General features: G+C 65.7%; 203 protein-coding genes, 3 tRNA genes and 3 pseudogenes (1 of these 209 cut by a window edge). 93 read left to right on the plus strand and 116 right to left on the minus strand.

Annotated features, from left to right (window positions below; translation table 11 throughout):
• Positions 1–457: pseudogene (locus tag Q4F19_RS03675) on the minus strand (SPOR domain-containing protein); the annotation flags it as partial.
• 3 nt (positions 458–460) lie between these two features.
• On the minus strand, positions 461–2197 hold the full coding sequence (gene argS / locus Q4F19_RS03680; RefSeq protein WP_303539977.1) for an arginine--tRNA ligase: 1737 nt from the start codon (positions 2195–2197) through the stop codon (positions 461–463).
• A 222-nt stretch (positions 2198–2419) separates the two neighbouring features.
• Here argS and Q4F19_RS03685 point away from each other — a divergent pair, with 222 nt between their 5' ends.
• Positions 2420–2932 carry a CcdC protein domain-containing protein gene (locus Q4F19_RS03685; protein ID WP_303539978.1) on the plus strand — a complete coding sequence of 171 codons (513 nt, stop codon included), beginning with the start codon at positions 2420–2422 and terminating at the stop codon, positions 2930–2932.
• Here Q4F19_RS03685 and Q4F19_RS03690 read toward each other — a convergent pair whose 3' ends face one another.
• Positions 2933–4093, minus strand: a complete 1161-nt coding sequence (locus Q4F19_RS03690; RefSeq protein ID WP_303539979.1) for a deoxyguanosinetriphosphate triphosphohydrolase — start codon at positions 4091–4093, stop codon at positions 2933–2935.
• A 130-nt stretch (positions 4094–4223) separates the two neighbouring features.
• On the opposite strand from Q4F19_RS03690, the gene Q4F19_RS03695 reads away from it, so the two are divergent.
• Positions 4224–4349: a hypothetical protein gene (locus Q4F19_RS03695; RefSeq protein ID WP_303539981.1), complete on the plus strand. Its 126-nt coding sequence runs from the start codon at positions 4224–4226 to the stop codon at positions 4347–4349.
• Here Q4F19_RS03695 and Q4F19_RS03700 read toward each other — a convergent pair.
• The 20 genes from Q4F19_RS03700 to Q4F19_RS03795 form a co-directional block, all read right to left on the minus strand.
• Positions 4346–5737: an SPOR domain-containing protein gene (locus Q4F19_RS03700; protein ID WP_303539982.1), complete on the minus strand. Its 1392-nt coding sequence runs from the start codon at positions 5735–5737 to the stop codon at positions 4346–4348. The two genes, Q4F19_RS03695 and Q4F19_RS03700, sit on opposite strands and share 4 nt — an antisense overlap.
• A 137-nt stretch (positions 5738–5874) precedes the next feature.
• Complete coding sequence (gene ftsZ, locus Q4F19_RS03705) at positions 5875–7302, minus strand: cell division protein FtsZ (protein ID WP_303539984.1); 1428 nt, start codon at positions 7300–7302, stop codon at positions 5875–5877.
• A 122-nt stretch (positions 7303–7424) separates the two neighbouring features.
• Complete coding sequence (ftsA, locus tag Q4F19_RS03710) at positions 7425–8681, minus strand: cell division protein FtsA (RefSeq protein WP_303539986.1); 1257 nt, start codon at positions 8679–8681, stop codon at positions 7425–7427.
• A 141-nt stretch (positions 8682–8822) separates the two neighbouring features.
• The gene (locus tag Q4F19_RS03715; RefSeq protein ID WP_303539988.1) at positions 8823–9758 is read right to left on the minus strand and encodes a cell division protein FtsQ/DivIB; all 936 of its coding nucleotides are present in this window, start codon (positions 9756–9758) and stop codon (positions 8823–8825) included.
• Positions 9755–10699 carry a D-alanine--D-alanine ligase gene (locus Q4F19_RS03720; protein WP_303539989.1) on the minus strand — a complete coding sequence of 315 codons (945 nt, stop codon included), beginning with the start codon at positions 10697–10699 and terminating at the stop codon, positions 9755–9757. Before Q4F19_RS03720 ends, Q4F19_RS03715 begins: the two co-directional genes overlap by 4 nt.
• Positions 10696–11604: a UDP-N-acetylmuramate dehydrogenase gene (murB, locus tag Q4F19_RS03725; protein ID WP_303539991.1), complete on the minus strand. Its 909-nt coding sequence runs from the start codon at positions 11602–11604 to the stop codon at positions 10696–10698. Before murB ends, Q4F19_RS03720 begins: the two co-directional genes overlap by 4 nt.
• A gap of 2 nt (positions 11605–11606) precedes the next feature.
• On the minus strand, positions 11607–11795 hold the full coding sequence (locus Q4F19_RS03730) for a hypothetical protein (protein WP_303539993.1): 189 nt from the start codon (positions 11793–11795) through the stop codon (positions 11607–11609).
• Between the two features lie 5 nt (positions 11796–11800).
• Positions 11801–13207: a UDP-N-acetylmuramate--L-alanine ligase gene (gene murC / locus Q4F19_RS03735; RefSeq protein WP_303539995.1), complete on the minus strand. Its 1407-nt coding sequence runs from the start codon at positions 13205–13207 to the stop codon at positions 11801–11803.
• 40 nt (positions 13208–13247) lie between these two features.
• Positions 13248–14429 (minus strand): undecaprenyldiphospho-muramoylpentapeptide beta-N-acetylglucosaminyltransferase, encoded by a 1182-nt coding sequence (gene murG / locus Q4F19_RS03740; protein ID WP_303539996.1) that lies wholly within the window; start codon positions 14427–14429, stop codon positions 13248–13250.
• On the minus strand, positions 14426–15700 hold the full coding sequence (locus tag Q4F19_RS03745; protein ID WP_431312361.1) for an FtsW/RodA/SpoVE family cell cycle protein: 1275 nt from the start codon (positions 15698–15700) through the stop codon (positions 14426–14428). The genes murG and Q4F19_RS03745 overlap by 4 nt, the downstream gene beginning before the upstream one ends.
• 154 nt (positions 15701–15854) lie before the next feature.
• Positions 15855–17255 (minus strand): UDP-N-acetylmuramoyl-L-alanine--D-glutamate ligase, encoded by a 1401-nt coding sequence (gene murD / locus Q4F19_RS03750; RefSeq protein ID WP_303539998.1) that lies wholly within the window; start codon positions 17253–17255, stop codon positions 15855–15857.
• A complete protein-coding gene (gene mraY / locus Q4F19_RS03755; protein ID WP_303539999.1) occupies positions 17252–18322 on the minus strand; it encodes a phospho-N-acetylmuramoyl-pentapeptide-transferase in 1071 nt (356 codons plus the stop codon). Before mraY ends, murD begins: the two co-directional genes overlap by 4 nt.
• A 3-nt stretch (positions 18323–18325) precedes the next feature.
• A complete protein-coding gene (locus Q4F19_RS03760) occupies positions 18326–19693 on the minus strand; it encodes a UDP-N-acetylmuramoyl-tripeptide--D-alanyl-D-alanine ligase (protein WP_303540001.1) in 1368 nt (455 codons plus the stop codon).
• Between the two features lie 158 nt (positions 19694–19851).
• Positions 19852–21285, minus strand: coding sequence for a UDP-N-acetylmuramoyl-L-alanyl-D-glutamate--2,6-diaminopimelate ligase (locus Q4F19_RS03765; RefSeq protein ID WP_303540003.1), 1434 nt, complete (start codon positions 21283–21285; stop codon positions 19852–19854).
• On the minus strand, positions 21272–23029 hold the full coding sequence (locus tag Q4F19_RS03770; RefSeq protein WP_303540005.1) for a peptidoglycan D,D-transpeptidase FtsI family protein: 1758 nt from the start codon (positions 23027–23029) through the stop codon (positions 21272–21274). The genes Q4F19_RS03765 and Q4F19_RS03770 overlap by 14 nt, the downstream gene beginning before the upstream one ends.
• The gene (locus Q4F19_RS03775; RefSeq protein WP_303540007.1) at positions 23026–23799 is read right to left on the minus strand and encodes a hypothetical protein; all 774 of its coding nucleotides are present in this window, start codon (positions 23797–23799) and stop codon (positions 23026–23028) included. Before Q4F19_RS03775 ends, Q4F19_RS03770 begins: the two co-directional genes overlap by 4 nt.
• The gene (rsmH, locus tag Q4F19_RS03780) at positions 23796–24758 is read right to left on the minus strand and encodes a 16S rRNA (cytosine(1402)-N(4))-methyltransferase RsmH (protein ID WP_303540009.1); all 963 of its coding nucleotides are present in this window, start codon (positions 24756–24758) and stop codon (positions 23796–23798) included. Before rsmH ends, Q4F19_RS03775 begins: the two co-directional genes overlap by 4 nt.
• Positions 24758–25267 carry a division/cell wall cluster transcriptional repressor MraZ gene (locus Q4F19_RS03785; protein WP_303540011.1) on the minus strand — a complete coding sequence of 170 codons (510 nt, stop codon included), beginning with the start codon at positions 25265–25267 and terminating at the stop codon, positions 24758–24760. The genes rsmH and Q4F19_RS03785 overlap by 1 nt, the downstream gene beginning before the upstream one ends.
• A 144-nt stretch (positions 25268–25411) precedes the next feature.
• On the minus strand, positions 25412–25570 hold the full coding sequence (locus tag Q4F19_RS03790; RefSeq protein WP_303540012.1) for a hypothetical protein: 159 nt from the start codon (positions 25568–25570) through the stop codon (positions 25412–25414).
• Positions 25571–25575: 5 nt separating this feature from the next.
• Complete coding sequence (locus Q4F19_RS03795; RefSeq protein ID WP_303540013.1) at positions 25576–25824, minus strand: hypothetical protein; 249 nt, start codon at positions 25822–25824, stop codon at positions 25576–25578.
• 208 nt (positions 25825–26032) lie between these two features.
• On the opposite strand from Q4F19_RS03795, the gene Q4F19_RS03800 reads away from it, so the two are divergent.
• Complete coding sequence (locus Q4F19_RS03800) at positions 26033–26539, plus strand: PilZ domain-containing protein (RefSeq protein ID WP_303540015.1); 507 nt, start codon at positions 26033–26035, stop codon at positions 26537–26539.
• A gap of 189 nt (positions 26540–26728) precedes the next feature.
• Here Q4F19_RS03800 and Q4F19_RS03805 read toward each other — a convergent pair whose 3' ends face one another.
• Entirely contained in the window at positions 26729–27721 is a 993-nt protein-coding gene (locus Q4F19_RS03805) for a cysteine synthase A (RefSeq protein ID WP_303540018.1), read from the minus strand.
• A gap of 174 nt (positions 27722–27895) precedes the next feature.
• Between Q4F19_RS03805 and Q4F19_RS03810 the strand changes: the two genes are divergently transcribed.
• Positions 27896–28276, plus strand: coding sequence for a hypothetical protein (locus tag Q4F19_RS03810; RefSeq protein WP_303540020.1), 381 nt, complete (start codon positions 27896–27898; stop codon positions 28274–28276).
• A gap of 66 nt (positions 28277–28342) precedes the next feature.
• Here Q4F19_RS03810 and Q4F19_RS03815 read toward each other — a convergent pair whose 3' ends face one another.
• The gene (locus Q4F19_RS03815) at positions 28343–28810 is read right to left on the minus strand and encodes a DUF1203 domain-containing protein (protein WP_303540022.1); all 468 of its coding nucleotides are present in this window, start codon (positions 28808–28810) and stop codon (positions 28343–28345) included.
• A gap of 121 nt (positions 28811–28931) precedes the next feature.
• Between Q4F19_RS03815 and purL the strand changes: the two genes are divergently transcribed.
• A complete protein-coding gene (purL, locus tag Q4F19_RS03820; RefSeq protein WP_303540024.1) occupies positions 28932–31166 on the plus strand; it encodes a phosphoribosylformylglycinamidine synthase subunit PurL in 2235 nt (744 codons plus the stop codon).
• Positions 31167–31299: 133 nt separating this feature from the next.
• Positions 31300–32220 (plus strand): DMT family transporter, encoded by a 921-nt coding sequence (locus Q4F19_RS03825; RefSeq protein ID WP_303540026.1) that lies wholly within the window; start codon positions 31300–31302, stop codon positions 32218–32220.
• 199 nt (positions 32221–32419) lie between these two features.
• Here Q4F19_RS03825 and recN read toward each other — a convergent pair whose 3' ends face one another.
• From recN to Q4F19_RS03845, 4 genes are all read right to left on the minus strand, one after another.
• Complete coding sequence (gene recN, locus Q4F19_RS03830) at positions 32420–34078, minus strand: DNA repair protein RecN (protein WP_303540028.1); 1659 nt, start codon at positions 34076–34078, stop codon at positions 32420–32422.
• 183 nt (positions 34079–34261) lie between these two features.
• The gene (locus Q4F19_RS03835; RefSeq protein ID WP_303540029.1) at positions 34262–35047 is read right to left on the minus strand and encodes an outer membrane protein assembly factor BamD; all 786 of its coding nucleotides are present in this window, start codon (positions 35045–35047) and stop codon (positions 34262–34264) included.
• A 70-nt stretch (positions 35048–35117) separates the two neighbouring features.
• Complete coding sequence (locus Q4F19_RS03840) at positions 35118–35498, minus strand: Mth938-like domain-containing protein (RefSeq protein WP_303540031.1); 381 nt, start codon at positions 35496–35498, stop codon at positions 35118–35120.
• A 150-nt stretch (positions 35499–35648) separates the two neighbouring features.
• On the minus strand, positions 35649–36209 hold the full coding sequence (locus Q4F19_RS03845; RefSeq protein ID WP_303540033.1) for a hemerythrin domain-containing protein: 561 nt from the start codon (positions 36207–36209) through the stop codon (positions 35649–35651).
• A gap of 175 nt (positions 36210–36384) precedes the next feature.
• Between Q4F19_RS03845 and Q4F19_RS03850 the strand changes: the two genes are divergently transcribed.
• A complete protein-coding gene (locus Q4F19_RS03850; RefSeq protein ID WP_303540986.1) occupies positions 36385–37296 on the plus strand; it encodes a winged helix DNA-binding protein in 912 nt (303 codons plus the stop codon).
• A gap of 249 nt (positions 37297–37545) precedes the next feature.
• Positions 37546–37621 (plus strand) — tRNA-Val (locus Q4F19_RS03855).
• Positions 37622–37775: 154 nt separating this feature from the next.
• Here Q4F19_RS03855 and Q4F19_RS03860 read toward each other — a convergent pair.
• Positions 37776–38342: a helix-turn-helix domain-containing protein gene (locus tag Q4F19_RS03860; protein ID WP_303540035.1), complete on the minus strand. Its 567-nt coding sequence runs from the start codon at positions 38340–38342 to the stop codon at positions 37776–37778.
• A gap of 89 nt (positions 38343–38431) precedes the next feature.
• Here Q4F19_RS03860 and Q4F19_RS03865 point away from each other — a divergent pair, with 89 nt between their 5' ends.
• From Q4F19_RS03865 to Q4F19_RS03900, 8 genes are all read left to right on the plus strand, one after another.
• Positions 38432–38995: a DUF6456 domain-containing protein gene (locus Q4F19_RS03865; RefSeq protein ID WP_341850155.1), complete on the plus strand. Its 564-nt coding sequence runs from the start codon at positions 38432–38434 to the stop codon at positions 38993–38995.
• The gene (locus tag Q4F19_RS03870; RefSeq protein ID WP_303540036.1) at positions 38992–39732 is read left to right on the plus strand and encodes a TlyA family RNA methyltransferase; all 741 of its coding nucleotides are present in this window, start codon (positions 38992–38994) and stop codon (positions 39730–39732) included. Before Q4F19_RS03865 ends, Q4F19_RS03870 begins: the two co-directional genes overlap by 4 nt.
• 29 nt (positions 39733–39761) lie before the next feature.
• Complete coding sequence (locus tag Q4F19_RS03875; protein WP_303540038.1) at positions 39762–41183, plus strand: alpha/beta fold hydrolase; 1422 nt, start codon at positions 39762–39764, stop codon at positions 41181–41183.
• A gap of 162 nt (positions 41184–41345) precedes the next feature.
• Positions 41346–41816: a TspO/MBR family protein gene (locus tag Q4F19_RS03880; protein WP_303540039.1), complete on the plus strand. Its 471-nt coding sequence runs from the start codon at positions 41346–41348 to the stop codon at positions 41814–41816.
• 57 nt (positions 41817–41873) lie between these two features.
• A complete protein-coding gene (locus tag Q4F19_RS03885; RefSeq protein ID WP_303540040.1) occupies positions 41874–42164 on the plus strand; it encodes an accessory factor UbiK family protein in 291 nt (96 codons plus the stop codon).
• Positions 42165–42265: 101 nt separating this feature from the next.
• Positions 42266–42775, plus strand: a complete 510-nt coding sequence (locus tag Q4F19_RS03890) for a type III secretion system chaperone family protein (protein WP_303540988.1) — start codon at positions 42266–42268, stop codon at positions 42773–42775.
• A gap of 7 nt (positions 42776–42782) precedes the next feature.
• A complete protein-coding gene (gene proC / locus Q4F19_RS03895) occupies positions 42783–43592 on the plus strand; it encodes a pyrroline-5-carboxylate reductase (protein ID WP_303540041.1) in 810 nt (269 codons plus the stop codon).
• Positions 43589–44701, plus strand: coding sequence for an AI-2E family transporter (locus tag Q4F19_RS03900; protein WP_303540043.1), 1113 nt, complete (start codon positions 43589–43591; stop codon positions 44699–44701). The genes proC and Q4F19_RS03900 overlap by 4 nt, the downstream gene beginning before the upstream one ends.
• On the opposite strand, the gene Q4F19_RS03905 is transcribed toward Q4F19_RS03900, so the two are convergent.
• Genes Q4F19_RS03905 through modA form a run of 3 tightly spaced genes read right to left on the minus strand, consistent with a single transcriptional unit; the run spans position 44640 to position 46687 of the window.
• A complete protein-coding gene (locus tag Q4F19_RS03905) occupies positions 44640–45251 on the minus strand; it encodes an ATP-binding cassette domain-containing protein (RefSeq protein ID WP_303540045.1) in 612 nt (203 codons plus the stop codon). The genes Q4F19_RS03900 and Q4F19_RS03905 overlap by 62 nt on opposite strands.
• Positions 45241–45927, minus strand: a complete 687-nt coding sequence (gene modB / locus Q4F19_RS03910; RefSeq protein ID WP_303540047.1) for a molybdate ABC transporter permease subunit — start codon at positions 45925–45927, stop codon at positions 45241–45243. Before modB ends, Q4F19_RS03905 begins: the two co-directional genes overlap by 11 nt.
• Before the next feature lie 7 nt (positions 45928–45934).
• Entirely contained in the window at positions 45935–46687 is a 753-nt protein-coding gene (gene modA, locus Q4F19_RS03915; protein WP_303540049.1) for a molybdate ABC transporter substrate-binding protein, read from the minus strand.
• A gap of 49 nt (positions 46688–46736) precedes the next feature.
• Here modA and Q4F19_RS03920 point away from each other — a divergent pair, with 49 nt between their 5' ends.
• On the plus strand, positions 46737–47228 hold the full coding sequence (locus tag Q4F19_RS03920) for a DNA-deoxyinosine glycosylase (protein ID WP_303540989.1): 492 nt from the start codon (positions 46737–46739) through the stop codon (positions 47226–47228).
• Positions 47229–47426: 198 nt separating this feature from the next.
• Here the strand turns inward: Q4F19_RS03920 and thiD are convergent, their stop codons facing one another.
• From thiD to Q4F19_RS03945, 5 genes are all read right to left on the minus strand, one after another.
• On the minus strand, positions 47427–48260 hold the full coding sequence (gene thiD, locus Q4F19_RS03925) for a bifunctional hydroxymethylpyrimidine kinase/phosphomethylpyrimidine kinase (RefSeq protein ID WP_303540051.1): 834 nt from the start codon (positions 48258–48260) through the stop codon (positions 47427–47429).
• On the minus strand, positions 48257–49594 hold the full coding sequence (gene glmM, locus Q4F19_RS03930; protein ID WP_303540053.1) for a phosphoglucosamine mutase: 1338 nt from the start codon (positions 49592–49594) through the stop codon (positions 48257–48259). The genes thiD and glmM overlap by 4 nt, the downstream gene beginning before the upstream one ends.
• A 115-nt stretch (positions 49595–49709) precedes the next feature.
• A complete protein-coding gene (locus Q4F19_RS03935; protein ID WP_303540055.1) occupies positions 49710–50996 on the minus strand; it encodes an amidohydrolase family protein in 1287 nt (428 codons plus the stop codon).
• Positions 50993–52402, minus strand: a complete 1410-nt coding sequence (locus tag Q4F19_RS03940; protein ID WP_303540057.1) for an amidohydrolase — start codon at positions 52400–52402, stop codon at positions 50993–50995. The genes Q4F19_RS03935 and Q4F19_RS03940 overlap by 4 nt, the downstream gene beginning before the upstream one ends.
• Positions 52389–54197, minus strand: a complete 1809-nt coding sequence (locus Q4F19_RS03945) for a peptide MFS transporter (protein ID WP_303540059.1) — start codon at positions 54195–54197, stop codon at positions 52389–52391. The genes Q4F19_RS03940 and Q4F19_RS03945 overlap by 14 nt, the downstream gene beginning before the upstream one ends.
• 124 nt (positions 54198–54321) lie before the next feature.
• On the opposite strand from Q4F19_RS03945, the gene Q4F19_RS03950 reads away from it, so the two are divergent.
• The 3 genes from Q4F19_RS03950 to Q4F19_RS03960 all read left to right on the plus strand — a co-directional run bounded on the left by Q4F19_RS03950 (position 54322) and on the right by Q4F19_RS03960 (position 56297).
• Complete coding sequence (locus Q4F19_RS03950; protein ID WP_303540061.1) at positions 54322–54906, plus strand: nitroreductase family protein; 585 nt, start codon at positions 54322–54324, stop codon at positions 54904–54906.
• Between the two features lie 61 nt (positions 54907–54967).
• The gene (locus Q4F19_RS03955; protein ID WP_303540063.1) at positions 54968–55315 is read left to right on the plus strand and encodes a GntR family transcriptional regulator; all 348 of its coding nucleotides are present in this window, start codon (positions 54968–54970) and stop codon (positions 55313–55315) included.
• Between the two features lie 37 nt (positions 55316–55352).
• Positions 55353–56297 carry an L-threonylcarbamoyladenylate synthase gene (locus tag Q4F19_RS03960; RefSeq protein WP_303540064.1) on the plus strand — a complete coding sequence of 315 codons (945 nt, stop codon included), beginning with the start codon at positions 55353–55355 and terminating at the stop codon, positions 56295–56297.
• Here the strand turns inward: Q4F19_RS03960 and msrA are convergent.
• Complete coding sequence (msrA, locus tag Q4F19_RS03965) at positions 56294–56839, minus strand: peptide-methionine (S)-S-oxide reductase MsrA (RefSeq protein ID WP_303540066.1); 546 nt, start codon at positions 56837–56839, stop codon at positions 56294–56296. The two genes, Q4F19_RS03960 and msrA, sit on opposite strands and share 4 nt — an antisense overlap.
• Positions 56840–57093: 254 nt before the next feature.
• Between msrA and Q4F19_RS03970 the strand changes: the two genes are divergently transcribed.
• The 4 genes from Q4F19_RS03970 (at position 57094) to Q4F19_RS03985 (ending at position 61483) form a co-directional block, all read left to right on the plus strand.
• Entirely contained in the window at positions 57094–58632 is a 1539-nt protein-coding gene (locus Q4F19_RS03970; RefSeq protein WP_303540067.1) for an O-antigen ligase family protein, read from the plus strand.
• 306 nt (positions 58633–58938) lie between these two features.
• Complete coding sequence (xrtV, locus tag Q4F19_RS03975) at positions 58939–59844, plus strand: exosortase V (protein ID WP_303540068.1); 906 nt, start codon at positions 58939–58941, stop codon at positions 59842–59844.
• Positions 59841–60563, plus strand: a complete 723-nt coding sequence (gene epsI, locus Q4F19_RS03980) for an exosortase-associated protein EpsI, V-type (RefSeq protein ID WP_303540071.1) — start codon at positions 59841–59843, stop codon at positions 60561–60563. Before xrtV ends, epsI begins: the two co-directional genes overlap by 4 nt.
• A gap of 59 nt (positions 60564–60622) precedes the next feature.
• Positions 60623–61483, plus strand: coding sequence for a hypothetical protein (locus tag Q4F19_RS03985; RefSeq protein ID WP_303540073.1), 861 nt, complete (start codon positions 60623–60625; stop codon positions 61481–61483).
• A 76-nt stretch (positions 61484–61559) separates the two neighbouring features.
• Here Q4F19_RS03985 and Q4F19_RS03990 read toward each other — a convergent pair whose 3' ends face one another.
• Together Q4F19_RS03990 and Q4F19_RS03995 are read right to left on the minus strand one after the other, a co-directional pair.
• Positions 61560–64067, minus strand: coding sequence for an ABC transporter permease (locus Q4F19_RS03990; protein WP_303540075.1), 2508 nt, complete (start codon positions 64065–64067; stop codon positions 61560–61562).
• Positions 64064–64756 carry an ABC transporter ATP-binding protein gene (locus Q4F19_RS03995; protein ID WP_303540077.1) on the minus strand — a complete coding sequence of 231 codons (693 nt, stop codon included), beginning with the start codon at positions 64754–64756 and terminating at the stop codon, positions 64064–64066. Before Q4F19_RS03995 ends, Q4F19_RS03990 begins: the two co-directional genes overlap by 4 nt.
• A gap of 42 nt (positions 64757–64798) precedes the next feature.
• On the opposite strand from Q4F19_RS03995, the gene Q4F19_RS04000 reads away from it, so the two are divergent.
• Genes Q4F19_RS04000 through Q4F19_RS04015 form a run of 4 tightly spaced genes read left to right on the plus strand, consistent with a single transcriptional unit; the run spans position 64799 to position 68859 of the window.
• On the plus strand, positions 64799–65488 hold the full coding sequence (locus Q4F19_RS04000) for an arylesterase (RefSeq protein WP_303540078.1): 690 nt from the start codon (positions 64799–64801) through the stop codon (positions 65486–65488).
• A 49-nt stretch (positions 65489–65537) separates the two neighbouring features.
• Complete coding sequence (locus Q4F19_RS04005) at positions 65538–66830, plus strand: Hsp70 family protein (protein ID WP_303540079.1); 1293 nt, start codon at positions 65538–65540, stop codon at positions 66828–66830.
• Between the two features lie 16 nt (positions 66831–66846).
• Positions 66847–67872, plus strand: coding sequence for an oxidoreductase (locus tag Q4F19_RS04010; RefSeq protein ID WP_303540080.1), 1026 nt, complete (start codon positions 66847–66849; stop codon positions 67870–67872).
• A 51-nt stretch (positions 67873–67923) separates the two neighbouring features.
• The gene (locus Q4F19_RS04015) at positions 67924–68859 is read left to right on the plus strand and encodes a glutaminase (protein ID WP_303540082.1); all 936 of its coding nucleotides are present in this window, start codon (positions 67924–67926) and stop codon (positions 68857–68859) included.
• On the opposite strand, the gene Q4F19_RS04020 is transcribed toward Q4F19_RS04015, so the two are convergent.
• A complete protein-coding gene (locus tag Q4F19_RS04020; RefSeq protein WP_303540084.1) occupies positions 68860–70224 on the minus strand; it encodes an MFS transporter in 1365 nt (454 codons plus the stop codon).
• 114 nt (positions 70225–70338) lie between these two features.
• Between Q4F19_RS04020 and Q4F19_RS04025 the strand changes: the two genes are divergently transcribed.
• Genes Q4F19_RS04025 through Q4F19_RS04045 form a run of 5 tightly spaced genes read left to right on the plus strand, consistent with a single transcriptional unit; the run spans position 70339 to position 75305 of the window.
• Positions 70339–70788 carry a MarR family winged helix-turn-helix transcriptional regulator gene (locus Q4F19_RS04025; protein WP_303540086.1) on the plus strand — a complete coding sequence of 150 codons (450 nt, stop codon included), beginning with the start codon at positions 70339–70341 and terminating at the stop codon, positions 70786–70788.
• Complete coding sequence (locus tag Q4F19_RS04030) at positions 70785–72830, plus strand: FUSC family protein (protein WP_303540088.1); 2046 nt, start codon at positions 70785–70787, stop codon at positions 72828–72830. The genes Q4F19_RS04025 and Q4F19_RS04030 overlap by 4 nt, the downstream gene beginning before the upstream one ends.
• Positions 72827–73033 (plus strand): DUF1656 domain-containing protein, encoded by a 207-nt coding sequence (locus tag Q4F19_RS04035; RefSeq protein ID WP_303540090.1) that lies wholly within the window; start codon positions 72827–72829, stop codon positions 73031–73033. Before Q4F19_RS04030 ends, Q4F19_RS04035 begins: the two co-directional genes overlap by 4 nt.
• On the plus strand, positions 73030–73905 hold the full coding sequence (locus Q4F19_RS04040) for an efflux RND transporter periplasmic adaptor subunit (RefSeq protein ID WP_303540092.1): 876 nt from the start codon (positions 73030–73032) through the stop codon (positions 73903–73905). The genes Q4F19_RS04035 and Q4F19_RS04040 overlap by 4 nt, the downstream gene beginning before the upstream one ends.
• Positions 73902–75305, plus strand: coding sequence for an efflux transporter outer membrane subunit (locus tag Q4F19_RS04045; RefSeq protein WP_303540094.1), 1404 nt, complete (start codon positions 73902–73904; stop codon positions 75303–75305). The genes Q4F19_RS04040 and Q4F19_RS04045 overlap by 4 nt, the downstream gene beginning before the upstream one ends.
• Before the next feature lie 27 nt (positions 75306–75332).
• On the opposite strand, the gene Q4F19_RS04050 is transcribed toward Q4F19_RS04045, so the two are convergent.
• Entirely contained in the window at positions 75333–75476 is a 144-nt protein-coding gene (locus Q4F19_RS04050; RefSeq protein WP_303540096.1) for a hypothetical protein, read from the minus strand.
• Positions 75477–75563: 87 nt separating this feature from the next.
• On the opposite strand from Q4F19_RS04050, the gene trhO reads away from it, so the two are divergent.
• Together trhO and Q4F19_RS04060 are read left to right on the plus strand one after the other, a co-directional pair.
• On the plus strand, positions 75564–76553 hold the full coding sequence (gene trhO, locus Q4F19_RS04055; protein ID WP_303540098.1) for an oxygen-dependent tRNA uridine(34) hydroxylase TrhO: 990 nt from the start codon (positions 75564–75566) through the stop codon (positions 76551–76553).
• Complete coding sequence (locus tag Q4F19_RS04060) at positions 76546–77202, plus strand: glutathione S-transferase (RefSeq protein ID WP_303540100.1); 657 nt, start codon at positions 76546–76548, stop codon at positions 77200–77202. The genes trhO and Q4F19_RS04060 overlap by 8 nt, the downstream gene beginning before the upstream one ends.
• Here Q4F19_RS04060 and Q4F19_RS04065 read toward each other — a convergent pair.
• The gene (locus tag Q4F19_RS04065) at positions 77153–78286 is read right to left on the minus strand and encodes a pectinesterase family protein (RefSeq protein ID WP_303540102.1); all 1134 of its coding nucleotides are present in this window, start codon (positions 78284–78286) and stop codon (positions 77153–77155) included. The genes Q4F19_RS04060 and Q4F19_RS04065 overlap by 50 nt on opposite strands.
• A 38-nt stretch (positions 78287–78324) precedes the next feature.
• On the minus strand, positions 78325–79716 hold the full coding sequence (locus tag Q4F19_RS04070) for a glycoside hydrolase family 28 protein (RefSeq protein ID WP_303540104.1): 1392 nt from the start codon (positions 79714–79716) through the stop codon (positions 78325–78327).
• A 149-nt stretch (positions 79717–79865) separates the two neighbouring features.
• Here Q4F19_RS04070 and Q4F19_RS04075 point away from each other — a divergent pair, with 149 nt between their 5' ends.
• Positions 79866–81236: a glycoside hydrolase family 88/105 protein gene (locus Q4F19_RS04075; protein ID WP_303540106.1), complete on the plus strand. Its 1371-nt coding sequence runs from the start codon at positions 79866–79868 to the stop codon at positions 81234–81236.
• An 83-nt stretch (positions 81237–81319) separates the two neighbouring features.
• Here the strand turns inward: Q4F19_RS04075 and Q4F19_RS04080 are convergent, their stop codons facing one another.
• Complete coding sequence (locus tag Q4F19_RS04080; RefSeq protein ID WP_303540110.1) at positions 81320–84337, minus strand: TonB-dependent receptor; 3018 nt, start codon at positions 84335–84337, stop codon at positions 81320–81322.
• A gap of 590 nt (positions 84338–84927) precedes the next feature.
• Between Q4F19_RS04080 and Q4F19_RS04085 the strand changes: the two genes are divergently transcribed.
• Positions 84928–85197, plus strand: a complete 270-nt coding sequence (locus tag Q4F19_RS04085; RefSeq protein WP_303540111.1) for a DUF1488 family protein — start codon at positions 84928–84930, stop codon at positions 85195–85197.
• Between the two features lie 125 nt (positions 85198–85322).
• On the opposite strand, the gene Q4F19_RS04090 is transcribed toward Q4F19_RS04085, so the two are convergent.
• Complete coding sequence (locus Q4F19_RS04090) at positions 85323–85784, minus strand: Ros/MucR family transcriptional regulator (RefSeq protein ID WP_303540112.1); 462 nt, start codon at positions 85782–85784, stop codon at positions 85323–85325.
• A gap of 342 nt (positions 85785–86126) precedes the next feature.
• Here Q4F19_RS04090 and Q4F19_RS04095 point away from each other — a divergent pair, with 342 nt between their 5' ends.
• The 5 genes from Q4F19_RS04095 to Q4F19_RS04115 are packed head-to-tail and all read left to right on the plus strand — an operon-like array spanning position 86127 to position 94058.
• The gene (locus Q4F19_RS04095) at positions 86127–87494 is read left to right on the plus strand and encodes a chymotrypsin family serine protease (protein ID WP_303540113.1); all 1368 of its coding nucleotides are present in this window, start codon (positions 86127–86129) and stop codon (positions 87492–87494) included.
• Between the two features lie 36 nt (positions 87495–87530).
• Entirely contained in the window at positions 87531–90953 is a 3423-nt protein-coding gene (locus tag Q4F19_RS04100; RefSeq protein ID WP_303540114.1) for a response regulator, read from the plus strand.
• Positions 90938–91786, plus strand: a complete 849-nt coding sequence (locus Q4F19_RS04105) for a CheR family methyltransferase (protein ID WP_303540116.1) — start codon at positions 90938–90940, stop codon at positions 91784–91786. The genes Q4F19_RS04100 and Q4F19_RS04105 overlap by 16 nt, the downstream gene beginning before the upstream one ends.
• 8 nt (positions 91787–91794) lie before the next feature.
• Positions 91795–92343 carry a chemotaxis protein CheB gene (locus Q4F19_RS04110; protein WP_303540118.1) on the plus strand — a complete coding sequence of 183 codons (549 nt, stop codon included), beginning with the start codon at positions 91795–91797 and terminating at the stop codon, positions 92341–92343.
• A gap of 2 nt (positions 92344–92345) precedes the next feature.
• A complete protein-coding gene (locus Q4F19_RS04115; RefSeq protein WP_303540120.1) occupies positions 92346–94058 on the plus strand; it encodes a response regulator in 1713 nt (570 codons plus the stop codon).
• 71 nt (positions 94059–94129) lie between these two features.
• Here Q4F19_RS04115 and Q4F19_RS04120 read toward each other — a convergent pair whose 3' ends face one another.
• Both Q4F19_RS04120 and Q4F19_RS04125 read right to left on the minus strand, forming a co-directional pair.
• Entirely contained in the window at positions 94130–95467 is a 1338-nt protein-coding gene (locus Q4F19_RS04120; protein WP_303540121.1) for a sensor histidine kinase, read from the minus strand.
• On the minus strand, positions 95457–96866 hold the full coding sequence (locus Q4F19_RS04125; protein WP_303540122.1) for a sigma-54-dependent transcriptional regulator: 1410 nt from the start codon (positions 96864–96866) through the stop codon (positions 95457–95459). Before Q4F19_RS04125 ends, Q4F19_RS04120 begins: the two co-directional genes overlap by 11 nt.
• A gap of 228 nt (positions 96867–97094) precedes the next feature.
• On the opposite strand from Q4F19_RS04125, the gene Q4F19_RS04130 reads away from it, so the two are divergent.
• From Q4F19_RS04130 to Q4F19_RS04150, 5 genes are all read left to right on the plus strand, one after another.
• Positions 97095–97397 (plus strand): UrcA family protein, encoded by a 303-nt coding sequence (locus tag Q4F19_RS04130; protein ID WP_303540124.1) that lies wholly within the window; start codon positions 97095–97097, stop codon positions 97395–97397.
• A 95-nt stretch (positions 97398–97492) separates the two neighbouring features.
• Positions 97493–98782: an efflux RND transporter periplasmic adaptor subunit gene (locus Q4F19_RS04135; RefSeq protein ID WP_303540125.1), complete on the plus strand. Its 1290-nt coding sequence runs from the start codon at positions 97493–97495 to the stop codon at positions 98780–98782.
• A 12-nt stretch (positions 98783–98794) separates the two neighbouring features.
• Positions 98795–99475, plus strand: a complete 681-nt coding sequence (locus tag Q4F19_RS04140) for an ABC transporter ATP-binding protein (protein ID WP_303540126.1) — start codon at positions 98795–98797, stop codon at positions 99473–99475.
• A 10-nt stretch (positions 99476–99485) separates the two neighbouring features.
• The gene (locus Q4F19_RS04145) at positions 99486–101927 is read left to right on the plus strand and encodes an ABC transporter permease (RefSeq protein ID WP_303540128.1); all 2442 of its coding nucleotides are present in this window, start codon (positions 99486–99488) and stop codon (positions 101925–101927) included.
• Positions 101920–103185, plus strand: a complete 1266-nt coding sequence (locus tag Q4F19_RS04150) for a TolC family protein (protein ID WP_303540130.1) — start codon at positions 101920–101922, stop codon at positions 103183–103185. Before Q4F19_RS04145 ends, Q4F19_RS04150 begins: the two co-directional genes overlap by 8 nt.
• A gap of 289 nt (positions 103186–103474) precedes the next feature.
• Here Q4F19_RS04150 and Q4F19_RS04155 read toward each other — a convergent pair.
• The 3 genes from Q4F19_RS04155 to Q4F19_RS04165 form a co-directional block, all read right to left on the minus strand.
• Positions 103475–103551: transfer RNA gene (locus Q4F19_RS04155), tRNA-Arg, on the minus strand.
• Between the two features lie 361 nt (positions 103552–103912).
• Positions 103913–104110 (minus strand): hypothetical protein, encoded by a 198-nt coding sequence (locus Q4F19_RS04160; protein ID WP_303540132.1) that lies wholly within the window; start codon positions 104108–104110, stop codon positions 103913–103915.
• An 82-nt stretch (positions 104111–104192) separates the two neighbouring features.
• Positions 104193–104399 (minus strand): helix-turn-helix domain-containing protein, encoded by a 207-nt coding sequence (locus tag Q4F19_RS04165; protein WP_303540133.1) that lies wholly within the window; start codon positions 104397–104399, stop codon positions 104193–104195.
• 132 nt (positions 104400–104531) lie between these two features.
• On the opposite strand from Q4F19_RS04165, the gene Q4F19_RS04170 reads away from it, so the two are divergent.
• On the plus strand, positions 104532–104885 hold the full coding sequence (locus tag Q4F19_RS04170) for a hypothetical protein (protein WP_303540135.1): 354 nt from the start codon (positions 104532–104534) through the stop codon (positions 104883–104885).
• A gap of 313 nt (positions 104886–105198) precedes the next feature.
• Here Q4F19_RS04170 and Q4F19_RS04175 read toward each other — a convergent pair whose 3' ends face one another.
• The 3 genes and pseudogenes from Q4F19_RS04175 to Q4F19_RS21415 form a co-directional block, all read right to left on the minus strand.
• Positions 105199–107067, minus strand: a complete 1869-nt coding sequence (locus tag Q4F19_RS04175) for an NACHT domain-containing protein (protein WP_303540137.1) — start codon at positions 107065–107067, stop codon at positions 105199–105201.
• A gap of 392 nt (positions 107068–107459) precedes the next feature.
• A complete protein-coding gene (locus tag Q4F19_RS04180; RefSeq protein ID WP_303540139.1) occupies positions 107460–107810 on the minus strand; it encodes a hypothetical protein in 351 nt (116 codons plus the stop codon).
• 126 nt (positions 107811–107936) lie between these two features.
• Positions 107937–108119: pseudogene (locus Q4F19_RS21415) on the minus strand (DUF4236 domain-containing protein); the annotation flags it as partial.
• A 169-nt stretch (positions 108120–108288) separates the two neighbouring features.
• Between Q4F19_RS21415 and Q4F19_RS04185 the strand changes: the two are divergent.
• Positions 108289–108864, plus strand: coding sequence for a recombinase family protein (locus tag Q4F19_RS04185; RefSeq protein WP_303540141.1), 576 nt, complete (start codon positions 108289–108291; stop codon positions 108862–108864).
• A gap of 286 nt (positions 108865–109150) precedes the next feature.
• The gene (locus Q4F19_RS04190) at positions 109151–109576 is read left to right on the plus strand and encodes a hypothetical protein (protein WP_303540143.1); all 426 of its coding nucleotides are present in this window, start codon (positions 109151–109153) and stop codon (positions 109574–109576) included.
• A 35-nt stretch (positions 109577–109611) separates the two neighbouring features.
• Here Q4F19_RS04190 and Q4F19_RS04195 read toward each other — a convergent pair whose 3' ends face one another.
• Positions 109612–110946 carry a hypothetical protein gene (locus Q4F19_RS04195; RefSeq protein WP_303540145.1) on the minus strand — a complete coding sequence of 445 codons (1335 nt, stop codon included), beginning with the start codon at positions 110944–110946 and terminating at the stop codon, positions 109612–109614.
• 1071 nt (positions 110947–112017) lie between these two features.
• Between Q4F19_RS04195 and Q4F19_RS04200 the strand changes: the two genes are divergently transcribed.
• Positions 112018–112731, plus strand: a complete 714-nt coding sequence (locus Q4F19_RS04200) for a PEPxxWA-CTERM sorting domain-containing protein (RefSeq protein ID WP_303540146.1) — start codon at positions 112018–112020, stop codon at positions 112729–112731.
• Positions 112732–113094: 363 nt separating this feature from the next.
• On the plus strand, positions 113095–113694 hold the full coding sequence (locus Q4F19_RS04205; protein WP_303540147.1) for a PEPxxWA-CTERM sorting domain-containing protein: 600 nt from the start codon (positions 113095–113097) through the stop codon (positions 113692–113694).
• A gap of 398 nt (positions 113695–114092) precedes the next feature.
• Here Q4F19_RS04205 and Q4F19_RS04210 read toward each other — a convergent pair whose 3' ends face one another.
• The 6 genes from Q4F19_RS04210 to Q4F19_RS04235 form a co-directional block, all read right to left on the minus strand.
• On the minus strand, positions 114093–114305 hold the full coding sequence (locus tag Q4F19_RS04210) for a helix-turn-helix transcriptional regulator (protein ID WP_341850156.1): 213 nt from the start codon (positions 114303–114305) through the stop codon (positions 114093–114095).
• A 102-nt stretch (positions 114306–114407) separates the two neighbouring features.
• Positions 114408–115748, minus strand: a complete 1341-nt coding sequence (locus tag Q4F19_RS04215; RefSeq protein WP_303540149.1) for a tyrosine-type recombinase/integrase — start codon at positions 115746–115748, stop codon at positions 114408–114410.
• A 326-nt stretch (positions 115749–116074) separates the two neighbouring features.
• Positions 116075–116548 carry a DUF1178 family protein gene (locus Q4F19_RS04220; RefSeq protein ID WP_303540151.1) on the minus strand — a complete coding sequence of 158 codons (474 nt, stop codon included), beginning with the start codon at positions 116546–116548 and terminating at the stop codon, positions 116075–116077.
• On the minus strand, positions 116545–117372 hold the full coding sequence (locus Q4F19_RS04225) for a carbon-nitrogen hydrolase family protein (protein ID WP_303540153.1): 828 nt from the start codon (positions 117370–117372) through the stop codon (positions 116545–116547). The genes Q4F19_RS04220 and Q4F19_RS04225 overlap by 4 nt, the downstream gene beginning before the upstream one ends.
• Positions 117372–117629, minus strand: coding sequence for a glutaredoxin 3 (gene grxC / locus Q4F19_RS04230; RefSeq protein ID WP_303540154.1), 258 nt, complete (start codon positions 117627–117629; stop codon positions 117372–117374). The genes Q4F19_RS04225 and grxC overlap by 1 nt, the downstream gene beginning before the upstream one ends.
• A 45-nt stretch (positions 117630–117674) precedes the next feature.
• The gene (locus Q4F19_RS04235; RefSeq protein WP_303540155.1) at positions 117675–118451 is read right to left on the minus strand and encodes a ComF family protein; all 777 of its coding nucleotides are present in this window, start codon (positions 118449–118451) and stop codon (positions 117675–117677) included.
• Between the two features lie 44 nt (positions 118452–118495).
• Between Q4F19_RS04235 and Q4F19_RS04240 the strand changes: the two genes are divergently transcribed.
• Positions 118496–119362, plus strand: coding sequence for a methyltransferase domain-containing protein (locus Q4F19_RS04240; protein WP_303540157.1), 867 nt, complete (start codon positions 118496–118498; stop codon positions 119360–119362).
• On the opposite strand, the gene Q4F19_RS04245 is transcribed toward Q4F19_RS04240, so the two are convergent.
• A complete protein-coding gene (locus tag Q4F19_RS04245) occupies positions 119354–119779 on the minus strand; it encodes a (deoxy)nucleoside triphosphate pyrophosphohydrolase (protein ID WP_303540159.1) in 426 nt (141 codons plus the stop codon). The genes Q4F19_RS04240 and Q4F19_RS04245 overlap by 9 nt on opposite strands.
• Positions 119780–119818: 39 nt before the next feature.
• Between Q4F19_RS04245 and Q4F19_RS04250 the strand changes: the two genes are divergently transcribed.
• Positions 119819–120001, plus strand: coding sequence for a Flp family type IVb pilin (locus Q4F19_RS04250; protein ID WP_303540161.1), 183 nt, complete (start codon positions 119819–119821; stop codon positions 119999–120001).
• A 144-nt stretch (positions 120002–120145) separates the two neighbouring features.
• Positions 120146–120313 carry a Flp family type IVb pilin gene (locus Q4F19_RS04255; protein ID WP_303540162.1) on the plus strand — a complete coding sequence of 56 codons (168 nt, stop codon included), beginning with the start codon at positions 120146–120148 and terminating at the stop codon, positions 120311–120313.
• Between the two features lie 109 nt (positions 120314–120422).
• Here Q4F19_RS04255 and Q4F19_RS04260 read toward each other — a convergent pair whose 3' ends face one another.
• The 4 genes from Q4F19_RS04260 to Q4F19_RS04275 are packed head-to-tail and all read right to left on the minus strand — an operon-like array spanning position 120423 to position 124246.
• Positions 120423–121367, minus strand: coding sequence for an acetyl-CoA carboxylase carboxyltransferase subunit alpha (locus Q4F19_RS04260; protein WP_303540164.1), 945 nt, complete (start codon positions 121365–121367; stop codon positions 120423–120425).
• A 50-nt stretch (positions 121368–121417) separates the two neighbouring features.
• On the minus strand, positions 121418–122317 hold the full coding sequence (locus Q4F19_RS04265) for a tyrosine recombinase (RefSeq protein ID WP_303540165.1): 900 nt from the start codon (positions 122315–122317) through the stop codon (positions 121418–121420).
• Positions 122314–124128: a hypothetical protein gene (locus Q4F19_RS04270; protein ID WP_303540166.1), complete on the minus strand. Its 1815-nt coding sequence runs from the start codon at positions 124126–124128 to the stop codon at positions 122314–122316. Before Q4F19_RS04270 ends, Q4F19_RS04265 begins: the two co-directional genes overlap by 4 nt.
• Entirely contained in the window at positions 124112–124246 is a 135-nt protein-coding gene (locus tag Q4F19_RS04275; RefSeq protein ID WP_303540168.1) for a hypothetical protein, read from the minus strand. Before Q4F19_RS04275 ends, Q4F19_RS04270 begins: the two co-directional genes overlap by 17 nt.
• 119 nt (positions 124247–124365) lie before the next feature.
• On the opposite strand from Q4F19_RS04275, the gene Q4F19_RS04280 reads away from it, so the two are divergent.
• Together Q4F19_RS04280 and aroB are read left to right on the plus strand one after the other, a co-directional pair.
• Positions 124366–124908, plus strand: coding sequence for a shikimate kinase (locus Q4F19_RS04280; RefSeq protein WP_303540170.1), 543 nt, complete (start codon positions 124366–124368; stop codon positions 124906–124908).
• On the plus strand, positions 124905–125999 hold the full coding sequence (gene aroB, locus Q4F19_RS04285) for a 3-dehydroquinate synthase (protein WP_303540172.1): 1095 nt from the start codon (positions 124905–124907) through the stop codon (positions 125997–125999). The genes Q4F19_RS04280 and aroB overlap by 4 nt, the downstream gene beginning before the upstream one ends.
• A 15-nt stretch (positions 126000–126014) precedes the next feature.
• Here the strand turns inward: aroB and Q4F19_RS04290 are convergent, their stop codons facing one another.
• The 11 genes from Q4F19_RS04290 to Q4F19_RS04340 form a co-directional block, all read right to left on the minus strand.
• Positions 126015–127148 carry an MFS transporter gene (locus tag Q4F19_RS04290; RefSeq protein WP_303540174.1) on the minus strand — a complete coding sequence of 378 codons (1134 nt, stop codon included), beginning with the start codon at positions 127146–127148 and terminating at the stop codon, positions 126015–126017.
• On the minus strand, positions 127141–128007 hold the full coding sequence (locus Q4F19_RS04295; protein ID WP_303540176.1) for a hypothetical protein: 867 nt from the start codon (positions 128005–128007) through the stop codon (positions 127141–127143). Before Q4F19_RS04295 ends, Q4F19_RS04290 begins: the two co-directional genes overlap by 8 nt.
• Positions 128007–128339 (minus strand): DUF423 domain-containing protein, encoded by a 333-nt coding sequence (locus Q4F19_RS04300; protein WP_303540178.1) that lies wholly within the window; start codon positions 128337–128339, stop codon positions 128007–128009. Before Q4F19_RS04300 ends, Q4F19_RS04295 begins: the two co-directional genes overlap by 1 nt.
• Positions 128336–130099, minus strand: coding sequence for a monovalent cation:proton antiporter-2 (CPA2) family protein (locus Q4F19_RS04305; RefSeq protein ID WP_303540180.1), 1764 nt, complete (start codon positions 130097–130099; stop codon positions 128336–128338). The genes Q4F19_RS04300 and Q4F19_RS04305 overlap by 4 nt, the downstream gene beginning before the upstream one ends.
• Positions 130096–130533 carry an iron-sulfur cluster assembly scaffold protein gene (locus tag Q4F19_RS04310; protein ID WP_303540182.1) on the minus strand — a complete coding sequence of 146 codons (438 nt, stop codon included), beginning with the start codon at positions 130531–130533 and terminating at the stop codon, positions 130096–130098. The genes Q4F19_RS04305 and Q4F19_RS04310 overlap by 4 nt, the downstream gene beginning before the upstream one ends.
• A 1-nt stretch (position 130534) precedes the next feature.
• The gene (locus Q4F19_RS04315) at positions 130535–131083 is read right to left on the minus strand and encodes a CvpA family protein (RefSeq protein WP_303540184.1); all 549 of its coding nucleotides are present in this window, start codon (positions 131081–131083) and stop codon (positions 130535–130537) included.
• A 74-nt stretch (positions 131084–131157) separates the two neighbouring features.
• A complete protein-coding gene (locus Q4F19_RS04320; RefSeq protein WP_303540186.1) occupies positions 131158–132531 on the minus strand; it encodes a DUF1501 domain-containing protein in 1374 nt (457 codons plus the stop codon).
• Complete coding sequence (locus tag Q4F19_RS04325; RefSeq protein ID WP_303540187.1) at positions 132531–134246, minus strand: DUF1800 domain-containing protein; 1716 nt, start codon at positions 134244–134246, stop codon at positions 132531–132533. The genes Q4F19_RS04320 and Q4F19_RS04325 overlap by 1 nt, the downstream gene beginning before the upstream one ends.
• Before the next feature lie 199 nt (positions 134247–134445).
• Positions 134446–135291, minus strand: coding sequence for a type II secretion system protein GspK (locus tag Q4F19_RS04330; RefSeq protein ID WP_303540189.1), 846 nt, complete (start codon positions 135289–135291; stop codon positions 134446–134448).
• 131 nt (positions 135292–135422) lie between these two features.
• Entirely contained in the window at positions 135423–136037 is a 615-nt protein-coding gene (locus tag Q4F19_RS04335) for a prepilin-type N-terminal cleavage/methylation domain-containing protein (protein ID WP_303540191.1), read from the minus strand.
• A gap of 17 nt (positions 136038–136054) precedes the next feature.
• On the minus strand, positions 136055–136972 hold the full coding sequence (locus Q4F19_RS04340) for a type 1 periplasmic-binding domain-containing protein (protein WP_431312362.1): 918 nt from the start codon (positions 136970–136972) through the stop codon (positions 136055–136057).
• Between the two features lie 128 nt (positions 136973–137100).
• On the opposite strand from Q4F19_RS04340, the gene Q4F19_RS04345 reads away from it, so the two are divergent.
• Positions 137101–137781 (plus strand): hypothetical protein, encoded by a 681-nt coding sequence (locus Q4F19_RS04345; RefSeq protein WP_303540192.1) that lies wholly within the window; start codon positions 137101–137103, stop codon positions 137779–137781.
• Between the two features lie 100 nt (positions 137782–137881).
• On the opposite strand, the gene gspF is transcribed toward Q4F19_RS04345, so the two are convergent.
• The 4 genes from gspF to gspL all read right to left on the minus strand — a co-directional run bounded on the left by gspF (position 137882) and on the right by gspL (position 142578).
• Positions 137882–139111, minus strand: a complete 1230-nt coding sequence (gspF, locus tag Q4F19_RS04350) for a type II secretion system inner membrane protein GspF (protein ID WP_303540193.1) — start codon at positions 139109–139111, stop codon at positions 137882–137884.
• Between the two features lie 220 nt (positions 139112–139331).
• The gene (gene gspE, locus Q4F19_RS04355; protein ID WP_303540195.1) at positions 139332–140834 is read right to left on the minus strand and encodes a type II secretion system ATPase GspE; all 1503 of its coding nucleotides are present in this window, start codon (positions 140832–140834) and stop codon (positions 139332–139334) included.
• A 131-nt stretch (positions 140835–140965) separates the two neighbouring features.
• A complete protein-coding gene (gspM, locus tag Q4F19_RS04360) occupies positions 140966–141454 on the minus strand; it encodes a type II secretion system protein GspM (RefSeq protein ID WP_303540197.1) in 489 nt (162 codons plus the stop codon).
• Entirely contained in the window at positions 141451–142578 is a 1128-nt protein-coding gene (gspL, locus tag Q4F19_RS04365) for a type II secretion system protein GspL (RefSeq protein WP_303540199.1), read from the minus strand. The genes gspM and gspL overlap by 4 nt, the downstream gene beginning before the upstream one ends.
• 35 nt (positions 142579–142613) lie before the next feature.
• Here gspL and gspG point away from each other — a divergent pair, with 35 nt between their 5' ends.
• The 5 genes from gspG to gspD all read left to right on the plus strand — a co-directional run bounded on the left by gspG (position 142614) and on the right by gspD (position 147015).
• Positions 142614–143087, plus strand: coding sequence for a type II secretion system major pseudopilin GspG (gene gspG, locus Q4F19_RS04370; protein ID WP_303540200.1), 474 nt, complete (start codon positions 142614–142616; stop codon positions 143085–143087).
• 135 nt (positions 143088–143222) lie between these two features.
• A complete protein-coding gene (locus tag Q4F19_RS04375; RefSeq protein ID WP_303540201.1) occupies positions 143223–143672 on the plus strand; it encodes a prepilin-type N-terminal cleavage/methylation domain-containing protein in 450 nt (149 codons plus the stop codon).
• On the plus strand, positions 143669–144136 hold the full coding sequence (gene gspI / locus Q4F19_RS04380; RefSeq protein WP_303540203.1) for a type II secretion system minor pseudopilin GspI: 468 nt from the start codon (positions 143669–143671) through the stop codon (positions 144134–144136). The genes Q4F19_RS04375 and gspI overlap by 4 nt, the downstream gene beginning before the upstream one ends.
• Positions 144133–144912: a type II secretion system protein N gene (locus Q4F19_RS04385; RefSeq protein ID WP_303540205.1), complete on the plus strand. Its 780-nt coding sequence runs from the start codon at positions 144133–144135 to the stop codon at positions 144910–144912. The genes gspI and Q4F19_RS04385 overlap by 4 nt, the downstream gene beginning before the upstream one ends.
• A 9-nt stretch (positions 144913–144921) precedes the next feature.
• A complete protein-coding gene (gene gspD, locus Q4F19_RS04390) occupies positions 144922–147015 on the plus strand; it encodes a type II secretion system secretin GspD (RefSeq protein WP_303540206.1) in 2094 nt (697 codons plus the stop codon).
• Here the strand turns inward: gspD and Q4F19_RS04395 are convergent.
• Genes Q4F19_RS04395 through Q4F19_RS04405 form a run of 3 tightly spaced genes read right to left on the minus strand, consistent with a single transcriptional unit; the run spans position 147009 to position 148413 of the window.
• Positions 147009–147434, minus strand: a complete 426-nt coding sequence (locus tag Q4F19_RS04395) for a hypothetical protein (RefSeq protein ID WP_303540207.1) — start codon at positions 147432–147434, stop codon at positions 147009–147011. The two genes, gspD and Q4F19_RS04395, sit on opposite strands and share 7 nt — an antisense overlap.
• Entirely contained in the window at positions 147431–147868 is a 438-nt protein-coding gene (locus tag Q4F19_RS04400) for a hypothetical protein (RefSeq protein WP_303540208.1), read from the minus strand. Before Q4F19_RS04400 ends, Q4F19_RS04395 begins: the two co-directional genes overlap by 4 nt.
• An 8-nt stretch (positions 147869–147876) precedes the next feature.
• Positions 147877–148413, minus strand: coding sequence for a hypothetical protein (locus Q4F19_RS04405; protein ID WP_303540210.1), 537 nt, complete (start codon positions 148411–148413; stop codon positions 147877–147879).
• Between the two features lie 248 nt (positions 148414–148661).
• Between Q4F19_RS04405 and Q4F19_RS04410 the strand changes: the two genes are divergently transcribed.
• Complete coding sequence (locus Q4F19_RS04410) at positions 148662–150020, plus strand: sugar transferase (protein WP_303540212.1); 1359 nt, start codon at positions 148662–148664, stop codon at positions 150018–150020.
• On the opposite strand, the gene Q4F19_RS04415 is transcribed toward Q4F19_RS04410, so the two are convergent.
• The 3 genes from Q4F19_RS04415 to Q4F19_RS04425 all read right to left on the minus strand — a co-directional run bounded on the left by Q4F19_RS04415 (position 150021) and on the right by Q4F19_RS04425 (position 154883).
• Entirely contained in the window at positions 150021–150758 is a 738-nt protein-coding gene (locus Q4F19_RS04415) for a DsbA family protein (protein ID WP_303540214.1), read from the minus strand. It abuts the gene before it with no gap.
• On the minus strand, positions 150755–152125 hold the full coding sequence (locus Q4F19_RS04420) for a M48 family metalloprotease (RefSeq protein ID WP_303540216.1): 1371 nt from the start codon (positions 152123–152125) through the stop codon (positions 150755–150757). The genes Q4F19_RS04415 and Q4F19_RS04420 overlap by 4 nt, the downstream gene beginning before the upstream one ends.
• Before the next feature lie 70 nt (positions 152126–152195).
• Positions 152196–154883: an Rne/Rng family ribonuclease gene (locus tag Q4F19_RS04425; protein ID WP_303540218.1), complete on the minus strand. Its 2688-nt coding sequence runs from the start codon at positions 154881–154883 to the stop codon at positions 152196–152198.
• Positions 154884–155363: 480 nt separating this feature from the next.
• Between Q4F19_RS04425 and Q4F19_RS04430 the strand changes: the two are divergent.
• The 5 genes and pseudogenes from Q4F19_RS04430 to Q4F19_RS04450 form a co-directional block, all read left to right on the plus strand.
• Positions 155364–156179 (plus strand): annotated as a pseudogene (locus tag Q4F19_RS04430) (N-acetylmuramoyl-L-alanine amidase family protein); the annotation flags it as partial.
• On the plus strand, positions 156179–156922 hold the full coding sequence (locus Q4F19_RS04435; protein WP_303540220.1) for a class I SAM-dependent methyltransferase: 744 nt from the start codon (positions 156179–156181) through the stop codon (positions 156920–156922). The pseudogene Q4F19_RS04430 and the gene Q4F19_RS04435, both read left to right, overlap by 1 nt.
• A gap of 21 nt (positions 156923–156943) precedes the next feature.
• A complete protein-coding gene (locus tag Q4F19_RS04440) occupies positions 156944–159412 on the plus strand; it encodes a penicillin-binding protein 1A (protein WP_431312363.1) in 2469 nt (822 codons plus the stop codon).
• Between the two features lie 167 nt (positions 159413–159579).
• Positions 159580–160707 (plus strand): peptide chain release factor 2, encoded by a 1128-nt coding sequence (gene prfB, locus Q4F19_RS04445; protein WP_303540222.1) that lies wholly within the window; start codon positions 159580–159582, stop codon positions 160705–160707.
• A gap of 26 nt (positions 160708–160733) precedes the next feature.
• Positions 160734–161435 carry a class I SAM-dependent methyltransferase gene (locus Q4F19_RS04450; RefSeq protein WP_303540224.1) on the plus strand — a complete coding sequence of 234 codons (702 nt, stop codon included), beginning with the start codon at positions 160734–160736 and terminating at the stop codon, positions 161433–161435.
• 22 nt (positions 161436–161457) lie between these two features.
• On the opposite strand, the gene Q4F19_RS04455 is transcribed toward Q4F19_RS04450, so the two are convergent.
• The gene (locus Q4F19_RS04455) at positions 161458–162675 is read right to left on the minus strand and encodes a PQQ-dependent sugar dehydrogenase (protein ID WP_303540225.1); all 1218 of its coding nucleotides are present in this window, start codon (positions 162673–162675) and stop codon (positions 161458–161460) included.
• Between the two features lie 148 nt (positions 162676–162823).
• Between Q4F19_RS04455 and rimP the strand changes: the two genes are divergently transcribed.
• From rimP to Q4F19_RS04485, 6 genes are all read left to right on the plus strand, one after another.
• Entirely contained in the window at positions 162824–163390 is a 567-nt protein-coding gene (rimP, locus tag Q4F19_RS04460) for a ribosome maturation protein RimP (RefSeq protein ID WP_303540226.1), read from the plus strand.
• Positions 163391–163398: 8 nt separating this feature from the next.
• Entirely contained in the window at positions 163399–165027 is a 1629-nt protein-coding gene (nusA, locus tag Q4F19_RS04465; RefSeq protein ID WP_303540228.1) for a transcription termination factor NusA, read from the plus strand.
• Positions 165027–165257 (plus strand): tautomerase family protein, encoded by a 231-nt coding sequence (locus Q4F19_RS04470; protein WP_303540231.1) that lies wholly within the window; start codon positions 165027–165029, stop codon positions 165255–165257. The genes nusA and Q4F19_RS04470 overlap by 1 nt, the downstream gene beginning before the upstream one ends.
• Positions 165244–166014: a DUF448 domain-containing protein gene (locus tag Q4F19_RS04475; RefSeq protein WP_303540233.1), complete on the plus strand. Its 771-nt coding sequence runs from the start codon at positions 165244–165246 to the stop codon at positions 166012–166014. Before Q4F19_RS04470 ends, Q4F19_RS04475 begins: the two co-directional genes overlap by 14 nt.
• Before the next feature lie 66 nt (positions 166015–166080).
• Complete coding sequence (gene infB, locus Q4F19_RS04480) at positions 166081–168639, plus strand: translation initiation factor IF-2 (RefSeq protein ID WP_303540235.1); 2559 nt, start codon at positions 166081–166083, stop codon at positions 168637–168639.
• Positions 168640–168724: 85 nt separating this feature from the next.
• A tRNA-Ala gene (locus tag Q4F19_RS04485) sits at positions 168725–168800 on the plus strand.
• A 55-nt stretch (positions 168801–168855) separates the two neighbouring features.
• Here Q4F19_RS04485 and Q4F19_RS04490 read toward each other — a convergent pair.
• A complete protein-coding gene (locus Q4F19_RS04490; RefSeq protein WP_303540237.1) occupies positions 168856–169587 on the minus strand; it encodes an HD domain-containing protein in 732 nt (243 codons plus the stop codon).
• Between the two features lie 95 nt (positions 169588–169682).
• Between Q4F19_RS04490 and Q4F19_RS04495 the strand changes: the two genes are divergently transcribed.
• Together Q4F19_RS04495 and Q4F19_RS04500 are read left to right on the plus strand one after the other, a co-directional pair.
• On the plus strand, positions 169683–170999 hold the full coding sequence (locus Q4F19_RS04495) for an aminotransferase class V-fold PLP-dependent enzyme (RefSeq protein WP_303540239.1): 1317 nt from the start codon (positions 169683–169685) through the stop codon (positions 170997–170999).
• 71 nt (positions 171000–171070) lie between these two features.
• On the plus strand, positions 171071–172564 hold the full coding sequence (locus Q4F19_RS04500; RefSeq protein WP_303540241.1) for an ATP-binding protein: 1494 nt from the start codon (positions 171071–171073) through the stop codon (positions 172562–172564).
• A 4-nt stretch (positions 172565–172568) separates the two neighbouring features.
• On the opposite strand, the gene Q4F19_RS04505 is transcribed toward Q4F19_RS04500, so the two are convergent.
• The 9 genes from Q4F19_RS04505 to rfbC form a co-directional block, all read right to left on the minus strand.
• On the minus strand, positions 172569–174854 hold the full coding sequence (locus Q4F19_RS04505; RefSeq protein WP_303540243.1) for a CHASE2 domain-containing protein: 2286 nt from the start codon (positions 174852–174854) through the stop codon (positions 172569–172571).
• A gap of 89 nt (positions 174855–174943) precedes the next feature.
• Positions 174944–176020: a FecR domain-containing protein gene (locus Q4F19_RS04510; RefSeq protein ID WP_303540245.1), complete on the minus strand. Its 1077-nt coding sequence runs from the start codon at positions 176018–176020 to the stop codon at positions 174944–174946.
• Positions 176014–176883, minus strand: coding sequence for a response regulator transcription factor (locus Q4F19_RS04515; RefSeq protein WP_303540247.1), 870 nt, complete (start codon positions 176881–176883; stop codon positions 176014–176016). Before Q4F19_RS04515 ends, Q4F19_RS04510 begins: the two co-directional genes overlap by 7 nt.
• A gap of 97 nt (positions 176884–176980) precedes the next feature.
• A complete protein-coding gene (locus Q4F19_RS04520) occupies positions 176981–177163 on the minus strand; it encodes a hypothetical protein (RefSeq protein ID WP_303540249.1) in 183 nt (60 codons plus the stop codon).
• A gap of 104 nt (positions 177164–177267) precedes the next feature.
• On the minus strand, positions 177268–178140 hold the full coding sequence (rfbA, locus tag Q4F19_RS04525; protein ID WP_303540252.1) for a glucose-1-phosphate thymidylyltransferase RfbA: 873 nt from the start codon (positions 178138–178140) through the stop codon (positions 177268–177270).
• Entirely contained in the window at positions 178137–179030 is an 894-nt protein-coding gene (gene rfbD / locus Q4F19_RS04530; RefSeq protein WP_303540254.1) for a dTDP-4-dehydrorhamnose reductase, read from the minus strand. Before rfbD ends, rfbA begins: the two co-directional genes overlap by 4 nt.
• Positions 179027–179983, minus strand: a complete 957-nt coding sequence (locus Q4F19_RS04535) for a UDP-glucuronic acid decarboxylase family protein (protein ID WP_303540256.1) — start codon at positions 179981–179983, stop codon at positions 179027–179029. The genes rfbD and Q4F19_RS04535 overlap by 4 nt, the downstream gene beginning before the upstream one ends.
• Positions 179984–180036: 53 nt before the next feature.
• Complete coding sequence (rfbB, locus tag Q4F19_RS04540; protein WP_303540258.1) at positions 180037–181110, minus strand: dTDP-glucose 4,6-dehydratase; 1074 nt, start codon at positions 181108–181110, stop codon at positions 180037–180039.
• The gene (rfbC, locus tag Q4F19_RS04545) at positions 181107–181667 is read right to left on the minus strand and encodes a dTDP-4-dehydrorhamnose 3,5-epimerase (protein ID WP_303540259.1); all 561 of its coding nucleotides are present in this window, start codon (positions 181665–181667) and stop codon (positions 181107–181109) included. Before rfbC ends, rfbB begins: the two co-directional genes overlap by 4 nt.
• 111 nt (positions 181668–181778) lie before the next feature.
• Here rfbC and Q4F19_RS04550 point away from each other — a divergent pair, with 111 nt between their 5' ends.
• The 4 genes from Q4F19_RS04550 to Q4F19_RS04565 all read left to right on the plus strand — a co-directional run bounded on the left by Q4F19_RS04550 (position 181779) and on the right by Q4F19_RS04565 (position 187910).
• Positions 181779–182801, plus strand: coding sequence for a phytanoyl-CoA dioxygenase family protein (locus Q4F19_RS04550; protein WP_303540261.1), 1023 nt, complete (start codon positions 181779–181781; stop codon positions 182799–182801).
• A 599-nt stretch (positions 182802–183400) separates the two neighbouring features.
• Positions 183401–184432: a capsular polysaccharide export protein, LipB/KpsS family gene (locus Q4F19_RS21420; RefSeq protein WP_431312373.1), complete on the plus strand. Its 1032-nt coding sequence runs from the start codon at positions 183401–183403 to the stop codon at positions 184430–184432.
• 166 nt (positions 184433–184598) lie between these two features.
• Entirely contained in the window at positions 184599–185759 is a 1161-nt protein-coding gene (locus tag Q4F19_RS04560; RefSeq protein WP_303540263.1) for an FkbM family methyltransferase, read from the plus strand.
• Between the two features lie 504 nt (positions 185760–186263).
• Positions 186264–187910, plus strand: a complete 1647-nt coding sequence (locus Q4F19_RS04565) for a Hint domain-containing protein (RefSeq protein ID WP_303540265.1) — start codon at positions 186264–186266, stop codon at positions 187908–187910.
• A gap of 123 nt (positions 187911–188033) precedes the next feature.
• Here the strand turns inward: Q4F19_RS04565 and Q4F19_RS04570 are convergent, their stop codons facing one another.
• Entirely contained in the window at positions 188034–188900 is an 867-nt protein-coding gene (locus tag Q4F19_RS04570) for an FkbM family methyltransferase (protein ID WP_303540267.1), read from the minus strand.
• Positions 188901–189566: 666 nt separating this feature from the next.
• On the opposite strand from Q4F19_RS04570, the gene Q4F19_RS04575 reads away from it, so the two are divergent.
• From Q4F19_RS04575 to Q4F19_RS04615, 9 genes are all read left to right on the plus strand, one after another.
• The gene (locus tag Q4F19_RS04575; RefSeq protein ID WP_303540269.1) at positions 189567–196970 is read left to right on the plus strand and encodes a type I polyketide synthase; all 7404 of its coding nucleotides are present in this window, start codon (positions 189567–189569) and stop codon (positions 196968–196970) included.
• A 177-nt stretch (positions 196971–197147) separates the two neighbouring features.
• Positions 197148–198353, plus strand: coding sequence for an aminotransferase class I/II-fold pyridoxal phosphate-dependent enzyme (locus tag Q4F19_RS04580; protein WP_303540270.1), 1206 nt, complete (start codon positions 197148–197150; stop codon positions 198351–198353).
• A 132-nt stretch (positions 198354–198485) separates the two neighbouring features.
• Positions 198486–199607 carry a glycosyltransferase family 4 protein gene (locus Q4F19_RS04585; protein WP_341850157.1) on the plus strand — a complete coding sequence of 374 codons (1122 nt, stop codon included), beginning with the start codon at positions 198486–198488 and terminating at the stop codon, positions 199605–199607.
• Positions 199604–200422, plus strand: coding sequence for an ABC transporter permease (locus Q4F19_RS04590; RefSeq protein WP_303540274.1), 819 nt, complete (start codon positions 199604–199606; stop codon positions 200420–200422). The genes Q4F19_RS04585 and Q4F19_RS04590 overlap by 4 nt, the downstream gene beginning before the upstream one ends.
• Positions 200423–200455: 33 nt before the next feature.
• A complete protein-coding gene (locus tag Q4F19_RS04595) occupies positions 200456–201628 on the plus strand; it encodes a lipopolysaccharide biosynthesis protein (RefSeq protein WP_303540276.1) in 1173 nt (390 codons plus the stop codon).
• Positions 201629–201653: 25 nt separating this feature from the next.
• Entirely contained in the window at positions 201654–202232 is a 579-nt protein-coding gene (locus Q4F19_RS04600) for a D-glycero-alpha-D-manno-heptose-1,7-bisphosphate 7-phosphatase (protein WP_303540278.1), read from the plus strand.
• Entirely contained in the window at positions 202216–203403 is a 1188-nt protein-coding gene (locus tag Q4F19_RS04605; RefSeq protein ID WP_303540280.1) for an AGE family epimerase/isomerase, read from the plus strand. Before Q4F19_RS04600 ends, Q4F19_RS04605 begins: the two co-directional genes overlap by 17 nt.
• A 13-nt stretch (positions 203404–203416) precedes the next feature.
• Positions 203417–204892, plus strand: a complete 1476-nt coding sequence (gene rfaE1, locus Q4F19_RS04610; RefSeq protein ID WP_303540282.1) for a D-glycero-beta-D-manno-heptose-7-phosphate kinase — start codon at positions 203417–203419, stop codon at positions 204890–204892.
• A gap of 39 nt (positions 204893–204931) precedes the next feature.
• Positions 204932–206938, plus strand: coding sequence for a glycosyltransferase family 9 protein (locus Q4F19_RS04615; protein ID WP_303540283.1), 2007 nt, complete (start codon positions 204932–204934; stop codon positions 206936–206938).
• A 35-nt stretch (positions 206939–206973) separates the two neighbouring features.
• On the opposite strand, the gene Q4F19_RS04620 is transcribed toward Q4F19_RS04615, so the two are convergent.
• Positions 206974–208002, minus strand: a complete 1029-nt coding sequence (locus Q4F19_RS04620) for an FkbM family methyltransferase (RefSeq protein ID WP_303540285.1) — start codon at positions 208000–208002, stop codon at positions 206974–206976.
• 229 nt (positions 208003–208231) lie between these two features.
• On the opposite strand from Q4F19_RS04620, the gene Q4F19_RS04625 reads away from it, so the two are divergent.
• Positions 208232–208909 carry a class I SAM-dependent methyltransferase gene (locus Q4F19_RS04625; protein ID WP_303540287.1) on the plus strand — a complete coding sequence of 226 codons (678 nt, stop codon included), beginning with the start codon at positions 208232–208234 and terminating at the stop codon, positions 208907–208909.
• A gap of 347 nt (positions 208910–209256) precedes the next feature.
• Complete coding sequence (gene rfaD, locus Q4F19_RS04630) at positions 209257–210237, plus strand: ADP-glyceromanno-heptose 6-epimerase (RefSeq protein WP_303540289.1); 981 nt, start codon at positions 209257–209259, stop codon at positions 210235–210237.
• Positions 210238–210240: 3 nt separating this feature from the next.
• Here rfaD and Q4F19_RS04635 read toward each other — a convergent pair whose 3' ends face one another.
• From Q4F19_RS04635 to Q4F19_RS04695, 13 genes are all read right to left on the minus strand, one after another.
• Entirely contained in the window at positions 210241–211413 is a 1173-nt protein-coding gene (locus Q4F19_RS04635; protein WP_303540291.1) for a hypothetical protein, read from the minus strand.
• A 65-nt stretch (positions 211414–211478) separates the two neighbouring features.
• The gene (locus tag Q4F19_RS04640; RefSeq protein ID WP_303540293.1) at positions 211479–213563 is read right to left on the minus strand and encodes a glycosyltransferase family 9 protein; all 2085 of its coding nucleotides are present in this window, start codon (positions 213561–213563) and stop codon (positions 211479–211481) included.
• Positions 213564–213569: 6 nt separating this feature from the next.
• Complete coding sequence (locus Q4F19_RS04645; protein WP_303540295.1) at positions 213570–215657, minus strand: glycosyltransferase family 9 protein; 2088 nt, start codon at positions 215655–215657, stop codon at positions 213570–213572.
• A 97-nt stretch (positions 215658–215754) separates the two neighbouring features.
• A complete protein-coding gene (locus tag Q4F19_RS04650) occupies positions 215755–216135 on the minus strand; it encodes a hypothetical protein (RefSeq protein WP_303540297.1) in 381 nt (126 codons plus the stop codon).
• A gap of 2 nt (positions 216136–216137) precedes the next feature.
• Positions 216138–216695 carry a glycosyltransferase family 9 protein gene (locus tag Q4F19_RS04655; RefSeq protein WP_303540298.1) on the minus strand — a complete coding sequence of 186 codons (558 nt, stop codon included), beginning with the start codon at positions 216693–216695 and terminating at the stop codon, positions 216138–216140.
• On the minus strand, positions 216692–218185 hold the full coding sequence (locus Q4F19_RS04660) for a glycosyltransferase family 9 protein (RefSeq protein WP_303540299.1): 1494 nt from the start codon (positions 218183–218185) through the stop codon (positions 216692–216694). Before Q4F19_RS04660 ends, Q4F19_RS04655 begins: the two co-directional genes overlap by 4 nt.
• A gap of 103 nt (positions 218186–218288) precedes the next feature.
• Entirely contained in the window at positions 218289–219230 is a 942-nt protein-coding gene (locus tag Q4F19_RS04665; protein ID WP_303540301.1) for an NAD-dependent epimerase/dehydratase family protein, read from the minus strand.
• Positions 219231–219480: 250 nt separating this feature from the next.
• On the minus strand, positions 219481–220965 hold the full coding sequence (locus Q4F19_RS04670; protein ID WP_303540302.1) for a hypothetical protein: 1485 nt from the start codon (positions 220963–220965) through the stop codon (positions 219481–219483).
• 273 nt (positions 220966–221238) lie between these two features.
• Entirely contained in the window at positions 221239–221697 is a 459-nt protein-coding gene (locus Q4F19_RS04675; protein WP_303540303.1) for a hypothetical protein, read from the minus strand.
• A gap of 36 nt (positions 221698–221733) precedes the next feature.
• Positions 221734–224127, minus strand: coding sequence for a glycosyltransferase (locus Q4F19_RS04680; protein ID WP_303540994.1), 2394 nt, complete (start codon positions 224125–224127; stop codon positions 221734–221736).
• 135 nt (positions 224128–224262) lie between these two features.
• The gene (gmd, locus tag Q4F19_RS04685) at positions 224263–225258 is read right to left on the minus strand and encodes a GDP-mannose 4,6-dehydratase (protein ID WP_341850158.1); all 996 of its coding nucleotides are present in this window, start codon (positions 225256–225258) and stop codon (positions 224263–224265) included.
• A 113-nt stretch (positions 225259–225371) separates the two neighbouring features.
• The gene (locus Q4F19_RS04690; protein ID WP_303540304.1) at positions 225372–226466 is read right to left on the minus strand and encodes a hypothetical protein; all 1095 of its coding nucleotides are present in this window, start codon (positions 226464–226466) and stop codon (positions 225372–225374) included.
• Between the two features lie 172 nt (positions 226467–226638).
• Positions 226639–227559, minus strand: coding sequence for a GDP-L-fucose synthase family protein (locus Q4F19_RS04695; RefSeq protein WP_303540305.1), 921 nt, complete (start codon positions 227557–227559; stop codon positions 226639–226641).
• A 166-nt stretch (positions 227560–227725) separates the two neighbouring features.
• Here Q4F19_RS04695 and Q4F19_RS04700 point away from each other — a divergent pair, with 166 nt between their 5' ends.
• Positions 227726–228826, plus strand: a complete 1101-nt coding sequence (locus Q4F19_RS04700) for an FkbM family methyltransferase (RefSeq protein WP_303540306.1) — start codon at positions 227726–227728, stop codon at positions 228824–228826.
• Here the strand turns inward: Q4F19_RS04700 and Q4F19_RS04705 are convergent.
• Positions 228823–229746, minus strand: a complete 924-nt coding sequence (locus tag Q4F19_RS04705) for a glycosyl transferase family 90 (protein ID WP_303540307.1) — start codon at positions 229744–229746, stop codon at positions 228823–228825. The two genes, Q4F19_RS04700 and Q4F19_RS04705, sit on opposite strands and share 4 nt — an antisense overlap.
• Before the next feature lie 13 nt (positions 229747–229759).
• Positions 229760–230686: the 3' portion of a hypothetical protein gene (locus Q4F19_RS04710; protein WP_303540308.1), read on the minus strand. The gene runs 63 nt beyond the window's last position; the window shows 927 of its 990 coding nt (coding positions 64–990); its start codon lies beyond the right edge, outside the window; its stop codon occupies positions 229760–229762.

Here is a 230686-nt window from a genome sequence, read left to right on the forward strand (position 1 = left end):
CGGTTGCAGGCGGCGCGGCCTGCTGCGGCTGGCCGGGGGTGCCGGGCTGCGGCGGCGGCGCGGGGCGCGTCTGCGCGGGTCCGACCATCGGCTGCTCTGGAAGCGCGTTGAGGTCGATCGGACTGTCGATGTCCTGCCCGGCGCTGGTGCCGTAGGTCACCTCGCCATTGGCATCGGGCGTCATTCCGCCGGGATTGGGCGGGCGGACCTTGTAGGGGCCGGGCTCGGCCTTGATGATCTGGCCGTTGCCACCCGCGACGCCGCGCTGGCCGCGATACCAGAGGATGCCCGCCGTCAACAAAGCGATCGCGACGAGCACGAGGATCGCGGCGAGGATCAGCCCGCCATAGCCCGCGCCCTCGGCGGCATATGCGTCGTCCTCGTCCTCGACAGGCTCCAGCCACGGCAGGCGCTCGCGTGCCGCGTCGCCCGAACTGCCCCGCCGGATCTCGACCATCGCCTAGTGCAACTCCTCGGCCGCCTCGACGCCGATGACGCCGAGGCCGTTGCGGATGATCTGCCCGATCGCGTCGGCCAAAGCCAGCCGTGCCGCGCTGAGCGGCGGATTATCGGCGAGAAGGAAACGCCGCCCCGGATCGTCATTCCCGCGATTCCACAGAGCGTGGAAGGCGGCGGCGAGATCGTACAGATAGAAAGCGATGCGATGCGGCTCGCGCGTCGCCGCCGACCCCTCGATCATGCGCGGGAATTGCGCGGCGAGCTTCACCAGCGCCAGTTCCTCGGCATCGAGCAGGCCGAGATCGGCCTCGGGCAGCACCATCCCCGCTTCGGCCGCGCGCCGGTGGAGCGAGAAGATCCGGGCGTGCGCATATTGCACGTAGAAGACCGGATTGTCCTTCGACGCCTCGACCACCTTGGCGAAATCGAAATCCATCTGCGCATCGGCCTTGCGCGTCAGCATCGTGAAGCGGACGACATCCTTGCCCACTTCGTGGACGACATCGGCGAGCGTCACGAAGCTGCCCGAGCGCTTCGACATCTTCACCGGCTCGCCGTTGCGCAGCAGCTTGACCATCTGGACGAGCTTCACGTCGAACTTCTTGTCGCCGCCGGTCAGCGCCTTCACCGCCGCCTGGATACGCTTGACCGTGCCGGCATGATCGGCGCCCCAGATGTCGATCAGCTGGTCGGCGCTCTCGGTCTTCTGGAAATGATATGCGAGATCGGTGCCGAAATAAGTGAGCCCGCCATCCGATTTGCGCACCGGGCGATCCTGATCGTCGCCGAACGCGGTCGAGCGGAAGAGCGTCATCTCGGTCGGCTCCCAATCGTCGGGCAGCTCGCCCTTGGGCGGCTCCAGCGTGCCCTGGTAGATGAGCCCGTCGGCGCGCAGCCGATCGAACGCCGCCTCGACGCGCCCCTCCGCCTGCACGGCGGCCTCGGAGGCGAAAACCTCGTGGACGATGCCGAGCAGAGCGAGATCGGCGCGGATCATCTCCATCATCGCCGCGACGGCGCGCGTGCGGAACAGATCGAGCCAGTCGCTCTCGGGCTTGCCGACATACGCATCGCCATATTCGGCGGCGAGCGCCTGGCCGATAGGGATCAGATAATCGCCGGGATAATAGCCCTCGGGGATCGCGCCGATCTGCTCGCCCAGCGCCTCGCGATAGCGCAGATGGACCGAGCGGCCGAGCGTCTGCACCTGCGCGCCGGCATCGTTGATATAATATTCGCGCGTGACCGCGTAGCCCGCATATTCGAGCAGCCCCGCCAGCGCATCGCCGACAACCGCGCCCCGGCAATGCCCCATATGCATCGGACCCGTCGGATTGGCCGAGACATATTCGACGTTGACGCGCGTGCCCTGCCCTGTCGTCGAGCGGCCATAAGCCGCGGCCTCGGCCAGGATCGTCGCGAGTTCGCTCCGCCACGTCGCCTCGGTCAGGCGCAGGTTGATGAAGCCGGGCCCGGCGATCTCGACGCTCTCGACCTGTGCCAGCGCCTCCAGCTTGGGCGCGAGCAAGGCGGCTAGCGCGCGCGGATTAGTCGCGGCGGGCTTGGCCAGCACCATCGCGGCGTTGGTCGAGAGATCGCCATGCGTCGTGTCGCGCGGCGGCTCCACCGTGATCGCGTCGCGCTTGAGGCCGGCGGGCAGGCTGCCCTCGGCTTCGAGCGCATCGAGCGCGGCGGCGAGATCGGCGGCGAAACGGGCGTAGAGCGTGAGCAAGGGCATGTCCGGGAGAAGAGTGAGCGCGCGCCTTTAGCGGATGCCCTCCAAAAGTGCATCCCTTGATCCTCCCCGGCACGGGGAGGGGGACCGTGCGCAGCATGGTGGAGGGGGGCCCGCCACCCTCACGTCGCTAGACTGGTGAACCCCCTCCATCATCGCTCCGCGACGCCACCTCCCCGTGCCGGGGAGGATCGACAGCCTCGCCGCAGGTGATAATCTCGGAAGATGCCCCATTTTTCCCAGCAGACGATCACCTACATCATCACCGGCTGCGTGATCGCTCTGGTCATGCTGGTCCGCCTGCGCGGCATGAAGCGCGCGAGCCGGCTGCGGCTGGAGACATTGTGGATCATCCCGGCTCTGTTCGGGCTCGCATTCGCGGTCGGCGTGTACGAGGCGCCGCCGCCGACCGCGCTGGGCTGGCTGTGGCTCGCCCTCGCCGCGGCGGCGGGCGCGCTGCTCGGGTGGCAGCGCGGCAAGCTCATGAAGATCAGCGTCGATCCCGATACGCACCAGCTCAACAAGCAGAATTCGCCCGCCGCGATCCTGTTCATCGTCCTGCTGCTCGTCGCCCGCCAGGGGCTGCGCTACGAGGCCGCGCAGGCGGGGATCAACCTGTTGAAGATCACCGGCATCCTGTTCGCCTTCGGCTTCGGCCTGCTGACCGCGACGCGCGCCGAAATGTTCGTGCGCGCGCGGCGCCTGCTGGATCAGGCGCGCGCGCCGCGCCCGGCCTGATCAGAGCCCGTCGGGCATCTCCACCGGGCCGACCACCTCGCGATAGCGCGTCAGTGCGTAGCGATCGGTCATTCCGGCGATGAAATCGCCGATGTGGCGGGTGCGCGCCGGCTCTTCCGCGAAAAGCGCGGCAAGCCACGTCGGCGGGAGCAGCGAGGGATCGCCAAGATAGGCGTCGGCAAGGCCGGCGACGATGACGCCGGCTTTCTCCGCGACTTCGATCTGGCGCGGATGATGATAGAGTTCGCGATACATGAAGCGCTTGAGCGCGCGCTCGCTCGTCGCCATCGCCTCCGAGAAACCGATCAGCGGCTCCGGCGCGGCGCGCACCGCCTCCACCGATGCCGGGCCTGCCGCCGCGATCCGGCGGCGGCTCTCGGCGATCAGATCGCCGACCATCCGCCCGATCTGGTCGCGGATCAGCTCGCCCGCGAGCCGATCGGCCGGAAGATGCGGCCAGCGATCGCGCACCGCCGGCCAGCCTTCGGACACCAAAGGGGCGGCGAGCACGTCCTCGAGCGCCAGCAGCCCGGCATGGAGCCCGTCGTCGATATCGTGATTGTCATAGGCGATATCGTCCGACAGCGCCGCGACCTGCGCCTCGAGCGAGGGCTGGCCGGCCAGCTCGAGCGGGAAATCGCGATCGATCTCGGCCAGCGCCCAGGGTGGGCTGGAGACCGGGCCATTATGCTTGGCCAGCCCTTCCAGCATCTCCCACGTCAGGTTGAGCCCCTCATGGTCGGGGTATGGCGATTCCAGCCGGTCGAGCACACGCAGCGTATGCGCATTGTGATCGAAGCCGCCCGCCACCGCCATCGCCGCCTTCAGCGCATCCTCGCCGGCATGGCCGAAGGGCGGATGGCCGATATCGTGCGCGAGGCACAGCGCCTCGGTGAGATCCTCGTTGAGCCCCAAGGCGCGCGCGATCGTCCGCCCGATCTGCGCGACTTCGATGCTGTGCGTGAGCCGCACGCGGAAATGATCGCCGTCGGGCGCGACGAACACCTGCGTCTTGTGGCGCAGCCGGCGGAAGGCGATCGAATGGATGATCCGGTCGCGGTCGCGCTGGAAGGCGTCGCGCGGCGTGGTCGAGCGGCCGTCGGGCGGACCGAAGCGGCGGCCGCGGCTGCGCGAGGGATCGGAAGCATAAGGGGCAAGCACAAACGCGCGCCATAAAGCGGCGTTTCGCGAAGTCGAGCGTTCCGCGCTTATGGCGATCAGTCTGACCGAAGAAGCGCGTTGGCGCGAGGCCGACGGATCGGAGATCGAGGCTCCGAACAGGAGCCCGTCCATGCGCGATCACAGTCTTCCGCCCGCCCCGATCGAAGCCGGGGCCACGAGCCGCCCGGCGATCCGCGCCCGCCTGCGCGCGCTCAGCGTCGCGCGCCGGATCGAGCTGCGCGACGCCGCGCGCTAGAGCTTTTCCACCGCCTCGCCGGACTTGGTCGAGACGCGGAAGGTGGTCATGCCTTCCTTCTTGCGCTCGCCCACCCAGTCCTGTGCCGCATCGGCGGTCGGGAACGGGCCGATCAGCAGCCGGTTCGTGAAGCGGTAATGCATCGTCCAGGGCGATCGGCTGCCGAGCTGGCCCGGCCATTTCGCCTTGAGCTGCGTCCAGGCGCGCGGCAAATCCGCCTTGTTGGCGCCACCCGCGACCTGCACCCAGTGACGCGCGGGATTGCTCCTGCTCGCCTTGGCCTCCGCCGCCGCCTTCAGCTGGTCGGCTTTCTTCTTCTGCGCGGCGAGTGCCTCGGCGCGCTTCGCGGCCAAATCTTTCGCGTTCGCGGCGGCGACCGCGCGACGCTGGGCGCGCAGCGCGGGCGAATCGTCGACCGTCGCCGGTAAAGGCGGCGCGGCTTCGGGCTGAGGTGCGGGTGTCGCGGCCGAAGGCGCCAGCGCGAAGTCCGAACGGAGCGGCGTGGCGGCGGCGATTACTGTCCGCGACGGAGTCACGACAGGCCTGGGCGCAGGAGGAATCGCCTTTGCGACGAGCGTCCGATTGGCGGGCTGCGGGAAGCGGCCGAGGAAGACCGCCGCGGCCTTCTCGCTGGGCTTCAGCGCTGCGATCCTGGCCAGATAGGGACGCAGTGTCGCCACCTGGTTGGCCGGCAAGACGGCGGCGGCATCCTGCTCCGCGCCCGCGACGTCACCCGTCACCGCCTTGGCGAAGGCGCGCGTCCGCCAGGCCGGGATGTCCTGCTTGCGGAGCAAGGGATCGAGCGTCGTCAGCGCCGCAGGAAGATTGCCCGATATCGCCTGGCTGAGCGCTAGCCGGCGTGTCGTCGTCGGGTCGCCAGGCCGGCCGAGCAAGGCGAGCTGGTAGCTGGCCTGCGCGCGGCGGCTGTCGCCGGTCAGATCGTAAGCGAGGCCGCGATCCTCGGCGAGGCTCGCCTCCGCAACGCCCAATGACAGCGCCTGCTTGAAATAGCGCAAGGCCGCGCGGCCGTTGCCGGTCTGGACGGTCGCCGATCCGAGCCCTGCCTTCACTGCTCCATCATTGGGCGCGAGATCCTCGGCGCGCGCGAAGAAGCCCGTCGCGGCATTGACGTCGCCCACCGCGAGCGCGGCGCGCCCCGCCCCGGCGAGCGCCTCGACATTGTTGGGCGAGGTGGAGAGCACGCGCAGATATTGCGACAGCGCCTCGGCCTGATCGCCCCGCGTCGCGGCCGCGCGCGCGATCGAGAGCGCATCGCCCGGGATGATCGCGGGCGCTGGCGCTTCGGACTCGACGCTGTCCTGAGGGATCTGGGCGAAAAGCGGCGCGGCCAAAGCGGCGGCGAGCAGGAGAATCGGGCGGGCGAACATCCGCGGCGTCATAGGCCGGATCGGGCAGCGCGGCGATGAATGTGCGCAGGCCGCGACGCCGGGACGGTCATGCCATCCGACGAGAAGCCGGGCGAGCCTTCGCCATCCCGGCCTTCACCGGGATGGCGAGGCGCCGATTACTGGTTGTTCTGGCGATTGAGGAAGCGCGGGATGTCGAGCGGATCGGAGACCGCCTCATCTTCGTCATCGTCATTGCCGACCTTGGCCGAGCCGCGCGCCATGCTCGACATGCGCTCGAACAAGGTGCCGCCTTCGCGCGCCGGGGTCGCGGCGCGCGGTGCTTCGCCACGCTCGGCGCGCAGCCAACGGCGCGGGCCGCCGGCGGGCGCCCCTTCGGGGACTGGTGCCTGGATAGGCGCGGGCGCCTCCTCGACCGTCGCCTCGGCCTCGCCGAGGACGAGTTCGTCCTGCTCGTCGAGCGCCGCTTCGGGTGCGGACGGCGCCGGCTCGGCAGCCGGCGGATCATAGCTCGCCTCGGGGGCGGGCGGCGCTTCGGCGGCCGGGGTGCGGACTTCGGCGCGGCTGCGCGGCGGGAAGCTGAACAGCTTGCTCGGCTCGGGCTGCGGATGCGCGACGCTGTCCGCCTCGATGCCGGTGGCGACGACCGAGACGCGGATGCGCCCTTCCAGATCGTTGTTGAAGGCCGAGCCCCAGATGATGTTCGCGTCCGGATCGACCAGCTCGCGGATATGATTGGCGGCCTCGTCGACCTCCATCAGGCGCATATCCTCGCCGCCGGTGATCGAGACGATGACGCCCTTGGCGCCCTTCATGCTCACGCCATCCAGCAGCGGATTGGCGATCGCCTTCTCGGCCGCCTCGATCGCGCGATTGTCGCCGCCGGCCTCGCCCGTGCCCATCATCGCCTTGCCCATCTCGCTCATCACCGAGCGGACGTCGGCGAAGTCGAGGTTGATCAGGCCCGGCATGACCATCAGATCGGTGATGCCGCGCACGCCCTGCTGGAGGACCTCGTCCGCCATCATGAACGCTTCCTTGAAGGTCGTGTTCGGGTTGGCGATCAGGAACAGGTTCTGGTTGGGGATGACGATCAGCGTGTCGACATGCTTCTGCAGCTCGGCGATGCCCGCGTCGGCGGACTTCATCCGGCGGCTGCCCTCGAAGCTGAACGGCTTGGTGACGACGCCGACCGTCAGGATGCCGCGCTCGCGCGCTGCCTTGGCGATGACCGGCGCCGCGCCCGTGCCCGTGCCGCCGCCCATGCCCGCCGCGATGAAGCACATATGCGCGCCGTCCAGCGCCTTCTCGACCTGATCCATCGTCTCTTCGGCCGCCGCGCGCCCGATCTCGGGTCGCGATCCGGCGCCCAAACCCTGGGTGATCTTCAGGCCCAGCTGGATGCGCTGCTCGGCGGGCGAGGCGTTGAGCGCCTGCGCGTCCGTATTGGCGACGATGAAATCGACCCCCTGGACCTCGGCCGCGATCATGTTCGCAACCGCGTTACCGCCGGCGCCGCCGACGCCGATCACGCTGATGCGGGGCTTGAGTTCGTCGATTTCCGGCCGGAGGAATTCGATGGTCATGAGGGCACCCTTACACAGACGAAGCGGCTGGCCGCCAATTGTGTTGAATCTGACAGACTAAAGCCGCTCGTGCGAGCGATTTGTGAGAAATTAACCACGTGTTATCCACAGACTTGTTCACGTCAGTACGAACTTTTCACCACCGCCAGCAGCCTCTGGACCAGATTACCGGGCGAAAGCTTGACGATGGTTTGCGGCGCGGGAGACGGCCGCAGATCGATCGGATCGGACGCGGCGAACTGTACGAGCCCCGCAAGCGTCGAGAAAGCCGGGCCGCTATGCGCTTCGGGCAGTCCGATCAGTCCGCGCGGCCGGCCGATGCGGACCGCGCGGCCGAGCGTACTCTGCGCATAATCGGCGATACCCTTCAGCTCCGCGCCGCCGCCGGTCAGCACCACCTGCCGCCCGACCGGGCCGACGAAGCCGAGCTTCTTGAGCGCATCCTCGATCTGGCCGAAGATCTGCTCCAGCCGCTGGCGGATCACCGAGGTGAGCTGCGCGCGGGTGATGCGCGGCGCCTCGCCCGCATCCTGCTCGCCCGAGAGCGGCGCGACCTCGATCATCTCGTGATTGTCGCGCGGGGAGGTCTGCGCGGAGCCGTGGAAGCATTTCATCCGCTCGGCCTGCGCGCGGCGCGTGCCGAAGGCGGTGGCGATATCGTCGGTGATGTCGGCAGCGCCCAGCGGCACCGAGGTGAGCCCGACGAGAAGCCCGCCCGCGAAGAGCGAGACGTTCGTCACTTCCGCGCCGAGCTCGACGAGCGCCACGCCCAGCTCGCGCTCCTCGGGCGAGAGGCAGGCCATCGCGGTCGCGATCGGGCTCGCGACGATCTGGCGGACCGCGAGATGCGCCGAGCGGACGCACAGATCGAGATTGCGCACCGGCGACGGCTCGGCGACGACGACATGGATATCGACACCCAGCCGATCGGCATGGAGGCCGAGCGGGTTTTTGACGCCCTTCAGCCCATCCAGCGTGTAGAGTGTCGGCTGCGCGTGGAGCACCATCCGCCCGTCGGGATCGATCGAGCGGCGTCCGGCCTCCAGCAGTTCATCGATATCGCGCTGCGCGATGCGCTGCCCGCCCAGATCGACTTCGACCGAGGCGACGTCGGAATAGAGCCCGCCCGCCGAGAAGCTGAGCCACGTCTCGTCGATCTGCGTGCGCGCGATCCGCTCGGCCTGCTCCACCGCCTCGCGCACCGCGCCCTCGGTCGCGCCCATGTCGGCGATATAGCCGCGACGGATGCCCCGGCTCTCGCGCTGGCCGGTGCCGAGCACCATCAGCCCATCCGGCGTCGGCTGCGCGATCAGCGCCGCCACCTTAGACGAGCCGATATCGAGCGCCGTGATCAATCCTTCGCTACGCGTCTGGGCCATGACCGCGCCTCGTTACTGGACTCCCCTCCCTGGAAGGGAGGGGTTGGGGGTGGGTGGATCCGGTGGCGGCCGCGCGGCGCGCCGATAGCGACCCACCGCTCGATCCCCTCCCTTTCAGGGAGGGGAAGAAGAAGAACGCCCTCATATCGGATTGGCCGACTGCGGCGGCGTGACCTTCGCCCCCGGTTCGCTCGACATGCGGACCACCATCCGATCGGGAACGCGCATGTCGAAGCGGACGATCCCCTGCCCCAGCAGGCGCGCTTCGCTATCCTTGTGCGCGAAAAGCGCGAAGGCGTCGCGCGCCGCCTTGTCGCCCTCGGGCAGCATCAGCGTCTCGCCCGACTGGAAGCGCACGTCCCAGCGCCGTCCGCCGACCCAGGTCGCGCCCTCGATCAGGGGTTTGAGCACCGGCTGGCCGGCGATCAGCGTGCCGAATTCGGCGGCATGCAGGTTCGCGCCCTCGCCGATGACAAGGGGCAGCTGGTCGAGCGGCGCGGACGGATCGACCGGCGCGATCACGCGGCCCGCGGCATCGATCAGCGAAAGCTTGTAATCGTGCTGCCAGACGCCCGCGGGCTTGCGCTCGACGATATCGACGACGAGCGTATCGGGCAGCCGCCGCGAGACGCGCGCATCCTCGACCCACGCAAGGCCCAGCAGCGACTGGCGGATGCCCGACAGATCGACGAGCGGCATATCCTGCCCGCGCGAATCCATCGCCACGCGATAGACCGCGTCGCGATCGACATGGCTCCGCCCGTTGACCTCGATCGTGTGGACGACGAGCCCCATCCGCCCGAGATTGTGCGCGAGCGACAAACCGATCATCCCCGGCACGCCCATCGCGACGACGCCCGCGATCAGCCCGCCTGCGAGGAACAGCCCGAGGCTCCAGTTGCGCACGCTGCGCAGGAAGCCATCCGGCAGCGGCAAAGCGGCGAAGGCCCGGCCGATCATCGCGCCCGCCTTTGGCGCGGCGGTGCGCGCGGGTGGGCGGACGCGCGTCGGCGCGCGGCGCGCGGCATTGCCGCTCGTGCCGCGCGACGATCGCTTGGGCAGGGCCTTCGCGCTCATGCCGGCCTTCCTTGCAGCGCATCGTCGAGGATCGCCTGGACCAGCGCCTCGTACGAGATGCCGATCGCGCGCGCCTGTTCGGGCACGAGGCTGAGCGGGGTCATGCCGGGCTGGGTGTTGACCTCCAGCGAATAGAGGCCCGCCTCGCCCTGTTCATCGTCCCACCGGAAATCGGAGCGCGAGACGCCGCGGCAACCGAGCAGCCGGTGGGACTTGACCGCCATCGCCAGCATCGAGGCCGCGACATCGTCGGGGATGTTCTCGGCCGGGCAGACATGGGTGGTCATCCCGTCCGTATATTTGGCATCGTAATCGTACCATCCGGACTTCGGAATCAGTTCGGTGATGCCGAGCGCGCGCGGCCCCTCGGCGGTGTCGAGCACCGAAACGGTCAGTTCGCGCCCGCGAATATAGGGCTCGGCGAGCAACGTCTCGAAATGGCGCCACGGGCCTTCGCTGTCGCGCGCGATCGGATCGCCGACATTGCTTTCCGCCGTCACGATCGCGACGCCCACCGAGGAGCCTTCGTTGACGGGCTTCAGCACATAGGGCCGCGCGATCGGATCGCGCTCATACAGGGTTTCCGACGCGACGATCGTGCCCTGCGGCATGCGGATCCCGTGGGGGACGAGCGCCTGCTTGGTCAGCTCCTTGTCGATCGCGACGACCGAGGTGGCGAGCCCCGAATGCGTATAGGTCAGCCCCATCAGATCGAGCATGCCCTGGACGGTGCCGTCCTCGCCGGGAGAGCCGTGGAGCGCGTTGAAGACGATGTCGGGCGCGGCCGCGGCGAGCTTGAGCGCGACATCGCGGCCCATGTCGATCCGCGTCACGCGATGGCCAAGGCTCTCGCACGCCTTGGCGCAGCCCTCGCCCGAGACGAGGCTCACCTCGCGCTCGGCCGACCAGCCGCCCATCAGGACCACGACGTGGAGCGTCATTTCGCCACCCCGACGCGCTGGATTTCCCATTCGAGCTCGACGCCCGACTGCGCCTTGACGCGCGCGCGCACGTCCTCGCCCAGCGCCTCGATGTCGGCCGAGCTCGCCTTGTCGAGGTTGAGCAGGAAATTGGTGTGCTTCTCGGAGACCTGCGCGTCGCCACGCCGCAAGCCGCGACAGCCGGCGGCATCGACGAGCTGCCATGCCTTGTGGCCGTCCGGATTCTTGAAGGTCGAGCCGCCCGTACGGCTGCGCAGCGGCTGGCTGGCCTCGCGCTCCGCGGCGATGCGGTCCATCTCCGCGCCGATCGCCTTGGGATCGCCAGGCCTTCCCTGGAACACAGCCTCGACCACGACCGCGCCTGCGGGCACGTCGGAATGGCGATAGGTATAGCCGAAGCGCGCGGCGTCCCAGCGCTCGACGCTGCCGTCGCGCAGGACGAGCGTCGCCTCGATCAATATATCGCTCGCGTCGCGGCCATATGCGCCAGCATTCATCCGCGCCGCGCCGCCGACCGTGCCGGGGATGCCGCGCAGGAATTCGAGACCGGCAATGCCGGCGTCGCGCGCCGCGCTCGCGACGGTGATCCCCATCGCCGCCCCGCCTGCGCGCACGCGATAGTCCGGCTCGGCGACGACCCGCGCGAACGCCTTGGGCAGGCGCACAACCACGCCGGGAACGCCCCCGTCGCGCACAATCAGGTTCGAGCCGACGCCGACCGGCAGCACCGGGATCCCAGGATCGAGCGCGGCGAGGAAGCGCGCGAGATCGGCGGTGTCGGCCGGGCGCACGAGCCATTCGGCCGGGCCGCCGGTGCGGAACCAGATGAAATCGGCCAGCGATCCGCGCGCCTCGACCGTGCCGGCGAGCGCCGGCAGAGCGGACACGGCGGCGGAGGCGGCCATACTCACGGCTTGACCGACCAAAGCTCGAACCAGCTGCGCCACGCTTTCGCGCCTGCATCGAGCGCGGTCAGGCTTTGCTTCTGCGCGGTCGCGGCGTCACGGCCCGCCGACATCAGCTTGCTCGCCATATCAAGCTGCTGGCGCTGCACGGCCAAAGCCTGTTTCTGCATCGCGATCATCGCCTTCGCCACGTCATTCATGCGCGCGCACTCCGGATCGCATCGGCGAGGCCCGCCGCCCACTTCGTGATGTCGCCCGCGCCGAGGCAGACGACCATGTCGTCGGGCCGCGCCGTCTCCGCCAAAGCCTGCGCGAGCGCCTCGGGGCCGGCGATCGTCTGCGCCGCGCGGTGGCCGCGCTGCTTGAGCCCGTCGACGAGCGCGTCGGCATCGACGCCCTCGATCGGCTGTTCGCCCGCCGCATAGACGGGGGTCACATAGACGATGTCGGCCTCGTTGAACGCGCTCTGGAAATCGGTCATCAGATCGCGCAGCCGCGTGAAGCGATGCGGCTGGACGACCGCGATGACGCGCCCGCGCGCGCCCTCGGTCGCGGCCGACAGCACGGCTCTGATCTCGACCGGGTGATGTCCGTAATCGTCGATGATCGTGATCCCGTCGACGTCGCCTACCTTGGTGAAGCGCCGCTTGACGCCACCGAACTTGGAGAAGCCGGTGCGGATCACGTCGTCCGGCACGCCCAGCTCCAGCGCCACGCCGACCGCCGCCAGCGCATTCTGGACATTGTGGCGGCCCGGCATCGGCAGTTCGATATTCTCGATCGATCGCACGCTGCCGTCGCGGCTGCGGATCAGCGCCTCGAAGCGGTTGCCGCCCGGCACCGGCGTGACGTTCACGCCGCGCACGTCGGCCTGCGCCGAAAAGCCGTAGGTCACGATCTTGCGGTCGCGCACGCGCGGGATGATCGCCTGCACCTCGGGGTGATCGAGGCACAGCAGCGCCGCGCCGTAGAAAGGGACATTCTCGACGAATTCGACGAAGCTGTCCTTCACCTTCTCGAAACTGCCGTAATGATCGAGATGCTCGGGATCGATATTGGTGACGACCGCGATCGTGCCGTCGAGCCGCAGGAAGCTCCCGTCGCTCTCGTCCGCCTCGACGACCATCCAGTCCGACGCACCGAGGCGCGCATTCGATCCGTAGCTGTTGATGATCCCGCCATTGATCACGGTCGGATCGACCCCGCCCGCATCCAGCAGCGCCGCGACCATCGAGGTCGTCGTCGTCTTGCCGTGCGTGCCCGCGACCGCGACAGTGGACTTGAGCCGCATCAGCTCGGCCAGCATCTCGGCGCGGCGCACGACCGGCACGCGCGTCTCCAGCGCCAGCTCGACCTCCGGGTTACCGCGCTTGATCGCGGTAGAGGTCACGACCACCGCCGCATCGCCCAGATTTTCGGCCTTGTGCCCGATCGCGACGGGGATGCCGCGCGCGCGCAGCCCTTCGACGACATAGCCTTCGGCCACGTCGGAGCCCTGCACCTTGTAGCCCAGATTGTGCATCACCTCGGCGATGCCGGACATGCCGATCCCGCCGATCCCGATGAAGTGGATCGTGCCGATATCGGTCGCAACACCGCGCATCAGATCCTCCCCCGCAGGGGGAGGAATTTCACGGAATCCTTCAAGTCATCTTCCTTCCCATGGCGAGCGCCGCGCCGGCCGGCGCTGCCAGCCCGCGAACATCGTCGCCGATCGCATCCATCACCGGCGGCCGGCCGAAGCTCTCGACCAGATCGGCAAGATCCTCGGTCGCGCGCGGAAAGCCGCATGCCTTGGCGCGGTTGGCGGCGACGATCAGCGCCTCCGGATCGCCGAGCAACGCCTCCATCTGCCGCGCCAGCTCCTTCGGCGTGAACTGCGCCTGCGGGATCATCCGCGCGCCGCCCTCCGAGGCCATTTCCCGCGCATTCCACGTCTGGTGATCGTCCATCGCGCTCGGCAGCGGCACGAGGATCGCGGGGCGCCCCGCTACGGTCAGCTCGGCGATCGTCGAGGCGCCCGCGCGCGCGATGACGAGGTGCGAGCGATCGAGGATCGCGGGCAGATCCTCCAGATAGGTGGCCAGCTCGGCCGGGATGCCGAGCTCGCGATAGCGCGCGCGGGGCCCGTCGATATCCTCGGGCCGGCATTGCTGGACGACCTGCAGCCGCATCCGGATCGCATCTGGCAACAGTCCCAGCCCATCGGGCACGACGGTCGAGAGGATCGTCGCGCCCTGGCTGCCGCCGGTGACGAGGATCCGGAACGGGCCGTTCTCGTCGATCGCCGGGAAGGGCCGCTCGCCCATCGCCTTGACGATCTCGCGCACGGGATTGCCGACGAGGTGCGTCTTCTTCTTGTAGCGCGGCTTGAGCCGATCGACCGTCGGGTAAGCGGTCGCGATCGCGCGTACCCGCCCGGCGAGCAGCCGGTTCACCCGGCCGAGCACCGCATTCTGCTCGTGAATGACGGTCGGGATCCCGTCCTTCATCGCACCGAGCAAGGCAGGCAGCGAAGGATAGCCGCCGAAGCCGACGACCGCGGTCGGCGCGAAGCCCGCATAAAGCCGCCGCGCCATTGCCCGCCCGTCGCGGATCCCGCCCAGCGCCTTCAGCCAGCCCAAGGGGCCGCCGGCGATGCGCCCGGCCGGCATGACATGCGTCTCGACGCCCTCGAACAGGCCAGGGATGCGCGCGCCGCGCTCATCGGTGATGAGCGCGACATGGTGGCCGCGCGCGGTCAGCTCGGCGGCGAGCGCGTGCGCAGGGACCATGTGGCCGCCCGTGCCCCCGGCGGCGAGGACGAAATGGCGCACGATGCTCATCTTTGGGCGGTCCGCTCCGGTCCGCCCGCGACACCCGAATTCCAGGTGACGATATAAGGCGAGCGGCTGAGATACGGATTCTTGCGCGTGAAGGCGAGCAGCAGCCCGAAGCCGAGGCTCAGCGCGATCATCGACGATCCGCCATAGGAGATGAAGGGCAGCGTCATGCCCTTCGACGGCGCCAGGTGGACGTTGACCATCATGTTGATCAGCGCCTGCAGCCCGAATTGCGTGGCCAGCCCCGCGCTCGCGAAGAACAGGAACTGGTCCTCCTCGTGGAGCAGCTTGATGAACACGCGCATCACGATCGCGAGATAGATGAGCGCGATCGCGAGGCAGGCGATCAGCCCGAATTCCTCGCCGATCACCGAATAGATATAATCGGTGTGCGGCTCGGGCAGGCGGAACTTCATGATCCCCGCGCCCGGCCCCATGCCGACCAGCCCGCCATTGGTGAGCGTGTTGTAGGCGCTCTCCACCTGATAGCTATCGACCTGCTTGCCGGCCTCGCCGATCTTGAGGAAGCCATCGATCCGCGTGCGCGCGACCGAATAGAACATGTAGGCGCAGCCCAGCGCGCCGACGCCGGCCGCGCCGATCACACCGAGCCACTTGAGCGGGAAGCCCGAGAGGGTCAGCAGACACAGCCAGACGCTCGCGAAGATCACGGTCTGTCCGAGATCGGGCTGCTTCATCAGGAAACCGCCGATCAGCGCGAGATAGCCGAAGGTCATCGGCACGACGGGGAGCTGCTGATCCCGGCTGCGCAGCGAGAGCACCCACGCGACCGCGACGACGAACATGGGCTTCAGGAATTCGGACGGCTGCACCTGGATCGGCCCGAGGAAGATCCAGCGCTGCGCGCCGTTCTTCTCCGCCCCGCCCAAGATCGGCACGAGGATCAGCAGGATCGTGAACAGCACCGCGCCGGCCAGCGCGAGCTTGCGCGCGATGTCCTTGGGCAGCATCGACGTCGCGATCAGCACGGGCACGGCGAGCGCGGTCCACATCAGCTGCCGCCAGAAATAAAAGAGCGTCGGCATCGTGTGCGTCGCATCGGAATAACGATGCGCGGCGGCGGGCGCGGCGGCCGCGACCGCGATCAGGCCGATGCCGATCAGCAACGTGACGAGCGCGAGCAGGACGCGATCGATCTCCCAGAACCACACGGCCAAAGCCGAGCGATCGCCGCGACCGAAGCGATCGCCGCGGCGCTTGGCGGGCAAGGGCCGGCGCGGGGTGGGCGGCGGATCGAATGCGACGCTTGCCATCAGTGCTTCAGCCCCCAAACATTCCTCATCCGCTCGGTTCGAGCGGAGTTCGAGCTCGTCGAGAACGAAGTCGAGAAGGCCGGTGCGGCGGTTCTCGACGGGCGCTTCTCGACAAGCTCGAAGCTGCTCGAACCCAACGGTGATTGCAGGATGCTCACAGCCCGGACACCGCATCGCGAAACGCCTGGCCCCGCGCCTCATAATCCGTGAACTGATCGAAGCTCGCGCAGGCCGGCGACAGCATCACGACCTCGCCGGGCTTCGCCGCCGCCGCCGCCGCGCGCACGGCCGCCTCGAGCGTGATGCTCTCTTCGACGCCCAAACCGGCCTCTTTCAGGATCCGCGCGAACATCGGCCCCGCCTCTCCGATCGTGTAGCCCCTTACGACATGATCGAAGTGCGGAGCGCAATCGTCGAGGTCGTCGGTCTTGGCCAGACCGCCCAGAATCCAGTGGATAAGTGGGTAGGCCGCGAGCGCGGGCGCGGTCGCGGTCGCGTTGGTCGCCTTGCTGTCGTTCACGAACAGCACGCCGTCCTTCTCGGCAACGCGCTCCATCCGGTGCGGCAGGCCGGGATAGGTGCGCAGGCCCTGCTCGATCACGTCCTCGTCGAGGCCGAGGATCCGGCACGTCGCGACCGCGCAGCGGACGTTCTGGGCGTTGTGCGGCCCCTGCAGCGCCGGCCAGTTCGCCTGATCGCCGATCGCCACCTCGTCGCTCAGCATGAAGCCGAGCCCGTCGGGGGCATCGTCGAGCACCGCATATTCGGCCTCGGACCAGGCATCGACGACCGCGGCATGGCCTTCGCTCTGCATCGCGAACAGCCGCGCCTTGGAGGCGGCATAGCCTTCGAACCCGTCATAGCGATCGAGATGGTCGGGGGTGATGTTGGTCAGCACCGCGACGTCGCAGTCGAGCGTGAAGGTCAGGTCGATCTGGTAGCTCGACAGTTCCAGCACATAGACGCCGCCTTCGGCGAGCGGATCGCGCGAGAGGATGGGCAGGCCGATATTGCCGCCCATCAGGCTGGGGATGCGGGCCGTCTCGAGGATATGGTGGATGAGCGCGGTCGTCGTCGATTTGCCGTTGGTGCCAGTGATGCCGACGACCCGGTGCGCGGGCAGCGCGGCGCGGGCCCGCGCGAAAAGCTCGATGTCGCCGATGATCGGCACGCGCGCCTTGTGCGCGTGGGCGACGATCGGGTGGCGGTTGAGCGGCACGCCGGGGGAGACGATCACCGCGTCATAACCGGCGAGATCGATCGCCAGCGGATCGGCGAAATCCAATTCCTCCCCGGCACGGGGAGGGGGACCATCCGCAGGATGGTGGAGGGGGCTGACAACCGGCGTGGCGCTGGAGGCAGAGCCCCCTCCACCGGCTTCGCCGGTCCCCCTCCCCGTACCGGGGAGGATCAGCGCATCCCGCTTCGCTTCGTCCGAATCCCACGCCGTCACGCGCGCACCGCTCGCCAGCAGCGCCTCGACGGTTGCGACGCCGCTCCGCGCCAGCCCGAGGACGGCGTAACGCTTCCCCGCAAAGGCCGGAGACGTGATCACCGCAGCTTCAGCGTCGCGAGGCCGGCCAGCGCCAGCACGAAGCTGATGATCCAGAAGCGGATCACCACCGTCGGCTCGCTCCAGCCCAGTTGCTCGAAATGGTGGTGGATCGGCGCCATCTTGAAGATGCGCTTGCCGGTGCGCTTGTAGAAGAAGACCTGCAGGATCACCGAGACGGTCTCCAGCACGAACAGCCCGCCGACGATCAGCAGCACGATCTCGTGATGATCGACCACCGCGATCGCCCCCAAGGCGCCGCCCAAAGCCAGCGATCCGGTATCGCCCATGAACACCGCCGCCGGCGGCGCATTGAACCACAGGAAGGCGAGCCCGCCGCCGATGATGCACGCGGTCAGGATCGTCAGGTCGCCCGCGCCCGGCACGTGCGGGATGCCGAGATAGGTCGCGAACTTGATGTTGCCGACCATGTAGCTGATCACGAAGAAAGCGAGGCTGGCGATCACGACCGGCATCGTCGCGAGCCCGTCGAGCCCGTCGGTCAGGTTCACGGCATTGCCGAAGCCGACGATGATGAACGCCGCGAAGAAGATATAGAGCGGCCCCAGATCGATGACCGGCCCGTTATAAAACGGCAGATACAATACGGTCGAGTTGCCGCTGGTGATGATCCACGCCGCCACGCCCGCGATCGCGAACTCCATCCCCAGCCGCGCCTTGCCCGACAGGCCATTGTGGCTGCGCTTGGTGACCTTGTCGTAATCGTCGAGGAAGCCGATCAGCCCGAAGCCCAGCGTCACGAGCATGCACGCCCAGGTGTAGCGGTTGTTGAGATCCATCCACAAAAGCATCGAGATGCTGACGGTCGTCAGGATCATCAGCCCGCCCATCGTCGGCGTGCCGGCCTTCTTGAGGTGCGTCTGCGGCCCGTCGGCGCGGATCGGCTGGCCCTTGCCCTGCTTGATCCGCAGCCAGCCGATGAAGCGCGGCCCGATCAGCAGGCCGAGGAACAGGGCCGTCATCGCCGCCGCGCCCGCGCGGAAGGTGATGTAGCGGATCAGGTTCAGGACATGCGGAAAGCCGAGCGAGTCGGCGAGTACGTACAGCATCGGTTATGCGGTCCCCGCCAGCGCGTCCACGACACGCGCCAGCCCGATCGAGTTGGATCCCTTGACGAGTACCGCGTCGCCGACCCCGATCAGCGCACGCGCCCGGGTCGCCGCGGCGGCGGCGTCGGCCACATGCGCGAATTCGGTCCGCCCCTCAAGCGCTTCGGCCAGCGGACCCATCTCCGATCCGACGAGCAGCGCGAAATCGACGTTGGCCGCGGCGATCGGCCCGGCAAGCGCGGCATGTTCGCTGGCCTCGGACGGGCCGAGCTCGCGCATCGATCCCAGGATCGCGATCCGCCGCGTCGCCTTTTCCTGGCCGAGCACCGCGAGCGTCGCGCGCATAGAAGCGGGATTGGCGTTGTACGCCTCGTCGATCAGCAGCGCCTCGCCGTCGGCGAACGCGATCGGCAGGCGGCGGCCGCGCCCGGCGAGCCCGGCCATCTCGGCAAGCGCCACGCCCGCCGCGGGCAGATCGCCGCCGACCGCCTCGACCGCGGCGAGGATCGCGAGCGCGTTCGAGACCCAGTGCGCGCCGGGCTGGCCCAAAGTGAAGGTCAGTTCGGCATCGCGCAGCCGCGCGACGATCAGCGTCCCCGCCGCCTGACTTATCGATTCGCGCGCCCAGACGTCCGCCGCCTTGTCGTGCCCGAAGGTGACGATGTCGGACGCGAAAGGCCGCGCGGCGGCGATCAGCCGCTCGCGATGCGGGCTGTCATAGGGGATGATCGCGGTGCCGCCGGGCTTCAGGCCTTCGAAGATCTCGGCCTTCGCATCGGCGATCGCGCCTTCATCGGCGAAGAAGGCGCCGTGCGCGAGCGCGACCGCGGTGACGATTCCGACATGCGGGCGGACGAGCCGCGTCAGCACCGCCAGTTCGCCGGCATGGTTCATCCCCATCTCGAAGATGCCGAAGCGCGTCGCGGCGGGCATCCGCGCGAGGCTCAGCGGCACGCCGACATGGTTGTTGTAGCTCTTGAGGCTGCGATGCGCTGAGCCCGGCGCACCGCGATCGAGCGCCGCGAACAGCGCTTCCTTGACGCTCGTCTTGCCGACCGAGCCGGTCACGCCGATCACGTGCCCGACCATCCGCGCGCGCGACGCCATGCCCAGCGCGTCGAGCGCGCGTGCCGTATCGGCGACGCGGACATGCGGGCCCTCGACGGGATCGGAGGCCAGCACCCCGGCCGCGCCCTGCGCGAACGCCTGCGCGACGAAGCGATGCCCATCGGTCGTCTCGCCCTTGAGCGCGACGAACAGATCGCCCGGACCGACCTCGCGGCTGTCGAAGGCGACGCCCGAGACGGCGAAGTCGGCCGAGGCCGAACCGCCGGTGGCGGCGGCGATCTCGGCGGAGGTCCAGAGGGACATCTAGTTCCTCCCCGGCACGGGGAGGGGGACCGCGCGAAGCGGGGTGAAGGGGGCTCGCAAAGCGCGTGCTCCTCTCCCCAGCCGTTGCGTGTCGCCGCACGCCCCCTCCACCGTCCTGCGGACGGTCCCCCTCCCCGTGCCGGGGAGGAACAGGCGGCTCACCCCGCGCATTCGCGCGCCACCTGCACATCGTCGAACGGCAGCACCAAATCGCCGACGATCTGGCCCTGCTCATGGCCCTTGCCGGCGAGCAGGACGATATCGTCCGCCCCCGCTTCGGCGATCGCCGCGCCGATCGCCGCGCGGCGGTCGCCGATCTCGATCGCGCCGGGGGCGCCCACCAGCACGTCGCGGCGGATCGCGCCCGGATCCTCGCTGCGCGGATTGTCGTCGGTGACGATGACGTGATCGGCGTCACGCGTGGCGATCGCGCCCATCTCCGGGCGCTTGCCCTTGTCGCGATCGCCGCCCGCGCCGAACAGGACGATCAGCCGCTTGGCGGCGTGCGGGCGCAGCGCCGCGATCGCCGCCTCAAGCCCGTCGGGCGTATGCGCATAATCGACGTAGACAGGCGCGCCCGCCTTGCTGATCGCGGCACGCTCCAGCCGCCCGCGCACCGGCTGGACCCGCGCCAATGCCGCGAACGTCTGCTGGAGATCGCCCCCCGTCGCCAACACGAGGCCCGCCGCGGTCAAAGCATTGGCCGCCTGATAGGCGCCGATCAGCGGCAGCTTGACGATGTGCGTCGCGCCCTCGGCCTCGATCGTCAGCGTCTGGCCGAGCTGGCTCGGCTCGCGCTTGACGAGCCGCAGCGTATCGCCCGCCGCGCCGACGCCGATCACGCGCAGCCCGCGCTCGGTCGCAATCTCGGCGACGCGCGTCGCATAAGGATCGTCCATCCACACGACCGCCGCGCCGCCCGGCGCGATGACCTCAGAGAAGAGTCGCAGCTTGGCCTCGAGATAGGCCTCCATCGTCCCGTGATAATCGAGATGGTCGCGGGACAGGTTGGTGAAGGCGCCCGCCTGGACGGGCAGGCCTTCGGTGCGGAATTGCGACAGACCGTGGCTCGACGCCTCGAACGCGACATGCGTGACGCCCTCGCGCCGCAGCCCCGCGACGTTCGACAGGAAGGTGACGATGTCGGGCGTCGTCAGTCCGGTCGAGACGCTCTCGTCCGAGGTCGTGACGCCGAGCGTGCCGATCGAGGCGGCGTTGAAACCTGCGATCCGCCACAGCTGGCGGGCCAGCTCCACGGTCGATGTCTTGCCGTTGGTGCCCGTGACCGCGACGACCGCCTCGGGAAAGGGCGCGAAAAACTGGGCGGCGGCGCGTGCGAAGGCGCGGCGCGGTTCGGGCTCGGAGATGTGGATCGCGCCCTCGACGATCGCCTCGGGCCGCGCGACGACCGCGATCGCGCCCGCGGCGATCGCCGCCTTGATATAATCCTCGCCATTCTGGACGACGCCGCGGAACGCGCCGAACACCGTCCCCGGCGCGACCTTGCGGCTGTCGATGGCGAAGCCGGTGACGCGAGCGTCCCCGTTTGCCGATCCCATCAGTGTACCGCCGAACAGATCACTCATACGCATTCTTGCCGGGCACCTTCTTCTCGAGGAGTAGCGGCATCAGATCGGACACGTCGATATCGCGATTGAGTTCGGGGCGCACGCCGAGCAGCGGCCCGACGCGGCGGATGACCCGTTTGGCAAGCGGCGCGGTCATCCAGCCCGCAGTCTTGAAGCCATAAGTGCTCTGCACGCCCGGCGCCGCCTTGATCGCCTTCGCATCGTCCATCACAACCAGCACGACATATTGCGGATCGTCCATCGGGAAGGCGCCCGAGAAGGTCGTGACGTTGGCATTCTTCACATAGCGGCCGTTGACGACCTTCTCGGCGGTGCCCGTCTTGCCGCCGACGCGCAGGCCCGGCGCATCGGCATTGGTGCCGGTGCCCTGCAGCACGACGAGCCGCATCAGCTGGCGCATCCGCGCGCTCGTCGCCTCGGAGATGACGCGCTTGGCGGCGATCTTCTCGCCCGGCTTGTGCTTCACCAAGGTCGCGGGATGCAGGATGCCGCCGTTAACGAGCGCGGCATAAGCCTGCGCCAGATGCAGCGGGGTCACGGCCAGGCCGTGGCCGAAGGCCGTAGTCATGATCGTCGAGCGGCCCCAGTCGCGCGGCACGATCGGCGCGCCGCGCTCGCGCAGCTCGATGCCCGTGCGGTCGAAGAAGCCCAGCTCGCGGAAGAAATGCTTGATCCGCTCCTCGCCGATCTGCTCGGCGATCTTGGCCGTGCCGATATTGGACGAATAGGTCATCACCTCGGGCGTGGTGATCGCGCGGTGCATCGGCTCGTCGTCATGGATCGCGTGGCTGCCGATCTGGATGACGTGAGTCACGTCCCATTTCTGGCTCATGTCGCTCAGCACGCCATGCTCGATCGCATTGGCGAAGGTCAGCATCTTGAAGGTCGAGCCCAGCTCGAACGCGGACTGAGTGACCTTATTGGCCATATCGACATTGTTGTAATGCGCGTGCGCGTTGGGATTGATGTCGGGCAGCGAGGCGAGCGCCATCACCTCGCCGGTATGCACGTCGAGGATCACGCCGGCGCCGCCCGCGGCCGACGTCTCGGCGATGCGCCTGGCGATTTCGCTTTCGAGCGCCGCCTGCACGCGCGTGTCGATCGAGAGCTGGATGCTCTCGCCGCTCGACAATTGCTTGTCGAAATAGCGCTCGATGCCGATCCCGGTCAGCTCTTCCTTGCCCTTGGCGTCCGCGACCTGCTGCGAATAGCCGAGCAGATGCCCGGCCAGCGCCGCCTGCGGGAAGAGCCGCTCGGGCACGCGCAATTCCATGATCCCCGGCTCGCCCAGCGCGTGGATCTGCGCGACGAGCGCGGGCACGGCCTCCTCCTTGAGAAAAACGAATTTCTTCTTGGAGAACAGGATCTTTCGGTAATCCGCCTCGCTCTTCTCGGGGATCAGGCGGGCGAGATCGCGCGCGAGCTGGTTCTTGTCGCCGAGGATCTGCTGCGGGTTGATCGCGATCGACCAGGCCTTGATCGTCGTTGCCAGCGGGATACCGTTGCGATCGAAGATGTCCGCGCGCGGGCGGACCGGCGCGCCGACATTCGCCTCGTCATCCCCGCCGAAGATCGCGAACTGGGTCAGCCGCAGCGCCACCGCGAGCGTCACCAGCATGAACAGCATCATCACCACCATCAGGCGGAACTGCGATTGCTGGAGCCGCCCGGGCGCGATCACGGGATCCGGCGCGCGAAAGAGCGGCCGGTGTGCGGGATCGATGCGAATGCCGGCCGGTGCGTTCACCGATCGGTCGCGGTGCGGGCGGGTTTGGCGCCCTTCTTCTCGGCGGCGATGAGCTTGCCGAGATCGGAAGGCAGCAGACTGGCGGTCAGCGCCTGTGTCTTCGCGGGCTTGGCCTTGGCGACGACGACGGGCTTCTCGATCGTTGCGGCGGCAGGCTTGGCCTTCGGCTTCGCTGCGACGACGGGCTCCGGCTTAGACCTGGTCACGACCGGCTCCGGCTTGGGCGTGTCCGCCGGCGCATCGAGATCCAGCGTGAAGCTCTTCGTGCGGACGAAGCTCGCCTTGACGATTCCCGTCGCGGGCGCGTCCATCGCCGCCGCCTTCGGGCGGACGAAGGTCGCCGTGCGCAGCAGCGGCTGTGGAGCGGTAGCCGGCGTCTGCACCGACGGCGTCGGCGCGGCGGGCTGCGGCGCCTGATAGGCGACGGTCTGCACCGCGCCCTTCGAGGCGACGATCGCCGGATCCAGCTGGAGCGGCTTGCCGCCGGCCAGGCTCGCAAGCTGGACCTCGTTGGCGACGAACTGGCCGGGCGCGGGCGCCTGCAAGGCGAGGACTTCGCGGTTCCAGCGCTCGATCTGGCCCATCCGGCCGCGCGCGGCGATCTCGGTGTTCAGCCGGTGGATCTCGCCGGTTGTCGCCGCGATCTCGCGATCGATTCGCGCGAGCCCGGCGCGCTCGGAGGCGACCGATTGCGAGGCCAAATAGCAGCACAGGGCGGCGGCGGCACAGCCGGCGACCCAGCCGATCGAGCGAAAACGCTGCGCGATCATGAGGAACGACCTTTCACGGGCGCCCAAGCACTGGCCTCCGTGCGCCGGGCGACGCGCAGGGTGGCAGAACGCGAACGGGGATTGCGGGCGAGCTCCGCCTCGCCGGCCTTGATCGGCTTCGCGACCGAATCGAAGCTCGGGGCATGCGTCGCCGCGATCGTCGGCAGGTGCCGCGAGCCGCCGGGCGTGGCACCCGACCTTTCCTTCAGGAAACGCTTGACGATCCGGTCCTCCAGCGAATGGAAGGAGACGATCGCGAGGCGACCGCCCGGCTTCAGCACGCGCTCGGCGGCGGCGAGGCCGTCCTCCAGCTCTTCCAGTTCGCGATTGAGGAAGATGCGGATCGCCTGGAAGGTGCGGGTCGCCGGATCCTTCTTGTCATGCTCGCGATAGCCGAGCGCCTTGCGGACGATCCCGGCGAGCTGCGCGGTCGTCTCCACCGGGCGCGCGGCGACGATCGCGCGCGCGACGCGGCGCGACTGGCGCTCCTCGCCAAGATTGAACAGCACGTCGGCGATCTCGTCCTCGTCCGCCTCGTTGCAGAAATCGGCGGCGGACACGCCGGCCTGCTCCATCCGCATGTCGAGCGGGCCATCGGCCTGGAACGAAAAGCCGCGCTCGGCGCGATCGAGCTGCATCGAGGAAACGCCGATATCGAGCGTGACGCCATCGACCGTATCGAGCCCCAGCGCCTCGAGCGCCTCGCCCATTTCGGAGAAGCGATCGGGCACGAGCCGCAACCGCCCCTCGGCCTCGGCAACGAGGGGCGCGCCCTCCGCGATCGCATCGGGATCGCGATCGAAGGCGACGACATCGGCGCCGGCGGCGAGCAGGGCGCGCGTATAGCCGCCCGCGCCGAACGTGCCGTCGACATGCGTCTCGCCCGGCAGCGGGGCGAGGCCGGCGATGACCTCATCGAGCAGGACCGGCGCGTGGCGGGGATCGGCGAGCGGGGCCATCAGCTGCGCTGCCCGAGATAGAAATCGATCATCCGCACGAGCATCGGATCGTCGGACAGCGCCTCGCGCGCCTTCAGCGGGTTCCAGATCTCGAAATAGGTATCGACGCCGAGGAACAGCGCGGTGTCGCCGATGCCCGCCAGATCGCGCAGCAGCGGCGGCAGCACCATGCGGCCCGCACTGTCGTAGGAGACGGGCATCAACGTCGAGATTTCGGAGCGCTTGGCGCGGGTCAGCGCCTCGCGACGCTCGCGCGCGGGCAGATCTGCGACGCCCTCGGTGATTTCCTCGATCAGCTGCCGCGCGCCGATCGCGTCATAAGCACGCAGGCGATCGCCGTCCGAATGCACGCCGATCATCAGCTCGCTCGCGCGGACTTCGTCGCCGGCAATGCCATAGGTCCGGATCCGCAGATCGACCGTCGCGCGGAAAGACGACGGGACCGACACTCTGCCCTTCGCGTCTACCGCGTTCAGCGCATGGCTGAGGAAGGCATGGTCAATCTGCACGCGGGCCCCTGTCCGAGCAGGCAGCGGCACCCCGACCCCTGCCCTCTCCCCGGGACGAACGGCGCGGACGAACGCCACCCTTCCCAAGGTTCGATCGGGACTATCATGGTATAAGTATGGGTTTCAATACCGCTGTATGGGTTTCTATGGTGCACAATCCCATGCGGCATCACGGGCAAAAGCTGAAATTCCGCTGTAATCCCAAACGGTTGAGGCAAAACAAGCCTGTGGATAAAGCTGTGTGGGCAAAAATTGTTGGCGCATGTCGATGGTTTTTCGAGGGAAAGGATGGCGGATGGCCATCCGTCTCACTGTGCCGGAACAGATGAGGGAGCAGGGCCGGGCTTCGCAGCGGGCGCCGGATCAGCCTGCTGCGGATTGCCCGGGACCACGCCAAGCTGCGCCAGCGGCTCGCTGGGCGCGGTGCTGTTGGTCGGCGCCAGCGTGGCGTTGCCCGTCGCCTCCGATCCGCCCGCCATCCGCAGGAATGCCGTCGCCAGCATGACCAGCAGGAAGACGAAGGCGAGCCCGGTCAGGCCGACGCGAACGCGCTGCATGACCGTTTTCGGAAAAAGCGGGGACCTGTCATCCCGCGCAAGATAGTGCGACGAGCCGGGCTTGTGAACCGTCGAGTCGCCGGAGCGGCGCAGCGGCTTCGGAACGAACCCGCCGGGCAGGACCGGTCGGCAACCCGATTTTAACCGGATTTGCGCCAAACTGGTTCTGTTTCGGAGATTTTCCATCGCCAGTGTCGCCTACAATCTGGTGGAAAAGGTGCGCGCGGGCTTTCGGCCGCGCGAAGCGCGGATCCGCGTCTGCGTGCCTGCACGGATGCGCGCGGGCGAGGCATGGACCGACGTCACGATCCTCAACATCTCTTCGCGCGGGCTGATGGCGCGCGTCAACGCGGCCCCGCCGGTCCGCTCCTATGTCGAGATCCGGCGCGGCGCCGAGGTCGTGATCGTCGGCAAGGTCGTGTGGCACGACGATCGCCATTTCGGCATCCGCACGCAGGATCGGATCGACATCGAGATGCTGGGCGGGGTCACGAAAGGCGCCTGCCCGCCGGATCCGGCGATCGACCGCCGCACCCTACCGCGCGGCCACCGGCCCGATCCCGCCGAAGCCTTCGAGCGCAGCCGGCAGAAAGCGGCGATCTTCCAGTTCGTGGTGCTGACCGCGTGCGGCGTTGCCGGCGCGATCCTGGTCGCCAGTGCCGTCCGCGATATGCTCGGCGCGCCGCTCGCGATCGTCGCGAGCCACCTGGGCTGATCTTCCCCTCCCCGGAAGGGAACGTTGAAGAACGCGAAACCCCTATCCCGTTTGCCCTGAGCTTGTCGAAGGGCCGTGTTGTTCTCTCGACCATATTCGAGAGAAGGACGATGCTTCGACAGGCTCAGCACGAACGGTTTTGGGGTTGGCCCGATATTGGCAACGGCCCCTGGACGGGAGAGGCAAATCTCAGCGCGTCAGCCAGTCCGGCTTCGGCAGCCCCTTCGCATCCAGCCATGCCGGATTGAACAGCGTCGAGAGGTAACGCATCCCGCTGTCGCACAGGATCGTCACGATCCTTTTGCCCGGCCCCAGCTCGCGCGCCAGCGCGATCGCGCCCGCCACGTTGATGCCCGACGAAAGCCCGAGGCACAGCCCCTCCTCGCGCAGCAGGGAAAAGACCTGCGCCAGCCCCTCCTCGTCGCCGATCCGGAATTGCGTGTCGATCGGCGCGCTTTCCAGATTGGCGGTGATCCGGCTCTGGCCGATCCCCTCGGCGACCGAGCTGCCCTCGGCGTGAAGCTCTCCGCGCGCATAATAATCATAGAGCGAGGCGCCGTGCGGATCGGTCAGCGCGATCGTCACGCCCGGGCTCATTTCCTTGAGTCCGAGACCCACGCCGGCGAGCGTGCCGCCGGTGCCTACCGCGCAGGTGAAGCCGTCGATCCGGCCTTCGGTCTGCGCCCAGATTTCGGGTGCGGTGCCGCGAATATGCGCCATCCGGTTGGCAATATTGTCGAACTGGTTGGACCAGAGCGCATTGGGCGTTTCTTCCGCAATGCGGCGAGACGTGTGCACATAATGGGCGGGGTTGGAATAGCTCGTCGGCGCGACCTCGACGAGCTCGGCGCCCAGCGCGCGCAGCGTGTCCTTCTTCTCCTGGCTCTGCGTCTCGGGAATCACGATGATCGTGCGATAGCCCTTGGCGGCCCCGATCAGCGCGAGGCCGATCCCGGTATTGCCCGCCGTCCCCTCGACGATCGTCCCGCCCGTCCGGAGCGTCCCCTGTGCCTCGGCATCCTCGATGATGTATCTCGCGGCACGGTCTTTTACTGATCCGCCGGGGTTCATGAACTCGCATTTGGCGAGGATCTCGCAGCCGGTCTCCTCGCTCGCGCGCTGGAGCCGGACGAGCGGCGTATTGCCGACGAGCGCGAGGACGTCATGGGCGATTTTTGTCATCGCCGCCCGAGATAGCAGACGGCCCGCTCCCGGCAAGGAGCCTCGGCTTGGCCGCCGGAAACCCCGCCTTTCGTCTCGCTTCGGACCTGTTTTTCATCGCATCCGCAGCAAAAATGTTGCGATTGCGTGATAGTGCGCTTGACGAGGCTCGATCCGCCCGCAAAAGAACGGGTCATGCAGAAAATCGTCCTCGCCCCCCTCGTCCTTCTCCTGGCGCTCTCGGCTTGCGGCAAGCCCGAGACCATCACGGCCGGAAACCTGATGGATCCCGATGCCGAGAAGATCAAAGCCGCGCCGCCGGTAAAGCTGCCGCCGGCGATGCTCGCGAGCACGACCTATCGCTGCAAGGACAATAGCGTCGTCTCGGTCGACTGGTTCAACGATGGCACGACCGCCTCGATCAAGCCGAAGAAGGACGCCACCGCGATCTCGCTGACCGCCCCGGCCCCCGGCCAGCCTTATGTCGGCAGCGACTATGAGGTGACCGGCACGGCCGACGCCAAGTCGATCACGGTCAAGAAGCCCGGCGGCAGCGCCCAGGCCTGCGACGCCTGATCTTCCAACCGAATCGAAGAACGAAACGGGCGGGGAGCGATCCCCGCCCGTTTCGTTTTAAAGACCTCAGGCGCGCACGATCCGCGCCGCATAGCAGCCGCGCTTGGCATAATGGGCGTGGAGATAGGCCACGTCGGGCCTGGCGAAGAGCCGTTCGATGAGCGGCGAGAGATCATGCCCGTCTGCCAGATCCGCATCCAGCATTTCGCCGAACGCGGTAAAGGCGCGGAGCGAGATCGGGCGGATGCGGATCACCTCCGGAATCTCGTCCACCATATCCAGCGCTTCGCTCGCCCCCTCCGCGACAAAGATCGCATGACGCGATCGATAGGGCGTATCCGCCGGCTGATGCTCGTAATTGAGCAGGATGGCGGTCTCACCCGGATCGAGGTCGCGCACCATGATCCGATCGGGACAGCCCGGCTTGGCATCCACGACGTGGCGCCGGGCCCCGAATCCGGCCAGTGCCTCGTTCGACAGTCCCCAGAGATGACGGAACGGCGCGGGATCGAGCCCCTGGATGCGGAACGACATGGCACGTCTCCTTTTCTGGCGACGATCATGGGCGCCTCAGGGTGTGTCCGCTTCCCGATCCTTGCGGCCAAAGCTGCCTTCCTGCGCTGACAAGCCCGTTCGCCTCCGCTATCGGCGGCGCATGACCAGCGCCGCCTCCGCCATCACTCCCGAAACCGTCGCCGAACATGGCCTCTCCCCGGAGGAATATGCGCGCGTCCTGTCCGCGCTCGGTCGCGAGCCCAATCTCGTCGAGCTCGGCATCTTCTCGGTCATGTGGTCCGAGCATTGCTCTTACAAATCCAGCCGCATCCACCTGAAGAAGCTCCCCACCACCGGCCCGCAGGTGATCTGCGGCCCGGGCGAGAATGCGGGCGTCGTCGATATCGGCGACGGCCAGGCGGCGATCTTCAAGATGGAGAGCCACAACCATCCGAGCTATATCGAGCCCTATCAGGGCGCGGCGACGGGCGTCGGCGGGATCCTGCGCGACGTGTTCACGATGGGCGCGCGCCCGATCGCCAATCTCAATGCGCTCCGCTTCGGCCGCCCCGATCATCCCAAGATGCGCCACCTGATCGCGGGCGTCGTCCACGGCATCGGCGGCTACGGCAATTGCGTCGGCGTGCCGACCGTCGGCGGGGAGGTGAACTTCCACCCCGCCTATGACGGCAACATCCTCGTCAACGCGATGACGGTCGGCGTCGCCGATGTGGACAAGATCTTCTATTCGGCCGCTTCGGGCATCGGCAATTCGATCGTCTATGTTGGCTCGAAGACCGGGCGCGACGGCATCCACGGCGCAACGATGGCCTCGGCCGATTTCGGCGGGGATTCGGACGAGAAGCGCCCGACCGTGCAGGTCGGCGATCCCTTCACCGAGAAACTGCTGATCGAGGCGTGCCTCGAGCTGATGGCGTCGGACGCGATCGTCGCGATCCAGGACATGGGCGCGGCGGGCCTGACCTCCTCGGCGGTCGAGATGGCGAGCAAGGGCGGCGTCGGCATCGAGCTCGACATGAACGCCGTGCCCCAGCGCGAAACGGGCATGACGCCGTACGAGATGATGCTGAGCGAAAGCCAGGAGCGCATGCTCATGGTCCTGAAGCCCGGCCGCGAGGATTTCGCAGAAGCGATCTTCCGTAAGTGGGAGCTGGATTTCGCGGTCATCGGAGCCGTCACCGAGACCGGCCATATGGTGCTGAAGTTCAATGGCGAGACGGTCTGCGACATTCCGCTCGGCCCGCTCGCCGACGATGCCCCGCTCTACGATCGCCCGCACGTGCCGACGCCCACGCCCGCGCCGCTTGCGGACGTGCCCGAATGCACCGACATCGCCGCCGATCTGATCGCGCTGATGGGCTCGCCCGATATCGCCTCGCGCCGCTGGATCTGGGAGCAATATGATACGCAGGTCGGTGGCGACACCGTCCAGCGCCCCGGCGGCGACGCCGCGGTCGTGCGCGTCCATGGCACGCAGAAGGCGCTGGCGATGACGACCGACTGCACGCCGCGCTACTGCTTCGCCGATCCCGTCATGGGCGGCCGGCAGGCGGTGGCCGAGGCGTGGCGCAACCTTACCGCGGTCGGCGCGACGCCGCTTGCCGTCACCAACTGCCTCAACTTCGCCAATCCGCAGCGCCCCGAGATCATGGGGCAGATCGTCGGCGCGCTCGAGGGGATGAGCGACGCGTGCGTCGTGCTCGATTTCCCGATCGTGAGCGGCAATGTCAGCCTCTACAACGAGAGCAAGGCGACCGGCGGCGGATCGGCGATCCTGCCGACGCCCGCGATCGGCGCGATCGGCCTGCTCAAGGACTGGACGCGCACCGTCGGCATCGGCTTCCGCAACGCCGGCGACGTCATCGTCCTCGTTGGCGCGCGCAAGGGCGAGCTCGGCCAGTCCTTGTGGCTGCGCGAGCTGCACGGCCGCGAGGAGGGCGCGCCCCCCACCGTCGATCTCGCCGAGACGCGCCGCACGGGCGACTATATCCGCAACGCGATCGAGCAGGGCTGGATCAGCGCCTGCCACGATGTCGCCGACGGCGGGCTCGCCGTCGCGATCGCGGAGATGGCGCTCGCCGGCAATATCGGCGCGCTCATCGACGCGCCCGCCCCCTTCGGTCTGGCCGGCTCCTTCTTCGCCGAGGATCAGGACCTCTACGTCGTCACGGTCGACGATCACGCGTTGCTCGGCTTCCTCGCCGGCGCGCAGGCGGGCGGGATCGAGGTCGAGCCGATCGGCCGGACGACCGCGGGCAAGCGCGTAATCTTCGAGCTCGACGCGGGCGATCATTGCGCGACGCTGGACGCGCTGCGATCGGCGCATGAGGGCTTCTTCCCGACGCTGATGGGCGCGGACGCGGCGCTGGCGTGACTTCGACCGGATCAAATCACCTCCAACCCGCTCATGCTGAGGAGAGACTGAGCTTGGCGAAGGCTCGTCTCGAAGCACCTGTCCGGCCCTGTCCTTCGAGACGCCACTTCGCCAAGCTCAGTGGCTCCTCAGGATGAGCGGTCCGGGTATAATCGGACGGCCTTCGCCCACCCGCCTCCTCCCCTTCCTCGCTCTCACCCTCTCGGGCCTGTGCTGGGGCATGGGCTTTCCCCTGGGCAAGCTCGCGCTCCACGAAGTCGGCGCGGCGCACATGATTTTGCTGCGCTTCGCGGTCGCCAGCCTCGTCGCGCTCCCCTTCGCGCTGCGCGCCGAGGCGCGCGCCTTGTTCCGCTCGCCGCCGGTCCTGCTCGCGGGTTTCCTCTACGGTGTCGCCTTCCTGATCCAGTTCGAGGGCTTGACGCAGGTTACCGTCAGCCTCGCCGCGCTTCTCGTCGGCGCGATGCCCGCGCTCGTCGCCGTCGCCGCGTGGATCCTGCGCGAGAAGGTCAGCCGCGCCTCGTGGATCGGCGTCGTCGCCGCCACCGCCGGCGCCGCGCTCATCGCCGGCAAACCCGAGGGCGCGGGCACGCCCTACGGCATCGCGCTCTCGCTCCTCTCGCTGCTCGTCTTCCTCGCCTGGCTGATGGTCCTCAAGCGCGCGCCCGCGACCAAGGATCCGATGGCGGTTCCAGCGGTGACTGTGCTCGTCGCGGTCGCGACGATCCTGCCGATCGCGCTCTTCCTCCACGGCGCGCCGCCGCTCGCGCTCGGCCCCGTCGCCTGGGCGGGGATCATCGGCCAGGGCGTGTTCGCGACCTTCGTCGCCACTGCCGCCTGGGCCTATGGCTCGTCGCGCGTCGGCAGCGCGGCGGCGGGCGTGTTCATCAATATCGAGCCGCTGATCGGCGCGATCGTCGGCATCACCCTATTCGGCGATCCGGCGGGGGTGGGACTGATCGGCGGCGGACTGCTGATCATTATCGGCAGCGTCATCGTCGTGCTGGGCGAGCGGCAGGCACCCGCGACGGTGAGCCACGGATTGGGGACGGATTAGCCTGCCGCAACCGCTCATCCTGAGGAGGGACTGAGCTTTGGCGAAGGCCCGTCTCGAAGGACGGTTACTGTCGGTGCTGGTCCTTCGAGACGCCATTTCGACTTCGTGCCTATGGCACGAAGTTCATGCTGAGCGCCTGCCTTGGCAGGCAGTCGAAGGGCTCAATGGCTCCTCAGGATGAGCGGGTACGATATGAGCGCTAAGCCGCCAGCAGACGATCCGCCTGCGCGCGCGCCTCGTCGGTGATTTCCGCGCCCGAGAGCATCCGCGCAATTTCCTCGCGCCGCTGCGCTTCGTCCAGCACATGCACGCCGGTCCGCGCGACGAGCCCGTCCGATCTCTTCTCGATCAGCCAGTGCCGGTCGGCCCTCGCCGCCACCTGGGGGCTGTGCGTCACGACCAGCAATTGCGTGGCGCCCGCAAGCCGCGCCAGCCGCTCGCCGATCGCGCTGGCGACCGCACCGCCGACGCCGCGATCCACCTCGTCGAAAATCATCGTCCCCGCCCCGCCCTCTTCGGCCAGCGCGACCTTCAGCGCGAGGATGAAGCGCGACAATTCGCCGCCGCTCGCGATCTTCATCATCGGCGCGAAGGGCGCGCCCGGGTTGGTCGAAATCTCGAATTCGACCCGGTCGCGCCCCGCCGGACCCCATTGCCCCTCGGGCAAGGTCTCGACGACGGTGCGGAAGCGTGCCGAATCCAGCTTGAGCGGCGCGAGCTCGCTGGCGACCGCAGCATCGAGCCGCGCCGCCGCCGCGGTACGTGCCGCCGACAGCGCGCCGGCCGCCTCCACATACTCCTCGCGCGCGAGCTTCACCTCGCGTGCCAGCGCGGCGATGCCCGCCCCGCCCGCCTCGATCCGCTCCAGCCGCGCCGACAGCTCCTGCGTCAGCGCCGCCAGATCGTCGGGCTCGACGCGATGCTTGCGGGCGAGCGCGCGCAGATCGAACAGGCGAGTCTCGATCGTCTCAAGCCGCGTAGGATCGAAGGCGAAAGCATTGCCCGCCGCCGCGAGCAGATCCTCGGCCTCGCCCGCCTCGACGAGCGCGCGATCAAGCGAGGCCAGCGCCTCGGCGAGCCGCTCGTCCTCGGCCGCGATCCGGTCGAGCCGCCGCGTCGCCTGGCGCAATTGCGCGAGCGCGCCGTCCGATCCGTCGAGATGCGTACTCACCGCCGACAATTCTTCGGCCAGCCGCGCGCCCTTCTGCATGTCGGCGCGCGCTTCGGCGAGGCTCGCTTCCTCGCCGGGCTCGGGCGCGGCCTTGGTCAGCTCGGCGACGGCATGCTCGAGCCATTCCTGGTCGCGCGCGGCGCTTTCGATCTCGGCCTGCGCCTGCGCCAGCGCCTCCTCGCTCGCCTTCCAGCGCGCATGCGCGGCCAAGACCGCACCGGTCTGCGAACGCGCGAACGCATCGAGCAGCGCCCGATGCCCGCGCGGATTGAGCAGGCCGCGATCGTCATGCTGGCCGTGGATCTCGACCAACGTCCCGCCCAGCGCCCGCAGCAACCCCGCCGAGGCGGGCTGATCGTTGACGAAGGCGCGGCTGCCGCCGTCGGCGCGCAGCTGGCGGCGGATGACGAGCGGCTCGCCCGGCTCGCTCTCCAGCCCGCCTTCCTCGAGGATCGCCAGCGCAGGATGATCGGCGGGCAGATCGAAGCTGGCCGCGACGCTCGCCTGCGCCGCGCCGCTGCGGACGAGTCCGGTCTCGGCACGCGCGCCGAGCGCGAGGCCCAGCGCATCCAGCAATATGGATTTGCCCGCGCCGGTCTCGCCGGTCAGCGTCGCGAGGCCCGGCCCGAAATCGAGGTCCAGCGCCTCGATCAGCACGACGTCGCGGATGGCGAGGCGGGTCAGCATCGCGCCCTCTCTACGAGAGCCGCGCGGAGAACGGAAGGTGGCCGTTCTTGCCCGCTAGCGCGGGGGCGAAACCGGCCCGCTCCCCCACCCGACCTCCCACAGAGTATCCTGATTGGGAGGTCGGGTGGGGGAGCGGGCCGGTGCCGCACGCAATTCAGCATCGCTGAATTGCCCAAAAAGCGATCAGCCCGCCTTCGTCTTCTTCTGGATCAGCTGATAGGCATGCTGATAATAATCGGTGCCCGGATAGTTCGCACCCAGCACCGCCGCGGATTTCTTCGCCTCGTCGATCACGCCCAGCGCCAGATAGCTCTCGGTCAGCCGCATCAGCGCCTCGGGCGTGTGGCTCGACGACTGATATTGATCGATCACGGTGCGGAAGCGGATCACCGAGCCCAGCCATTCGCCGCGCCGCTGATAGAAGCGCCCGATCTCCATCTCCTTGCCGGCGAGATGATCGTTGATCAGATCGACCTTGAGCCGCGCATCGGCCGCATATTTGCTGTCGGGATAGCGGCGGATCAGTTCGCCCATCGCATCGAGCGCCTGCGCCGTGATCTTCTGGTCGCGCGTGACGTCGGCGATTTGCTCGTAATAGTCGACCGCGATCAGATACAGCGCATAAGGCGCGTCGCGATTGCCGGGGTGGATCGAGAGGAAGCGCTGCGAGGCCGATATCGACTCCGGATAATTGTGCGCGAGATAATAAGCGAAGGCGCTCATCAGCTCGGCGCGGCGCGCCCAGGGCGAATAAGGATGCTGGCGCTCGACCTCGTCGAACAGCCCGGCCGCGAAGCGATACTGGCGCTTCGCCAGCGCGTCGTTCGCCGCATTGTAGAGCGTATCGACGTCACGGGCGACGTAGCGATTGCTGTCCTGCCCCTTCTTCGAACGCCCCGCGCAGCCGGCGAGCGGCAGGGTGGCAAGGGCGATGCCGATGAGGGCGGCGGAGCGAAGGGACACGCGCATGACGGCGGGCCTTAGCCGAGGGATCGGGCGGCTGGAAGGGGGATGCGCCAGAGCGTGGAGCGAAGCGATGTCAGGCGATCGGCAGCAGGGCGGCCGCGATGTTCCGCCCCTCGGCGCGGAGCAGACCCCAGGTGCGCGCGGCGGCGCGGCTGTCCATCGGCTCGAGGAACAGGCCCTTCGCCTCCAGCGCAGCGGTGAGTGCAGGCGCGGGCCGGCGCAGCGTCGCGCCGGTGCCGAGCAGGACAAATTCGGGCAGCGGCTTCAGCACAAGCAGCGGCGCGAAATCCGCCTCGGCGAGCGCGTCGAATGAGCCAGCCTCCCAATCGAGCGCATCGTCGGGCGTCAGGATCAGCCCGCCCGGCACCATCCGGTCGCCGACGCGAAAGCCGCTGGGGCCGACGGCGGCGACGAGCGGGCCGATCGCGGCGGGGGTCTGGTCGAGCTTGGACATGTGCGCGCCCTACCGGGGCGGGCTAGGCGGCGGAACAGCAAATTCTCGGCCGTCACCCCAGCGCAGGCTGGGGTCCATGTCTCTGACCATCAGCGGACAGCTTGCTGCGAGAGGCATGGATCCCAGCCTCCGCTGGGATGACGGGACATCTCAAACGTGCGCGATCTCTTCCGCGTCGGCCTCATTGGTCGGCCCGAGATCGCCCGATTCCTCGATCTTCTGGTAGAGCTCGGCCTGCCGCGCGCGCAATTTTTCGCCGAGCGCGTCGAGATCGATCTTGCCGGCGACGTGAGCCTCCCTCATCTCCTCGAACAATTCCTCATCCTCCTCGTCGATATGGTGGATGGTCTGTTCGCCGAGCACATGGACCTTGCTCTTGTAGAGCTCCTCGGTGCCGTTGAGCTGCGCGATCTCGGCGGCGAGCTGCTTGCCGGCGGCATGCTCGACGATGCCCTCGTCGACTTCCTCGGTCTCGCCGACTTCCTTGCCCGTCGGGTAGAGCAATTCCTCCTCGATCGTCATGTGGACGTCGAGCCGCAGGCACAATTCGTCGGCTACATGCTTGAGCCGCTCGCCTTCGGCGTCGTTCGCCTCGGTGAAGAGCTCGCGGAAGCGATGATGCTCCTCCTTCAGCAGCGCGATCGCGAGCGGATCGTCCTCGGCGATCCGGTGGAGGCCTTGAGTATTTCGCGCTGCATAATTCTCGGCCATCGTGCTGCTCCCGAAGCGTGTCCTGCAAAGCGCGCCAGGAAGCGGCCCGGTTCCCGGCTCGAGAAATCTCCAGATCGGATCGGAATGGCCGCGAATCGTCCGGTTCCGAAACGGATTCGGTTGAACGCGCGGATTGCGTTTCGTAGCTTTTTTCGGGGATTGAATCGTGAGGGGAATGCCCGTGGGCCTGGCGGACAGCTATCGATCCTCACCGTCGATCCTGCTCTTCGCCGATAGCCCGGCCGGTTTCTCCGAACAGGAACGCGCGATCTCGGGACTGGACGGCAGGATCGCCGGCTCCGGGCCGGTCGGCAGCGCGCTCGCCCGGATCGACGAGGCCTGCGATATCGGGGTCGTCGTCGTCGATGCCAGCCGGGACGATCCCGCGCTGGATCGGCTGCTCGACCGACTCGATCTCGCTGCGCGCGACGATCGCTTCATGAGCCTGGTCACGGTCACGCCCGATCTCATCGATCTGGCCGCGGCGCGCTGCCCGCATCCGCATGTCGTCCTTCAGTGCGGCGCAAGCGAGGTGGAGCGCGTCGCCGCGCTCGCGCTCGCTCTGGCCGGCGCGGCGCGCGTGCCGCAGCTCGCCGGCGAGCTCGGCCATGCGCGTCTCAAGCAGTTGAGCGAGGAGGTCGGACGGATCGCGCAGACGCTCGCGGCCCTTTCGGAGAGCGACGCGCTGGCCCGCCCGTTGCGGCGGGCGCAGCCCGACGACGACGGAAGCGCCTTTCCGGACGCCTCCGCCGCGATGATCCGCGGCTACATCCGCGCGCGCCGGCTGCGCGAACATTATTTCTCGGCCGAGCTGTTCGCGGATCCGGCATGGGACATGCTGCTCGATCTGATGGCGGCGCGGATCGAGGGGCGCACCGTCGCCGTCTCCAGCCTCTGCATCGCCGCGGCCGTCCCGGCGACGACGGGATTGCGCTGGATCAAGACGCTCACCGACGAGGGCCTATTCGTCCGCGTCGATGATCCGCAGGACGGGCGTCGCGTCTTCATCGAGCTGTCGGAGACGGCAGCGGCGGGCATGACCGCCTATTTCCACGCGCTCCAGCGCGCAGGCTTGACCGGCATCTGAGTGGGGTCATCGCCCCAGTCGATCTGAGTGAAGGGATCACATTGTTGGATCGATCAATCGGCCCCGATTAGTCGCCCTGTAGCGGACCGGGGGGACGACAATGGATGAGCTTGGCAATTCGGCGGAAGGATTGGTGCGCGGCATCCAGTTCGGCAGCCTGATATGGATCGCGATCGGCCTCGCCACGATCCTGCTGCGCTGATCCGCCGCTTGAGCACCGCGCGCACATTGGCTAGGGCGCGCTCCGGCGGTGGCTTAGCTCAGTTGGTAGAGCATCTCGTTTACACCGAGAGGGTCGGCGGTTCGAGCCCGTCAGCCACTACCAGCCGCGCGACGAGACTTGCCGCCAAGCGATCGTGCTCGGGCGAAGGCCGGAGCCCCGGCGTCAGGCGATGCCGATCGCTGCCAACGCTCCGGCTTTCGCCGGAGCACGATGGTCCCCGGATGGACAAGGACCGCAACAGTCGTCCCCACGAGCCTTACCGCAAATCCCGCACCAGCTTGCGCGCCACGCCGATCCACGCCGGATCGGCGACGACGACCGATTTCGCGCCCGGCGTCGGCGGCAGCAGGAGCAATTTGCCCGCCTCGCGCTGGATCAGCCGGCCGAAGCCGAAGCGCCCCGCCGGGCGCGGCGCGACGATGTCGCGGTTCATCGCCTCTCCGAAGCGCGCCGGATCCAGCCGCTCGCACCAGATGATGTCCCCAGCGCGATAATCACCGACCCCGCCGACGACGCGCACCGCTACCATCCCCGGCAGCGCTTCGGGCAGCGGCAATTGCACCGGATGCGAAAGCGCGCGCGCGCCCTCCAGGCCGAGATCGGCGACGATCGGCAGGTCGGCGCGCGTCGGTAGCCGCACCAGATCGGCGGCGGCGACGCCCAGCGCGTCCGCGATCCGGTTGAGCCAGCCGACCGAGACGGTGCGCGTCCCCATTTCCAGCCGGCCGATCGTCTGCGCGGTCGTCGGCGGCGCGCAGCGTTCGGCGACATCCAGCAGCGTCAGCCCCTTGGCGCGTCGTATCTCGCGAATGCAGGTGATCATCGTCGCCCCCAGTACCAGATAGGTTATCTACTGTCCTACAGATGCGCCTTCGTGGCAAGGGCCGCGACTCAGCAACGAAGGGATGTCCCATGCCGCACGCGCCTTTGCCCGATGCCCGCCCCAACCGCCTGCTTGTCGAACGATCGATCTGCGACGCGTCGCACGCCTTGGCCACCGGGCAGAGCGCCCGGGCAGAGAGCGCCGCGTCCGCCGCTCGTACTCCTGCCGCGCGCCGCGCCCCGCGCCGCAGCGTCACCGTCAATCTCGCCGAATCGCCGCTCGGCTGGCTCCACGCGCGCGGCCTCGTCTCGACGCGCCAGTTCGATGCGGGCGAGCGACTGCGCGCCGACTGGACGATGGCGCAGCTCGGGCCGCGCGTGACGATGCGCTGGGATCCGAGCCCCGTCGCCCGCGGCCGGCGCGCGGCGGACGCCCCGCTCGATCCGACGCTCGCCGGCATCGCGGCCAAGCGCCGCTTCGACGCGGCCATCGCCGCCGCCGGCACCGGTCTGGCCGACATCCTCTGGCGCGTTGTGTGCGACGGGAGCGGACTGGAGGCGGCCGAGGGTGCGCTCGGCTGGCCCAAAAGATCGGGCAAGCTCGTCCTGCTCATGGCGCTCGATCGGGTCGCCGACTATTACCGGCTCCCGTGAGCCCCCCGAAAAAGTCCCGCGTCGATCAGGCGCTCGTCGATCGCGGCCTCGTCGAAAGCCGCGCGCGTGCGCAGGCGCTGATCCTCGCGGGCCTCGTCTATGCGGGCGAGCGCAAGATCGCCAAGGCGGGCGAGGCCATCGCCGACGATGTCCCGCTCGATGTGCGCGGCCGCGATCATCCCTGGGTCTCGCGCGGGGGGATCAAGCTGGATCATGCACTCGCGCATTTCGGCTGGGACGTGACCGGCGCCGTGGCGATGGACGTCGGCTCGTCGACGGGCGGCTTCACCGACGTGCTGCTGACGCGCGGCGCGGCCAAGGTCTATGCGATCGATGTCGGCACCAACCAGCTCGCCTGGAAGATCCGCCAGGACGAGCGCGTCATCGTCCACGAAAAGACCAACGCCCGCGCCATCACCGATGCGCAGGTGCCCGAGCCCATCGACATCCTCGTCTGCGACGCGAGCTTCATCGCGCTCGCCAAGGTGATGGATCGCCCGCTCGATTTCGCGAAGCCCGATGCGCGCGCGGTGATGCTCATTAAGCCGCAGTTCGAGGCGGGGCGCGAGGAAGTCGGCAAGGGCGGCGTGATCCGCGATTCCGACGTCCACGCCCGCGTCTGCGCCGAGGCGCGCGCGTGGATCGAAGGCAAGGGCTGGACGGTTGAGGGGATCGTCCCGAGCCCGATCACCGGGCCTGAGGGCAATGTCGAATTCCTGATGGCGGCGAGGCGATAAGCGCTCCTGCCGCGCGACGGAGACGAAGCATGCTGCGAACCGCATCAGCGTTCCTGCTCTTTGTATTATTCGCCGCGACGGCCGTATCGCCCGGCAGCGCTGCCTCGGCCGGGCGCATCGCGTTGCAGACCTGCACCCTACCCGACGCGAGCCGCCCTGGTCGGTGCGGGACCTTGACCGTTCCGGAAGATCCGACGCGGCCCAGCGGACGTCGCATCGACATTGCGGTCGCGGTTCTGCCCGCCCGCAGCGGCCGCGCCTTACCCGATCCGGTCGTCATCCTGCTGGGCGGGCCCGGCGAGAGTGCGATCGATGCAGCCGGTATCCACGAACGCTGGCTGGATCCGCTGCTGGGCGATCACGATCTCGTTCTGGTCGATCAGCGCGGCGCGGGCCGATCGCACCCGCTCGCGTGCGACATGACGCCGGGCGGCGACGATCGCGCGCTGCTTACCGACATCTTCCCGCCCGCCGCTGTCGCCGCCTGCGCGAAGACGCTGCGCCAGCGCACCGACCTGACCCGCTATGGCTATGCCGATTTCGCGCGCGACCTGGAGCAGGTGCGGCGCGGCCTCGGCTACGGGCGGCTCAACCTCTTCGCCGGATCCTATGGCACGCGGGCGCTGCAGGTCTTTCTACGCGCCTATCCGGCGAGCGTGCGGACCGCCTATTTCAGTTCGGTCGTACCCATCGACATCGTAGCGCCGCAGACGATGGCGGCTACAGCCGCGAAACAGCTCGACCGGATGTTCGAGTCCTGCGCTGCCGATGCTGCGTGCCGTGAACAGCATCCGGAGCTTCGCGCGCATTTCGCCGCTCTGCTCGATCGTCTCGAACGCGGAGCGGTGCGGGTCGCGCTACCCGGCCAGCCCGGGATCCATACGATGCGACGCGGGCCCGTCGCCGCCTGGATCCGCTCGCGTTTGTATCGCCCGTCGTCGGCGGCAGCCCTGCCCGCTGCGATCGACCGCGCTTATGCCGGCGACTGGCAGCCGATCGTCGCCGGCATCCGCGCCAGCGCGCATCCCGATCTGAGCTTCGGCCTGCTTTTCGCGATCACCTGCAACGAGGACATGCGCTTCTGGAGGCCGGTCGCTTCGGCCAGGCCCGTGGGCTTTCTCGGCGATTTCCGCGTCGATCAGCAACGGGCGGCCTGCCGCTTCTGGCCCGGGTCGAAGCTGCCGGATGGGTATCGCACGCCGATCCGATCGGTCGTGCCCGCCCTGTTCTCGACGGGACAGGACGATGGCGGAACACCCGTGTGGTTCACCGATCACGCGGCGCGCGGCTTCTCCCACGCGGCGATCATCGTAACCCCGATGCAGGGCCACACCGAATGGAATGCCTGCATCGCCGCGCGCTATTTCGCCTTGGTGCGCGAGGCGCGGATTCGCGGACCGAGGCGGCAGCTTTGCACTGCTGCCCCCCGGCCCGCCTTCGCGATCGACTGACAGGCTGCAATCGCGGACGCGTCGCACCGCGTCCGGTGGATCGAAGCGCGCGACTGGCGGGTTGAGGGCGTCGCGCCTAGCCCGATCAGGGGCCGGAGCGCTGATCACATTCCCGATAGCGGCCGTGACGACTGGCTGCATCCAAACCGAAGAGTCCACCCGATGCGTCTCCGCCTTCCGATCGTGACCGCCTTGGTCGTCCTGCTCCTCGGCCTCGCCTCGGGCTGGCTCAGTGGCTCGGGCGCCGGCAACGCCTGGTTCGATGCGCTCGCCAAGCCCGGCTTCATGCCGCCGGGCTGGGCTTTCCCGGTCGCCTGGACGACGCTCTATCTGATGATCGGCACAGCCTTCGGCCTCATCCTCGAGACCCGGCATCCCCTGCGCAGCCGCGCGATCCTGCTGTTCGTCGCGCAGCTCCTGCTCAATTATGCCTGGTCGCCGGTGTTCTTCGCGCTTCATCAGCCGCTGCGCGCGCTCGCGATCATCGTCCTGATGGTGATCCTGACCGCGCTGACCGCGCTCGATTTCCACCGGATTCGGCCGCTCGCCGCCTGGCTGCTGCTGCCCTATCTCGCCTGGCTGATCTTCGCGGCGACGCTGAACGGCGCGATCGTGGCGCTCAACCCTGCCTGAGCTTGCGGGCGAGCCTATCCGGCCCCATCTAGCGCCCCGACGAAGGAGCTTTCCCCAATGCAGACCGAAAATCGCCTGTTCGAGGATTTCGTGAAGATGGCGAACGGCGTCGCCGGCACCTTCGCCGGCATGGCGCGCGAGGGCGAGGCCGGCGCGCGCGAGAAGTTCAAGGGCTGGCTCGGCGGCATGGATTTCGTCAGCCGCGAGGAATTCGAGGCGGTCAAGGCGATGGCGGCCGCCGCGCGCGACGAGGTCGATGCGCTTCGCGCCGAGATCGCCGCGCTGAAGCCCGCCACGGGCGCCAAGTCGCGGGGCAAGGCCGAAACTCCTCCTCCCATTCAGGATTGAGTCACGCTCTATCCACAGCTTTATGCCCATATGTGCATGGGCGCGCTTGCACAAAGGCAGGCGACCGCTAACCCTCGGCGGAACCGGAGGGCGGGATGACGATGCTGGCGGACGAATATGAGGCGGATCGCGACGGCGGCGCCCCCATCGATACGCTCGAACAATATTGCGAGGCGCATGGCTGGTCGTTCGAGCGGCTCGGCGACGACGAGCTGATCGCCACCGTTCAGGGCAGCTGGGCCAAATATGAGCTGCGCGGCGTCTGGCGCGAGGAGGATCGCGTCCTCCAGATCCTCGCGCTTCCCGACATCCGCGTCCCCGCCGACCGCCGCCCCCAGCTCTACGAGACGATCGGGCTCGTCAACGAGCAGCTCTGGATCGGCCATTTCGAACTGTGGTCGTCGAGCGGCATCCTCCTTTTCCGCCACGGCGCGCTGCTGGATCTGGCGAACGACGCCGCGCTGACGATCGACCAGGCCGAGACGTTGATCGAGGCCGCGATCGAGGAGTGCGAGCGCTTCTACCCCGTCTTCCAGTTCGTCCTGTGGGGCGGCAAGTCCCCGACCGAAGCGATCGCTGCCGCTTTGATCGAGACGCACGGCGAGGCCTGAAGCCGTCATGCCCTTTCCGATCAAAGGGCCGATCTGGTTCATGGGCTGCGGCAATATGGGCGGCGCGATGCTGTCGTGCTGGCTGGAGGCTGGGCTGGATCCGGCTCGCGTCACCGTCATCCGCAAATCGGGCGAGGCCGTCGCGATGGGCGTGACCGTGCTGACCGCGCCTCCGCCCGACGGCCCGGTCCCATCCCTCGTCGTGCTCGCGGTCAAGCCGCAGATGCTGGATCTGGTCGCGCCCGCGCTGGCGCCGATGCTCGATCCCACGACCCTGCTCGTCTCGATCCTCGCCGGGGTCGAGACGGAGGCGCTGCGCCGCCGCTTCCCGGCACCCCGCGCCGTGCTTCGCGCGATGCCCAACACACCGATCGCGATCGGCCGCGGTGTCGTCGCGCTCCACGGCGACGGGCTCGATCATGCCGGCCGCGAGCATGCCGAAGCGCTGATGGCGCCGCTCGGCACGGTCGAATGGGTCGATGAAAGCCTGTTCGACGTCGTCACCGCGCTCGCCGGCTCGGGCCCCGCTTTCCTCTTCCGTTTCGTCGATGCGCTCGCCGCAGCCGGCGCCGATGCCGGGCTCGACGCGGCTCAGGCCGCGCGGCTCGCTCTCGCCACCGTCACCGGCGCGGGCCTTCTCGCCGAGGGCAGCACCGAAAGTCTCGCCGCGCTCGCCAATCGCGTCGCCAGCAAGGGCGGCAGCACGCGCGCCGGGCTCGACATCCTCGACGAGCCGAGCGCACTGAAGGCGCTGATCCGCGACACGATCGACGCCGCGATCCTGCGCAATCGCGAGATGGCGGCGGCGGCGCGATGAAGCCGGCAATCGATCCGGCGCGGACGCATCGCATCTCAAAGATAGTCCTCTCGATCGGGCTGGCGGTGCTCGGCCTGTGGATCGGCGGCACCTTCCTGCCTGCCTTGGTCTGGGCGGCGATCATCGGGATCGCGATCGATCCGCTCTATCGCCGCGCCGAGGCGCGCTGGCCGCGCGCGCGTGGCCTGCTACTGCCGCTCGTCGCGACGACTTTGATCGCGTTGCTCGTGCTCGTGCCGCTGGCGATGGGCGCGATCGAGGCGGCGCGCGAGGCCAAATATCTGTTCGCCTGGCTCGCCGACGCGCAGGAAAACGGCATGCCCGAGCCCGCCTGGCTCGCGCGCCTGCCGCTCTTCTCCGATCAGGTCACGATCTGGTGGCACGACAATCTCGCGACGCCCGAAGGCGCGGGCCAGCAGCTCCACCGCCTGCGCAGCACGGTGCTGATCCAGCAGTCGCAACTGCTGGGCAAGGGGCTGATCCTGCGCAGCATCATCTTCGGCTTCACGTTGATGGCGCTCTTCTTCGTGCTGCGCGATCGCGACGTGATCGTCGCGCAATTCGCGCGCGCCGGAGAACGGCTCCTGGGCCCCGCCGGCAAGCGCCTCGGCGGTCAGGTGATCCTGTCGGTGCGCGGCACGATCGATGGGCTGGTGCTGGTCGGCATCGGCGAGGGCGCGGTGATGGCGGTCGTCTATCTGATCGCGGGCGTCCCCCACCCGCTGCTGCTCGGCTCGATCACCGCGGTCGCGGCGATGATCCCGTTCGGCGCCGCCGCCATCTTCCTGATCGCGGGCGCGCTGCTCGTGGGCGAAGGCGCGGTCGGATGGGCGATCGCCGTGTTCGCGATCGGCATGGGTGTGGTGTTCATCGCCGATCATTTCATCCGCCCGGTGCTGATCGGCGGCGCGACGCGCCTGCCCTTTCTGCTCGTACTGATCGGCATCTTGGGCGGGGTCGAAATGCTGGGCCTGCTCGGTCTGTTCGTCGGCCCGGCGACGATGGCGGTGCTGATGATGCTGTGGCGCGATTATGTCGGCGCCAATCTCAGCGCGACACCTCCACCACATGAGTCGCGAGCCGCGCCACCTCCGCCGGATTATGGCTGACATAGAGGATCGGCAGGCCGACCTCGTCGCGGATCCGCTCGATCACCACCATGATCTCGTCCGCCCGCGCGCGATCCAGCGCGACGAGCGGCTCGTCCATCAGCAGGAAGCGCGGGCCTGACAGCAAGGCGCGGCCGATCGCGACGCGCTGCGCCTCCCCGCCCGAAAGCGAGGCGGGCCGGCGATCGAGCAGATGGCCGATGCCAAGGAAAGTCGCCGCCTCGTCGAGCCCCATCAGCGCCGCCTCTTCGCGCCGCCCGTAAGCGAGATTGGCCCGGACGCTGAGGTGCGGGAACAGCCGCCGATCCTGAAACACATAGCCCGCGCGCCGCGTCTCGGGCGGCACGTCGATGCCGTCGCCGAACAGAGTCTCGCCGGCGACGACGATCCGCCCCCGATCGGGCCGCAGGAGCCCTGCGACCATGTTCAAGACGCTCGTCTTGCCGCAGCCCGACGGCCCGAACAGAGCCGTCAGCCCCGGTCCCGACGAGAAAGCGAGCCGGATCTCCGCCTCGCCGATCCGCCGTACGACATCGACCTCAAAGGACATGGGCGCGGGGGTTGGCGCGGCGGATCATCAGCTCCGAGGCGATCAGCGCGCCGAGCGACAGGATCACCGAGACGATGGCGAGCCGCACAACACGGCCTTCTCCGCCCGGGACCTGCATCGCCGCATAGATGGCGATCGGCAGCGTCCCGGTTTCGCCCGGTATGTTCGAGACGAAGCTGATCGTCGCGCCGAACTCGCCGAGCGAGCGCGCGAAACCGAGCACGAGCCCGGCGAGGATCCCCGGCAGGGCCAGCGGCAGGCTGATCGTCCGGAACACGCGCACGCGGCTCGCGCCCAAAGTCCGCGCCGCCTCCTCCAGCCGGGCGTCGATCGCCTCGATCGAAAGCCGGATCGCGCGGACCATCAGCGGCAGCGCCATCACCGCCGCGGCGATCACCGCGCCCGTCCAGCGGAACATCACCGTCACCCCGAACCAGCGATCGAGCAACCCGCCGATCGGCCCCATCCGCCCGAAGAGCAGCAACAACGCCCAGCCCGTCACGACCGGCGGCAGCACGAGGGGCAGATGGACGAGCGCATCGACGAGGATCCGCCCCGGAAAGCGCTTGCGCGCCAACAGCCAGGCCAAAGCGAAGGCGATCGGCAAAACAAGCAGCACCGCCGTGATCGCGACCTTCAGCGAGAGCAGGACGATCCCCCAGTCTTCGCCGGTCATATGCGCGTCATCGCGTACCGAAGCCGTAGCGGCGGAAGATCGCCTTGGCTGGCACCGAGCCGAGGAAGCGCAGGAAGGGCGCCGCATCCGCGCTCTTGGCCGCACTCAGCACCGCGGCAGGATAGAGGATCGGCGCATGGCTGTCGGCGGGGAAGGTGCCGACCACCTTCACCTTCGGCGAGGCGAGCGCGTCGGTCAGATAGACGATCCCGTACGGCGCTTCGCCACGCTCGACCAAGGCCAGCGCCGCGCGGACATTCTCGGCGCGCGCCACCTTCGGCGCGACCCCCGCCCACACGCCGAGCTTCGTCAGCGCCTCGCGACCGTACAGCCCCGCGGGCACCGCATCGGGATCCGCCATCGCCAATTTCTCGCGGCCCAGGGCCGCCGCCAGCGGAAAGCCGCGCCGGATCGGCATCGGCCGCGTCGGCCCCGCCGGTGCGATCAGCACGAGCTGGTTGGTCAGCAAGGCAATGCGCGTGCCGGGCGCGACCAGCTTGCGCTGTTCGACATAGTCCATCCACGGAATGTCGGCCGAGACGAACAGATCGGCCGGCGCACCTGCCGCGATCTGGCGGGCCAGCGCCGAGGAGGCCGCAAAGGAGAGCGTCGGCCGCTCGTGCCCGGCCTTGGCCCAGGCATCGGCGGCGGCGTTCAATGATTCCTGCAGGCTGGCGGCGGCCAGCACGATCGGCGGCGCGGCGGCGGCTTGCCCGGAGAAGCCGAGCAACAGGAGCAGGACGAAGACGAAGCGGCGCATGATGCTCCCCTTGAGGGCCAGGCACGTCTATGCACGAGCGGATATGGCGATGACAATCAAGACCGCCTTCCCGCCCAGCGTCGCGCCCGATGCGCGCCTGCTCGTCCTGGGCTCGCTGCCCGGCGAGGAATCGCTGCGGCAGGGGCGCTATTATGCGCACCCCACCAACGCCTTCTGGTGGCTGATCGGCGAGGTGATCGGCGAGCCGCTCCCCTCGCTCGCCTATGAGAAGCGGCTGGCACGGCTGAGGGCGCACCGCATCGGCCTGTGGGACGTGATCGCGACCGCGCAGCGGCAGGGCAGTCTCGATCAGGCGATCCGCGAGGCCGAGCTGCGCGATCTGGCGGGGTTCGTGGAAGCGCTCCCGGAGTTGCGCGCGGTGGCGTTCAACGGCCAGACCTCGGCGCGGCATGGGCGCAAGCAATTGGCGGGCGAGGCGCGACTGACGTTGCTGGACCTGCCCTCGTCCAGCGCAGCGCATGCGGGAATGGCGCGCGACGCGAAGCGGGAGGCGTGGCTGGAGTTGCGGGAATTTCTGTAATCCCAACCGCTCATCCTGAGGAGCCATTGAGCCCTTCGACTGCCTGCTAAGGCAGGCGCTCAGGATAAACTTCGTGCCGCAGGCACGAAGCCGAAATGGCGTCTCGAAGGACCAGACCAGACGTCGCCAGTCCTTCGAGACGGGCCTTCGCCTTCGCTCAGTCCCTCCTCAGGATGAGCGGGGGAATATTTGCCGCCCTCAAATCCGCAGCGACGGCTTGCTCCGGAAATGTTCGCGCCCCAGCCCATGCCCCATCGGCCCGTGCCCCAGGCCCAGACCCGGCGCCGCCTCGATCGCGCTGCGCACATAGAAGCGCGCGCGCGTGATCGCCGCCTCGGGCTCCAGCCCCGCGCCTAGTCCCGTCGCGATTGCGCTCGACAAGGTGCAGCCCGTGCCGTGCGTGTTGCGCGATTCGATCCGCTCACCCGACCATTCGGCGACCGTCCCGTTCCAGCCGACGAGCCGATCGACGAGCTTCGGCCCCTCGGCATGGCCGCCTTTCACGAGGAAGGCGGCCTGATGATCGCGCACGAGCCCGATCGCCGCCGCGACCTGCGCGCCTTCGTCGGCGAGCGCTGAAACACCCGCCAGGGCGGCCAGTTCGGGCAGATTGGGCGTGACCAGCACCGACAGGCTCATCAGCCTGCCGAATGCCGCGATCGTCGCGGGATCGGCCAGCACCGCGCCGCTGGATGCGATCATCACCGGATCGAACACGATCGGCACGATCTCGCGCCCCTGGAACAAGGCCGCCAGCCGCTCCGCCACCGCCTCGGCGACGTCGGGCGAGCCGATCATCCCGATCTTGATCGCGTCGACGCCGATGTCGGAGACGACCGCATCGATCTGCGCGACGACCATCTCGGGCGGGACCGGCATCACCGCGCTCACGTCGAGCGTGTTCTGCGCGGTGATCGCGGTGATCGCGGTCAGCGCATGCCCGCCCAGCATCGTGATCGTCTTGATGTCGGCCTGGATGCCCGCGCCGCCGCCCGAATCCGAGCCGGCGATCGAGAGGATGCGGGGTATCACGCCGCCTTGCGAACCGCGTCGCAAATGCCGTCGACGACCTCACCGACGAGTTTCGCATCCTCGCCCTCGGCCATCACCCGGATCAGGGGCTCGGTGCCCGATTTGCGGATGACGAGCCGGCCGGTGCCGTCGAGCCGCTTCTCCGCGTCGGCGATCACGGCCTTGACCTTATCATCCTCCAGCGGCTGCCCGCCGGTGAAGCGGACATTCTTGAGCAATTGCGGCAAGGGATCGAACTGGCGCAGCAGCGTATGCGCGGGCTTGCCCGATTGGACGAGCTCGGCCAGCACCTGCAGCGCCGCGATCAGCCCGTCACCCGTCGTCGCATGATCGGCCAGCACGATATGCCCCGATTGCTCGCCACCGACATTGTAGCCGCCCGCGCGCATCGCCTCGACGACGTAGCGATCCCCCACCGGCGTCCGGTGGAGCGCGATGCCTTGCCCCCACAGTAAGCGCTCCAGCCCGAGATTGGACATCACCGTCGCGACGATCCCGTCGCCCTTGAGCGCGCCGGTGCGCGCCTGCGCGATCGCGATCAGCGCCATCAGCTGATCCCCGTCCACGATCTGCGCGCGATCATCGACAAGGATCAGGCGATCGGCGTCGCCGTCCAGCGCGATGCCGATATCGGCGCGCGTCTCCAGCACCTTGGCCTGCAGCGCGCTCGGATCGGTCGAGCCGACATGGTCGTTGATGTTGATGCCGTTGGGCGAAACGCCCAGCGCGATCACATCCGCGCCCAGCTCCCACAAAGCCTCGGGTGCGACCTTGTAGGCGGCGCCATTCGCGCAATCGACGACGATCCGCAGCCCATCCAGCCGGAGATGATCGGGAAAGGTCGATTTGGCGGCGGCAATATAGCGCCCCGCCGCATCCTCAATCCGCCGCGCGCGGCCAATCTGTTCGGCCGGCGGCAGCGACACGCGACCATCGATCCCGGCCTCGATCGCCTTCTCGGTCTCGTCCGAAAGCTTGTAGCCGTCCGGCCCGAACAGCTTGATGCCATTGTCGGCGAAGGGATTGTGGCTGGCCGAGATCATCACGCCGATATCGGCGCGCATCGATCGCGTCAGCATCGCCACCGCGGGCGTCGGCATCGGCCCGACCAGCACGACATCCATGCCGACGCTCGTGAAGCCCGCGACCAGCGCGCTTTCCATCATATAGCCGGAGAGCCGCGTATCCTTGCCGATCAGCACGCGATGGCGATGCGTGCCGCGCATGAAATGCGCGCCCGCCGCCTGGCCGACGCGCATCGCGATCTCGGCGGTCATCGCGCCTTCGTTGGTGCGGCCGCGTATGCCGTCGGTGCCGAAATATTTGCGGGGCATGAGCCTTCTTTCATCACGCAGTGTCGGGCCGAACCCGCCAGTCTTGGCCGTTCCGGTCGAGCAGGGTTCGGGCGAAGCGGATGGCTCCGCAAAGCCTGCAGACACCTGAACGAACTTACTGATCGTAGGCCTTGGGCAACGCCCCCTCAACCGGGTTCGCATAGCGATCGCGCAGGCGCGTCTGGCGGCTGCCCGCTGGCTGCTGGACCCCGTCGATCCACACGGAGAGCGCCGCCGAGGCCACCTCCAGCGGATCGCCGTCCCAGACGACCACGTCGGCGCGACGCCCGGGGCGAAGCGATCCGATCTCGCCGTCGAGGCCCAGAGCTAGCGCCGGCCTGGAGGTGATCGTCGCGAAGGCCTGTCCCCAGTCTAGCCCGGTCGCGCCGTCCACCCGCGTCAGCGCGACGAGGTTGCCGGCATATTGCTTGAGATAGCTCTCATAGGGTCCCTCGCTCGCATCCTGCGTCGAGATGGCGACGCTGACGCCCGCTTTCGCCATCCGCCCGACATTGGATTGCGTCGCGGCGAGCTGCTCGAAATTCTCGGGAAGGTCGGTCAGCGCGGCGGCGATCACGGGCACGCGCGCGGCGGCGATCCGATCGGCCACGAGCCAGCCTTCGGTGGCGCCGAGCAGGACCAGCTTCAGCTTCGGAAATTCGCGCACCAGCGCGAGCGCGGCGAGGATGTCCGTCGCCCGCTCGGCATGGACCAGCAGCGGCGTCCGGCCCTCTACGACCGGGAGCAGGGCCGCGGCATCGGCGCGCGTGACCAGAACGTCCTTTTCCAGTCCGCTCGCGAGCGCGGGATTGCGTGCCGCCTCGAGCGCCGCACGAAGCAGGACATGCGCCGCCGGCCGGCTGCCCCCGCCCGTTTTCGTCGCGGCCTCGCCCAGCTCGACATACTGGAAAGCCCGCGCGCGCGTGACCGGATCCAGGTCCGCGCCCAAATCGATGACCGCACCCTGCCCGCCGAACATCGTATTGCCCGCCGCCGGGATCACAACCGCGCGCGTCACGCCCTTCGATCGTTCGACGCCGAGGCGCATCTGGGTGGGGTTGAGCGAGGTGGCAATGTCGATCGCCGCCGAGAAGGGCGAGCCCTTCGTCGTCGTATCGTTGGTTTCCTCCATTCCATAGCCATCGAGCAAGGCGAGCGTGCTCGCGCCCGAGACGATGCCCGCGGTCACCCACTTGCCCGTCGCATCGACGGTGCGCGCGCCCGCGGGGACGGCGACGCCGGTGCCCGCGGCGATCACGCGCCCGTCGCGGATCACGACCGTGCCGTTCGGGATCGGCTGCGATCCGTCGCCGATCGCGACGGTCCCGCCGGTGAAGGCGACCGTTTCGGCGACAGCGGGGCCGGCGAGCAGCGCCGCGACGAGAAGCGCGAGAGACTTCATTTCACGTCTCCCTCGCCGATCTGGCCCAGCTCGAAATCGGATACGGGCCGCCGCTTGGGATCGTGCATGTCGTACAGCAAGGCACCGTCGATCCAGACCTTTTCCGGGCGCGTATAACTGCTGAACGGATCGCCGTTCCACAGCACGACGTCCGCCATCTTGCCCGGCTTCAGGCTGCCCGTGCGATCGGCGATGCCGAGCGCCTTGGCCGGATTGTAGCTCGCCCATTTCCAGGCGACCTCGCGCGGGATGTCGATCCCCATGCGCAGGCCCGAAGCGCGCGCCTTGGCGATCTCCTGGTTCAGATGCTGGATGCCGTTCGGATCGTCCGAATGGATCGTCGCGCAGGCCCCGCTCCGCTCCAGCAGAGCGAGATTCTCGGGGATGCCGTCATAGCTTTCCATCTTGAAGCCGTACCAGTCGGCCCAGACGGAGGCGCAGGTGTCTGCCGCCTTCAGCAAATCCGGAATTTTGTAGGCCTCCACCGAGTGCTGGAAGCTCGCGACATGGTATCCGAACTCCTTCGCCATATCGAGGACGATGGCCATTTCGTCGGCGCGATAGCAGTGATTGTGGACGAGGATCTTGCCCGCCAGCACGCCGGCGAGCGTATCCATGCCGATATCGCGCGCGGGCGCCTCGCCGCCGTCCTTCTCATATTTGTCCCACTTGCGGCGATATTCGACCGCCTTCGCCCAGGTCGCGCGATCCACCGCGATATTGCCCATGCGGGTCGAGGGCTCACGGCCCTTGCCGCCATAGACGCGCTTCGGATTCTCGCCGCATGCCATCTTGAGCCCGTAGGCCGCGCCGGGGAATTTCATTCCCTGGACCGTGCGCGAATAGACATTCTTGATCACCGCCGATCGACCGCCCATCAGATTGGCCGAGCCGGGCAGGATCTGCAGCGTCGTCACGCCGCCATTCGCCAGCGCGCGGCTGAAGCCCGGATCCTGCGGCCAGATGCTATGTTCGGCCCACACGTCCGGCGTGGTCGGCGCGGTCGCTTCGTTGCCGTCCGAGAGCGCCTTCACCCCCGGCGACGGATAGTCGCCGAGATGGCTGTGGATGTCGATGATGCCGGGCGTAACCCATTTGCCCTTGCCGTCGATCACGGTCGCGCCCGCGGGCGCGGGCACGCTCTGCCCCAACGCGACCACCTTGCCGTCGGCGAAGAGGATCTGGCCATCGTCGATCCGCGCGCCCTCGCCGTCGAGGATCGTGACGTCGGTGACGAGCGTCGGCACGCCGGGATAGGCGTGGTAGGTCGACGGATAGGGATCGCCCGTCCACGGCTCGGCGATCTTGGGTCCGGACGAGGCCGATTTGGGCTTGGCGCCCGACTGCGCCGAGCAGGCGGCAAGCCCGAGCAAAGCGAGCGCGGCAAGCTTCTTAATTGACGCCATGCATCCACCTCTTGAGCAAGGGCGAACAGACAAACAGCCCGACGCCGATCGCCACCGCCGCGATGCCGATGATCGTGAACGTGTGCAGATAGGTATCGAGCGCGAGCTTGGGATTGGTGACCTCGCCCCCGACCGTCGCCACCGAGGTCAGCTGCGTGATCAGCCCGCCCGCATAATTGGCCATCGAGATCGACAGGAACCACACGCCCATCATCATGCCGACGACGCGCGCCATCGACAGCTTGGTGATCATCGACAGGCCCACGGGCGACAGGCACAGCTCGCCGATCGAGTGCAGCAGGTAGAGCAGCACCATCCAGATGAGCGCCACGCGCGACTGCCCGTCCACGAACAGCGCGCCCAATGGCAGGACGAGGAAGCCGAGCCCGACGAGCGTCAGCCCGATCGAGAACTTCACCGGGATCGAGGGCTCCGCGCGTCGTCGGCCGAGCCACACCCAGAGGGCCGCCATTACCGGCGCCAGCAGGACGATGAAGATCGGATTGAACACCTGCACCGATCCGCCCGGCATATCCCAGCCGAAGATCGATCGATCCACTGACCGCTCGGCGAACAGGGTCAGCGCCGAGCCGGCCAGCTCGAACAGCGTCCAGAACACCACCGCCATCACGATCAGGATCGAGGCGACGAGCATCATCTGGAATTCGGCACGCGAGCCCGCGCGATACGCCCAGATCGGCATGCCGAACGCGGCGCCGACGAAGCAGGCGAGCAAAGCCTTGCCGAGCAAGGGCAGCGCGGCGAGATAGCCGATCACGCCCGTGCCCGCCGCGGCCGCCTCGCTCGCCGCCGCCGCCGAATCGAGCGTGTTGTGGAGCAGCAGCCACGAGATCGGCACCGCCACCGCCATCAGAACATAGCTGATCAGCCGCGCCCGCGGCGTCGAGGAGGCCGGCCGCTCGCCATAGCCGGCGAGCCGGCCCTTATCGAACTGGAACAGGCTGAAAGCGACGAGCATGCCGAGCGCGACGATGCCGAAGCCCGCCCACCAGCCGACCGACCGCGCGAGCAGAGGCGCGATCAGCTGGCTGCCGATCGAGCCGAGATTGATGCCCATGTAGAAGATCGTGAAGCCCGCATCGCGGCGCGGATCGCCCGGCGGATAGAGCGAGCCGACCATCGTCGAGATGTTTGGCTTGAACAGGCCGTTGCCGACGATGATTAGCGACATCGAGAGCAGCATCAGCGAGACCCACAGGGGATGGCGGATGCCGTCGGTTCGATATTCGCCCTTGGCGATAACGGCGGGCAGCGGCTGCCCGGTCGCGCCTTCCAGATGGATCGAGCCGTCCTCCTGCCCGCGGATCACGAAGCTGCCCGCGGAGGTCACGACATATTGCTCTTCTCGGCCGTTGACCGCGGTAGATACCGTCACCGGATAGGTCTGGCCGCCATAGAGGAAGACGGGCTTGGCCTGCTCGCCACCGAAGCACAGGCCGAGATAGCCGAGCGACATGATGATCGCCCCGGTCTTGACCGCGCTCTTGGAGCCCAGAATGCGATCGGCGATCAGCCCGCCGATGACGGGGGTCAGATAAGCGAGGCCGATGAAGGCGCCGTAGAGACCGCCCGCGGCGACATCGTCGAACAGGAAGAATTTGGTGAGATAGACGACGAGCAGCGCGCGGATGCCGTAATAGCCGAACCGCTCCCACATCTCGGTCGTGAACAAGCGGGCGAGCTGGCGGGGGTGGCCGAACCAGACATCGGCATCGGCCGGATTGATATGGCTGATGTCGGGCTGCGCCGGCGAGGACTCGGTTGCGGTCTCCATGCGACTCTTTTCTGTGATTTCGTTGGCACCGGGATGCGCCCGGCTGGATGGCGCGCGAGACTAGCGACGAAATGGCGCGTGGGAAGTGATTGTTGCCCGCACCGCGCGCTGGTAGCGGACCGCCATGTTCAACGATCTCGCGACTCCCGCCTCGCTGCTCGCTACCCGCCGTTCGGGCAAGGCGCGCGATCTGGCCGCGCCCGGCCCCGATGCGGCGCAGCTCGATCGCATTCTCGCCGCCGCGACGCGCGTCCCCGATCATGGCAAGCTCGCACCTTGGCGCTTCGTGATCGTGCCCTTGGAAAAGCGCGCCGATTTCGCGGCCCTGCTCCACGATGCCTATGCGGCGCAGAAGGACAGCGTCGGCCGGATCGAGCGCGAGGCGATCGACCAGTTCGCGCATCAGGCGCCATGCCTGATCGTCGCGGTCTCGAACCCCGCCCATGCCAGCCATATCCCGATCTGGGAGCAGGAACTGTCGGTCGGCGCCGCCTGCCAGAATCTCGTTCTCGCCGCGCATGCGGAGGGCTTCCTCGTCAATTGGCTGAGTACCTGGGCCGCCTTTTCGAGCATCGTCTGCGCGGCGTTCGGCGGCGGGCGTGACGCGCGTATCGCCGGCTTCTTCTTCATCGGCACGTCGGCGAAGGAACTGGAAGAGCGCCCTCGTCCGGACCGCGACGCAGTCATCGCGATATGGCAGGGTCGCTGACATAACGCCGTGCAAGACGGGTTGCCGATCGCGCCATGCTGTGTTACCACAGCATAACGCAATGCCCAGTGCCGATCGCCCTGTCTATCTCCGCCTGCGCGATCATGTGATCGCGATGATCCTCGACGGCCGCATCGCCGAGGGCTCGGCGCTTCCCTCGGTCCGCGCGCTCGCCGCCGAACATGGCGCAAATCCGCTGACCGTGGCCAAGGCCTATCAGACCTTCCAGGAAGACGGGATCGTCACCGTGCGCCGCGGCGTCGGCATGTTCGTCGTCGAAGGCGCCGCGTTCCAGCTGCGTCAGGCCGCGCGCGCGCATTTCCTCGAGCAGGAATGGCCCGAAATTTCCGCGCGCATGCGCCGGCTCGATATCGACCCAGCCGATCTGCTCGATCACCTGCCCGCCTGATCTTTCCGGGCCGTCGCCCGGCTGATAGGCCGCAGCCGTGATCGAGACCCGCCGCCTCCCCTTCTCGCCCGAGGCGATCGCCGAGGCCGCCGACCTGATCCGCACCGGCCAGCCGGTCGCGGTCCCCACCGAAACGGTCTATGGCCTCGCCGCCGACGCGAGCGACGCAGCGGCGGTCGCACGGATCTACGCCGCCAAGGGCCGCCCGTCCTTCAATCCGCTGATCGTCCACGTGCCGGATAGCGCCGCCGCCGAGGCTTTAGCCGATCTCGGCCCGATCGGCGCAGCGCTGGCGCGCGCCTTCTGGCCCGGCCCGCTGACGATCGTAGCACCCCTCCGCGCCGGTGCGCCGATCGCATCGCTCGTCACCGCCGGCCTGCCGACGATCGCGCTGCGCGTCCCCGCCCATCCTGCGATGCAGGCGCTGCTCGCGGCCTCTGGCCGTCCGCTGGCCGCGCCCTCGGCCAATGCGAGCGGTACGATCAGCCCGACGCGCGCCGAGCATGTCCTGCGTTCTCTCGGCAGCCGGATCGCGCTGATCATCGATGGCGGCGCGACGGGACTGGGGCTCGAATCGACGATCGTCGCGGTCGCGCCAGACGGTGCTCGCCTGCTCCGGCCCGGCCCGATCGATGCCGAAGCCTTGTCAGCGGCCGCCGGCGTCCCGGTCACGACCGCCGACGGCGGCACGATCGAAGCGCCCGGCCAGCTCGCCAGCCATTATGCTCCGGCGCACCCCCTGCGCCTCGACGCGAGCGAACGACGCGCGAACGAATGGCTGATCGGCTTCGGCGCGGTCGCGGGCGATCGGTCGCTCTCGCTCGCCGGCGATCTGACCGAAGCCGCCGCCAACCTGTTCGACGCGCTGCACGAGGCGGACGCCGCGACGACAAGCGGGATCGCCGTGGCGCCCATCCCCGAGCGGGGTCTGGGCATCGCCATCAACGATCGCCTGCGCCGCGCCGCCGCACCCCGCCCTTAAGCCGCCGCGCTCGCCTTCAGCCGCGCCTGATAGCTCTTGCGCAGCTTCATCAGCTTGGGCGGGATCGTCGCCAGGCAATAGGGATTGCGCTGGCCTTCGCTCTCCCAATAGGCCTGGTGATAATCCTCGGCCGGATACCAGGTGTCATCGGGCTCGATCGTCGTGACGATCGGCGCAGGCCAGTCGGCCGCCGCCCGCTCCTTGGCGACGCGTGCTTCGGCGTCCTGCTCGGGCGAGTTGGGGAAGATCGCCGAGCGATATTGCGTGCCCACGTCGTTGCCCTGGCGATTCAGCTGAGTCGGGTCGTGCGTGTGGAAAAAGATGTCGAGCAGGGTCGCATAATCGATCACCGCGGGATCGAAGCGCACCCGGATCGCCTCGGCATGGCCGGTCTTGCCGCCGCACACCTGCTTGTAGGTCGGGTTGACGACCTCGCCGCCGATATAGCCGCTCTCGACATGCGAAACGCCGGCGACGTCGTTGAACACCGCCTCCACACACCAAAAGCACCCACCCGCGAGCGTCGCGATCTCTTCGGCCATCTTCGTCTCCTCAGCGCGCCGAGATGGGGCGCGGAATCGGGCGTTTCAATCGCATCACGGGGCAGACTCCTTACCGACGGGTGAGCGCGAGGAGACTCGGCACAGCTTATGGCGCAATTTTGCTGGGGCGTACCTGGATCGAAAGGATTTCGCAGCTATCTGCAGGCAGAGACGGGCTCCAGTGCGGCGCAGTCGCCAAGTCGGGCCAACGCTGCTAGCAGGCGGCACAGCGCAAAGAGGGAACGTCGCGAGCAATGCTGGGCACGCTTTCGATCGTCGTTCAGACCTCGGTGATCCTGTTCATCAGCGGCAATCTGTTTGCGGCCCTTCTCACGCGTCAGGATGCGATCTGGGTCCGGACGACTCTGCTGCCGATCATGATCGGGCTCTACGCCTTCGCCATGCTGCTCCCCAACCGGTGGGTGATCTTCGCCGTGCTCGCGGCCATCATCCCTCTGATGTCACGCAGCCGGGCGGCGATGCCGCCCATCTATCTCGTGACCGTCCTGGCACTGCCGCAGATGACCACGCAGGTCGCGATCGGCAGCATGTATCTTCTCGATATCGACAAATGGCTCATCACGGCGATCGGCGCCGCGATCGCGTTTGCGTTACGGCCCGCACGGAGAGGCTTGACCAACGGCACTCGCTTCGACGTCCCGTTCTTCCTGCTCTTCGCGCTTGAGGCCGCTCAGGCACGAGGTAACAACTTTACCAGCATTCTTCGCGTCGAGACGAACGTCGTTCTGTCCTACCTGCTGCCCTATTACGTCATCAGCCGATCCTTGACCCGGCCCGAAGACATTCGCCGCCTGCTGCTGGCGCTCGCATTCGTGGCTTTCGTCTTCTCGGGCATAGCGATCTATGAATCACGACGCGGCGTTCTGTTGTACAACGTCCTGAGCCAGCGCGTGGGCGTGATCGAGTTGCTCAGCGCCTATGCCCATCAACGCGGCGGTTACCTGCGGGCAGCCGCTTCATTCTACGAGGCCACGTCATTCGGCAGCTTTCTGTGCACCGGCTATTTGTCGATGCTCGCGCTGGGCGACACATTCCGCACCAGGCAGCGACGCCTGCTCGGGTTCGCGGGCATTCTGGTGGGTATCTATATGGCCAATACGCGTGGCGCCTTGCTGGGGCTCGTCCTCGGCACCTTGGCTTTCGATCTCTTCCGAAGGCGCTGGAGCCACTTCGCCCGCAACGCTGCCATCCTCGGTACGATCGGGTCCGTCGCGCTCGTGATCGCGCAATTCTCGACAAGCATGGCGACGCGCCTGGGGCTGGCCGGCGATGCGGCGGACACGACGGGCTATCGGAAATTGCTGATCACTCGCGGCTGGGAAGAAATCCGCAAGCACCCTTTGACGGGCGTCGATCCCGGACAGGCCTATGCATCTCTCATCGACCTGCGCACCGGCGAAGGTATCATCGATTTCGTCAATACCTATATCTGGATGGGGTTGACCACCGGGATCGTCGGAATGGCCGCGTTCTTCCTTGCGTTTACCCTGCTTCCGATGCGGCTGGTCACGATTCGCAGGCGATTGCGCAATTTCACCGGCCAGCAGGAGGTTGCCGCAGCGGTCTTCGCTGTCGCCATCTATTACACCGTAGCCGCCGGCACGTCGGGATTCTCGGGACGAGGCACCACGATATTCTATCTTTTCCTTGCCGTCGGATCATCCCTTTGCGCCCTCCGGCTGCCGCGCGCGCCTGCTCAGCCGTCGGGCGGACGGATCGATCCGCCGTTGCCGTTCGGCCCATCGCAACCACTCGTCGCCCATCCCGCATGAAACCGCTCCCCGTCATGCCTGGCCGCGTGGGGCATCGGCCCGAAGAGCGAGCTAGGAACGCCCGGTGCGGCGCGATTGCGCGCGCGTTCGGCATCGGCCACTTCTATACGGATGTCCCGGCAGGCCGGCAGACAAGGAACAACGTTCTGCTTATTGTTTCCAACAGGACAAGTGCGCGCGCAGATGGACACGAGAACATGCCGGACAACCGGTCTTGGGGAGGCCCGCTTCGCGGTGCTGCTGGGGTGCATCCCGCAACAGCAGCCATGATGAGCGGCACGTACGACGAACAGGATGGCCGGCGGGATGCCTGACGTCTCCACCAGTGCCCCGCTACGGCCCGAAGCGGCCGTCGGCGCGCGCGTCGCCGGCTTCGCGTTGCGCCACTGGCTGCTGCTGCTCGGCCTCGCGGCGCTGATCATCCCGACGTTCGCCGCGGTGGCGCGGGAATCCTGGTCGACCGAGCAGGGTGCGCACGGGCCGGTCGTGCTGGCGACCGGCATCTGGCTCGTGCTGCGGATGCGGCCCGCTTTCGTGCCGCTCGCCCGCCCCGGATCGCCCGTGCTGGCGACGATCGGTCTTTTTATCTCGCTGACCATCTACGCGCTCGGGCGGATCAGCGGCACGACCGAAATGGAGGGCTTCGCGCTCTATGCGGCGATGGTCACGGTCACCTACGCCTATATCGGCACGCGGGCGATGCGGGTGCTGTGGTTCCCGATCCTCTATTTCGCCTTCCTGTTCCCGCCGCCGGACTCGCTGGTCGCCGCGATCACGCAGCCGCTAAAGCTCGGCATCTCGCGCGAGGCGGTCAACCTGCTCAGCCTGTTCGGCATGTCCGTGTCCCGCACCGGGGTGATCATTCAGGTCGATCAGTATGACATTCTCGTCGCCGCCGCCTGCGCGGGGATGAACTCGATCATCAGCCTGTCGGCGATCGGTCTGTTCTACATCTACATCCGGCACAATGCGAACTGGCGCTATTCGGCATTGCTGATCCTGGCGATCCTGCCGGTGGCGGTGCTCGCCAATTTCGTCCGCGTGCTGGTGCTGATCCTGATCACCTACTTTTTCGGCGATGCCGCGGCGCAAGGCTTCCTTCACGGATTTGCCGGCATGACGATGTTCACCGTGGCTTTGCTGGGCATCTTCGCGATCGATACGCTCGCCAGTCCGCTCCGCACGCGCCTCGCACGCGAGGGCGAGTCATGAACGACATGAATGATGAAGACGCCTCCGCGATGAAGCCCGATCTGCGTCCTTCGCGCCGCGATCTCCTGATCGGCGGCGCCTGCCTGATTACCGCGGGCGGCGCCTTCGCCCAGATGCCCCGTCACAGGCTGGCGAGCATCCCGAAAGGGCGGCTCGAGGCGCTCGCGCCCGATCGGATCGGGGACTGGCGTTACGAGACGACGAGCGGCATCGTCCTGCCGCCCCCCGACGAGCTCGCCCGCTTGCTCTACGATCAGCAGGTGACGCGCGCTTATGTAAGCGAAAGGCATCCGCCCGTGATGCTCGTCATGGCCTATGGCAGCAGCCAGGGCGGGATGCTTCAGGTCCATCGCCCCGAAATCTGCTATCCGGCGAGCGGGTTCCGCCTGACCGGGACGGTGACGGGCGAGCTGCCGATCGGCGGCGGTCGCGTCATTCCGGTGCGATCGTTCACCGCGACCGGCGACACGCGGGTGGAACAGGTCATGTACTGGACGCGCATCGCCGATGCGCTGCCGACGAGCTGGACCAGCCAGCGCATCGCGATCATGGAAAGCAATCTGAAGGGCGCCGTACCGGACGGGCTTCTCGTCCGTTTGTCCACCGTGGGCGAGGCTCAGGACGCCGCGCGGCGCACGCTCGAAACCTTCGCACAGGCCATGTTGACCATCGTCGGGCCGGCCGGTCGGCGGCAATTGTTGGGCGCGAGCGTGGCTTGACGCTATATCATCGGCACAATCGGGGCAGGCTTCGCGCTACCCAGGAGAAGGAACGAGACGTGGGTAACAGGAAGATCATGGCGTTTGCGGGGCTGCTCGCGACGACGGCGCTGATCGGCGGCTGCAGCAAGGATGCGCCCGCAGGGCAGGTCGCCGCGGTCGTCAACGGCAAGGAAGTGACGCTGCAGGAGATCAACGCCGAGCTCCAGGCCTCGAACCTGCCGGCGACCGCCGACAAGAAGACGGTGCAGCGCGATCTGCTCCAGCGGATCATCGAGCGCAAATTGCTCGTCGGCGCCGCCGAAGAGAAGGGCATCGACAAGACGCCCGAATATCAGACGCAGAAGCGCCGCGCCGACGAACTCCTGCTCGTCCAGCTCTATGCCAAGCAGCAGCTGACGGCGGTGCCGGTGCCGTCGGGCACGGACATTTCGACCTTCATGACCCAGCACGGCAACGTCTTCGGCGCGCGCGAGCAGCTGACGCTCGATCAGATCCGCTTCCAGACTCCGGCGGACCTGACCAAGCTGAAGACGCTCGAGAAGGATCATACGATGGACGCCGTCGCCCAGACTTTGGGTGGCATGGGCATCAAGCTGGAACGCTCGCAGGTCGGCCTCGACAGCGGCAGCGTGCCGACCGATCTGATGAAGAAGATCGACAGCCTGCCCCAGGGCGAGCCGTTCGTGATCCCGCAGCCGGGCTTCATGACCGTCAACGTCATCGTCTCGCGCAAGCCGTTGCCGATCGACGACGCGAAGGCGCGCCCTGCGGCCGTCAGCGCCTGGCGCCAGGAGAAGTTCGGCGAGCTGCTCACCAAGCAGATCGAAGCGCTCAAGTCGGGTGCGAAGATCAGCTACCAGAATGGCTTCGATGCGCCTGCGAAGCCGGCTGGCGCGCCGGCGGCGGCCAAGCCCTGACGCCGCTCAAACGCTGACGACCAACGGGGCGGGCCATGCGGCTCGCCCCGTTGCGTATCCGACGCCCGCGATATCGTCAGAGTTGCCGAAGCGCGCGCGCCGGTCGCGCGGTCAGGACGGGCCACGATCCCGCCAGCCCCAGCCCCATCGTCACCGCAATGCCCGCCAGCAGGGTCGCACCGATCGCGACCGGATCGGGGAGCCACGCGAAGCGGAACAGCCGGACGACCACGTACCACGCCCCGCCCAGGCCGAGCACGAGCGCCAGCGCGGCGAGGACCGCGCTCAGGATCGCATATTCCAGCGCCTGGACGATCAGCACCTGCCGGCGCGTCGCGCCCAACGTCTTCAGGACCACGCTGTCGTAGATCCGCACCTCGCGCGCCGCCGCGATCGCGCCGACGAGCACGGCGATGCCTGCGAGGATCGCGACCGACGCCGCCGCCGTGATCGCCGCCGCCATCCCCGAGACGATCGTCCGGATTTGCGCGAGCACGCCGCCGACCTCGATCACCGAGACCGACGGGAAAACCGGGAGCAGCGCGCGCGTGACCGCGCTCTCGCGCCCCTTCGGCAGATCGATCGTCGCGGCGAGATTGTGCGGCGCGTCCGCAATCGCGTTGGGCGAGAAGACGAGCACGTAATTGAAGCCCAAAGTCTCCCAGTCGATCCGCCGGAACGAGGCGATCCGCGCGCTCCGCTCGACGCCAAGCAGGCTGTAGTCGAGCATATCGCCGATCTTGAGATGGAGCGCGTCGGCGAGGCGCTGGTCGATCGAGACGAGCGGCGGCCCCGCATAATGTTCGGGCCACCAGGCGCCGGCGACGATCGTGCTGCCCTCGGGCAGTGTCTCCGCATAGGTCAGGCCGCGCTCGCCGCGCAGCGCCCAGGCCTCTTCGGGGATCGCCTTCAGATCGGCGACGCGCGTTCCCGCATAGCCCGTGATCGTCCCGCGCATCGCCGGGATCGCCTTGATCACCGCGGCGGGCTCGACGCGACGCACGACCGCACGGAACTCGGCCTCCCGCGCCGAGGGGATGTCGAGCGCGAACAAGGCCGGTGCACGGGCGGGGACGGTCTGAGCGATGTTCGCGGCGATGCTCGTGCGGATCGCGGCTAGCAGCACGAAGAGCGTGAGCCCGAGTCCTAGCGCGACGATCAGCGTGCTGGTCCGCGCGCCGGGCCGGTGGAGCGCGGCGAGCGCGAGCCGGACGAGCGGTCGGCGCGGCCTCGGCAGCGCGGCGGCCAGAGCGTGCACGCCCCGTCCGAACGCGGCGAGGATCAGCAGCACGCCCGCCACCGACGCGAGGAACCACGCGGTCAAGCGCGGCTGGTCCGAGGTCAGAAGCGCCAGCATGACCACCGCGATTCCCGCGCCCGCGATCCAGATCCAGCTGCGCCGATCGGTCGTGCGTGGGCCGAACGTGCCCCGCAGCAGGCCGGCGGCGGGCACGCTGCGCGCCTCGCTGAGCGGCCCGGCGGTGAAGGCCAAGGCGATCAGCAGGCCATAGGTCGCCGCCAGCAGCAAGGGCGCGATCTCGATCCGGAAGCCAGGCGTCACCGGCAGCACGTCTCCCGCTGCCCAGATGATCAGCGGTCCGGCGGCGATCCCCGCCACCAGCCCGGCGGCGATGCCCGCCGCTGCGACGATCCCGATCTGGAGCAGGTAGATCCGCGCGATCAGGCCAGACGTCGCCCCGAGCACCTTGAGCGCGGCGATGCTGCTTCGCCGGCCCGCGAGATAGGAAGAGACGCCATTGGCGATCCCGATCCCGGCGATGACGAGCGCCGCGAGCCCGACGAGCAGCAGGAACTGCCCCATCCGCTCGATGAAGCGCGCCGCGCCCGGCGAGGCGGCGTCGCGCGTCTTCGTCTCCCACCCGGCCGTCGCGAAGGCGCGCTTGAAGCCGGCGATCGCGTCGGCGGGCTTCGTCGCCTCGGCGAGCCGGATGCGATATTTGCTCTTGTAGAGGCTTCCCGGCTGGACGAGCCCCGTCCGCGCCATCCCGTCCGCCGACACGATCGCGACCGGCCCCAGCGTGAAGCCCTCGCCGAGCCGGTCGGGCTCGTCGAGGATCGTCCCCGCGACGCGGAAGCTCGCCGTGCCGAATCGCAGGCTCTGGCCGACCTTGGCGTCGATCCGCTCGGCGAGCGCCTGCCCGATCCAGACGCTGTCCACCGCGGGCGCGCCGACGCTCCGCCCACCGATGATCGTGAGCTGGCCGTAAAGCGGATAGGCGCCGTCGACGCTCTTCAGCTCCACCGGCACGGCGCGCCCGCTGGCACCTCCACCGACGACTGCATTTGCGGGCATGCCGACGGTGAGCGAGACCGTGCCCAGCCGGCGCATCGCCCCAAGCTCGGCAGGCGTGGCGGCGCGCTGCGAGACCGCGAACTCGACGTCGCCGCCCAGCAGCGAGCTGCCCCCCGCGGCCAGTTCGCGCTGCATGCTCTGGGTGAGGCTGCCGATCGCGGCGAGCGCGCCGACGCCGAGGAACAGGCAGGCCAGCAGCAGCCTCAGTCCGCGGAACCGGAAATCCAGCTCGCGCCGCGCCAGCCGCCACGCGAGCGCCCAGCCGCTCAACGCTGCCGATCCTCGGCGATCCGGCCGTCGGCGAGCGTGATGATCCGGTCGCAGCGTTCGGCCAGCGCCGCATCGTGCGTGATGACGATCAGGGTCGCGCGCGCCGCCGCGCGCCGCGCGAACATCATGTCCATGATCGTCCGGCCCGTCGCCGCATCCAGATTGCCCGTCGGCTCGTCGGCGAAGACGAGCGCGGGGCGTGGGCCCAGCGCGCGCGCGATCGCGACGCGCTGCTGCTCGCCGCCGGACAATTGCGCGGGATAGTGATCGAGCCGATGCCCGAGCCCGACCGCGACCAGCTCGGCCTCGGCGCGCGCGAAGGCGTCGGCATGCCCGGCCAACTCCATCGGCACCGCGACATTCTCACGCGCGGTCATCGTCGGCAGCAGATGGAAGGCCTGGAGCACGATCCCGATCCGCCCGCGCCTCGCGCGCGCCAGCGCATCCTCGTCGAGGGCGCTGAAATCGAGCCCGTCGACGATGACCTGCCCGCCGCTCGCGCGCTCCAGGCCCGACAGCACCGCCATCAGCGAGGATTTGCCCGATCCCGAAGGCCCGAGCAGAGCGACGCTCGTCTCGCGCGTGACCGCGAGATCGATCCCCTTCAATATCGCGGTCGGCGCGGCGCTATTGCCGAGCGACAATCTTACATCGCGCGCGGCGATGACCATATCGGCGTCAGTCTGCATCGGATGAGGATCGATCGATTGGAGCGGAGAGGAACGGGCCGGTTGGCCCTAAGCGGGCTGGCATTGCAGATCATGCTGCTCGCCGGCTGCGACAAGGCCCCCGAAGCATCGCCGCTCGAAACGACGAACGCAACCGCGGCGATTCCCGAAATTCCCCGTCCTGCCGGTCCCGAACGGCTGATCCTCGCGCTCGGCGACAGCCTCTATGCCGGCTACGGTCTCCAGCGGGGCGAGGATCTGCCCGATGCGATCCAGGCGAAGCTACGTGCCGCCGGCATCAACGCGACCGTGATCAATTCCGGAGTCTCGGGCGACACAAGCGCGGCCGGCCGCCAGCGGCTCGCCTTCGCGCTCGACAATCTCCCCCGCAAGCCCGACCTCGTCCTGCTCGGGCTCGGCGGCAATGACGTGCTGCGCCAAATCCCGCCCGCCGAGACGCGCGGCAACATGACGGCGATGATGGCCGAGATCGCCAGGCGCGGCATTCCGGTCCTGCTCACGGGCATGATGGCGCCCCCCAATCTCGGCCCCGAATTCCAGGCGCAGTTCGACGCGATCTGGCCCGATCTCGCCAAACGCTATCACGCCGCGCTCTATCCCTTCATCCTGGATGGCGTGATGGGCCAGACCGCGTTGATGCAGGCCGATCATGTTCACCCCAACGCGACGGGCGTCCAGCGCATCGCCGACCGGCTCGCGCCGACGGTCAGGGAGGCCTTGAAGGCGAAATAGACCGCTTTGACGCTAGGATTGGGCGGCGGGGCGTGTAGGGGCTCCGCCGATGTCCCGATCCGCTCTCCGCACGCTTGGCCTCGATTTCGGCACGACCAACTCGGTCGTCGCCACCACCCACGACGGCGTCACCGACGTGACATCGCTCGACGCCCCCGATGGCCCCGCCGCAGCCTTCCGCTCGGCGCTCTGCTTCTGGGAGGACGATGCCGGGCGCGGCGCGCTCGCCTGCGAGGCCGGCCCATGGGCGATCGCCGAATATGCGGACTTCCCGCAAGGCTCCCGCTTCCTCCAGTCGTTCAAGTCGGTCGCGGCCAACCCCGCCTTCGAACATGCGACGATCTTCGAGAAGCGCTTCCGCTTCGAGGAACTCGGCCGGCTGTTCCTGAAGAAGCTCGCCGCGCGCGCGCACGGCGCGTTCGAGGCCGCCGACCGGATCGTCGTCGGCCGACCGGTCGAATATGCCGGCCACCGCCCCGATTCGGCGCTGGCCCGCACGCGCTACGATGCGATGTTCGGCGCGATCGGCGCCGAGGTCCATTATGTCTATGAGCCCGTCGCCGCCGCGTTCAGCTATGCCGCGCGCATCTCGGAGCCCGCGACGATCCTCGTCGCCGATTTCGGTGGAGGCACGAGCGACTTCTCGGTCGTCTCGATCGACGTGCCGGGCGCGACCCGGCGCTGCGTGCCGCTCGGCCATGCCGGCGTCGGCATTGCCGGCGATCGCTTCGATTATCGGATCATCGATCATCTCGTGCTGCCGATCCTCGGCAAGGGCGGCACCTATCGCTCGTTCGACAAGTTGCTGGAAATCCCCGCCGGCTATTTCACCGATCTCGGCGACTGGTCGCGGCTGGCGCTAATGCGCAACCGCCGCACGCTCGCCGAGCTCGAGAAATTGCGCAAATCGGCGAGCGACCCGGACGCGATCGGCCGGATGATCGCGCTGATCGAGCAGGAACTCGGCTTCAAGCTCTACGAAGCGGTCGATCGGGTGAAGCGCGACCTGTCGGCCGCCGACAGCGCGAACTTCCGTTTTTCGGGCGGCGGGCTCGCGATCGAGGCGAACGTTACCCGCGCCGATTTCGAGGCATGGATCGCGCCCGACATCGCCCGCATCGAAGCCGCGATCGATCGCGCTCTGGTCACCGCGAACGTCGCGCCCGCCGACATCGATCGCGTCTTCCTCACGGGCGGCTCTTCGTTCACGCCGCGCATCCGCCGGATCTTCACCGATCGCTTCGGCGAGACGCGGATCGCGAGCGGTGGCGAGCTCTCCTCGATCGCGCACGGGCTTGCGCTGATCGGTCAGGAAGCGGATCTCGCCCCTTGGGCTGCTTGAAAAGGACGGCAAAACCATGATGGACATCGGCGTCGGCCTCATCGGCTATGGCCTCGCGGGGCGCGCCTTCCACGCTCCTTATGTGGGCGCCACGCCCGGCATGACACTGCGCGCGGTCGTCTCGCGCGATCCCGCCAAGGTCCATGCCGATCTCCCAGGCATGACGGTCGCGCCCGACGTGCCCACTTTGCTGGCGATGCCCGATGTCGATCTCGTCATCGTCGCCAGTCCCGACGAACTCCACGCCGAACATGCGCTCGCCGCGCTCGCCGCCGGCCGCCACGTCCTGATCGACAAGCCGTTCGCCACCAGCCTCGCCGATGCCCGCCGCATCGCCGCCGAGGGCGAGGCGCGCGACCGCATCGTCACCGTCTTCCACAATCGCCGCTGGGATGCCGATTTCCGCACGCTGCAGAAACTGATCGCGGACGGCACGCTCGGCGAGATCGTCGAATATGAAAGCCGCTTCGATCGCTGGCGCCCGACGCCGGCCGATAGCTGGAAGGAAGCGCGCGGCAGCGGCCCGTGGCAGGATCTGGGGCCGCACCTGATCGATCAGGCGCTCATGCTGTTCGGACGCCCGCTCGCGGTCAGCACCGATCTCGCGACCTTCCGCGCGGGCGGCCCCGCGCCCGATTATGTCAGCGCCGTGCTTCGCTACCCCGACAAGCGCGTCGTGCTCCACGCCAGCAAGCTCGTCGCCGATTACGGCCTGCGCTTCGCGGTCCACGGCACGCGCGGCAGCTGGATCAAGCACGGCACCGACGTGCAGGAAGCCAAGACCGTCGCGGGGCAGGCGCCCGCCGGCGAAGATTGGGGCCATGATCCCGTCGAGGGCCGCCTCACCTGCCCCGACGATGGCGCAGGCGCCCGCGCGCTCGCCAACGAGCCCGGCGACTATCGCCTGTTCTGGCTGGCCCTCGCCGCCGCAATCCGAGATGAGGGACCCAATCCCGTGCCCGCCTCGGCGGGGATCGCGGTCCTCGAGATCCTCGAAGCCGGGCTGCGCAGCGCCGCGGAACGGCGCGAGATCATGCTTTAGCCGGACGGCGCGGTTCGCGCTAAGGACAGGGTGAACGTCCCGGAACAGCGCATGACCGATATCGGAGAGATCGTCCGCGACATTGCCGAGGAGATGGCGTCGCGCACCGATCGCGGCCGCGTCGCCGATTATATCGCGCCGCTCGCCGAGGTCGATCCGATGCGCTTCGGGCTCGCCGTGATCGAGGCCGACGGCACCTGCCACCTTGCCGGCGATGCCGAGGCGCCTTTCTCGATCCAGAGCGTCTCCAAGGTGTTCGCGCTGACGCTCGCGCTCGGCAAGGTCGGCGATGCCTTGTGGCACCGCGTCGGCCGCGAGCCTTCGGGCAGCGCGTTCAACTCGATCGTCCAGCTCGAGACCGAAAGCGGCATCCCGCGCAACCCGTTCATCAATGCCGGCGCGATCGTCGTCTCGGACATCGTCCTCGCCGGGCACCAGCCGCGCGAGGCGGTCGGCGAAATCCTCCGCTTCGCCCGCGCGCTCGCCGGCGAGGACGCGATCTTCGTGGACGAGCGCGTCGCGCGCGCCGAGCAGGAGACGGGCTTCCGCAACGCCGCGCTCGCCAATTACATGCGCGCCTTCGGCAACCTCAAGCACCCGGTCGAGCAGACGCTCGGCGTCTATTTCCACCAATGCGCGATCGCGATGAGCTGCCGCCAGCTCGCGCTCGCCGGCCGCTATCTGATGCTCGGCGGGCGCAATCCGGGGACGGGGCGATCGGTCGTCTCGGCGGCGCGCGCCCGCCGGATCAACGCCTTGATGATGACGTGCGGCCATTATGACGGCTCGGGCGAATTCGCCTATCGCGTCGGCCTGTCGGGCAAATCGGGCGTCGGCGGCGGCATCCTCGCCGTCGCGCCCGGCCGCGCCTCGATCGCGGTCTGGTCGCCGGGGCTCAACGAGCGCGGCAATTCGCAGATCGGCACGCTCGCGCTGGAGCGGCTGGTGCAAAGGACGGGCTGGTCGGTGTTCGAACCCAACCCCTGATCACACCTCGAGGGTGAGATACGCGACCACGCCCGAGCAGACCGCGAGCACCGCCGCGACGATCGCCGCGACCTGGAACGCCGCGGTCAGATCGCCCCCCGCCTGCGAGATCACCGCCCCCGCCAGCGCCGTCGCGATGAGACCGCCCGTGCGCGCGACCGCGCTGTTGAAGCCCGACGCCGTCCCCGTATGGCGATCGTCGACCGACGAGAGCACCGCCGTCGTCAGCGGCGCGACCGCCCCCGCCATGCCGAGCGCAATCACCGCCATTCCGGGCAATATGCTCGTCCAGTAGCTCGCGAGCGGATCGGCGCGGACGAGAAGCGCGAAGCCCAAGCCCGTGACGATCGGCCCGATCGTGAGCGGCCAGCGCGGACCGAGCCGCCCGGTCACTCGCCCCGCCAGCCGCGAGCCGACCCCGATCACGATCGAGAAGGGCAGCAAGGCGAATCCCGCCTGCGTGGGGCTATAATGGCCGCCGACGATCAGCAGATAGGGCAGCAGCACGATCAGCCCGCCGAGCGCACCGTAGAGCAGCATGGTCAGTACGGTCAGGCCCACGAACGGCCGTGAGCCGAACAGAGCGAGCGGCATCATTGCGCGCTCGCCGCGGCGATGCTCGACCCACACGAACAGCAGCAGCAACGCGATCCCTGCCGCGACGCCCGATCCCGTCGCCCCGGACAGTCCGTGCCCGCTCGACCAGGCGGTCAGCGCCCACACCAGCGCCCCGAGCCCGAGCGTCGCCAGCACCGCCCCGCCCCAGTCGAGCGGACTCTTGCCCTCGGCACTCTCGTCCACCGCCGCGCGCGCGATCAGGATCGTCGCCGCCGCGACGGGCAGGTTGAGGAAGAAGATCGTCCGCCAACCGACCGTATCGACAAGCCAGCCGCCGAGCGGCGGCCCCACGGCGCTCGCGATCGCCCCCGCCGCCGCCCACGTCCCCACCGCCCGGCCGCGCGCCTCGCCCGAAAACGAGCTGCCGAGAATGCCGAGGCTGTTGGGCATCAGGATCGCCGCACCGATTCCCTGCACGGCGCGCGACAGCAGCAGTATTTCGGTGCCCGGCGCCAGCGCGCAGCCGACCGAGGCGAGCGCGAACAGTAGGACGCCCGCGATCAGCATCCGCCGCCGCCCGAAATGATCGCCGGCGGCGCCTCCGAGCAGCAACAAGGCGGACAGCGGCAACAGATAGGCATTGACCACCCACGGCAACGTCGCCGCATCGGCGTGCAGGTCCGCGCCGATCGCGGGCAGAGCGACGTTCGTCACCGATCCGTCGATGAAGGCGAGGCTCGACGCGAGCATCGTCGCCGCGATCGTCCAGTTGGGATGGCGGATCGAGACAGTGGGCGCAGCGGGCATGGCCTGCCTTAGGCGCAGCGGCGCTGAGAGGCGATACGAAGCAACGCCATCGTTCAACCGGTCGCTCGACTGCACCTCTTGATCCCGCCCCGTCCGTAATTACTTAGCAGCCTAATGACTTCCCGCGCCGATCTCGAAACCGCCTACGCGCGGACCTTGCTGCCGCTCGCGCGCATGTGGCGGCAGGCTGCGGACGGCGCGTTGCGCGGGATGGGCCTGTCGGCCTCGATCGGCTGGGCTTTGATCCAGGTCGGGCGGCTCGGCGACGATGTCCGCCAGACCGATCTCGCCGCCGAGCTGGACATCACCGCCGCCTCGCTGGTGCGGCTGATCGATCAGATGGTCGCCGCCGGGCTCGTCGAGCGGCAGCGCGATCCCGCCGATGCGCGCGTCAGCCGCGTCCGCCTGACCGCGCCCGGCCGCGCCCGCGCAGCGACGATCGAGGAGACGCTCGCGGCGCTGCGCTTCACGATGCTGGACGGGATCGACGAGGACGATCTGGCGACCGCTTTGCGCGTCGCGCAGACGTTCGCGGCACGCTTCGCGCAGGAGCTGGGGCGATGATCCTCGCGCGCTTCGGCGGCAAGGAGGCCCTGTTCACGGTCAAATGCCTCGTCGCCGCGATCCTCGCTTATTATCTCGCGCTGCGGATCGGGCTGACGCGGCCTTATTGGGCGGTGACGACCTCGTACATCGTCGCGCAGCCCTTGGCGGGCGCGGTCCTGTCGAAGGCGGTGTTCCGCGTCGCCGGCACCGTGCTCGGCGCGGCGGCCGCGGTCGTCCTCGTCCCCACTCTCGTCAACGCGCCCGAACTGCTGTCGCTCGCGCTCGCATTGTGGCTCGGCCTGTGCCTCTACATCTCGCTGCTCGACCGGACCCCGCGCGCCTACGTGTTCCTGCTCGCGGGCTATACCGCGAGTATCATCGGCTTTCCGTCGGTGGCGGCGCCCGACGCGATCTTCACGACCGCGGTGCTGCGCGTCGAGGAGATCGTCATCGGCATCCTGTGCGGCAGCCTGATCCACGGCGTCGTCTTCCCCCAGACCGTGACCGCGACCCTGCTCGTGCGCGTCGATGCGATCCTCGCCGATGCCGAGCGCTGGTCACGCGATTCGCTCGCAGGCCGGCCGGATGCGACGCTGGATCGGGATCGCCGGCGGCTCGCGCTCGACATCAACGAGCTTCACCAGCTTTCCATCCACCTGCCCTTCGACACCGCCCGCCTGCTGCCCCGCGTCCGTACGCTGCGCGCTTTGCAGGGCGAGCTTTCGATGCTGCTGCCGCTCGCCAGCGCGGTCGACGATCGCATCGGCGAGCTCCAGCGTGGCGCCGACGCGCCCCGCCCCGAGGCGCTCGCTTTGATCGAGGACGTCCGCGAATGGCTGCGCGATCCGCTTCCCTTGGCCGAGCGGGGTGCGACCGCCGACGCGCTGATCGCCCGCGCCCGCGCGCTGGAGCCGCCGCTGACCGGCGCGCTGCTCTGGCGCGATGCCTTGCGGCTGAGCCTGCTCGCCCGCCTCGGCGAACTGATTGACGCGCACCGCAATGCGCGCGATCTGCGCGATCAGATGCGCTCGCCCTCGCGCGCGCCGGTCACCCCGGCCGTAGCGCGGCTGCTGTCGCGCAGCGCGCGCCGGCCGCTCCACCGCGATCGCGGCACCGCCCTGCGCGCCGCCGCGGGCACGATCGCGACGATCCTGCTCGGCTGCACCTTCTGGATCGCGACCGGCTGGGCGGACGGCGCCGGCGCGGTGCTGATCGCGGGCGTCTGCTGCGCCTTGTTCGGCAACACCGACGATCCCGCCCCGTCGATCATGAAATTCTTCTACGGCACCGTCGGCGGGCTTCTGGTGGCATCCGTGTACGCGTTCGCGATCCTGCCGCGCGTCACCGATTTCGTCACGCTGGCCGCCGTCCTTGCCCCTCCGTTGCTGCTGGGCGGCCTCTTCCTCGCCCGGCCGGCGACGATGCTGTTCACGCTCGGCGCACTGCTCGGGGGGATCAACACGGTCGGCCTCAACGATCGCTTCGGCGGCAGCTTCGATACCTTCCTCAACGGCGGCGTCTCGCAGCTGATCGGCACGCTCTTCGCTGTCGTCACCGTCGGCCTGTTCCAGACGATCGGCGCCGACGCCAGCGCGCGCCGACTGATCCGCGCGGGCTGGCGCGAGCTCGCTGCGCGCAGCGACGCGCCCGGACCGCCCGACGCTATCGGCTGGGTCGCGCGCATGCTCGACCGGATCGGCCTGCTCGCGCCGCGCCTGGCCTTGCAGGGCGAGGATCCCGGCAAGCCTTTGCTCGACGCGCTCAGCGATCTGCGCGTCGGCGTCTCGGTCGGCGAGCTGCGCCAGCTGCGGCTCGACGGGACGGCCGAGGCCGGCGCCACGATCACCCCCGTGCTGCGCGGCGTCGGTGCGCATTATCGCGCGCTGCGCCCCGAACAGCCCTGCCCGCCCGAACCGCATCTGCTCGCCGGGATCGACACCGCGCTCTCAGGTCTCTCGAGCAGCGAAACGCCGGACACGCGCCGCACCGGCGTGCTGGCGCTGACCTCGCTGCGCCGGAACCTGTTCCCGCAGGCCCCCGCTTATGGAGTCACCGCATGACCGGCGAAATCTCGATCGGCGGCGTCTATCTGCCGACGATCCTCCTGCTCACGGTCGCGGCCCTGCTGCTGACCGGGCTCCTCACCCGCCTGTTCGCGTTCGTCGGCATCTATCGCCTCGTCGCCTATCGACCGCTCGTCGATCTCGCGCTCTTCATCCTGATCCTCGGGCTCCTCGCCCTGCTCACCGGACCCTCCGCATGAAATCGCTGCTCGCCCCCCTCGCCCGCTCCGCCGTGACGATCCTGATCGTCCTGCTCGCGATCCTTGTCGCGCTCTGGCTGTGGCGGCGCTACGAGACGGATCCCTGGACGCGCGACGGGCATCTGCGCGCCGATATCGTCCGCGTCACCCCCGATGTCGCCGGGCTCGTGACGCAGGTCGCGGTGCATGACAATCAGGCGGTGAAGCCGGGCGACATATTGTTCGTCGTCGATCGCCCGCGCTTCCAGCTGACGCTCGCCCAGTCCGACGCCGCGATCGCGAGCGCGCGCGCGACCTTGCTCCAGGCACGTCGCGAGGCGCAGCGTGATCTCGCGCTCGGCGATCTGGTCGCCAAGGAGACGCACGAGCAGAATGTCGCGCGTGTCGCCACCGCCAGCGCGTCGCTGGCGCAGGCCGAAAGCCAGCGCGACACCGCCGCGCTCAATCTCGCGCGGACGACGGTGCGCGCAACGGTGCGCGGCATCGTCACCAATCTCGATCTCCACCCCGGCGACTATATCGCCGCCGGCACGCAGGCGATGGCGCTGGTCGATAGCGATTCGCTGCGCGTCGAGGGCTATTTCGAGGAGACCAAGCTCGCGCGCATCCGGCTCGGCGATCCGGTCGTCGTCCACCTGATGGGCGAACCGCGCGCTCTGTACGGCCGCGTCGACAGCATCGCCGCCGGCATCAACGACAGCGAGCGCAGCAACACGACCAACCTGCTCCCCAACGTCAACCCGACCTTCACCTGGGTGCGGCTCGCGCAGCGCATCCCGGTGCGCGTCAAGCTGGAGCGCGTGCCCGCCGGCGTCGCGCTGATCGTCGGCCGGACCGCGACGGTCACGGTCCAGCCGCGGGTGCAGCCATGATTCGCCGCCCGCTCGCCGCCGCGCTCGGCCTCGCTCTGTCGGGCTGCGCGACGGTCGGCCCCGATTATGCCTTGCCTAACCAGGCGGCGGTCAACCGGCCCGCCGCGCAGGCACCGTTCGACAGCGGCAGGGAAAAGGCGTTCGCGGACATACCGCTCCCCGATCGCTGGTGGCAGCTCTATGGCGATGCCCGGCTCGACGGCTTCATCACCGAGGCGCTCGCCGCCAACGCCGATCTGCGCGTCGCCGACGCCAATCTCCGCCGTGCCGACGCGGTCGTGGCCGAGGTCGCGGCGGGGCGGACGCTGACGACCGCGATCGGCGGCGGCGCGTCGCTCGCGCGGCCTTATGGCACCGGCGGCAGCCTGCCCGGCGTGGTCGGCACCGATCTCGGCATCAGCCTCGCTTACCCGCTCGATCTGTCGGGGCGGATCACCCGCGCGATCGAGGCGGCGCAGGGCGATACCGAAGCGGTCGCCGCCGCGCGCGACAATGTCCGCGTGACCGTCGCGGCCGAGACCGCGCGGAGCTATGCCGCCGCCTGCACCGCCAACATGGTGCTCGCCGCCAACAATCGCGTACTCGGCCTCCAGCGCCAGACTCTGGACGTGACGCAGCGGCTCCAGCGCGGCGGGCGCGGTACGGCCTTCGACGTGACCCGCGCGCGCACCGCGGTCGATCAGAGCGAGGCGCTGATCCCCTCTGCGATCGCGACGCGCACCGCCGCGCTCTACCGGCTGGCGACGTTGATGGGCCGCGCGCCTGCCGACTATCCGCGCGACGTGGCGACGTGCGGAACGGCGCCGACGATGCGCCGGCCTTTGCCGATCGGCGACGGCGCGGCCTTGATCCGCCGCCGCCCCGACATCCGCTCGGCCGAGAGATCGCTCGCGGCGGCGACCGCGCGGATCGGCGTGGCGACCGCCAACCTCTATCCGCAGGTCAGCCTCGGCGGCTCGGCGGGCTTCACCGGGCCGGTCTCGGCCTTCGGATCGGGCGACGCCTTCCATATCGGCCTCGGGCCCTTGATCAGCTGGAGCTTCCCCAACCGGCCGATCGTCCGCGCGCAGATCGCGCAGGCGGGGGCTGCGGCCGATGCCGCGCTCGCCCAGTTCGATTCGACGACGCTGGAGTCGCTCCGCCAGGTCGAGACCGCGCTCTCGGCTTATGCGCGCGAGGCGGATCGCAACGCCGCGCTCGCCCGCACCCAGATCAGCGCCGCGACCGCCGCGGACCAGGCCGCGCGGCTCTATCGCTTCGGCCGCACCGATTTCCTGTCGCTGCTGACCGCGCAGGCCGCGCTGACGACCGCGCAGGCCAATCTGGCGGCGTCGGATGCGCTGCTGATCGATCGTCAGGTGGATGTGTTCAAGGCGCTCGGCGGCGGCTGGCAGGCCTGAACGGGAAACCGGGTCTTTCGCCGGCGCTCAGCCGTCGGTGGTGCGCTTGATCTTGTTGGGCAGATCCTTACCCTTGGTCCGCCGCGACGGAAGCTGGACGGGATTCTTCTTCTTCCACTCGGCCCAGGTCATCGGGCCGTCGGGCGTCTGGATGATGGCATCGTCGCTCACCTCGCGACCCTACAGGAGCCGCGCGGGGCTGTGAACCCGCCCGGCGATGGCTGGGCGGCGCACGCGCCGGGCGCTATGAGCCCGATCATGGCCACCAGTTTCGAGAGACAGCGGGATGCGACCGGTGAGGCCGATCTGCCGATCCGCGTCGTCGCGCTCTATCGCTTCACGCCCTTTGCCGACCTGGAGGCGCTGCGCGCGCCGCTGGCGCTCGCCTGCTGCTCGCAGGGCGTGAAAGGCACGTTGCTCCTGGCGCACGAGGGCATCAACGGGACGATCGCCGGTCCGGACGCGGCGATCGAGGCGGTCCTCGCGCATATCCGCGCGCTCCCCGGCTGCGCGAGCCTCGACGTGCGCGAAAGCCGCGCGCAGACGATGCCGTTCCACCGGATGAAGGTCCGCATCAAGCGCGAGATCGTGACGATGGGCGAGCCCGCGGTCGATCCGCTCGCCGATGTCGGCCATTATGTCGCGCCGGCCGACTGGAACGCGCTGATCGCGGATCCGAGCACGATCCTGATCGACACGCGCAATGACTATGAGGTCGCGGTCGGCACCTTCGCCGGCGCGATCGATCCCCGAACGCAGACGTTCCGCGATTTTCCCGCGTGGTTCCGCGCGCACCGGGAGGAACTGCTCGCCGGTGATCAGGCGCCGAAGATCGCGATGTTCTGTACGGGCGGCATACGCTGCGAGAAGGCGACCGCGTTCCTGAAGGCGGAAGGGCTCGACGACGTCCACCATCTGAAGGGCGGCATCCTCGCCTATCTGGAGCAGGTCCCGGTCGAGGAGAGCCTGTGGCAGGGCGAATGTTTCGTGTTCGATCAGCGCGTCGCGGTCGCGCACGGCCTCGCGCCCGGCAGCCACGAGCTCTGCCACGCCTGCCGCGCGCCGATCCATCCCGAGGATCGCGCCTCGCCTCTGTACCAGGAGGGCGTCAGCTGCCCCGCCTGTCATGCCGAGCGCAGCGACGAGCAGCGCGCGGGCTATGCCGAGCGCCATCGCCAGACGCGCCTCGCCGAGGCCCGCGGCATGGCGCATGTCGGCGCGACGCATCCGCCCAAAGCGGATGGCTGATCCGATCCTCTACAGCTTCCGGCGCTGCCCTTATGCGATGCGCGCGCGCATGGCGCTGCTGGTCAGCGGCACGCCGTTCGAGCTGAGGGAAGTGAAGCTCTCGGCCAAGCCGCCTGAAATGATCGCCGCCTCGCCGAAGGGGACGGTGCCCGTGCTCCTGTTCTCCGACGGGCAGGTCATCGACGAAAGCCTCGATATCATGCGCTGGGCGCTCAGCGTTCACGATCCGGAAGACTGGCTCGCGGGCGACGACGCTCGCCTGATCGAGGCCAATGACGGCGCGTTCAAGCATCATCTGGATCGATACAAATATCCGCATCGCCACGGATCGGACGCTGCCGAACATCGCGCGGCGGGCCTGGCGATCCTCGCGACGCTCGAGCAGCGGCTGGGCGTGCAGCCCTATCTATGCGGGCCGACGCGCTCGCTCACCGACGCGGCGCTCATGCCCTTCGTCCGCCAGTTCGCCGCGACCGATCCTGCCTGGTTCGACGCGCAGGCATTGCCAGCCGTGCAGCGCTGGCTCGCCGAGCAACTCGCGTCGCCACTGTTCGCGCGCGTGATGACGCGGCAAGATCCGTGGCTCGCCCCCGACGAGCCTACCGACCCTGATCGGACGACAGGATCGCCGCTCGCGTCTCCACGATGAGCGCAGGATCGATCCGGGTGCGGTTCGCGGCGACCGTTCCGGCACCCGGCCCATAGGAACCGCTCTCCGAAAAGCGCGAATCCTCGGGCCGGAAGATCTGCGTCTTGGTGCCGTCGCGCGCGGTGCCGGCCATGCTCGTCCAGTGCGACGGATGGATGTGCGCGTCCAAGAAACAGTCGATCAACGCCGCCTGCCCCACCGCATTCGGATCGGCGTAACGCCCGTCGGGGAAGCGGGTCGTGGGATGCCAAGGCCGCGCCAGCGCGACGGAGCCGTCGGCGACGCCCGCCTCGCGCGTCAGCCGCGATCGCGAGAAGACGATGCCGACCGGTCGCGACAGCGGCGTCGAGGGTGCGGCGACGAACGAAGCATAATCGCCCGGCGCGGTGGCGACCGCGCGCCGCCGGCTGCGGATCTCGCTCTCCTCGATCAGCAAAGTCCCGCTCCCGAAGATGAAATCGACATTGCCCGCGATCGTCGCATGGCGGATGAGCGCCCGGTTGCCGCGCGTGAACAATGTATCCTGATAGCCGAGCAAAGCGACCCGATCGAACAGCACGCGGTCGCTGTGCACGTCGAGCTGCACCGCCACGCCCTGCGAATTGCCGATCTTGCGCGCGTCGCCGTCGGGCAGTGCATCATTGGCCAGATAATCGAAATCATTCTCGATCGTCATATCGCGCACGACGACCTCGTCGCCGTCGACGATGAGCGTCGCCGATCCGGCAGTCCCCCAACCGTCGCGATCGAACGTGCCGGCATGTTCGGCGACGGCATCGAAATGCACGCGCGTCCGGGCGATGCCGCGTCCGATCAGGCGCATCTTGCCGCGCGTGACGACGACCTTCTCGCGAAAGTCGCCGGGGCCGACTTCGATCGAAACCCAATCCCCCTGCCGCATACTACCGGCCGCATCGACGGCTGCCTGAATCGTGGCAAAGCACCGTGCCGTCCGGCCGCAATCCTTGAGAACGCGATAGGAAGCGCCGGGGCGTTGCGCATCGGCATGGCCACCAAACGCGCAGAGCGCGATCAGCGCCAGCGATCCCGATCGCCACGAGAAGCGGGTCAGGCGTATCCTCATGCCGGTCCTTCCTTCATTTGTCGGTAGCAATCGGGTCGTCACAGCGTCGCGACCTTCCGGCCGTTGACCTTGACGCCCTCCAGCCCGAGATCCGTGATCCGCTCGACGATGCTCGGCTGATGCACGCCATCGAAGCGGCAATCGCGCAGCGTCAGGCGGCCGATCGGCGCCTGCGGCAGGCCCTGGCAATCCAGCACGCGGATCGCGTTCGCGACACGCAGCCGTTCGACGACGATATCGTCCAGCTCGGGCTTGAACGCACCGTTGGCGCCCTCTTCGTAATTGAAGTCGCACGTCAGAGCGGCGCGGCCGACCTGGCCGACAATGATGTCCCGCGCGCGGACATGCGCGATGCGCCCGCCCCGCACCGCATTGGTCTTGAAGCGCAGCGCGTACCAGAGGTCCGGGCTGCTCATCGCGCAATGCTCGGCGAAGACGTTCTCGACCCCACCCGACACTTCGCTGCCGATCACGACCCCGCCATGGCCGGCCTTCATCGTGCAATGCCGGATCACGATATTGCGTGCGGGCGCGTTCAGGCGCCGCCCATCGGCATTCCGGCCCGATTTGATCGCGATGCAATCGTCGCCCGTATCGAAGGTGCAATCCTCGATCAGCATCCCATCGACCGATTCGGGATCGCAGCCGTCATTGTTCGGGCCAAGCCCGATGACGGTCACGCCGCGCAAGGTCACGTTGCGCGACAGTACCGGATGGACATTCCAGCAGGGCGAATCGCGCAACGTCACGCCTTCGATCATGACAGTGTCGCAGCGCTGGAACTGGATCAGGTTGGGCCGCAAATAGCTGCCTTCGCCGAAGCGGCGCTCGGACACGGGGATCCCGGCTTCGGCCATCGCGAACAGCCGCGTGCGCGCCGCGCGCTGGTTCGGCAGGCCCTCGCGCCAGCCATAATGGCTGCCGCCGCTCCACGACCACCAGGCCTCTCCCTGCCCGTCGATCGTGCCGTACCCCGTCACCGCTACATTTTGCGCGTCGCTCGCGTAGATCAGCGGCGAATAGCCCATCAGCTCGACGCCTTCGAACCGCGTTGGCACGATCGGATACAGCGCAGGATCGGTGGCGAAGGCGATGGTCGCGCCCTTGGCGAGATGCAGCTCGACATTTGATTGCAGACGGATCGCGCCCGTCAGCCAGCGCCCCTCCGGCACGATGACGCGGCCGCCTCCCGCCGCGGCGCAGGCGGCGATCGCATCGGCGAACGCCTGCGTACACAGCGTCGCGCCACCGGAGGCCGCGCCGAACTTGCGCACGTCGAACGCGCGCCTCGGGAAGCGCGGCGGCCGCACGCGCGCGACGATCTCGGCGGCGCGCTCCCATCCGTCGCCGGCGGGCGAGCGGGCCTGCAGGCCGGTCGCCAATACGGCGCTCGCGGCGAGGAAGGTTCGGCGATCGAACATGCCCGTCATGATCCTGCTCCCGCGGCCGCTGCGGCGGCCCCATAGTTGTCATACAATCTTTCACGCCCGGGCTTGAAAGTCACGGGCCGGCGCGGTCTGATGCGGTGCGATAAAAACAGGCCGCGCGGCTTCGGGCCATGCCGGCGAAAGGAGCGGTGATGGACAGCAGCATTTTCCAGACGACGCCTTTTGCGCTCGCGCTCGCCTTGCTGGCCGGCGATGCACACGCCCAGCTGGCGTCGGCGCCGCCGATGAGCCGCGCTGCGGTCAACGTCGCCAAGGATGGCCCGACCAGCCTCGCCCCCGAATATCCGATGCCGTATCTCCGCCCGTCCGAGCAGGCGATCAAGGCGGTGATGGATCGCGTGCTCGGCTATATCGATCGGGAAACGCAGGTCGGCATGATCGATGCGTCGGGTCGCGACGTCGGCCTGAAAAGCCTCGACACGCAGAGCAAGTTCAAGCCGGGCTTCATCCTGACGAGCTACGAATGGGGCGTCACCTATGCCGGCGCGATGCTCGCGGGCGACGTGACGGGCGACACACGCTACACCCGCTACGCCGCCGACCGGATCAACTTCGTCGCCGACGTCGCGGCGCAGTATCGCAAGGCCGGCACGGACCCGAAGGCCACGCCCGTCCGCAACATGCTGGCGCCAGACCGGCTCGACGATTCGGGCGCGATGTCGGCGGCGTTCATCAAGGCGCAGCGCGCGGGGATCGGCGACGCCAATGTCCGCCCGCAGATCGACACCTATCTCGACTGGATCGCGAACAAGCAGTTCCGCATGGCCGACGGTACGCTGGCGCGCCAGCGGCCGCTGCCGGTCACGCTGTGGCTGGACGACACCTATATGAGCGTGCCCGGCCTCGCGCAGATGGGCGCGCTGACCGGCGAGCGGCGTTATTATGACGATGCCGTCCGCCAGGTCCTGCAATTCTCGCAGCGCATGTTCGTCGCGGACAAGGGCCTGTACATGCATGCCTGGGCCGAAGGCATGGATCCGCATCCCGCCTTCCACTGGGGCCGCGCCAACGGCTGGGCGCTGATGGCGATGGTCGAGCTGCTCGATGTTCTGCCCACCGATCATCCCGGCCGCCCGGCGGTGTTGGCGCAACTGCGCGCACACGTGGCGGGGCTGGCGAAGGTCCAGTCGGGCGTGGGCCTGTGGCACCAGCTGCTCGATCGGCCGGACAGCTATCTCGAGACCTCGGCCAGCGCGATGTATGCTTATGCCATCGCGCGCGCGGTCAATCGCGGCTGGATCGACCGGCGCACCTATGCGCCGATCGCGATGCTGGCGTGGAACGGCGTCTCGACGAAAGTGTCGGCCGCGGGCGAGGTCGAGGATGTGTGCGTCGGCACCGGCGTCGCCTTCGACGCCGCTTTCTATTATTTCCGCCCTCGCCACGTGCGCGCGTCGCATGGCTATGGGCCGGTGCTGCTGGCCGGCGCCGAAGTCATCGCCATGCTGCGCAAGGGCGCCCCGCTCGACGGCGGCCCCGGACAGGGTCTGATCTTCCAGTAAGACACGCCCGGTCTCCGGTTCGATCGGACACGAAAAAAGGGGCGCCGGCCAGCGCCGACGCCCCCTAGTCCGCATGATCCGCATCAGAACTTGGCGGTAACGCCCACCGTGAAGGTCCGGCCCTGCCGCGTTTCGAACAAGGTGTCCGTGCGGACGCTGTCGATATAGAGCGTGTTGCGCTCGTCGGTCAGATTCTGCGCCTCGACGATCAGCTTGATATTCTCGGTCAGATTGTACGAAGCCGAGGCATCGACATAGAGGGTCGATGCGTTGGCACGCACGTCGCTGTCATTGGCGCCCGAGGGAATGCCGCGATTGAAGCTGCTCCGATAGCTGGCGGTGGAGCGGATGCTGAACTTGCTATCCTCGTAATAGAGCGTCCCGCTTGCCGACTGCTTGGAAAGATCGATCAGATCGTCGGTCGTCGTCTGCGTCGGCACGCCGTTCACGCTCGCCAGGATATAATTGATCTTGGATTTCACGTGGGTGTAGCTACCCAGCACGCCGAAATTGGACAGGAAACCGGGCAGGAAGCGCAACGGGAATTGCGCATTGACCTCGAAGCCGTTCAGCGGTCCGCCCGGCGTATTGACCGAGCGATTGACGGTGAAGATGTCCGCGGGCGTAGAGGGCGTCCCCGCCAGCAGCGCATCGGGCAGGCCAAGCGAGCTATAGGGCACCTGGCTGGAGATCGACTGGATGTAGGACTGGATGTCCTTGTGGAAATAGGCGACCGACAGCAACGATCCGGGCGCGAAATACCATTCGAGCGCGACATCAATCGTGTCGGCGCGGATGGGATCGATGAACGGATTGTTGACGCTGCCCGTCCGGGTTGCGACCGTCACGCCGGCGGTCGGTGTCAACAGGCCGAGCTCGGCGCGCGACATCACGCTCGCCGCCGAGGCACGCAGCTGCAGCTTCTGCGTCAGCTCCGCCACCAGATTGATCGACGGCAGCCAGTCTTCGTAGGAACGGCTGACGTCGCCGCGCTGGCCGACGGTGGGGAAGGGCGCGCCGGCCGGTGCGGCGATCGGAATATAGCCGAACGAATCCTGGCTCGTGTGGACATAGCGCACGCCCATGTCGCCGCGGATCCGGATGGGAAGCATGTCTTCGGTGTTGAACGTCGCCATCAGATAGCCGCTCGTGACCTGTTCCCGCACGCCGGAGCGCGACGCGCCGCATTCGATGCCGCAATATTGGAAATTGTCGAAGCCGACCGCCGCGCGCCATTTGTCGGGATCGATCGCCGAAAATGCGGCCGGCGCATCCCCGCCGAGCAGCTTGTTGAAATTGGTGATCTGGCGGGTGATGCTGGCCAGCGTCGTGCCGGCGGGCAGCGCCTGGACGGGCACCTGCGTCGGGATGAGGTTCTGGCCGCGGACCTGGAAGTTGCTCTCGCGGAACTGGCCACCGGCCTTGAAGGCGAAATTATCGACGAGATTCCATTCGAGATTGCCCTCGAACGTCTTGTTCTTCGTGTCCTGCCGCAGCGGTCGGCCCGCCGTGCTGAAGCCGCCGAGCACCGTGAAATTGCCGTCGGGGCTGGGCGCGTAGCTGAAGTTCGCCGGATTGGCGACGTCGATCCCGAAGCCGATCTTCGGGATATTGCCGCCGTTGCGGAAATCGATCGAGAAGTTGTTGACGTTGATCGCGTCCATGAACGTCTGCAGCCGCAGCGGGCTGAAGAAGCGCGAATGCGAATAGCCGGCGAGGCCCGTGAATTTGAACTTGTCCGAGAAGCGGTGCTCGAGGTTGAGCGTGCCCTGCTTGAAGGTCGAGATGAACTGATCGACGAGCCCTTCCGAGCGGACATCGACGCCGTCGAACAGACCATACATCAGCGAGCCGTTCTGATCGAACTGGATGTCGCGCACCGAGGTCATCGGCTTGCCGCCATTGGTCACCGTCCGGCCGAACGAGATCGCGCCGATATAATTGTCCCGACGCTCCACATCGAAGCGCGAATAGAGCCCGTCGAGCGAGATGTCGGTATTGTCGTCGGGCTTCCACTGCAGCGTCAGCGTGCCGCCGATGCGTTCCGCATCCTGTTCGGAATTCACGTAACGGGGGATGCGCGGGAAGAATGCGCCGCCGCCGGGCTGGTTGGTGATGCCGCGCAGATTCTGGATGGCGTTATAGGCTGTAACCGTGCTGGTCCGCGGATTGTTGGTGCTGCAATTCGCGGCATTGGTGCCGCGTGCGGCGTTGGTCGCCGGGTTCTGCGGTGCATAGCCGACGGGCGAGCAGAAGCCGCCGTCGATATAAGCGGGCAGGATGTTCACGGCCGAATAGCCGACCTCGCGCAGGTTGCGCTTGCTGTAGGCGAACGAGCCGAGGATCCCGAACGTGCCGTCCATGAACTGCTTGGAGATCAGCGCCGATACGCGCGGATCCGCTTTCTTGGCGACCTGGTTGTAGATGCCGCGCGCCGTCCCGGTGATGACGAAGTCGGTCTTGAAATCCATCGGATGCGGCGCGCGCAGATCCACGGTCGCGCCGAGCGAGCCTTCCTCGACGTCGGCCGACGGCGTCTTGCGGACGGCCAGCGAGGAGAAGATCTCGGTCGGAAAGGCGTTGAAATCGAAGCTGCGGCCCGAATTGCCGGCGCCGTAGATGTCGGACGCGCCGGTCTGCGACGTGCCCTCCATCCCGTTGATCCGGACGCGGGTGAAGGCGGCGCCGAGACCACGGACCGAGATGTTCTTGCCCTCGCCGCCATCGCCACGCGACAGGGCCACGCCGGGAATGCGCTGCATCGATTCCGCAAGGTTGGCGTCGGGGAATTTGCCGATATCTTCGGCGACGATACTGTCGACCGCGGCCGTCTCGTTGCGCTTTAGATTGATCGCGCTGCTCAGCGAGGCGCGAAATCCCGTGACGACGATATCGGCCATGGAGCCGGGCGCCTCCGGAGCGGGCGTGCCCGTCGGCGTATCGCCCGAAGGCGTCGCGGGCTCGCCGTTCTTGTTCGAGGCAGGCGCATTTGCCGGAGCCGTTTGGGCAGCCGCAGCATCGACTGCTATGGCCAGCGCGAGCGACATGCCCGAGGCGGCCCCGAACAGCGAGACGGCGGCACGGCGAAATTGCTTGTTCACTGATACTCTCCTTCTGACACGGAAGAGCTCAGCCAAAGACAGTCAGTCATCCAGCCCCCCCCCTTTGGTCTTTTGACCTTGAGCTATGGATATCACCGGCCGGAGGTTTGTAAAGTAGTTGTAGCACAACATTTCGATTTGATGCTTTTTGGTCAGTCTATCTGACATAGTTCATGATCGCCGAGGGCCGCCTTTTCCTTGCCCGGATGTCTCGCGGGACATCGAAGACTTCACACGCGCGGCTTTAATGTCCCGATGGGTCAGAATGGCGGCTTCCCCGGCGCGCGGACATTTCGGCCCTAAAACCGCATTTCGCGATTGTGCCGCGCGCAGTGTCCCGTATGGGCGCACCCGCACTTGTCATATAGGTTTCGGAGTTAGGCCCTCGAACCTTCGCGTCCGCCATGCACATGACATGCGGCTGCCGGACCTATTGGTGCGTCTGGGCTCGCAAGCCCGCGGCCCCTTAGGGCGTATCCAGTGCGTCGAACGGGACGCCCACGGCGCGGGTTGGACGCAGCGGTTAGTGCGGAGCTTGCCGCAGGCCGAGCCAGCGGGCAGGAGGCGCGCCAACATCGGAGAGACATGACATGGCCAGCCGCCTTGAGATCGACCAAGCAAGCATCACCGACAATGACGTGACCCGGCAGGTCGAATTCACCGCCGAGATCGACGGGGACGAACGGGACTTCGCGGTGAAATATGCGGTGCTGAAGGAGCTGAGCGGGGACGAGCCCGAAGACGATGCGCTCGAGATGTTCGAGCGCTTCAGCGACGAGATAGCGGACATCTGCGCCGAGGCAGCCGATGAACGGCCGAATGCCAGCGTGGTGATCATCGACGAGAATGATCTGGAATAAGCCGAGCGATACCGCCGGCCGGACCGGACGGCGATCGCACCGCCAGCGGCACGGGGGCTCCGTTAAATCGGGATCAGCGGTGGTGGCTATCGCGACGATAGCCACCACCGCTGGGCTGCCGCGACCTATTCGCTCGGGAAAGCCTTGATCGTGCCGGTGCGCCGCTTCTCGGTCGGTGCGGGAGCGGGCGCGGGCTTGCGCCCGAGCCCGATCTTGTGCGCCAGCGCGCGGCGCTGCTCGCTATAGTTCGGCGCCGTCATCGGATAGTCGAACGGCAGGCCGAAGGCCTGGCGATAGCTTTCCGGCGTGTGGCCGTGGTTGCTCAGATGCCGGCGAAGCATCCGATAGGGTTTGCCGTCGATGAGGCTGATGATGTGCTCGGGATTGGCGAGCGACTTGCGCGCGCTGACCACGCCCTTGGGTGATTCGGGCTCAGCCGGAGCTGCCGCCATTCCCAGACCGGCGAGCGCCTCGTGGACCGCCGCGATCAGGGCCGGCACGTCGCGCGCTGCGACCCGATTATGGGCGACGTAGGACGTGACGATGTCGCCCGTAAGTTCGATGGTCGCCGTCTGATCTTCGCTCATTCTACGATATCCAATACTAAACTGACGGCATGCCAGTAGCGCCGCGGGCCGGTCCCACAAGGATAACATGCCGTTAAGCGACGAACGGAAGACACTTTGCGGTCGGCAGACGAGCTCTGCGACGTCCGTTCACCCGCCGAATTGCGGCAGACAGGTCCGGGACCGGCCGCTCCGTCGCGTCTCCGAGACCCCCAACGCACCGGCCTGCGCTTGGACCCGGAGCGACCGGGCTCGATCTCTGCCGAGCGGTTCAATTCCGATATCGGTTCAGCTGCGCGTCGCGCTTCGGATTGGCGCGATCTGGTCCTTGCGCCGTAAAGACTAAGCCTTGAGATGCGGCCGATGATCCGGATCGCCACGCTGTTCACGAGTCTGCTGCTTCACTCGGCGAGAAGCGCGGCCATGGTCCGAGCGGTTCGGTCACTGATAGCCTTCTGTTCGCTGCTGTTGCTGGCCGGCATGGCGCAGGCGCAGGTCGCACCATTGATCGTCGCGCCGCCGGCGCCACCCGCATCGCTCGCCCTACCGGCGCCCACGCCCTTGGAAACGCCGGTCGAGGCGCTGGCGGCGGATGCCAGGGAATATGCGCGTGCCTACGGGGTCGCGCCCGCTGAAGCCCTGCGTCGCCTGGAGGCGCAGGAGGCCAGCGTAACGCTGATCGATCGACTTGCATCCGATTATGGCGATCGCCTCGCCGGCGTTTTTATCGAACATGAGCCGACCTATCGGATCGTCATCGTCGTGACGGGCCCGCCGGCCAGCGACATGCAGATCGCCCTTGCCGCCTTCGGCGTACCGGTGATCCTGCGCACCGGTGCGGTGTCGACGCGAACGGACGTTCTTCGTGCGATCGAGCAGAACCAGGCCGCTTTGCGCGCGGCGCTTCCCTCGCCGCCTGGAATGGGCGTGGACCCGCATACGGGTGCGCTGATGATCGTGACGCGGCAGGGCGATCTCCCAAGCGATGGCGACCGGACTTCGATGGAATCGCGACTGGCCGCGATTGCGGGCGTGCCGGTGGAACTCAGGAGTTGGGGCGAGCTCGACACCAACCTCTCGGTCGAAGGCGGCGGCCGTGTGGTCGGCGGCGATGCTGAGGAGAGACACCGCTTCGTCTGTACCTCGGGCTTCGTCGTGACGGACGGCGTCCGGACGGCGATTTCGACCGCGGCGCATTGCCCCGACAACCTCACTTTCGTCGGTCCGGATGGCACACGCACCGCTTTGACGATCGTGGGCGCCTGGGGCGCCCGGTATCAGGACGTTCAGATCCACAGCGCCGGAGAGACGCTGCAACCTGCTTTTTATGCTGACAGCGAAACGCGCGCGCGCCTGGCAGCCACCTGGCGCAACCGGACGAGCACGCGGGCTGGCGACTTCGTCTGCCATCGCGGCCAGCGCACCGGGTACAGCTGCGCTGTCGTCAGGCTCGTCGATTATGCGCCGCCTGGCGATCTCTGCGCGGGTCCCTGCCCTGCCACATGGGTCGCGGTCAGCGGCCCCCGCTGCAAGGGAGGCGACAGTGGCGGCCCCGTCTTCCTGGGATCGGTCGCATTCGGACTGGTCAAGGGCGACAGCTCCGAGAACGGCACGTGCCGGCTCTATTATTACATGTCCGCGGACTACTTTCCGCCTGGCTGGACTGTCATGCACGTAGCGCCGCCCACTTTAACCGGGGCGCCGCCCGTTGCGCTTGATCGCGCGCCTTAAGATACTAACAGGCACCAGCCTTCAGTTGAGATCGACATGCCCCAAAAAACTTCACGTTTCAGCACAGTCTCGCGGACGGGCGCCGACCTCTGGACCGCGGTGGGCGTGGCGGTCGCGCTGCTCTTTTTCCTGATCAGCGGCCTGAGCTCCTACTCGAATGTGCAGGTGCTGAAGGCGGACAACGAGAAGATCGTGCACTCGCACGAAGTCATCCTGACGCTGGATACTCTGCTGTCGGCGTTGCAGGACGCCGAAACCGGTCAGCGCGGTTTCCTGCTCACCAGCAACGAGAAATATCTGCAGCCTTACCAGGATGCGCTGCCGAAAGCCGCGGCGAACATCGCGACCATCGCCCTGCTGACGGCGGACAATCCCGCTCAGCGGCAAAATCTGGCGCAGTTGAGGCCCCACGTAGCCGCCAAGCTCGCCGAGCTTCGCGAAACGATCGACCTGCGCCGATCTCGGGGAGTCGCATCGGCGCTGGCGGTGGTCGTTACGGATCGCGGCAAGCTGGAGATGGATGCCATCCGCAGCGAATTGGCGATCATGGGCCAGGAGGAAGCACGGCTGCGCGACGTGCGGCTGGCTGAAATGGCGACCGCCTCGCGTTACGCCGTCATCACCGGCGCGGCGACGGCGCTTTCCGGCGTCGCCCTCACGCTGCTCGTCGGCATGCTCCTCTTCCGAATAAACGCCGGTCGGCGGCGTGAGTCGTGGCTTCAGCAGGGCCAGCTCGGACTGGCCCAGGCCATCCTCGGCGACAAGACGATCTCGGATCTCGGCGACGGCATCCTCGACTTCCTGACGCCGTATCTCGGCGCGGAGGCCGGCATCCTCTTCAAACGCGATGGCGATGTCTTCACGCGCGCGGCGCAGCTCGGCATCCCGACCGATGCCGCGGTCGCCGAACGCTTCACGTTGCGTGAGGGCCTGTTGGGCCGCGTCGCCGCGGATGGTCGCCCTCTGGTGCTCGACGACGTTCCCGAAGGCTATTTCGCGGTGGGCTCCGCATTCGGACGCGACAAACCCCGCCATCTCGTCATCGCACCGTTCAGCGCGGATGGCCTCGTCAACGCGGTCGTGGAGTTCGGCTTCTTCAAGCCGGTCGATGAGAGTGTCCTCACCTTCCTTTCGCAGATCGCCACGGCCGCCGGTGTCGCCCTCCGCTCGGCCCGATACCGGACCGAGCTGCAGGACCTGCTGGAGGAGACCCAGCGCCAGGCCGAAGAAATGCAGGTCCAGAGCGAGGAACTGCGCGTCTCCAACGAGGAACTGGACGAGCAGGGCCGCGCGCTGAAGGAGTCGCACGTCCACCTCGAGCAGCAACAGGCCGAGCTGGAACAGACGAACTCGCAGCTCGAAGAACAGGCGCAGATCTTGGAGGCGCAGAGAGACGATCTCGCGCGATCGAGCGCGTCGATCGAGCTGAAGGCCCGCGAGCTCGAGCAGGCCAGCCGCTACAAGTCCGATTTCCTTGCCAACATGTCGCACGAGCTCCGGACGCCGCTGAACTCGCTGCTGATCCTCTCCAAGCTGCTGGGCGACAATCCCGACAGCACGCTCTCCGACGAGCAGGTCCGCTACGCGCGGACGATACAGGCGTCCGGCAACGATCTGCTGACGCTGATCAACGACATCCTCGATCTGTCGAAGATCGAGGCCGGACATCTGGAGATCCATCCCGAGGATCTGTCGTTGCAGCGGCTGGCCGGAGATCTGCGGCAGACATTCGATCCCGTCGCCAGCGAGCGCGGCCTCCCGTTCGCGATCGAGATCGCCGAGGATGCGCCCGCGATGATCGTCACGGACCGCCAGCGACTGGAGCAGGTGCTCAAGAACCTCCTGTCCAACGCCTTCAAATTCACCGAAAAAGGCAGCGTCGCACTCCGCATCGGCGCGGTCGATGGCGGGCGGCTGGCATTTGCCGTCACCGATACCGGGATCGGTATCTCCGAAGAGCAGCAATTGGCCGTCTTCGAAGCCTTTCGTCAGGCCGATGGTGCCATCAACCGCAAATATGGCGGCACGGGCCTCGGCCTCTCGATCTCCCGGCAACTCGCCCGCTTGCTCGGCGGCTCGATCGGCGTGGCGAGCGAGGCGGGCAAGGGCAGCACCTTCACCGTCACGATCCCCCTGACCTACGATCCCGCGCAGGTCCCGGCGCAGCCCGATCCTCCCGCCCCCTCGCCGAACCCCGCCGCCGTCCGGCTGCCGTCGCCTGTGCGTCCCGCAAGCCCGATCGAAGATGACCGGCACCGGCTGGAGCAGGCCCGTCGCATCCTGCTCGTCGTGGAGGACGATCGTACCTTTGCCGGCATCGTCTGCGATCTTTCGCGGGAAGCCGGCTTCCAGTGCCTCGTCGCCAGCACGGCCGAAGAGGCGCTCGATCTCGCCAAGCGCTTCAGACCGAGCGCACTCATTCTCGATATCGGCCTGCCCGACCAGAGCGGCCTCGCCGTGCTCGATCGGCTGAAGCGGGACGATACGACGCGCCATATTCCGATCCACGTGATTTCCGGCAGCGATCACAGCCAGATGGCACTTTCGCTCGGCGCGATCGGCTATCTCGTGAAGCCGGTGAAGCGCGAGGAGCTTGCCCACGCGCTGGGGACGCTGGAATCACAGCTGACCCGGACCCTGCGTCGCGTGCTGATCGTCGAGGACGATCCCGTCCAACGGGACGCGGTCGGCAGGCTCCTGGGCTCGAGCGAGGTAGAGACGGTCGGCGTCGGCACCGCCGCGGAAACGCTGGCGCTGCTGAAGGAACAGACTTTCGACTGCGTCGTGCTGGACCTGACGCTTCCCGACGCATCCGGTTTCTCGGTCCTAGAGACGCTGAGCGCCGAGGGCGATCATTCGTTTCCGCCGGTCATCGTCTATACGGGCCATGATCTGACCGCGGAGGACGAACAGAAGCTGCGCCGCTATTCCAGCTCGATCATCATCAAGGGCGCCAAATCCCCGGAACGGCTCCTGGACGAGGTCTCCCTGTTCCTTCACCAGGTCGTCGCCGAGCTCCCCGCCGAGCACCAGAAGATGATCCACGCGGCGCGCAATCGCGATGCCGTCCTGGAAGGCCGGCGGATCCTGATCGTCGAGGACGATGTGCGGAACGTCTATTCGCTGACCAGCGTGCTGGAGCCGCGCGGCGCGTCGGTCGAAATCGCGCGCAATGGCCAGGAGGCGCTCGACGCGCTGATTGCGCAGGACGCGCAGGCGTCCAACCTCATCGCCCTTGTGCTCATGGACGTGATGATGCCGGTCATGGACGGGCTGGAGGCCACGCGCCGCATCCGTCTCGATCGCCGGTTCGCGGAACTTCCGATCATCATGCTCACCGCCAAGGCGATGCCGGACGATCAGGAGCGCTGCCTGTCCGCCGGCGCCAACGATTATATGTCGAAACCGCTCGACGTGGAGAAACTGTTGTCGCTCGTGCGCGTATGGATGCCACGTTAGGGGATGCCGTGAGCGAAGCGATCGAGGACATTGAGATACCCCTCCTGCTGGAGGCCCTCTATCGTCGCTACCATTACGATTTCCGGCATTATGCGCGGGCATCGATCAAGCGGCGCCTCCATCAGGCGCGCGAGCAACTCGGCTTTGCGAGCTTCTCCGCCATGCAGGACGCGATCCTCCAGGATCCCGCCATGGTGCCGCGCATGCTCAATTACCTGACCGTCCAGGTCAGCGACATGTTTCGCGACCCGAGCTATTTCCGCGCGATCCGCGAGACGGTGATCCCGCACCTGCGCACCTATCCCTCGCTCAAGATGTGGATTGCGGGCTGCAGCAACGGCGAAGAGGTCCATTCCTTCGCGATCCTGCTTCGCGAGGAAGGGCTGCTCGACCGGACGATGCTCTACGCGACCGACATCAACCCAGCCGCTCTGGCGGCCGCGTCCGCCGGGGTCTATCCGCTGGATCGCATCAAGGCCTTCACCACCAATCATCAGAGGTCCGGCGGCAAATCGTCGCTCTCCGATTATTATACGGCCGCCTATGGCCGCGCCGTCTTCGACAAGTCGCTGCGATCACGCGTCGTCTTCTCGGATCATAGCCTCGTGACCGATGCGGTGTTCGCCGAATGCCAGCTCATCTCCTGCCGCAACGTGATGATCTATTTCGATCGGCCGCTTCAGGATCGCGCGATCGGGCTCTTTCGCGATTCGCTGCCGCGCCGCGGGTTTCTCGGCCTCGGCTCCAAGGAGAGCCTGCGCTTCTCGGAGCATAATCGCGCCTTCACCGAATTCGTCTCCGACGAACGCATCTATCAGCGGAACGATCAGTGAGGCGGGCGGTGGCGATCGGGGCTTCGGCGGGAGCCATTCAGGCGCTCTCGAGGATTCTCCCCGAACTCCCCGAACAGTATCGGATTCCGATCCTGATCGTCGTCCATGTGCCCGCCGACGGCTCGGATCTGCCTCAATTGTTTCGGACGAAATGCCGGCTCGCCGTGAAAGAAGCAGAGGACAAGGAACCCATCCTCCCGGGAACGATCTATTTCGCGCCACCGGATTACCATCTGCTGGTGGAGCCGGACCGCACGATCTCGCTCTCGCTGGACGCGCCGGTTCTCTATTCGCGACCCTCGATCGACGTGCTGTTCGAGAGCGCGGCGGATGCCTATGGTGCCGATCTCACGGGCATCATCCTGACGGGCGCGAACGAAGACGGCGCCGACGGTCTTGTGGCAGTCGCTCAAGCGGGAGGTGTCGCCCTGGTCGAGGATCCCGCCGAAGCGTTCGCGAAGGCCATGCCGAGCGGCGCTTTGGCGCGCTGCCCGCAGGCGACGCGCCTTTCGCTGGACGCCATCACGGCGCGCCTCCTCGCGATCGAGGCTTCGTAAGCGTGCCCGGCCCGATAAATTTCCTGATCGTGGACGATCTCCCCGAGAACCTGCTCTCGCTCGAGGCGCTGTTGCGCCGCGACGGGCTGGCTTTCCTGAAAGCGCAATCGGGCGACGAGGCGCTGGAGCTCCTGCTCAGGGAGCAGGTCGCGCTGGCGCTCCTCGACGTGCAGATGCCGGGGATGGACGGCTTTCAGCTGGCCGAATTCATGCGCGGCAACGAGCGGACGCGCCACATTCCGATCATCTTCCTGACAGCCGGAACGGCCGACAATCAGCGGCGCTTCCGCGGCTATGAAGCCGGCGCCGTCGATTTCATCCAGAAGCCGATCGAGGCGGACATCCTGCGCAGCAAGGCGAATGTCTTCTTCGATCTTCATCATCAGCGCCGCCTGATCCAGGATCAGCGCGACGCGCTCGAGGCGAGCGCCACCGCGCTGGCCCAGGCGGCTGACGCACTCGAGGATCAGGTGAAGGAGCGCACCGCCGAACTGGAAGACGCGCTCGCGCGCTTGCAGGCGGAAACCGCGGAACGCGAAAAAGCCGAGGCCTTCCTCCGCCAGAGCCAGAAGATGGAGGCCGTCGGTCAGCTCACCGGCGGGATCGCGCACGATTTCAACAATATGCTCACCGGCATCATCGGTTCGCTGGATCTCATGCAGCGGCGGATCGCCGAGGGTAAGGTCGACGCGCTCGATCGCTATATGGACGCGGCATCCACATCCGCCACCCGCGCCGCCGCGCTCACACAGCGGCTGCTGGCGTTTTCACGCCGTCAGTCGCTCGATACGAAGCCGGTCGACATCAACGCGCTGGTCACCACGATGACCAACCTGCTGGAAAGCGCCATCGATGCGAAGATCGATTTCAGCGTCCAGCTCGCCCCCGTCCTGCCGGCAGCGATGGTCGATGCCAACCAGCTGGAAAATGCGATCCTCAACCTGTGCATCAACGCCCGCGACGCGATGCCGGATGGAGGCGCGCTCACGGTCGAGACAAGCCTCGTGGATCTGGACGCAGCCTATGTCGCGTCGCGTCCGGGTCTGTCCCCCGGCCGCTATGTGGTGATTGCAGTATCGGATAGCGGGACCGGCATGTCTCCGGACATCATCGAGCGCGCATTCGACCCGTTCTTCACGACCAAGCCGCTCGGGCACGGGACCGGCCTGGGCCTGTCGATGGTCTATGGCTTCGTCCGCCAAACAGGCGGCGCCGTGCGCATCCATAGCCTGATGGGCATGGGAACGTCGATCAAGCTCTATCTGCCGGTTACGGACGCGCCGCCCGTTACCGAAACCTCCGTGTCGTCGAGCGTGCCGCGTGGAACCGGACAGCGCATATTGCTCGTCGAAGATGATCCCGCGGTGCGCATGCTTGTCCGCGAAGTCCTCGAAGAGCTTGACTATCAGTGCGTCGAGTTCGCCGATCCGCTGGCGGCATTGCCTTTTCTTGCTTCGAGCGAACCGATCGATCTCATGATCTCGGATGTCGGCCTGCCGGGCTTGAACGGTCGTGAGCTGGGCGAACGTGCACGCCTGCACCGGCCCGATCTCCCGATCCTGTTCATTACGGGATATGCCGAAAATGCGCTGCTCAGATCGCGTTTCCTGGATGAGAATATGACGATGATCACGAAGCCCTTTTCGTTCGAGGATCTCGCGATGAAGGTCGGCGAGGCCGTCAACTCCGTCGATGGTGCGGAACAAGGCAGATGAGCGTATCGAAGCATGTCATCGGCTTCGATCCGCTTTCGGACGCAACCGATACAGCGCGGAAAGCGCGGCCCTCATAGGATAAGCTCGAAGCGCGCGCCGTCCTGATCGTTCCGGCCCACCTCGATCGAACCGTGGTGCAGCAGCACGATCTGCCGCGCGAAGCTGAGGCCGACGCCGGTGCCGGCGCGCTTGGTCGTGAAGAACGGCAGGAAGATATCCGCCGCAACGCTGGCCGGGATGCCGGGGCCATTGTCGTCGACGACGATCCGGGTGCGTCCTTGCGACGTGTTCGAGATCGCGACCGACAGGCGGCGGTCCTGCTGATCCAGCATCGCTTCCGCGCCATTCTTCAGCAGGTTGAGCAGAACCTGCGCGAGCAGGTCCGCATCGGCGGTGATCTCCAGCCAGTCGGGCAGAACCTGCACGTCCAGCGACACGCCCGCGGCATGCGGCGCGGCGGAGAACAGGCGCGCGATCTCATCGAGCCACGGTTTTGCCGCGAAGCGGGTAACCGTCACCGCCGGCGCGATGCTGAACTCGCGATAGGATTCGACGAAATGCATGATGCCGGCCGCCCGCCGCGCCAGTGCCTCCACCGCGAGGCGCGCATCGGTGATCCCGGCGTCCGCTCCCGTGTCGATCGACGCCATCAGCGCCGCCGCGCTCGCCGCGAGCGATGTGACCGGCGTCACCGAATTCATGATCTCGTGCGTCAGCACCCGCACCAGATCGGACTGGGTCGCGATCTCGGCCGCGTCCAGCTCGCTCTGGATCACCTGCACCGACACGATCCGCCAGAGCGCCCCGCCGCGATCGACCCCGGCGCAGGCCAGGGTCGCACGCTCGCTGACGCCCGCGACCGCCACCCGGCACATCCGCCGCTCGCCCGGCGCGATCAGCTCGAGCGCGCTCGAAAAGCTGGCGCCGTAATGCGCGAACTCGGCGATGCGGCGCCCGTCCCATCCGCCGAACAGGCGGCGCGCGCGCTTGTTCGAGAGCTGCACCACGCCCGTAGGATCGATCGCGAGCAGCGGCGTCGGCGCCTCGTCGACGAGCGCGGCGGCGAAGCGATTGTCGGAGGCGTCGGCGATGCGCTCGTCGCGGAGACGCCGAAGCGCCGTATCCAGCGCCGCGCCAAGCTGGTCGAAGCCCGTACCCTGCCCCAATTGGCGAAAGGTCTGCGCGAGATCGCCATGATCGAGCGCCGAGACGAAGCGCGCCACCGCGACGTTGGTGCGCTGCGTCTGCCGCCACAGAGCCGCAAGCAAGGCGATCGCGACGACCCCTGCCAGGATCTTCGTCGCGACGAAGCCCGGCCGCGGCATGATCCAGGCGAGCAGCAGGATCGTGCCGACGAGCAGCGCCAGATAGCCGCCGAACGCGACGACGAAGCGCCCGCTAGAGCGCATATTTCTCCATCCGCCGGTAAAGCGTGCCGCGCGTCAGGCCGAGATCGGCGGCCGCATAGGAGATGTTGTAGCCGTGCTTCTTCAGCGCGGCCTCGATCAGGTCGCGCTCGGCGCGCTCCAGATTGAGATCGCGTTCGCCCGGCGCCACCGTCGCAGGCGCCGCGGCGGACGCCGTGTTGGCGCGCGGCAGCGGAAAATCGGCGAGCGCGAGCGTGTCGCCCTCGGCGAGAATCACCGCCCGCTCCGCCGCGTGGCGCAGCGCACGGACATTGCCCGGCCAGTCATAAGCGGTCAGCGCCGCGAGCACGGCATCGGGCACCGCCAGCGCGGGCTTGGCATATTTGCGCCGATAGGTTTCCAGGAAATGGTCGAGCAGAAGGGGGATGTCCTCGCGCCGCTCGCGCAAGGGCGGCAGCTCGATCTCGACCGTGTTGAGCCGGAACAGCAGATCCTGGCGGAAGCGGCTCTCGTCGCCGAGCTGATCGATCGCGAGATTGGTCGCCGAGATGATCCGCACGTCGATCGGCACGGGCCTGTTGGCGCCGACAGGGGTCACCTGGCGCTGCTCGAGCGCGGTCAGCAGCTTGGGCTGGAGATGCAGCGGCAGGTTGCCGACCTCATCCAAAAACAAGGTGCCACCCTCGGCGGCCTGCAGCCGGCCGACGCGATCGGCGCGCGCATCGGTGAAGGCGCCCTTCACATGGCCGAACAGCTCGGAATCGAACAGGCTCTCGGTCACGGCGCCCAGATCGACCGACAGCATGATCTCGTCGGCGCGGCGCGACTGGCGGTGGAGCGCGCGCGCGACAAGCTCCTTGCCGGTGCCGTTCTCGCCGAGGATCAGCACGTTGGCGTCGGTCGGCGCGGCCTTGTCGATCAGCGCATGGACGCGCGCCATGGCGGGCGAGACGCCGAGCAGCTCGCTGCCGGGCGCGGGCGCGGCGATCGTCCGCGCCTTGGCCTTTTCCACGCCCGTCTCCAGCCGCGATCGGCGCAGTGCGGCGGCGCTGCGGACGGTGGCGAGCAGCCGTTCGTTCGCCCAGGGCTTGGAAACGAAGTCGGTCGCGCCGCGCTTCATCGCCTCCACCGCGATCTGAACCCCGCCATGCGCGGTGATCAGCACGATCGCGGCCGCCGGATCGAGCGCAAGCATCCGCCCGAGCCAGGCGAAGCCCTCCGATCCGTCGGTCGCGCCGCGCGCGAAATTGGCGTCGAGCAGGATTACGTCGGGCGTCCGCGTCCGCATCATCTCGAGTGCCTCGGCGGGCGAGTCCAGGGTCACGACCTCGTCGAACAGCTGGCGCATCACGAGCCGTGCGGCGAGCAATATGTCCGCATCGTCGTCGATGATGACGCACAGATCGAACCGCGGGGAAGTGGGGGACGGCGCACGCGGCATGGTCTGGCTCCTGGCGATGCCGTGGCATCGATCGACGCCTGTCTATCAAGTTCCGTGCCACTGTCCGCCAGCGGACACCTGCTGTCCACCCGCGATCACCCCGTGGCCGGGCATCGGCCAAATTCGGGACGAAAAAGCCGTTTCTCAGGTGTGCGGAGCAAACTGGCACGGCCCCTGCATTGCTTGTGGCAACGGCATTAGCCGGATCACAGCACAAGGAATGCAGTCATGCGCAGCCTCTCCACCGTCACCGTCGCTCTCGCCGTCGCCGCCGGCTTCGTCGCTACCGTCCCCGCCTCGGCGACGACCCGCCTCCGCCAGGTCGCGGTCCAGTACAGCTATGGCGATCTTGCGACCGCAAGCGGCCGTGCAGACCTCGACCAGCGCATCCACCGCGCGGCGAAGACCGTCTGCACCACCCCGATGACCGATCGGCTCGGCGACGCCGCCTGCATCAACGTCGTCGAAGAGCAGGCCCAGAGCGAGCTCCGCCTCCGTCACGCGGCCGGGACGATCCTCGCGGCACGCTAAGCAGTGCCAATCGACCCGACTGTCCGCCAGCAGCCACCACTGTCCGCTGGCGGACACTTCGGGGGCAGGCCCGCCCGCGGGCGCGAAGTGAGAAGATGATGTCGCCTTTGGATTCCCAGGCCCTGCCGACCGCCGCCAGCAACGGCGCCGCGATGGACCGTCGCATCGAGCGCCCGCGCACGCCCAAATGGCACCGCTTCACGATCGCCGCGGCCATCGTCGCGCTCGCGGTGCTTGCGTGGCGCCTGATCCCGTCGACCGGATCGACCGACATCGCCGCCGCCGATGCCGAGACGGGTGCCGTCACGCGCGCGCCCTTCGCCGACTACCTGCCCGTCCGCGCCACCGTCGCGCCCGCCGTCACCAATTTCGTCGGCGCGCTGTCGGGCGGCCAAGTCGAGACATTGCTCGTGCAGGATGGCGCGATGGTCGCCGCCGGCCAGCCGCTCGCCACGCTCGCCAATCCGACGCTCAAGCTCGACGTGCTGACGCGCGAGGCGACGATCGCCAGCCAGCTCGGCACGGTCTCGGGCGACGATCTCCAGCTCGAGCGCAGCCGGCTCGATCGCGCCACGCAGACCGCGTCGGCCGGTTACGATTCGATCAAGGCACGGCGCGATCTGTCGGTACAGCAACAATTGCACGATCAGGGTTTCGTTTCGGACGCCGGTATCGCCAGCTATGCCGAACAGGCCGCCTATCAGCAGAAACGGCTGGCGCAGCTGCAATCGGGCGAAGCCTCCGAAAGCCGCATCGCCCGCACGCAGGCGCAGCGCCTCGCCGATACCCGCGCGCGCCTGTCGGGCAATCTCGCGGCGGTCCGCGCCAGCCTGGACGCGCTGATCATCCGCGCGCCCGTCGGCGGACGTCTCACCAATTTCACGATCCAGCGCGGCCAGACGCTGAAGGCGGGCGACCCCGCCGGGCAGATCGACAGCGAGGGATCGTGGAAGCTCGTCGCCGATGTCGACGAATATTATCTCGGCCGCGTCCGGATCGGCCAGCAGGCGTCCGCTGACGGAGGCGCGTCGCTGGTCGTCAGCAAGGTGCTGCCCGCGGTCGCCGACGGGCGATTCCGCATCGAGCTCGGCTTTCGCGGGCATGCCCCCGCCGGGCTCAGCCGCGGCCAGACGATGGACGCGCGCGTGACGCTCGGCGCGACGCAGAAGGCGCTCGTCGCGCCCGTCGGCGGCTGGCTCGATAGCGGCGGCGGCACCTCGGTCTTCGTGCTCGATGCCGATGGCCGCCATGCCCGGCGCCGCGCGATCACGACCGGCCGGCGCAACCCGCAGCAGGCCGAAATCCTCTCGGGCCTCGCGGCCGACGAGCGCATCGTCACCACGAACACCGCGTCCATCAAGGGCGACATCCTCAACATCCGCTAGACGGGACGCATCATGATCAAGCTCGCCGCAATCCAGCGCCATTATGCCTCCGACGAAGTCGAGACGACCGCGCTCGCCGACATCAACCTGCACGTCGCCGCGGGCGAGTTCCTCGCGATCATGGGGCCGTCTGGCTGCGGCAAATCGACCCTGCTCAATATCCTCGGCACGGTCGATCGGCCGAGTTCGGGCCAATATCTGTTCGGCGACCGCGATCTCGCCAGGCTGGACGAGACCGCGCTGGCGAAGATGCGCGGCGAGACCCTGGGCTTCGTCTTCCAGAGCTTCAACCTGATCGACGAGCTGACGATCCAGGAAAATATCGAGCTCGGCCTCGCCTATCGCAAGGCAGGCGCAGGCGACCGCCGGTCGCGCGTCGCGGCCGCGATGGACCGCGTCGGCATCTCGCACCGCGCGCGCCACTTCCCGCACCAATTGTCGGGCGGCCAGCAGCAGCGCGCGGCGATCGCCCGCGCCATCGTCGGCGATCCCAAATTGATCCTGGCCGATGAACCCACCGGCAATCTCGATACCGAGAACGGTGCGCAGGTGATGGACATCTTGACCAGCCTGAACGCCGAGGGCGCGACGATCATCATGGTCACCCACTCGCCCGCGCATGCCGACATCGCGCGGCGCCGGATCGACATGCTCGACGGCCGCATCGTCTCGTCCGTCGACCGCGCGCTCTGAGGACCGTTCTATGAACCAGATCGCCTGGCTCGGTTTCTACCGGTCGCTCACCCGCCACAAGCTCTATGCCAGCCTCAATATCGGCGGGCTCGCCGTCGGCATCGCCGTGTTCCTCGTGCTCGGCCTCTTCGTCCGTTTCGAGACGAGCTACGAACGGTGGCTCCCGCACGCCGACCAGATCTACCTGATTGAGAGCCGGGCCGACGACGATACGGTCGCTTCGCGCCCCCGCCAGAACACGCCGATCGCAGCCTGGAGCGCGATCAGCCGCGATCTTCCCGCAACGATCGGCACGCGGATCGACACCCCGAACGCCACCGTGATCAAGGACGGCATCGGCGTCAGCGAACGACTGGCGCGCGTCGACAACGACTTCTTCGCGGTATTCGACCTGCCGGTGGTGGCGGGCAGCGTGAAGGGCGTCCTCGCGGATCCGTCCAATATCATCGTCACCCAGGCGATCGCGACGCGCTATTTCGGTGGGATCTCGCCCGTCGGCAAGACGATGATGCTCACCTACAACGGCGCCCAACATAGCTATCGCGTCGCCGCCGTGATCGCCGATCTGCCCCGGAACACCGATCTCGATTTCGACATGATCGTCCGCTTCGTGCCCGTCGAGGACAAGGCCGATCCGGCCTACAAGAACGATCATTGGTGGAATTATTCGAGCCCGACCACCTTCGTCCGTCTGCCGAATGAAGCCGCGGCACAGCGCTTCGCCGGCCAGCTCGACGGCGTCGTCGCTCGCCATGTGCAAAGCGAGACGCCGGTCGAAGGCGGCTTCGGTCTGACGCTCACGCTCAAGCGCTTTACCGCCACGCACTTCGAGACGCCGGGTTCGGCGCTGACGGTGACGACGCTCGGCCTCGTCGGGATCCTGACTCTGCTGATCGCGATCGTGAACTACGTGAACCTCGCGACCGCGCGCGCCGGTTTGCGGGCGCGCGAGGTAGCGATGCGCAAGGTCCTCGGCGCGGACCGTCGGACGCTCGCCCGCCATTATACGCTCGAAGCGATCGCCACGACCGCACTGGCCGCGTTCGTGGGGCTCGCGCTTGCCGAATGCGGATTGCCGCTGGTCAACGCTGCGGGCGGCCTGCCGCTGACGATCGAGTATTTCGGGTCAGCCGGCGTGCTGCTGCCGCTCGTCGCCCTCGTCCTGATCGTCGGCTTATTGGCCGGCCTTTATCCGGCGATGGTGCTGTCGCGCTTCCCGGCGGCGGCGGTGCTCGCCTCGGCGCGTTCGCCCGGCGGCGGCCGCGCGGGCACGCGGATCCGCGAGGCGCTGGTGGTGCTGCAGTTCACGATCGCGATCGCTTTCGTGGTCGGCACATTCGTGCTTGTCGCCCAGACGCGCCACATCCGCGCGGCCGATCCGGGATATGATCGCGGCAACCTGATGCTGGTGCGATCGCTGGCCAGCAGCAGTCTCGATGCCGGGCAGCGCGCCATGATCGTCCGCCGGCTGCGCACGCTCCGCGGCGTGACGGCGGCCAGCGTCGGCAATACCGTCCCCGGCGGCGGCTTCTTCACTTCGTCCAACAATTTCAAGATTCCCGGCGTGCCGGGTCCCGGGCCCGCGATCGAGTTTTTCGAGACCACACCCGGCTATTTCGAGGTGATGGGCGCACGGTTGCTGGCGGGCCGACTGTTCGACACCGCGCATCCCGGCGACGTCAACGCCAACCTGGCCGCATCCGCGCTCGATCCGAACGGCAAGTTCAGCGCCAACGTCGTGCTTAATGCGAGCGCGGTGCAGGCGCTGCACTTCGCCTCGCCGCAGGCCGCGATCGGCAAGACCTTCGGGGGCGACACGCCCAAGACGGTCATCGGCGTCGTCGCCGACATGCGGTTCGGCTCCGCGCGCAGCCCGGTCCCGCCCACGCTCTATCATTTCCAGCTGCGCGACCCGAACATGGGCATGGCGATCCTGCGCTTCACGGGCGATCCCGGCGCGATGATGATGGCGGTGCAGCGCGTGTGGCGGGAAACCGCGCCGCAGGTGCCGCTCAACGCGAAAACGGCGGTGCAGGCGCTCGACCGCTTCTACGAGCGCGACGATCACGCCGCGAGCCTGTTCACGATCGGCGCGGTGCTCGCGGTGGCGATCGGCAGCGTCGGCCTGTGGGGGCTCGCCTCGTTCAACACCGCGCGCCGCGTGAAGGAGATCGGCATCCGCAAGACGCTGGGGGCGTCGGCCAGCGACATCGTGCGGTTGCTGGTCGGGCAGTTCCTGCGCCCGGTGCTGATCGCCAACCTGTTCGCCTGGCCGCTCGCTTTCTTCGCGACGCGGACGTGGCTGGCGGGGTTCGACGATCGGATCGCGCTGTCGCCGCTCTACTTCGTCGCGGCGAGCCTGCTGGCGCTGGCGATCGCGGTGCTGACGGTGCTCGCGCAATCGCTGCGCGCCGCCCGCGCCGCGCCCGCCTGGGCGCTGCGCCATGATTAGAACGCTGCTTCTGCTCGGCACCGCCTGCCTCGTCGCGGCGCCGGTCCCGGCGGAGACGCTCGCGCAGGCCATCGAGGCGGCCTATGCGAGCAACCCGACCCTGGCGGCGGCAGGCGCCCGCCAGGAGTCGCTGGCGGAAACGATCGAGCAGGCGCGGTCTGCCGGGCGCCTCGCGGCATCGGCCGACGCCGCCGGCGGCTATGATCGCTTCGATTACGGCAAAGGCGGCGGCGCTACCGTGTCAGCTGAGCTGCCGATCTGGACGGGCGGCCGCGTGAAGTCGGCGGTTCGCGCCGCGCGGAGCGACGTCGCCGCCGGCGAAGAGGGGCTGCGCGATACGCGCGCGGTGGTGCTGGAGGGCGTCGTCGCCGCTTATGCCGATCTGCTCTACGATCAGGAGGCGGTCGCGATCGCCACCGCCGATCTCGCCTTGCTCCAGCATCAGATCGCCGAGGCGCAGGCGCGCTTCAAGCTCGGCACCTCGACGCTCACCGACGTCGCCCGGCTTCAGGCGCAGTTTGCCGGCGCGCAGGCGACGCTCGCCGATGCGCGGGCGCTGGCCGCCTCCGACCGCGCCGCCTATCGCGCGACGGTCGGCCACGATCCCGACACGCTGACCGCGCCATCCGCAGCACCCGCCACTTTGCCGGCGACGCTGGACGAGGCGCGCTCACTCGCGCTGGCGAGCAACCCGCTCTATCGGCAGAGCCAGCAGATCACGCAGGCCTCCTCCGCCCGGATCGACGCGGCCCACGCGAATGGCGCGCCGAGCGCAGGGCTTTCGGGAGCTTATGGTTACAACGGCCGCTTCGCCGGCACGGGGGATCGCTTCTACAATCAGGCGGCGAGCGGCGGGCTGACCCTGCATGTGCCGATCCTGACCGGCGGCCTCGTCGCCTCGCAGGTCCGCCAGGCGCGCTCGGATTATCGCGCCGCGCAATTCGATCGCGATGCCGCAGAGCGGGACGCGATCCGCTCGGCCGATGCGGCCTGGGCGGCGCTGGTGCGTGCGCAGGGGCAGGCCTCCGCCAATGCCGCCGGCGTCGCCGCCGCCGACATCGCGCTCAAGGGGGTCCGGGCGGAATATGCGTTCGCCTTACGATCCACGCTCGATATCCTCGTCGCGGATGAGAGCCTGCGTGCGGCGCAGCTCGCGCTCGCCCGCAACCGCAGCGATCTGCTGATCGCGCAAGCTGCTCTTCTGCGGGCCATCGGTGGTCTGGATCGCGACGCCTTTGCAGAGCCGCAGCCCCGGTAGAATGTGCCAAACCCCAAGCGTCGCCGCGTTTCAGCAGAGCACGAACGCAGGGGCGACATAAAGGGGTCGCGATCCACACGCCTCGGCAAAGTGGCACGGGGGATTCAAGTAGCCCGACGCCCCGATCAGCCGCCGGTTCCGGATGCGTGGACTAAGACTGCCTGGTGCCCCGGGAGAGACTCGAACTCCCGACCTGCGGTTTAGGAAAACTGCGCTCGCGCACGGAATTTCAGTAACTTAGCAGACATCGCAATTTATGGGGTAATCAGCAGGGTAACAAAAATTATGATGGTGGTCCCGGAGGGACTCGAACCCCCGACGCCCACTTTAGGAAAGTGGCGCTCTATCCGGCTGAGCTACGGGACCACGCGAGGGTGCCTTAGCCCTCCTTACTTGTAGCCGACAACCCTGGGAGTAGGCGACGGCGGAAGCTACTCGATTACCCTCGTTTTGCCCCCCATCGACTCAATCAGGTCGGCTGAACTGACGCCCCACGCCCTTCCCAACGCATCAACCTCCGACCTAGAAACCCCGTAACCCATCTCCATCGCTGTAAAGCGACCGGTGGAAATGCCTGTTAATCGCGTTAGCTTCTGGTCGGACGTACATTCTTGCCTCTGCCATGCGGTGAACCAAAAATCGCCATCCCTTATCGCGCGGGCAACGGGATGATCCGGCGACCATCGCGTCAGGTGCCTTACAACCGGCTTTTCACCCTTCCGTCGCATCAGAGAAGGGCGAGCTGGCGTCGTGGATCGCAGGCTAAGTTTGTCCCTACCTGCGCGGCCGCTTCTAAAGCTTGGCGATAATGGATCGTGCCGAACCGTTCGGCCTCTTCGAAGCTAACGGGTGTCCATTCGTTGCTAGGGTAGACGGTTTCGAAAACAGCGCGCGCGGCGGCCCGCATGGTCGGATCATGCTGCATCGTATGTCTCACTGACGATGGCTCGTTGCGAACATAATAGGAACATGCGCGGCGAGTCGGTCAAGCTTAGACTGCCCGCTTCCTACTTTTCGGCTTCGGGTATTCCGTTCGCCAAAGCCGCCACGTCGGCTCCCAGCGCGCGAACAACGTCCGCAAATTCGACTATATCTAGCCTACGCTCGCCACTTTCGTACCGGGAAACAAATTGCTGATGCCGCCCGATCGATATGGCGAACGCTTCCTGTGATAGCCCCTTGGCCTTCCGCTCATCGATAAGCGCGCTGATCACCGCCCGGTATCGAGCGTCCTGAAATCCCTTAGCTTTGAAGCCCCGACGCTCTGACATCGCGCGGCTTGTCGAGGGTATTGAGCTTCACACAGAAAGTGTGTGAACTAGCCCCTAGCTACCGAAGGGCTAGGAATGGTTTTAAAAGATTGCACGATCCGCGCGGCATTTATGGGCTTGGCCATGTCAGCAGCCGCGCCGACGTTTGCGTATAATCTGACCAAGGCGATTTTGGAGCCAGATAAGGCTACTTACAGCACGTCAAAGTCCGTGTTCGACGTAGAGCGCTGCCTTCTTGGGCTCGACATGGCAGGATCACCGGTTGTCTATCGGTCCCCGGATCGGCCCAATGAAAGCCTATATTATCGCACTACGACGGCGGGCGCAGGCGGCGTCGTGACTTTAGATCGATCGGGCGATACGACCTACTTCCATTTGAAAACGAAACTACCGGAAGGCGATCGAGCCAAGCTAGCGTCGTGCCAATGAAAGCGAGTGAGAACCCGTCCACAATCCGGCAATGCCCGCGCTGCCAACAGTGGCACCCAACCGACGGGACCGGATGCGCTCATTGTGATAGAGCCACCGGGATCGTCGCTTTAGACGCCGGCAACGAACGGCCCCGGTTGATTCCAAGGAGGCCCTTCGGCAAAGCTTGGCTGTTTCGGGCTTGCGGTCGCGGTTATCGCTACACTGATCGCCCTTCTTTCCCAATGTCACCCGCGCGGCCACTGGGGCTCCTGTGGCCAGATGAGCCAAACCCGTTCCTGACTAAGGATTGGGGTTTTAATAGTTGAGTCGCCTACCCCTCGATCAAGTTAAGCTCGATCAAATTTTCATCTGCAGCCCGAAGTGATTCTAGTTTGTCACGTAACTCCGAAGCACCTCGCGCGAAGACACCAGCCATTTCGTTAAATAACCCAGGCGCGTTCGTATGGACAAGCCAGTAGTTGTCTGCCTCATCAATAACCCGATCGTTTATCAGATCGTTAGGGGCGCTAAGTTGTGAAATCCTTTTTACAAATCTCAATCTCTCTTTTTCAGGCAGCCTTGACCTCACCTCGTTAAGATGATCCTTAGAGTTAAACAAAAGCTTTTGCGAGAGAAACTTTGTCGAGTTGAGCTTATAGTAGCTTCCAAGCTGCATGCACTCAGTTCCCAGCGTCTCGATACCGAATCCATCGACCTGACCATCTCTTGAAACATAAAGACGACGACACAGCTTTAGAATGATCATCCCCGGGTTTTCAACAAACGCCCGATCACTAAATAACGAAGTCATTTTCTCGAGGGTCGGCAGGCCCCACAATTTATCGACCATCCTCGGTGCCATTTCCTTCAGAATGGCTCCGGCACTTTCGGTAGAGCTCTTAAGCATTAAAGCGGCTACATACTCGACTGCTTTGTCGCCTCTGTATTCGGATACGAATAGCGCGGCAAAATATTCTTGAAACGACCTGTGTACGAAGGTATACAAGAGGCCATCTTCCTGCATAATACATACGCTTTCGATAAGGTCTTTGAGGACCGCGCTGGGAGACGCTGAAAGCGAGCAATACTTTAGCGATTTTTCAATCCTGGATATAATTTCGAGCCTCGAAAAAGCATATTTATTGTTTGCATAGGTCGCAAAGCAGAACGCTGAAAAGAAGTTTCTAAAATCGTCCACGCTGATCGCGCTATAGCGCTTCCGCTCATAAACTCCTTTAGATAGATCATGTTTAAAAAATAGAGTTTCGAACGCTTGGTCGTAAAATATATATATCTTGTCGCCCGAATCCGCAAACTGATCATAACGCAACAGCATAATAGTTGCCAAAAGCGGATTAGTGAGGAAGCTTTTATGCTTATCATACAGAAAGCTGCTAAGGTCCTTTAGGAATTTTGCCTTTATAGTTTTGTCGAACTCTATTTTCTTTATAACTGATGTAACCTGCCTTTTATCGAGCGGCAGCACATTAAAGCACGCGAATTGCGCCCAGCCGTTAAGGCCGCTATCCTCTCTTGAGGAGATGATGAGAATATTGTCAGGATACCTTACAGGAAACTTTCCTATTTCCCGGTAGACAGATTCCCTATGCAAGGGGTCGACCTCGTCAAGACCGTCCAGAATTACAAGAAAAAGTCCGGATATAAGCCCCTTCTCGAATTGCTCGAATGTCAGTCTACTTTTCTTGGAAGCAGAGTCTTCGAAGATCAGTCGCTCAAATGATTTCTCGCTCCCATAGCTCAGAGTTCGCAGCTCTATAAAGAGCGGTATCCTGCCCCTCGGATTTTCGAAGCGGCAAAGAGCAAGATATTTCATAAACATTGTTTTACCAGAGCCTCCAGAGCCCTGAATAATAACATTCTTATACTCTTCTAGATTCTCAATAAGGTAGTTATCGGTAACCTTGGATCGCCGCTTTTGGAGTTTTATCGAGACATACTGGGAGAGAAGCTCGACTGACTCTTCACGATATATCAGCGTTTTTACTTTATAGCATTTTTCAAACGTCGTTTGGAGGTGGTGCCCGAAGCCGATACCAAGTGCCGTAGCAACCTTCTCCGGCGTACGCCTGACCTGGTCCCCAATTTGCGAGGCGATTTTGGGAGCGGACGCAGCTAGGGCCTTGCCAATAACTGCTTGCGCATCAAAATGGCTAAGAGCATCCACGAGCGACTTTGCCACCATTTATTTGCCTTTCTTCGCGAACCAGCCTCCGCCCGCTGACAGAGATACGGAATTTGAACGAGACCGCCTAGGTCTGCAAGCGACGACGATCGAGATGCATGTCTCGGAGTCATGCCGTGGCGCTATCGAAATTTGGTGGGCCGCTCCGAACGATTTTGAGCCGTGCTAGCGTGCATCCGCTGTCTCGTCTCTCGCTGACCACTACTAAGCCTCGTCAGAAAGAACTTTCGCCTCCACATTGGTGCGCAAAGAGCTCAACGCCCGATAAGCGCTTCGCGTCTAATCTTAGACGCCTAGCGACGCCGTTGGGCATTGTCCCTCCCGCCTTCGTCTTCCGAACCTCACCCCACCGGTTCGGACGTCACCGTCCCTTTTCCGGCCGCCCGCCCCTAGGACTGCCCGCCCGTTGCGCCCTGCTGTCGGCAGAAGGCATCCAACCCTCTTGCATTGTTCGTGGTCCGAAGTGCGATAGCCGTCTCCCGAGCTTGGGGGCTGAAATCCTCGATTTCGCGCTTGAACCAGTCCCATACGCGATCGACCGGGCGGCGGTCTGGTGCGAGGGGTGCAGGGTTCGACGGGATCGCTTCTTTCGGTGTCGGCCGATGCGGCCGGTCTGACGCGGCAGCTTGCAGTCTCACTACCAACGCGCTGATCAGTGCTATCACCGACAGCGCCGCTGGTACGATGACCAAGACTTTAATAAACGTATCGTTATTGTAAAATAGCACCAGCGAAAACAAGCCGCTTATAAGGCAGTATAATGACGAGCGACCTACGTCATCTACTCGATTTTCCCGATATGACGCTGGCTTGACGATTGGCTTCGCAGGACTAACGACCGGCTTCGCTAAATGACTGTACGATATACCTGACCCGGGGATGCCGACGGTGGTGCGCACGCCCTTCTTGGATACGTTTACGGTAGCGCCCTTGGTTCCGATACTGGTGGAGACACCCGACTTGGAAAGGTTGACGCGGACTCCCGGCATGATCCGAACAGACTTGCGAAAGCGAAAATTCCCCACTGGTCCCTCCCCCAAGAGCGCCACAGCTTTTGCCTACGTTCCCGTTACGAGTCGAGCCGCCGGCCTGTCTCACGCTTACAAGTTTTGAACCTACCCGGATTTGGAGATACCGATCCTCCAAAAGATACTAGTTGGCGTTGTGAGCCTGTCTCACTAAGATACAGTATCTTTCGAGTCGCTTAAGGATCGCGATATGAGCCGCATTCTGTATCTACGTTGCTCCACCGCCAGCCAGAGCGTGGAAGCGCAACGGCAAGCCCTAGGCGGCAACTTCGATCGCGAGTTCGTGGACGAGGGGATCAGCGGTGCCACAATGGCAGCAGATCGCCCCGGCTTCGCCGCGTTGCTCTCTTATATACGAGAAGGCGACCAACTCGCGGTCTATGCCTTGGACCGGCTAGGACGTGACGCCCTCGATGCGCAGGCAACCGTTAGAAAGCTGCTGAACATGGGCGTTACGCTCGACGTTCATGGCCTTGGCCCCATCGGCAAGGGGGTGGGCGAACTAATCGTCGCAGTCTTGGCGCAGATCGCGGACATGGAACGCCAGAGGATCAAAGAGCGCTGCGATAGCGGACGCGCGGCAGCAAAAGCGTCCCTAGCCGCCACAGGTCGGACCCATCGGGGTAAGGTCAGCCTAGGCAGACCGATGGCAGCGGACGCCAAAGCGGTTGTGGCGTGGCGTAGAGAGAACAAGGCCAGCATATCGCAGACGATGGTGAAGTTCGGGATTAGCAAGGCGACGGTAGCTAGGTATTGCGCGGGCTAGCGGCCCGCCGCCCACAGCCTTCGAAGGGCAGAGTCTTAGATTTTGCCAGGTATGGCCGATACGGCCCCTTTTCAGTTGGCTGTTTGATTTAGGTAACCTCACACAAGTGATAATCATAAATAGAACACTAAATGATGCTGGCGCCTTATCAAAAGCAGACAAATAATGCACGGCATAATGTTAATTATAACAGTAATGTCCAAGCTATAGAACAAAAAGCTGTTGTCAGCCGAGATTTTGGCGCTAATGGGGGCTCCGGCGCGCTTCTTCGCGCAGGAGACTGACAATGATGATGCATGAAATCCGCCCGATCAATAATGATGTATTCGAGCATATCGCATATGATCTGGTGGACGCCAGTGGTAAACACTCTCTCTTTGGGGTTGATGAGCCTACCAGAGCCTTGTTCGTAAGTCGCACTATCGCGCGATTTAACGAGTTGCTTCTTGGCGAAGAGTTTGTGCGAATGACTCGCACGCGGCTCTCCGCTTTCAGCGATTTTCTCGATCAGGCGGACCTACCCCGGCAGTTTCGTATTGCGGTCAAGGTGCCGGGCAACTTCACTAAGGCAGAGGTGCGCGAGGCATTTAGTAAGGCGCTTGCAGAGAATGTGACTAATGGGACGCCTGTGCTGGTCGGTGACGAGGAAAGTTCATCCGTTATCGCCGACCTCTTGAACGGCGAAGAGTACCAGCCCTCTAGAGCCGCGTAGCCGATCGTGTTTGCTGTAGGAGGGGGCAACCCCTCCTACTTGGTCTTGACTCGGACGAGGACGCCTGCATGTTCGCAGAAAGCTTGGATCATAACACGCCCTACAAGCGCTGCTTTCGAAGCCGGGACGATAACTGAGTCATGCAGAGGGAGCGCCGGTATCCCATGCCGGAACGCCAGTTCCTCTAGGGTAGCAATGAGCCCAAGGCTCTCCCGGTATTGGAGGTCCGCCCATGTGAAGCCGCTATCCTGCCATTTTAGCAGGATCGGCAGTGCCTTCACGACGGCGGCCTTCACCATAGCGAACGGGTAGTCCCGTTGAAGCCGTGATAGCTCTTCTGTGGTGTAGTCCCAGTCCTTCTTTCTAATCCCGAATTCACGTTTCAGGTAGTCGATCTTTGACCCTTTGGGCCATTGCCGGGGTATCTTCCCCGCCCCCAAGGTGGCCGTCACGAACCGCTTCACCACGTTCCGGTTATCTATCCCCGAACCTGCATATAGATCGTCCACGTCGGGCAACGGTATGCCGAGAAGATGGTAGGCGATGGTCAGGTGACTGGCTGACACGTCCACTTCGCACACCCGCTCCCCATTAATGCGGATGCCCGGTCGTTTTTCTCGTTCCATGTTCTGGAAGTTGCCGATCGCATAGACTCGGCCACCTTTGTCATACCGGCCTTGGTTGAACTGGCGGAAAAAGCCTTCAAAGACGCAACCGGTGAAAACGTGCCGCGCGACGAAGCCGTTAAGCCCCTGCATCTGGTAGACCAAGGACTCCACCCTAGGGTCAGCCATATCGATAGGAAGGCGCCTCCCCCTAAGCGGATGCCAGAAATCGCTCTTCTTGGATGCCCTAAGCCTGACCGGATCACGAACCTGATCGGGGCTACCGGTGATGAACCGGAAGTGATCCCCATAGTTGGAAGGAGTGATGCCATACCCAAGCAGAAACTCGAATAGGGCTCGTGTTCCCTTCATGCGGGCTGCGGTGCCGTCGCCACCATCCTCCCGACGGGAATAGAAGCCTAGCTTGACCTCAATGAACCCCGCGTCCCTAAGTCCTTTGAAAACCCGGATAAAAGGACTGTAACCGATATAGCATCCCTTGAAGGAGGGCTTATGCAATGAGCGAAATAGGGATGAACCATCCTTCTTTGAAGCCAATCCTAAAAGGTCATTGAGGAACGACTCCAATGCCTTCCTTGTTTTCAGTGAATTATATTCCCATTCTTGATTCTGTTTTAAGAGTGAGAAAAGTCTGTCAACAGACTCATTCGCAATCAACGAGATAGCCTTACCGCTTAACAATAGGCCATCATCACTATAGTCTCTTTCTATAAGGTTTGAGCCACTATTTAATAATACAGACATGATATGTGTATCTATCTCTCTTTCCCTGTAGTTAACTGGTACCGTTTTTGTAAATTAGCGATATTCCGCCATATTGCCGGCGCAGGTGAGCAGGAGGGTATAGGCCTCGTCTAGATCGGGGCATTCATAGAGTGGGGTAGAAGGCCGCTCCATGATGTAGCGAACGTCACCGGCCAGCTTGGTTAGCTTCTCTGCGTTGGCACGGCACTCGTCACGTTCCCGTTGTAGGCGAGCATTCTGAAACTTAGATAAATCAGTCACTTAAATCTCCATAAGGCACACGTTTCCCCGGCTCGCCGTAGGGGTTCGCCGCGTTCATTAGGTCGAAAATGGGGACGCCCCCTCCCTTCCGGCGTCCACGGAAGGAAAGGGCCATGCAGGCATCGCTGACTGCAAACTGCCTCTAGCGTAGTATTCGCAGGGGGAAAAGCCTTTGAGGTTGCAGTTACTTCAGTGCGGATTGAGGTTCTGGGACGTTAAGGTAACTATAAGAAAAGTTTATAAGATTAGACGCTTTTGATGTTAAGGCCGATCTATTCTCGTTTATAATACGACAGTTTTTAACAAAGCAGGGAAAACCTCGCAGCGCGATGCGGTGACGGAGAACCTATTTAAGCTCACACGTGCGAAGACTGTGTTATGTGAATAATACAGAGGCGATTGAACGTTGGCGATGGGAAGCAATCTGCGTGTGCTACTAATACGCGGATATGCAGTACCGTTTATGCTTAGCTCCAAAGCGAACGTTGCATTGAACCGGACACCGGGAATCCGAGGCTCACAGCTTCCACCGTTGCGAATGGGGCGCAGCAGGTTGCGGGCGTTCAGAAACGGGGAAAGATGCTGGCGCTTCAACCGGCTCGCCGATCGATCACGCAATCAACCGTCTGCCTGTAAGGGCGGAGTGGATCGGATGCGGGGGAGGTCCAGCAGGGAGCAGGGCATCCGCTCCGAAGTGCTAACATAGCGAAGGGATTAGTTCCGTCTTGGACCAACCATTAACCATACACCCGACTTTACAAGCTGATAGCCCACCGCCATTGCGTTTGGGTTATCTCGGGGGGGGGCTTCATGAAAATTGGGTTGATGATCGCGGCAAGCGTTGCTGCGATGGTAGCTGGTACGGCAGATGCCGCCGTGATCCTGCTCAACAGTGTCGGAACGATCACATCGGCTGGCGCTTCATTTAGCGGTTTCCAAGGCCCGTATTCGAGCAGCGATCCTCAATTAGGGGATGATATTCGTCTTCAGGTGAGGCTCGATACGGACTCCGAGTTGCTCTCGGGATCAGCGGCATTTTGCTGTGGCAATTATAAACTAGAAAATGCCTCATTTCAGCTCACGGTCGGTGGCAAAACATATGACTATGGCTCTGACGGTAACCTATACATCTCGAACAATGTCCCTCTGTCACCCCAAGTTCCGACCCTTGACCAAATCTATTTGAGCTTGGGTGCTGCTTCAGGAATGAACCCGACGCCGTTTAACTTTGGCGATTCGCCATCAATATTTCTGTATCTCGTACAGTTCGATCCGACTGCAACGGCTCTTCCTGATGCCGACATGTCCCATCTTCCGCTCGGGCAATCGGCTTTCGCGTCACAAAAACTGACCTTCTCTGCATTCAGTTTGTATACTTACCAGATCGAGTCCAACAATATGCAGACGACGCTTTCACTGGAAAACGCCGTCCCCGAGCCCGCTACGTGGGCGATGTTCATCGGCGGGTTCGGCTTGATTGGAGCGGCGATGCGGCGGCGGAAGGTCCGGGTGGCGTTTGGCTGAGACTGTAAGAGGCTCGCACATCGGGATCGCGAAGTGGATCGCTGGCCTTGGGCTGGCGCTGGCGGGCAGTGCCCTGCAAGGTCAACCTCTCAACTATGGCAACCCAAACTACTGCTACGATCCTGCCCGATATTACGAGGAAGGGGTGACCAAATGCCCCAGTAAGAAGCCGGTGACCCGCCCTCGCAAGATCAAAACCAATCTCGATATACGGCGAGAAGCGATTGCGGCTTTCGAAAAGGAGGAGGCTGTGAAAGCGTCGGTCACGAAGCGCCGATAAAACCCTTAAAAAATGCCATATCGCCCACTTTACAATCCGATAGCCCACCGCCATTGCGCCCTGATATCTATATGGGGGGCTTCATGAAGATTGGACGGATGATCGCGGCGAGCGTAGCTGCGCTGACGATGGGTGCTTCACAGGTCGATGCGACCACCTACGTCAAATACACGCTGACGGGGGATGCATATTTGGTTCTCAATCAGGGTCCCGATCCAAGCGCCACGGCGAAAATCTACAACGTTGAATTTAACTATTATACGAACTCAGATGTTGGTCCCTCTTCTTTCCTGCTTTACGATAGTTCCAGCAGCCAATATGTCTCGACAAGCCTTACTGAAAGTTCGTTTTCAGTTTCGGCAACCAGTTCTGCTGGCAGCACGACTGTTTTAGCGAGCGCGAGCGGCGGCCAACCTTCGGTGGATAATCTGCCGTTTTATGACACTTTGATAAGCGGCACGCTTTCTCAAAGCAGCCATACCGGCAACCCCGCCTTTACGCTCCGGACGATTTCGACCGCGTTCTCTGCAACATCATTCACTGGTCTTAGCGCGCCGTCAGTCAGCACGGTTATTTCCGCAGCAAGCGTTCCCGAACCGGCAACATGGGCAATGTTCATAGGTGGCTTCGGTATGATCGGTGCAGGGATGCGTCGCCGCAAGGTCAGCGCCAGCTTCGCCTAACGCGATAGTATCTTTGCAAAGGCCATGGGTCGGGGCGGAAGGGTAGCGATCACTTCCGTCCCGTCTTTTGAACGATCAAGATACCGCGCAGACCGCCTTACGGCGGAGCAAGTGAAGCCAACTTCGATTGGCGCTGACACATTGGTCGCCACGCACGATAGATCGCTAGAATGCCCTATGAGAGCCGCAAGTCAAATTGCGCGGTGGTTGCGGGCAGAAGCTCGTTCCGCGGCCCTACGGGCCTTAAAACGGCTCTGATGCCATATTTTGCGCGCTCGAAAGGATCGGGCTAAAATCTACGCCATCGAACCGCACGTTTGCCATCATTTCTGAAAGGCGTTTAATCGTGCCCTGCCGAACGCTTCCGTAACCGGCGGTAACGCTAATTTGGTTATGGCCTAGGACAGTATGGTCGCCAGTTGCGGGTCGCGATCCGCCAGCCAACGCTCAACCACCGAAGCGCGCCAAGCGATCCGATTGACGCTTAGCCTCAACGGCGGCGGGAAGGCGCCCACTCGGCGCATCCTATGGAGAGTAGCCCGCGAGAGGTTCAGCGCGCGGCACACTTGTGCTTGCGATAGCATAAAGTCGTTCATAATCAATCCCGCCATCAAGTCATTCGGCCCTGAGTGGCCGGCGGGGTGACCATTTATAGACGGGATCGCGCCGTGGCAACCGTTACTCTTGCGGTTATGGCACCTCTACTTTCGAGATTACTTCCCATCTTGCATTGTATGTTTGGTACCGGACTCCGATGGCTCCCTGGGAGCTAGCTTTGCGATATGTGTCGACCAAATTTGCAAAGCTTCCCGCTTCTGTTCTGCGTACTCGTAGCGATCGTAGACGCCGGCCACACCGGCTTTGGAAGCGCCGGATACGTGATTCAGCAGCGCCTCTAATAAGTCGGTTGTAAGAACGTGATTCAAGCGCTGGCGATGGCCGATCGCGCGCAGTCCCGTTCGAAAGCTGCGGCGTAGATCGTGAGCTGACCAACGCTCCAAGGCGTAGCCGTCCGCAGCAGCGATATGTCGCGTCCTAAGCCAAAGCACCTCCTGCGCTTTTGAAACGCTATTGAAGCACCTGCGCGGTTCGAGAGAACTCGGGAAAACCCAAGGCGATTTCGCTGCCGACTTCGCGACTTTGAGCCGGTAAATGACGCTCTCGGGCAACGTCAGCAGGAAGGGCCGATGATTTTTTGTTCGCTCGCTCGGGATCAGCCAAGTCCGCTCATCCAGATCGAATTCCGACCACACAGCCTCTCTTGCTTCGGAAATACGGACTCCCGTATCCAACACGAGCCTCGTTATCGAGGTATAGGTGCGAACGTAAGACTTGGCGCCTGCGAGGCTATCGATCGCTTGCAGAAAATAGGCTAGCTCCCTGTCGTCCAAAACTCGCTCTCGGGTGGCCTGCGTATGGAGCCTAGGAAGGTATTCGGCAGGGCTAACTTTCAGGCCCGTCACAGCTCGAAGCTCCCGCGCGGCTCGCTTGAACATCGTTTTCGTCAAGCTTAGCAGTCGATTGCTTACGGCGGGTGCGCGGCCGAACACGTCCTCCACGATGGCCGCCAGATCGTCATGCTCGATATCGAATATGCAAGTCGAGCCAAGCGACGCCCTTAGATGGCTGTCGTAAAGGCGACGGGTCTCGCGCTTATCGCGAAGGCGTTCGACGTAGCGTGGGTCGTAATACGTATCCCAGAACCAGTTCAGAGTTTTTGTCTGGCGCTCTTCCAGAAGATCACGCTGCCGCGTCTCTTCGACTGCCTTGGCCTGGCGGTCGTCATCTAGATCGACCCCACGTTCCCGAGCCTGACGATGACCAATTGCCCATTCCCTCGCCTCGGCCAAAGAATGTGCTGGATAGCTTCCGAAGGTTTTTTTGACAGGTCGCTTCGTGACGGCGTGACGACCGCGATAGGCCCACGATTTCTTGCCGTTAGGCTGCACGATTAGCAGCAGGCCAGGGCACCCCGGATCGCCAATCTCCCGGCGTGCATCTGCCGCTTTTTCACTGTCCACCGAACGCGCGGTGAACGCCCTTGCCGCTGCCATCAAACCCTCGAATCAGAGCACAGTTTCGCGTCTCAGGGTAATCAATGGGGTAACAGACGCACAAGACAGCCTGCGGCCGGCCAAGACCGAATGCAACAGCTTAGACCCACGATCTTATTGTGATTATTAGATTTAATATGTGATTTCCTGTCTCATCCCGTGTCGGCCGGTGCCAGCTAACGAGACTTAGGAAACCGTTGCTCTGTCCTGCTGAGCTACCGGGGCCAGGCCACGCACACGCCGATCGCGGCGGAGCGGGCGGCGTCGCCTTAGCCGGTCCTGCCGATCGAGGACAAGCCGCGAGGGCTCGGCATCGAGTCCTCGGGCTATTGCACCTGCCCCGGCGGCACGACCGGGAAGGGCAGATGCGAGACAGCCACGCCATCCTCGGCCAGCGCCTTCGCCTCGGCGGGCGTCGCCTCGCCGTGGATGACGCGCTCGGGCGCGTCGCCGTCGTGAATCGCGCGCGCTTCCTCGGCGAAGCGCTTGCCGACATGCTCGCTGCCCTCCAGCGCCTTGGCCTGCGCCTGCGCGAGCGCACTCAGCATCGCCTTCATTTGCGCGGGCGCAGGCATGCCGCCCTGCACCGGCACCGTCGGCGCAGCCGGGCGGGTCGGCACGGGCAGTTGATTGCCCTTCGGCGCCACATTGGGCGCCATCACCGCTTTCGCCACCTCGCCCGATCCGCACAGGGGGCAGGAGACGAGCCCGCGTGCGCGCTGGCCTTCGTAATCCTCGGTCGAGCCGAACCACGCCTCGAACACATGCGCACGATCGCACTGGAGATCGAACACGATCATGCCGCGACCTCGACCGGCCCGATCGGGCGGCGATGCGCGAGCGCGGGCACGCGGCCGCGCACGTCGGCGACCCGGCCAAGATCGAGATCGACGAAGCCGAGGCCGGGCGCGTCGCCCATGTCGAGCAGCACCTCGCCCCACGGATCGATCGCAAGCGAATGGCCGAAGGTATCGCGCCCGTCTTCATGACGCCCCGTCTGCGCCGCGGCGACGACGAACGCGCCCGCCTCGATCGCGCGCGCGCGCAGCAGCACATGCCAGTGGGCGAGGCCGGTCGGCACGGTGAAGGCGGCGGGCACCGACAGGATCGTTGCGCCCGCATCGCTGAGCGCGCGATACAGATCGGGGAAACGCAGGTCGTAGCAGACCGACAGGCCCAGCCGCCCCCACCGCGTCTCGACCGCCACCGCCTGCGTGCCCGGCGCATAGGCATCGGATTCGCGCCAGCGCTCGCCGCTCGCCAGATCGACATCGAACAGGTGGATCTTGTCGTAGCGCGCGCGGATCGCGCCCGCATCGTCGATCACGAAGCCGCGATTGACGAAGCGCCCGTCCGCGCCGCCGGTGAGCGCGAGCGACCCCAGATGCACCCAGATGCCCGCCTTGGCCGCGGCCTCGCGCATCGCCGCCAAGGCGAGGTCGGTCTCCTCATCCCGGATCGAGGCACGCCCGCGCGTCCGGTCGCGATCGACGAGCCCGCTCATCTCGGGCGTGAACAGCATGTCCGCGCCGCCGGCGGCAGCCTCGGCCACGGCGTCGGCCAGCACGGCGGCATTGCGCGCCGGATCGATCCCGGTCGTCGTCTGGAGGATCGCCGCGCGCATCAGAGCCCGAGCAGGGGGTCGAGCTTGCCCGCGCGATTGAGCGCCGCCAGATCGTCCGATCCGCCGACATGGGTATCGCCGATGAAGATCTGCGGCACGGTCGTCCCGCCATTGGATCGGCCGAGCATCTCGGTGCGCTTGGGACCTCCCATCGAGATATCATGTTCCTCGAAATCGACGCCCTTGGACGTCAGGAGATGCTTGGCCCGGACGCAATAGGGGCAGAACATCTTCGTGTAGATCTCGACCTTGGGCATGCACACTCCTCTTGGCCTCCCGACCTATGTGCCGGGCGCCGATTGTCAACGGATCGCCCCTTCATCGGCTCCGTCCGCGCTCTTCACGACGCGCGCCCAGCAGGCGACCGCGACATGGGACGCCCCCGCCCGGCGCAGCGCCCGCGCACAGCCGGCGACGGTGGCGCCGGTCGTATAGACATCGTCGACGAGGATCACCCGCGCACCCTTGATCCTGGCTTTCGCCCCAGGCGCGATCGCGAAGGCGCCGGAGACGGCGCGCCGTCGCGCCGCCGGCCCCAGCCCGCGCAGCAGAGGCGTGCGCTTCGTCCGGCGCAACAGGTCGATCGCGACGGTCCCGCCCACCTGCCCGGCCAGCGCGCGGGCGATCAACGCCGACTGGTTGTAGCCGCGCATCCACAGCCGCCCGCGATGCAGCGGCACGGGCACGATCAACGTCTCGGGCGCCTGCGGGCCGATCGATCGCGCCGTCAGCCGCGCCATCGTCTGCGCGATTCCCGCCCGCCCGCCATGTTTGAGCTTCAGCGCCAAAGCGCGCGCGATCGGCCCGTAGGCGACGCCCGCGCGCAGCGAATCGAAGGGCGGCGGATCGGCGAGGCACGCGCCGCAGCGTGCATCCGCGTGCAGGGCCAGTTCCAGCGGCTCGGCGCAGACCGCGCAGGCAGGCCCGCCGAGGAAATCCAGCGCCTGCCAGCAGGCCAGGCAGAAGCCGTGATCGCCGCCGACGATGATCCCGCAGCCCGGGCAACGCGGCGGCAGCGCATAATCGACGATCCGGCGCAGGCCGGCGCGGACGATGGGCAAGGGCGCGAGGCTCGCCATCCGCCCCTTGTGCCGCACGCCCCCTCGCGCGCACAAGCGCGCCCGTGACCACCCCGCCCGACATCTTCGATCGCGATCTGCGCCGCCTGCGCCGCGACCGCGCCGCCCCCGGTTTCGCGAATCATGCCTTCCTGCGCGAGGCGATGGTCGAAGGCCTGCTCGACCGGCTCGATCTCGTGACCCGCCCGCTCACCGACGCGCTCGACCTCGGCTGTGCCGATGGCACATTGACGCAGGCGCTGCGCGCGCGCGGGCTGACCGTCACGCCCGCCGACGCCGGCCAGCGCTTCGCGGCCGCCGCAGGCGGCATCCAGTGCGACGAGGATCGCCTGCCCTTCGCGCCCGCCAGCTTCGATCTGATCGTCTCGGCGGGCGTGCTGGATACGGTCAGCGATCTGCCGGGCGCGCTCGTCCAGTGCCGCCGCGCGCTCCGGCCCGACGGGCTGTTCCTCGCCGCCTTCCTCGGCGCAGGCACGCTGGGCACCCTGCGCGATGTCGTCCGCGCCGCCGATGCGGTGTCCGAAGGCGGGATGCCGCAGCGTTTCCACCCGCAAATCGAGGTGCCGGCCGCGGGCGACCTGCTCGTCCGGGCCGGCTTCGCGCTCCCCGTCGCCGATAGCGAGGCGATCGACGTCCGCTACGGATCGCCGCTGAAGCTGATGGCCGATCTGCGCGGGATGGCGGCGGGCAACCAGCTTGCCGGCCAGGCGCCCCCCTGGCTCGGCCGCGCGCGCCTCGCCGAGATCGCCCGCCTGTTCGCCGAGCGCGCCGATCCCGACGGGCGGACGCGCGAGCGTTTCACGATGCTGTTCATGACCGGCTGGGCACCCGGCCCGAACCAGCCGCAGCCCGCCAAGCGCGGATCAGCGACGACGAGCCTCGCCGCCGCGCTCAAGCCACGCTCAGAGTAAGGCTTCGAGCAACCCGATGAGCGGCCGGTCCGCGGGCGGCATCGCCAGCCCGTGAAGCTCCAGCGGGCGCACCCAGCGCAATTCCTCGCCGTGCAGCGCCTGCGGCAGCCCGCGCCACTTCCGGCAGACGTAAAGCAGCAGGATCAGGTGCCGCTCGCCCAGCGCTTCGCTCGCGAAGGCCGCGGGCGCGAGACAACTGCCCCACGTCTCGATCCCCAGTTCCTCGGCCAGCTCGCGGATCAGCGCCGCCTCGGGCGTCTCTCCGGCCTCGACCTTGCCGCCCGGAAATTCCCACAGGCCCGCCATCGGCTTGCCCGCCGGGCGCCGCTGGACGAGCACGCGCCCGTCACCATCGACCAGCGCGGCCGCGACGACCAGCAACCGGCCGTCCGAAGGGCTTTCTTTACCCGAAACCATTACCGCGGACCGTGAACTGGCGAAATGCGGGCGACGAACATGCGACACCTCCTGACGAAGCTGTGCCGCGACGCACGGGGCGCGACCGCGATCGAATATGGCCTGATCGTCTCGTTGGTCGTCATTGCGATCGTCGCCGGCATTTCCAGCGTCGGCGGGGCGACCGGAAATCTGTGGGGCAACATGGCCAACAAGGTCTCCGCGGTCACGCCCAACACATAAACTTTTCGCTAACCACTTCTTTTCCAGCGTTAAATCTTCGGAAACCCTCTCGCCTTATACACAACCTCGCTGTCCCGACGGATCGGGGGACTGGTGGGGTCAGGCGCACATCGATTCGGTAATTGCTTGCGAGGAGTAGAGTATATGTTGAAGATCCGTAACTTCCTGAAGAACTCCAAGGGCGCGACCGCGATCGAATACGGTCTCATCGCCGCTCTGATCGCCGTCGCCGCCATCGGCGCGATGTCGACGCTCGGCACGAAGCTGAAGAACACGTTCTCGAACGTGTCGAACAACATGAACGCGCAGTAAGACACTCGCACGTTCGACAAAGGGGCCGGCGCGGGAAACCGCGTCGGCCTTTTTCGTTTGCCCGACCGCCCGGCCGCCCCTGACCCCGGTCAGGCGTCAGCGTCCGTCGTCAGCCGATTGCAAGAAACTTCGCGCGCCGCGCTTCGAGCAGCGCGGCAGGTGACAGCTCGCCGAGCATCGCCAGTTCCTCGCCGATCGCCGCGCCCAGCGCCGCGATCGCCGCCGGCTTGTCGCGATGCGCGCCGCCGATCGGCTCGGGCACGATCCGATCGACCACGCCCAGTTTCTCCAGATCCTGCGCAGTGATCTTCATCGCCTCGGCCGCGTCCGCCGCGCGATCCGACGTCCGCCACAGGATCGACGAGGCGCCCTCGGGCGAGATCACCGAATAGATGGCGTGTTCGAACATCAGCACGCGATTCGCGCCCGCCAGCGCCACCGCGCCGCCCGATCCGCCCTCGCCGACGACCGCCGCGACGATCGGGACGCGCAGCTCCAGGCATTGCTCGGTCGATCGCGCGATCGCCTCGGCCTGGCCGCGCTCCTCGGCCTGCACGCCCGGAAAGGCGCCCGCCGTATCGACGAGCGTCACGACCGGCAGCCCGAATCGCTCGGCCAGCTTCATCAGCCGGATCGCCTTGCGATAGCCCTCGGGCTTGGCCATCCCGAAATTGTGGCGGATGCGGCTCGCCGTATCGTCGCCCTTTTCGTGGCCGATCAGCATGACGCGCGTGCCGCCGATGCGCGCGAGCCCGCCGAGGATCGCCTGATCGTCGCCGAACGCGCGATCGCCCGCGAGCACCATGAAGTCGCTCGCGATGCCTGCGACATAATCGCGGAAGTGCGGCCGCTCCTGGTGGCGCGCGACCTGCGTCTTCTGCCACGGCGTGAGCTTCGCGTAGAGATCGCGCAGCACCTTGTCGGATTGCTGCTGGAGCTTGTTGACCTCCGCATCGATCTTCAGCGTCGAATTGGCGTCCGCGGTTTCGCGCAGTTCGTCGATGCGCGCGCGGAGTTCCGCCACCGGTTTCTCGAAGTCGAGGAATGCCACCATAAGCGCGGGCGGTTAAGAGCCGCGAGCGCGGGCGTCAATGTCGCGGCGCATCAGCCCAGCCGCCCCTTGTCCGCCAAAGGGTGCCGCGCATTGACGAGTTCGACCAGCCGGCGGCTGTCGACATGCGTGTAGATCTGCGTCGTCGCGATATCGGCATGGCCCAGCATCGTCTGCAGCGCGCGCAGGTCGGCGCCGCCCTCCAGCAGATGGGTCGCAAAGGCATGGCGCAGGACGTGCGGGCTGATCCGATCGGGCGCGATCCCCGCCTCGCCCGCCAGTTCGCGCACGAGTTGGTAGAGGCGAACCCGGCTCAGATGCGTCTTGCCCGACGGGAACAGCCACGCGCCGCCCGGCGGCAGCGTCGCCGCATAGGCCGAGACCGCCGCGCGCGCGCGATTCGACAGCGGCACGAGCCGCTCGCGCCCGCCCTTGCCCTTCAGGATTAGGAAGGGCTGGTCGGCGCGCACCGCATTGCGCGGCAGTGATACCAATTCGGTCGCGCGCATCCCCGATCCGTAGAGCAGCTCGAACAGGGCCGAGAGGCGCAGCGAGGCGGGGCTGCGCGCCTCCACAAGCCGTTCCTCGATCGCCGCGAACAGTTTGGCGACATCCTCATGCCCCAGGATCTTGGGCAAGGGCCGCGACGCGCCGGGGCGCGGCAGCGCGGCGGAGGGATCGTCGGTGCGCAGCCCTTCCTCGGCGAGGAAGCCGAAGAAGCGCCGCAATGCCGATGCCTTGCGCGCCACCGTCGTGCGCGCCAGCTCCATCCAGGAGGCGGCGAGCGTTTCCAGCGCCCCGGCATCCGCCTCGCCGAGCCGCCCGGCGAGATGTGCCGACGCACCCTCCAGATCGGTGCGATAGGCGATCAGCGTGTTCCGCGCTGCGCCCGCCTCGGCAGCAAGCATCTCCAGGAAGCGATCGATCAGCTGCCGATCGCCCGCCTCCGTCATGACAGGCGGGTCATGGCCTCGGCGGCGATCATCCGCGCCTCGCCTTCCAGTCCCACCGCGCGCAGCGCGCCGATCATCCGGAAGAAATCGGCGGGCGCGACCCCACTCCACGTCGGCGTCTGCAGCCCGGTCGCGACGAGCATCGCGACCGTGCCCGGCTGGTTGGCGGTCACCGCCCGGTCCAGCGCGCGGCCATAGCCGCTCTGCCCGCCGAGCGGCGTCCCCAGATCTTGCGCGATCTTCGCGGCATCGGCCGACGGCAGCCGACCGAGCGCGGCCAGCGCCGCCACCAACATCGCCGCATGATGCCGGCCGTCGTCGCCGGCCGCCTTGGCGATCGCACGGACGCGCTTGGCATCGATCGTGAGGCCGGGGCGCGGTGCGCCGACCGCGATCATCGCCCAGCTGCGATCCGCCGCATCGCCGCTCGCGCCGCCGATCAGCTCCGCCCAGCGATTCGCCTGCAGATCGAGCCCGGCCGAGAACATCGATCCGAGCAATCGGACATAATCCTCCTCGCGATCGGCCGAGGGCGCGATCCCCGCCGCGGCGCGCGCCGTCACGAGCAACGAGGCGTAACGCTCGCGCTCGCTCGGCTCGGCATCGCCGACGCCCTTGTCCCACAAAGCATGCATCGCGCCGAGCCGCGCGGCATCGTCGTCGCCGCGATAGGCGGCGCGCAGCCGCCCGGCGGGGCTTTCGGTATCCACGTCGCCCGCCTCGTCCATGACCCGGCTGTAAAGATCGACAAGCTCGCTGCTCGAGACCGAGCCCAGCACCGCCGCCGCGCGCGCGGGCGCGATCCGGTCGGCCGCGGCCAGCATCGGCGCACGCGCCAGCCAGCCCTGGAACCAGGCGGGCGCCGCCTCCAGCAGGGCCTGGGGGATCACGACGTTCAGCGCCGTCGCCAGTCCGAAGCGCCAGTCGGTCAGCGCATCCACCGCGGTCCAGTCGACCGTCACCGAGCGCCGTCCGCCGCCGCCTGCGGTCACGATCCGCTCGGCCAGCGCATGATCGATCGGATCGCCAGGCGGCGCGCGTCCGATCGAGGCGTTGGCGGTCGCGATATCGCCCGAGAGCGACGCGCACATCGCGCGCACCATCGGCCAGATCGGCTGGCCGCCGATCGTCTCCGCGCCGTCCGGCAGCGGGCACAGCCCGGCCGGATCGCTCGTCGCGAGCGCCGTCTGGACCGCGACGCGGCGCAGGCGCGGGCTGAAATTCTCGACGTCCACGCTCTGGACGAGGCTGCGCGCGGCATCCGCTTCGCCGAGGCGCAGCAGCAAGGCGGCGCGATCCGCGACCCAGTCGGCCTGGCCTTCGCCCGCGGGTGCCGGCGTCGGCGCGATCAGCATCCGGCGCAGCATGATCTCGGCCCAGCGCGAGGCGATCGGCGTCTGCACGAGCCGCATCAGCGTCGCAAGATAGCGCCCGTCGACCTCGCCGAAGGCTTGCGCGCCATAGCCCGAGTCGAGCCCGACCCGATCGAATGCGCGGCGCGCGGCCGGCGGCAGTTCCTCCGGCGGCGGCAACGGCTCCGCCTCGGTCACATTCTCCGGGCCATCGAGTGACAGTTCGAGCCCCGGAGCAGACGCGGCGTCGGGCAGGAGAGGCGTCGGCGTCGCTGTCGCCGGCGCGCCGGGCGCTGGCGCGGCCGCACCCGGTTGTGTGGCAGGCGCCGGCGGCGAGCTGTTGAAGCCGGGGGGCAGCAGCGATTCGGGCGATTGCTGCCCGATCGCGGGTGCGATCAGCGCGCCGCCCGCGAGAAGCGCGGCGACGAGCGTGAGGCCCGCCTTACTTGGCGGCTTCATTGCTGAGCGGCCGTTCCACGCGCACCTGCGGCACTTCGCGATCGAGCGAGGCAAGCGCGAACAGCGCCACCACCAGGATGACGACCAGCACGATCAGGATCAACAGCGGACGCGGCATCTCATCTCCCATCCGCGGCGCATGAGGCGTCGCGGCAAACTTCGGATCGCCCGCGGCGCGAAGCCCCGTGGCGAGGGGCTTTTGCCCGACGCGGGGCGCCTGTGTATAGCCCCCGCGCCATGTCCTCCGCCCCCGCAGCCCACCGCCATGCGGCAGACCGTTCGGTCGTGCTCGTCGGATTGATGGGGGTCGGCAAGTCGACGATCGGCAAGCGGCTCGGCGCGCGGCTCGGTTTGCCCTTCGCCGATTCCGATCACGAGATTGAAAGCGCCGCGGGCCTCTCGATCGCGGAGATTTTCGAGCGCTATGGCGAGGCGCAGTTCCGTGACGGCGAGCGCCGCGTCATCGCGCGCCTGATCGAGGGGCGCCCGAAGGTGATCGCGACCGGCGGCGGCGCCTTCATGCACGAGGCGACGCGTGCGCTGATCCTCGAACGCGCGACCGCCGTGTGGCTTGATGCCGATCTCGATGTGCTCGCCGATCGCGTGCGCCGCCGTCCGGGCTCGCGCCCCTTGCTCAAGAATCGCGATCCGCGCGAGGCGCTCGCCGATCTCGCCGCGCTGCGCAATCCGTTCTACGCGCTCGCCCAAGTCCATATCAAAAGCGAACCGCTGCCCCATTCGGCGGCGGTCGAATCGATCGTAAGGGCATTGCACGAATGAAGGACGTCATCGTCGGGCTCGGCGAGCGGAGCTACCCGATCCGCATCGAGGCCGGGCTCCTCGCGCAGGCGGGCGATCATCTCGGCCGTTTCGCGCGCGGCGGGCGGCTCGTCGTCGTCACCGACGAGAATGTCGCCGCCAGCCAGCTTCCCGCGCTCACCGCCGGCCTTCGCGGCATCGCGCTGGAGACGATCGTCCTGCCCGCGGGTGAGAGTACCAAGAGCTGGGCGATGCTGGAGAGCCTCACCGATCGCCTGATCGATCTCGGCGTCGAGCGATCGGACCGGATCCTCGCGTTCGGCGGCGGCGTCATCGGCGATCTCGTCGGCTTCGCCGCGAGCATCCTCAAGCGCGGCTGCGGCTTCGTCCAGATCCCGACCACCCTGCTCGCGCAGGTCGACAGCTCGGTCGGCGGCAAGACTGCGATCAACAGCGCGGCGGGCAAGAATCTCGTCGGCTCGTTCCACCAGCCCGATCTCGTGCTGATCGATCCCGACGTGCTCGCGACGCTCCCGCCGCGCGAGTTGCGCGCCGGCTATGCCGAAGTCGTCAAATATGGCCTGATCGACGATCTCGCTTTCTTCGATTGGTGCGAGGCGCATGGCGACGACGTTCTGTCCGGCGACGCCGAGGCGACCGTCGAGGCGATCGCGCACAGCGTCTCGGCCAAGGCGCGCATCGTCGGCGAGGACGAGCGCGAGACGAGCGGGCGCCGCGCGCTCCTCAATCTCGGCCACACGTTCGGCCACGCGTTGGAGGCCGAGACCGGCTTCTCGGACGTGCTGCTTCACGGCGAGGCGGTCGCCTGCGGCAGCGCGCTCGCCTTCCGCTTCTCTGCGGCGCAGGGCCTGTGCAGCCAGGAGGACGCCGCGCGCGTCGGCTTCCACCTCGCCCGCTCGGGCCTCCCCGCGACGCTGGCCGAGGCGCATGTCGATGCGAGCGGCGAGGCGCTCGTGGCGCACATGGCGCACGACAAGAAGATGGAAGGCGGCAAGCTCCCCTTCCTGCTCGCGCGCGGCATCGGCGAGACCTTCTTGGCGAAGGACGTGGATCTGGCCGAAGTGGCGCGCTTCCTCGACGGCGAGCGCTGAGCCGATCCGCCGGACTCAGCCCTCGGCGAGCACCTTCGGGGCGGCGCGCGCGACGAGCAGGAGCAGTCCGGCAAGGATCAGGAAGGCCAGCGACAGGCTCGTCCATTGCGCGACGAAGCCGATCGCGGCCGGGCCGGTGAGAACGCCGGCAAAGCCGATCGATCCCGCGGCGGTGAGCGCCAGATTGCGCGGCATGATCGTCTGGCGGCCGACGACGCTGTAGAGCAGCGGCACGACATTCGCGCAGCCCGCGCCGACCAGCGCGAAGCCTGCCACTGCTAGCGTCCAATGCACCGGCAGGATCGCGATCAGAAAGCCGACCGTCCCGAGCAGCGGCCCCAGCGACAGCATGACTCTGTCGCCGAAGCGCCGGACGAGCCCGTCGCCGGTCAGCCGGCCGACCGTCATCGTCGTCGCGAAGGCGACGTAGCCGAGGCCGGCGCGCGCCGGATCGAGGTGGAAATGCCCGGTCAGCAGGATGGCGCTCCAGTCGAGCACCGATCCCTCGACCATGAAGACGACGAAGCAGAGCAGGCCGATCACCAGCACCACGCCGCGCGGCCGCGCATAAGCCGGCCCGGCGGCGCTGCGCTCGTCGGTAATCCACGGCGCGGAGACGAAGAGCGCGATCACGATCGCCAGCGCCACGACCGATATGGCGAGCACCGGCGGCACGCCCGATCCCATCAATATGCTCATCGTGCCCGCGCCCAGCACGCAGCCGATGCTGTAGAAGCCGTGGAATCCGGACATCAGCCGGCGATCCAGCGCGCGCTCGGTCGCGATCCCGTGAAGGTTGCGCGCCGCGCTGATCAGGCCGAGCCCCGCGCCGAGCACGAACAGCGCCAGCGCCAGCGTCGGCGCGGACGGGGCCAAAGCGAGGCAGGGCAGGATGGCGACGACGATGCCGCCCGCGATCGTGAAGAGCCGGCGGCAGCCGAAGCGGCCGAGCAGCCCGCCCGCAAACGGCATCGTCGACATCGATCCCAGCCCCATCGCCAGCAAGGTGAGCCCCAGCGCGCCGGCGCTCAGACCGATCTTGCTCTGGACATGCGGGATCAACGGCGCCCAGGCCGAGATCGCATAGCCCGGCACCATGAACGCCAGGCGGGTCGCCGGGATCAAGCTCAGCCGCAAGCGTTCAGCCATCCGCCTCGACCGCATCGGCCACCATCCGCACCGGGCGGAACCCAGCGCGCTTCTTCCAGGTCAGCAGCCCCGCGCGGCCATGCTCCAGCGCGCCGTACAGCAGCAATCTCGCCCCCTGCGCCGCGGCCAGCTCGCCTGCAATCAGCCACTGGACGATTGCGCGGTGGAGCAGCAGCATCACGCCCTTCTCCAGATGATCGCGATGCCCCATGATCTCGGTATAATGGACGATATCGCCCATCCGCCACATCTTGACGAAGGCGACGAGCCGCTCGCCGACCTCCACCTCGCCCTGGCGATACCCGGGCTCGGGCAGGAACACGCCCCACCATATGATCCAGTGGACCGGGCAGGCGGGCCAGCCGAAATCGTGGCGCTGCGTGGCGGGAGTCGCGATCTTTTCGGGCTTGAGCAGCCAGTAATCGAGCACCGGCCCCGCCGATCGCATCGGCATCGAGGTGCGGATCGCGTGGATGTCGAAGACGTGGCTCTGGACGAGGAACGGCCGCACCACATAGCCTTCGCGCTCGGCCTTGCGGATCTTGGGCAGGGTCCGCGTCGATCGCGCCTTCAGCGCCGCGTCGAACGCCGCCGCATCGGGGTAGCGCGCCAGATCGATCACCATCGGCATCAGCCGCAGCGGATCGTCCCGCCCGGCGCGCCGCGCGACATAGCGCTCGACGAGGCGCGGCACCTTGCTCTTCACGACCGGGCACGGCGCCTCGCAATCGGCCTCGCGCCGCCAGTCGATCGCGACCTCGGGCACGGGCCCGTCGAAACCGAGTGCCGCCAGCCGCCGCCGGCGCAGAGCGAGCGCGAGCAGGGGTTCGACGAACCATTGATACGGGCGAAACCGCATCAGCGCCGCAGCGCCAGAAGCAGCCAGCCGACGATCATCGCGAGCCCGCCGAGCGGAGTCACCGCGCCCAGCCAGTGCGGCGCGCCCAGCGCCATCGCGTAGAGCGTCCCCGCGAAGATCGCGCTACCGCCCAGCAGCAGCCACGCGCCGATCCCGACAAGACCTGCCAAAGCGAGCGCCAGCACGGCCACTGCATGCACCATCTGATAGGTCGCACCCGTCTTGAGCCACTCGGCCGGTGCGCCCGATGCACCATGCGCGCCATAAGCGCCCGCCGCGACCGCGATCGCGCCCGACAGCGCCGCGAGCCGCCGGAGCAGCGAGGCGCTCACGGCTCGCGCGGCTCCATCACGTCGCTCGGCCGGAAGGTCAGCGCGCGCGCCTCCTCGGCATAGAGGCCCTTCTCCAACTGGATGCGCAGCCGCGCCTTGTCCTTGGTGCGATAGGCCTTCTCGATCTCGGCGACCTTCTTCTCGTCGACGCCGAGCGCGGTCAGCGCTCTGCGCCCCATCACGACCGCCGATTCGAACACCTCGCGGACCACTTCGGCCGTATCGAGCCCCTTATATTCGATCAGCGCGCGCCGATCATAAGCGCGCACGAAGATCGCAGCCTGGCGGAAGGTCTTGAGCGCGAGCTGCAATTCTTCGCGGCTCAACTGATCCTGGTCCATCGCGAAGACGATCGCGCGCGCATCGCCAGCGCCCGCCTGCTTCAGCAGATCGAGCCGCGTGCCGTCGCCATAATAGACCTTCAGGTTGAAGCGCGCGGCGACGTCGATCTGCTCGGCGTCCGAATCGATCGTCGTGACCTTGAAGCCGGCGGCGATCAGCATCTGCGCGACGGTCTGCCCGAAGCGCCCGTAGCCGACGACGATCGCGCTCGATTCGCCCGCGCTGTCGGGCGTCGCGAGATCGTCGCGCGCGGGGCCGGCGGCGGGCTCGTAGAAGCGCCGCGCGATCATCATCAGGAACGGCGTCGTCGCCATCGACAGCGTCACGACCGCGCCGAGCAGGCTCGCCGCCTCGGGCGCGACGAGCAGCGCCGCCTGCGCCTGCCCGAACAGCACGAAGCCGAATTCGCCGCCCTGGCTCAGCAGCAGCCCGAGCGCGAAGGCTTGCCGCACCGGCAGGCCGAACAGGCGGCCGATGCCGAAGATCAGGCTGGATTTGACGATCACCACCGCCGCCGCCAGCCCGATCACGAACAAAGGCCGCTCGGCGATAGCGTGCAGATCCAGCATCATGCCGACCGCGACGAAGAACAGGCCGAGCAGGATCGTCCGGAACGGATCGACATCCGCCTCCAACTCGTGGCGATACGGGCTGTCGGCCAGCATCACGCCCGCGACAAACGCACCGAGCGCGGTGGAAAGCCCGAAATAGCCCATCACCCCGGCCGCGGCGAGCACCGTGAACAGCCCGGCGGCGACGAACAGTTCGCGCTCGCCCAACCGCCCGATCAGCCGGAACAGGGGATTGAGCGCATAGCGGCCGACGACGACGAGCCCGACCACCGCCACGGCCGTATAGACGGCGAGCAGCCAGCCCGGCGGCGCGTTCGGATCGGCTGGCGCGCGGCTCAGCGCGGCGATGATCGTGATCAACGGCACGATCGACAGATCCTGGAACAGCAGGATCGAGAAAGCGCGCTCGCCCATCGGCGTGTTGAGCCGTCCGGCCGATTGCAGCATCGGCAGCACCTGCGCGGTCGACGACAGAGCCAGCGGCAGGCCCAGAGCGATCGCCGCCGCGGTCGTGAAGCCGGTGAAATAGAAGACCGCCGCCGACAGGGCGACGCCGCAGATCACGACCTGCACGAAACCGAAGCCGAAGATGTCGCGCCGCAGCCGCCACAGCCGCGTCAGGTTCAGCTCGAGGCCGACGACGAACAGCAGGAGCGTGATGCCCAGCTCGGCGACGCCGATCTTGCCCTCGGCATCGCCGACGAGGTGCAATCCGTGCGGGCCGATGAGGATGCCGGCGATGAGATAACCCAAAGTCGCGCCGAGCCCGAGCCGGCGGAACAGCAACACCATCGCCAGCGCCGCGCCGAGCATGACGATACCGTCGCGGATCGCTTCCTCGCTCATGCCGCCTCCGCCCGCCGCGCCTGCGCCACCGCCTCGGTCACCGCTTCGAAGGCCAGCCGGATCGAGGCGTGGCGCGCGCTGTGCGGGCGCGCCGGTGCGAAGATGTCGAGCCCGGGCCAGTCGCCCGGATCGTCGCGCTCGCCGGCCAGGAACGCGGCCAGCGCATCGCGCGCCGCGACGAGTTCGTCCTCGCTCCGCCCGATCACGTGCGCGCCCATCAGCGAGGCGGAAGCCTGCCCCAGCGCACAGGCGCGCACGAGCTGGCCGATCCGCTCGACCCGCCCCTGCGCGTCCAGCACCACGTCCACCGTCACCCGGCTGCCGCAGATCGGCGAGCGCCGCTCGGAGGTTGCCTGCGCATCGGCAAGCCGCTCGTGATGCGGGATGCTCGCCGCCAGCCGCAGGATCGCGGCGTTGTAGAGCGTCGCCGACATATCAGACCTTGCCGTCCGCTTGCGCGTTTGCGGGGCGATAATCCTCTTTCTTCAGGTCGCCGCGGCGCAGATGGACGAAATCGATGATCGCCCGCCCGCTGGCCGACAGCAGAGGATAGGTGCGCGAGGTCTTGAGCCAGTCCGGCCGCGCCGCATCCTTGCCCGCCCACACATCGAAGACGAGGTTCAGGGCGAGATAGGCGACCGTCGCGATCAGCAACCCCTTCAAGGCGCCGAAGCCGACGCCGAGCAGCCGATCGATCGGCCCGAGGATCGAGCTGCGCGTGCGCCGCCCCAGCGTATCGGCGATCATCCGTCCCGCGAACCAGACGATCCCGAAGATAGCGACGAACGCCACCACCGCCGCACCGCCGCGCGATCCGATCAGGGGGCCCAGCAGGCCGGTCACGGGCGTGTGCAGCATCTTCAGCGCGAAGATCGCCGCCGCCCAGGCGAACAGCGACAGCACCTCGCTGACGAATCCGCGCAAACCGCCGAGAACAGCGCCGCCGACGAGGAGGAGAAGAACGAGGATATCGAGCGTGGTCATGTCCCCCGCTCCTAACGCGGGGGCGGCGGGATGGCGAGTGCGCTGCGGCGGATGAGTTACCCCATCCGCTGCAATCAGCTCTGGAACAGGGCCAGCGGCCCGCGTCCCCCCGTGCTGAACGTCGCCCAGTTCGGGAAGACATAGGGCAGATCGGCATCCGCCACGCCATGCCAGCGCGCGATCGAGCCGATATATTCTTCTTGGCTGATGGTCGGGATGAAGCGGCCGTCATTGGCAATATCGTCGACGCCGCCCATCACCTGCGACGGATAGGTCCCGATCACCTGCTTGGGCTTCAGCGCCCCGCCCATCACGAGATGATTGTTGCCCCACGCATGATCGCTGCCGCCCTGGGCATTGCCCTTGTAGACGCGCCCGAAGTCACTGAGCGTGAAGCAGATCACATTCTCGTTGAGGCCGAGCGCCTTCATCGCCTTGTTGAAGCCCAGCATCGCGTTGGCGAGATCGGTGAACAGATTGTTTTGCGTTGCGATCTGGTTGGCGTGCGTGTCGTAGCCGCCCTGGCTGGCGAAGAAGGTCTGGCGGCTGTGGCCGAGCGTGCTGCGCGCCTCGATCATCCGCGCGACGCGGATCAGCTGGCGGGCGATGTCGCTGGTCAGCGCCGCGCCCGTCGTCGGATTGACGAAATACTGGTCCACTCCGCTCGTGGCCGACAGGATCGTATTGGCCTGCACGACCTGCGCATAAGCCGAGCTGAGCCCGGTCGCCGTCGTCTGCGTCACCGCGCCCTGGCCCGCGCCGTCGGCGAAGGCGGAGACCGCGCCGTTGCGCGCGAACAGCACCGGATCGGCCGAGTTACCCGAGACCGCGCTCTGCGTGACGACGCCGGTCGAGGGCAAGACGAGCGGCGTGCTCGATTTGCCGAGCAAGGCGAGTTGGCTGCCGCTGAACGACATCAGCGCGGGGATGCTCGACGCGCCGGCCCGATCGCTCAATCGCCCCATGAAGCCGTCGACGTTGATGTCGCGCGCGCGAATCCCCTGCCAATGCGCCTGCTCGTCCGAATGGCTCATCAGATTGACCGGCCGCAAGGTCGGGCTCGCCTGATATTGCGCCTTCGTCAGCGGCTGGAAGAGCGTGCCCGCATTGAGCACCACGTTCAGCCCGCCCTCGTCCCACACCGCCTTCAGCGGCGCGAGCGCGGGGTGCAGCCCATAAGTGCTGCCCGCCAGCGTCGTGAGATTGGCCTGCGGCAGGACGAGGTTCGCGACGCGTGTCGCGGCATAAGCCGCGTAGCGCGTCGTGTCGGTCGGGATCACCATGTTCCAGCCGTCATTGCCGCCGAACAGGAAGATGCCGACCATCGCCTTGTAGCCCGCGACGGGTGCCGCGATCGCCGCCGAGCGGCCGAGCTGGAGAAAGGCTGCGGTCGCGCCGGCGCCCGCCAGCAGCTTGCCGAAATCGCGTCGCGAGAGATCCATGTTCATCAGCGGTCGACCTGGAAGAGGGGGCTGGAGAGGACCGCGAACAGCATCGCCTGCGCGCGCTTGCGGGCCTGGAGAGACGGCGTCGCATCGGTGATCGCCTCGGCTGCGGCCTTCAGCGCGGCCTTCTGCGCGGCGCTCATCGTCCGGTTCATCAGCAGCAGATCGATCCGGTCGATCATCCCCGCCGTATCCGTCCCGAACGCCTCCCATGCCGACCAGTCGATCGTCGTGCCCGTCCCGCCCGACACCGCCGTATTGGCGGCGAACTCGTTGCGCGTGCCCGCCGCACCGATCGTCCAGTCATAAGCGAGGTTGCTGCGCAGGACCGAGAAGCCGGTCGTGAGGAGCTTCGACGCCGGGCTGACCAGGGTCGAACTGCCCGGCAGCGGGAAATCGGGCGGATAGAAGTTGAAGACGGACGGCGACTGGAACACCGGCTGGCCAAGATTGCCGTCGCGCGTCGAGAAGACATAGCCGTCGCTCGTCATGCCGACGATGCGCGCCCCCGACGTCATCAGCAGGATCGGCTCCTTGACCTTGCCATAATTGTCGCCGGTCGGCGCGGCGCCGCGCGCCTCGCTGTCGGTCAGGATCGCGCGGATCACCGCCTTCATGTCGCCGCGCACGTTGCTGCCGTTATTGGCGAAGACGGCAGCGACGCGCCCGACATAACCCGGCGTCGGATTGGCGGTGACGAGGTGACGGATCAGGAAGCGCGAGATGTTCGGCGCGGTCGATGCGTTGTTGAACGCGGCATCCACGGCGGCCGCCAGGCTATCCTGCTGCGAGGCGCCGGCGGGCACCGTCACGCCGAGGAACGTCTTGGCGGCGGTATCGTAGCGCGCCGCGACCTGGATCATCGGCTTGGTATAATCACGCGAATTGCCATCGGTGATCGGCGCGCCGTTCAGGCGAGCATAGGTCCAGCCGGTCAGCGCGCGCGCGACGCCCTTGATATCGTCGGGGGTATAGGTGGCGACGGTCGCGCCGGTCGCGTCCTTCACCGGCGTCCCGTCCATGTTGAGCTGGTCGGGGCCGACCGAGAAGAGCTGCAGCATCTCGCGCGCATAATTTTCGGACGGGGCGGACTTGTTGCTGTCCGCCATGTCGAGATAGTCGCCCATATAGCCGCTAAGCGTGACGTTCATGAGCAGATCGCGGTAATTGCCGAAGGACCCATCCAGCAGGATCTGCTGATAGGCGGCCGCGCCCGCAGTGTTGTTCACCTCGAGCGTCGAGGCGACGAGCAGCTGCGAAAGCGCGAAGGCGACGCGCTGGCGCAGCTGATCGGGCTGGCCGAGCGCATTCGCATAGAAGCGCATCGCCACCTGCTCGCGATTGAAATTGCGACGGACGCAGGTCGCATCCGTGCCGCAGCTGCCGATCACCATCGGCGTCGAAGCGAGATCGGCGTAAGAGCTGCCGGTCGCGGCGAACTGCTCGTCGATCCAGCCGGAAATGCCCGAGGCGATGATCCTGTCGACCACCGCCTGCGTCGCACCGAACGTCGCCTGCTTGGCGAGACGATCGGCATCGGCCTCCTTCTTGACCTTTTCGGCCGCCGCTGCGGCCGCAGCCGCTTCGGCGGCGCTGTTGTCGACGGCCGCGGTCGTCGTCGTGCCGCCCCCGCCGCCGCCGCCACCGCCGCACGATGTCAGAAAGGCGCAGGCCAGCACCATGGCGCCGGCAAGACCGACGCGCTTACGCTTCACCATCACTAAGCTCACCCCGCCTGCCCCGTTCCCCGCGAACGCGGGCAGCCACAATAGATCATAGTTAACGCCCTCCAGTCCGACAAGTCCGCCGGACCCAAAGCCAGCAGCCGGAAAGATGAAGGAAGGTCGTGAAAGAAGCGTTAACTCTCCGTTACGCCCCCGTCCCGATCCTTTACTTCGTTATGATCGCGTAACGTATTTATGTTGGAGATTTTATCGCCGGCGCCTGGGTCGGCGACCGGCCCTTCCAGCGCCCGACCACCTCGACGAAGGGCCTTCCATCCTCGGTCTTGCGGCGTTCGATCAGGCTCGTCAGCCGCTGGCTCGTGCCGCCGATCCGCGCTTCTGCGACCGACCAGAAGAAGGTCGCGGTGAAGCCGCAGCCGGGCGGAATCGCCGCCTGCTCCAGCGCGAAATCGTCGCGCGTCAATCGGCCGGTCCGTGTCCGCCGCGCGACCAGCCCCCGCGCCGCGACCGGATTGTCGACCAGCAAGGCCAGCAAGGGCTCGGACACGGCGTTCAGGTTGATGCTCGTCCGGATCGGCAGCACCGTGGCGAAGGCGGCCAATTTGGCGATCTCCGCCGGAGTCAGCCCGGCGGCGCTGAGTTCGGCGAGATCCGCGATCGGTCCGGTGACGATCAGATAGGTGGCGATCCGCTGCGCCGTGCCGGGTGTCAGATCGAGCGCGCCCGCCATCGTCGCGAGCCGTCCCTTGGTGATCGTATCGTCCTTGGCGAGCGGGTTGAGATCGAGCTTGCCCGTCGCATCGGTCACGATCATCGCGAAGCGACCGCCTTCGATCGCCGCGCCCTTCTCGTCGATATTGGCCCAGGGCTCGGTCGCATCGTCGCTGTCGGGCGCTTGCACCATGTCGCGGCGGAGCGCGGCGACCGCGGAGAGTTCGCCGCCGCGCGCGATCTGCACGGCCTGCGCCGCCTCGGCCATCCGCGTCGCGCGCTGCAGCCCGGCATCGTCTCCCGCCACCATGATCGCCAGCACCGCCGCCGCGAGCCCGACGAGGAGCAGCACGTTGACGAGCACCATCCCCTGCTCGTTTTCCGACCTCGCTTCAGGACAAGCGGTACTGCGGCGAAGGCCGGAGTGCTGGACAGCTGGCCGCGCCGTCGACTTTGCAGGGCTCCGGCCTTCGCCGGAGGAAGGTGAGAGCGGTCCTCTCATGGCATCGCCGGCAGCAGGATAACGCGTCGCACACTCCCGCCCGGCGTGCCGTCGCGCGGCGCGAGCCGCAGCGAGAGTTCCACCGCATCCGGCCGCCCCGCCTCGCGCGGCCGCGTCGGCACCGCCTGCCATCCGTCCGGCCGATGGAAGCGCCAAACCGCGCTCTCGACTCCCGAGATCAGCGCCCGCGGCTCCAGTCCGCGCGAGCGCATCAGCGTGTCGCCGAGCATCGCATAGCCGACCAGAGCCTGCCCGCCGCTCGCATTGCGCCGGAGGCCCACCGACGTTCCCATCAGGAACGGCCCGTCGCTGATCGCCCCGAAATCGGCGCTCACCAGATACAGCGCCCGATCCAGCTGCGCGATCCGGTCGAGCCTCTTGTCGGTCTTCTGCTGCACCGACAGCACCGTCTCGACCAGCGCGAAGGCGGCGAGGCTGATCAGCGCGAAGAGCGCGAGCGCAACGATCATCTCGACGAGGCTGAAACCGCCCTCGCCCGAAGCTCCGCCTGAATCTTCGTTCGTGCTGAGCTTGTCGAAGCACCGTCTTCTTCTACCCGGTAGAAGAAGGCAGGACGGCCCTTCGACGAGCTCAGGGCGAACGGGGGTCATGAGCAGCACCCATGCCTTCAGACCGCGCCCGGCGCGGCGAGCAGGTAGCGCCCCTTGGTCACCGCGAGGATCGCCATCGCCCGCGCCGCCGTCCCGTCCGCACGGAAGCGCACCGCGCCGCACACGCCCTCGAACACGCGCCCCGCCAGCAAGGCCGAGCGATCCATCGCCCCCGCGCGCCGCAGGCTCTGCGCGATCGTCACCGCATCGAAGACGAGCCCTGCTATCACGCCCGGCGCTACGCCATTCTGCTGCTCGAACCCTTCCGAGAAGGTCCGGAAGCCCGACGGATCGGGCGCGGACAGCCACGCGCCCTCGATCTGCGCGAGCGCGGCCGGCGCCGCATCCAGCCCGGCAAAGGCGCCGAGCAATTGCACGCCGCTGTCGCCCACCGCAGCCGCCGCCGTCACCAGATCGCCGCTCGCCAGCAGCGCATCGGGCGCGCTGGCCCCACGCAGGAACCCGCCCAGCGCCGCGCCCGTCGGCGCCATCGCCAGATCCATTCCCTCGCGCTGCGCCGCCGCCGTCGCTGCCGCCGCGACCTGCACGCCCCACGCATCCGTCCCCGGCAGCAAAGCCACGCGCCTGATCCCGCGCGAGCGCGCATAACGGAGCAAGGGCGCCACCGCCTGATCCGCCGTCACCCCGAGCAGAAACGCGCCGCTCTCGCGCAAGGCCAGATCGTTGCTGAACGCCAGTACCGGCACGCCGCCCGCGACCGTCACCACCGGCGCCACCTCGGCCGAGGCGAGCGGCCCGAGGATTAGCCGCGCGCCGCGTTTCAGCGCCGCCTGCGCCGCCGCCGCCGCGCCGGACGGCGTGCCGCCGGTATCGAGGATCATCAGCGCTTTCGTATCCTTGCCTTGCGCAAGCCCGCCCGCGCGCGCCATGCTGCGTCCCAACGCAGCGTTCGCGCCGGTCAGCGGCACGAGCAAGGCGGCCGGCGGCAGCGCTTTCGGTGCCGCGTCCGCGCCAAACAGGGACGGAACGCAGGATGCAACAAGGGCTGACGGCAGAGATAGCAGCAGCCGACGCCGATCCGGCCGCACGTCAGTTCGCTCCCTTGGCACGGGTCAAACACGCCTGGCCGTGGCTCGCGATCGGCCTCGCCGCATATCTGCTCGCGCTCATCGTCACCTTCCCCGCCCGCTTCGTGCTCGGCGCCGATCCGCGCTGGATCGTCACCGGCACCGTCTGGACCGGCGAAGCCGTGGTCGACGGCGCATATCGTGTCCAGTGGCGCTGGGCGCCGTGGCGCTCGCTCGCGAGCCTGGCGTTCGCCGCCGACGTGCGGATGACGGGCAACGCCACCGATCTCGCCGGCTCGGCAATGGTCTCGCCGGGCGGCACCCTGCTGGAAGGCTTTGCGGGGAGCGGCGACGGCGGGCTGCTCGCGGCGTTCGGCCCGGCCCTGCCCTTCGCCTGCGATAGTCCGCTCCAGATCAACCTGAAGCGCCTGCGCATTGCCGGCCCCCGCTCCGAAGCGATCGGCGACATCCGCAGCGCGGCGGGCAGCTGCACCCCGCTCGGCGGCGGACAGCCCAACCCCGTCCCCGCGCTCGCGACCCGGCTTTTGCCTCTGCCCGACGGCACGACCCGGATCGAGACCGCCCCGATCGGCCGCGAGCGCGACCATTTCTTCGAGGGCCAGATTGCCGGAGGCAGGCTCCACCTGACCCCGACACCGGCGGGCATCGCCGCCCTGCCCTTTATCCGGGGTCTGGTGATCGACGAAAGCATGTAAGCACCGCGGTACTCCGGCGAAGGCCGGAGCGCTGTATCACGAGCGATCCGCTTACCATCCAACGCTCCGGCCTTCGCCGGAGCACCGAGCGACCGGCCGCTCACGCCGCCACCAGATTGTTGAGGTTCACGATCGGCAGCAGGATCGCGAGCACCATCATCAGCACCACCCCGCCCATCAGCAGCAACACCGCGGGCTCGACCAGCCCGACCACCACCGTGATCAGCGCGTCCAGCTCGCGATCGAGCTCCCCCGCCGCGCGGCTGAGCGCCGGCCCGAGCCGCCCGCTCGCCTCGCCGCTGGCGACGATCGCGATCAGCATCGCCGGAAACACGCCCGCCTGTGCCATCGCCTGAGAGAGGCTCCCGCCCTCGCGCACCTTCGCCGCCACGCTCAAAGCCTGCGCGCGGACATAGCTGTTCGAGGTGGTCGCCGCCGCCGCGCCCAGCGCCTCGACCAGCGGCACCGCGCTTTGCACCAGTTGGCCGAGCGTGGCCGCGAAGCGCGCCGCGGCAAACTGGCGGACGAGCCGCGCCGTCGGCCGCCGCGTCGCGACTTCGCGATCGAAGGCGAGCCGGTTGGCGGGCACTCGCAGCCACCTCTGCCCGCCGATCACCGCAACGACGAGCAGGACCGCGACGATCCAGCCGAAACTGCGGATGAAATGGCTGAGGCCGATCAGCGCGCGCGTCAGGAAGGGCAGGTCCGCCCCGCGCGATTCGAACACGCGGACGATGTCGGGCACGACATAGACCATCAGCAGCACCATCATCGACAGCGAGACGGTCGCGAGCAAAGCCGGATACAGCAACGCCATCTGCACCTTGGACTGCGCCCGGTGCCGGCTCTCGACGAAGTCGGCAAGATGCCCGAGCACCTCGCCGAGCATGCCGCTCTGCTCGCCCGCCGCGATCGACGCGCGATAATAATCGGGAAAGGCCTGCGGCTGCTCGCTCATCGCCGAGGAGAGGCTCCGCCCGTCGAGGATGCTCCCGCGCATCTCCAGCAGCACCGATCGCATCCGCGTCGTCTCGGCCTGGTCCGCGACGAGCCGCAGCGCCTCCTCCACGCTGATGTCGCTGCCGATCAACGTAGCCATCTGGCGCGTCGCGGTCGAAAGCTGCCGCGCCGACACGCGCGGCCGGAACCAGCTTATCCCGCCCGCCGCCTGCCGCACCGCGTCGGCCCGCGCACCGGTCGCCTCGACCGAGACGGGCAACAGCGCCCGCTCGCGCAATTGCCGCCGCGCGCCCGCCGCGCTTGTCGCCTCGATCACGCCTTTCTGCGACTTCCCCGCCGCATCGACCGCTCTGTACGCAAAAGCGGCCATCAGAAGCGCCGCCCGTCATTTCGGCGAAAGCGCGAGTAAAAAAGATCGTTCACGCAGAGACGCGGAGACGCAGAGAGCAAGAAGAACGGTCCAGCTCCTCTCCCTTTTCTTCTCCGCGTCTCCGCGTCTCCGCGTGAACCAAATTCTTCCGTGCAAAGGGCGCGAAGGGCGGGAATCTGGCTTCTCGCTCCCGCAGGGCTGGCAAAGTGGGAAGTCCCGCTCACCCCGCCTCCTCGCGCGTCACCCGCGCCACTTCCTCGACCGTCGTCTCCCCTGAGCGGATCGCCGCCAGCCCCTCGTCCATCAGCCCCGGACCCTGCGCGCGCGCATGCGCGACAAGCGCCGCTTCGGGCGCGCCGTCATGGATCAAAGCCGCCATCGCCGCATCGACCGCGACGATCTCGTACAGCCCCTGCCGCCCGCGAAATCCCTCGCCGCGACACGCCGGGCAGCCGACCGAGCGCCACACCGTATCGCCCTCGGCAATCGCCCCGCCCAGCAAGGCGACATCGCGCGCATCGGCCGCCTCCTCGCGCCGGCACGCTTCGCATAGCCGCCGCACGAGCCGTTGCGCCACGAGCCCCACCAGCATCGGCGCGAGCAGATAGCGCTCCACCCCCATATCGACGAGCCGCGTCACCGCGCCCACCGCCGAATTGGTATGCAAAGTCGAGAGCATGAAATGCCCCGTCATCGCCGCGCGCACCGCGACCTCGGCGGTCTCTTGGTCGCGAATTTCACCGACCATGATCACGTCCGGATCCTGCCGCAGGATCGCGCGCAGCCCGCGCGCGAAGGTCATGTCGGTGCGCGGATTGACCTGCGTCTGGCCGATCCCCGCCAGCTCATATTCGATCGGGTCTTCCACCGTCAGTATGTTGCGCTTGCGATCGTTGAGCTTGGCGAGCGCCGCATACAGCGTCGTCGTCTTGCCCGAACCCGTGGGCCCGGTAACGAGCAGCATCCCGTGCGGCCGCTCCAGCAGCCGCTCGAACAAGGCCAGATCGCGCCCGTGCAGCCCGAGCGTCGCCAGATCGAGCTGGACCGATCCGCGATCGAGCAGCCGCATTACCACCCGCTCGCCATGCTGGGTCGGGATCGTCGAGACGCGCACGTCGATCTCATGCCCGCCGACGCGCACCGTCACGCGCCCGTCCTGCGGGATCCTCTTCTCGGCGATGTCGAGCCGCGCCATCACCTTGATCCGGCTGACCAGCAACGGTGCGAGCGCGCGATTGGGCTCGACGATATCGCGCAACACGCCATCGACGCGGAATCGCACGATCAGCCGCCGCTCCTGCGTCTCGACATGGATATCCGATGCGCGCGCCTTCACCGCCTCCAGCAGCAGCGCGTTGATCAGGCGGATGACCGGGCTGTCATCCTTCATGTCGAGCAGATCCTCGACCGCACCGACGCTGTCGGCCAATGCGGCGAGATCGGTATCCGCCTCGGCCGCGATATCCGCCGCCTCGCCCGCCGCGTCGCGATAATGCGTCTGCAGCGCGCGCTCGAACTCGACATCGGCGACATCGCGCCACGGCAGGGCGCCGAACAGCCTTTGCACCTCAAGCAATGCCGCCAGCCTGACGCCGCTACGGTGCAGGCAGACGAGCCCGCTCGCCTCCTCGATCACGAGCACGCCCTGCGCGCGCGCAAAGCCATAAGGCAACAGCGCGGCGCGCGGCGCGTCGTCGACGAGAGCGTCAGGCTGCGTCGACATTCAGCAGGCCTCCCCTACCTTTTTCCGTTCGCACTGAGCCTGTCGAAGTGCCGTTCTTCTCTTCGCGCCGACGGACGAGAAGCAGGGCAGTGCTTCGACAAGCTCAGCACGAACGGTCGGAATGATCATCATCATCCGCCCGCCAGCACGAAACGCGCCGTCACCAGCCCCGGCCCGGTCGCGCTCGCCTCGATCCGTGCCTCGCCGACGCGCAGGCTGCTCGTGCGCTCCAGATCGGCGACGAAGCGCAGCACCGCATCGAACGGCGCATCGGCGAGCACCACCGTCAGCCGCCCACTCTCGGGCTCCACGCGCTGGACGGTCACGCCCGTCGCCCCCGCGCTTGCTGCGACGATCCCCGCCGGCGGACCGTGGCGCGCCGCCGCACCCGCCATCCCCGGCCCCGCCGCGCGCAGCCGCATCGCCAGCATGTCGTAGGTCCGGATATCCGCGGTCGCCTGCGCGCGCGCCGTCTCCAGCGGCCGCACGACCAGAGCCATCAGGATCGCCAGCGTGCCGAGCGCCGCGAGCACGCCCAGCAAAACCTGCTCGCGCTGCGACCGCCCCGACCACCACAGGGTGCCCCGGTCCCACCACGGCGCCAGACTACCGAGCTTCATGCCGTCCCCCGGATCAGGAACGCGCCGACCGCCTTGCCGTCGCTCTGGCTCGCCGCGCCCGCCTGCGCCTGGATCCCCGCCGCGGTCAGCGCCGATCCGATCTGCTGCAGCCCCTCGATCGTCGCCGCCTCCACCTCGATGCTCATCGTGTTCGCGCTGCCGTCATAGGAGATGGCGTGCATCCGCACCGCCGATCCCAGCGGCTTCAGCGCCGCGCCGACGCGACCAAACAGAGGCAGGAAGCTCGACGGCCCCGCGCCGTTCGCGGGCAATATCTCCGCCGCGCTCGCCGCGACATCGTCGCCGATTACCGCGCCCGGCGCGATCTGCTGGACGATACCGCGCATCTCGCCCGCCTTGACCGAGGCGATATGCTGGACGGCGATCGTATCAACCCCCGCGATCGCGGCATGCGCGAGCGCCCCGGCCGCCGCGACCATCGCGATCCGCTGCCACAGCGGCGAGACCGCGCGGCGCGGCGCGGCATAAAGCCCCTGCCGCAGATCGAGCGCGGGCCGCGTCAGCCGCGCCGCGAGCGCATCCTCTTCATAACTGGCGGGCTCGGCCGGAATCTCGCTCGGCGACGCCTCGCCATAAGAAAGCGCGCGCGGCCTCCCGGCAGCCGCCCACGCCGTCGCCAGATTTTCGACGGGCAGCGCGAAGCCCGTCCCGTCCTCGACGCGCACCAAGGCCCGCCCCGCGGCGATATCAAGGCTCCATGCGCCCGGCGGCGGCACGGGCAGACCCAGCACGTCCGGTATCAGAGCCGCCTGCTCCAGCCCGAATTCGGCGAGCAGCGCGACGCATGCCCGCATCCGCTCGTGCGATACGATCCCAGCGAGATAGGTCTGCGCCGCCAGTTCCGCGCCGAGCGCCGCATGCACGTCGCCGATCGGCTGCGCGATCCGGTCCTCGATCGCGAAGGGCAAGGTCTCCAGCCGGCGTCGCTGATTGGCGATCGGCAGGCTCACGCTCAGCAGCAGCACCTCCTCGGCGGGCAGCAGCACGATCGCGGGCCCGACATCGAATCGCTCGAGATTCACGAGACTGTCGCCGTCGATCGTCCAGATGCCCGCGCCGGTATTCTCCGGGGCGAGGCTGGCGTCGTTCGGCCGCAGGGACAATGGCCTTCGCATAAGACCGGGCTATAGTAGAGACGATGAGAATGAAACCAAGCGGCTCCGCAACCGAAGTGTCGCATCTCGCCCCGAATGGCGAGCAGGGCCTCACCCTGGTCGAGATGATCGTCGTCCTCGCGATCATCGCGCTGGTCGCGGCGCTGATCGTGCCCAACATCATCGGCCGCCCCGATCAGGCCCGCGTCACCGTCGCGCAAAGCGACCTGCGCTCGATCTCCGCCGCGCTGAAGATGTACCGCCTCGACAATGGCGATTACCCGACCACCGCGCAGGGCCTCGCCGCTTTGGTCAGCAAGCCCGGCGGCGAACCCGCCCCGCGCAATTATGCGGCCGGCGCCTATCTCGACAAATTGCCCGTCGATCCGTGGGGCGATCCGTATATCTATGCCAGCCCCGGCGCGGACGGCGCAGGCTTCGATCTCGCCAGCAACGGCAAGGACGCCAAGCCCGGCGGCGACGGCCTCGCCGCCGACATCAAGCTTTCGAGCAACTAGATGCGATCGTGCCCTCCCGCTCAACCTGAGGAGGGACTGAGCCTGGCGAAGGCCCGTCTCGAAGGACGGTCACTGTCGGTGCCGGTCCTTCGAGACGCCGCTTCGAGAAGCTCAGCGGCTCCTCAGGATGAGCGGGTGGGAGCGCATGAAGCCGGCCTCACCCTCGTCGAAATGCTCATCGTCCTCGCGATGATCGGCGTGATGGCGGGCGCGGTCGTGCTCGCGGTCGGCCGCTCGGGCGGCGGGGGCGCGCAGGCAGAGGCGCGCCGCCTCGCCACCCGCCTCGCGCTCGCCGCCGACGAGACGATGGTCACCGATACGCCCTTGGCGATCGACTGGGATGCGCGCGGCTATCGCTTCCTCGGCTGGAACGGCACGGCTTGGGTCGCCAGCCGCACCCCCGCGCTGGAGCCGCACAAACTCCCCGCCGGCCTCAGCCTCGATGCCGCCGGCGCGCACCCGCTGCTGATCGGCGGCGACGGCGGCGGCGCGACTTTGGATGCGCATCTGAAGGCCCGCGATGAAGCCTGGCGCGTCCGCTTCGACGGCGTCAACGCCACCGCCGAACCGGATGCCGCGACATGAGCTACCGCCCCTGCTGCGTTCGTGCTGAGCGAAGTCGAAGCACGGACCACGAGCGTGCCGCTAACGGCACGTCCTTCGACTTCGCTCAGGACGAACGGGGAGGGGAACCGCAGGCAGGTTTCACCCTGATCGAGGCGCTCGTCGCGCTCGCGATCGTCGCCATCGCCGCCGCCGGGCTGATCGGCGCGACCGAGCGCCACATCGATACGGTGACCGGCATCGAACGCCGCACCGCCGCGCGCTGGATCGCCGAGAACAGGCTTGCGGAGATGGCGCTCGCGGGCGACAGTCCGGGCTCGGGGGAAGGGCCAATCGAGATGCTGGGGCAGCCATGGCGGGTCGCGACGACCTCGCGAGCAAGCGCCGATCCCGATCTCAGCCTCGTCGAGGTCGCGGTGTCGCCCGCGAACGGCGCACCGCTGGTTCGCCTGCGCGGCTTCGTCGATACGGGCACGCATCGATGACCCCGCGCCAGGCCAGGCTCGGCGCCAATCTCTTCACCGCGCTCGTCGCCGCCTCGGTCGGCGTCGCGCTCGCGGGCACGACGTGGCGGCTGCTCGGCGATCCGGGCCAGCGCCTCGGCGCAACCCCCGTCGCCGCGCGCCCCGCCCCGCCGCCCGACATTGCCACGCTCGTCGGCCTCTCACCCTTCGGCACCGCCGCCCCGATCGCGGGCGCGGCCGATACCAATGTGATCCTGCGCGGCATCCTGCTGGCCGTGCCGCGCTCGGCCTCCTCGGCCCTGATCTCCGTCGGCGGTGCGACCCCGGTCGCCTTCTACACGGGCAGTCAGGTCGCGGGCGGCACGATCGACGAGATCGCCGCCGATCATGTCGTCATCGCCACCGGGAGCGATCGCCGCCTGCTCGCTTTCCCCGACCGCGCCGGAACCGGGCCTGCGACCGCCGCGACGAGCGCGCCCACCGTCTCGGTCGCGCCACCTGCGCCCTCGCCACCGCCCGGCCCGAGCGGCCCCGCCCCGGCCGCCAATCCCCAGACCCTGCTCGCCGGCCTCGGCGCGACGCCCGCCGCCGATGGCTTCCACGTCAATACCCCCAGCCTGCAGATGAAGATGGCCGGCCTCGCCCCCGGCGACGTCGTCCAGCGCGTCAACGGCATGGCGATGGCCGAGCTGATGACCAATCCGGCCGCGCTCCAGACCGCCTTCACCAACGGCACCGCGCGCGTCGATCTCGTCCGCGCTGGCCAGCCCCTCACGCTTTCCGTTCCCCTCCGCTAAGGCCCGCATGTGACCTTTCGCCGCCCTCTTCTCCTGATCGCCGCGCTCGCCGGCCCGCTCGCCGCGCAGACGCCCCCGTCGGTGCCCGTGCCCGCCGTGCCCAACAGCCGCCCCGGCGACATCGTCGTCAACATGCACGATATCGAGATCGCCGCCGTCGCCGAGCAGATTTCGCGCCTCACCGGCCGGACCCTGATCCTCGATCCGCAGGTGCGCGGCACGGTCAACGTCACCTCGGCGATGCCGCTGACCGCGGATGGCGTGTGGGAATTGTTCCAGTCGGTGCTGCGCGTCCACGGCTTCGCCGCGGTGCGTTCGGGGCGCGCCTGGCGGATCGTCCCGCAGGCCGAGGCCGTCCGCGAGGCGCCCGGCTCCGGCGCGAGCGGGCAGGTCACGAGCCGCCTGATCCGCCTGCGCAACGTCTCGCCCGAGACCGCCGCACGCGTGTTCCGCCCGCTCGTTGCCCAGTTCGGCAGCATCGAGCCGCTGACCAGCCCCAATGCGATCGTCGTCACCGATTATGCCGACAATATCGCGCGGATCGAGCGGCTTGCCGCCGCGCTCGACGGCGGGCGCGGACCCGCCTTCGAATCGATCGCGCTCCAGGTCGCGAGCGCCAAGGATGTCGGCGCCGCGCTCAAGACGCTCTGGGGCGAAGGCGACACGAGCCCGCGCATCGCGATCGACGAGCGCAGCAACCTCCTCCTCGTCCGCGGCGACGCGCGCGCCGTCGCCGAGGCGCGCCGCATGGCCGAGCGGATGGACCGCCCCGGCGGCGCGAGCCCGACGACGCGCGTCTTCCGCCTGCGCAATGCCGATGCCGAATCGGTTACCGCGGTCCTGTCCGGCCTGATGGGCGGGCAGACGCAATCCGCCAATCCGGTCGCGCAGACCTTGTCTACCAGCCGCTTCGGCAACAGCATCAACAGCATCGGCGCGGGCAATACCGGCACGGGCACGACCGGCAGCCTTCCGACCGGATCGAACGGCACGAGCATCGGCGACGTGGCGAGCGCGCTCGGCTCGCAATCCTCGTCCGGCACCCTGGGGGCGATGGCGCAGAGTCTCGGCAGCAGCCAGTCTGCCAAGTCGACCGGCTTCTCGACCCCCGATCTCGCCGTCCAGTCCGCGCCCGAACTCAATGCGATCGTCGTGCGCGGCACGCCAGCCGCGCTCGCGCAGATCCAGCCCTTGATCGATCAGCTCGATGTCCGCCGCCCGCAGGTGATGATCGAGGCGGCGATCGTCGAGGTCACCGCCGATACCGCCGAGGCGCTCGGCATCCAGTTCGGCGCGGGCAACGGCCTGCCCGGCATCGACGGCGCGGTCAGCTCCTTCTCGAACATCGCCACCCCGCTCACCTCGATCCTGACCGCTCTGGGCACGCCGATCGGCACGCTCGCATCGGCTTCGGGCTTCACCGGCGCCATCTCCAGCGGCGACAATTTCCAGCTGCTCGTCCAAGCGCTCGGCAGCTCGACCAAGGCCAATCTGCTCTCTACGCCGAGCGTGACGACGCTCGACAATCAGGCCGCCGAGATCGTCGTCGGCCAGAACGTGCCCTTCCGCACCGGCAGCTACACGACCGACACAGGCAATTCCGTCACGCCCTTTACCACGATCGAGCGCAAGGATGTCGGCCTGACGCTCCGCATCATCCCGCGCGTCCACGAAGGCGACGTCGTCCGCCTCGACGTGAGCCAGGAAGTCTCGTCGCTCGTCGGCGCGGTCACCGGCGCGGCCGATCTCGTCACCAACCGCCGCTCGATCCAGACGACCGTGCTTGCCGATGATGGCCAGACGATCGTGCTGGGGGGGCTCATCTCGGACGACCGCACCAACACGAAGAGCCAGGTGCCCGTGCTCGGCGACATCCCGATCATCGGCAATGCCTTCAAGAGCCGCCAGCTCCAGCAGACCCGCCGGACCCTGTTCGTGTTCCTGCGCCCGACGATCCTGCGCACCGCGACGCAGGTCGCGAGCGTCTCGGCGGCCAAATATGCGCGCGTTCGCAGCGCCGAGGCGCAGCTCGACGATCGCTCCAGCCTGCTGCTCGATCCGCCCAAGGCGCGGCTGAGCCTGGAGCTGTCCGGGGTTTACTGAGGCGGCTCGTCGCGCGCCGGCAGGACCGCCACGCGCTCGTCCTTGCCACGCTTGAAGAAGGCGCGATCGGCAGCGACGCCTGCGAGCGTCCAGCCGTCGATCGTCTCGCCCGGTGCGATCGTCCGGATCGCGCCTTCGCCCACACGCACCATCACGAGCGGCGCCGACAACCGACCGACGATGCCGACGAGCTGTGGGGGGCCTGCCGTCGTTTTCGTAGGGGAAGCGTCCAGCCGGGAATCGGCGAAGAGCGGCTCGCGCAAAGGGTCGCCCGCGGTGACCGGGGCGAAACGGACCGCCACGACCGGTGTGGATCCGATCGCGGGTGCCGGGGGCCGCTCCCCGAGCAGCCACATGACCGTGATCAGGCTCAAAACGCAGGCGACGACCTGCACGGCCGAATCCACTGAGCGCCTCATCGGCGAAACTCGATCGGCGCCACCGCGCGCGCCTCCAGCCGAAGCGCGCCGCCTGCCACCGGCCGGATCGCCCAGCGCACGAGGCGCATCGCCGGGCGCTCGCCCTCGATCGCGCGGGCGAGCGCGATGAGCTGCGCCTCTGGCCCCCTCGCGTCGAAATCGACTGCGGCAAAGCCGGGCGCGGGCGGCGCCGGCAGCGACCGCACCGACAGCCGCAGGCCCACCGTCGAGCCGCGGTCCGCGATCAGCCGGACGAGCAATGTCGACGCCGAAGCCTGGTCCCGCGCGACGAGCCCCGCGCCATCCGCGGTTCGCAGCGCGACCGGCCGGACGGCGGCCAGCACCCGCACACGCTCGCGCCAGGCGGCGTCGCGCGCGGACACCGCCCAGCCGGCGAACAGCACCAGCCCGAGAAACACGGCGATCCCGAGCAACGAGCGCCTCATTCCGCTTTGCCCGCCAGCCGCACCCGGATCGTGCCGTCGTCGCGCGCCGCCTGTCCGCGCTCGCGAAAGCCGGCGAGCCAGGCATCGGCCGCGAGCGCGGCGCGCAGCGCATCCGGATCGGGCGCGTCGATCGCGATCTCGAGGCCGCCATCTTCGTCCCGCGCAGCCTCGGCGAGGCGGACATCGGGAGGCAGATGCGCGCGCAGCGCCGCCAGCGTCGCATCCAGCGGCGGCAGTGCCAAGGTCTTCGCCAACGCCGCGACCCGCTCCCGATCGCGCGCCACCGCCTCGCTTTGCGCGAGCAGCGCATGCGTCTCGGCTCGCGCCGCCGCCGCCTGCCAGAGCGCGCCGCCGGTGATGATCGCCGCCGCGAGCCCCGCGACGAGCAGGATCTGCCATGCGGCCGCGTGCCGGCGTGCCCCGATCGTCGCCTCGCGCGCACGCAGCGATCGAAATCGCGCGACGACCCGATCGACGAGACTGGCCGACGGCGTCAAATACGGCTTGTCCCGTAGAGGATTCGGCGCTGTCATGCCGGGTGGGATACAATTGTTTAATGGCTTTTCGCGCAAAAGTTCCGAATAGAGATCAAGATACGCGTGGGGGCGTCGGCTGGCCGCGACGGCGGTGCCGGGAACGATGGTGGCAGGGTAGATCAGGTGACGGGGCCGGCGACAGCAGGGAGCATCGATAAGACACGCCCGGCGGCGCCCCTGCGACCGGCAATGCACACGCGCGTGTGACGATGCTCGATTCGCCGATACCGAAACCAAAGAAGCGCATGCGATCCTCGCGGTCCCACGTCCCGTCCGATCTCCAGTCGCTCCGCCTGCGCCTGTGCCTGCTCGTGCTCGTCGTCGATTGCCTGGCAATCTTCGGCGGATGCCTGGCGGGCAATTTGATCCGGTTCGGGGATCTGTGGGCCGATCCCGGCGTGAGCCTCTTCGCCGCTGTCCTGCCTCTCTATGTGGGCATCGCGATCAATAGCGATGCGTTCGGCGCGGATACGCTGTCAGACGTCAATAGCGGCCTGTCCCGCGCGATCCTCGCTTATGTCTTCGCGGTCTTCGCCGTGCTGTTCATCGCCTTCTACATGAAGGCCGGCACCGAGCTGTCGCGCATGGCATCGGGCGTGGCGCTCGTCTCCACCTTCGGCACGCTCGCGGGAGGACGCCTGCTCTGCGCGGCCTATATCCGCCGCCGCACGGGCATGCATCTGTTCTACGATCTGATGATCCGCGACGGGGTCGATCTGCCCGCCCCGCCGAACATGATCGTCGTCGATGCCGCGACCGCCAACCTCCACCCCGATCTGCGCGATCCGCACATGCTGGATCGGCTCGCGGGGCAGCTCTACGGCGTCGATCGCGTCGTCATCGCCTGCCCGCCCGAGCGACGGCTGGTCTGGTCGCTGCTGCTGAAGGGCTCCAGCGTCAACGGCTATATCCTCTCGGACGATCTCGATACGATCGCGCCGATCGGCATCGGCAGCCTGTCGGGCCATTATACGCTGGCGGTCGCCTGCGCGCCGCTCGATCTCAGCCGCCGCTTCACGAAGCGGGTGCTGGATCTCGCCATCACCCTGCCCGCCTTGCTGTTCCTCTCGCCTTTGCTGCTGGCGGTCGCGGTCGCGGTCAAGATGGACAGCAGCGGGCCGATCCTGTTCCGCCAGCCGCGCATCGGCCGGGGCAACCGGATCTTCCTGATGTACAAGTTCCGCAGCATGCGGAACGATCTCACCGATCGCGCGGGCAACCGCTCCGCGTCGCGCAATGACGATCGCATCACGAAGATCGGGCGCTTCATTCGCGCGACCTCGATCGACGAGCTGCCTCAATTGTTCAACGTGCTGCGCGGCGAGATGAGCCTGGTCGGCCCGCGCCCGCATGCGCTGGGCAGCCTTGCGGGGAACGCGCTCTTCTGGGAGGTCGACGAGCGCTACTGGCATCGCCACGCGCTGAAGCCCGGGCTCACCGGTCTCGCCCAGATCCGCGGCTATCGCGGCGCGACGCCCCAGGCCAAGGATCTCGCGGACCGGCTCAACGCCGATCTCGAATATCTCGCGGGCTGGACGATCTGGCGCGACATCTCGATCCTGGCCGGAACGCTCAGGGTGCTCGTCCACCCCAACGCTTATTGATCAGGACTTGCGCGCGTCGACGACCGCCTTGGCGAGCGCCTCGTAGCCGACCGCGCCGCTGAAAAATTCCCCGCCGATCACGAAGGCCGGCGTGCCGCTGACGCCAAGCCGCCCGGCCAGCGCCATGTTCGAGGCGATCTCGGCGGTCACGTCCTCGCTTTTGCCCGCACGGGCGAGCTGGCCCGCATCGAGCCCCGCCGCAGCCGCGACCTTCGCGATCGTCGCCGCATCGGGACGCCCGGCCGCGAACAGCCCCTTGTGGAGCGGCAGATATCGCCCCTGCTTGGCCGCGGCGAGCGCGACACGTGCGGCAGACACGCTGTCGGGGCCCAGCACGGGAATCTCGCGCCACACGACCTTGAGATCGGGGTTCTCGGCGAGCAGCCGCGCGACGTCGCCGACGCTCGCCCGGCAATAGCCGCAGCTATAATCGCTGAACATCACGAGCGTGATCTTCGGACTCTGGCTCCCCGCCCAGGCGCTGCCGAACGGCTTCTCCAGCGCGGCGCGGTCCGCATCGATCGCCTTGGCATTTTCGCGCGACTGCAATTTCTGCATCGCCTCGGGGATGATCTCGGGATGCGCGAGGATATAATCGTGGACGATCGCCTCGATCGCGGCCCTGTTCGCAACCGGCGCGCCTGCCTGCTCGGCCAGAGCCCGCGTCCCCACGGCGCCGCCGGCAAGGCCGATCAGCCCCGCCGCGCCCGCCATCAACATTCCCTGTCTGCGCGTCACCGACGCTTTCCCTTCTTGTTCTGCGCTTCGTCGCGCGCGGTCAGCGCGATGTCCTGCGCGCGGAGATAATCGGGCGTGCCGACCGGAATGCCGCGCATCGCCATTTCCGCGCTGCGCATCGCCTGCACCGGATTGCCCTCCAGCCCGAACTTCTCGGCCGAGGCCAAGGCCGCGCGCGGCTCGTCCCCCAGCTTCGAATAGACGAGCCCCAAATTGTACCAGGCGAACGGATTTTCATTGTCGCGCTGGACCGCGACCTTGAGCACCTTCGAGGCTTCGGCGAGATTGGCCGGATCGTCGGTCGCGACCAGCGCATGCCCGAGCGTCGAGGAGATGAGCGGGTTGCTACCCGAACGCGCCGTGGCCTCGCGCAGCGGCGGAATCGCAAGCACCGGCTTGCCCGATTCGAGCAATATCTGGCCTTTGAGCTCCAGCAGATAGGGATCGTGCGGCGCGGTCGCGACGAGCCGGTCGATCTCCTGCACCGCGCGCTCAGGATAGGCGCCGCGATGCCACGCATAGGATCGCGCATACATCGCCGCCGGGCTCTGGTCGCTCTCGGGATATTTGCGCAGCACCAGATCGGGATCGTCCATATAGCCGATCAGCTTGCCCTTGATCCGCAGGAAGCGCGCCTGCAGCGCGGGATCGAGCGGCTGATTCCAATAAGGCTCGGCGGACAAGGTATCGCGCAGGAAGCGCTCGCGATCGTCGGTCATCGGGTGATCGACGTCATAAGTGTCGATCTTCGTGAAGCTGGGGGTGAGCCGATATTCCTCGCGCCGCAGCTTGGCGAAGAAGGTCACCATCCCCTTGCCCGAGAGATGCGCATCGGTGAGGTGGCGCACCGCGGAGGCGTCGGCGCTGCCCTCCTGCTGGCGGCTATAGGCCATGAATTTGCCCTCGGCCGCGCTCTGCCCGGCCATCATCGCCGCCATGCCCGCCTCGGGCGCGCCCGCCGCCATCGCCGCCGCGCCGAGCAGCAGCGAGAGCAGGGTGACGCGCATCGCCGAGGCCGCAGCGACGCCGGTGCGCACCGCATCGCCGCCCTCGATATGGCCGAGCTCGTGCGCGATCACGCCCTGCAGCTCGTTATAATTGTCGGACTGCTCGATCGTGCCTGAATTGATGTAGATGATCTGGCCGCCCGCGACGAAGGCATTGATCGAATTGTCGCCGACCAGCACCAGCTTCAGCGCGCCGGGCGAGAGCCCCGCCGATTTGGCCATGCCCGTCGAGATTTCCTCGAGAAAGCTCTCCGTCTCGGCATCGCGCAACACCGATTGCGCCATGGCGGGCTCGACGACCAGCAGCAGGCAGACCAGCCCGGCGAGCGCGATGCGGAGCGAACGAGCCAGGCGAACCATCGCCCGACCCTTCGCTCCGCGACGCTGAACCCCGTCTGAAGACACCGGTCCGGTCATGCGACCGGCGGCGTCAGGCGCCGAAGGTGCGCTGCCACCAGCCACGGCGGGGGCCGCCTTCCGCAGCGTCGGTCGTGTCGGCGGAAGGCTCAGCCTCCGCTTCGACAACCGCTTCGGGCTCTGCGATCGGCTCGACGACGGCGGTTGCGGCCGCCGCGCGGCGACGGCGCGGCGCCTTCGCAGGCGCCTCGACGACCGGCTCGTCGGCGACGGGCGCGTCGGCAACCGGGGCCTCGACGACATCCGCTGCGCGCGCGCGGCGACGACGGCGCGGCGCCGGAGCAGCCTCCTCGGCGATCGGCTCGGCGACCGGCGCCTCGGCGGCAGGCTCGGGGGCGATCGGCGCCGCCTCGACCTCGCTCGGCGCCAGCTCGGCCTCGGCCTTGCGGCCACGACCGCGCCGGCGATTGCGCGCGGGTGGCGCCTCGGCTTCCGCCTCGGGTGCGTCCGGAGCGGCTTCGATCGCGAGTTCGGGCTCGGCCGCAACCTCGTCTTCGGACACGGGCAGCGCCTCGGTCTCGCTCACAGCCTCCTGCTCGCGCGAAGCGCCACGACGGCCGCCACGGCGACCACGGCGGCCGCGACGCGGACCGCCTTCGCTCTCGACACCGATCCCGGCGGCTTCGGCCTCCGCCTCAGCGGCGGGCTCGCTCGTGCCGGCTTCAGCCGCCTCTGCGGCGTCGGCAGCGCGATCTTCCTGCAGTTCCTCGGCGGTCGGCTCGGTGCCGTCCTCGCGGCGACCGCCACGCCGACGACGGCGGCGACGGCGACGGCGAACGTCCCCGCTCTCGCCACCCTCCTCGCGCGCTTCCCGTGGCGCACGTTCGGGGCGCTCGCGACGCTCGCCCTCGGCTTCCGCCTCGGGCTCGAACTCGTCGGCCTCGTCCATCTCCTCGAGGAACTCGTCCTCGTCGTCCGGCTCGATGATCATCGGCGCGGGCAGGCGCGGCGCATAAGCGGGCGGCGGGCCGCCCGATTCCACCGTCATCCGCGCGCCCTCCGGCGTGCCGTCGCTGACGATGTCGATGGTGACGCCGTAGCGCTCCTCCATCTCGGCCAGTTCGGGGCGCTTGCGGTTGAGCACGTAGAGCGCCGCTTCCTGGCTGGCGCGCAGGCGGATCTGGCTGCCGCGGCCGCGCGCGGCCTCTTCCTCGAGCAGGCGGATCGCCTGCAGGCCGGACGAGCTGGCGGTGCGGATGAAGCCCGTGCCCTCGCAATGGTGGCAGACGCGGGTCGAGGCCTCCAGCATGCCCGTGCGCAGGCGCTGGCGGCTCATCTCGAACAGGCCGAAGCCGGAGATGCGGCCGACCTGGATGCGCGCGCGGTCGCTCTTGAGCGCGTCCTTCATCGCGCGCTCCACCTTCCGGTTGTTGCCGGAATTTTCCATGTCGATGAAATCGATCACGACGAGCCCGGCCATGTCGCGCAGGCGCAGCTGGCGCGCAATCTCGTGCGCGGCTTCCAGGTTGGTCGCGGTCGCGGTCTGCTCGATATTATGCTCGCGCGTCGAGCGGCCCGAATTGATGTCGATCGAGACGAGCGCCTCGGTCGGGTTGATCACGAGATAGCCGCCGGACTTCAGCTGGACGACCGGCTGGTACATCGCCGCCAGCTGATCCTCGACGCCGTGACGCTGGAACAGCGGAACCGCATCCTGATAGGGGAGGATCTTCCGAGCATGCGTCGGCATCAGCAGCTTCATGAAGCTGCGCGCGGCGCGATAGCCTTCCTCGCCCTCGACGATGACCTCGTCGATATCCTTGTTGTAGATGTCGCGGATCGCGCGCTTGATCAGGTCGCTGTCGCGATAGATTTCGGCGGGTGCCGACGAGGACAGGGTCTTTTCGCGGATCTCGTCCCAGAGGCGCGCGAGATAATCGAAGTCGCGGCGGATCTCCTGCTTCGTGCGCTGGAGGCCCGCGGTGCGGACGATGCAGCCCATCGTGTTCGGCAGAGCGAGATCGGCGAGGATCGACTTCAGGCGCTTGCGATCGCCGACATTGGAGATCTTGCGCGAGATGCCGCCGCCGTTGCTGGTGTTGGGCATCAGCACGCAATAGCGGCCGGCCAGGCTCAGATAGGTCGTCAGCGCCGCGCCCTTGTTGCCGCGCTCTTCCTTCACGACCTGGACGAGCAGCACCTGGCGGCGCCGGATGACGTCCTGAATCTTGTAGCGGCGGCGCAGGTTCTCGCGCCGCTTGCGCAGCGACTCTACCGCCGCATTGTCGTCGGCACCGGCCGAGGTCGGGCGCGGCGCTTCGCCTTCACCCTCGCCGTCGGCGTCATAATCCTCGGCGGCGTCCAGCGTCTCGCGCCCGCCGTCATCGTCCAGCCGCTCGACCTGCTCGACATCGTCGTCGTCATCGTCGTCATAGCCGCCGTCGCGCGCGCGGAGCGCTTCTTCCTCGGCGGCATGCTCGGCCTCCTCGCGGAGGAGCGCGTCGCGATCCTCCTTGGGGATCTGGTAATAATCGGGGTGGATTTCCGAAAAGGCGAGGAAGCCGTGACGGTTGCCGCCATAATCGATGAAGGCCGCCTGGAGCGATGGCTCCACGCGCGTCACCTTGGCGAGATAGATATTGCCCTTGAGCTGCTTGTGCTCTTCGGATTCGAAATCAAATTCCTCGACGCGGTTTCCCTTGACGACGGCCACGCGGGTTTCCTCCCGGTGGCGGGCGTCGATCAGCATACGCATGCTCATGTAAAAATCTCCGGGCGCCGCTGCGGTCTATTCGCGCGGCGCGAATCGACGGTGTCGCGCCGGGAGCGCCGGTGGCGCTGAGGGCGGCGATGCCGTGACATATGTTGAAAGAAATGGTGGTAAAAAACGCCTCTGCGGCACGGCCACCCGGAGCGCGATGCGCTCCGGAGACGCCCTCGCCCGCGTCGGCCTTCGCGACGTCGGACAGGAGGGAAAGATGGCTCATGCGGCTTCAACCTGACTGGGGACCGGCGCTTCTGAGCGCCGGTGCGTCCGGATGCGGGGCGAGGTTCGCCACGGATCGGACGGGACTTAGCTAGCATCGACCCGTCGCATCGGCAAGGGACGCTCCGGAGCCCGGGAAACCCTACGACCGGCCCGCCGCCGCCCCATCCCGCGCACGGATTCCCTTGTGGCTCATCCTCCGGTAGAGCGCCCGCCGTGCGCGCCATTCTGATCGCCCTCGCCTGTCTGGTGGCCGCGCCCGCCGTCGCCGCCGCGCCGCCCAACCGCGCGGTCGCCGATATCCCGCCGCGCCCGTCCCGCTTCAGGCTGCCGCCCGTCCTCGGCCCCGCCAAGGCGAGCCTGCCGCTCGTCGTGATCGATGCCGGTCATGGCGGCCACGACCCAGGCTCTTCATCGTCCGACGGCGACACGCACGAGAAGGATGTCGCGCTCGGCATCGCCAAGGCGATCCGCGACGAGCTCGTCGAGTCCGGCAAGGTCCGCGTCGCGCTCACCCGCTCGGACGACCGCTTCCTCGTCCTCGCCGAACGGCGCGAGATCGCCCGCCGGCTGCGCGCCGATCTGTTCATCTCGGTCCATTGCGATAGCGCGCCGAGCGCCAATGCGCGCGGCGCCAGCATCTATACGCTGTCCGAGACCTCCTCGGACCGCGTCTCGGCCGCGCTGGCGGCGCGCGAGAACAAGGCGGACGTGATCAACGGGGTCGATCTCAGCCGCGAGACGAGCGACGTCTCCTCGATCCTGATCGATCTTGCCCAGCGCGAGACGATGAACGTCTCCTCGGCCTTCGCGTCGCTCGTCCAGCGCGAGCTCTCGCCGCTCATCAGCCTCAAGCCCGACTTTCACAAATATGCGGGGCTGATGGTACTGAAGGCGCCGGACGTCCCCTCGGTGCTGCTCGAGACCGGCTATATTTCGAACGACGATGACCTCGCGCTGCTGACCTCGACCAGCTATCGGGGCAAGATCGCGACCGGGGTCCGGCGTGCGATCGAGGCCCATTTCGCCCGGCAGCGCATCGAGCGCGCCGAAGACAGGGAGGATATGTGATGAAACTTGTGCACCGTCTGGGAGCCGCCTTTCTCCTCTCCACCGCCGCGCTCGCGCCGGCGATGGCGCAGACTTCGATTCCGGCTGCCGTTGCCGACAAGGATCGCCCGCAGGCCGACAAGGATCGCGACGCCGATCGCAAGCCGGCCGAGATGCTGAAGTTCGCGGGCGTGAAGGCCGGCATGACCGTCGTCGATATCCTGCCCGGCGCCGGCTATTTCACGCGCCTCTTCTCCGACGTCGTCGGCCCCAAGGGCAAGGTCATCGCCTATGTGCCCGATGAAATGCTCGTGAAGAGCCAGGCCGCGCTGGAGCGCGCCAACGCCTTCGCCGCGGGCCGCTCGAATGTCGTCGTCATCCACAGTCCGCTGATGGCGCCGAACCCGCCCGGCATGCTCGCCGACGTCGTCTGGACCTCGCAAAATTATCACGATCTGCACAACATGACCGGGATCGATGTCGTCGCGTACAATCGGATCGTCTATGCCGGCCTCAAGCCCGGCGGCGTCTATGTCGTGCTCGATCATGTCGCGCCCGCCGGTTCCGGCCTGGCCGATACGGGCACCACCCACCGGATCGATCCGGCGACGGTGAAGGCCGAGGTGATCGCCGCGGGCTTCGTCTTCGATGGCGAGACCAAGGTCCTCGCCAATCCGGCCGACAAGCATGATCTGAAGGTCTTCGATCCGTCGCTGCGCGGCAAGACCGATCAGTTCGTCTATCGCTTCAAGAAGCCGAAGTAAGAGCGGCCGGAGGCGGGACGCGTGAGGATCGCGCTGAAGCGTGGTGGCGGCACGTCCCGCCTCTCGCCCTATCTGGGCAAGAGGTGGGTCCGCTGGCTGCTGGCCTCGCTGGGGCTGCTCGTCGCGGGCTGGATCATCTTCTGGTTCCTGTTCGTGCGCGGCCTGCCCTCGACCGACGCACTCCTGGCCTACGAGCCGCCTCTCCCGACCAACGTCCGCTCGATCGACGGGACGCCCGTCTACAGCTTCGCGCGCGAGCGGCGCGTCGAGCTCGGCTTCGATGAACTGCCCAAGCCGCTGATCGAGGCGTTCATCTCGGCCGAGGACAAGACCTTCTTCCGCCACAAGGGCGTCAACCCTCTGACCTTCCTCAACGGCGTCTTCGAATATGTGACGAAGTACGGATCGGGAGAACGCGCGCATGGCGGCTCGACGATCACCCAGCAGCTCGCGAAGAATCTCCTGATCGGCGACGAATATTCGCCGTCGCGCAAGATCCGCGAGGCCGTCCTCGCGGTCCGCATCGAGCAGGTGCTGACCAAGGAACAGATCCTCGAACTGTACCTCAACCAGATCTTCCTCGGCCGGAACGCGTATGGCGTGCAGTCCGCGGCGCGCGCCTATTTCGACAAGGACGTCGATCAGCTGACGCTCCCCGAGACCGCCTATCTCGCGATCCTGCCCAAGGCGCCGTCCAATTACGATCCCGATCGCCACGAGGACCGCGCCAGGGAGCGTCGCGCCTATGTCCTGCGCGAGATGCACGCCAACGGCTACATCACCGCCGAGCAGGAAGCGGCCGCAAACGCCGCGCCATTGGGCGCCGTGCCGCGTTCCGACGCGCGCCGCGACGAGGAGCGCCAGTTCGAAGGCCACTTCATGGAAGAGGTCCGCCGCGAGCTGATGGACCGCTACGGCGAGACCGACGAGAAGGGCAATCACGGCGTCTATACGGGCGGCCTATGGGTCCGCACTTCGCTCAACCCGGTGATGCAGAAAGCCGCCGAGCAGGCGCTGCGCCAGGGCCTGCTTCGCTATGATTCGGGCGGCGGCTGGCGCGGGCGCCTCGGTGCGATCGATGCCGGTCCCGGCTGGCAGGCCGCGCTCCGCAAGCTTAATCCGCGCACCGGTCTCGCCGAATGGCGCGCCGCCGTGGTCCTCGCCAAATCCGATGGTGCGGCGACGATCGGCTTCATGGACGGCAGCGAAGGCAAGCTGCCGACCTGGGGCGCGGCGCAGCCCAAGCGCGGCGTCGGCGGGCGCGCCTTCGATTTCCTGAAGGCGGGCGACGTCGTCCTCGTAGCGCGATCAGGCGATGCCTGGACGCTGCGATCGATCCCGGTCGTCTCGGGCGGCTTCGTCGCCGAGAATCCGCATACCGGCCAGGTGCTGGCGATGCAGGGCGGCTTCGATCCGCGCGAGCCGTTCAACCGCGCGACGCAGGCGCTGCGCCAGCCCGGCTCCTCGTTCAAGCCGATCGTCTATTCCGCGGCGCTCGAGGGCGGGATGACGCCCGCCTCGATCATCCAGGACGCGCCCTTCTGCGTGTTCCAGACCGCCTCGCTCGGGACGAAGTGCTTCAAGAACTTCACCGGCGGCTATGCCGGCCCGCAGACGATGCGCTGGGGCGTCGAGCAGTCGCGCAACCTGATGACGGTGCGCGCCGCGACGCAGACGGGCATGGACAAGGTCGTCGCGCTCGCCAAGGCGATGGGGGTCGGCGATTACCCGCCCTATATCGCCTATTCGCTCGGCGCCGGCGAGACGACGGTGCTGCGCCTGACCAACGCTTATGCGATGCTCGCCAATCAGGGCCGCAGCCTGAAGCCGACGTTGATCGATTATGTCCAGGATCGCCACGGCAAGGTCATCTGGCGTGCCGACACGCGACCCTGCGAAGGCTGCAACGCCAAGGACTGGAATGGCGGCGCGATGCCGCGCCCGGCACTGCGCGGCGCGCAGGTGCTGGACGCGATGAGCGCCTATCAGATGGTCCACATCATGGAGGGCGTCGTGCTGCGCGGCACGGCGACCGTGCTGCGCGATCTCGGCCGGCCGATGTTCGGCAAGACCGGCACGAACAGCGGCCCGACGAGCGTGTGGTTTGCGGGCGGATCGGCTGATCTCGTCGGCGGCGTCTATCTCGGCTATGATCGCCCGCGGCCGCTCGGCGGCTATGCCCAGGGCGGTACGATCGCAGCCCCGATCTTCCGCCAGTTCGCCGCGGTCGCAATGAAGGACATGCCCGTCGTGCCCTTCAAGGCGCCCGCGGGTATCCGCATGGTCCGCATCGATCGCCGGACGGGCAAGAAGGTGTTCAGCGGCTGGCCCGATCCGGCAGAATATAAGCCCGCGATCATCTGGGAAGCGTTCAAGCCCGAGAGCGAGCCGCGCCGCGCGATCGGCAAGCCTGAGCCCATCATCGCCAAGCCGACCCAGAAGGTGCGCTCCGACAGCGACTTCTTGCAGCGGGAGGGGGGCATCTACTAGATGCGCTCCACCAGTTTTACCCGTTCGGTTCGAGCAGCATCGAGCGAAGTCGAGATGCGCCCGTCGAGAACCCTTTCCTGAGGCGGTTCGCAGCCTTCTCGACTTCGGTTCTCGACAAGCTCGAACCTTCGCTCGAAGCGAACGGATCTTTGTGAGGACCGACTATCATGCGCGCCGAAGCGCAAGCCCATATCGACCAGATCGACGCCGCAATGGCGCTGGTCCGCCGCTTCCTCGATTGGGACCGCGCGCTGCGCCGGCTCGACGAGCTGAACAACCGCGTCGAGGATCCCAAGCTCTGGGACGATCCCAAGCAGGCGCAGGCGGTGATGCAGGAGCGCCGCCGGCTCGACGAAGCGATCGGCGCGGTCAAGACGATCAGCCAGGAGCGCGACGACACGATCGAGCTGATGGACATGGCGGAGGCCGAGGGCGACGAGGCGCTCGTCGATGAGGGCGTGGCGTCGCTCGCCGCGCTGTCCGAGCGTGCCGAGACCGACAAGATCAAGGCGCTGCTGGCCGGCGAGGCCGACGCCAATAACAGCTATATCGAGATCAATGCCGGCGCGGGCGGCACCGAGAGCCAGGATTGGGCCGAGATGCTCCAGCGCATGTACACGCGCTGGGCCGAGCGGCGCGGCATGAAGGTGGAGCTGATCGACTATCATGCGGGCGAGCAGGCGGGGATCAAGTCCGCTACCTTGCTGCTGAAGGGCGAGAATGCCTACGGCTATGCCAAGACGGAGAGCGGCGTCCACCGCCTCGTTCGCATCAGCCCTTATGACAGCGCCGCGCGGCGCCACACGAGCTTCTCGTCGGTCTGGGTCTATCCCGAGATCGATGACGATATCGACGTCAGCTACAACGAGAGCGATCTGCGGATCGATACCTATCGCGCGTCGGGCGCCGGCGGCCAGCACATCAACACGACCGATTCCGCGGTGCGCATCACGCACATTCCGACCGGCATCGTCGTCCAGTGCCAGAACCAGCGCTCGCAGCACAAGAACAAGGCCGAGGCCTATAACCAGCTCCGCGCGCGCCTCTACGAGCGCGAGCTGGCCGAGCGCGAGGCGGTCGCCAGCGCCGAGAATGCGACCAAGACCGACATCGGCTGGGGTCACCAGATCCGGTCCTATGTCCTTCAGCCCTATCAGCTCGTGAAGGATCTGCGCACCGGCGTGACGTCGACCGCCCCGTCGGACGTGCTGGACGGCGATCTCGACAAGTTCATGGCGGCGGCTTTGTCGCAGCGCGTGAGCGGCGAGACGGTGGATGTCGAGGATGTGGATTGAGGCCTGACCGCCCCTACGTCGCGCTTATGGGCAAGGCGCTCGGAATCGGCGCGGCGCTGCTCCTCGCCGCCTGCGGCCGGACCACGATACCGCCGACCCGCGACGCCGCAGGCTTTCCGCTACCCGATCGGCCCGTAGCCGGCATCGTCTCCGCCGCATGGTCCAACGAGGCTGATCGCGAGCGCGCCGGCGAAAGCATGGCCGTCATCGGGGCAGCGGGGGTACGGCCGGGCATGACCGTGGCGGATATCGGCGCCGGCGAAGGCTATTACACGCTGGCGCTGTCGAAGGCGGTCGGCGCGCAGGGAAAAGTCTTCGCCGAGGATATCGTGCCGAGCTACGTGTCGGCGCTGCGCCGTCGTCTGCGCGACGCCAGGATCGAGAATGTCGAGCTCATCCAGGGCGCACCCGACGACGCGAAGCTGCCCGCCGGCCACTTCGACCGCATCTTTCTCGTCCACATGTATCACGAGATATCGCAGCCCTACGGCCTGCTCTGGCGGCTGCGCCCCGCGCTGAAGCCCGGCGGACGGATCGTCATCGTCGATGCCGACCGTCCGACCGCGCGTCACGGCACGCCGCCGCGATTGCTGGCCTGCGAACTTGCGACGGCAGGATATCGGTCCGTCGATCGCCGGGACATGCCCGAAGCCGGCGGCTATCTGGCAATGTTCGAGGCGGCAGGCGAGGCCCCCGCCCCCGCCACGATCCGGCCCTGCAGGCCCTGACCTCGCGGGAGCGGGCAAAGCGTCACCGCTTCGGCGTGATCCGCATCACCGCGCCGGGATAGGCATCCTCGATCGCCCACAGCGCGCCGTCGGGCGCGACGGCGACGTCGCGGATGCGCTTGCCGAGGTCCCAGCGCTCCGCCGGCGTTGCACCGCCCTTGTCGTCGAAGGTGACGCGGCTGATCGACTTGCCGGCCAGCCCCGCGATCAACGCCGATCCGCTCCACTCCGGGAACATCGCACCGTCGTAAAAGGCGAAGCCGCCGGGCGCGATGACCGGCACCCAATATACGAGCGGCTTGGTGAGATCAGGCCGCGTGTCCGGGTGCGGGATCGGCGTGCCGCCATAGTTCATCCCGTAGGAGACGAGCGGCCAGCCGTAATTCTTGCCCTGCTCGATCAGGTTGAGCTCGTCGCCGCCGCGGGGGCCATGCTCGAGCTCCCACAGCCGCCCCTTCTTGTCGAACGTGAGGCCATAAGGCGTCCGGATACCCGACGCCCAGATTTCGGACGGCGCGATATTGGGCTTGCCCAACTTCACCATCGTCTTGACCGCCGCCTCGGGCGTCGGCCGATCGTTGATCGATTCGTAGAGGGGAATAGTCTGCGGGCCTGTCTTGCCCGCGCCGGGATTGCCGGGGGCTGGCTTGCCGTCGAGCGTCAGATGCAGGATCTTGCCCAACTCGCTGTTCGGATCCTGCGCCGGCCAGAAGCGCTGGCGATCGCCGACCGTGAGGAACATCGTCTTGCCGTCCGGCGCGAAGGCGATGATGCCGCCATATTGACCGCCCGAGCCCTTGGGCAGTTCGCGCCAGATGACCTTCAAGCCTTCCAGCTTGGCGGTCCCCGCCGATTCGACGATCCGGGTCCGCGCGACCGCGAGGCTGGCGCCGCCATCGCCCGGCTCCGAATAGGTCAGATAGATGAAGCGATCCTGCGCATAATGCGGCGAGACGAACACGCCGAGCATTCCCGCCTGCCCCTTGAACAGGACCGGCGGCGTACCGTCCACACGGGTCTTGGCGCCCTTCTGGGTGACGATCCACAAGCCGCCCGGCTTCTCGGTGATCAGCATCCGCGCGTCGGGCAGGAAGGCGATGCGCCACGGCATGTTGATCTGGGCGACCTCCGTCACCTCGAATGGCGGCTTGGTCGCGGCGATGCCGCCGGCATTGATCTGCGCGCAGGCCGGCGCGGCAACCGCGAATGCGATCATGGGAGCCAGGAACTGAATTCGCATGCTTGTCCTTCCGATGAATCTCGTGCCGCTTGCCGGAGGCCCGCGGCAGGTCTATATGGCCAATGTCCCCTCGACATTGGAAACTCTGGAGAGGCCGGTGCCGCCAGGTTCCGGCACGGGCCGGTGCATCCAAACGTCTCGAGAACCCATGACCGACATTACGACGATCGCCAAGCTGATCGAGCCCGAGGCCAAGGCCCTGGGCTTCGATCTCGTGCGCGTCGCTTTGTATGGCGGAAAATCCGATCCAGTGCTGCAGATCATGGCCGAGCGGCCCGATACGCGGCAGCTCGATCTCTCAGATTGTGAGAACCTGTCGCGGCGCGTGTCCGACGTGCTGGATGCCGCCGATCCGATCGAGGAGGCCTACCGGCTGGAAGTCTCCTCGCCGGGCATCGATCGCCCGCTGACCCGCCTCAAGGATTTCATCGACTGGGCGGGTTACGAGGCGCGCATCCGCCTCGCCGAGCCGCTCGAAGGCCGCAAGCAGTTCGACGCGACGCTTTCGGGCGTCGAGGGCGACAATGTCGTCATCTATGCCGAGCGCGTCGGCGAGGTTTCGATCCCCTTCGGCCAGATCGCCAATGCCAAGCTCATTCTGACCGACGCACTCATCAAGGCCACCGCCCCGCTCTCCACGGAAGGCGCGGACAAGATCATCGAAACGGGCGTCGCCAACGACACCGACGCCGACACGATTTCACAGGAAGGGTAACCGTACAAATGGCCACTGCAGCCGTTTCCGCCAACAAGGCCGAGCTTCTCGCCATCGCCGACTCGGTCGCGCGCGAGAAGCTGATCGATCGCGCCATCGTCATCGAGGCGATGGAAGACGCGATCCAGCGCGCCGCCAAGTCGCGCTACGGCGCGGAGAACGACATCCGCGCCAAGATCGACACGACCGTTGGCGATCTGCGCCTGTGGCGCGTCGTCGAAGTCGTCGAAGAGGTCGAGGATTATTTCAAGCAGGTCTCGGTCGCGGACGCGCAGAAGCTGCAGAAGGGCGCCGTCGTCGGCGATTATATCGTCGATCCGCTGCCCCCGATCGAGTTCGGCCGCATCGCCGCGCAGGCCGCCAAGCAGGTGATCTTCCAGAAGGTGCGCGATGCCGAGCGCGAGCGCCAGTATGAGGAATTCAAGGATCGCGCGGGCGAGATCATCGTCGGCACGGTCAAGTCGGTCGAGTTCGGCCATGTCGTCGTCAATCTGGGTCGCGCCGAAGGCGTGATCCGCCGCGACGCGCAGATCCCGCGCGAAGTGCTGCGCAAGGACGACCGCGTCCGCGCGATCATCCTGAAGGTGGTGCGCGAAAATCGCGGCCCGCAGATCTTCCTGAGCCGCGCGCACCCCGATTTCATGAAGAAGCTGTTCGCGCAGGAAGTGCCCGAAATCTACGACGGCATCATCGAGATCAAGGCAGCAGCCCGCGATCCGGGCAGCCGCGCCAAGATCGGCGTCATCAGCCGCGACAGCTCGATCGATCCGGTCGGCGCGTGCGTCGGCATGAAGGGCAGCCGCGTCCAGGCCGTCGTCCAGGAGCTGCAGGGGGAGAAGATCGACATCATCCCCTGGTCGCCCGACAACGCCACCTTCGTCGTCAACGCGCTGCAGCCTGCTCAGGTCTCGCGCGTGCTGATCGACGAGGAAGAGGAGCGGATCGAGGTCGTCGTGCCCGACGATCAGCTTTCGCTCGCCATCGGCCGCCGTGGCCAGAATGTCCGCTTGGCATCCCAGCTGACCGGCAAGGCGATCGACATCCTGACCGAGGCCGACGCGTCGGAGAAGCGCCAGAAGGAATTCGTTGAGCGCTCCGATCTGTTCCAGACCGAGCTCGACGTGGATGAGACGCTGGCGCAGCTGCTGGTGGCCGAAGGCTTCACCAGCCTCGAGGAAGTCGCTTACGTTGAGGTCGAGGAACTCGCGCAGATCGAGGGCCTCGACGAGGAAGTCGGCGGCGAGCTGCAGAACCGCGCGGTCGAGGCGATCGAGCGCCAGGAGGCCACGCATCGCGAGGCGCGCCAGGCGCTGGGCGTCGAGGATGCCGTCGGCGAACTGCCCTTCATCACCGAAGCGATGATGGTCACGCTCGGCAAGGCGGGCATCAAGACGCTCGACGACGTGGGTGATCTGTCGACCGACGAACTCGTCGAAAAGAAGCGGATCGAGCCGCGCCGTCGCAAGGAAGGCGCTCCTGCCCCGAAGGAAGACAAGGGCGGCGTGCTCGCCGGCTATGGTCTCTCGATGGATCAGGGCAACGAGATCATCATGGCCGCACGCCAGGCCGCCGGCTGGTTCGGCGACGAGGAGGTCGCTGAAGGCGAGTCCGACGGCGAGACGGAGGCGGAAGCCTGATGCCGTTCGTCGCGATCGAACTGGCGGGTGCCGCCACGCGCGAGCAGAAGGCGGCAATCGTCGCCGACGTGACCCGGTCGCTCGTCGAGCGGCTGGGCAAGCCGGCGGGCGCGGTTCAGATCGTGATCAACGAACATTCGACCGAGAATTACGGCGCGGCGGGCATCTTGCTCGCCGACCGGCCTGCGCCTCCCGCACAGGAGGTCGCGCCCGCGAATGTCGGACAATGAGCACACCGCTTCGGTAGAACCGATCACCCCCCCCCTCCCGCTCGCGGAAGGGGCCGGGGAGCCTGCGTCCGCCGCCGCGGCGGCGCTGGAAGACGATGACGAGCAGCCGCTGCCCGTCCACGGCAAGGGCGATCCCGAGCGGACCTGCATCATCTCAGGTCGCAAGGGTTCACGCGACGAACTGATCCGGCTCGCACTCGGCCCCGATGGCAGCGTCGCGCCCGACGTCCGCGCCAAGGCGCCGGGCCGCGGCGCGTGGATCGGCGTCGATCGTGCGACGCTGGAACAGGCGATCGCCAAGGGCCGGCTCGGCAAGGCGCTGGCGCGCGCCTTCAAGACCGCCGTCACCGTGCCGGTGGATCTCGCCGACCAGATCGAAAAGGCGCTGGAGCGCGCCGCGCTCGATCGGCTCGGGCTGGAAGCGCGCGCGGGCGCGCTGCTGACCGGCAGCGAACGGATCGTCGATGCCGCCCGCAAAGGCTCGGTCGATCTGCTGCTCCACGCGCGCGACGCCGCGGCCGACGGAAGCCGCCGTCTGGACCAGGCGCTGCGAGTCGGGCTCGGAACCGAAGGCAGTGGCGAGCAGGGACTCGTAATCCCGGCGACGCGCGCCATATTGTCGATGGCGCTTGGACGGGAAAATGTGGTACATCTCGCCTTGATCGCACCGGCTGCGGCTGCGCGCGTTTCTCACGCGCTGGGCCGGTGGCGCGGCTTTATTGGACGAGACGACCTCGGTCGGGATGGCGGCCCCTGAGCCTTGCGATCATTCGCAGGGCCTCAAGTGGCGCAGACAGGTTTTTTGAAGGGTTCGGGTTACTACATGAGCGATAACGACAAGCCAAAGCTCGGAATGCGCGCGCCACTCGGCGTGCGCCGCACGGTCGAGACGGGCAAGGTCAAGCAGAGCTTCAGCCACGGCCGTTCGAACACGGTCGTGGTCGAGGTCAAGAAGGCACGCGTCTTTCGCAAGCCCGGCGATCCTGCGCCACTCCCCGAGCCTGAGGTCGAGGCGGTCGTCGTCGAGCAGGCGGCACCAGCGCCAGCGCCCGTAGCGGCACCCGTTGCACCGCCGCGCCCACCGGCGCCGCCCGTCTCCACCCGGCCAATGAGCCCGCTGGAGCGTCGCGAGCAGCAGGACCGCCTGCTGCGCGAGGCCGACGAATCGCGCATGAACGCGCTGGAAGATGCGCGCCGCCGCGAAGAGCGTGCGCGCATCGAGGCGACCGAGGACGAGAAGCGCCGCGCCGAAGAGAAGTTGCGCGCTGCCGACGAGCCTGCCCCTGCGCCCGTAGAGGCGGCCGCTCCTGCCGCGGCGCCGGCTCCGGTTGGGGAAGCACCCGTCGAAGCCGTGGCTGCGGCCCCGCAGGAAGAGGCCGCGCCCAGCACGGCATCGGTGATCCCGCCGCCGCGCCGCTTCACACCCGTCATCGCGCCGAAGCGCCCCGAAATCGTCCGCCCCGCCCGCGGCAAGATCGGCGACGATCGCCGTCAGGCCGGCAAGCTCACCGTCACCCGCGCGCTCGAGGACGAGTCCTCGTCCGGCCGCGCCCGCAGCCTCGCCGCGCTGAAGCGCGCGCGCGAGAAGGAGAAGCGTGCGCATCAGGCGGGCGGTCCCCAGGCCAAGCAGGTCCGCGATGTCGTCGTGCCCGAGGCGATCACCGTCGCCGAACTCGCCAACCGCATGGCCGAGCGCACCGCCGATCTCGTGAAGGCGCTTTTCAAGATGGGCACGCCGGTCACCTCCAATCAGGTGATCGATCAGGATACGGCCGAGCTGATGGTCAGCGAATTCGGCCACAATATCCGCCGCGTCTCCGACAGCGACGTCGACATCCAGGCCGAGACCGATGTCGATGACGACGAGAACCAGCAGCCGCGCGCGCCGGTCGTCACGATCATGGGCCATGTCGATCACGGCAAGACCAGCCTGCTCGATGCGCTGCGCGGCACCGATGTCGCCTCCGGCGAGGCCGGCGGCATCACTCAGCATATCGGCGCCTATATGGTGACCCAGAAGGACGGATCGAAGATCACCTTCCTCGATACGCCGGGCCACGAAGCGTTCAGCGACATGCGCGCGCGCGGCGCCGACGTGACCGACATCGTCGTCCTCGTCGTCGCCGGTGACGATGGCCTGCGCCCGCAGACGATCGAGTCGATCGCGCACATCAAGGCGGCGAACAAGCCGATGATCGTCGCGATCAATAAGATGGATAAGCCGGGCAGCAACGCCCAGAAGATCCGCGAAGCGCTGCTGCAGTACGACGTTCAGGTCGAGGACATGGGCGGCGAGACGCAGGACGTGGAGGTCTCGGCGACCGCCAAGACGGGCCTCGATACGCTGATCGAGAAGATCCAGCTCCAGGCCGAACTGCTCGAACTGACCGCCAACCCCGACCGCGATGCCGAAGGCGTCGTGATCGAGGCGACGCTCGACAAGGGCCGCGGCCCCGTGGCGACGGTCCTCGTCCGCCGCGGCACGCTCAAGACCGGCGACATCTTCGTCGTCGGCGCCGAGAGCGGCAAGGTCCGCGCGCTCGTCGACGACAAGGGCAAGCAGGTGAAGTCGGCCGGCCCGTCCGTGCCGGTCGAGATCCTCGGTTTGTCGGGCGTGCCGCTGTCGGCCGATCCGCTGTCGGTCGTCGAGAACGAGGCGCGTGCGCGCGAAGTCGCGGCGTACCGCGCCAGCGTCATCCAGCAGAAGCGCACGACGACGGCTCCGGCCAGCCTGGAATCGATGTTCTCGGCGTTGCGCGACAAGCAGGCGCAGCAGTTCCCGCTCGTCGTCAAGGCCGATGCGCAGGGTTCGGTCGAGGCGATCGTCGGCTCGCTCAACAAGATCTCGACCGATCTCATCCAGGTCCGGATCCTGAATTCGGGCGTGGGCGGCATCACCGAGAGCGACGTGTCGCTGGCATCGGCCTCCAAGGCGCCGATCATCGGCTTCAACGTCCGCGCCAACGCCAAGGCGCGCGAGATCGCCACGCGGGACGGGGTCGCGCTCAAATATTATGACGTGATCTATGATCTGCTCGACGACATCCGCGCCGCGATGGCCGGCCAACTCGGCCCGGAATATTTCGAGACGGTCGTCGGCCGCGCCGAAGTCCGCGAAGTCTTCTCGGCCGGCAAGCATGGCAAGGCGGCGGGTCTGCTCGTCACCGAGGGCTTCATCAAGAAGGACCTGCGCGCGCGCCTCACCCGCGACGACGTCATCGTCTACAACGGCAAGATCGCCTCGCTGCGTCGCTTCAAGGACGACGTTCCCGAGGTTCGCGCCGGGCTGGAATGCGGTGTCACGTTCGAGGGATCGACCGACATCAAGGCGGGCGATTATCTCGAGACGTTCGAGGTCGAGGAGCGCGAGCGCGTTCTGTAAGGAAGGTCTGCCGGTCGCGGAAAAGCTTCGCGGCCGGCCGTTGCATCGCTCCCCTGGCCTCGCTAAGGGATCGCTCGCTGGTGACGGGGCTGTAGCTCAGATGGGAGAGCGCTGCAATCGCACTGCAGAGGTCTGGGGTTCGATTCCCCACAGCTCCACCAGTATAAATCATTGATTTACTTGACGATTACCGCACGATTGGGCGTGTGCACTTCCTCAGATGAAGTTGTTCGGCCAGATCACGGAGCGCCACATATGCGCCGAGGGTGATCCGTCGAAGCCCAGCCCATCCTCCGGCTCGCGAAAATGGCGACCGATGATGTCCGTGAAGATCTCCGGATCGAAGGCCGGGCCGCTGTCGAAGAAATAGGTGTCGTAAAGCGTGACCAAGCGCGCGCTCATATACCAGCGATGCCCGCGCGCATGTTCGGCATCGCGGCATATGTAATCGGGCGGCAAGAAATCGGCCCCGAAGAACGCGTCGTAACTCGCCGGATAGGCGTAGCCGACGGCCTCATCGGCGAAATAGCGCAATGGCTGGTGATATTGCACCGCCCAGGCGATCTCCGGATCGACATAGGGCGCGATCATCTGCGCGCCCCAATAGCCATGATCGGTGCGGACGAGGCAGCCGTTGGAGATGTCGTGCAGCAGGCAGGCGAGCACGATCTTCTCCTCCATTCCGTCGTCCAGCGCGCGCCTGGCGCTGACCGTCAGGTGGCGGATCACCATGTCCGACATCCGCAGCCGGAGGAAATCGACGAGCCTGGGCCGGTCCGGCATGCGCGGCAGCGCCGGATTGTCGCCCATCATGAAGACGTGCTCGGGATCGAGCTGCCCGAACATCGCCGGCTCGGGATCGGGCACCGACGTTCCGATCCGGCCGATGGGCGCGGGCACGATCATCCGGACGCGCCCGGCCTGCGGAAAGGGATCGTCGTCACACATCGCCGCGTCCTTCATATTGCAATGCGCGTCCGCCTATCAATCGACCGGCAAGTACCGCAGATTGCCGCATCCACCCCCAGATCGGGATAGTGCCGATGAACCTTGCGCCGAGCCGTCGCCAATTGCTCAAGTCCGCTGCCGTCGGCGGCCCTGCCTTGCTCGCATCGTCACAGGCGATCGGCGTCACCATCGGCGCACCAACGTCCCAGCCTGCCCTCGAGCCCCATTCCATTCCCGTCGCCGACCTGCCGAAGCATTTCGACGTCGAGCCCGGCTACCACAATCTCGAAGCCGGCTACTGGAGCATGATGCCGCGCGTCGTCGCCGAGGCCTTCGCAAAAGCCAATGTGGACGTGAACCGTGCCAGTTCGATCTATGCGCGCAACGTGCTGCCTGGCGACGCGACCTGGACGCATGACGGCCGCGCCGCGCAGGCCGCGATCGCGCGCCAGGTCGGCTGCCTGCCCGAGGAAATTGCGGTCACGCGCAGCGGATCGGACGCGCTGCAGATGCTCATCGCCAACTACAAGGGGCTGAAGCCCGGCGACGGCGTGATCTATTGCGACCTGGATTATGACGCGATGATCGGCGCGATGGAGTGGCTCGGCACGCACAAAGGCGCGCAGGTCGTCAGGTTCGCGATGCCCGAGCCGGCCACCACCGCCAACATCCTCGCCGCTTATCACGACGTCCTCACCCGCACCCCCAACGCCAAGCTGCTGCTCGTCACCCAGATTTCGAATCGCACCGGGCTGATCACGCCAGTGCGCGAGATCGTGGCGATGGCGCGGGCGCGCGGGGTCGATACGATCGTGGACGCCGCGCACGGCATCGCTCTGCTCGATGTCCAGATCGACGATTTCGGCGCGGACTTCGTCGGCTGGTCGGTCCACAAATGGACTTCGGCGCCGCTCGGCACCGGCGCGATGTACATCCGCAAGAGCCGGCTTGCCGATATTGAGATCGCGTTCGAGAATGCGCACATCCCCGCCGACAGCATCAATGCGCGCGTTGCCGCCGGCACGATCAACTTCGCCGCTGCGCTGGCGATCCCGACCGCGATCAACTTCCATTTCGCGGTCGGTGCGGCCGCGAAGGAAAAGCATATGCGCGGCCTGCGCGATCGCTGGGTGAGCCAGGTGCGCGACCTCAGGAATGTCGAGATCATGGTTCCCGACGATCCGGCGCGCTACTGCGCAATCACGAGCTTCCGCCTGAAGGGCATGAACAGCGACGAGCGCGCACAGGCCGTGCAGCGCCGCCTGTTCGAAAAGCATCGGGTGCTGACGATCTGGCGGGCCGGAGTCGCCAAAGGCCCGGTGATTCGCGTGACACCGGGTTTCTACAGCACGGCCGCCGACGTCGATGCGTTGGCGAGGGCGCTGCAGGCCGAGCACGCCATGTTCGCCTGATCCTCTAGAAAACTGTGGATCAGTCGGTACGTGCGGCTTGCGCGGACCGGGTGATTCCGCACAGTGCTGCCATGTCCCTCAGTATCGATCTCGGCACCGATCCGTCGGGTGCCCCCGCGCCGATCGATCTGGAGGAATTGCTCGCCACGCGGCTGCTGGTCCAGGGCAATTCGGGCTCGGGCAAGTCGCATCTGCTGCGCCGGCTGCTGGAAGAGAGCGCCGCCTGGGTACAGCAGATCATCATCGATCCCGAGGGCGATTTCGTCTCGCTCGCCGAGCATTTCGACCATCTCGTCGTCGATGCTGCCGACTATAGCGAGGGCGAAATTGCCGGGATCGCCGCGCGGGTGCGCGAGCATCGCGTGTCGATCGTGCTCAATCTCGAAGGCCTCGAGGTCGATGCCCAGCTCCGCTGCGCGGGCGCCTTCCTCAATCGCCTGTTCGATGCGCCGCGCGAGCAATGGTTTCCGGCGATCGTGGTGGTGGACGAGGCGCAGCTGTTCGCGCCGGCCGCGGCGGGCGAGGTCGGCGAGGAAGCGCGGCGCGTCAGCCTCGCGGCGATGACCAACCTCATGTGCCGGGGCCGCAAGCGCGGGCTGGCCGGGATCATCGCGACCCAGCGGCTCGCCAAGCTCGCCAAGAATGTCGCGGCGGAAGCCTCGAACTTCCTGATGGGGCGCACCTTTCTCGACATTGACATGGCGCGCGCCGCCGATCTGCTGGGCATGGAGCGGCGGCAGGCCGAGCAGATCCGCGATCTGGAGCGCGGCCAGTTCCTGGCGCTCGGCCCGGCGGTCTCGCGCCGGCCGCGCTTGATCCGGATCGGCCCGGTGCGGACCGGTACGCGCGGCGGCGGACCGGTGCTGGCTCCCCTGCCCACGCGCACCGGAGAGGAGCGCCAACAATTGCTGTTCGACATGCTGGAGGAAGAGCCGATCGCCAAGGCGCCGCCCGCGCCGGCGGTGCCGATGGAGATGCTGTTCCGCCCGCGCCCGATGGCGATCGCGGCGATGGCGACGGCCGAGCCGGCCGGGCCCGACGACGAGGCGCTCGCCGCCATCTCCGAGGAGATCCTCGCCGAGATGGTGCTGGACGAGGATGCGCTGTCGCGCGGTGGGGCGGCACTCTACCAGGATTTCGCGCTGCGCTGCCGGATGCGCGGCGCCGCGCGCCCGCCGCTGGCAGCGACCGCTTTCGCCCGCGCGCTGGCGCTGGCGCGCGCCGGCATTTCGGCGGCGGAGGCAGAGACCGAGTGGGCCGGCGCAATCGCGCTGGGCGATCGACTGCCCGAGGATCTACTCGGCCTGTTCCTGATGATCGCGCGGGCCGCGCGCGATTCGGCGCCCTGCCCTTCGATCGACGATCTGGCGCGGGTCTATGGCACGCAATCGCTGGGCCGGGTGCGGCGGCTCGTCGGTTATCTGGAAGCGCAGGGGATCATCGCGACGCGGACCGATTTCCGGGGCCGGCGATCGATCGGTATCCCCGAACTCGGCTGGTCGACGGGAATCGAGTGCGAAGCGGGGGAAACGCGCGACGGGCAGGCCGCGTGGACGACGCACTGACACATCACGACGGATCGGTCTCACCCGCCAACGGCAGATAGAGCCAGAAGCTGGCACCGCCCCCCGCATTATTCTCGCAGCCGACCGTGCCGCCGTGCCGCTCGATCACCGTCTGGACGAAGGCGAGGCCAAGGCCGGCGCCGCTCTGGTTGCGCTGGCTGCGATCCTCGGACGTCCTGAACCGCTCGAAGACGCTGCCGATCAGATCGGGCGCGATGCCGGCGCCCTGATCGGCGATCCGGCAAATGAGCATCGGCCGTGCCGCGTCGCCGCGCGGGGACGCGACCGAGCAGAAGACGCGGCCGTTGACCGGGCTGTGCTTCACCGCATTGTTGATGAGATTGACGAGCACGCGGCCGAGCAGGGCGCGATCGCCGCGCACGAGATGCTCGCGATCGTCATAGTCGGTCGTGATGTCGATGCCCGTCCGGTTGGCGAGCGCCCACTGATCGTCCGCCGCCTCGATCAGCAGCGAGGAGAAATCGAGCAATTCGCCGGAATAGGCCGCGGATTCGGCGCGGGCGAGCTGCACATAGGCATCGGCGAGGCTCAGGGTGCGGCGCGCATAGCCGGCGATCCGCCCGCGCACCTCGCGATCGTCGAGCCCCTGATCCAGGAGCGCGAGGATCGAAGCCTGGGGCGAGCGCATGTCGTGCGTGAGAAGCTGCAGTGCTTCCTCGCGCTGGCGCGTGGCCATGCGGATCGCGCTGATATCGGACAGTCGCGCGATCCAGCCGACGCGCTCGCTCTGCGCCGACGCCAATGGCGCGACCGCGACGACGAAGATGCGACCATCGCGCGCGACCAGCTCGCGCTCGCCCGCCTGCGCCAGCGGCACGGGCGCGACTGGCACGCGCGACAGACCATCCAGCAGCGCTTCGATCGTCGGCGCGGTATCGCCTTCCAACGTCGGCCCGAACAGATCGTGCGCGGCCTGGTTGGCGACGAGGACGGTGCCGTCGCGATCGAGCACGAGCGTGGGATCGGGCAGGCTCTGCAGGCTATCCGAGAAGAAGCGCCGCAGATCGCGAACGCGCTCGATAGCGCGTTCGAGGAGGTCGGTCTGCTCGGCGACGGGATCGCCGAACATGAAGGGATTACGCGCGACGCGCGGGGCGCCGGGCAAGACATCCGGCTCCTCGCCCAGCTCCTTCAACTCGCCCGACATGAAGGCGCTCGTTGCCGAGAGGCGCCGCCACGCCCACAGCGGATAGACAATCGCCAGCGCGGCCAGCCCGCCGGTCGGCGGCAGCCAGAAATTGGCGAAGCGCAGCGCGAGCGCGCTGCCCGTAAGCATCCCGCCCATCAGGCTGACGCCGATGATCAGGTTCACGCGCGGCGGCAGGCGCAACAAGGCGACGAGCAGGATCGTCAGCGGCAGCAAGGTGTAAGCGCCGATCATCATGACGCTGGCGGGGTGGATCAGATCGTCGCGGATCAGCCCCTCGACGACATTGCCGAGGATCTCGACCCCCGGCATCGCCGCGGTGCCGCCGCTGGCGGGCACCGGATATTGATCGCCAGAGCCAGCCGCGGTGTTGCCGACGAGTACGATCTTGTCACGGAAGAATTCGGGCGGGACCTCGCCCGCCAGCACGGAGCTGAACGAGATCGTCGGGAAGCGGCCGCCGAGCGCGCCGAAGCGAACCAAAGCGGGTGCCGCGAGCGTGAACTTGCCCTCGGGCAGCGCCGCGCCGCCGTGCCGCCGGAACGGCGCGGAGGGATGGCCGAACGCGGTCTGGTAGAGCGCCTCGGCGAGATGCGGCCACCGCTGGCCGCCGCCGCCCGCGACGAGCCCCGCGCGCCGGACGATGCCGTCGCCATCGAAGGTCACGACCGCCTGCGCGGCGCCATGCGCGGCGGCGGCGATCGGCGCGACCGGCCGCTCGGGATCGAAAGCAGCGCCGTTCGCGCCGGGAATGTCGAACGCGATCGGAAGCAGCACCTTGCCGCTCTCGCGCATCGCCGCGGCGAGATCGGCATCGTCATCGTGCGGCTCGACGAACAGGACGTCGTAGCCGATCGCGGCGGGGCGGGCGGCGGCGAGCGTGCGGATCAGGCTGGCATGGACCGATCGCGGCCAGGGCCAGCCGCCGATCGTGGAGAGGCTCTGCGTGTCAATCGCGACGATCGCGACATGCGGCTCGGTCGTCGCCGGGCTGAAGCGGATCAGGCTATCGTAGAGCAGATTGTCGCCCCGGGCGATCAGGCCCGCGGCGCTGGCGGTCACGACCGTGCCGATCGCGAGGATCGAGACGAACAGCCATTCGAGGAGAAGGCGGCTCCGCACTCCGCTTGGCTCCTACCCCGTCACGCGCCGACCCTATCGACCGCGCCTGCACCCTAACGACCGCTCACTACGAGGCAATCGCGTCTCGATCAGCCGCCGGTTGCAGGCGCCTTGCGACCGAGATCGCCCGGTATCGCGATATGATGATCATAGGGGATATCGGCCGAAAGGCCTTCCAGCCCGTGCACGTCGATCACGGTCGCGCGGATATAGTAAGTCCCGTTGGGGAGCGGCGGCACGACCGCCTGCGGCGTCTTGCTCGTCGTCTCGCTGCGCAGATCGCGGAAATCGGGATCGCCGGCCAGGACGAGGCGATAGGCGAGCGCTTCCTCCACCTTCTGGAACGAGAAGACGAGCGTGCCATCGCGGCGATGCCCCACGGGGCTCAGGATTTCGGGCGGGGGCAGCAAGGCGATCGCCTTGCCCGCGGACTGCTCGTCCGAGCGCGCGCCGAAGCCGGCATCGAGCCCGACGCCGCCATCCTTGCCATCGACGCCGACCGCGCCCTTCAGCACCTCGGCCGTCGCGGCCTTCTGGTCCTCGGAATAGGACACGCGGAAATCGGTGCCGCGCACCGCCGCGACCGAGACCGGCGTGCGGATCTCGAACGACGTGCTGCCGTCCTTGCTGGGCGTGACCTGCGATTCGGTGCGCCCGGCCTCCAGCGCCAGCACGCGCTGGACGCGATTGGAGACGAGGACCTTGCGCAGGCGGACGATCCGGACCGTGCTGAGCGACGGCAGGGTCACCGCGGTACCGTCGGTCAGCTGGAACGCGACCGATGCGTTGGCGCCGGTGGCGATGCGGATCCCCTCGCCGAACACCATGCCGACGCGCGCCGGGCCCTGTTGCCCGACCGAGACCTCGCCGCGAAAGGCGATGATCTTCGCGCTGAGCGTTTCGGTGCGCAGCAGTGCCGCCGGAAGCGCGAGCATGGTGCCGGGGGCCAGCCGCATCGGATCGCCGATGTTGTTGAGCCGCTGCACTTCGGCAGCGGAATTCGGACTGGTCAGATAGGCGGCGGCGATCTTCGGCAGCGTATCGCCTGCGCGCACGCGATAGGCGAAGGGTGCGTTGGTGCTCGCCGCATAAGGCTTGGGCGCCTGCGCGAAGACGGGCGCGGCGAGACCGAGCAGCAGAGCCAGCGCGGGCGCGAATTTCACCATGTCTCTCCCGCGGCCGGATCGATCTTCTCGAGCCGATAGCCATAGCTGTAGACGGGCACGAGCTTGTAGCCGAGCGCCGGGCGGAGCTTCAGCTTCTCGCGGACGCGCGAGACATGCACGTCCAGCGTGCGGGTCAGGAGTTCGGGATCATGACCCCATACCGCATCCATCATGTAAGACCGCGACATCGCCCGATCGAGATTGCGGAACAGCAGCAGGCCGAGTTCGAATTCCTTCGGCGTCAACGCCACCTGATCGCCGCCCAGCGATACACCGCCCGAGCGATGATCGAAGACGTGATTGTCGAACCGTTCGACGTCCTTGGCGGGGGCCGGATAGGAGCGGCGGAGAAGCGCGTTGACGCGTGCGATCAGCTCGCCGCCGCGCACGGGCTTCGCGACATAATCGTCGGCGCCGGCGTCCAGCGCCTGGACGATGTCCGCCTCGTCGGTGCGGCTGGTCAGGAACAAGACGGGCATCGGGCCATCGAGATGCGCGCGCGCCCAGCGCAGGACATCGATCCCGGCGACTTCCGGCACGTTCCAGTCGAGCACCATCATGTCGAATGTCTCGCGCTTCAGGCGCGCGAGCAGCGCCTTTCCGTCCCCAAAACACTGAACGACGTGCCCCGCCGACCGAAGCGTGGACACGACATGTTCGGCAAGCGCCGCATCATCTTCGAGAACGCCGATGCGCATGGGATAGGCCGTGAGCCTCCTGAGGGGACTTGTCTTCTCGCCACTAACCCAGATCGGGTCGTTCGCATAATCGCCGGGCGCATCGGTGCTGCCGGTGCGCAGCAGGGCGGCCGTGATGGGGGAGAAGGCGCCATCGAACGCGTCGCCATTCCGATCCTGAGTCACCATAGCATCCCCTGTACGCACACGATCCTGCGCGCCCGCATGACGGGCACGGCCGATCCGTTCCGCGGCCCGGCCGCGGTCTCCGTTTCGATGTCGATCAGCGGCCGATCATGATCTCGGCAAGACTGACGAAGATCAGCCAGGACGCGATCGCGCTGGCCATGCAGAACAGGAGGCGGCTGGACCGCCGCCATTTCCCGGCCATCTTCGCATCACGCTCGGCGAGATTCAGGAAAAATCCCTGAAAGCGGTGATCGTCGGAGAAGGACTGGGTCGGCATGGATGATTTCCCGGATGACGGGATCATCGATAGGAGGCGCGTTCCCGGCCGACAACACAGCAATCGTAAAGCATTGTTACGTTAACGCCGGGGATCAGCGCCGATTATGAGCGCTCGTCGGCCAGCGCGAGCAGATAGCGGCCATAGCCGGTCTTGGCATAGGTCTCGCCATGGCGGCGGAGCTGGGCGAGATCGATGAAGCCCGCCTCGAACGCGATTTCCTCGAGGCAGGCGATCTGCAGGCCCTGGCGATGCTGGACGGTGCGGACGAATTCGGACGCCTCCAGCAGGCTGTCATGCGTGCCGGTATCGAGCCACGCATCGCCGCGCGTCAGCGGCTCCACATAGAGCTCGCTCATCTCCATATAGAGACGGTTGAGATCGGTGATTTCCAGTTCGCCGCGCGGGGACGGCGTGATTCTCGCGGTGAGATCGCAGACGCGCTCGTCGTAGAAATAAAGCCCGGTCACGGCATGGTGCGACTTCGGGTATTCCGGCTTCTCCTCGATCGAAACCGCCTTGCCATCGGCATCCAGCTCGACGACGCCATAGGCCTTCGGATTGTCGACCCGGTACGAAAAGACGGTCGCCCCCCGCTCGCGCGCGGCGACCTTGCGCAGACGTTGGCCGAGGCCGGCGCCGAAGAAGATATTGTCGCCCAGCACCAGAGCCGCCGGGCCGCCGTTCACGAACGGAGCGCCGATCGTGAAGGCCTGCGCCAGCCCCTCGGGCTTCGGCTGGAGCGCATATTCGATCTGGAGGCCAAGCTGCTCACCGGTTCCGAACAAACGCCGATAATTGTCGAGATATTCAGGCGAGGAGATGATCAAGATCTCGCGGATGCCGGCGAGCATCAGCACCGACATCGGATAATAGATCATCGGCTTGTCGTAGATCGGCAAGAGCTGCTTGTTGACGGCCAAGGTCGCCGGATGGAGCCGCGTGCCGCTGCCGCCCGCCAGAATGATGCCCTTCATGCCGTTACTTCTCCTGAAACCAGGGTATCGACGATCTCGTTGATCGCCTCACGCCAGGGACGGGGCGTGATCCCGTAATCGCGAACGAGCTTGTCGGTAGCGAGACGCGAATTAACCGGCCGGCGCGCCGGCGTCGGATATTCGGCGGTGGTGATGGCCTTCACCGCGGGACTCGGGCCTCCCCGCACGGCGGCCCGCGCGAAGACAGCTTCGGCCAGCCCGTGCCAGCTCGCCTCTCCCGCATTCACGAAATGATAGGTGCCCTTGGGCGCTGCGGGATCCGTCAGCTGGCGATCGAGGATCGCCGCCACGGTCTTGGCAATGTCGAGCGCGGAGGTGGGGCAGCCCACTTGGTCCGCCACCACGCTCAGCTCAGGCCTTTGCGCGCCGACGCGCAACATCGTCTTGATGAAGTTCGCGCCGAACGGGCTGACCACCCAGGCCGTCCGCAGGATCACATGGGCGGGATTGGCGCTGCGGATCGCCTGCTCGCCGCCTTCCTTGGAGGCGCCATAGACGCCGAGCGGAGCGACAGGATCGCCTTCGGCATAGAAACCGGGCTTCGATCCGTCGAAGACGTAATCGGTCGAGAGATGGACGATCGGGATGCTGCGCGCCCTCGTCCCCGCGCCCAGCGCCGCCGGACCGATCGCGTTCGCGCGCCAAGCCGCGACGACATCGCTCTCCGCCTTGTCGACCGCGGTATAGGCGCCGCTGCTGACGACCGCAGCCCAGTCGCGGCTGGTGAGGCATGCCTCGATCGAAGCCGGATCCGACAGATCCAGCTCGGCGCGCGGCGGCATGACGAGCTCGAAGCGATCGCCCGCGATCGCGCGCAGCGCAGTGCCCACCTGCCCCGAACCGCCGGTGACGAGAATAGCTTCGGTCATGCGAACGCCGTTTCACGCGAGAGCAATTCGTCGAAATAGCCGATCGTGTGGACGAGGCCGTCCTTCAATTCGGTCGAAGGCGCCCAGCCGAGCAGCGCGCGCGCCTTGTCGATATCGGGCTGACGCTGCCGCGGATCGTCCTGCGGCAGCGGACGCAGCACCAGTTCGGAGCTACTTCCGACCATCTCAATCACGAGTTCAGCCAGCTGCCGGATCGTGAATTCGGCGGGATTGCCGATGTTGATCGGCCCGGTCACGCCGGTCGGGCTGTTCATCATCCGGATGATACCGTCCACCAGATCGTCGACATAGCAGAAGGAGCGCGTCTGCTTCCCGTCGCCATAGAGCGTGATCGGCTCGTTGCGGAGCGCCTGGACGATAAAGTTGGAGACGACGCGCCCATCGTCCGGCCGCATGCGCGGACCATAGGTGTTAAAGATGCGGACGACCTTGATATCTAAGCCGTGCTGGCGATGATAATCAAAGAAAAGTGTTTCCGCCGCTCTTTTGCCCTCGTCATAGCAGGAACGGGGGCCAATCGGATTGACGCGGCCCCAATATTCCTCGCGCTGGGGATGGACCTCTGGATCGCCATAGACTTCGGACGTCGACGCCTGGATGATCCGCGCGCCTGTCCGCTTGGCGAGGCCGAGCATGTTTATCGCGCCGTGAATGCATGTCTTGATCGTCTGGACCGGATCATACTGGTAATGGATCGGGCTCGCGGGGCAGGCGAAATTGTAGATCTCGTCTACTTCCAGATATAGCGGAAACGTGATGTCGTGACGAATGATCTCGAAGTTCGGATTTGCAAGCAGGTGGGCGACATTTCGGCGGCGACCGGTGAAGAAATTGTCTACGCACAGCACTTCATGCCCCTGCTTAAGCAGGGACTCGCACAGATACGAACCCAAGAAACCACTGCCGCCGCTTACGAGGATGCGCTTGCTCATCCGATGCTCCTACTTGCCTCATCCGCCGCGCGCCGCCGGGTGCGATACTTGCTTCAGTTACCGAGACCGACGCGCTTGACCGCCTGCTGCTCGACGAGCGGGCGCCACCACGTCTCGTTGTCGAGATACCAGGTCACCGTCCGCTCGATGCCGCTCGCGAAGCTTTCCTGCGCCTTCCAGCCGAGTTCGCGCTCCAGCTTGGACGGGTCGATCGCATAGCGATGATCGTGGCCGGGCCGATCGGTCACGTAACCGATCTGCTCTTCATACTTCTTCCCGTCCGCGCGCGGGCGGACGCGATCGAGCGTCTCGCAGATGCTCCTGACGACATCGATGTTGGTCTTCTCGGCGCGGCCGCCGATGATGTAGCTCTCGCCGATCACGCCCTTCTCGAACACGCTCGTCAGCGCGCGCGCATGATCCTCGACGAACAGCCAGTCGCGCACGTTGAGGCCCTTGCCGTAAACCGGCAGGGTCTCGTCCGCGAGCGCCTTCAGGATCACCAGCGGGATCAATTTCTCGGGATAATGATACGGGCCGTAATTGTTCGAGCAATTGGTGACGATCACCGGCAGGCCGTACGTATCGTGCCAGGCGCGGACGAGATGGTCCGACGAGGCCTTCGACGCCGAATAAGGCGAATGCGGATCGTAGGGCGTCTCTTCGGTGAAGAAGCCGTCGTCGGCGAGCGTGCCGAACACCTCGTCGGTCGAGATATGGTGAAAGCGGAAGACCGCTTTTTCCTCGTCGTCCAGCCCCTTCCAGTAATCCAGCGCGGCCGACAGCATCGAGAAGGTGCCGACGATGTTGGTCTGGATGAACTCGGCCGGCCCATCGATCGAGCGATCGACATGGCTCTCCGCAGCGAGATGCGTGATCACCTGCGGACGGAACTCGGCGATCGCCGCCGTCATTGCCGCGGTATCGCAAATGTCACCCTGCAGGAACGCATAGCGCGGGCTGTTCGCGATCGGATCGAGGCTCGCGAGATTGCCCGCATAGGTGAGCTTGTCGACGTTGAGCACCTCATGCGCGGTATCGCGGATCAGGTGCCGGACGAGCGCCGAACCGATGAAGCCGGCACCGCCGGTCACGAGGATGCGAAGCGAGTGAGGGGCGTCGGTCATGCGTCGATCGGCTCCAGGGGTATGCCATCATAATCGAAGGGGCTGTCGAGTTCGGCCAGCGTCGGCGCGATCTTGTCCTTAGCGGACAGGACCGGCTCGCCGGACAGCGGCCACGGCAAGGCGACGGTGGGATCGTTCCAGATCAGCGCGCCTTCCGCGCCGGGCGCGTAAAGGCCGCTGCACTTATATTCGACTTCGGTGTTCGGCTCGAGCGTGACGAAGCCGTGCGCGAAGCCGATCGGGACGAACAATTGCCAGCCATTCTCGGCCGAAAGCTCGGCGCCGACCCACTGCCCCCAAGTCGGCGATCCCTTGCGGACATCGACGGCGACGTCCCAGATCCGGCCACGCACGCAGCGGACCAGCTTGTCCTGCCCGTAAGAGGGCGCCTGGAAATGGAGGCCGCGCAGTGTGCCGACCTCGGCCGACATCGAATGATTGTCCTGCACGAAGGTGGCGCCGATGCCGAGCCCGGGATAGCGATCCGCATTGTAGGTTTCGACGAACCAGCCGCGCTCGTCGCCGAACCGCTTTGGCTTAATCAACTTGACCGGCATCGTGCCTCCCTGCGCCCACGAGCCCCGCTTAGCGCCGCATTCCCGACAAACAAAGCAACAAACAGTTGACCCAGCATCCGTGCGGCGCGAAGCGCTTCCCAGAACAATATCATGACCGTGCTCCGCCGACTTCTCCTGCCATGGTGGGCCCTCCAGCTCGCGACGAGCGCCAAATCGTTCTGCGACAATCCGCTCATCGGCTCCCCCAGGCTCAATGCGCGCGGGCTGCACATCGCGCGCGTCCGGTTGGCGGCACGAATGGCAGCGGCGCGGCGGCGGCGGCTTGCCCGGTTCGTCCCACCCGATCTTGCCGTCGCTTTTGATCGCGATGGCTTTGTCCTGATCTCCGACTTTCTCGCGCCGGACGCCTTCGCGGCGCTGCGGGAGCAGGCGCTCGCGGCCGCCCTGCCGGCGCGAGAGGTGATCCAGGGCGATACGGTCACTCGCCGCATCGGCATGGATTCGGAAGCGCTTGCCGCCATCCCTATGGCACGCGTGCTGCTGCAAGATCGACGCTGGCGTGGACTGATCCACTATGTGGGCAGCTATGCCAGCGAACCGCTGACATACATTCAGTCGATCCTCTCGCACCGCCACGATGCGCCGCCCGATCCCCAGGAGGCGCTCCATGCAGACACGTTTCATGCGACCGTAAAGGCGTGGTACTTCCTGACGGACGTCGCCGCCGACGAGGGCCCCTTCACGTACGTGCCCGGCTCGCACCGCCTGACGCCCGAGCGGATCGCGTGGGAGCAAGGACGCAGCGTGCGTGCATCAGTCGGAGACATCGACCGCCTCTCGGCGCGGGGGTCGCTCCGCGTCGAAGCAGCCGAGTTGCCCGGTCTCGGCCTGCCGCCGCCTCGCGCCTTCGCAGTTCCGGCCAATACGTTGATCGTGGCCGACACACACGGCTTTCATGCACGAGGGCCGTCGGTGCGACCATCAACCCGCGTCGAGATCTGGGCCTACGGTCGGCGCAACCCCTTTCTCCCATGGACGGGCTTCGATCCGCTGGGCATGCCCGGTATCGCCGAACGCCGAATCCCTTTTTATTGGAAGGCGATGAACTTGCTCGCGCGTTGGACTCCGCAACCTTGGGCCGATGTGGGGCGCAAGCGGCCAGCCGACGAATGAGTTGCGCGCCGACGCCGCTGCTACGTTCCCCGCCCTTTCCTTGGGTGAAGCCGCACATCGCCGCCGTCAGCCGTTCCACCCCATCGGCAGGCGCAGCACCCGATAACGCCAGGGTGGATCGGCTGCTTCATCTGATCCGCGAAGCACGGGTCGGCGGCGCTTTTTGGCAACCGCCAGCCCATTCCATTCAACCGGGTACCCTGGTGATCCAAGCCACGAGCGAGAGCGCCGCGCGGCACCTGCTCGCCGATGCGGGCAGAAGCCCGGCTATACTACTGTGTGGACCGACCAGCGCAAAGGCGTGGGATCTGTCCGTGTCACAGATGATCGACGACTCAACCGATCCGTGGAGCCTGCTCCGCCCGGGTGTCCGACTGGCAGCGGAAAGCAAAGAGTGGCGCCTGCTGGGCTGCCTTGCCGGATCGGAGATCGTCGGCGAAGCGCCGACGAACGCGATGATCGCCGACGCACTGCTCGGCAGCGTCGCCTATCGCGATCCATTCACTGGCCAGCCAACCAGCGCCGAAGCGACGGTCGCGCTCCTCGCCTTCTGGCGCGCGACGCTCGACGCCAATCGGGCAATCGGGGCCTGCTCGGGCATGGCATGGTGGAAGAAGGCGCGGATCGGCGAATTCCTGTGGACGGGGCGGCGACGCCCGCTCGTCTTCGCCAACCGTGACGAGTGCGGCGTGGCGGCGGCCGCCCCTGTTGGGGCCCTCGCCGTCTGGCCTTCACGGGTGACGCCGGACCTGCTCGCCAAAGCGGATGCGGCGGGCGTGCCGCTTGTCCGGATCGAGGATGGCTTCATCCGTTCGGTCGGCCTTGGCGCCGATCTGCTGCCTCCGTACTCCATCGTCGTCGATGCGGGCGGACTGTATTACGATCCCGGACCGGAAAGCGATCTCGAAAAGTTGTTGCTTACGTCCGAAATGCCGCCGATTCTGCTCGAACGAGCAAAGCGCATCACAACGCTTATCGTCGAGCGCGGCATCAGCAAATATGGGAGCGTTCCTCCGGCTGCGGCGCCGCCGCACACTCGCCGCACCGTGCTGGTCGTCGGTCAAGTCGAGGACGATCTTTCGGTTAAGAAGGCTGGGGGAGACGTTGCCGGGAACCTCGATCTGCTCCGTCGGGCGCGCGAAGCCGAGCCCGGTGCGCTGATCTTGTTCAAGCCGCATCCCGATGTCGATGCGGGCCATCGGGTCGGTCGGGTGCCAGATACCGAGGCGCTCGCCTTCGCCGACGAGATCGCGCGCGCCGAACCGACGCAGTTGCTCCTCGCGCGGGTCGATGCCGTTCACGTCCTCACTTCGCTGGTCGGTTTCGAGGCGCTCCTGCGGGGCCTGGAAACGCACGTTCACGGCCGCCCCTTCTACGCCGGCTGGGGCCTGACTCGCGATCATGGCTCGCCCTTCCCTCGCCGCGTCCGAAAACGCACGCTCATCGAACTAGCGGCTGCGGCGCTGATCCTTTATCCACGTTATCAGGATCCGGTAACCGCCTTACCCTGCCCGCCGGAGGTTTTGCTCGACCGCTTTGGTGCAGGGTGGAAGCCACGGCGGAGCATCATAGTCTCTCTCCGCCGACTTCACGGAAAGATCGCAAAGCTGATGGGGCGCGCAACGAGTTGAAAGTGTCTTATAGACCGAACGCGACCGCGACACCTTGATTGGGCGAAAACAGGCGATGTATTTATTTGAACCATCCCCTGGGATCTGGACAGTGGACAATGGGAACTTCTAGACGCTTTAGGCGCGACCGATCGATTGAACGATTTTTCTGCAGAGAAGGATTCCGATGTTTAATAGTGAACTGGGAGAAGTGCGCGACATCGGAGGCCTTGACGGCTTTGTCACGCACTCGGACGGCTTCGGCTGCGCGATGTTCGGCCCTTACACCTGGCTGCCCCAGGGCCGCTACAAGGTAATATTCAGTCTCGCGATGGCTGGCCCGCCAGTCGATGCATCTCGTTCAAGCGTCCTGATTGATGTCGTCACATCGGGGGGCACGGTAACTTTGGGCAACGACTCGATTGCACCGGGCGACCTCTCCAATACGTTCCGGACATTCGAAATAGAGGTAGCCATTCTAGAATATCGGCAGCTCGAGTTTAGAGTTCACGTTCCGGCAAATGGTTCAATCATGATATTGGCCGCTCGTTACGAGAAAATTGCAGACTATTCGAATGTTGATGTCGATGTTTACGGCATATCTCAAGACCCTTTCATGCTGGGGCATCAAGTTCGGCGCGTACTTCGGTTACTCCAACCGGCGCGCGCTATCGGCTATGACAAGGTTCGGCTCGGCAATATCGGAGATGGTGGGTACATCTGCCTGGACGATTTTGCCGACATCGACACCGCCTTTTCTTTCGGCATAAATGATGATGTGAGCTGGGATCGTGACGCAGCCGATCGGGGACTGACAATCTATCAATTTGATCATACCGTCGATGACCCCATGCCAAGCGATGATCGGTTCGTTTTCGAGAAGAAGATGATCGCGCCAGATCGCGGTCCCGATCGGGAGACGATTTCGGACCTGGTAAAGCATCACGACCGGGGTAATAAAAAACCCAATATCTTCCTGAAAATGGATATCGAAAACGCGGAGTGGAATGCCATCTTGGCGACCGATCGAGCTGAGCTTAGCCGGTTCTCGCAGATCGTATGTGAATTGCACTATTTCCAGGGCTTGTCAGACCCTGCACATCGCGGCGCCGTGTTCGAAGCGCTTAATAAAATACATCAAGATTATGCAGTTGTTCATATACATGCCAATAATTATGCTGGATGGTGTGATCTGGCTAACATAATCACACCCTGTGTTTTGGAAGTCACGTTCGCTAATCGCGCACTGTACCATTTTGAAGACACCGACGAGCTTTTCCCGACGGCGCTGGATGCAAGCTGCGACCCTGGCAAGGCGGACATGTTCCTAGGCAGCTTCCGCTTCTGAGATCCAAAGCTCGGCATCACGCATCACACTTAGGAAAGCGTGATGATCGACCAGTCGCTTCAGCGGAGCTGTGGGCGGCAGGTTGATTCACGCCGCCGGCACGAACTGTTTGTCGCTCCCGTCGAACCGCTTTCAGTGTCCGCGCGGCCTCCGGCAACGTTGCTGCGATCGTATCCGGCAGCACGCTGAAGCGTGATCAGCGGGCCGGATCAACCCCGCCGAATGGCGACGTTTCGAACTTCTGGCACAACTGCCAGTAGCCTCATCCAGCACTGTCGTGGCCGCCGGCCGTATCGAGGATCCCGTCCCCGGGAATATTGCCAGGAGGGCGGCTGCGGCGTCCATCCTACCGGCAGCGCGGTGCGAACCATGTCCGCGGCATAACATTTCTGCGCCACGATGGCGCGTTCCCGACATCATCGCGATCACCCTTCGGCCCTCGATATGTGTCTGGTTTGTGTCTACAATCTCGCGACGGTCCGTGTCACGACTTGGGAGAGGATTGTGGCAGAATACGATTATCCGGGCTCAAGCCCCACCTATGGCGTTACCGTGGAAAGCGGCGACGTGATGAGGATATTGTCCAACGGTTATGCATCGTCGATCACGATCAACCAGGGCGGGATCCAGTACATACAAGGCGGCGATGCTCTTGGCGTGACGGTGAATAGCGGCGGGGCCGCGCAGGTCGATTCAGGCCACGCCTCAAGCGTTACTATCAACACCGGCGGTGTTGTGCACGTCGATGGCGGGCGGATCGACAATCCCTATATAAACGGAGGAACTCTGTATGTAGGCGCCGGCGCGACGGAAGCGCAGGCGAACGTTGCGCACGGGGGCACAGAGTATTTAGGCGGCAGCACGATCGCTGCGACGGCATATGACGGGGGGCGCATTGTCCTTGATCAGCCCGGCTATCAGGGCGACACGGTTACGACCGCCAGCCTGACACCCAATTATATCGGATTGCTTACGATCAACGGTGGGGGAACGCTGGAGATCAAGAATGGGGTTACCTCGGGGCTTTACCTCCAAGGGGGGAACGTCGTCATCGATCCGGTGCGGTATGACAGCTCGGTGACGGGTAGTTACGATCGGCAGATTGGCATTCTTACGATCCAGGGAAGCACAGCGTCGTACCGACTACATGTTTTCGACCAGCAGAATCTCGGATTCAGCCTGTCTGCCGATCCATCCGGTGCGGTAAGCGTCGCTGCCGTGCAACGGCCGGTCTGTTTCTTACCCGGCACCCGCATTGCCACCTCGACCGGGTACATCGCGGTCGAAGCAATTGTCCCTGGACAGTTCGTCCGCACCAGCGACGGCCGCGATCGCCGCGTGGTCTGGGTAGGGGGCGGACATGTCTCAGGGAGGGACACCGATCATCCGATTATCGTTCGGCGTGGAGCGTTCGGCGACGGGGCCCCCTTCGCAGATCTCAGTGTGACTTCAGGCCACTCGTTCCTGGTCGATGGGCTGCTCATCCCTATTGGCCAATTAGTGAACGGCACGTCCATCGCACGGCAGCGCGAGATCACGTCTTATGAATATTTTCACGTCCAGCTCGAGCAGCATGCAATCCTGCTCGCCAATGGCGCCGAGGCCGAAAGCTATCGTGATGATGGCAATCGCCGCGCATTTGCGTGGAATGCCGGCGATCTGGAAGCAGACAACACGCCGTTCGCCCCGATTGTCTGCGACGGACCGTCCGTCGATTCGATATGGCAGCGCTTGGCCGCAAGAGCGGGTCTAACTTGGGATCGGCTGGATAGTGATCCCGATCTACACGTCATCGTCGGCGGTCAGCGCATTGCCCCCTCTCGCCAGCATGATGACACTTATCTTTTCGAGATCGAGGCGTGTGGCGAGATGATTCTTGCGTCAAAGTCCGTCATTCCTGCCGAGATTGGCATGTGCAGGGATCACCGGAGGCTCGGCGTCGCGATCCGCCGCTACTGGATCGAGGATGCGACGAGCCGAGACATGGTCCCGTTTCACTCCTCGGCGCTGACCAATGGCTTCTACGCTCCTGAAGAGAAAGACGGGATCCGATGGACGGACGGCTCCGCTGCGTTGCCGGCGCATGAGCGGCAGCAAGGCCGCCGCGTGACCCTAGGCGTCGAATTGGGCTGTCGCGCGCGCTATTTCTAGCGGTGCGTCAATTGATTGGGCGACACCGCGCCAACGGCTGCCCCTGTTATTTTAACGCCGATGTGTGTCCACCTGTGAGATTGGCCATCTTGCAGATGGACGCCGCGTGTCATCGTCGGCGTCTTAAATTCGCCGAAGCAGGACTCCCTGTTGATAGCCAAGCCCGATCAGGTCATCGTTGCTGACACGCTGAGGCACACCCGACGAAAGAACAAACGGCTCGAGACCCATAGCCGAAATGTCGCGGACGAACGCGGCGATATCGAAGCCGGCCAGACGGATCTGGTCGGGCGCCCATTCCATGACGATCTGGAGTTGTGGGTTGGCCGTGATTGTTGCCCGTGCGCCCGCCAGCGCGAGAGGCTCGGCGCCTTCGACATCGATCTTCATAAAATCGACCCGCCCAGAGAGATGATCGAGCAAGCCGTCGATACGGATCATCGACACCTGGAATGCTTCCTCAGGCGGTTCACGCATTTCACGCGTGAACTCGTCGCCGCATGCCGCCACGCTCGTATTGCCGGCTCGCCCCACGCGATGAAACAGTGTCAACTCGCCTTCGCGGTCGCTCGCAGCGACGTTCCATACCGCGCTCCGTTCATGCAACGCATTAATAAGAATGTTGTCGGCGGCCAGTGCGTGCACGAAAGGATTGGGTTCTAGGGCAATCACTTTTCCATCAAGTGCGTACTTGGCCATGAGGCAGGTGAAGTAGCCCAGGTTCGCGCCGACATCGATGCAATGGCTGTCGGGCTTGATCTCGCGCACAAAAAAAGAAGTGAGGTCGGGCTCGTAACGGCCTTCTGCAATCAGCCAGGGGCTAATGAGCTTGTCGTCGGCGTGAACGTATAAAATAAAGATGTGCACACCGGCGATGATTCGGAGGAGCACGCGATTATTGCCGACGTACGTGGCACTACTGCCGAGGCTGATGTGATCCAGACGCGCGACGATGTCATGCAGCCGCTGAAGCCGGCGTTCCGCCCTCACGCTTGGGAACAGCCCCCCTGCCTTCCGGACGACCGAACGCAATGTCAAAACCAAAGGCCCTACCCTTCCCAGCGGTTTAGTACTTCAGAACGGTTCAAGCTCGCATTATTTGACTAATCAGCGGCGCGGGCAGAGAAATGCCATAAACTGGCTCGGACCCGCCTAGCAACTCCTTCATACCCTTTGCTGCGGTATTGCCAAATGGCACGCCCGTGGCACCGATAGGCTCGCCCACCGCTGGATAGCGGAACGACTCTTGCGCAATCCCGCATCACGGCGCCAGCGCTCACGATGCGGCTGTTTAGCTGATTGCGGATCACCACTGCGCCTCTTCAATATCGCCGCCCACGCTCTGCGGAGCTTCCACTTAGTCCAGCTTGGCTTTGACGATGTGGTCGTTGCTACTTTCGCCGCCGCAAGGCGGACGAAAGGGCACTGCCCGTGTGCTCAGCTTAACCATCGCGGAACCAGCCCGCCCTGGTCAGCGCTTAATCAGACCGAACGAAGGACGATCTCTGGACGGCACCTTTATAACACGCGCCAGCAGGGATAATTCAGCGACCGGGCGTAGCAAGCTAGCTCGCATGGGTTGCCGCTGGAGAGCGCTCCGCTATAGCACCTTCAATAAGTATGGCTCTGTCGGTTGAGCCGTGTCGGAGCGTCGTTTTGAATAGATCGCGTCACGATTTCGGCGTCTCGGGGGGAGACGACGAAGCCTCCCAGGCCGGAGCGATCGCGATCGTTGGCGCGGCCTGCCGTCTTCCAGGTGCGCCCGATCTGGACTCGTTCTGGCAGCTGCTGATCGAGGGCCGCGATGCCGTCACGGAGATACCGGACGATCGCTGGAACAAGGCGCAACTGCTGCACCCCGAAAAGGGTCATCGCGGTAAAGCCTATACGTTCGCGGCCGGCACACTCGGCGACGTCTCCGGCTTCGACCCCGCATTTTTTGGCATCAGTCCGCGCGAAGCGACCCAGATGGATCCGCAGCAACGCCTGCTGCTGGAGCTGGCTTATGAAGCAATCGAGGACGCCGGAATCGACATGGTCGAACTGGCCGGACGAAATGTCGGCGTGTTCGTCGGTGGATCGTCGTGGGACTATCTGAACCTCAACGTCGCCGACGTTTCGACGACGGATCCCTACTCGATGATCGGCGTCACGCTTTCCATCCTTTCCAACCGCATATCTCACGTCTTCGACCTGCATGGGCCGAGCTTCACGATCGATACCGCCTGTTCCTCGTCACTCGTCGCGCTCCATCAGGCATGCGAAGCGATCCGTGCGGGCCAGATTGAGGCGGCTATCGTTGGCGGGGTCAGCCTATTGCTCGCGCCGCAGAGCTTCGTCGGATTCTGTGCAGCCTCGATGCTCTCTCCCAAGGGCCGCTGCCACGCGTTCGGCGCCGATGCCGATGGGTATGTACGCTCCGAGGGCGGCGGCATCGTTATCCTCAAGCCGCTGGCGGATGCGATCGCCGCGGGCGACCCGGTCCGCGCGGTGATTCGCGGCACTGGCGTCAATTCAGATGGGCGGACGACTGGCTTATCGCTGCCGAACCGCGATGCGCAGGCCGCGTTGCTGACGCAAGTCTACGGCCGCTTCGGCATCGATCCCGAGTCTTTGTCGTATCTTGAGGCTCACGGCACCGGCACCCAGGCCGGCGATCCGATCGAGGCCAATGCGCTCGGCAGCGTTCTTGGCAGGCCGCGTACGAATCCGCTGCCGATCGGCTCGGTCAAGACTAATATCGGCCATCTTGAGGCAGGCAGCGGGATGGCCGGCCTGCTCAAGGCGATGCTGGTGGCACAGCATGGAGCGATCCCGCCTTCTCTCCACAGCGCGGCGGCCAACCCCAATATCGCGTTCGACGAGCTTAACCTGCGGCTGGCACACGATTTAGAGCCATTGCCTGAGGGGCGACGGACGATCGGTATCAATTCGTTCGGCTTCGGCGGAACCAATGCTCACGCCGTGCTTGAATCTCGTTCGCTCTTTTCCGTGGCAGAAAAGGACGTCCGCAGACCTTCTGGAGACGGAGTGCGGCGGGACGACGCGCTGGAGGTGCTTCCGCCCCTCTTATTAGCGGCTCGGTCAGATGCTGCGCTTGTCGCTGTGGCGACACAGTGGCGCGATGTAATTCGCCGCACGGCCCATGATCGCCCCGCTCTTGCCGCCCTCTTTCGCGGCGCGGCGCGGCACCGCAGTCAGCACAAGCGTCGCCTTGTCGCGCTTGGCGCAGACGCGAGCGAACTCGACGCTGCGTTGAGTGCGCATATTGAGACCCGTGCCCATAGCCGGCTGGTCACCAACACAGCCGTCGCGGGTAAGATCGCGTTCATCTTTTCCGGCAATGGCAGCCAATGGGCGGGCATGGCATCTGACGCCATGGCCGGCAGTGCCGCTTTCCGTAATGCGTTGAGCATGGTCGACGCGGCGCTCCGTCCTCATCTTGGCTGGTCGGTGATCGATATGCTCGCTGCGGCCGACGCAGATCGCCTGCGCAATACGGACGTAGCCCAGCCATCGCTCTTCGCCGTTCAAGTGGCGCTGACGATCGCGTTGCGCGACTATGGCATCGAGGCCCAAGCGGCCATGGGCCATTCGGTTGGCGAAGTTGCTGCTGCGTGGGCAAGCGGCGCGCTGGATCTGGAAAGTGCGGCGCGCGTGATCTCGGCGCGTAGTCGCGCTCAGCAGGCGCGCCATGGCATTGGCGCGATGGCGGTGCTCGGCTTCGGTGCAGAGAATGCAGCAAAGGCGCTAGCTGAGGCTGGATTTGACCTGCGGGGCATCGAGATCGCAGCGCATAATAGCGGGGCTGCGGTCACAGTCGCCGGTCCGATAGACGTGATCGAGGCTTTAGAAGAAGAGAGCAAAGCGCGCGGCTGGCGCTTCACGCGCCTCGATCTCGATTATGCCTTTCATAGCGCCGCGATGGATCCGATCGAGTCGGATATCCGCGCCGATCTTGCCGATCTGGCACCTGGAAAGAGCGATACGCTCTTTGTTTCCACCGTCACGGGGCAGGCGCTGGACGGCACCGAACTAGACGCCGGCTATTGGTGGCGCAACGTGCGGCAGCCCGTCCTTTTCGCAGAGGCGGCCAAGGCGCTGGTCGCGGACGGCTACCGGATCTTCGTCGAGGTCGGGCCGCATCCCGTGGTGCAAGCCTATCTGAACGATGCGCTTCGGCTGGGTGACAAGGAAGGTCGCGTCGTGCCGACGCTCTCGCGCCGCCCGATCAAGCACGATCCGATCGCCGCCATTGCAGCGCGTGTCCACGCCGCCGGCGGAGACATTCGCGGCGGCGCCGTCTTTGCGGACATGGCCGAATTACAGGGCTTGCCCCGTTATCCCTGGCAGCGTGAGCGCTTTTGGGTGCCGCGTACCAACGAGTCGACCGATCCTGCGACCGTGCCGTACGATCATCCATTGCTCGGCCAGCGCGTCGGTCCGCAACCGCTAGAATGGGTGCGCCATCTCGGGATCGAGCAGCTGCCATGGCTGGCCGATCACGTTGTCGGTGGTGCGGCGGTCATGCCGGCTGCTGCGATGCTCGATCTGGCGCTGGCCGCGGCACGCCAGCGCAAGCCGGGCGCACTCGCATTGGAACTGCTGGAAGTCGAGATCGGCCGCGCGCTGGTGCTCGAACCGCATGTGATGCGCGAGCTTCGCCTGCGCGTCAGTGCCGCCACCGGTGAGTTTGAATTCGCATCGCACCCGCGCCTGACCGACGATCCGTGGACGATCCACATGTCCGGTCGACTGGTGGAGAGCGATTCGCTCGCGTCGTCGGGCAGCGTAACTGCCACCGAAACTGCGGCCTCCGCACACCTTTCCGGTGCCAGCCTTTATGCGCTAGCCTCGCGTCTAGGCCTCGATTACGGCCCAGCCTTCCGGGTGGTCGACAGCATCGACATCACCGGTGAGGACAGCGCGGTCGTTCGCTTCTGCGATGCCCCCGATCTCGGCGCGGGTTATCTACTAGCCCCCAATCTGCTCGACGGCGCGCTACAGGGCCTGCTCGCGCTCGCAGCCGATCGATTGGGCGAGGATATGGGCGTACTGCCGTGGCGATTCGGCAGGATTCGGCTGCTGACGCCCGAAGGTGCGGTGCCGGTTGAGGCGCGACTTGCCGTTACCCGCGTTGGTCCGCGTTCTGTACGCGCCAATGTCGCGTTGATCGATGCCGGCGGTGCGATCATCGCCGAATTGGTCGATTGCTGGTTCGTGCGCGTCGCGATGAGCCGCGGCTCACGTAACGACGAGCATTACTTTCATCCTGCGCTCGTGACGAGCCAGCTCCGGGGCAGCGTTGCTGCGACAGCCGAGTTGTCGATCGCCACCGTCATTGGCTCCATAGCGGAACCAGCCGTCGAGGAAGGTCGCCTGCTCGCCGATGCCTTCGCCTCGGCGATTGCCGCCGAGACGCTCCGCAGTTTGGTTCCCGGCTCCGGTCGGCTGTTTCCACAGGACCTGTTCCGAACTGGTCAGGTGTCTCCAGAAAGCCGCCCGCAATTTGATCAGTTGCTCCGTTGGCTCGCTGCGGACGGCCTCGCCGAACAGGATGGCGATGGATCATGGAGCTTCGCGACGCAGGACCTTCCACCTTCTGATGCGATCCTGCGCACCCTGCTCTACGATGCGCCGCTTGCGGTGGCTGATGTGGCTTTGCTGTCGCTCGCCGGTCAGACGCTTCCGGTGTTGCTGCGAGATGGGTCCGGTGTTGCGCCAGCTTTGCCGCCCGCGCTCTGGGACCAGTTCCTCAGTGATTCCCCCTCCGGTGAAGCCGGTATTGAGGCGCTCGTTGCGGCTGTCGTCCGAGCAGTGGCGAGCCGGCCCAAAGGTCACCCCTTCCGAATTCTTGAGGTCGGTGCGCGACGCGGTCGCCTGTCGCGCGAATTGCTCCGCCGCCTCGACGATCCCGAGCTTCGTCTCGTCGCGGCAACCACCCCGGACGATTTGCCCGCGCTTGCCGAAGCACTATCCAGTGAGCCGCGCGCCGGGGCGATCGGCTGGTCCCCGGGCGAAACGCTCGACGACGACCCATTCGACCTGATCGTTGGCATGCATTCGCTGAGCCTCGCCGACGATGGCGGCGCCAATGTCGCCAGCCTTGCGGCGCCGTTGGCACCGGGCGGATTCGTGCTCCTCGCCGAGCCCGGTGCCAACCGCGTATGGCCGCTGCTGCGCCCGTTCCTCGCCCCGCCGAGCGACGCTGGTCGCTGGACGGCGCTCCTTGCACGTGCGGGTTTCGAAAGCCTGCAATCGCGCCCGATCGCGGGAGGCCTCTGGCCGATGGATCTCATCGCAGGAAAGCTCTCCCGCGTGCAGTCCGCTGCGCCTGCCCCAACTCGCCCGATCCATGTAGTCTCGGCAGATGGTGACGAATTGGCTGAAGCCATAGCGGGTCGGGTGGATCGAGAAGTCCGCGTTTGCGGACTCGACGACATTGGCACTATCACCGGTGCTGTCGCGATCGTGTTCGGGACGCGATTGCCCAGACTCGAGGAGCGGCTAGCGCTCATTGCCGGGCTGTCGGCGCTGCCGATCGACGCAAAGCACGATATCACGCTGATCGTGCATGGCCGCGCCGACGGGGATACCGATGCGGCGGCTTTGATGGGTGCCCGACGCGTACTCGCGAACGAAGCGGCGCACGTTCGTTTGCGCCTAGTCCGTCTCGATCCCGATCTGCCGCTCGACGCGGCCGCCGCCTACGCGGCAGCGGAGCTTGCGTCGCCAGATGACGAGAACGAGATCGCGTGGACGACGCATGGGCGTGTCGTCACTCGCGTCAGGAACGGTCTGCCTGACGCAGAAGCAGTAAAGAGCGGGGCGCTCCGGCTCGCGATTCAGAGGCCAGGCTTGCTCGATTCGCTTGGCTGGCAGGAAGGTGACGTCACTGCGCCTAAGGCGAATGAGGTGGCGATCGAAGTGAAAGCTGCCGGCCTTAACTTCAGGGATGTCATGTGGTCGATGGGCCTGCTTCCCGACGAGGCCCTGCTTGACGGCTTTGCGGGTCCGACGCTGGGCTTGGAGTGCGCAGGGCTAGTCACCGCCGTCGGTGAAGGCGTGACGGCCTTCGCGCCCGGCGATCGGGTGATGGCGTTCGCTCCTGCTTCTCTCTCAACGCGGACCGTCACCGCGGCACATGCGATTATGCGGATGCCGGCGGGCCTCGACTTCGCCGCTGCCGCAACCGTGCCGGTTGCGTTCCTTACCGTAGCCTATTCGCTAGGCCACCTCGCCCGGATCACCTCCGGCGAGACCGTGCTTGTGCACGGCGGCGCCGGCGGCGTGGGCCTCGCCGCGATCCAATATGCGCTTCATCGCGGCGCACGCGTCCTCGCAACGGCGGGCTCGCCCGCTAAGCGCGCTCTGCTCCAAAATCTTGGTGTCGAGGCGGTGCTCGACAGCCGTTCGCTGAGTTTTGGTGACGACGTGATGCGGCTGACCGGCGGAGAAGGCGTCGATGTGGTGCTCAATTCGCTGAGCGGAGAAGCGATGCGGCGCAGTCTCGGCCTTGTTAAGCCCTTCGGGCGGTTCCTGGAGCTGGGCAAGCGCGACTTCTATGAAAATAGCAGCGTAGGTTTGCGGCCGTTCCGCCACAATGTCAGCTATTTTGGGATCGACGCGGATCAGTTGCCTCTTAAGCAACCAAAGCTTGCCGCAGACTTGTTCGACGAGATTGCAACACTTTTCGCGGAGGGCGCTCTCCGTCCGCTACCACACCGGACGTTCGATTATGCTGATGCCGAGAGTGCATTCCGGCTCATGCAGAGCGCCGGCCATATCGGCAAGATCGTGCTTACGCCGGGGCCGGTGGCGCCGCGTCGCATAACGACCGCTTGCACCTTCGCCGCGGGACCAGGCGTCTATGTCGTCACGGGCGGGCTCGACGGATTTGGTCGCGAGGCAGCCCGCTGGCTAGCCCGCAATGGTGCGCGCAAGATTGGCCTGCTGTCCCGCCGCGGACCCGCCATTGAGGGCGCCGACGCCCTCCTCGCGGACTTCGCTCAAATGGGAGTCGCTGCCAAGGCCTATGCTGTCGATGTCGCTGACGAGGCGAAGCTGGCCACCACGCTCGATATGATCCGCGCAGATCTGGGACCGATCTCGGGAGTGGTCCACGCAGCCGTTGCTATGGACGACGCGCTCCTCAGTGCATTGGATGCCGGACGCTTCGAGCGCGCGCTGGCCCCGAAGCTCCGGGGCGCCCTGGCGCTAGACCGGCTGACCCGCCAGGATCCAATCGACCTGTTCCTGTTATTCTCTTCAGTAACGACACCGCTCGGCAATCCGGGCCAGGGCAATTATGTCGCCGCCAATGCCGCGATAGAGGCGCTTGCCGAGCGCCGTCACGCAGAAGGGCTGCCCGCGCTTGCCATCCAATGGGGGCCGATCGGAGACGCCGGCTATCTCGCCCGCGAACTCCAAGTAAGCGAGATGCTGACCAAACAGCTCGGTGGCGCGCATCTCTCCGCACAGGAGGCTCTCAATCGCATACCGACATTGCTGGCTTCCGGGATTCCGGTCGCGGGTGTCGCAACGGTGCGCTGGGGCGCCATGAAGAGCCGCCTACCGCTCGTCGCCTCCCCCCTCTTCTCGGAGATGGCATTGTCCGGAACCGACGAAGCAGGCGAGATTGATCTCGCGGCCCTGCTTTCTGATCTCAGTCCGGAGGAAGCGCGCGAGCGCGTCACCGCCCTACTCGTCGAGGAGGTCGCGCGGATCATGAAGCTTGCGCCAGAACGCGTCGAGGCACAGCGCCCGCTCGCCGAGCTTGGCATGGACAGTCTGATGGCAGTCGAGCTTCGCCTTGCCGTCGAACATCGCTTTGGCCTGTCGATCCCGCTGCTTGCCCTGTCCGAAGGCGCGACGCTGTCGGCGATGGCTGGACGGATCATCCGCGGCTTGGGAAGCGAAGGGGATGGCGCCCCGACCGACGAGACGTCGAAGCTCTTGGAGCGCCTTGCTCTTCACGAAGGGTCCAGCGGCATCCCCACCGCAGAGGCAATACCGGCTGCGGAGCCCGGTATGGCCGCAGTTGCCGCGGGAGCGCCTTGATCTGGCCGCATGCTCGTGCGACCGATCCTCCATATGACTGATTCCTTCGGACTTTCCGGCGCTGCCAAGGCCCAGCTCCTTGCGCGGCTCTCGGCGCGGCAACCCGGGCCACATATTGAAGCTCTTCCGGAGCCACGTGCGCCCTTAGGCCGCAGCGACGTCGCAGGCGACATCGCGATGGTCCAGCGGGCGGGCGATGCACTCGGAATCGCCAATCCCTATTTTCGCGTCCACGAAGGCATCGCCGGGGCCCGATCGACGATAGAGGGCCAAATCTACGATAACTTCGTGTCCTACAATTATCTCGGCCTCAACGGGAGTCCGCGGGTCTCCGACGCCGCAAAGAACGCGATCGATCGTTACGGCACCTCTGTTTCGGCAAGTCGTATTGTCTCGGGCGAGCGCCCGATCCATCTGGCGCTGGAGGAGAAGCTCGCCGCCATTTACCGGACCGAGGATGCGCTGACGTTGGTCAGCGGCCACGCGACGAATGTCACCGTCATCGGCCATCTCGTCGGCCGCGGCGACCTGATCGTGCATGATGCGCTGTCGCACAATAGCATCGTCCAGGGGGCGCTGCTGAGCGGCGCCCAGCGAATTGCCTTCCCGCACAACGACATGGACGAGCTGGATCGTCTGCTCGGACAGGCGCGGTCGGGTGCCGATCGAGCCCTGATCGTGGTCGAAGGCCATTACAGCATGGACGGCGACATTCCCGACTTGGCCCGCCTGATCACAATCGCCCGCCGCCACCGCGCGCACATCATGGTCGATGAGGCACATTCGCTCGGCGTGCTGGGCACCAAGGGCCACGGCATCTTCGAGCATTCCGATGTTGATCCCGGCGAGATCGATGTGTGGATGGGCACGCTATCCAAGACCCTTTCGGGCTGCGGTGGCTACATCGCCGGCAGTCGCCAGCTCATCGAATATTTGCGCTATTCGGCCCCGGGCTTCGTATATTCGGTCGGCCTGCCACCCCCCATCGCCGCCGCCGCGCTGGCCAGCTTGGAGATGATGGCAGCCGAGCCTGAGCGGATCGCCCGGCTCCAGGCGAACAGCGCACGTTTCCTCAAGACGGCTCGCGCGCACGGCCTCGATACTGGACTGTCGATTGGCAGCGCGATCGTGCCTGTAATGACTGGCAGTTCGATCGTAGCTGCTCGGGCTGCCGACGCGCTGTTCGCGCGAGGCATCAATGTCCAGCCGATCATCTATCCCGCTGTGCCAGAACAGGGCGCGCGGCTGCGCTTCTTCATCTCGAGCCTCCACGAGCAGGAACAGCTCGATCGTGTTGCTAGGAGCGTCGCCGAAACGATCGCTGAATTACGCGATATGCCAGTCGATCTCACTGATCTGGCGAACCGGCTTGCGGCGCGATAGGAGACGGCGCCGGTAAGGTACTGGATGTCAATGTCGTCCTCATCGACCCAAGAGCCCGAGATTATCCTCGATTTATCGCGCCTGTTGTCCCGCGTTTTCCACGCGACGCCGACGGGAGTGGATCGCTGCGAGATGGCCTACGCTCGGGGATTCCTGGCTGCGGCGCCACAGCGACTCCGCTTTGCTGCAGTCCATCCCAGCGGATTTTACGGCAGGATTCCAAGCGCCAGCGTGCTGCGCTTTCTCGATGCAACAGAAGAGAGGTGGGATCATCAAGGCTTTGCGTCCGTCTGGGAGATGCGCCGCTTTGCGATGAGCACCCTGACCGCTCTTCGCCCACGGATACATCAGCGCGCGCCCGACGCGCCACGACCATTCTACGTTCAGGCGTCCCCTAACAATCTGACAAAACCAGATCTCGTGGCCAGCATTCTTAAACGAGAGCGCGCGCGATTCGTTTGTCTCGTCCACGATTTGATCCCCCTCCAATATCCTGAATATGCCCGGCCCGGGGGTGCGGCAGAGCATAACGTTCGCATTCGGACGATCCTAGATTATGCGGACGGGGTGATTGCCAATTCTCAGGCGACGCTGGAAGCGCTCCAGCCGTGGATGCATATTGTCGGCCGGGAGCCGGCAACCGTTGTTGCTCATCTTGGCACGCACCTGCACCAGCAGGCAAACTCTCCCCGACGGCCGAATGCCCGCCCTTATTTCGTCTGTATCGGGACCATAGAGCCACGAAAAAATCATCTGCTGCTGCTCAACCTGTGGCGACGCATGGCCGAGGAGTACGGCGCGCTCGCGATACCGCGCCTGATCATCATCGGGCGCCGCGGCTGGGAAAACGAGCAGGTGGTCGATATGCTAGAGCGTTGCCCGGCTCTGAAAGACTGCGTCGAGGAGGAGGGACGGCTTTCCGATAGAGAAGTCGCCGCGCTGTTGCCGGGCGCGTGCGCGTTATTGATGCCGTCCTTCGCCGAAGGATATGGCATGCCGATTGCGGAAGCCCTCAGCCTGGGCGTGCCAGTCATTTGCAGCGATCTTCCGGTGTTTCGTGAAGCGGGAAGCGGCATACCGGAATATCTCGATCCCCTCGACGGGATGGGGTGGCTTCGCGCCGTCTCAGATTATGCGCAGCCCGACGGCAAAGATCGAATGGCGCAGTTAGAGCGTCTTAAGCGATGGGCGGCGCCTACGTGGCCCCAGCATATCGCCATCGCTCTCAAACTGTTGCATAGGACCCGTGCATGAGTACCCGCCCCCTGACCGCCGCGCGTGAAACGACGTTTCTAGAAGCGCTTGCTACCCAAGCGCGCGTCATCGGGGCGCTGATTTTGCGCGAACTTCATACGCGCTATGGCCGGGAGAATGTCGGCTACCTCTGGATGATCGGCGAGCCGATGCTCCTTGCAACCGTGATCGGCTCACTCCACGGGGCCAGTGGACATGGCAATCCGTACGGTGGCGACATGAAGCCCGTGCCCTTCGCGGTTCTGGGCTACACGACATTCATTCTGTTCCGGGGAATCGTCAATCGCGCAGAAGGCGGTGTCGAGGCCAATGCATCGCTTCTCTACCACAAACAAGTTACCGTGTTCGATATCAATCTGGCCCGGGGATTTCTTGAGTTTGCAGGCGGTTTCGCAACATTCGCCATATTGATGAGCTTGCTCGTTCTCGTTGGCATGGCAGACTGGCCTGCGCGCCCACTACCGCTCCTGATGGCATGGTTTCTTATGTTCTGGTATGCAATGGGTCACGCCTTTCTTATTTCGGCGATCACCTATGAAAATCGGACGGTCGGCCGGCTTGTCCATCCCTATAGTTATTTCATGGTCGGGTTATCCGGTGCGTTTCTGCCATTGCACTGGCTCCCGCATCCCTATCGGGAATGGCTCGCCTGGGTGCCATTGACGAGCGTTTTTGAACTGGTGCGATACGGCTGGTTCCAATCTGCTAATTTGGACGAATTTTCAGGTCGGTACTTGATCGGCTCCTGTATGGTGCTGACGTGGGTTGGCCTCGTCATGATGCGTAGACTGCGCGAGCATATCCATCTGGCTTGAAGTCGGTATCGGTTGAGGATCATAGGTAACGCGATGAATATGCATGGCATTATGAAGCCGGCGTTGGACGAAACGGATCTTCGTCGATCGAGTACGCTCGACAATGTCAAACGCTGGATCTGGCAACGCCGCGTATTCGGACTGTTTGTGGCTTTTCCGACGATCGTATTGGCTGCATATTTGTTTTTGATCGCGTCCGATCAGTACGAGTCGGAAGCGCATTTCATCGTCAAGTCGGCCAATACCACTACGGTGCCAGGCACCGGCATTTCTCAAGCATTGAGCATGGTGACCGGTTCCACCTCATCAAGCGGTGATGCAACGAGTGTTGCCGATTACCTGACGTCGCACGATGCAGTCTCTGCACTTCGCGCGAAGCTCGGCCTCGTCGAACGGTTTCATCGCCCTGAGATCGATTACTTAAGCCGGCTCCGGAAGGATGATCCCACGCCAGAGCAACTTTTGAAATATTATCGCAAGCAAGTCGCTGTCCATTATGATGGCGACACCGGTATTACGACGGTCAAAGTACATGCCTTCACGCCCACAGACTCTTATGCGATCGTTCGCCGATTGCTCGAACTGGGTGAACAACGCGTCAATTTCCTCAACCATCGATCCTATAACGATGCGATAGAGACATCGCGCAAGCAGCTCGCCGATGCGGAGGCTGCCCTCGCGAATGCGCAAGGCCGGCTGACCAGTTACCGACAGACGCGGCGTGATATCGATCCCGAGGTTTCCGGACGTGCGCAGATCGGTCTCGTTTCCACGCTGACCGGTCAGCTCTCGGGCGCCCGCGCGCAATTGTCCGCCATGGGATCGATGATCGATCACAACAGTCCTCAGTATCGTGCGCTGGCTTCGCATGTGTCCGCACTCGAGGCGCAACTCGCCGCGCAATCGGGAAGGCTAACCGGGGGCAGCAACACAATCGCGGCGGGCATCGGCGGCTATGAAGACCTGCAAATCCGTCAGCAGTTTCTCGCCAAGCGATACGAGGCGGCTGCAGCGAGCCTCGACAAGGCGCAGGACCAGGCCCTGCGGCAGCAGCTTTATCTGGTCCGCGTCGTGGATGCCAACATGCCGGTCAAGGCGCTCTTCCCCGAGCGGTGGAAGATCCTTGCGACCGTCACGATCGCGCTGCTCCTTGCTTATTCGATTGGCTGGCTGATCGTCGCCGGTGTCCGTGAGCACGCGGCCTGAGGCCGGCCTTCGTTCGGGGTCGGAAATGAGCAGCGAAGCAGCTGTCCCCAGACCGGCGGCCTTTCTCGATCGGGACGGCGTGATTAACATCGACAATGGTTATACCTACCGTCCCGAGATGCTCGTCTTCACGCCGACCGCGATCGAGGCGATCCGCAATCTTAATCAGGCGGGATATCTCGTCATCGTCGTCACGAACCAATCCGGCGTTGCGCGCGGGCTTTACAGCGTCTCAGATATCGAGCGATTTCACGAAGCGATGCAGGCAGAATTGCGTCGGCACGGCGGTTGGATCGATGCATTCTATTATTGTGCGTATCACCCGAACGGAATCGTAGCGGAATTCGCACGCGAACACGAGGATCGGAAGCCAAGCCCCGGCATGCTCATTCGGGCGATGAACGAGTGGCCAATCGATCCGAAACTCAGCTTCATGGTCGGCGACAAAGATAGCGATGTCGAAGCCGCACACAGAGCGGGTATCGCAGAAATCAAGGTGCCGGCCAACGTTTGCGATCTCGCTGCGACGGTTTACCCCTTGATTTCGAAATTGGACAGGCGCGCCATTCGCACAGCCGGAGAGATGCATGACCCTCGAAGCTGATCCAGCCCAAGGTGCGAATCTTGAAGCCTACCACGAAGCAGTCGTCGAGCGGGCGCTCCCATTGTGGGCGGATGACGGCTTCGATCGACAACGTAATCGCTTCCGCGAGCGACTGGACTGGGGGGGCAAGCCTGTCGACGTCCCGCACCGGAGCATGGTTCAAGCACGCCAGATCTACGTTTTTGCTCATGCGGCGAAGTTAGGGTGGTTTCCCGACGGCGGCCCACTTGCCGAAGCGGCGATGAGTTCGCTCATTCGAACCTTTGGCAGGGACAGCGACGGCACCACCTTCTTTCTCTTCTCCGCCGATGAGAATGGGAGCATCGTCTCCGACGTGCGAGACGCTTATGCTCACGCATTCGTTCTGTTCGCCATTGCTTCGCTCTATCAGCTCAACAACGACCCCAGGCTGCTCGATCTGGCCGATCGTATCGTCTCCTTCATCGACAGAAATCTCGAGGATCCGAGCCATGGCGGCTTATTCGATTCGCTTCCGCTAAGGGACGGCATCAAGCGGCAGAATCCGCTGATGCACCTGCTCGAGGCATATCTTTTTCTGGACTCGGCGGCTTCAGGCCGCGGCTATATCGATCGCGCATCGGCGATTATCGACCTTTTTAAGCAGCGGCTCTTCAAAGCCCAACCTGGCGTCCTGCTAGAATATTTCGAGGCGGATTGGCGGCCGCATCCCGATCCGATCAGGGCATCCGTATTCGAGCCCGGCCACCATTTCGAGTGGGTGTGGCTTCTCGATCGCTTTGAGCAGGTTACGGGCGCGGACCAGAGTAGCTGGATTGAGGCACTGTATCGCACAGCATGCGAAAGCGGCTTCGCGCCCAACCAGCTCATCTTGGATGAAGTCGACACGGCGATGCTGCCAGTGAAGTGCTCGCATCGGGTGTGGCCGCACACCGAAGCGATCAAGGCCGCTGTTGCCCGCCACGAAAGGGGAGATCGTTCCGCGGCAGCGTTCGCCGATCGGATGGCCGGCCGGCTCTTGCAGCACTTTCTGGACCGCCCTTTCGCAGGCGGATGGCTCGACCATCTCGATCGTGGCGGCCGGGCTCTCGTCGATTATGTACCCGCGAGTTCTCTGTACCACCTGTTCCTCGCGGCCACCGAGGCCATGCGGATTACGTCAGTCGCCTCTCGCCTCCAGCCGACGATCTGAGTATCGGTGCGCGATGCTAAGCTATCTCGATATCTTTCCTAACTTTCGTGTCGCCGTTATCGGCGACGTCATGCTAGACTGCTACATGTCCGGCGAGGTCAGCCGCATTTCACCGGAGGCCCCGGTCCCGGTGATGCGCGTGCTTTCGGAAAATGCCGTTCCTGGCGGAGCTGCGAACGTCGCTGCAAACCTGGCGACGTTGGGGATGGGCAGCAATCTAGTCGGGTTGGCCGGCCCGGATAGCGCCCGCGACGAGCTTGTCGAATGCCTGCGCACGAGGGGCGATGTCAATTGCAGTGGCGTGCTTGCGGTTCCGGGCCGGCGGACGACCCGCAAACTCCGCATAATTGGTGCCCATCAGCAGATTGTCCGCGTCGACCATGAAGACGTCGAGCCTTGCGCCGGTACGGTCGAGGCTCGCCTCATTAAGGCCGCGCTCGACGCGATCGACGGGGCGCAAGTCGCCATCCTCTCGGATTATGGGAAGGGCGCCTGCTCGGACGCAGTACTCCGCGCTGTCATCGATCACTGCAACGGTACCGGCAAGACGCTCCTCGTCGATCCGAAGCGCCGGGATTTCGCAGCGTATCGTGGCGCCACCGTCCTGACGCCGAACCGGAAGGAACTGGCCGACGCTACAGGGCTGCCATGCGAGACCGACGAGCAGGCAGCGCTCGCAGTGGCGGCAGCCCAGGAGGTTTGTGGCGCGGATATCGTATTAACTCGGTCTGAAAAGGGCATGTCCTTTTTCCCAGTCAACGGATCGCCGACGCATCTCGCGACGGTCGCGCAGGATGTGTTCGATGTATCGGGTGCCGGCGATACAGTGGTTGCAGTGCTGGCCGCCTCGGCCGCTGTCGGTATGCCCTTCGTCGAAGGGATGCGGCTTGCCAACCACGCAGCCGGGATCGTTGTGTCCAAGGTCGGCACGGCCAACGTAAGCCGCGACGAGCTTGCCGCATCGATCAGCATCGATGTTGCTCATCCCGATGTCCATGACGGTCGCTTGACGACGCTTGAGGATGCCCTCGCGCTACGCCGTCAATGGGGGCACCAGAAGCTCACAGTGGGATTTGCCAACGGGTGCTTCGACCTTCTCCACCCAGGACATGTGTCTCTGATCCGCCAGGCAGCGGACTCCTGCGATCGATTGATCATGGCTTTGAATTCCGACGCTTCCGTCAGGCGCTTGAAAGGACCGACGCGTCCCATTCAGGACGAGAATGCACGAGCCGCCGTCATGGGCAGCATCAAAGGCGTCGCTATTGTCGCGCTATTCGATGAGGATACGCCGGGCGAGCTCATTAAGGCGCTTCAGCCCGACGTGCTCGTCAAGGGATCTGACTACACGATCGACCGGGTCGTTGGCGCCGACCTAGTTCAAGCACGTGGCGGGCGTGTGGTGCTGGTCAATCTCGAGGAAGGGCATTCGACCTCGCGACTCGTCAGTCGCTCGACGGATAGCGGCGCTCAAGTCGCAGCGGCCTGAGTGGCTGGCGACCGGGGCGATCGGGGGCTGCCTCGGAGCGTGGGCAAGATCAGTACATTGCTGCGAAACATCGTCGAACTCGTCGGTTCCAGACTACCCACGCGCTCGCGCGCGGGGCTGGTCCAGAGGCTTGTGGCGCGTGCCAATGCAGAACGCGACACACAACGCTACCTGACGGCCTCGGCGTTTTATGAGGAGGCTCTTCGACTTTCGCCGAGCAATGCCCGAGTCCATATCCAATGCGGCCACATGTACAAGGAGGCCGGTGATTTTGCGCGAGCAGAAGTCCATTATAACCGGGCCTTGTTCTTGCTGCCGGATGATCCCGATTTGAGTCTGCAGCTCGGTCATTTCTACAAGCTCGCCGAGCGTCCGACAGAGGCAGCGGACGCCTATCGCCGAGCTGCAGCGCAGCGCCCCGGCTGGGTGGAAGCCGAAGAAGAGCTGAAGCGCATCTCGCAGGCTGATTTCTGGCGGGTCCTGGGCGAATCGCCGGTCGAAGGCGTCGTACCTGAGTTGCTGCCGGCAGGCCGTCTAACCGCACCACAGCAGCTACGCGAAGGGTTACATGTAACGAGGCTCGGCGGGACTCGGCTCCGGAGCGCGAACGGCGATCGCAGGGCGCTCCGCGGAGTAGAGGCAGTGCGCGGTTTCGTGATCTGCTCGACCTTGTTGAAGGAGGTCACTCTCGCCGTCGATGGGCACATCGTCGCCCGGGAGCCCCTCCACGCTCACGAACTCGCAAGGCAGTCGAAGTACGTGTTCAATATCTGGCACGACTTCTCGACGGCTTCCCTTGGAGAAGCGCAGATCGAGCTGCGAGTTTCCGACGGTCGCGGATGGAGCCGCACTCATCGCGTCGTGCTGGAAATAGCGTTGCCGCGAAGCGACCCCCTGGCAGCCGCGTCCGATGCGATCATTCCGCTCCCCGTGCCCGCCGAGCAGCTCTTGGAAGATGCGATAAACGCTCGTCCAAGCGTGGTGCGAACCGCGGCTCGCGCGATCTTCATGGAACCGCCCAAAACCATCCTCGTACAGCGCGCCGATCAATTGGGGGATCTTGCCTGCTCCGTACCCGCCCTTGCGCGACTGCGATCCCACTTCCCCAAAGCCCAGATCGTCGCTTTGCTGGCCCAATCGAATGCCGATCTGGGTCGCACGCTGCCGATGATCGACGAGGTGATCGTCGCGCCGTTCATCGAGGATGTCGCCGACGGTCCGCGGACGATGACCGCATCCGCCCAAATGGAATTGCGCCGAACGCTATCGCGATACTGTTTCGACATCGCGCTCGATCTTGCCGAAACGAGCGGCTCGCGCCCGTTGCTCCTGCTTTCCGGGGCCCGATTTCTCTATGGCTTCAAAGCGCGCGAATTTCCATGGATGACGGCAGGCTTCGAGCTCGGTGCTCGCGATCCGGGGAATGATCATGAAATGGCGGCAACGGCACAGAAGCTGGTAGCGCTGGTAGACAGTCTTTCCACCCTCGTGGGAAACAATAGCGAGCCAGCACCGCGGGCATTGCCGGCAACGTTGCTCGCGCCCTTCGGAATAGACGGCACGACCCGCTTTGTTGTGCTCCATTCGGGAGCGCGCCTCGCGTACAGCCGCTGGCCGGGCTTCCGGGCGCTGGTAAAAATACTGGTGGAGCGCACCGACCTAACGGTCGTGACAATGGGCGAGGACATTGCCGATCTGCCCGACCACGAACGGCTGAAACGCATTTCCGGCCTGTTACCCTTCGATGCGTTCGACGCCTTGCTAGGGAACGCCATGGCCTTCGTAGGCAACGATTCAGGTCCGAAGCATCTCGCTGCGCTACGCGGTATTCCGGTCGTGAGCCTTCATATGGCAAGGTTGAATTGGAGCGAATGGGGACAGACCGGGATCGGTTCGATTATTAGCAGGCAAGTTCCGTGCGCAGGATGTGGCATCGGCCCACGCGAAGAGGAATGCGGCAAAGCGTTTGCTTGCATCCGCGCCATCCAGCCTGAAGAGGTCTTTAAGGCTCTGCTGGACTTACTGCCCGCCCAACAAGCAAACTAGGCCACGTCCGTCATGACGCGCCGGCCACGATGACCTTATTTCAGCCGTGCGCCAACTTGCGCGCGCCACTTGTCAGTGCAGTCCTTCAGGAAATATAGGCCGGCACTGCTAATACCTTGCTCGTACATCTGTCGTAGCTCGTCTCGCATGCCGCCGGCACTGAAAACCTCGTTGCGATCTGGCACATAGAGCCACGCGAAATGGGGCTCGATTTGATCTACAAAGGCATCGATCGGAACGCCGGCGACGTCGCGGATGTGGTGCGGCAGAAATTCGACGCTCAATGCCTGCGCTTTCGACAAGATTCGTGGCATCCCCTTGAGCGCGAAGAACTCTGATCCTTCGATGTCCATAATGATTAGATCGTAGCTTTTCCCACCGCAAATTTCATCAAGCGGAAAACAATCGACCATCACCTGCTCGGGATCGTCATAGAGGTAGAAGTCGCGGTCGACCAAAGGCTTCCTCTTCGATCCGCCGCTGTTTTCCCGATTGATCAGAAACGGAATCTGCCCCCGGGTTTCACCGGCCGCAACCTTGTGGAGAGTGACATTCCAGCATGCATTCACGCGAAGATTGGCTTCGGCGAGGCGCTGCGTGGAGGGGTTGGCCTCCACCGCGTCCAGCGAGGAACAGAGCTTGGAAAGTGGCACGGCCAACGAGCCGATGTGCGTTCCAACCACCAGCACATTGCTATCGGGCTGAATGAAAGTCGCAGCCAGTGCGAGTTCATCTTCTCCATATTCGCCGGTCTGGAGCAATGCGCCGGTGACGGCACTATCCTCCGGATCTACCACGAAAAGGCCGCGCTTCGCCTCGACGACTAGGCCGAAAGCGTTAGGGCCGAACGATGCGAGCTGTCGCCGGCGGTCCCGGCCGGCGGCCGCGCGCCCTTCCCAGCTAGAAAGATCCACCGGCTCGCCGCGGTTCAACCGCTGGAACTCGTCGGTCGACATCAGGTAGCGACCCAAAGCCGCCCGATCGGAGAATCCCATTTCCACATGATATTGTACGAGCGCTGGTTCCGGAGTCCTGCCCAAGATCAGCTCGATCGCAGCTGTCACGTCTTCCGCTGTGATCCCCATAGCGTCGGCAACTCTCCGTCTCAGTCGGCGCACCTATGGATGCCGCTCCGCGGCGAAGCAAGGCGCCTTCAAGAAGCGCGCGTTGAGTAGCTCGCCGAGTTATTCAATGTCGCCAACCCAGCCGGGGCTGGTTTTCCGCTCGTAGCCGAGTAGGGGTGCGGCGTCGTTTAGAGTGAAATCGATCGTATCAAGCAAGCGGGAGACCGGGGTGTCGTTGCTGAGCAAATTCTATGAGACGTCCCCGTACGAAGGATTCGATCCCTCCGATTACCCTTCGGATCTTCAGGGTTGGGGATCGGACGATCCCATCTTCCGGGACCTCATCGCAGCCATCCGTCCCAAGGTGATCGTCGAAGTCGGGACTTGGAAGGGCGCGTCCGCCATACACATGGCCGGGATCACCAAGGAACTCGGGCTCGATACGACCATCATCTGCGTCGATACGTGGCTCGGATCGCCCGAACATTTTCTCGCCCAGCAACCCGGCTGGAGAGAGTCGCTGCTCCTACAGAACGGCTTCCCGCGGCTCTATTACACCTTCCTGAGCAATGTGATCCGCGCGGGCTTTACCGACCGGATCATCCCGCTCGCGAACACGTCGGATAATGCGGCCGTGATATTGGGGAGCGTCGGGATAAAAGCCGATCTCGTTTACATCGACGCTGCGCATGAAGAAGAGCCGGCCTACCGCGATTTCCAGAACTATTGGCGCTTGCTCAGCGATGACGGAGTTCTGCTGGGCGACGATTATATTTCGTGGGATGGCGTGACAAAAGCGGCGAACCGCTTTGCCGTTGACGTTCAATGCCCGATCGTGGGCAAATGGAGTAAGTTCGTCATTTCCCGCAATCCTGCCGTCCGGCCCAGTATCGCATTTGGCGCGTAAAAATGGTGCTTACGGAGTACGCAGGCGGGCGTTAGCGTCGCATACGGTTTCAATAGGCGACCCATAAGCTCCCTCGTTTACTTTCGTCATCGTCATATCGGCGCGACGCTGATCGCGTTGACGTTTTTGCTGCCGCGACCCGGCCTGCCGGCTTCGACGCCATTGCGGAGAACGGCAAGGATAATGATGCCGTAACGCCGGCGCTCTACAGGCCGGAACAGTCTGCGCGCGAAACGCTTCGTCCTTGCCCTTGTGTGGACGGTTGCAATCCGCCTGCCGGTCGGACAATGGCAGGGTCTCGGCCGTTAGGCCTCCGCACCTGCACGGGCAACAAGAGTGATAGCAGCATGATCGTCGTGACCGGCGCCGCCGGCTTCATCGGCTCGAATATCGTATCGACGCTAAACGAGCGAGGACGCGACGACATCGCGGTATGCGACTGGGTCGGGTCGGGCGCCAAATGGCGCAATCTGGCCAAAGCCGGCTTCGTCGACTGGATCAGTCCGCCGGATCTCCTAAGCTGGCTTGAGCGTCGGACCGACGTTGACGCCATCATCCACATGGGCGCCATTTCCAGTACGACAGCGCGGGACGGTGATGCTGTCATCGCGACCAATTTCCGTCTCTCGCTGGACCTCTTAGAGTTTTGCACGAATCGGGAGACCCCGTTTCTCTACGCCTCCTCTGCAGCTGTGTACGGAGATGGAGAGCTGGGCTTCGACGATGACGCTTCTCCGGCTGCGGTACGAGCGCTGCGGCCGCTCAATTTGTATGGTTGGAGCAAGCGCCAGTTTGATTTCGTCGTGGCCGATCGGATCGCCCGCGGTGCGCCGTTTCCTCCGAGCTGCGTTGGTCTGCGATTCTTCAATGTCTTTGGGCCGAACGAGTATCACAAAGACGAGATGCAGAGCATCGTAGCCAAGATTGCAGGGCCGATCGGACGGGGCGAAGGTATCACCTTGTTTAAGAGCCACCGTGAGGGGATCAACGATGGCGATCAGCGTCGGGACTTCATCTACGTCAAGGACGCGGTGGCGCTCGCCCTTCACCTTCACGACCGGGGCACCACTGGCATTTACAACGTCGGGACCGGGCAGGCCCGCTCGTTCCGGGAACTCGCTATCGCGACCTTCGCGGCTTTTGGCCGCTCGCCCCAGATCGATTACGTCGATATGCCGGAGAGCATTCGCGATAAATATCAATATTTTACGCAGGCATCGCTTGAGCGAGTTCGAAACGCAGACTTTGCGACGCCGTTTTTCAGCCTCGAAGAGTCGGTGGCCGATTACGTGCAGTCTTACCTCGACCGAGCCGATCCTTACCGGTAACGGCTAGGCAACAGACCTGCTCGCCGCGCCCAGATGCGCGACAATGTGCGCGCGCGAGGGATCGCCGAAAAAGCCTGTCGAGCAGGACGCAAGCGAAAAGGCGTCTTCGGCGAGAGCCTTGATCCGGAGACCGACCTGCGCATTCCAGCCGAGCGTCTGGCAATGATCAAATGCTTCCCCGGCTCCCTTCAGATCGCCGCTCAACCCGAGCAAATCGCCCAGGATGATCCATTCGGACGAGTCGCCCGGCGCCAGGCGAGTGAGCGCGCGTTGGGAAGCCACGGCCGCATCGACGTCGCCGGTGCTGAGCGCCGTGTCCCGGGCAGCCCAAGCCCATTCCCTGGTATGGAGATCTTGAGCCCTCCCGATCAGGCTTTGCAGCGAGCCCGCCGCCCCGCGAAAATGAACGATCCGGACGATCTGGCGCGCCGCATAGGGCGGTGCCTGCACCGTTAGCGCGATGAGCCAGGCCACCTCTTCGTCCACAGCAAGAGGCTCGACACTGGCGACCCGAATGAAAGCCGGTAAGTCGCGCCCATCCCGGACGAGCCGGATGACATTCGACAGACAAGGGCCGAGCCCTCCCCAACCGAGCCGGATCGTCTGAGCGAAGGCATCATCCCAACCGAGAGCTGCCAATTCTTCAAGTCTGCGCGCAAGCCGTTGCACGCGATCATAGACAACGATCATCGTCATCGCAGCAGGATCGGCGTCGATCCGCCGAACCTCGCGTGGAAGGCTCCAACGCGCGACATCGGACATCAGCCGTGAAAGGGCGACCATGTCGGAGTCGGAGCCAGCTTGTAGCATCGCCGGAAGGACCAATGCCAGATCGCTGCTCACCCGCGCGTAGCCTGCGAGCGAGAGCGGTTCCGCTTGCGGGATTGGTTCGCTGGAAACCCGCAGCGGTGGGGTCACCGCCAGCAGGCGTCGCAACTCCAAAAGACCCGTTTCAACCATCGACGCCGGAGCGACTGGCTCATCCCGAAGAGCGGGAGCTCGCCACAGGCCGGTCTTCTCAGAAATCGCTGCTTGCCAGCGCAGAGCCTCCGGGGAGAGCCCCTGTTCAAGCGCTGCGACGCCGAAGAGCAATAGCGCGCTCTCGCGCTCGCCTGCAACTAATGCGAGTTCGGCTAAATCCAGGATATCCTGTAGCGGCGCATTGGCGGTCAGCATCGCGGCATTCCGGCGGAACGCGTCGTCAATGAGAGTTCGGGTCAAGTCGGTCGGAGGCCTCACCATTACCCCGCTTCCGATCGAGCAGGATCCGACAGCGGAACGGATTCGGCCAAGACGGTTTTGATAGCCTGCATTACCTCCGCCGTCGTAATATTGCGCAAGCAGACGAAATCTGCCCCGCATTCCTCGGCATCATAGTGGATCATGCAACCCGCGCAGGGAACCTTGCGCGAGATGATGTATCCGCTGCTTTCCTGGCCCCACTCATTCCAGTTAGTGCGCGCCATGTGGATGCTCACCACCTCGGCCCCGCGAAGCGAAGCAAGATGTTTCGGCCCCGAATCATTGCCGGCGAAAACCGCGCAATTCGCGAGCAATGCGTCGAATGCATCGTAACTGAGCCTGGGTGGCATCAGGCTGAAGCGCCCGGAATTTTCGAGCTCAGCGGAGAGGCCAGGACCTTTGCTTTGATCATCCCGCAGCATGACGACATCCAGGTCGGTCTCGCGCAAAATCGCTTCGGCCAAGGCATTGAAATAAGGCCAACGACTGAACAACAGGCGAGCGCCATCATGCACCACGGCATAGCGGCGGCCCGGACGCAAACCCAGACTAGCGAGGGCCTCGTCAGAAGGGTGTGTTCGACGCACGACGTTCGGTTCGCTGCGTGCAAGAGCACCCAGCCATTCCATCATGCCCAGCATCTTGTTCGTGTGCGGCACGACTTCATAGCCGTTCCAGCGATCGTGCGTATTGCCTTCCAGATCGAGACTGAGGCCCGGCACGTCGTCGCCCGCCCGGAAGCCGTACAGAAAAGGCGCGCCGCTCAGCAGCAGAACGCGGCGAGCCCAGCCGTTTTCCGACATGTCGATCGCCATGTCGAACCGGTAAGGCTTGAACATCTCGACCAGTTCACGCTGCTTTTCCAGCGGCATTATCCGCCGGCGCTGGTCCCAGTCTTCGGGAAAATCCGTGACCAGAACCTCATCGAACAGACCGAGATCGCTCGCCAGATCCCGGTTGGCGTTGCTGACAAGCCCTACGATCCGCGCTTCGGGAAAGAGCGAACGCAGCCGCCGCAAAGCGGGAACGGAGACGACCATGTCGCCCAGCTGGTCGATCCGCTGCACCAAGATCGTACGCGGTGCCTCCGCCAGCAAAGCTCGTCGGGCCGAACGAATTTGCGAAGGCCGTTCGTTTATCTGCTGTTCGATCGGGCGAGGATCACCAGCGTCGATTTCGACGATGCCGTCGAGCTGGGGATATTGCGCCTCGGTAAGCGCCGGCTGAATCACGATCTCCTCGTGATGTGTGTAACGGCGGTTTTTGACATCCGTGATCCGGATGCCCACGTCATACCGTCCGGGCAGATCGAGACTGAAATCGATCCACGCGTTGAAGATGTATTTCATCAGCTCGGGCCGATGCTTTTCCCGCTTGATCTCATGGCCGCCATCAAGCGGCCCGCGATGACGCGCGATGCCGTTTACCAGGATCAGCACTTCGACGAGCGGCGTCGGCGAAATGCAGAATCCGCGGACGGCCTCGACGCCGCGAAGAGTTCTCCTCGTGCCCCAGTTGCTACGCTCGGAGCGTCCGAGACTCCGGATTTCGATACCTTCTCGATGCGCATGTAACAATTCGGCCGGGGGCCGCGGGAGAAGGTCGCGTTGGACCGTGAAACCGAGCGACGCCGACAATGCTGCAGCCTCAGCGCCGACGTCCAACACCACTGTTTCGGCATAGGTCGCCGGCTGATCGGAAAGGCCATCCAGCCTCACGAGTTCCTCTCGCACCTCCGTCCACTCCGGTCGGAGCGAAAGCGCGCGTTGATAGGATGTGACCGCTTCCTCGCGCCGTCCCGCGACTTTCAAAAAATGACCGAACTGCAGCGCGAGATCGGCATCCTCGGGCATCAGCCGCTCGGCGGAGCGATAATGCTGCTCGGCTCGCGCAAGATCCCCGCCTTCCTTGAACATATGGCCAGCCTGAACGTGAAGGTCCCCACGGTGTGGCAAAAAGCGTAGCGCTTCTACGTAAAGCGCTGCCGCTTCGAGGAAGCGCCCTGCATCGCGGCGCTCGTTGGCGCGCGCGACGAGTTCGCGAGCCAGGCGGCGTTGCGGAATGAATTTAGGAATCAACGGCATCGTTGTTCAAGCGTTTCGCGCATCGAGGCCGCCAGCGCGCACCGTCGCATCAAATACCTCGCTCACCGAAATATCACGAATGCAGGAGAAATCCTGGCCGCACTCTTCGGGATCGTGAAAAAGCGCACAGCCCGCACAAGGTACGCGCCGACTGATGATGACTCCGCCTCGTTCCTGCCCCCACTCCTTCCAGTTGATGCGCGCTGTGAACAGGGTCACAGCTGGCACGCCTCGAAACGAGGCCAGATGCTTCGGCCCGGAATCGTTCCCGACGAGCACTGCGGCATGGGAGACAAGTGCGTCGAAATCGTCGAAGCTTAACCGCTCGTCGAGCAGAATGAAGCGGGCATCGTCGAGCAAGCGCTGAGACAGCCCCTCTCGCGCCGACGGATCCTCAGTCATCATAACGATCGTAGCGTCCGTTTCATCCAGCAGCCGCACGGCCAGTTCCGCATAGCGAGGCCAGCGTGAGAATTCGATGCGTGCGCCCATGTGAAGTACGGCATAGCGGTCGTTTCCGCCGATCCCGAACCGATCGACGCGTGATCGATCTAGATCCTCACGCCGAACCACCTCGAAGCTGTCGCGCAGAAGCGCTCCCAGCGTTTCGACCAATGCCAGTGTTTTAGCCGAATGGGGCACCCGATCGAGCCTATTGCGCTGGTCATGGGTGTTCAGCCCAAATTCCGCGGTCAGCCAGGGCCAGTCGCCACCACCGACACCATAGAGGAACTTAGCGCCCGACAGCAGCAACAATGGCCGCGACACGTCCGACTGGGACAGATCGATAGCAAGATCGAAAGCGTACGGCTCCAGTCGCTCCCGCAGGGCCTCCTGTTCGACAAGCGGCATCAGGCGGCGGCGTTCGACCTTGTCGTCCGGAAAATCGATCACGATGATCTCGTCAAACAAATCGAGCGTGCGCGCCAAATCGGCATTCGCAGCCGTCATCAGACATACGAAGCGCGCGGAGGGCATGAGCTCCCTCAAACGCTTCACCGCGGGCGTAGAAGAGATGATGTCGCCAAGTTGGTCGGTCCGCATCAGCAACACGTTTTTCGGCCGTTCCGAAAACAGCGAACGCTCCGCTGGGCGCACGATGCTCGGGAGAGCCCGGATCTTTCGCTCCAGGGATACAGGATCGGGTTCACGGACCGGCACTTCGGCATCCGAGCCCGAATTTTCTTCGAATGGCGAAGGCGCGATTACGACGGCTTCTTCGAAGCTGTAAATCTCATGCTCTATGTCAATGCACCGGATCGTCGCAGTGTATCGGCCCGGAACCATCCCAGACACATCGATCCACGCATTAAACACATATTTAAGCGACCGGTTCGTATCGCGCGCATGATAGAGCTCGTATCCGCCGCGCAATGGACCGCGATATGCTGACAGCCCGTTGAACAGGACCTGTATCTCGGTGACCGGCCGGGGCGAAATGCAGAATCCTCTGACAGCCTCTACGCCTCGCAACACGCGAGTGTTGCCCCAGAAGCTCCGTTCGGAACGACCGAGACGCTTAATCTGCAGACCTTCCGGATAATCCTGCAACAGAGCGGCAGCCTGTCGCGGCGCAAGCTCGGGTATCAGCCGCGCAATCTGGTCGGAAGTTAAAGTATCTGCTGAGCCGAACAGATCGACCGGCAGCGCGAGTGAGTCATTCGCGGCCCTGTCCGTTCCCTGTGCATCCTGCGGGCCGCGAGCAAACTGTAGCTCCTGCAACTCCCGTTCGGCGGCAAGCCAGCCGGGCTGCAGCGCCAAGGCGCGTTCGTAGCTGCGTGCCGCCTCGTCCAAACGTCCGGACACCTTATAAAAATGGCCGATCTGGAGCGCGAGATCCGCATCGTCGGGTAGCAGCCGCAGGGCAGTTGAATAAGCGCGCTCGGCGCGTTCCAGAAAACCCGCCTCCTTCAACATATGGCCATGCTGGACATGGAGGCCGGCTCGCTGCGGCATCAGACGGGCCGCTTCTGCGTAAAAGGTAGCCGCCTCAGCGAAACGACGCTCTTCGCGCGCTTTATCACCCTGCTGGATCAAGTGCTTTACGATCGTGCGCGATCTGAAGCGAGAAGAGCGCAATCTGTCGAAAAACATGCGGTAAGAGGCGCCTCGATCGGAAACCGAGCCGTAGCTTTGCCGGGCTGGTTACGTCAATCGGAGTTTAAGATCCATCAAGCCACGGGGAGCATGATCACGCGTCGGTGCGCGATGCCCTTCCCTGAAAATCATGGATGCGATCGAGCAGGCCAGCTGCCGTACGGCCTAGCTGCTCGGCCTGCAGGTCGATGGTTCGCTGCAGCTTGAGAAGTTCGATCTCAAGCTTCGTCTGCGCGCGAAGGCGATCTTCCTCGGCCTTGCGCAGCTCCTGTTCAAGTGCGCGAACGCGCTCATCCGCGCTGGCCTGGTCTATGCCTCGGTCGCGTCGCAAATCATCAATCAATGCGTGCAAATCTGCACATTCGCGGCGGCGATCTTCCTCGCGCGCCTCCGAGCCAGCAAGTCCGTCGCGCAACGCTTGGACCGCTTCTTCAAGCCGCCGAACGTCTCTTGCCCGCGCCAACCATCGCCGCATCGTCAAAATCCTGCCTGCTGAACGCCCGCGATCTGCCGTATCGCCCGATCCGTTTTCCGCGCCATCGCCAGCATGACCGCATCTGCGACAACCGCCGGTTCGATCAAGCGAAGACAGGCGCGATCGTAAGGACTTTGGCTATTATGGTCCAACTGGCACGGCGAACAGCCAATCGCGCGTGAGACAAGGATCACGTTGTCGCCAAGCGGTCGCCATTCGGCGCGTTGATGCGACCCGCCGAACACGCACACCGTAGGAACGCCGAACGAGCCACTGAGATGGGCGATGCCAGAATTGTTGCCGATGACGCAGCCGGCGCCCTTGAGCTCTTCGACCAGGGCCGCCCAAGAGAGTCGGCCGCAATCGTTGAAAACGCGATCGGCTGGGTGCGGCCGTACGACATCGTTTGCGCGCAACCTTTGGCTCGCCGTGCCCACAACACATATTGTCCGGTCGTGCTCGACCCGGTCGAGCAGGCATCCGATCAAAGCGCCGTAATGCTCAGCCGGCCAATCTCGTATGTCGCTATTCGAGAAAGGGGCGAGGATGATATTCTTCATCGCGCCAGCATCTCTCCTAACACCCCGAACCGGCCCAGCCGGTTTGCCACAAGCTCGATCAGTAAGAGCTGATATTCGGACTGATGCAGAACGCTCGCACCGCCCTCGCGAATCAGCCGGCCGCCATAGAAACTGAAGCTAAACGCCGCTGCATCGCCTACTGTCCAAATTCTGAACTCGAAGGAAAGGCTCGGTTTCTCTACTATGAAGGCTAGCTTCCCCACGTGGTCGCTTGGCGAAATGATTCGTTGCACGATTGGTTTCGCATCGATCGCAACGTCCAACGTCAAAAGGCCGGTCTCGCCCCGGTTGGGCTCGATAAAGGGCTCAAATTCATAGCGACCGGGCCGCAAGTGAAAATAAGGCCCCCACACGAGAGCCGACGCCCGATCAATCGTTTTGCTTACGAACTTGAGGCGAAATTCGCTAGCATCGGCAGAAGCCTGCCACGAGAAGTCGCGATGTCGCAGCACATCCTCTCGGGCCGCCTCAGCTTCGTTGCGCGTTTGATTGATGGGCAGAAAGATGTCCAGAAACGGGAATTGCGAGCGGGCCCCGACTCCCGCACGCAACTTGGCATCCACCTTGGTTAGTAGGAAGCGCGTATCGGTATCGGTGCGCATATCGATCGCGAGATCGAACGTGCCGAGCCGGAGTTGCTCGAACAGAGCGGTTTTGCCCGGAACGTCCACCTCCTCCTCTGTGGAATTCCGCGGAAAGATATCGAAAGCGATGACTTCGTCCGCCAGACTCGAATTGCGCGCCATCTCGACATTCCATGAGCCGACAATGAGCGTAATGTGCGCGCCGGGAAACCGCGCTCGAGCCTTCTCCAGTGCGCTTAGTGACATGATGAAGTCACCGAGATGGTCCAGCTTCAGGATCAAAATCCGTCGATGCGGCGGCTGCGACACGGATTCGACCCTTGTCCGCTTGGGCTCGAATGCGTAGTCGGGCTCCGCACTTCGGATCTTGCTTGGCGCGAGCGGCGGACCGAGCCTCCATGTCGGACGATCAATTTTCTCGAGAATTAGGAGAATGTCGCTCGCACCGGATGGGGGATGGTCGGCCGCCACCCCATAGTCATAGCCATTATCGTCGTCGCATAGCAGTCGGACGCGATAACTGTTCGCCTCGAGGGCTTCCTCGACTTCAGCCATCAGCGAGTTGGGCGTGTACAGGCGACGTTGCCGCGGGTTCCACCTTGATGGCAGGCTGAGCAAACGCTCATAGAGGAAGGTGTGTGGCACGGTGATAATAAGATGGCCGCCGGAGCGTAAGACCGCGAACCAAGCGCGGAACATGGCCCGATAGTCGGCTACATCCTGAAGAAGTCGTGGAGCTAACAGCGTCGCTAAGCCGTCGCCTTCGACGAATAGGCGATCGGCTGACACTTCAACCCACGGACTATGAATGTAAGGAGCAGCCCGGTGTTGTTCGGTAATGCTCGCGGGGAAAGCGCCTACCTCCGGCTTTTGTGAGACGTCCACGCTTTCAATCTTTCCTCTTCAAGTTGCTTAGATAGGCCCTCGTACGTCTCAAGTCCATGTCGGCGGCTTCAGCATATTGACCGGGACCGATTGTGCCGCCCCCTTAGGAAAACGGCGCCGGAGGAGTCGGATCCCGTCGCTCGAGATTGAAAAGTTCATCGATCGTTTCTTCAAGCGGGATGAGAGGTTTCCAGTCCAGCACGGAACGCGCACGCGACGCATCCCCCACCGCGCGCGGAATCTCGACGGCTCGAACGCGATCCGGTGATGAGATGATGGTGAGGGGTCTTCTCGCGCGTTCAATTAACCGATCCAGCAGTTCGAAAACCGCGATCGGCTGGCCCGACGCGATATTGAGGATCTCACCTTTCCACGCCGGACGCTGGAGAGCGAGAACATAGGCTCGCACAACATCGCGCACGTCTAGAAAATCGCGAACGGCGGAAAGATTACCCACCTTGATCTCTGCCGGTCCACGTCCCTGTTCGGCAGCCACGATTTGGCTGATAAAGTTCGGGACGACAAATCGGTTCGATTGTCCGGCTCCAATATGATTGAAGGGACGGAAACGAACGACTGCCAGTCCCATATGCGCAAACTGCCCCATCAGGAGATCAGCCGCCGCCTTTGCAGAAGCGTAGTAATTCAGAGGATTGAGCACAGCGCCTTCGTCAAGCGGGTCGTCAGTTTGACTGAAGGACTTGCCGTAGACTTCAGAACTGCCGACGAAAGCCATCCTGCAATCGGGGCTATAACGCAAGGCAGAGCGGGCAACATTCATACTTCCCTGCAAGATAACTCGAAAGGCAGCTTCGGGATCAATGTCGGCATCGGGTACGAACGACAAGGACGCGAGGTGGAATATTGCCGCGGGTGCGAACGTCCGTACGAGTTCGTCGACCTGCTGCGCGTTGGTAGTGTCCAAAGCCTGATCGACGCCACTGCGCAGCCGAGCCGAAGTTGCGACGATGACGGCTTGTGGCATCGCGGAGCGCAAGGCGTCTATGAGGTGGCGGCCGACGAAGCCACCAGCACCGGTGATCACGATTGGACGATCAGTCATGCGGACACTGCCGCCGCCGAAGATCGCGCAGCAACACGATAACCGAGCAGCACTCAATATCTTGTAGGCTGCGCGTCACCCGACGTCCGAACGCGCTGTCATAGAAAGCCCCCAACAAATTAAGCGTCGTTCCTGCCCTCGCAAGGCCACCGGCCATTGCCGTTACTGGACCCAATGCGCAAGCTCTGCGCTCAGCAAAATCGATGGGCATAAGGCTGATGCCTGGCGCGACCTACTTGAGTCGCCGCATAACTTCATTCCAACGGGACGCAACATCCGCTGGCTCAAGCGAACCGGGCAGCGGGGTCCCACGCGACCGCTCATATGAGGCAAGCCGCTGCTGATAAAGGGCTAGGGCGAGATGTAGTTCGTCCCGTTCAGCCGCACCATGTTCGAGCGAGGTAAGCAGTCCGGCGCGGACCTCATTGTCGGCGGCAACCGCGGCCTCTAGCGAGGCACCGTGACTGAGAGATGCCCTGAGCGCCTCTTCCACGGTCGCGAGCTCAGCTTCAAGTGTCGAGCAGCGATTTAAAACCTCACGTGATTCCCCAAGAAATCTCTCGTGATCTTGGGCCCTCTGCTCCGCCTCCGCCGCTAGTCTGTCCCGATCACGCCGCCATCGGCCATGTAGAGCGCCAGCCTGCGACAAAAACGCCCGATAGCGTTCGGCGAACTCCGCGATGCGCCTTATACCCAGGTCGAGCAGGACATCAGGCGCCCTGACGATTGATCCGTCGTGGGCGGCCAGGTGGAGCAGCGAAGCCACCATTTGTTCGACACGTTCCAGATCGAGGACGAGGAGGTCGGGCGCCGCGATCGTTGATTTCGCGCCTGCGACCGAAAAGGGAAGACCCGAGTGAGCCGTGACGGCTGTCTCCAGTGCGGCGCGCTCTTCGGCGCCCTCGGCCAACCCATCGAGGCTCACGACCAGATCGGCGTCCAGTCGGGCCAGATGCTCCAAATAAATGTGAAGGACCAGAAAGCAAATCAAGACATCGTCGTTGGGCCGCAGGCCATCCGTATCCGCGAGTTCCGCACTGCGGGCAAACCGCTGCAGAGTGTTTGCGACCGGGTCGGCAGAGGTGCTGAACACCGTCGTTAAAACACTGCGGAGAAAATAATCGTTCCCAGCCGCGAACTGGTCGGAATAAGAAAACCACTGAGCGAGCAGAGGTCTGACCAGCGCGATATGGAGGCCGCCATGCGCTCGTTTTAGCGCACCAATCCGCGCGAGGCTGCGCGTGCAACTCAGCACTGGAACGCGGCCCGCGACGTGGGCGGCGTTGATCAGACTTGCCGTGTAGCACCGTTCCGCATCCGAGAGCACCGGGTCGCCGATCTCGTCCTTTGCCGGGAAAAAGCGAGCGAGCGCCATCCCTGATTCATAATGGCAAACGCCTCCGTCGGCCGCGATCAAGGGCGCAAACTCTATGAAGTATGGGGCGGTCGGCGGGTGATGCGAATTCCACTTGTCATGAGAGTGATTCAGCGTGTCCAAACTCAGCGTCGCCAGATATTCGTTAAAAATCTCGTAATATGCACAGAATTTGGTATTGGTTCGGAAAAGCGACCAGAGCCACGTGGAACCAGTTCGAAATGAAGAATGAACAAAGATAGCAGAGCGCGCCTCAGAGGCTCCGTTTTCGGCCGCTTTGACATTGACTGTCGCGGGTGATCGGCGACGGCGATCGCCCACTTTAACCACCGCTTTGCTCAATCCGCACCGTTTTGATACTTAGATTTGTACTCGTCGCTGTGAACCGCCGCAAGGATTAGATCGGTTCGTTCTCTATGATCCGCTATCATCTGCGTAATAACCTGTTCGCTCTCGGGCAGCCGACCCAGAACTACGCGATACACCCAGATCACCTGATCTCTCGTCATCGACACGACATTTCTCCACCATATCGCTTGTTCGCGGGACGTGTCACTGAGCCCTCTCTCGGGTCAACGACCGCTTGAGTGCCCTCGCATAACGTTCATGATTAGCTCAGGGCCGCACGCGCACATCTTCCCGCCTCGCATCGCCGCGATTTTCCGCCTTGTGCAGTTGTAGCTTTTGCTCAAACTCCAAAGCAACCGCCGCCACCTCCGCACGTTCTTCTTCTAGTCGCGCTTCATACTCGCGGGCGATCTTTTCGATCTCTCTCCGCAGGTCATCCATCGCCTCCCGTTCTCGCAAGGCCTGGTCTAGATCTGCGAGTGTGACAGTGAGCTTCGACTGGAGTTCTCCGACCGCAGAACGCAAGCGATCCCGTTCAAAGCGCAGTTCCTCTTTTTCCAGCCTAAGTGATCGCTGATCAGCTCGAAGATCGACGATCGCCTCACCGAGCTTTAATAGCTCCAGCGCATCGCGACTCCAGACATCTCGCTTCACCTGCGATGCCGGAACAGGCGGTCGCGCCGGATCGTGGAGGCCTGGTACCCCGCCGTGTTCCTTTTCGTCCATACTCACCACTCTTATTCCTCTGCAACTGGGCCGTCGCTACGCGCCGAGTTCCGCAAGTCGAGCCGCCTGCCGCTGCTGCACGCTGGCCAATCCGAATTCGGCTTCCAAACGCTTCTTCGCGCGCCCGACTAACGGACCGTGCGTGCCGGCGCCCTCGAAGACAGTCTGCATTTGCCACGCTGCATGACAGAGGTCCGGATCGGCCCACACGCGCCCTTCCCCATGCGGATACTCCCCTGCCTGGAGCGGCACCAGCCGATAATCGACTGGGAAGCCAGTCGCGTCGCTCACCAGCTCGGTTGAAGCGGAATAGTCGGTTGAGATCACCGGTACACCCAATGCCATTGCTTCGGCGATCAGCAAGCCGAGGCCTTCGCTACGATGAAGCGACACGACGCAATCCGCGCAACCGATCAGGCCCAACATTTCCGCCCGACCGAGTTCGCCATCGATAAACCGGATATCCATGTCCGTCGGCACGGCAATGCGCAGGCGAGCGAGAGCACCTGGCACTAGCGACGAGTTGACGCACTTGATGACCAGGGAGACGTCGCGTGCCCGCGATGTCCCGCCGAAAGCGAGCTTGAAAGCGTCGATCACGGCCAGAGGATTTTTGCGGCCGCTAAAGGAAAGGAAATCAAAAGAGAACATAAAGACAAAGCGGCCGGACGGTAATCCGAAATGGGCCCGTTCAAACGTCTTGGCGCGGTCAAATCGCAGCGCTATCGGCATGTATTGGACCGGCTTATTGACGCGCGATATCAAGGCGCTTTGAATGAAGCGCGTTGGCGCCCAGATCTCATCCACGCGATCAAAGGCCGAAAGCCAAGCCTCCGGAAAGCTCGACAGTTCCCAGAAAGGAACGCAGATCCGGTACGCGTCCTGACGGAGGCGATCGCGCATACCCTCCTGAACATATGGGAGCTGATCGGCATTAATGTTGAAGATCTGCACCCTGCCGCTCGCAGATTCGCTTAGCAGGTGTTCGCAACTATTATTGTTTCGCGTAGAAGCGACATTCAGAGATACGTCTAAACCCTCGCTATTGTAAGGCCCTTCGGCGAAAGACTGCAGCGTCAGCCGTCCCACTTCTCCGACGCCTGTGTCGGCACGAAGATATCCTATCACGGAAACGTCAATCGCCTTGGAATCGCGCGATGGAAGAGCTCGTCGGGGCCGCCGTCGCGCAGAAGCAATGCGATCGACCGATGGTTGGACGAGGCGCGGATCAATCCCCGCATCGTGCGCATGGCCAAGAAACCAGTGCAACAAACCCTGCACTCCGCTCACGTCGTGCAGGTTAAAGGATTCGCGCAAATACGGCGATTCTAACCAGAGCCGTTTCATCAAATTTGTGCAGACGATCCCTTGGGGAGCATTCGCCACGCCGGCCGCCGGCGCACTTAGGTAGCCCGCAAAGGTGGCAAAAGGATCCCCGTCCCAGACAGGAAATTCCTCGCGGAACAGCTTGCGCGCCACAAGCGGGATGCTGGCACCGCTCTCAAACTTTCCAAAAGCGTAATTACCACGCGGAACGCGACCCAGTCCGTTCTTGACGAGGTCTGACTTGTAATTATCTAGTAACCCGAGAAGCGATCCACCATTATTACTGGCGAACATCAGCGTATGTTTGGACAATTGCTCAGAGGCGCGAGGATCAAAGCCGCTGAAGTGGAAAAAGACAAGAGGCTCGCCGTCGACTAGCCAAGCGCCATCATCCATCGCTAATTCCCGCTGAGACAGATTCCAATAAGCGACGTTTAGCGCGGTCTGTCGCAGCACGATGGTACGGTCTAGGAAGCCTGGGACCAAGTCCATGAATTTTTGATCGACGAATACGCCCTCATCTTGAGCATTGAGGCATTGATAACGGAGCCGACGCGCCCACCACCGCAACACATCCTCAACCGCATCTGATTTGCGGAAAGCCGCAAATCCAAGATTGTAGACGCCTGCTTTCATAAATGAAATATCGTCCGGAGGAAGCAAGTTTTCCGCCGGACGTGTTACATGCGGTGTAAAGACCGCATTGTCTCCTCTATTCAAAAGATCAAACACCGAAGTCAACGGGGAATATATCTTGATGTCAGGATCGAAATAGATGACGGAGTCATAACCGGCCGCAAAAAGGTGAAGAAACATATACGGCTTTACGGCCGTATTGAACTCCATGATATCGTAGCGAAACGCGAACCCCTGCAGTTCCGTGATGCCAACCTTGGCGACGGGGACAATCGTGCAAGCATCGGGATAGAAGCCTGTAAGGGTAACTTCCTCATCAGCAAGACACAAAAAGTGATCGGCGTCCGGATGATGTGCAACGGATGATTCAATCAACGTTCGGGTGTAAGGCATGTAGTTATTGGAGCTGATCGTAAAGATTGCAGCTTTCGAGGAGCCGACGCCCTCATGGTCCGAGATAGCCATCACGTAGCTCAATCCCCGTATCTCTAGGCCCAGCGCTTTGCGGCGCATTGACTAATCTCTGCGCCCGCTCGATGCTTCGAGTGGGCAGCGATCCATGACACTCCCATCAACGATTTTCCGTCCTTTCGCTCAATGCGCTCAACCGCCCAGAAAACGCGACACGCGGACGAGGTCGGCATCCACCATTTCAAAAATCATTTCTTCTAAAGAGACCTTCGGCTCCCAGCCAAAAGTTTGGCGCGCCTTCGTTGGATCTCCGAGCAGTATGTCAACCTCGGAAGGCCTGAACAGATCAGGATCGATCACCAAATGATCAGACATATTTAGACCGGCGCGGGCAAACGCAAGTTCACACATTTCCCGCACGCTCGTCGTGACACCGGTTGCAACTACATAATCGTCCGGCACATCCTGCTGTAGCATAAGCCACATCGCGCGCACATAATCCCGCGCATGCCCCCAGTCGCGCTTGGCATCGACGTTACCGAGGCGCAATTCGGTGGCCAGACCCAGTTTAATCCGAGCCACACCGTCTGTTACTTTCCTTGTTACAAATTCGATGCCGCGCAAGGGGCTCTCATGGTTAAACAGGATGCCAGAGGAAGCGTGCATCCCAAAGCTCTCGCGATAGTTGACAGTAATCCAATGCCCGTAAAGCTTCGCAACCGCATAAGGCGATCGTGGGTAAAAAGGCGTCTTCTCGCTTTGCACTGGGTGCTGGACGAGGCCGTACATTTCGGATGACGAGGCTTGGTAGAAACGGGCTGAACTTCCAGCGAGACGGATCGCCTCGAGCATGTTCGTGACACCCAACGCGGTTATGTTGCCGGTTACGAGCGCCTGAGACCAGGAGGTTGCCACGAAAGATTGCGCGCCCAGATTGTAAATTTCGTCGGGCTGCACCTGCTGCACCACGCGGACGAGAGATCCCAGATCGGACAGGTTCGCATCATGCATGACGACGCGGTGGGCGATCCCGAGCCACCGAAGGCGATGATCGGCGACCCCGAGATGCGACGAACGCCGCACGATACCGTGCACTTCATACCCCTTCCCAAGCAGAAATTCGCTCAGATAGGCACCGTCTTGGCCCGTAACACCGGTGATCAACGCGCGCTTCGACATATTTTCCATGGTCCTTTCGGCGCGTACGCCGCCGCTTCGCCGATATCGTGAGCGAGCCGGCGGGCTTTGACCTACCGGCAGACGGCTTGCAAGAGCTTGCGGCCAACCCCTAAGCCCTCGCCTTATGGCAGCGCCTCCGCCAATTTGTCAGCTAAGCGCCCCATGGAGACTTGAGATGCAAGCTCCACAAGCGTCCGAAAATTCGCATCGAGCGTATCGGCCTGCCGGCGCCGGTCCTCCTCAAGCTGGACCAGGGATTTGCGACTGAGTTCGTCGATCAGGCGCAAGCAGGTCGCGAGCCGCTTGTCGGCGCAAGCGATGGTATCATAGCTGGGATCGGCCATCTCGCCCATGATCAGACCAAGGCTCGAAAGCCGCGCCAACTGGCCGGCCTGACCAACCAAGACAAAGGGGCAGCGATTAGCGATGGCCTTGAAAGGCTTTTCGGTAACGCGGTCCACACGGCCGACCCCGAAGTCACTTTCCGTGATAACCGCAAAACCGACATGCGCGTATATATCAGCCAAGATCGTGCCGAAGACATAACTCAGATACTCATCCTCGGCAGTCCGATCAGCTGTGAGCGGCACCTTGCGGGCCAGTTCCGGCCATTCTGGCATCAGGTCAGTCAAACTCGGCCAGCCGAGGCTCGCGAGATAGGAGCCCATTCGCTCTTGCTCATCGGAGGGCAGCGGCCGAGCATCCGGCATAAATGAGGCATGACTACTGGCAAGTTCGCCGTTTCGCTGAAGCTGCAGCACCACCGCGGCACGATGGGCCTTAAATACACGATTGTATGTGAGCAGCTTACTGCTCACTTTCGGCTCCGGGATCGGCTGCATTAAAGCCTGCTCCAACGACCCAGCCTGATCGACGAGCTCAGCTGCAATTTTATAGGCCCAGTAGTCGTATATGAACAGATTCACAGGCGCCACGTTTCGGCTATTGCACCACGCCCTGTAATCCTCGGTAAAAAGGTGATTTGTTGTTACGACAAGAACGCGCGCAGGCGCGATCGAAAGCTCCTCCAGTATCCGGTGCAGCCCCTCAGCGATCTTTTCGCTGAAGCTCCACCCTTCGGTCGCACCGTCGATGAGCAGTGTAGCGCCTGATGCGTCGGCGTCCCGGAATTCGCTAAATTGCTCTCCCAGACGAGAGCTACGGTGAACATCCGCCAGATCGCTATGATCGGCCACGGCACAGCTGAAAATCTTCACGCGGCCCTCGCCCTCGTCGAAGAAGATTCGTTTCGTTCCGTGAAGCAAATGAAGTGTCGGGCCCACATGAGGGTGGGTTGTCGGCACAAGCGCTTGGAAGGTCGTCCTCACCGATTATTTCCTGACACGGCATCGGTCCGCCACGCCTGTCGGGAGCTGCTAAGCCACTGGTTCATTCGTGCTGTCCCTCGTACCAATCGAGCGTCGAACGAACTCCTTCCAAAAGGGAGATACGGGGCGCCCAACCGGTGGCGCGTAACCGCTGCGAATCCATGACCTTACGCGGCGTTCCGTCGGGCTTAGAGCCGTCAAATCGGAGCTGCCCCGTGTACTCAATCGCTTCGGCGATGACCTCGGCAAGCCCGCGAATACTCACCTCCTCACCGCTGCCACAATTGATATGCTCGTATCCAAAATAGGTGTCATGACAGTGGACGACTGCCGATGCGAGATCGTCGACATGCATGAACTCCCGCAGCGGCGTGCCCGTCCCCCAAATCTCGACGTCCGGGCTGTTATTCCGCTTCGCCGCGACGAACTTGCGAATGAGCGCCGGCAACACATGACTGCTCTGTAGATCGAAATTGTCACCAGGACCGTAAAGATTGCATGGCATGACAGACACATACTTGCGGCCAAACTGCCGCATGTAGGCTTGGCAAAGCTTCAGTCCAGAAATCTTGGCCACGGCATACCATTCATTGGTAGGCTCCAAGGGTCCAGTTAGAAGGCTGTCCTCGCGAATGGGCTGGTTAGCCATTTTTGGGTAAATGCATGATGAGCCTAGGAAAACCAGCCTATTGACGCCCGCCAGATGCGCGGCATTTATGGTGTTGGTTTGGATGCAAAGATTGTCATAAAGAAAGTCGGCGGGCAGCGTGTCATTGGCCAGGATGCCGCCAACCTTCGCAGCCGCAAATATGATAGACGAGGGCTGATTTTGCTGCATCCACGCTTCAACAGCAGCCTGGCTGCGCAGGTCGAGCTCGCTGCGGTCGACGGTGATGACCCGCCGACCCAGCGTACGCAGATGACGGGTAATGGCACTGCCCACCATCCCGCGATGACCCGCCACCCAAATTGCCTCTTGCATCACCCAATCCCTTGCCGATGCATGCGCGCTAGCATCCGGTCCCTCGTTCTCCAACCGCGATCTTTTCCGTTGCGCGAATGCCCAAGATCTTGGATGCAGCGGGAATCTCGCCCATCCAGCGCAGCTCGCGAAGCGTTTTGGTCGGCGCTTTGGAGACCAGGTTTAGATGGTGGCACTTTCGTCGATTTTAGCAGATCACGGCTACCGGCCCCGCGCGGTTCTTCACATCGGAGCCAACACCGGCGCTGAACTGGAAGAGTATCGTAGTATCGGGATTGGCAGCGGCCTGCTGATCGAGCCGGTAAGCCGTACGTTTGCCTTGCTCGAGGAAAAGATTGCAAACTTCCCCGGCTTCGTAGCGGAGCAAGCGCTTATCAGCGACGCAGATGATCAGGAGCTTACGATCCGGATCAGCTCGAACATGGGGGAATCGTCTAGCATTTTGGCGCTCGGAACTCATGCCCAGCATTTCCCTGGCATCACCGTTACCGATGAGGAGACGCTCATCTCCAGGCGGCTGGACAGCCTCCTGATTCAGCGCGCGGAGATCAATCGATATGATCTCTGGGTCGTGGACGTAGAGGGCGCCGAGCTTCACGTTTTGCGTGGAGCGCGTGAGGCCCTTCGGGCCGCCAAGATCATCATGATCGAGATCCACGACGAGGCCACACACGAAGGAGCGCCGCACTGGAGCGAAATACAATCCTTCCTGGAGCCGTACGGCTTCAAAATGAAGGCCATGAACATCACCCGTTACGGCTTCGGCGACGCATTGTTCGTGCACAACAGTGTGAGCGTGCGTGCGCTCGGACCCTCGGCTGACGACAATTTGATCGATATTGGCAGCAAACGCCCGTGCTCGCAGAGCAGCCTATCAATTTGGTCACAATCAGATGATGCCGCTCGCGCGTTGACGAACGAGGACGAGGATTTTGCTTTTCATACCGAACTGGAAGATAATCCTTGGTGGTGCGTGGACCTGGAAGAAGTTCGCGCTGTCAGTCTGATCCGCATCTTTAATCGAGAGGGCGCCCGCGAGCGCGCCTTTTCACTTCGGGTCGAAATTTCAAACGACGGCCAGAATTGGACAAACATTCACGAGAACAACGGATGGTATTTCGGCGGGTCCGCAACCGGTCCGCTTGACTTAAACCCGAAGACAGAACACTTTCGATATCTTCGTTTGAGCTTGCCGTCGCGAAATTATCTTCATCTGCAGCGCGTCGAGATTTTTGGGCCCCGCATGGTGACTGCGCCCGAGCGTTAGCGTCGGACAAGTTCTTTCGCGTTGCTTTCGCCGATGTCGGTCGATGCGAAGCGCATGAGCTGCTCACAATTGCTTCGAATTTCTGTCTCGTAGCACTGGGTCGCCGCCAGCGCCTGCCCATTCCGCGCTATCCACTCACACCGCGCCTCATTTGCAAGACACCATTCGATTTTTTCCTCGATGTCCGACAGATCTGCTTTTATCGGCACATAATGCTCCCAGGGGCGCACCCTATCGTAAAACCACTGCTCGTAAGGCGACGCGACCTTCAGCACGCAGCAGCCGAGAATCATTTTTTCGAGGAAGCTCCAGGCGTTTGCATGCCCGTCGATATCGATTGAATACCGATATTTGCTGAAATCGGCCATATGCCACATCTCGCCCATTAGCTGTTCCGCCGCCAGGAACGCGTTGATCTCACCCGGCGAATAGACGCTGGCCATTGTCGGATGAGCGCCGGAAAGGCGAACATCGGCGGCACTAAGGTCTCGACAGGCCAACGCCATTTTGACCCGCGGAATATCGGAGGGTGATTGGAAGTTGCCACCGCCCGTCACCGAACCGCGCCATGCGATCATCGCTCGGCGATCGGCCCAAACCGGCGCATACTGCTGCGCCTCCCAGCGCAGCTGCGCGTAGCCACGATGATTAATGTAGTAAACATCGGGCATTAAGCCTACGGCGCCTTGCCCTTGGACATTTCGCCCGAAGGCGAGCGATCGCACGCCCGTCAGCGCCCGGTCCCAAGTCTGCACGAAAACAGTGTAGATGTTTCCCGGGTCGAAACCGTAGACACAGGGGTCGCGATTTAGCTCGGCGGCCAACGCCTCCATGTACAAAGTCACCGCATAGGTGGCGCCGGCGTTCAAAAGCCACCCCGGAGCGCTCACCTGCACTCTGCCGCCGGCGATCCGGACCATGACCCCCCACATCTCAGGCGTTCCAATAAGCCGGCGGCACAGCTGCCCAGCGTGCGCCATCCAGAATGAAGTCGATGTCGCCACCGTCGCGACGCGTAAGACCCGCAATCAGTTGATGCATCGCTGCCGCGTCGGCCTCGCTCCCTGCGAGCCGGCCGCCGGGCGGCAATTGATCCAAAGCCCAAGCGAGCACGGCCGGAAGATCGGGATGATCCCGCATTTCATGCATATAAAGGAGCCGTGGCTGGAAAGGCGCTAAATCCGGCCACTCTGTGTGCGGGTTCGCAACCGGGTTTGCGAGCGCCTCCTGCTCCTCGGCGGGCGGCAGGCCGATCGCTATCACGTCCAGCCGGTCGAGATCGGCAGCCAGCGCGGTAAACATCCGCTCCCGGTCATGAGCCAGCACGAGAATGGGCGCTCCCTCATCGAGATCGTTCAGAAACGCGATGTCGATCGGAAGATCCATATGGGAGGCGGTGGCTGATGGCGCCGGATCGGCCCCACCGCCGCAGGATTCCAGATAGCGAAGCGGATGAAGGTGAGGAGCGGCACGCTGCTGCAGTTCTAGGAAGCCGCATCGCGCGGCCTCGATCTGCGCAGGCGTGAAGGAGATGCCAGCACTCTGGCCCAAGCTCCGCATCGACTCCAGCGGATCGCAAAGCACGCGCTCGATAGAAAGCACCGCCAGGTCCGGTCGAAGCGCGCCCTGCCGCCCCGCTTCGGCGTAACATTGGCGCTTCGCCGCGGAGCCCGGAACATGAGCCGTGACTGCAAGCCGCACTGCATCAAGCGTTTCCGATCGGATCTGTACTCGCAAGATGGCGTCTTCGGGCGCCGGGTCGCTGGGACCGGTAATCAGCCTGGCGGCAATCGGCGGATCCCCAGCGCGGAGTATCCGGCTGCAAAATTCGAAAACCGCGCTGTCTGCCGGATGCGACAA

The organism is Sphingomonas natans, assembly GCF_030546695.1.
Taxonomy (GTDB): domain Bacteria; phylum Pseudomonadota; class Alphaproteobacteria; order Sphingomonadales; family Sphingomonadaceae; genus Sphingomonas_I; species Sphingomonas_I natans.

What these genes read in the sequence shown, in the direction of transcription:
- Q4F19_RS03840 (WP_303540031.1), bottom strand. Translation starts at nt 35,498, where the DNA reads ATGTCCAAGCTCGACCAGACCCCCGCCGCGATCGGCCCGCTCGTCGCC.
- msrA (WP_303540066.1), bottom strand. Translation starts at nt 56,839, where the DNA reads ATGGCCGAAGAGATCGCGACGCTCGCGGGTGGGTGCTTTTGGTGTGTG.
- Q4F19_RS03835 (WP_303540029.1), bottom strand. Translation starts at nt 35,047, where the DNA reads ATGCGCGTGTCCCTTCGCTCCGCCGCCCTCATCGGCATCGCCCTTGCC.
- Q4F19_RS04645 (WP_303540295.1), bottom strand. Translation starts at nt 215,657, where the DNA reads ATGTTTTTCGACAGATTGCGCTCTTCTCGCTTCAGATCGCGCACGATC.
- Q4F19_RS04490 (WP_303540237.1), bottom strand. Translation starts at nt 169,587, where the DNA reads ATGTGTGACGACGATCCCTTTCCGCAGGCCGGGCGCGTCCGGATGATC.
- ftsA (WP_303539986.1), bottom strand. Translation starts at nt 8,681, where the DNA reads ATGGCCCAGACGCGTAGCGAAGGATTGATCACGGCGCTCGATATCGGC.
- Q4F19_RS04655 (WP_303540298.1), bottom strand. Translation starts at nt 216,695, where the DNA reads ATGAAGAATATCATCCTCGCCCCTTTCTCGAATAGCGACATACGAGAT.
- Q4F19_RS03850 (WP_303540986.1), top strand. Translation starts at nt 36,385, where the DNA reads ATGCCCGTGGGCCTGGCGGACAGCTATCGATCCTCACCGTCGATCCTG.
- Q4F19_RS04455 (WP_303540225.1), bottom strand. Translation starts at nt 162,675, where the DNA reads ATGCGAATTCAGTTCCTGGCTCCCATGATCGCATTCGCGGTTGCCGCG.
- Q4F19_RS04145 (WP_303540128.1), top strand. Translation starts at nt 99,486, where the DNA reads ATGAACCAGATCGCCTGGCTCGGTTTCTACCGGTCGCTCACCCGCCAC.
- Q4F19_RS04310 (WP_303540182.1), bottom strand. Translation starts at nt 130,533, where the DNA reads ATGTCGGCGACGCTCTACAACGCCGCGATCCTGCGGCTGGCGGCGAGC.
- infB (WP_303540235.1), top strand. Translation starts at nt 166,081, where the DNA reads ATGAGCGATAACGACAAGCCAAAGCTCGGAATGCGCGCGCCACTCGGC.
- Q4F19_RS04635 (WP_303540291.1), bottom strand. Translation starts at nt 211,413, where the DNA reads ATGCTGACCGCCAATGCGCCGCTACAGGATATCCTGGATTTAGCCGAA.
- Q4F19_RS04220 (WP_303540151.1), bottom strand. Translation starts at nt 116,548, where the DNA reads ATGATCGTGTTCGATCTCCAGTGCGATCGTGCGCATGTGTTCGAGGCG.
- Q4F19_RS03890 (WP_303540988.1), top strand. Translation starts at nt 42,266, where the DNA reads ATGCTGGCGGACGAATATGAGGCGGATCGCGACGGCGGCGCCCCCATC.
- Q4F19_RS04210 (WP_341850156.1), bottom strand. Translation starts at nt 114,305, where the DNA reads ATGGCGGGATTGATTATGAACGACTTTATGCTATCGCAAGCACAAGTG.
- Q4F19_RS04425 (WP_303540218.1), bottom strand. Translation starts at nt 154,883, where the DNA reads ATGAGCATGCGTATGCTGATCGACGCCCGCCACCGGGAGGAAACCCGC.
- rfbD (WP_303540254.1), bottom strand. Translation starts at nt 179,030, where the DNA reads ATGACCGAAGCTATTCTCGTCACCGGCGGTTCGGGGCAGGTGGGCACT.
- rfbB (WP_303540258.1), bottom strand. Translation starts at nt 181,110, where the DNA reads ATGACCGACGCCCCTCACTCGCTTCGCATCCTCGTGACCGGCGGTGCC.
- Q4F19_RS04130 (WP_303540124.1), top strand. Translation starts at nt 97,095, where the DNA reads ATGCGCAGCCTCTCCACCGTCACCGTCGCTCTCGCCGTCGCCGCCGGC.
- Q4F19_RS03775 (WP_303540007.1), bottom strand. Translation starts at nt 23,799, where the DNA reads ATGATCGCGCAGCGTTTTCGCTCGATCGGCTGGGTCGCCGGCTGTGCC.
- Q4F19_RS04045 (WP_303540094.1), top strand. Translation starts at nt 73,902, where the DNA reads ATGATTCGCCGCCCGCTCGCCGCCGCGCTCGGCCTCGCTCTGTCGGGC.
- purL (WP_303540024.1), top strand. Translation starts at nt 28,932, where the DNA reads ATGACCAGCGCCGCCTCCGCCATCACTCCCGAAACCGTCGCCGAACAT.
- Q4F19_RS04105 (WP_303540116.1), top strand. Translation starts at nt 90,938, where the DNA reads ATGGATGCCACGTTAGGGGATGCCGTGAGCGAAGCGATCGAGGACATT.
- Q4F19_RS04520 (WP_303540249.1), bottom strand. Translation starts at nt 177,163, where the DNA reads ATGCCGACCCAGTCCTTCTCCGACGATCACCGCTTTCAGGGATTTTTC.
- Q4F19_RS04120 (WP_303540121.1), bottom strand. Translation starts at nt 95,467, where the DNA reads ATGCGCTCTAGCGGGCGCTTCGTCGTCGCGTTCGGCGGCTATCTGGCG.
- Q4F19_RS04160 (WP_303540132.1), bottom strand. Translation starts at nt 104,110, where the DNA reads ATGCAGCATGATCCGACCATGCGGGCCGCCGCGCGCGCTGTTTTCGAA.
- Q4F19_RS03795 (WP_303540013.1), bottom strand. Translation starts at nt 25,824, where the DNA reads ATGCAGCGCGTTCGCGTCGGCCTGACCGGGCTCGCCTTCGTCTTCCTG.
- Q4F19_RS04535 (WP_303540256.1), bottom strand. Translation starts at nt 179,983, where the DNA reads ATGAGCAAGCGCATCCTCGTAAGCGGCGGCAGTGGTTTCTTGGGTTCG.
- Q4F19_RS03715 (WP_303539988.1), bottom strand. Translation starts at nt 9,758, where the DNA reads ATGAGCGCGAAGGCCCTGCCCAAGCGATCGTCGCGCGGCACGAGCGGC.
- Q4F19_RS04095 (WP_303540113.1), top strand. Translation starts at nt 86,127, where the DNA reads ATGATCCGGATCGCCACGCTGTTCACGAGTCTGCTGCTTCACTCGGCG.
- Q4F19_RS04010 (WP_303540080.1), top strand. Translation starts at nt 66,847, where the DNA reads ATGATGGACATCGGCGTCGGCCTCATCGGCTATGGCCTCGCGGGGCGC.
- xrtV (WP_303540068.1), top strand. Translation starts at nt 58,939, where the DNA reads ATGCCTGACGTCTCCACCAGTGCCCCGCTACGGCCCGAAGCGGCCGTC.
- rimP (WP_303540226.1), top strand. Translation starts at nt 162,824, where the DNA reads ATGACCGACATTACGACGATCGCCAAGCTGATCGAGCCCGAGGCCAAG.
- Q4F19_RS04200 (WP_303540146.1), top strand. Translation starts at nt 112,018, where the DNA reads ATGAAAATTGGGTTGATGATCGCGGCAAGCGTTGCTGCGATGGTAGCT.
- Q4F19_RS04580 (WP_303540270.1), top strand. Translation starts at nt 197,148, where the DNA reads ATGGTCCAGCGGGCGGGCGATGCACTCGGAATCGCCAATCCCTATTTT.
- Q4F19_RS04335 (WP_303540191.1), bottom strand. Translation starts at nt 136,037, where the DNA reads ATGACCCCCGTTCGCCCTGAGCTCGTCGAAGGGCCGTCCTGCCTTCTT.
- Q4F19_RS03875 (WP_303540038.1), top strand. Translation starts at nt 39,762, where the DNA reads ATGCTGCGAACCGCATCAGCGTTCCTGCTCTTTGTATTATTCGCCGCG.
- Q4F19_RS04405 (WP_303540210.1), bottom strand. Translation starts at nt 148,413, where the DNA reads ATGACAGCGCCGAATCCTCTACGGGACAAGCCGTATTTGACGCCGTCG.
- Q4F19_RS03885 (WP_303540040.1), top strand. Translation starts at nt 41,874, where the DNA reads ATGCAGACCGAAAATCGCCTGTTCGAGGATTTCGTGAAGATGGCGAAC.
- glmM (WP_303540053.1), bottom strand. Translation starts at nt 49,594, where the DNA reads ATGCCCCGCAAATATTTCGGCACCGACGGCATACGCGGCCGCACCAAC.
- Q4F19_RS04060 (WP_303540100.1), top strand. Translation starts at nt 76,546, where the DNA reads ATGGCTGATCCGATCCTCTACAGCTTCCGGCGCTGCCCTTATGCGATG.
- Q4F19_RS03805 (WP_303540018.1), bottom strand. Translation starts at nt 27,721, where the DNA reads ATGACAAAAATCGCCCATGACGTCCTCGCGCTCGTCGGCAATACGCCG.
- Q4F19_RS03955 (WP_303540063.1), top strand. Translation starts at nt 54,968, where the DNA reads ATGCCCAGTGCCGATCGCCCTGTCTATCTCCGCCTGCGCGATCATGTG.
- Q4F19_RS03950 (WP_303540061.1), top strand. Translation starts at nt 54,322, where the DNA reads ATGTTCAACGATCTCGCGACTCCCGCCTCGCTGCTCGCTACCCGCCGT.
- gspG (WP_303540200.1), top strand. Translation starts at nt 142,614, where the DNA reads ATGAGAATGAAACCAAGCGGCTCCGCAACCGAAGTGTCGCATCTCGCC.
- Q4F19_RS04560 (WP_303540263.1), top strand. Translation starts at nt 184,599, where the DNA reads ATGTTTAATAGTGAACTGGGAGAAGTGCGCGACATCGGAGGCCTTGAC.
- Q4F19_RS04185 (WP_303540141.1), top strand. Translation starts at nt 108,289, where the DNA reads ATGAGCCGCATTCTGTATCTACGTTGCTCCACCGCCAGCCAGAGCGTG.
- Q4F19_RS04295 (WP_303540176.1), bottom strand. Translation starts at nt 128,007, where the DNA reads ATGCGGTTTCGCCCGTATCAATGGTTCGTCGAACCCCTGCTCGCGCTC.
- Q4F19_RS03995 (WP_303540077.1), bottom strand. Translation starts at nt 64,756, where the DNA reads ATGCAGACTGACGCCGATATGGTCATCGCCGCGCGCGATGTAAGATTG.
- Q4F19_RS04195 (WP_303540145.1), bottom strand. Translation starts at nt 110,946, where the DNA reads ATGTCTGTATTATTAAATAGTGGCTCAAACCTTATAGAAAGAGACTAT.
- Q4F19_RS04245 (WP_303540159.1), bottom strand. Translation starts at nt 119,779, where the DNA reads ATGGTTTCGGGTAAAGAAAGCCCTTCGGACGGCCGGTTGCTGGTCGTC.
- Q4F19_RS04600 (WP_303540278.1), top strand. Translation starts at nt 201,654, where the DNA reads ATGAGCAGCGAAGCAGCTGTCCCCAGACCGGCGGCCTTTCTCGATCGG.
- Q4F19_RS03845 (WP_303540033.1), bottom strand. Translation starts at nt 36,209, where the DNA reads ATGGCCGAGAATTATGCAGCGCGAAATACTCAAGGCCTCCACCGGATC.
- aroB (WP_303540172.1), top strand. Translation starts at nt 124,905, where the DNA reads ATGAAGGACGTCATCGTCGGGCTCGGCGAGCGGAGCTACCCGATCCGC.
- mraY (WP_303539999.1), bottom strand. Translation starts at nt 18,322, where the DNA reads ATGCTGTACGTACTCGCCGACTCGCTCGGCTTTCCGCATGTCCTGAAC.
- rsmH (WP_303540009.1), bottom strand. Translation starts at nt 24,758, where the DNA reads ATGGCCCCGCTCGCCGATCCCCGCCACGCGCCGGTCCTGCTCGATGAG.
- Q4F19_RS04675 (WP_303540303.1), bottom strand. Translation starts at nt 221,697, where the DNA reads ATGGACGAAAAGGAACACGGCGGGGTACCAGGCCTCCACGATCCGGCG.
- Q4F19_RS04435 (WP_303540220.1), top strand. Translation starts at nt 156,179, where the DNA reads ATGAAACTTGTGCACCGTCTGGGAGCCGCCTTTCTCCTCTCCACCGCC.
- Q4F19_RS03825 (WP_303540026.1), top strand. Translation starts at nt 31,300, where the DNA reads ATGAGCGGTCCGGGTATAATCGGACGGCCTTCGCCCACCCGCCTCCTC.
- Q4F19_RS03940 (WP_303540057.1), bottom strand. Translation starts at nt 52,402, where the DNA reads ATGGCGTCAATTAAGAAGCTTGCCGCGCTCGCTTTGCTCGGGCTTGCC.
- Q4F19_RS04100 (WP_303540114.1), top strand. Translation starts at nt 87,531, where the DNA reads ATGCCCCAAAAAACTTCACGTTTCAGCACAGTCTCGCGGACGGGCGCC.
- gspF (WP_303540193.1), bottom strand. Translation starts at nt 139,111, where the DNA reads ATGGCCGCTTTTGCGTACAGAGCGGTCGATGCGGCGGGGAAGTCGCAG.
- Q4F19_RS03935 (WP_303540055.1), bottom strand. Translation starts at nt 50,996, where the DNA reads ATGAAGTCTCTCGCGCTTCTCGTCGCGGCGCTGCTCGCCGGCCCCGCT.
- gspM (WP_303540197.1), bottom strand. Translation starts at nt 141,454, where the DNA reads ATGAAGCTCGGTAGTCTGGCGCCGTGGTGGGACCGGGGCACCCTGTGG.
- Q4F19_RS04385 (WP_303540205.1), top strand. Translation starts at nt 144,133, where the DNA reads ATGACCCCGCGCCAGGCCAGGCTCGGCGCCAATCTCTTCACCGCGCTC.
- Q4F19_RS04070 (WP_303540104.1), bottom strand. Translation starts at nt 79,716, where the DNA reads ATGACGGGCATGTTCGATCGCCGAACCTTCCTCGCCGCGAGCGCCGTA.
- Q4F19_RS04135 (WP_303540125.1), top strand. Translation starts at nt 97,493, where the DNA reads ATGATGTCGCCTTTGGATTCCCAGGCCCTGCCGACCGCCGCCAGCAAC.
- Q4F19_RS04305 (WP_303540180.1), bottom strand. Translation starts at nt 130,099, where the DNA reads ATGAGCGAGGAAGCGATCCGCGACGGTATCGTCATGCTCGGCGCGGCG.
- modA (WP_303540049.1), bottom strand. Translation starts at nt 46,687, where the DNA reads ATGCGCCGCTTCGTCTTCGTCCTGCTCCTGTTGCTCGGCTTCTCCGGG.
- Q4F19_RS03970 (WP_303540067.1), top strand. Translation starts at nt 57,094, where the DNA reads ATGCTGGGCACGCTTTCGATCGTCGTTCAGACCTCGGTGATCCTGTTC.
- Q4F19_RS04475 (WP_303540233.1), top strand. Translation starts at nt 165,244, where the DNA reads ATGTCGGACAATGAGCACACCGCTTCGGTAGAACCGATCACCCCCCCC.
- trhO (WP_303540098.1), top strand. Translation starts at nt 75,564, where the DNA reads ATGGCCACCAGTTTCGAGAGACAGCGGGATGCGACCGGTGAGGCCGAT.
- Q4F19_RS04030 (WP_303540088.1), top strand. Translation starts at nt 70,785, where the DNA reads ATGATCCTCGCGCGCTTCGGCGGCAAGGAGGCCCTGTTCACGGTCAAA.
- Q4F19_RS03695 (WP_303539981.1), top strand. Translation starts at nt 4,224, where the DNA reads ATGCGCGATCACAGTCTTCCGCCCGCCCCGATCGAAGCCGGGGCCACG.
- Q4F19_RS03945 (WP_303540059.1), bottom strand. Translation starts at nt 54,197, where the DNA reads ATGGAGACCGCAACCGAGTCCTCGCCGGCGCAGCCCGACATCAGCCAT.
- Q4F19_RS04695 (WP_303540305.1), bottom strand. Translation starts at nt 227,559, where the DNA reads ATGCAAGAGGCAATTTGGGTGGCGGGTCATCGCGGGATGGTGGGCAGT.
- grxC (WP_303540154.1), bottom strand. Translation starts at nt 117,629, where the DNA reads ATGCCCAAGGTCGAGATCTACACGAAGATGTTCTGCCCCTATTGCGTC.
- Q4F19_RS04170 (WP_303540135.1), top strand. Translation starts at nt 104,532, where the DNA reads ATGGTTTTAAAAGATTGCACGATCCGCGCGGCATTTATGGGCTTGGCC.
- Q4F19_RS04025 (WP_303540086.1), top strand. Translation starts at nt 70,339, where the DNA reads ATGACTTCCCGCGCCGATCTCGAAACCGCCTACGCGCGGACCTTGCTG.
- rfbC (WP_303540259.1), bottom strand. Translation starts at nt 181,667, where the DNA reads ATGCCGGTCAAGTTGATTAAGCCAAAGCGGTTCGGCGACGAGCGCGGC.
- gspI (WP_303540203.1), top strand. Translation starts at nt 143,669, where the DNA reads ATGAGCTACCGCCCCTGCTGCGTTCGTGCTGAGCGAAGTCGAAGCACG.
- Q4F19_RS04550 (WP_303540261.1), top strand. Translation starts at nt 181,779, where the DNA reads ATGACCGTGCTCCGCCGACTTCTCCTGCCATGGTGGGCCCTCCAGCTC.
- Q4F19_RS04280 (WP_303540170.1), top strand. Translation starts at nt 124,366, where the DNA reads ATGTCCTCCGCCCCCGCAGCCCACCGCCATGCGGCAGACCGTTCGGTC.
- Q4F19_RS03815 (WP_303540022.1), bottom strand. Translation starts at nt 28,810, where the DNA reads ATGTCGTTCCGCATCCAGGGGCTCGATCCCGCGCCGTTCCGTCATCTC.
- Q4F19_RS03745 (WP_431312361.1), bottom strand. Translation starts at nt 15,700, where the DNA reads ATGGCAAGCGTCGCATTCGATCCGCCGCCCACCCCGCGCCGGCCCTTG.
- Q4F19_RS04605 (WP_303540280.1), top strand. Translation starts at nt 202,216, where the DNA reads ATGACCCTCGAAGCTGATCCAGCCCAAGGTGCGAATCTTGAAGCCTAC.
- Q4F19_RS04090 (WP_303540112.1), bottom strand. Translation starts at nt 85,784, where the DNA reads ATGAGCGAAGATCAGACGGCGACCATCGAACTTACGGGCGACATCGTC.
- Q4F19_RS04140 (WP_303540126.1), top strand. Translation starts at nt 98,795, where the DNA reads ATGATCAAGCTCGCCGCAATCCAGCGCCATTATGCCTCCGACGAAGTC.
- Q4F19_RS04205 (WP_303540147.1), top strand. Translation starts at nt 113,095, where the DNA reads ATGAAGATTGGACGGATGATCGCGGCGAGCGTAGCTGCGCTGACGATG.
- prfB (WP_303540222.1), top strand. Translation starts at nt 159,580, where the DNA reads ATGCGCGCCGAAGCGCAAGCCCATATCGACCAGATCGACGCCGCAATG.
- Q4F19_RS04705 (WP_303540307.1), bottom strand. Translation starts at nt 229,746, where the DNA reads ATGGTCCGGATCGCCGGCGGCAGAGTGCAGGTGAGCGCTCCGGGGTGG.
- Q4F19_RS04215 (WP_303540149.1), bottom strand. Translation starts at nt 115,748, where the DNA reads ATGGCAGCGGCAAGGGCGTTCACCGCGCGTTCGGTGGACAGTGAAAAA.
- Q4F19_RS04315 (WP_303540184.1), bottom strand. Translation starts at nt 131,083, where the DNA reads ATGACCACGCTCGATATCCTCGTTCTTCTCCTCCTCGTCGGCGGCGCT.
- Q4F19_RS04595 (WP_303540276.1), top strand. Translation starts at nt 200,456, where the DNA reads ATGAATATGCATGGCATTATGAAGCCGGCGTTGGACGAAACGGATCTT.
- Q4F19_RS04150 (WP_303540130.1), top strand. Translation starts at nt 101,920, where the DNA reads ATGATTAGAACGCTGCTTCTGCTCGGCACCGCCTGCCTCGTCGCGGCG.
- proC (WP_303540041.1), top strand. Translation starts at nt 42,783, where the DNA reads ATGCCCTTTCCGATCAAAGGGCCGATCTGGTTCATGGGCTGCGGCAAT.
- gmd (WP_341850158.1), bottom strand. Translation starts at nt 225,258, where the DNA reads ATGGAAAATATGTCGAAGCGCGCGTTGATCACCGGTGTTACGGGCCAA.
- Q4F19_RS04510 (WP_303540245.1), bottom strand. Translation starts at nt 176,020, where the DNA reads ATGGTGAAATTCGCGCCCGCGCTGGCTCTGCTGCTCGGTCTCGCCGCG.
- Q4F19_RS03900 (WP_303540043.1), top strand. Translation starts at nt 43,589, where the DNA reads ATGAAGCCGGCAATCGATCCGGCGCGGACGCATCGCATCTCAAAGATA.
- Q4F19_RS03790 (WP_303540012.1), bottom strand. Translation starts at nt 25,570, where the DNA reads ATGGCCATCCGCCATCCTTTCCCTCGAAAAACCATCGACATGCGCCAA.
- Q4F19_RS03865 (WP_341850155.1), top strand. Translation starts at nt 38,432, where the DNA reads ATGCCGCACGCGCCTTTGCCCGATGCCCGCCCCAACCGCCTGCTTGTC.
- murC (WP_303539995.1), bottom strand. Translation starts at nt 13,207, where the DNA reads ATGCGCGGTGTTGCGACCGATATCGGCACGATCCACTTCATCGGGATC.
- Q4F19_RS03810 (WP_303540020.1), top strand. Translation starts at nt 27,896, where the DNA reads ATGCAGAAAATCGTCCTCGCCCCCCTCGTCCTTCTCCTGGCGCTCTCG.
- Q4F19_RS04020 (WP_303540084.1), bottom strand. Translation starts at nt 70,224, where the DNA reads ATGCCCGCTGCGCCCACTGTCTCGATCCGCCATCCCAACTGGACGATC.
- Q4F19_RS04255 (WP_303540162.1), top strand. Translation starts at nt 120,146, where the DNA reads ATGTTGAAGATCCGTAACTTCCTGAAGAACTCCAAGGGCGCGACCGCG.
- Q4F19_RS04650 (WP_303540297.1), bottom strand. Translation starts at nt 216,135, where the DNA reads ATGCGGCGATGGTTGGCGCGGGCAAGAGACGTTCGGCGGCTTGAAGAA.
- murB (WP_303539991.1), bottom strand. Translation starts at nt 11,604, where the DNA reads ATGGCCGCCTCCGCCGCCGTGTCCGCTCTGCCGGCGCTCGCCGGCACG.
- Q4F19_RS04320 (WP_303540186.1), bottom strand. Translation starts at nt 132,531, where the DNA reads ATGAACATGGATCTCTCGCGACGCGATTTCGGCAAGCTGCTGGCGGGC.
- Q4F19_RS21420 (WP_431312373.1), top strand. Translation starts at nt 183,401, where the DNA reads ATGGCATGGTGGAAGAAGGCGCGGATCGGCGAATTCCTGTGGACGGGG.
- Q4F19_RS04585 (WP_341850157.1), top strand. Translation starts at nt 198,486, where the DNA reads ATGGCCTACGCTCGGGGATTCCTGGCTGCGGCGCCACAGCGACTCCGC.
- Q4F19_RS04225 (WP_303540153.1), bottom strand. Translation starts at nt 117,372, where the DNA reads ATGCGCGCGGCGATCCTCCAGACGACGACCGGGATCGATCCGGCGCGC.
- Q4F19_RS03860 (WP_303540035.1), bottom strand. Translation starts at nt 38,342, where the DNA reads ATGATCACCTGCATTCGCGAGATACGACGCGCCAAGGGGCTGACGCTG.
- Q4F19_RS04290 (WP_303540174.1), bottom strand. Translation starts at nt 127,148, where the DNA reads ATGGCTGAACGCTTGCGGCTGAGCTTGATCCCGGCGACCCGCCTGGCG.
- epsI (WP_303540071.1), top strand. Translation starts at nt 59,841, where the DNA reads ATGAACGACATGAATGATGAAGACGCCTCCGCGATGAAGCCCGATCTG.
- Q4F19_RS04500 (WP_303540241.1), top strand. Translation starts at nt 171,071, where the DNA reads ATGTCCCTCAGTATCGATCTCGGCACCGATCCGTCGGGTGCCCCCGCG.
- Q4F19_RS04125 (WP_303540122.1), bottom strand. Translation starts at nt 96,866, where the DNA reads ATGCCGCGTGCGCCGTCCCCCACTTCCCCGCGGTTCGATCTGTGCGTC.
- argS (WP_303539977.1), bottom strand. Translation starts at nt 2,197, where the DNA reads ATGCCCTTGCTCACGCTCTACGCCCGTTTCGCCGCCGATCTCGCCGCC.
- Q4F19_RS03765 (WP_303540003.1), bottom strand. Translation starts at nt 21,285, where the DNA reads ATGCGTATGAGTGATCTGTTCGGCGGTACACTGATGGGATCGGCAAAC.
- Q4F19_RS04495 (WP_303540239.1), top strand. Translation starts at nt 169,683, where the DNA reads ATGAACCTTGCGCCGAGCCGTCGCCAATTGCTCAAGTCCGCTGCCGTC.
- Q4F19_RS03720 (WP_303539989.1), bottom strand. Translation starts at nt 10,699, where the DNA reads ATGACGCTCCACGTCGTGGTCCTGATGGGCGGCTGGTCGGCCGAGCGC.
- Q4F19_RS04590 (WP_303540274.1), top strand. Translation starts at nt 199,604, where the DNA reads ATGAGTACCCGCCCCCTGACCGCCGCGCGTGAAACGACGTTTCTAGAA.
- rfaD (WP_303540289.1), top strand. Translation starts at nt 209,257, where the DNA reads ATGATCGTCGTGACCGGCGCCGCCGGCTTCATCGGCTCGAATATCGTA.
- Q4F19_RS04700 (WP_303540306.1), top strand. Translation starts at nt 227,726, where the DNA reads ATGGTGGCACTTTCGTCGATTTTAGCAGATCACGGCTACCGGCCCCGC.
- rfaE1 (WP_303540282.1), top strand. Translation starts at nt 203,417, where the DNA reads ATGCTAAGCTATCTCGATATCTTTCCTAACTTTCGTGTCGCCGTTATC.
- modB (WP_303540047.1), bottom strand. Translation starts at nt 45,927, where the DNA reads ATGACCGGCGAAGACTGGGGGATCGTCCTGCTCTCGCTGAAGGTCGCG.
- Q4F19_RS04190 (WP_303540143.1), top strand. Translation starts at nt 109,151, where the DNA reads ATGATGATGCATGAAATCCGCCCGATCAATAATGATGTATTCGAGCAT.
- Q4F19_RS04470 (WP_303540231.1), top strand. Translation starts at nt 165,027, where the DNA reads ATGCCGTTCGTCGCGATCGAACTGGCGGGTGCCGCCACGCGCGAGCAG.
- Q4F19_RS03700 (WP_303539982.1), bottom strand. Translation starts at nt 5,737, where the DNA reads ATGTTCGCCCGCCCGATTCTCCTGCTCGCCGCCGCTTTGGCCGCGCCG.
- Q4F19_RS04005 (WP_303540079.1), top strand. Translation starts at nt 65,538, where the DNA reads ATGTCCCGATCCGCTCTCCGCACGCTTGGCCTCGATTTCGGCACGACC.
- Q4F19_RS03880 (WP_303540039.1), top strand. Translation starts at nt 41,346, where the DNA reads ATGCGTCTCCGCCTTCCGATCGTGACCGCCTTGGTCGTCCTGCTCCTC.
- Q4F19_RS04040 (WP_303540092.1), top strand. Translation starts at nt 73,030, where the DNA reads ATGAAATCGCTGCTCGCCCCCCTCGCCCGCTCCGCCGTGACGATCCTG.
- Q4F19_RS04235 (WP_303540155.1), bottom strand. Translation starts at nt 118,451, where the DNA reads ATGGCGAGCCTCGCGCCCTTGCCCATCGTCCGCGCCGGCCTGCGCCGG.
- Q4F19_RS04260 (WP_303540164.1), bottom strand. Translation starts at nt 121,367, where the DNA reads ATGGTGGCATTCCTCGACTTCGAGAAACCGGTGGCGGAACTCCGCGCG.
- Q4F19_RS04085 (WP_303540111.1), top strand. Translation starts at nt 84,928, where the DNA reads ATGGCCAGCCGCCTTGAGATCGACCAAGCAAGCATCACCGACAATGAC.
- recN (WP_303540028.1), bottom strand. Translation starts at nt 34,078, where the DNA reads ATGCTGACCCGCCTCGCCATCCGCGACGTCGTGCTGATCGAGGCGCTG.
- Q4F19_RS04275 (WP_303540168.1), bottom strand. Translation starts at nt 124,246, where the DNA reads ATGCCGCGTCCGCTGTTGATCCTGATCGTGCTGGTCGTCATCCTGGTG.
- Q4F19_RS04015 (WP_303540082.1), top strand. Translation starts at nt 67,924, where the DNA reads ATGACCGATATCGGAGAGATCGTCCGCGACATTGCCGAGGAGATGGCG.
- Q4F19_RS03905 (WP_303540045.1), bottom strand. Translation starts at nt 45,251, where the DNA reads ATGTCCTTTGAGGTCGATGTCGTACGGCGGATCGGCGAGGCGGAGATC.
- ftsZ (WP_303539984.1), bottom strand. Translation starts at nt 7,302, where the DNA reads ATGACCATCGAATTCCTCCGGCCGGAAATCGACGAACTCAAGCCCCGC.
- Q4F19_RS03760 (WP_303540001.1), bottom strand. Translation starts at nt 19,693, where the DNA reads ATGTCCCTCTGGACCTCCGCCGAGATCGCCGCCGCCACCGGCGGTTCG.
- Q4F19_RS04395 (WP_303540207.1), bottom strand. Translation starts at nt 147,434, where the DNA reads ATGAGGCGCTCAGTGGATTCGGCCGTGCAGGTCGTCGCCTGCGTTTTG.
- Q4F19_RS04265 (WP_303540165.1), bottom strand. Translation starts at nt 122,317, where the DNA reads ATGACGGAGGCGGGCGATCGGCAGCTGATCGATCGCTTCCTGGAGATG.
- rfbA (WP_303540252.1), bottom strand. Translation starts at nt 178,140, where the DNA reads ATGAAGGGCATCATTCTGGCGGGCGGCAGCGGCACGCGGCTCCATCCG.
- Q4F19_RS04330 (WP_303540189.1), bottom strand. Translation starts at nt 135,291, where the DNA reads ATGGTGCTCGTCAACGTGCTGCTCCTCGTCGGGCTCGCGGCGGCGGTG.
- Q4F19_RS04035 (WP_303540090.1), top strand. Translation starts at nt 72,827, where the DNA reads ATGACCGGCGAAATCTCGATCGGCGGCGTCTATCTGCCGACGATCCTC.
- nusA (WP_303540228.1), top strand. Translation starts at nt 163,399, where the DNA reads ATGGCCACTGCAGCCGTTTCCGCCAACAAGGCCGAGCTTCTCGCCATC.
- Q4F19_RS03685 (WP_303539978.1), top strand. Translation starts at nt 2,420, where the DNA reads ATGCCCCATTTTTCCCAGCAGACGATCACCTACATCATCACCGGCTGC.
- Q4F19_RS04250 (WP_303540161.1), top strand. Translation starts at nt 119,819, where the DNA reads ATGCGACACCTCCTGACGAAGCTGTGCCGCGACGCACGGGGCGCGACC.
- Q4F19_RS04325 (WP_303540187.1), bottom strand. Translation starts at nt 134,246, where the DNA reads ATGGTGAAGCGTAAGCGCGTCGGTCTTGCCGGCGCCATGGTGCTGGCC.
- Q4F19_RS04640 (WP_303540293.1), bottom strand. Translation starts at nt 213,563, where the DNA reads ATGCCGTTGATTCCTAAATTCATTCCGCAACGCCGCCTGGCTCGCGAA.
- gspE (WP_303540195.1), bottom strand. Translation starts at nt 140,834, where the DNA reads ATGTCGACGCAGCCTGACGCTCTCGTCGACGACGCGCCGCGCGCCGCG.
- Q4F19_RS04075 (WP_303540106.1), top strand. Translation starts at nt 79,866, where the DNA reads ATGGACAGCAGCATTTTCCAGACGACGCCTTTTGCGCTCGCGCTCGCC.
- Q4F19_RS04270 (WP_303540166.1), bottom strand. Translation starts at nt 124,128, where the DNA reads ATGAAGCCGCCAAGTAAGGCGGGCCTCACGCTCGTCGCCGCGCTTCTC.
- Q4F19_RS04450 (WP_303540224.1), top strand. Translation starts at nt 160,734, where the DNA reads ATGGGCAAGGCGCTCGGAATCGGCGCGGCGCTGCTCCTCGCCGCCTGC.
- Q4F19_RS04410 (WP_303540212.1), top strand. Translation starts at nt 148,662, where the DNA reads ATGCGATCCTCGCGGTCCCACGTCCCGTCCGATCTCCAGTCGCTCCGC.
- Q4F19_RS03920 (WP_303540989.1), top strand. Translation starts at nt 46,737, where the DNA reads ATGACAATCAAGACCGCCTTCCCGCCCAGCGTCGCGCCCGATGCGCGC.
- Q4F19_RS04065 (WP_303540102.1), bottom strand. Translation starts at nt 78,286, where the DNA reads ATGAGGATACGCCTGACCCGCTTCTCGTGGCGATCGGGATCGCTGGCG.
- Q4F19_RS04420 (WP_303540216.1), bottom strand. Translation starts at nt 152,125, where the DNA reads ATGGTTCGCCTGGCTCGTTCGCTCCGCATCGCGCTCGCCGGGCTGGTC.
- murG (WP_303539996.1), bottom strand. Translation starts at nt 14,429, where the DNA reads ATGAGCATCGTGCGCCATTTCGTCCTCGCCGCCGGGGGCACGGGCGGC.